Origin of the sequence: Rudaea sp., assembly GCF_047601565.1 — a bacterium.
Taxonomy (GTDB): Bacteria; Pseudomonadota; Gammaproteobacteria; order Xanthomonadales; family Rhodanobacteraceae; genus Rudaea.
The window spans coordinates 3,098,707-3,326,476 of record NZ_JASGIY010000001.1 but is presented as its reverse complement, the minus strand read 5'-3'; the positions used below and the strand labels follow the sequence as shown (position 1 = coordinate 3,326,476).

The window sequence follows — 227,770 nt, the reverse complement described above, 5'->3', positions numbered from 1 at the left end:
GTGGCAATGCGCATAGATTTCTTCTTGCGTCGGCGGTCCGGCGCCCGGCTTGAGCACGAGCGCCGCGTGCACGCTCTCGCCCCATTCGGCGCTGGGAATGCCGAACACCGCGCAGGCGGCGACGGCCGGGTGGCTGGCAATCGCGTTCTCGACTTCGGCCGAGTACACGTTCTCGCCGCCGCTGATGATCATGTCCTTGAGCCGGTCGACGATGAACAGGTAGCCCTCATCGTCCATGTAACCCATGTCGCCGCTGTGCATCCAGCCGCCGCGCAGCGCCGCAGCGGTCGCTTCGGGCTTGCCGAGGTAGCCGCGCATCATGTTCGGGCCGCGCAAGGCGATTTCGCCGACCCGGCCGCGCGGCAGTTCGGCGTCGTCGGCGCCGACGATCCTCACCTGCGTGTGATACGCCGCCCGGCCCGCCGAGCGCAGCCGTCCGCGTGCGCGTTCGGCGGCAGAGTGCATCTGCGCCGGCAGCACCGTGATGATGGCCGACATCTCGGTCATACCGTAGGCCTGCGTGAACGCGGCGCCGGGCAACGCCGCCGCGGCGCGCTCGATCAGGGCCTCGGACGCGGGCGATGCGCCGTACAGCAGCCGCCGCACGCTGGAAGTGTCGGCATCGCGGATCGCGGGACTGTCCACGAGCGACTGGATCATCGCCGGCACCAGCAGGAGATCGGTGACGCGCCATTGGCGTATCGCGTCCAGCGCCGCCTCGGGCCGGTAGGCGGGCAGCATGACGTGCGTGCCGCCGCGCAGCAGCAGGCTGATGGTCTGCGCCATATCGCCGAGATGGAACATCGGCGCCGCATGCAGACCGATCGCGTCTTCGGCGAACAGGCCCTCGGCAATCACGGCGAGGCCGGACGAACAAATGTTCAAATGCGACAACAGCACGCCCTTCGGCGCGCCGGTGGTGCCGCCGGTGTAGAACACGCCGAACAACTCGTCGCCGCCGATGCCCGCGTCGGCGACCGGCGCGCTGCGCTCGATCAGCGCTTCGAGGTCGATCTGGTCGTCCGGGCACGTGCCGTCGCCGAAGAACAGGCGATGGCGCAGGCCCGGCGTCTGCGCCGCGATCGTCGCGGACTGCGGTGCGAACTGGGCATCGCAGATCAGCACGGTGCTGGCCGAATCCTTTAGCGAGTAGACGATCTCGCCGACGCCCCAGCGGAAATTGACCGGGTTGGCGAGCGCGCCGATCCATGCGGTCGCGAGGAAATACTCGAGATAACGGTCGGAATTGAGCGCGTACATCGCGACCGTGTCGCCGCGCCGCACGCCGAGCGATTCCAGCGCGCCGGCGAATTTCGCGACGCGCTCGCGCAACTCGCGGAACGTGCGCACGCGCGTGCCGCAGACGGTGGCGACCGCGTTCGGCTTCTGCTGCACCGCGCGGTGCAGGCCTTGCGTGAATTGCATGGATCGCCCTCCCTCGTGATGAGGCCCGCGGTGTGCCGCGCTGCCTGCGGTTTTTCTAGAGTCCGAGCGCCTGTTTCAGCAGCGCGCCGGCGCGCTCGTCCTGCGCCAGCGCGATCAGCGACGCCTTTTCGAGTTCGAGCTGTTCGTGCAGCGAAGCCTGCGGGCTGTGGCGCAGCAGGCGGCGCGTTTCGCGCGCGGCGCGCCCGCTGGCGATCAGCTTGCGCGCGCGCTCGACCGCTTGCGCGACGAAGGCTTCGCCGTCGGCATCGATGATTTCGTTGAACAGGCCGAGCTTCAGCGCTTCCGGCGCCGCGAGCGGCTCGCCGCGCAGCAGGAATTCGAGCGCGCGGCGATAGCCGATCAGGCGCGCGAGTTGGTACGTCGTGCCGCTGTCCGGCGACAGTCCGAGCCGCGCGAAGCCGGGCCGCAGCGTGGTGCCGGGTTGCGCATAGGCAACGTCGCCCGCGCAGGCGAGGCCGAGGCCGCCGCCGGTGGCCGAGCCGTTGACTGCGGTGATCAGCACGGAGCCGATGCCGGAAAGCGTTTCGATCGCGCCGTGGACGCGCGTCGCGAGGCGGTCGAGCAGCGCCGGCAACTCGCCGAAGCCGCCGCCGGCCAGCGCCGACTTGAACGAACCGATGTCGCCGCCCGACGAGAACGCGCGACCTGCACCGGTCAGCACGACGGCCTCGACGCGCCCGTCGTGCGCGAGCCGCTGCGCTTCCGCTTCGAGCGCCTGAGCGAGCGCATCGTCGATCGCGTTGAGCGCGGCGGGACGGTTGAGCGTCAACACGACGATGCGGCCGTCGTCGTGTTCCCGGGTGAGCAATACGGAGGTGTCGTTCATGGCGAATGAAAATTTCCGAGGCGCATGCCGCCGTCGCAATCGAGGATGGAGCCGGTGACGTAGCCGGCCTGTGCGCTGCAAAGAAAGGCGACCGCCTGCGCGATGTCCTCGGCCTTGCCGAAACGCTTGAGCGCGGTCGCCTCGCGCACGAAGGTTTCGATCTCGGGCGAGGCGGACAGCTTGCTCAAGCCTTCGGTGTCGGCGATGGGGCCGGGCGATACCGCGTTGACGCGCACGCCGAGCGCGCCCCATTCGAGCGCGAGGCACTTGACCAGCATGTCGATACCAGCCTTGGCGGCGCAGGCGTGCGCCTGCAGCGGCATCGCGCGCTGCGCCTGCGGTGCGGTGATGGCGATCAGCGAAGCGCCGGGCTTGCGCAGCAGCGGCAGCGCCGCCGAGAAGACGTTGAAGGTGCCGACCAGATCGATGTCGATCACGGTTTTGAACGCATTGGCCGACATCTTCGCCGCCGGCACGAAGAAGTTGCCGGCGGCGGCGGCGATCAGCGCGTCGATCTCGCCGTGCTGCTCGCGGCAGGCGGCGAGCGTCTCGGCGACTTTCGCCGCATCGCGCACATCGACGGAAAAACCCGCGGCGTGGCCGCCCGCTGCGATGATCGAAGCGGTCGCGGCGTCGAGCTTGTCCTGCGTGCGGCCGAGGATCGCCACCTGCGCGCCGAGCGCGGCCAGATGCTGCGCGATGCCCAGGCCGATGCCGGACGAGCCGCCGGAAATCACCACCCGCTTGCCGCGATAGTCGGCGGCGGCGCTGCGGTCGGGCTGGTTCTGCGTGAGGGTTTCGGGAATCGTCATCGTGATGGAATCCGTAGCGGTTTTACATGCGGAACACGCCGTAGCGCGCGTCGGCAATGGGCGCGTGCAGGCTCGCGGACAACGCGATGCCCAGCGCGTTGCGCGTATCGGCAGGGTCGAGGATGCCGTCGTCCCAGATTTCGGAGGTGGACCAGTACGCGCTGGATTTGGCCGGTATTCGTTCAGAACCGGCTCGCGGATCGCGGCGATCTCCTCGGCCGACAGCGTCTTGTTCTGCCGCGCGAGCTGGCGGATCTTCACGTCCGCCAGCGTGTTCGCCGCCTGCTCGGCGCCCATCACCGCGATCTGGCTGTTCGGCCACGAGAACAGGAAGCGCGAATCGAACGCGCGGCCGCTCATGCCGTAGTTGCCGGCGCCGTAGGAGCCGTGGCACATGACCGTGAACTTCGGCACGTCGGCGCAGGCCATCGCCATGATCATCTTTGCGCCGTCCTTGGTGATGCCGCGGCGCTCGTATTCGCGGCCGACCATGAAGCCGGTGATGTTCTGCAGGAACAGCAGCGGCACCTTGTTGCGGTTGCACAGTTCGATGAAATGCGCGCCCTTGAGCGCGCTGTCGTTGAACAGCACGCCGTTGTTGGCGAGGACGCCGATCTTGTAGCCCCACAGGTGCGCGTAGCCGCACACCAGCGAGGTGCCGTAGGCCGGTTGGTATTCGTGCAGACGCGAGCCATCGACGATGCGCGCGATGACTTCGCGCATGTCGAAGCCCTGCTTGATGTCGCGCGGCAGCACGCCGTGCAGCTCGGCCGGGTCGTAGTGCGGCGCCTCCGGCGTTTGCCAGTCGACGCGCGTCTTGCCGGCCTGCGAGAACTGGGCGACGACGTCGCGCGCGATCGCGATCGCTTCCTCTTCGCTCGATGCCGGATAGTCGGCGACGCCGGACACCTTCGTGTGCATGTCCGCGCCGCCGAGCTCGTCGACGCTCACTTCCTCGCCGGTCGCCGCCTTCACCAGCGGCGGGCCGGCGAGGAAGATCGCGCCGGTGCCGCGCACGATCACGCTGTAGTCGGACAGCGCCGGCACGTAGGCGCCGCCCGCCGTGCAGTGGCCGAGCACGACGGCGACCTGCTGCACGCCGAGCTTGGACAACTGGCACTGGTTGCGGAAGATGCGGCCGGCCGCGTACTTGTCCGGAAAGAACTCGGCCTGCAGCGGCAAAAAACCGCCGGCGGAATCGCACAGATGCACGACCGGCAGGCGGTTCTCGATCGCCACTTCGAGCGCACGCACGGTCTTCTTGATCGTCAGCGGATACCAGGCACCGCCCTTGACGCTGGAATCGCCGGCGTTGATCAGCACTTCGCGCCCCGACACGATGCCGATGCCGGTGACGCAGCCGGCGCCGGGCACCGCGCCGTCGTAGGCTTCGCATGCGGCGAGCGTGGAGAGTTCGAGGAACGGCGTGCCCGGATCGAGCAGCAGGTCGATGCGCTCGCGCACCAAGAGTTTGCCCTGCGCGCGCAGGCGCTCCACGTCGCGTTGCGGGCGCGCGTGGCGCGCGTCGTCCTGGCGCGCGCGCAGGGCCTCGACCACGCTGCGGTTGTGCGCGGCGTTGGCCTGGAATTCGGCGGACGCGGTATCGAGTTTCGATTGGATGCGCATCATGCCTGCGGCTCCAGACTGAGCAGCACGGCGTCGCGCTCGAAGCTGCGGCCCTGCGCGAAATGCACCGCCTGCACGACGCCGTCGCGCGGCGCGATGAGGGTCGTTTCCATCTTCATGCTCTCCATCACCAGCAAGGTCTGGCCGCGCGCGACCGCATCGCCGACGGCGACGGCGACGAGGACGATGCTGCCCGGCATCGGCGCGCGGATCGTGTCGTCGGCACTGCCCTGCCCTTGCATCGCGAGCCGCTCGAGCGGATGCCGGTGGCGCAATTGAAAGGTTTCGCCGTCGAGATGGACGTGGACGTCGTCGCCCGCGACCGCGACCACCAGGTCGAATTCGCGGCCGTCGATAATCAGCGTGGCGCGGCCCGGAAGTTCGCCTTGCACGCGCAGCGCATCGCTGCGTTCGTCGCGATGCAGGCGGTAGCCGGTCGCCGAGCGCGACAGCTCGACCGCGTATTCCTCGTCGCCGATCCTGAAAGCGTGGTGCATCGTCAATTCCTCCAGCCGCCGAGCGCGGCGTGCAGGTCGGGCACGACATCGGCGACCTCGCGCATCTCGCGCGTGGCGAGGCTCGCCGCGGCGAGCAGTGCGGTCAACGTCGTCCCGGCCAGCGGCGGATCGGCGGCGATCTGCGGATGGGCATCGAGAAAGCCGGTGTGCACGTCGCCGGCGACGAACATCGGATGGCGGATCAGGCGGCGCAGGAACGCGATGTTGGTCTTGCAGCCGAGCAGCAGCGTGTCGCGCAGCGCGTCTTCGGCGCGCGCGATCGCCTGCGCGCGGTCGTCGCCGCGCACGATCAGCTTGGCGATCATCGGGTCGAATGCGGTGGTGACTTCGCCGCCTTCGAGCACGCCGCTGTCCCAGCGCAGTCCCTCGCCGCGCGGCGGCGCGAGGCGCAGCAGCGGCCCCGTGGTCGGCGCGTAACCGCGGCCGGGGTCTTCGGCATAGATGCGCAGTTCGATGGCGTGGCCGCGCGAAATTATGTCTTCCTGCGAATAGCCCAACGATTCGCCGGCGGCGATGCGCAGTTGTTCGAGCACGAGGTCCTTGCCGGTGATTTCCTCCGTCACGGGATGCTCGACCTGGAGCCGCGTGTTCATTTCCAGGAAATAAAATTCGGCGGCGCCGGGACCGGCGCCTTGGAACTCGCCATCCTGGCCAAAAATGAACTCGACCGTGCCCGCGTTGCGATAGCCGGCTGCGCGCGCGATGCCGGCGGCGGTCTCGCAGAATCTTCCGCCGCAGCGCGGCGTCCAGAGCCGGCGATGGCGTTTCCTCGATGATCTTCTGGAAGCGGCGCTGCACCGAGCATTCGCGCTCGAAGACGTGGACGACGTTGCCGTGCGCGTCGCCGAGCACCTGCACTTCGATGTGGCGCGGATTCTCGATGTAGCGCTCGACGTAGAGGCGACCATCGCCGAAGTAGCGCCGGCCTTCCGAGCGCGCGCGCTCGATCTCGGCGTCGAGCTGCGCGAGGTCGCGCACGATGCGCATGCCCTTGCCGCCGCCGCCCGCGGACGGCTTGATCAGCAGCGGCGCGCCGACCTTGCGCGCGCGCTCGTTGAAGCTCGCCGGATCGTCGTCCTCGATCGCGCTCGGCGCGACCGGAAAGCCGCCGCGCTGCACGAAGTTGCGCGCGCGCACCTTGTCGCCCATCAGTTCGATCTGTTCCGGCGTCGGGCCGATGAAGACGAAGCCCGCCGCGGCCACCGCGCGCGCGAAGCCGGCGTTTTCAGAAAGAAAACCGTAGCCCGGGTGGATCGCGCCGGCGCCGGCATCACGCGCCGCGCGCAGGATTTGCTCGCCATCCAGATAAGCGGCGACCGGCGTGCTGCCGGTTATTTCGATCGCGCGATCCGCCATCTTCACCGCCGCCGTGCCGCGATCGGCCGCGTGAAAGACGAGGATGCCCTCGATGCCGAGTGCCTGCACCGTGCGCAGCACGCGCACGGCAATTTCGCCGCGGTTGGCGATGAGTACCGCGCGGAACGGCCAGTTTCGGGTATCCGGCAGGTGGCTCATGCGCGCGCTCCCGTCGCGGTTTTTCGCGCGGTCGTTTTCTTCGCAGTGTTCTTCGCAGCGGACTTCTTCGCGGCGGCCGGCGCCGGCACGGCGATGCCGTCGCAGACCATCGCGGTCAGCGTGTCCGCGATGCGTTCGATGTCGAGGCGCCCGCGTCCGTTGACGTAGTTCCAGGTCAGGTGCTCCATCGCGCCGAATACGAGGTCGCGCGTCAGCGTCGGCGAGGTGCCGGCGCGGAACGCGCCGGCGGCCGCGCCCTCGGCGACGATCCCGGTCAGCAGGCGCGTGTAGCGGCGGTTCTTCTCGTGCAGCGCCGAACTGCGATAGTCCTCTTCGCTGCGGATCTCGCGGAACATCAGCCGGCACAGCAGCGGATAGTCGCGGAACACGCGCAGGTGGTCGCGGATGACGATGCGCAGGCGCGCACGCGGATCCGCGACGCCGGACAGATCGCGCGCGATGCCGCCGATGATTTCGTCGTACCAGTGCTCGATCACCTTGAGCAGCAGCTCGCGCTTGGTGGCGAAATACTTGAACACCGTGCCTTCGACCACGCCGAGTCGGGCGGCGATGCCGGCAACGGTGGTCTCGTCGTAGCCTTTCGCGCTGAACTCCTCGCGCGCCACCGCGAGGATTTCGCTCACGCGCCGCTCGCGGCTCAGGCGCGGAGCGGCGGCACGGACGGGACGGCTGGGCACGGACTTTTTCATGCGGACGGTTGGCGATGCTTGCATCGGGGCGGCTGCCTGCTAGTATTGGTGAGTCGGACTCACTACGTCAAGCCGATGACGGCTCCGGCAAAAAAAAACGATGCGGAAGGGAAAAACGATGAGCACCGGCCACGCAAGTTTCGCGCAGGCATTCAGCGGCCTGTCCGACGCGGAACAGGAGATCCTCGACAACGCGGACGGCTTCGCGAAGAAGGAACTGTATCCGCTCGCCCAACGCATGGACGACGAGGAATGGTGGCCGGCGGAGAGCTTCCCGAAGCTCGGCGAGACCGGTTATTTCGGCATCACCGCGCCGGAAATCCACGGCGGCAGCGGGCTGGACATCTTCAGCGCGGGGCTCGTGCTGCAGGCGTTCGCGCGCTGGAACCACGCGCTCGCGCTGGCTTGGGTCGCGCACGAGAACCTGTGCATGAACAACATCCTGCGCAACGGCAACGAGGCGCAGAAACGCAAATACCTGCCGGGCATGAACCAGGGCAGGCTGATCGGCGCGTTGGGTCTGACCGAGCCGGGCGCAGGCTCCGACGCACTGGGTTCGATGCGCACCACGGCGCGCCGCGAGGGCGACCATTACGTCCTCGACGGCAGCAAGATCTTCATCACCAACGGCCCCGTCGCCGACGTGCTGCTGGTGTACGCGAAGACCGACAAGGCGCGCGGCCCGCACGGCATTTCCGCGTTCATCGTCGAAAAGGATTTCCCCGGCTTCAAGGTCGCGCAGAAGCTCGTCAAGATGGGCTTCCGCGGTTCGCAGACGGCGGAACTCGTGTTCGACGGGTGCCGTGTGCCGGTCGAGAACCGGATCGGCGAGGAGAACGGCGGCGTCAGGATCGTCATGTCCGGCCTCGATCTAGAACGCGCGATGATCGCGCCGCTGTGCCTGGGCATCGCCGAGCGCGCCTTGCAGTTGTCGATCGACTACGCCAAACAGCGCCGGCAGTTCGGCAAGCCGATCGCCGATTTCCAGATGGTGCAATCGAGGATCGCGCAGATGTACGTGCGCGTGGAATCGATGCGGCTGTTCACCTACCAGACGCTGCGCGCCTGCAACGGCATGGACGAAAGCCAGGGCGGGCGCGGCGAAATCCACAAGCTCACCGCCGCCAGCGTCATGCACGCCGCCGACACGCTCAACCAGGTGCTGGACGATGCCGTGCAGATCCACGGCGGCAACGGCTACATCTGGGAGTCGGAGATCAACCGTCTGTTCCGCTCGACCAAGCTGTTGGAAATCGGCGCCGGCACCACCGAAATCCGCAAGCTCATCATCGCCGGCGAATTGCTCAAGGAAGCCGCCGAGTGAGCGATGCGGATGCCGAACTTGCGGCCTTGTGGGACGCGCCGACGGTGTATCGGCCCGATCTGTTCGCGCGCCAGACCCTGCTCGTGACCGGCGGCGGCGGCGGCATCGGCCGCGCGGTCGCCCTGCTGTGCGCGCGGCTCGGCGCGCGTGTCATCATTTGCGGACGCACGTCCGCCAAATTGGAACGGGTCGCCGCGTTCGCGCAGGCTCGGGGCGCCGACGTGCGCACGATCGTCGCCGACGTGCGCGAGCACGCGCAGGTCGATCGGTTGTTCGCGCAGATCGAAACGCAATGCGGCCGGCTTGATGGCGTCATCAGCAGTGCCGGCGGGCAATTCGCACAACCCGCGATCGACTATTCGCCGAACGGCTGGAATGCGGTCATCGCCAACAACCTCAACGCGAGTTGGTTCGTGATGCAGCGCGCCGCCCGGCACTGGCGCGAGCGCGGCGGACCGGGATCGATCGTCAACGTCGTCGTCGTCACCGAGCGCGGCATTCCAGGCATCGCGCATTCCGTGGCTGCGCGTGCCGGCGTGATCGGCGCCATGCGCACGGTTGCGGTCGAATGGGCGCCGCTCGGCATCCGCGTCAATTGCGTGGCGCCCGGGCTCACGGCGACCGAAGGGCTGGACGTCTATCCGCCGGAAGCGCGCGAGGAGTTTCCGCTCGCCAATCCGCTGAAGCGGCCCGGCATGCCGATGGAGATCGCGCAGGGTTGCGTCTACCTGACCGCGCCGAGCGGCAGCTTCGTGACCGGCGAAGTGCTGACGATAGACGGCGGCGGCCGGTTGTGGGGCGAACTCTGGACGGCCGGGCGGCCGGACCATTTCCGGCGCGACGATTGAAATCCGCGCGCCCCGATCGGGCGTACCATTTCGGCACTACACAACAACGGGAGAGAGACACCATGACATGCGAAATCACCGGCGGCTGCCGCTGCGGCGCCGTCCGCTACACCAGCAGCGCAGCGCCGCTCGACGCCAAGATCTGCCACTGCCGCGACTGCCAGTACGCTTCCGGCAGCGCGTTCTCGACGGTGGTCTTCTTTCCGAAGGCGGCGCTGACGGTGCAGGGCGAGACGCGCGGCTACACGGTCAAGGGATCGGCGGGCCTCAGCGTCGCACGCCATTTCTGCCCGGACTGCGGCAATCCGCTGTGGACGCAGATCGACGAACTGCCGGACGTCGTGCTGATCAAGATCGGTTCGCTCGACCAGCCGGGCGCGGTGCAGCCGAGCGGCCATATCTGGTGCGATTCGATGGTCCCCTGGCTCAAGCTCGACGACGGACTGGAGCGCCTGCCGGGCAATCCGCCGCTGTAGCGCGCGGCGCGCGGCGCCGTCTTCCGCATCGCCGCATCACGCCGCCGAAATGCCGCCGTTGATGCTGATGGCTTGGCCGGTGATGCGCGCGCCCTGCGGGCCGGCGAGGAACACGATCATCGCGGCGATGTCGTCGGCATCGGGCACGCCGAGGTGGGCAAGGCTGGCCGCCTTCTCGAACAGCCTGGCGCTGAAGCCCTCTTTCGTGATCGTCGTGGTGAGCATCGTTCCCGCGATCAGCGAAGGCGTCAGCGCGTTCACGCGGATGCCGTCGCGCTTCGCTTCGATGGCAAGCGCTTTCGAGAACATGACGATCGCGGCCATGCCGGCGCCGATGACGGTCTCGCCCGGCGTGGCCGACTTGGCGGCGTCCGAGGCGACGTTGAGAATGACCCCTGCGCCGCGCTCGCGCATGCCCGGCAAAACGAGACGGCACATCCGCAACGGAGCCACGACCAGTTGATCGAGGATGGCGGGAATGTCCGCGACCGGCATCTTGTGGAACAGTTCCGGCACGAAGCCGGCCGTGGTGGCGTTGACCAAGATGTCGATGCTGCCGATCAATTCCCGCACTCTGTCGCAGGCGGCGCGCGCCTGATCGGCGTCGTTCGCGTCCGCGGCGACGAAATGCACGCTCGCGGCGGGCGCCATCGCGAGGATCGCCCGGCGGGCGCGCTCGCCGCGTTCGGCGTTGCGCGCGACGAGGGCGATGCGTTCGACGCCGGCCGCGGCGAGTTGGCGGGCCGTGGCCAGTCCGACGCCGGACGTGCCGCCCGCGATCAGCGCGCCGCTTTCGGCAAACGACAGCGGCGTTGCCGGCTTGAGGTTGTTCATGGAGTCCGTTTCGCTCGAGTCAGAATCTATAACTAATATTTATATTGTATTTGCGTATGGTACGCTTGTGTACGAAATTCACGAAAGATTCCACCCGATGAATTCGCCGGCGCGCGCACCGCGGCATGGCGAGGGAGGCGGACCATGTCGTATCTTCAACCACGATCGCAATTGCGCACGCATGCGGTGGAGAACCAGCCGCCGCCGCTCGATCACGTCAACGCCTACGAGAGCGACACGGCGCTCAAGGAGGCCGTCGCACGCGAGGGCGGCGCCTGGGCGAACGAGAACCTGAGCGCCCTCGGCGGCAAGGTGTTCGATCCGGAATGGATGGAGAAGGCGAATCTCGCCAACCGCATCGTGCCCGAGTTGCGTCGCTTCGACCGGTTCGGCCAGCGCGTCGATACGGTCGAGTTCCATCCCGCTTGGCACGACATCATTGGGCTGGCCTTCGAGCATGAGGTGCACGCGCTGCCGTGGCGCGCCAGACGCGGCGGCTCGCATGTCGCGCGCGGCGCGGCCGAGATGCTGTTCTCCCAACTGGAATGCGGCGTTCTGTGCCCGGTCGACATCACGTACGGCATCGTGCCCATGCTGCGCAGGCAGCCGGAGCTGTCGCAGGCGTGGGAGCCGATCATGGTCTCCAAGCATTACGATCCCCGCCCCATCCCCAGCCAGGACAAGAAGGGGATCACGATCGCCTTCACCTCCACCGAAAAGCAGGGCGGCTCCGACATCCGCCGCAACTCCACGACAGCCGCGCCGGCCGGCCAGAGCGGCCCGGGGCGCGAGTATCTGTTGACGGGGCACAAATGGTTCTGCTCGGCCGCCGGCGCGGACATCCTGTTCGTCGTCGCGCAGACAGAAAAAGGGCCCGGCTGCTTCCTCGTGCCGCGCTGGCTGCCGGACGGCATGCGCAATCCGATTTCGCTCGAACGCCTCAAGGACAAACTCGGCAACAAGTCGAACGCATCCGCGGAAATCGAGTTCGAGGGCACGCACGGCTGGCTCGTCGGCGAGGAAGGACGCGGCATTCCGACGGTGATGGAGTTCATGCTGCACACGCGCCTGGGCTGCGCGCTCATCCCGGCCGGCCTGATGCGTCTGTCGCTGACCCAGGCGATCCACCACTGCCGGCACCGCATGGCCTTCCAGAAACGGCTCGTCGACCACGCGCTGATGGCCAACGTGCTCGCCGACCTCGCGATCGAATCGGAAGCCGCGACGACGTCGATGATGCGCATCGCGCGCGCGTTCGATTCGGCGGCAAGCGACGAGCGCGAGCGCGCGTTCGCACGGATCGCCGTCGCCGTGGCGAAATACTGGATCAACAAGCGCGTGGTTCCGTTCGTGCACGAAAGCCTGGAGACGCTCGGCGGCCCCGGCTACATCGAGGAATCGGTCATGCCGCGCGTGTACCGCGAGTCGCCCATCCACGGCATCTGGGAAGGGCCCGGCAACGTCATCAGCCTCGACATCCTGCGCGCGTTCCGCAAGGAACCGCTTTCCGGCGAAGTCTTCTTCGCCGAACTGGAAGGCGTGCGCGGCGAGGATGCCCGGCTCGACGCCACGATCGACGAATGCCGCGCGCTGGTGCACGACGAGCACATGCCCGAGATCCGGGCGCGTTATCTCGCCGAACGCATGGCGCTTGCGCTGCAGGCGGCCGGCCTGATCCGCCATGCGCCGAACTTCGTCGCGGACGCATTCTGCATGACCCGTCTCGGCGACCGTGGCGGGCGCGCGTTCGGTACGCTTCCGGCGTGCGTCGACATGCGTTCGATCATCGATCGCGCGTATCCGGGTTAGTCTCCCGCGATCCGCGCCTCGATCCACACCACCAGATCGTCGAGCACGCGCTTTCGGTCGACCGGCAGTTCGTTGAATATCTCGTGATACAAGCCTTTGTACTCGAGCAGCTTCTTGTCGGTGGACGAAACGCCGGCATGCACCATCCGGCTTCCGGAAATCCCGGCAAGCCTGTCGTCCGTCCCGTGCATCAGCAAAATCGGCAGGTCGAGACTCGCCAGCCGCTTCGGCAAGCGTTCGGCGGAGGTGACGAGTTCGCCGACGGTGCGGACGGGAAGACGGCCGTGCCAGTTCAGCGGATCGGCGACGTAGTCGCTGACGACATCGCGGTCGCGCGAAATCCATTGCGCATTCACGGCGACCGCACCGAGGTTCGGAGCCACGAGCGAGAGCAATTTGCTGCTCTGGCGCACGATCCAGGGCGCGCCGTCCAATGCCACGGCGGGCGCGGACAGCGCGAGCCCCGACAGCTTGTCGCCGTGTTCCAGCGCATAGTTCAGCGACAGGGCGCCGCCCATGCTGTGCCCGAGCATGTACAGCGGGCGACCAGGGCTTTCTGCGCGGACACGCTCGACGAGGCGGTCGATGTCCTCCACGGCGTTCGCGAAGCGGTCCACGACCGCCCGCCGCCCTTGCGAACGGCCGTGGCCGCGCAGGTCGATCGCATGAACCGAGCACCCCGCGGCGACCAATCGCCGGGCCACGTGCGCATAGCGCCCGCTGTGCTCGCCCACGCCATGCACGATCACGACCGATGCGCGGCTGTCGTCGGCGCGCCAAGACCGGGAGAAAAGCCGGATGCCGCCCGATCCGGCCAGTTCGCTTTCTTCGTTCTTCATCGGCAGCGTCTTCCTGTCGGGTTATGGTGATCCATCGACGCGTCGGGTCACGGCGAGAATCGTTTCCGCCACCAGGGCCGGATCGTCGTACATTGGCACATGCCCCACGCCGGGCATCCTGACGAGTTCGGCTCCGTCGATGCGCTCGACGAACGGGCGGCCGTAGCGCTCGAACGGAATCACGCGGTCCCGCTCCGCCCACGCGATTCGAATGGGGGTTCCTGCGATGCGCAGCGGCTGCACCGGGCCGTCGCGCCCGAACGTGCGCAACAGTCCGGGCAGCACGACCGTGTTGGACATCGCCGCAAGCATCGATTCGAGGACGCTCGCAGGAACCCGCTCGCCGTGCTCCATGATCTGCCCGAGCAGCGCCCTGCGCGTTCGCTCGAAGCGGAAAAACGGGCGCAGCGCAAAGCGAACGCCATCGACCGTGGAATAGGCCAGGCGGAACGGTCTCGCCACCGCAAGATAATCGCCGGGCGTGCGCCAACCGCCGGCCGGCGAAAGCGCGACGACCGAGCGTGCGAATCCGCGCCTCGCCACTTCGATCGACAGCCATCCGCCCAGCGAGTTGCCCACGATGTGGGCCCGGTCGATGCCCTGCGCGCGCAGCATGTCCGCCAACTGGTCGGCGATGGCCGCAAGCGTAGCGTCGCCCGGGCCGCGGAAAGCCGGGCCGCCATGATGGCCCGGCAAGGTGACGGCGACGACCCGGTGATGCCGCTCCAGCAGAGGCAGCACGGGGCGCCGAATCTCCCAGCTCCCGGTGAGTCCGTGCAGCAGCACCAACGTGGAGCCGTGTCCCCCGACATGACTCGCCGCTGGACATGTCTGCGCATCGTGGCGCGAACCGTTCATGGCCTGCGCATCCAGCATGGATCAGAAGAACCAGTATGTGTACGCCACGCCGAACGTCCTCGGCATCCCCACGACTTTCGTGATCGTGTCGCCGATGCGCAACTGGTTTATCCAGTAGTACTTGTCGGTGGCATTGTGCGCCCAGAACGCCAGGCGCCAGCGGCTGTCCGCAGCTTCGATGCCTGCGCGCAGGTCGAGCAGCGTGAACGCATCGATGGCGAACTGCGGGTGCTCGCCGAAGCCGTTGAACGCGCTGCCCTGATGATTGACGTTGGCACCGACGAAGGCGTTGAGCCCGTGGCCCAGCGACCAGTCGTATTGCGCATCGGCATTCCACTGGACCTTCGGTGTGTTCGGCAGCGATTCGCCGCGGAAATTGAGCAGCGCGCCGAAATCGTCATAGGAGATGAAATCGTCGTCGATGCGGGAACGAAGGTAGATCGCATTCACGCCGAACTTCCAGCCCTCGATGGGCCGCCACTCGGCTTGGAACTCCACGCCGTCTTCCGTCGACCTCGGAACATTGATCAACGACGGCAACACGCCGAAGGGGAAACCGGTATCGCTGCTTCCGCGCACCTGCTTGTCCTGATAGTCGTAATGGAAATAGGCGCCGTCGAACTGGAGCCTTTGTTCCGGCAACAACGTCTTGAAGCCGATTTCGGTCGCGAGCAGCGACTCCTGAACCACCGGCTGGTATTGGTACGGCGAGAACGCCGACAGGTCGGGAAAGCTCCCGCCCTTGTAGCCCCGGCTCAACGTGGCATAGACGAGCGTGTCCGTACGCGGTTTCCAGTCGAGGCTCGCGCGCCACGAATTGTTGCTCTGGTCGAGCTTCTGGGCGATGAATTTCGGCTGCGGCGTCATCACGGTGCCGACCTGGACGCCGGTGATGCAGCCACCGGGCTGGATGTTCGATCCGAACAGGCCGTTGATCGCGCCGGCGACGATGCCGTCGCCGGGGTCGGTGGTGCATCCGCTGAAATCGTCGGTGGAAATCGTGTGCCGCGCGGAAACGTGGCCCGCGATGCTGTCGGTGAACGACCAGTCGAAGGCGGCGAACGCGGACTTGTTCTCGAACTCCTGGTCGCTGACGTTGCGTGCCGTCGAAAAGTGCAGCGGCAACGCGAACTCGGGCGGCGCGCCGGCGGCAAGCGCCGCGACCGTCAACGCATAGCTGTTGCTGTTCTGCCCGAGCCGGATCAGGTCGACCTGGTCTACCGTGCTGTCGTCGTAGTTCAGTCCCGCCATCCATTTGGCCTTGCCGCCGAAGGCATTTCCCGACAGTCTCAATTCGTGGAAGGTCGAACTGATGTCACCGTTCGATTCGCCTTCGCTGTTCTCGATCGCCATGCCGTCCGGATCGGCGTACATGGAACGGTTGAACTTGGCATGGGAAAAGATGTAGGTCAGTACCGTGTCCTGACTGAGGTCGAAATCGACATGCACGGATTCCTGATTCTGATGACTGTTGTTTCGCGGCCTTCTCGGCCCCCAGTCGGCAACGCGGGGATCCGAACTCAGCGGCGTTTGCGTGATCACGTTCTGTTCGCTGGCGGGCAGGATTCCGAACTGGACTGCCGGCAGGAACTGATAGTAGTAGCCCGAATACTGCAGCGCCTGGGGGTCGGAACGATCCCGACCGCCGGAAACGTTGAAGGAAACCTTCAGCGATTCCGTCGGCTTCCAGTCGAGCAGCAATCGCCCGTCGGCGACGTCCTTGCGCCCCAGTTCGTCGCCCGTCGTTGGGCTCTTCTGCCAAGGTCCGCTCTCGTCGACGTTGAACGAAAAACGCGCGCCGAAGGTTTGCGACAGCGGACCGCCGATGTGGCCTTCCACAGTCCGGTCCGAAAAGTTGCCGAACCCCGCCGTCACCGACGCGTCGAACGCATCGGTCGGCTTCGCTGCGATGTAGTTCACCGCGCCGCCGGTGGCGTTCTGACCGAACAGCGTTCCTTGCGGGCCCTTGAGCACCTCGACGCGCTGCAGGTCGAGCGCCGCGCCGCGGGTCATGATCGGGAAAGGAATCGGCACCTCGTCCACGTAAATGGGCACGTTCGCGAGAGCGCCGAGGCTGGTTTCGTTGAAGCCGATGCCGCGGATCGAATACACGGGCGTGCCGTTGTTGCCTTCGGAATAGCGGAACCCGGAAACCACCTTCGTCAGATCGGCGGGCTTTTCGATGCCCCTGTCGCTCAGGTCGTCGCCACTGAGTGCGGTGATCGACATCGGCACGGCATTGATCGATTCGCTGCGCTTTTCCGCCGTGACGACAATGCTCGACATGACCTGCTCCTTCTTCGCAGGCGCGGGGGTCTCGTCGTCGGCAAGCACATGCTCGCTCGCAAGAGCGGCGCACGCCAACGCGCACTGCAGATACAGCACTTTCCTGGAAAGCGATTTCATTGTGCACCCTCCCGTTTTGGTGTATTTGTAAACTCGTCGAGACAACTTCCCACGAGCGGCAAGCACACCGAAGTCGCGGGACCGTTGCCGCGTATGTTGCTCACCGGGCACTCTTTTCATTTGTCTTTCGACGACATAGTTTTTTCATTTCACGACACACCTTGCGAGGCGTGATGGCATGTCCGCGTCGATCAGAGCTTCTTCGCTGTATGGGTTCGAAGACCTGGTGAGGTCGCTCGGCGGCGACCCCGATCTTCTGCTGCGCATGGCCGGAATCCGGCGCGGCGTGCTCGACGACGAGACCAACGTCTACCCGCTGCGCGCGTTCATCGCCCTGCTCGAACACGCGGCACGCGAACTGAAGTGCGCCGACTTCGGCATGCGTCTGGCATCGGTCCACGGCGGCCGGCATCTCGGCGCCTTGGGGATCATGGGCATGCATTCGTCGACGGTCGGCGATGCGCTCCACGAAATCCTCAGCCATCTCGACTACCACTGCCCGGCGGTCGTGTGCCGTCTCGACACCGGCTCGTATCCCGGCAAGACCGTCCTCACCTGGGACTTCGCGCTCGGCGGTGTGCGCGAACGCACGCAGATCGACGAGAGCGCGGTGGCCAACACCTATCAGGAGTTGCGCATTCTCACCCAAGGCATGTTCGCGCCGGTCATGGTTCTGTTCCGGCACGCGCCGACCAAGCCGATCGCCGTCTACGAAAACTATTTCCACGCGCCGGTATTCTTCGGGCAGCAAATCAACGGCGTCGCCATGTATTCGACGCTGCTGACGAGAAAACTGGCCAAGGCGGATCCGCTGCTGCACAAGCTCGCGACCGCCTACGTCGGCGAAGGCGCGGGGCTGCAGAAGATGAACGTCGGCGAGCAGGTCGAGCACATGGTCAAGCGCCTGCTGCCGACGATGCGCTGCAGGCTGGCGGACGTTGCGCCCAGGTTGTGCATGCACGAGCGCACGCTGCAGAGAAAGCTCAAGGAATCGGAGCTCGTGTTCGAGGACATCTTGGACAAGGCGCGTCGATCGCGCGCGCGCGAATTGCTGGGCGATTCCGCGCTGTCGATGGCGCACATCGCCGCGGAACTCGGCTACGCCGAACAGGCGTCGTTCAATCGCGCCTGCGCGCGATGGTTCCGCGCGACGCCGACGCGGACGCAACACAAGCTGCGCAGCGCGGCGCGAAAGCCGAAACGCCGTGCGACGGCGACAAGCGCACGGCGCAAAAAAACCTGAAGCGCCGCCCGATCGGTGGAGAAGGGCTGTCGATGCGGGCAGGCGCGCCGCATCGCGATCCCGTCTCAGCCGTAGCGGCTCACGTAACCGCGGGCAAATTCGAGATAGTTGCGGTTCCAGCAGAATTCGCACCAGCCCGTGCCCGGCTCGCCGTCGATGGTCAGGGCCAGGCCGGCCTCGTTGAGGTAGATCATCGGATCGAACTCGAGTTGCACGGTACCCAGCGCCTTGCCGTCAACGACTGCGCTGCGACCGTCGGTATCCGTGACCTTGGCCTTGATCCACGTCTGCATCATCGTGTCGTCGTAGCCGAAGTCGTACTCGACGCCGGCGAGGTGGCGCATGACGCCGTCGCGGAACAGGAAGCCGCGCAACTGGCAGCGGCCGAACGACAGCATCTCGAAGAAGTGGATCGAGCAGCGCTCGCTGGTCGCGTGGAACCATTTGTAGTGCTGGTTCAGGCCCCACACGCGCGGTCCCCACGAGTGGTCGCGGATCAGATAGCCGGACACCTTCTGGCGCCGGCCGTCGATCGCAAGCTCGGCGCTGACGCGCCCGTGCTGCTCGGTGCGGTCGTCGCCGTAGTACGGCGGATTGCCGAGCGGGTGCGAACTGAACGCATACGGCGGATGCAGCGCCTCGTAGAGGCCGTCGAACCGGATGCGCTCCCCGTTCCACGCCAGCCGCACCTTCTTGTGCGGCTCGATCACCTGCATGTGCAGCGGGCCGGTGCGCCAGTCGTCAAAGCCCATCGTGTCCGGCACGTACTGTTCGACTTCCTCGTGGACCGGTTCCTTCAGCGCCGGGCCGAATAGCGAGGCGCGGCCCTTGGCGTGTCCGTTCGCGCGCACCGTCGGATAGATGAACCCGGTGACGCCCTGCTCCGGGAACACCAGCATGTGCGCCAGCGATTCGCGGCCTTCGGGCTTGAGCTTGTGCCGGTACGCGTGTTCCGCGGGAAAGTCAGCGAAGGATCGGGTGATCGTGGGCATGGATTCGATTCTCCGGATTGCTGGCGTGAGTCAGTGGATCGGCGCGCTCACGCGCCCCTGAACACCGGCTTGCGCCGCTCGGCCATCGCCGTGACGCCCTCTCTCGCATCGGCGCTTCCGCAGACCCGCGCCATGGTCAGCGCCTCGTCCTCGAGTTGCACTTCGGGAGGCGTCGTCGCGCTGTTGCGCACGAGCCGCTTGATCTGCGCGTAGGCCAAGGTCGGGCCGGCCGCCAGTCGCTTGACCGTGGCCAGCGTCGTTTCCGCAAGCTGCTCGTCCGCGACGACGACGTCGACCAGGCCGGAGGCCTTGGCCTCCTCGACGCCGAGCATTTCGGCGAGCAGCAGGAAGCGCCGCGCGCGCGCCTGGCCCATGCGCGCGGTCAGCGTCACCGACGAGCCCGTGTCGCAACTGAAGCCGAGCTGCGTGAAGGCCGAACCGAATTTCGCGGACTGCGCGGCAACGACCACGTCGCCGCCCGCCAGCAGCGCGACGGCCCCGCCCATTGCGAAGCCCTGCACTTCGGCGACGACGGGAACATCGAGGCGCCAGAAACGCGACAGTCCGGTATGCAGGTCGGCCGTCCATTCGCGCACCAGCTCCGGAAACGTGTCGAGGACGGTCAGGAACTTCTTCACGTCGCCGCCGAAGCTGAAGTTCTTGCCTTCCGCGCGCAGGTGGACGACGCGCAGGCCCTGCGCATTCCACAGATCGAGCGCGAGCTGGCGGAATTCCCTGCAGAACGCGCCGTCGATCGGATTGCCGCGTTCGGGCTGCGACAGCGTCACGGTGGCGACGCCGCCTTCGATGTGCAGCCGGATGGCCGGGTTCGTCTCGCTCATTGAAGTCACCTCTCGTGGTTCGTGGAATGTCGGCTGCGCAGCATCGCGCGCGACGTGATGCTCATGACGATTTCGCCATGCTGGTTCAGCGTGTCATAGCGCAATTTCAGAATTCCGCGATCGGGCTTGCTGTTCGAGCGGCGCGTTTCGAGGACGCGCAGGCTGACGCGCAGGCGGTCGCCCGGACGCACCGGGCGCACCCAGCGCAGCTCGTCGACGCCGGGCGAACCCATCGCCGACGCGGGCGCAATGAACTCGTCGACGAACATCCGCATGACCACGGCCGCGGTGTGCCATCCGCTCGCGCACAGGCCGCCGAAGCTCGAATCGAGCGCGGCGACGGGATCGGTGTGGAACGGCTGCGGATCGTACTTGCGCGCGAATTCGACGATCTCGGTTTCGTCCACCACGCGATCGCCGAACTCGAAGACTTCGCCCACGGCGAAATCCTCGAAGAACCGTTCGCGCGGCGGCAAATGGTTGGGGAGTCCGGCGGATGCAGCCACGACGTTCATTGACCGCCGAGCAGCTTCGGCGTCACCGCACGATGGAAGCCCTGGAACGGCTTGCTGCGATCGTGCGCCTTGAGCTTCCACGTGCCGCGCGCGTTCGGCGTGCCGCCGTCGACGCGCACGCAGGTGCCGGTGATGTAGCTCGCGCCCGGCGAAAGCAGGAACACGACCGCCGCGGAAAGCTCCGACTCGGTGCCGTAGCGGTGCAGCGGAACGGTCGGCGGATACTCGAGGATCTTCGCCTGCGCTTCGGGCGTGTAGGTGTCGAAGCCGCTGGAAGCGATGCCGCCCGGCGCGACAGTATTCACGCGCACGCCGGATTCGGCCCACTCGCAGGCAGCCGTCTCGCTCAGCGTGAACATGCCGCCGCGCGCCGCGCCGGAGTGCGCGTAGTCGGGCCAGCCGTGCCAGATGTCGGCGATGATGTTGACGATCGCGCCGCCGTGTGCCTTCATCCAGCGCAGGTAGGTTTCGCGCATCATGATGAAGCCTCCGGTCAGGTTGTTGCGCACAACCGCCTCGAAGCCCTTGGTCGAGATCGTCTCCATCGCCGTGCGGTATTGGCCGCCCGCGTTGTTGACGAGGCCATCGATGCGGCCATGCTGCGCGAGCACGGCGTCGATGGCGGCGGTCACCTGCGCCTCCTCGCGGATGTCGACGATGTGCGTGGACACCTTGCCGCCGTCCTCCTCGATTTCGGCGCGCACCGCGTCGAGCTTCTCGGCCTTGCGCCCGGCGATCGCGACGGTGGCGCCGAGCGCGGCAAGTTCGTGCGCCGTGCAACGGCCGATGCCGCTGCCGCCGCCCGTGACGAGGACGACCTGATCCTTGAAAAGTCCCGCAGCGTAGATCGACTGGTATGGCATGGGATGACGCCTTCGTTGCCTAGAGATATTGGACGGCGGCGCGGCCGACGCGCTCGCGCGCAATGATGAGCTTCATGATGCCGGCGGTGCCGTCGCCAATTTCCAGGCCCATGACGTCGCGCAGACGCTGCTGGTGCGGCAGGTCCTTGGTCCAGCCGTAGTGGCCGAACGTGAGCAGGCATTGGTGGATCACGTCGAACGCCGTCTTCGGCCCCATCCATTTCAGCATCGCCGATTCGGCCGTGTGCGGCAGGTTCGCATCGCGCAGGGAAAGCGTGTGGAACGCGAGCTGGCGGATCGCGGCGATATGCGACTCGCCCTCGGCGAGCGGAAACGTCACCCCCTGGAACTGCGCGATCGGGCGGCCGAACGCTTCGCGTTCCTTTGTATACGACCACGCTTCGTCGAGCGAGGCCTGCGCCGCGCCGACGCATTGCAGCGCGATCAGCGCGCGGCTGTAGTCGAAGCCCTGCATGACTTGCGTGAAGCCCTTGCCGTCGTCGCCGAGGCGATGGCTCGCGGGCACGCGCACACCGTCGAAGAACACCGAGCCGCGTCCGGCGATGCGGCTGCCGACGTCGTCGAACGCGGTGCGCCGGATGCCGGGAAAACTCGCCGGGATGAAGAAGGCCGTCACGCCCTTCGCCGACGAATCGGGCGCGCCAGTGCGCGCGAACACGATGTAGGCATCGGCGCGGTCGGCGAAGGTGATCGAGGTCTTCTCGCCGTCGATGACGTAGTCGCTGCCGTCGCGGCGCGCGCGCAGCTGCAAATTGGCCGCATCGGAACCGCCACGCGGTTCGGTCAGGCAAATCGCGACCAGTGCCTCGCCCTTGACCATGCGCGGCACCCACGCATCGACGACCTCTTTTTGCGCGTTGCGCAGCAGGATCGCGGCGTTGAGCGACGTGCCGACCGGAACCAGGCTGATGTTGAAATCGCCGTAGGCGACTTCCTCGGCGATGATGCCGGTCGTCACCGAATCGAGCCCCATGCCGCCGACCGACTCGGGCAGCTCGACGCCGATCAGGCCGAGTTGGCCGATTTCCTTCAGCAGGTCGCGATCGAGCACGCCCGCCGCCTCGCGCTTCTGGTAGTGTGGCAACAGCCGCTCGCGGCAGAACCGCCGGGCGGTTTCCTGGATCGCCAGTTGTGTTTCGGAAAGCACCACGATCTGAACCCTCCCGTCCGACCGATTGGTTTTTTTGCGTGTGGCCGGCGAATTGTGAATCTAGTGTATCATACACTAGCGTACTATCAAGGTTCGGCCGACGCGCGTCGCGTCGTCCAGGGCTTGAAGACCAGACACGAAAACACCCGGGAGGGAACATGAGCCATGACATCTTCGTCGTCGGCGCGGCGCGCACGGCGATCGGCACGTTCGGCGGGGCACTGAAAGACGTGCCGATGGCGCAACTGGCGACCACGGCGCTGAAGGCCGCCATCCAGGGTGCGGGCATCGAAGCCGGCGCCGTCGAGCACGTGGTGATGGGCAACGTGATTCCGACCGAACCGCGCGACGCCTACGTGTCGCGCGTCGCGGCGATGGACTCCGGCATCCCCAGTTCCACGCCCGCGTTCAACGTCAACCGGCTGTGCGGCTCGGGCCTGCAAGCCATCGTTTCGGCGGCGCAGGCGCTCAAGCTCGGCGATGCGCAGGTCGCGATCGGCGCCGGAGTCGAATCGATGAGCCGCGGCCCGTACCTGTTGCCGGCGCTGCGCTGGGGCGCGCGCATGGGCAACGGCGAAACCCAGGACTACATGCTCGGCATCCTGCACGACCCGTTCCACAAGATCCACATGGGCATCACAGCCGAGAACGTCGCCGAACGGCACGGGATCACGCGCGCGATGCAGGACGAACTGGCTCTGGCCAGCCAGCGCCGCGCCGCGGCGGCCATCGCCGAAGGGCGCTTTGCCGCGCAGATCGTGCCGGTGGAAATCGCCAGCCGCAAAGGCACGGTCCAGTTCGCCACCGACGAACACGTGCGCGGCGACGTCGGCATCGAACAGCTCGCCGCGATGAAGCCGGCGTTCAAGAAGGACGGCACGGTCACGGCCGGCAACGCTTCGGGCATCAACGACGGCGCCGGCGCGGTGGTGCTCGCCACCGCCGAGGCGGTGCGCACGCACAACCTGAAACCGCTCGCGCGGCTGGTCGGCTACGCGCACGCGGGCGTCGATCCCGAAGTGATGGGCATCGGCCCGGTGCCCGCGACGAAGCTGGTCCTGCAACGCACCGGCCTCAAGGTCGCCGATCTCGACGTGATCGAATCCAACGAAGCCTTCGCCGCGCAGGCCTGCGCGGTGACGCGGGCGCTGGAGTTCGATCCGGCCAAGGTCAACCCGAACGGCTCGGGCATCTCGCTCGGGCATCCCGTCGGCGCCACCGGCGCCATCATCTCGATCAAGGCGATCTACGAACTGCACCGCACGCAGGGCCGCTACGCGCTGGCGACGATGTGCATCGGCGGCGGCCAGGGCATTGCGGCGATCTACGAGCGCGCCTGACGGCGGGGAGACACGAACATGCAAGACCTGCGCATCAACACGACGATCGCGAGTTTGATGGCGTGGTCGGGCGTCCTGCTCGTGATTTCCCTCATCGTCGCGCAAGGCCTGCTGATGGGCTTCATCCCACCGCCCTCGCCGGCGTTGCCGGCGGACGAGATCGCGCGCATCTTCATCGAACGCAAGCTGCCGATCCGATTCGGCACCCTGATCGAGTGCCTCGGTTTCACGTTCTACCTGACGTGGTCGATGTCGATCGTGTTCTTCATGCGCCGCATGGAACGCGGAATTCCCGTCCTCACCTGGACCTCGATCGCCAACAACGGTGGCGGTTACGTGCTATTCCTGCTGATGCCGATCACCTGGGCGGCGCTGGCGTTCCGGCCGGAAACGCTCTCGCCCGCCGCGATCCAGATCGTCAACGACTACGTGTGGTTCGTCTTCATCCTGAGCTGGCCGCCGTTCGCGGTGTTCATGATCTGCATCGCGCTCGCGGTGTTCGGCGACCACAATCCCGTGCCGGTGTTTCCGCGCTGGGTCGCCTTCTTCAATCTGTGGACGGCGGTGTTGATCGTGCCTGCCGGCCTGATCGAGTTCTTCAAGACCGGGCCGTTCGCCTACGACGGCCTGATCTCGTTCTGGTTCGTGTGGATCGTTTTCTTTGGCTGGATCATCGTGATGACGGCCGTGACCTTGAAAGCCTGCGCCGCCGAAAAGCGGGAACGACTCGCGGCATCGTGACGCCGGCAAACGCGGCAACGGAAACCGGCATGACGACGGCCACACCGGATTCGGTGCCGCGCCGCCCGGCGCACGTTCCGGGCGAGGCCGGCGTCTGGCTGTTCATCGCGGGCGACCTCACGCTGTTCTCGGTGCTGTTCGTCACGTTCCTGCACTACCGCGGCGCGGAACACGAGGTGTTCGCCGCCGGCCGCGCCCGGCTCGACCAGACGCTCGGCCTCCTCAACACGCTGCTGATGCTGACGAGTTCGTGGTGCGTGGCGAATGCAGTCCGGGCCGCGCGGCTGCGCATTGCCGACGCACCGCAAAGACTCTTTCGCATAGCGATCGCCTGCGGTGCGGTCTTCGGCGTCGTCAAGGGATTCGAGTACACGGCGAAAATCTCGGCCGGGATCACGCCGGAGACCAACGACTTCTTCATGCTGTACTTCGTGTACACGGGCATCCACATGCTACACGTCCTCATCGGCATGGGCGTGCTCGCCGCCATGTCTGGATACGTGCGCTCGCGCGGCATCGAAGCGGTGAACGTGCAGCACCTGGAAAGCGGCGCGACGTTCTGGCATCTCGTCGACCTGCTCTGGATCGTGCTGTTTGCCCTGCTCTATCTCGTCTGACGAACATGTCCGATCTGCTTCGTTCGCGCCTCACCAGTATCTGGTTTCTTCTCGTCGCGGCGACCATTGCATCGTGGGCGCTTGGCCATGGGTTCGGCATTCACGACCACCGTATCGTCGGCGTCATCGTCATCATCGTGGCGTTGGTCAAAGTGCGCTTTGTCCTGCTCGACTTCATGGAACTGCGCCATGCACCGAACTGGATGCGCATCGTCGCCGAAGCCTGGGCTGCCATGCTTGCGATCGCGCTCTCGATTTTGTCGCTCACCGAGTGATGAAAGGACTCAGCGCAAAGCGTAGACGTTGTAGGTGATTTCCTGCGCTCAGCGGCCGCTGAATTCCGGTTTCTTCTTGCCGACGACCGCCTGGATCGCGTTCCATGAATCCTCGGTGCGCGCGCAGTCGGCGATCGCGCGCGCTTCGAGTTCGAGTTGCGCTTCCAGCGGCGTGTCCGCGCTCGACAACAACAGCCGCTTGATCTCGCCGAAGGTGCGCGTCGGCCCCTGCGCGAGCCGCGCCGCCAGCGCCAGCGCCTCCGCTTCGAGTTGCGCGTCTTCGACCACGCGCGATACCAGTCCGTAGCGCTGCGCTTCGTCGGCGGTCCACGTTTCGTTGAGCAGCACGAAGTCCGCCGCCTTGCGCGTGCCGACGCGGCGCGGGAAATAGTACGCGCCGTTGGAATCGCTGACGAAGCCGATCGGCGTCGCAGTGGACGTTCCCATGAAACATCCGGACTGGGCGTCAGCGCCGACCTGGCTGGACCTTCATGCAGATGTTGCCTTTCTTGAATTGTGTTGCGTCGCGCAATTAGTATATGTGCATTACTATGCACTTTTTGAATATTTTGTGTCATCATTCGTCGGCAATTCGTCGTTGTATTGCGATACTTTTGCATTTCGCCCTGCATGAAACAACGATAAATCCTGCAATAAAGAAACGTTCTTGATTGAAACATTCAACCAAACCATGAGCGGAGGGCACAAACATGACAGACCCCATCAACACGACCATCTGGTTCACCGATCCTGCGGCGGTTGAGCACGCACAGGTCGGCGGCAAGGGTGCCAATCTTGGTCGCCTCACCAAAGCCGGTTTCGTGGTGCCGCCAGGCTTCGTCGTTGGCATCGCCGCGTATGCGGCGCACGTGGAAAACGGCCCGGGCCTGAAGGACAAGATCGCCGATATCCTCGAAGCGGTGAACTACCACGACGCCGCAGCGCTGGACGCCTCGGTCGCCGAGATCCGAAAGGCCATCACCGACGCGCCGATGCCCACGCAAGTTGCTGCGCAAATCGCGGCGGCTTACGAAAAGCTCGGCGACATCTACGTCGCGGTGCGCTCCTCGGGCACGGCAGAAGACCTGGCCGGTGCCTCGTTCGCCGGCCTGCACGACACCTACCTGGACATGCGCGGTCGCGCACAGGTGCTGGACGCGGTGAAGCGCTGCTGGGCGTCGATGTGGACTTCGCGCGCGGTGTTCTACCGGCAGACGCAGGGCTTCGATCATTTCGCCAGTTCCATCGCTGTGGTCGTGCAGACGATGGTGGAATCGGAAGTCTCCGGCGTGATGTTCACCGGCAACCCGATCAATACCGCGACCGATCAGGTCGTCATCACGCCGAGCTACGGTCTGGGTGAGGCCATCGTCTCGGGCATCGTCACGCCGGATGAGTTCATCGTCCGCCACGACGGTCTGAAGATCCTCAACCGCACCCTCGGCAGCAAGGCGGTGGAGATCATCCGCAACCAGAACACCGGCCACGGCGTGGTGCATCTGGACGTGGCCGAGGAGCGCCGCGAGCGCTTCTGCATGAGCGATGCGCAAGTGGCGGAACTGGCCGCGATCGGCCTGCGCATCCAGGACGCCTACGAAGGCTTCCCGCAGGACATCGAATGGGCCTACCAGGGCGGGCAGTTCTACGTGCTGCAGGCACGTCCGATCACCGGCGTCGAGTTCTCGTGGGATGCCGAAGTCACCAACAGCGTGCAGGGCAACAACGATGGCGTCAGCTACGAGACGATCTGGTCGCGCGTGTTCCCGGAAGAAATGTGGACCGGCGCGATTTCGCCGCTGATGTTCTCGTGGCGCTGCTGGGGCCTCAACCAGTGCCACAGCGTAGGCGTGCAGGTCGCCGGCTACCCGGAGCAGGACCATCTGGAACGGCGCTTGTGGACGTACCACAAGGGCGTCTCGTACTACAACGTCGAAGCGGACATCGTGCGCATCAAGGGTTCGATCCCGCCGCCGCTGCGGCCGGGCATGCTGCACAAGATCCCGAAGATGTACCACGAGGAAGTGCTGGCAGCGCCATTCGACTGGGGCCGCTACATGGAGTTCTTCGCGCGTACCGAACGCCTGCGCCCGGACATGGGCGTGAACTGGTGGAAGGCGATCCGCGACAACTTCATCAACAGCAAGGAATACCGCGAGTACACCCGCCCGCGCACGCGCGAGGAATTCGCCGCGATGACCGATGCCGAACTCAAGCAGCACCAGGCCGACGTGATCCGCGAGGAAATCGCCTCCTACGATCCGCCGTGGTATGGCCTGCTGTGGTACATGGGCGAATCCATCGGCTGGCTCGGCTGGATCTGCGCCAACTGGTACACCGGCGACCGTCCGACGATCTTCATGGACCTGATGACCGGCACGCGCAATCCCACCATCACCGGCGTCGAGAACCACGCCTCGTGGGAGCTGGCCAATTTCATCCACAAATCGCCGGAGCTGACCTCGCTGTTCCAGAAGTATCCCGACGCGCGTTTCTTCGACTACCTGGACCAGTGCGTCCAAGGCCCGGCGTTCCGCAAGCTGTACGCCGAGCACGTCGCCAAGCGCGGCCATCGCGGCCATCCGGACCGCGACATCTACTTCGACCGCCGCGCCGACGATGTCATGGTCGATTTCCGTGTGCTGCCGGGCCTGATGGGCACACCGGATCCGCTGATCCAGGAGGAGCGCATGCGCGTCAAGCTGGAGGAGTCGATCCAGCACGTCTATGACAACCTCGCCGCGCAGCCGGACTTTGGCATTTTCAAGGCCAAGCTTTTTCAGTTCCTGGTCGACTTCTCGCACAACAGCCTGGAATTCCGCGACAACGAACGCGAGGTGATGGACTGGTCCACCTACGACATCAAGCTCGGCTTCGAGGAAGTCGGCCGTCGCTGCGTCGAACGTGGTGGCCTGCGCGATTACAAGGAGTGCTACTTCCTGACCATGGAGGAACTCTATGCCGTGCTCACCGGCACCGAGAACAAGGCGCTGACCCGCGCCAAGATCGACGCACGCCGCAAGAACTTCGACCAGATCAACACCAAGAGCGTGCATCCGGCACCTTTCATCCAGTGCGGTCGCCCGGCGCCGATCGACCAGCCGGAAATCTCCGGCGACGGCGTGCTGCGCGGCAAAACCACCAGCGTCGGCAAGGTCACCCTCACCTTGACGTCGATCACCACATACTCCGACTACAAGCAGGATTTCAACCAGGATACCGACGGCGCGAATATCCAGGATTTCAGCTTGAGCAACGTGGGCTCCATCAAATCGACCAACCAGGAACTGCGCCTGTCGGGGAATGGTGACAGCCTCAAATGGATTCTGGGCATGAATTACACGAAGGATAAAGTAAAAGACGATACTTACTATTACTTTGCGGAAGCCTCCGTACACGGTGCATTGGGTATTTCCGACGCCCTCTCCACCGCGGACCAGGATGTCAAGACACAGGCCGTGTTCGGCAATGTCGCCTGGTCATTCCGGGACGACCTGACCCTGAACGCCGGTGTCCGCTACACGGAAGACAAACGCACGTATGCGGGTTGTACGGGCGATACCGGGGATGGCTCCATGGCCGCCGCTTTCGACGCTCTGTGGCTCGCGGTCTACGGTGTCGAAAACAACATCCAGCCCGGCGGATGCACCACAGGGACAGACGGCGTGGCGGGACTCGTCCACAGGAAACTGGACCAGAACAACACCAGTTGGCGTGTCGGTCTCGACTATAACGTCAGCGACAACCTGCTTGCCTACGCCAACGTAAGCAAAGGCTATAAATCAGGCAGCATTCCTGCGGTCAACTCCTCGACGTCCGCGCAAATCCAGCCGGTAACCCAGGAATCCGTCCTCGCGTATGAACTCGGCTTGAAGAGCATGCTGATGGAAGGCCGGATGCGCTTGAATGCAGCGACGTACTACTACGACTACACGGACAAACAGCTCCGCGGAAGGATCCTCGATGCCGTATTTGGTCCACTCGAAGCGCTGGTGAATATTCCGAAATCAAAAGTGTACGGTGCCGAGGCCGGAATCGATTTCATCCCCGTGAAGGGGCTGAACCTGTCGCTGAATGGGTCCTACACCAAGACCGAGGTAACACAAGATTTTTTCAACTACGATCCGTTGGGGAACCTGATCAATTTCAAGGGACTGGCCTTCCCCCATACGCCCAAGGTCGGCATTACCGCCAGCGCCAACTACGAACGCCCCATCAGCGACTCGCTTTTCGGCTTCGCGCATATCAGTGCACGCTACCAAAGCGCCACCACGGGCTTGTTCAACATCAAAAGCGTACTCGCCGCTACGGAAGTGTCGTCCGTTCTCCGGCCAGGCGTGATGATGGATCCGGATATCTTTGACGTCGATGCCTACACCACCGTCGACGTCCGCATCGGGATCAAACCAGCCGTCGGCAGTTGGGAAGCCGCACTCTGGGGCAGGAACATCTTCAACAAGTACTACTGGAACAACGCCACGCAGTCGCTGGACAATATCTACAGGTTGAGTTCAATGCCCCGCACCTTCGGCGTATCGTTCTCCTACAAATTCTGACGAGCATTGCCGTGTCAGCGCAACGTAAAAATCCCCCGGCAAAGCCGGGGGCGTTCGTACTGTAAGCTGCTCGAAGCGGTTGGCGGGGTGCCAAGGAAACCCCGAACAACTCCGTTCTTGCTCGTCATCCCGAATTGAGTTGTTCAGAGTTTCCCGCACCAAGGCGTGTTCGACCACGCCTTCCACGCCCTGACCGCGGCGCGCTGAAGCCGCCCACGAACCAGACACCCACGCCACATTCCACAACGAAGTCCTGCAAAGGTTGACGGCGGCGCTTGCTCAAAATCTGCACTTCGCTGCCTTGCGGTGCGATGAGTGCACGGCATCGGACTACGCCGACGTTCGCTCTTGGCAGCCTCGGCCAAAATTTGCGTGATGGTGAGAAATGCGGGCTAGAATGTCGGAACCCATGCGGCCTTCGCCGCGCCACGCGATGCATTCATGTCCAGGAAAGCCCCCCCCAATGCCGCCAAACAACTTCCCAAACAACTTCCCCAACAACTGCTGAGCGGCTTGCTAGGATTCTTCTATCCGATCCACTACGGCATCTCGATGGAAACCGAAACGCGCATGCTGCAAGGCAAGGTTTCGCGCCAGCAGGCGGCGGTGATCTGGTTGATCGAATCCACTGTCGGCGACAACGGCTGGATCCGCCGCCGGATCATCGAGCAGCAGTTGCGCAGTTGGTTCGAGTCCAGCAATTCGCATGTTTCGCTGTTGCTTAAGGAACTGGCCAGCCCGCCGCTGTCGCTGATCGTGCAAATGGAAAACCCGCAGTCCGCACGCGAGAAGCTGGTGGCGCTTACGCCGCAGGGCCGTGCGTTCTTCCAGTCGATGTTCAACACCGGCATGGAATTCCTCAGCGAGCGCCTTGCGCACATCAGCGAGGACATGGCGCGCTCGGGCATCAGTTTTTATTCGGCCATCACCTACCGGCCACCTGGTGTCGATGATGCCTTGATCACGCCGGTGCATGCGCCGTCGATCAGCCTGAAGGCAAAAACCGGCAAGCCAACGCGGAAGAAAAAAAGCGGCGCCGGGTGAGATGCGCGCGCGGCGGTGGCACCCGCGCAGCAAGGTGCGCACTTGGGACTCGGAAAAGAGCGTAACGCCCCACGACATCCTGCGCGAAGTCGCAGGATCGCTCTTGCTGTTGAAATGCGATGCTGCGACTCCGTTTCGCTGCGCGCAGCATGACGATGTTGCGGGTTTACGCTTTTCCCGAGTCCCGAGTCAGGAAATTCATTTCAAGCATGACAAAGGGGTGAAAGCCTCGTCAGAACGCTGAGAAACCAGCGGTCCGTGTGGGAGCGGGCTTGCCCACGCCAAGCCTCTGCGCGCCAAGCCATCGAGATGACGGACCCTCGGCGGCCATCGCCCGGCACGGCCTTTCAACGGCCGTTGAATTCCGGTTTCTTCTTGCCGACGACCGCCTGGATCGCGTTCCATGAATCCTCGGTGCGCGCGCAGTCGGCGATCGCGCGCGCTTCGAGTTCGAGTTGCGCTTCCAGCGGCGTGTCCGCGCTCGACAGCAGCAGCCGCTTGATCTCGCCGAAGGTGCGCGTCGGCCCCTGCGCGAGCCGCGCCGCCAGCGCCAGCGCCTCCGCTTCGAGCTGCTCGTCCTCGACCACGCGCGATACCAGTCCGTAGCGCTGCGCTTCGTCGGCGGTCCACGTTTCGTTGAGCAGCACGAAGTCCGCCGCCTTGCGCGTGCCGACGCGGCGCGGGAAATAGTACGTGCCGCCGGAATCGCTGACGAAACCGATCGCGCTGAATGCGGCGTAGAACTTCGCCGACCTCGCTGCGATCGCGAAGTCCGCCATCGCCGTCAGCGAGACCGAGCCGCCGGTCGCCAGCGCGTGGATGGCGATCACCACCGGCGCGTCGCTGCGGGCGAAGCGCGACACCGCCATGTGCAGGTCGGCGGTTGCCTGCTTGAGCCGGCGCGGCAGCAGTTCGCGGTCGCTGCAGAGCCACTTGAGGTCGGCGCCGACACTGAACCAGCGGCCCTGCGCGCGGATCAGCACCGCGCGCACCGCCGGGTTCTCGTCGCATTCGATCGCGACCTCGCACAGTTCGGAACAGAACTGCTGGTCGAACGGGTTGCCGCGCTCCGGCTGCACGAAGGTGACGTGGCCGACGCCTTCGACGACGTCGAGTTGGACTGCGCGCTGGCTCATCGCATGACCCCTTTTTTCTATCGTGGAAAGTACCGCGTCAATCCGCGGCGAAGCGTTTGCGCAACACGAGTTTGTCGACCTTGCCGTTCGGGTTGCGCGGCATCGCGTCGATCAATTGCAGTTCGCGCGGGAGCTTGTAGCGCGCCAGTCGCGCTTCGGCGAAGTCGCGCAGCGTGTCGAGATCGAGCGCCTCGCCCGCCTTGAGCACGACCACCGCGACGACGCGCTCGCCCCAGCGGTCATCCGGCGCGCCGATCACGGCGACTTCGGCGACCGCCGGATGCGCGTAGACCACGCTTTCGACCTCGGCCGGATAGACGTTCTCGCCGCCGCTGATGATCATGTCCTTGAGACGGTCGCAGATGTGGAAGAAACCCTCCTCGTCGAAATACGCGACATCTCCGGTACGGAACCAGCCGTCCTCGTCGCGCGCCTGCGCGCTCGCTTCGGGCAGTTTCCAATACCCCTGGATGACGTTGCCGCCGCGCGCACGAATCTCGCCCGGCACGTTCGGCTCGGTGATCGGCCGGCCGTCGAAGCCGCGCAGGCGCACCTCGTTGAGCAGGCCGGCGCGGCCGCAGGAGCCGAGCTTGGCGATCGCGCGGTCGGTTTCGAGGAAGGTCAGGCCCGCGGTTGCCTCGGTCTGGCCGTAGCACTGACTGACCGGGATGTTGCGCTCGCCGTAGAGGCGCAGCAGCGGCTCCGGCACCGGCGCGCCGCCGGCGATGATCAGGCGCAGGCTCGACAGGTCGGCGCGCGCGAAATACTCGTGCTGGCTGATGAACAGCATCATCGCCGGCACGCCGAAGCTCACCGTCACCTTGAATTCCTCGACCGCGTGCAGGAACGCGAGCGCGTCGAATGCGCGCTGCAGCACGACGTGGCCGCCGGCGAACAACGTCGGGAACAACACGACGCACAATCCGCCGACGTGGAACATCGGCGCCATCGCCAGGGTGACGTCGCGCGAAGTGAAGTCCGAGGTCAAGAGCCAGTTGAGATTGTTCGTCCACACGTTGCCGTTGCTCAGCATCGCGCCCTTGGGCCGGCCGGTGGTGCCGGAGGTGTAGATCAGCAGCACCACGTCTTCCGGCGCGCCGTTCACGGCCGGCGGCGCCTCGCGCGGAATCTCGAGCGCGACGGCGAGATCCTCCCAGCCGGCGCCGGCGCCCGGTTCGGTCGCGAGATAGCGCCGGCAGCTCAGCCTCGGGCGCAACTCGTCGATCAGCGCGACGTGGTGCGCATCGACCAGCAGCGTGTGGATGTCGGCGTCGCCGATGATGTACTCGAGCTCGGGGCCGGCGAGCCGGTAGTTCAGCGGCACCAGCATCGCGCCGAGCCGCGCCGCTGCGAACAGCGCGGCCAGTTGCAGCGGATGGTTGAAGCCGAGGTAGCCGACGCGATCGCCTTTCGCGACGCCGCCGGCCGCGAGTTCCGCCGATAGCCGCTCGGCGCGCGACTGCAATTCGCCATAGCTCCAGGTACGGCCCTCGAAGCTGACCGCCGGCCGTTCCGGGCCGCGGCGGGCGCGGCGGCGGAAGCTCTCGGCCAGCCCGGCCGGATCGCAGTCGCTGATGTCCACGATACCCATCGTCGAAGATCAATGCACCTGCACTTCGTCGACGAACGCGCGCGCGCCGGCGAAGTAGGCTTCTTCGAGCAGCGCCGGGCTTTCGGAGCGCAGCGTGGCGAGGATGTCCTCGTGCGGCACGCCATCGTAATGCCCGCGGTCGCGCACGTATTCCATGTGCTTGCGGCCACTGTCGAACGCATGGAACACCGAATCATGGCGGCCATCGAATTCGAGCGGCTCGATCCGCACCCGTCGGCACAGGTCCGAGTCGAACGCGGGCGTCGCCTTGACCCAGCGGCCGTCGAGGTGCAGTTCCGCGTAACAGTGCCAGCGGAACACGCTGCCGTTGTTGGCTTCGATCAGGCGGCGCGAGGCGAGATGATTGCGCACGTCGGCGAACCCGAGACGACCGGGGATGCCGAGCGAACGAGCAGCGGCAACGAGCAGGGCCGCCTTCGGGATGCAGTAGCCGCGGCCGCGTTCGAGCGCGCGCAACGCCGAGCACGACTGCGGATTCGCGAAGCGGTCGTATGGGTCGTAGACGATGCCGTCGCGCACGGCGCGGTAGAGATGAATGGCCCGCGCGACGTCGTCCGTGGCGCCGCCGGCGACGTCGTTCGCGAACGCGACGATGGCCGGCGCGTCGCTCTCCACGCAGCGCGTCGGCAGAAGCTGTTCTTTTTCGATCATGGCGATCCGCAGCGTCGCAAAGCGCATGAGTGCAATATGGTAATCATCTTTACCATTCGCATCCATACTTTTTTTACTTGCCGACGAATCGAACGGCGTACCGTCCGGTTTACCGGGCCCAGCCCTCGTTCACGGCGTCACGACAGGAATCACCCTGCGCCCATGTCGCCGGTAGATGTGGAAATCGCCGTCGAGCGTAAGCACGCGCGCGGGATCGAACAGTTCCGACATGCGGATCAGGCAGGCGTCGGCGAGCGAGGCCGGCACGTTGTCGTAACGCTCGAACAGCGCACGCACGGTGGCGATTTCCTCATCCAGCGACATGGCGATCTTCACCACGCCGCGCTCGATCAACTGCAGCGCCTTGGCCGGGTCGAATCCGCCGCGCGCGAGCAGAAAGCAGGTTTCCGCGACGACCGCCTCGCAGGTGAGTAGCGGCTGCTCGGTGACGGCGAATTGCGCCTTGGCCCAAGAGTGGTGTTTTTCGTCGCGGCAGTGCAGTGCGACCCACGGGCCGGTGTCGAGAATGAGTCGAACCGGGCTTGCCAAGCGCTACACCTTGCCGAAGCCGGCCATGTGCCTGGGGTTGGACGCCAAATCCTTCGGCCCGCCCTCGAAGCAACCGACCAGGTCGCCCGCCTTGTCCAGCACCGAGACGAACGGCGTGCCCGATTTGCGTTGTGCGAGATAGGCTTCCAGCGCGCGCCGTACCAGCGCGGATTTGCTGATGCGTTCCTGCGCGCTGGCGCTGGCGATTGCGTCGTCGAGGTCGCCAGGGAGCTTGATGGTCAAGGCATTCATGAATGCGATATTACGGGCAGGCCATCGGTATTACAACCCGATCAGCCCGCCGCGCGCTGCGGCATTGCGGCGGGCTGTGCCCCGCCCCGCTGCCCGAGCAGATCCAGCGCGACGTCGACGATCATGTCCTCCTGCCCGCCGACCATGCGGCGCCGGCCCAGTTCGACGAGGATGTCCACCGTCTTGAGATCGTACTTTTTCGCCGCCGCCTCGGCGTGGCGCAGGAAGCTCGAATACACGCCGGCATAGCCGAGCGCGAGCGTCTCGCGGTCGACGCGCACCGGGCGGTCCTGCAGCGGGCGCACGATGTCGTCGGCCGCGTCCATCAACTTGTACAGGTCGGTGCCGTGGTTCCAGCCCATGCGCGCCGCCGCGGCGATGAACACTTCGAGCGGCGCGTTGCCCGCGCCCGCGCCCATGCCGGCCAGGCTCGCATCGACGCGGTCGCAGCCGTTCTCGACCGCGACGATGCTGTTGGCGACACCCAGACTCAGGTTGTGGTGCGCGTGCATGCCGGTTTCGGTCTCAGGCTTGAGCACGTCCTTGAACGCGCGGAAGCGGTCGCGCACGTCGTTCATGTTGAGCGCGCCGCCGGAATCGACCACGTAGCAGCAGGTCGCGCCGTAGCTCTCCATCAATTTCGCCTGCTGCGCCAGCGCCTGCGGCGTGGTCATGTGGCTCATCATCAGGAAACCCACCGTGTCCATGCCGAGTTTGCGCGCGTATTCGATGTGTTGCCTGGAGATGTCTGCCTCGGTGCAGTGCGTGGCGATGCGCACGATGCGCGCGCCGGCGTCGTGGGCGGCCTTCAAGTCGTGCACCGTGCCGATGCCGGGCAGCAGCAACGTGGCGATCTTCGCGTGCTTGACCACACTCGCGACCGCCTCGATCCATTCGAGGTCGGTGTGCGCGCCGAAGCCGTAGTTGAAGCTGCCGCCCTGCAGGCCGTCGCCGTGCGCGACCTCAATCGAATCGACTTTCGCCTCGTCGAGCGCCTTCGCGATCCGTTTCGCGTTCTCGACGCTGTACTGATGGCGGATCGCATGGCTGCCGTCGCGCAGCGTCACGTCGGAGATGTATACCTTCTTGTTCATAGATTTCTCCTTCAGGCCGCTTTCGCCAACAGCATGCGCTCGGCCATGCGTTCCGCCGTGCGCAACGCGGCGCTGGTCATGATGTCGAGGTTGCCGGCGTAGGCCGGCAGGTAGTGCGCCGCGCCCTCGACTTCGAGGAAGATCGAGGTCTTCAGGCCCGTGATGGCGTCGGCGACGCCGGGAATGCGGATGGGCTTTTCGATACGGTCGAACTGCACCGCCTGTTTCAGGCGATAGCCCAGCACGTAGGTCTGCACGGCTTCGACCATTGCCGCGACCGAGGCGGCGATCGCGGCCTCGTCGGCGAAGTCGGACAGCGTGTAGACCGTGTCGCGCATGATCAGCGGCGGCTCGGCGGGGTTGAGCACGATGATGGCCTTGCCCTTCGCCGCGCCGCCGATCTGTTCGATCGCCTTCGCCGTGGTCTCGGTGAATTCGTCGATGTTCGCGCGCGTGCCGGGGCCGGCCGACTTGCTCGCGATCGAGGCGACGATCTCAGCGTAATGGACCCTCGCCACCGCCGACACGGCCGCGACCATCGGGATCGTCGCCTGCCCGCCGCAGGTCACCATGTTGACGTTCGCAGCGTCCAGGTGCGCCTCGCCGTTGACGACCGGGATGCAGTACGGGCCGATCGCCGCGGGCGTGAGGTCGATCAGGCGGATGCCGGGTTTCTTCTCGCGCAGGAAGGCGTCGTTGCCCACATGCGCGCCCGCACTGGTCGCGTCGAACACGAGGTCGATGTCGCGGAACGCAGGCAGGCGCGCAAGCCCTTCGACGCCTTCGTGCGTGGCCGCCACGCCCAGGCGCTGCGCGCGCGCGAGGCCGTCCGAGGCCGCATCGATGCCGACCAGCGCGCCCATCTCGACGTGCTGGCCGTGGCGCAGGATTTTCATCATCAGGTCGGTGCCGATGTTGCCGCTGCCGATGATCGCGGCCTTGAGTTTGGCGGTCATGTCTTTCTCTCCTTCAGGCAAAGACGGCGTGTACCGGGGCGAAGCCCTCGATGTTCGCGGTGAAGACGTGGCCGGACTGCGCCGCGGCCATCGGCCCGAGCGCGCCGGTCAGCACGATGTCGCCGGCGCGCAGCGGCGTGCCGGTGCGGACCAGCGTGTCGGCGAGCCAGCGCGCGGCGTTGAGCGGATTGCCGAGGCAGGCCGCGCCGATGCCTTCGGACACGACATCGTCGCCGCGCGTCATGCGCATGCGCGCGCCGGCGAGGTCCAGCCGCGAAAGCGGCACGGGCTGCGTGCCGAGCACGAACATGCCGGACGAGGCGTTGTCCGCCACGGTGTCGACGAAGCGGATGTTCCAGCCCTCGATGCGGCTGGCGACGACTTCGATCGCGGCCAGCGCGTACGCCGTCGCGCCGATCAGGTCGGCGACCGTATGGCGCTCGAACGCGAGGTCGCGATCGAGCACCAGGGCGATTTCGGCTTCGGCCTTCGGTTGCAGCAGCGACGAGGTGTCGATGGGCTGCCCGTCGGCGACGGCCATGTCGTCGAGCAGCGTGCCGAAATCCGGGCGGTCGACGCCGAGTTGCTTCTGCACTGCGAGTGAGGTCAGGCCGATCTTGCGGCCGACCACTCGCCGCCCCGCCGCGAGTTGCCGCCGCACGTTGATCTGCTGGATCGCGTAGGCGCGCCGCTCCTGTTCGTCCGCCGGCACGCCGAAAAAAAGTTCTCGGATCGGCCCGCAGGGATGGCGCGACGCCTGCGCGTCCCACAGGCGCCGCGCGATGTCGTTGTCGTCGGTTTGCGCGCTCATCCGATGCCGCCCGTCCTGAAGAACTGCGTCGCGACCGCGTTGAACTCGTCGATCGCCTCGTACTGCGGCCAGTGCGCCGAGTTGCCCTTGACGAAATACAGGATGCTTCCGGGCACTTTCTCGTGTGCGGCCTTGACCGAATCGGTATCGTGGATCGGATTATCGTGGGTCCACAGGAACAGCGTCCCCTGCGGCAGCTTGTCGAGCGGAATCAGGAATTCGTCGTGGCGTGCGAGGATGTCGTTCAACCTCGGCAACACGGCGCGGCTCTCGGGGCGCAGGTAGATGCCGAGCCGCAGGTTGATGAGCTCGTCGTCGACGAGGTGGCGATTGGCCGGGTGCATCAGCCATTCCAGGCGCGCCTTCACCGACTCGTAGCTGGGCGTATTGTCGATGTTGCGCTTGTTCAAAGCAATGAAGTTCTGCAAATCCTGCTTGCCTTTTTCGGTGACGATCGGAATACCGCCCGCCGTATTGAGCATCACGCGATCGACGCGCTCGGGGTGCATTGCGGCGAAATGTCCCGACACCCACCCGCCGAGCGACTCGCCGGAAAGATGCGCCTTCTTGATGCCGAGCGCATCCATCAACTCGCCCAGTTGTTCGGCCAGCATGACCGGCGTGTATTCGATCAACGGCTTGCTCGACAGCCCGTGCCCGACGTAGTCGAAGGCGACGACGTGGAAATCCTTCGACAGCGGCACGAGGTTCTTCGCGTAGGCTTCGAGATGGCCGTTGATGCCGTGCAGGAAAATGATCGTGTCCGCATTGCCCTTGCCCGCCTCAGCGACGCGGATCGTGCCGAAGCTTCGGGTCGAGACGAAACGGACTTCGGTCCCCAGCATGTCCAGCCACAAACTCATGGGATTCTCCTCGGGATGAAAAATATGGCAGCGCCTCCCGCGCGTGGCGCAGGATGAACGAGTCGATGCGGATAGGAACCGAACGCGCCGATGGATGGTTGGTTCAGCGGTTCGCCTGCGAGCGTGCCGATTTGACGGATATGGCTTGAATGGCGGAGGGCGTGTCTTGCAGGACCTTGGCGATGTGCGCCAGCGCCAATTCGCGCCAGTAGGACGCTGTGAATTCCATGTAGTTCGGATCGGCACGCAGGAACTGGCGCATCACCATGCCGCGGAACACGCTCTGCGTGATGAACAGCAGACCGCGCGCTTCCTTCTCGGGCAATCCCGTACGCAGCAACGCGGCCAGCCACTCCTGCTCGATCGGCAAACGATGATGACGCGAGAGAGAGCGCACTTGCCGACGCAACTGCGGCACGTCGTCGCCGACGCCAAGCATCGTGACCGCAATGGCGAAGTTCTTGCCGAGGTAAAACGCTTCCGAGTCCTGCATCAGCACATCGAGCACCTGGTACACATTCGATGTCGGCCCAAGCGATTTCAGCAGCGCGGTGCTGCGCGCGTGCGAGTTCTCGTAGATACGCTTGAGCGCGGCGATGACGAGGCTTTCCTTGGTAGGAAAGTGGTGGGTCAAGGCACCCTTGGAAACGTCCGCGACGCGCACGATCTCGTTGACCCGGAACCCCGCGTAGCCCTTCGCGCGCAGTTCGCCAACGGCCGCTTCGAGAATGCGCGATGTCGTTTCTTCGCGGCGTTCCGCCTGAGTGCGTCGCGTGCGCGGTTTGGGTGTGGGCGTCATGTTCGTGTTCTGGTTGCGGTGGGGAAACGTTATCCCTGTTCGACGGATGCGCGCAATACGCTGGCATGTCGCGTGCCGACACATGGCAAAGATCGATGTTGGCTACCGCCACGTTCACAACGTTCCCCACGTCGGCGCGGGAAATTGCACCTCGCCGGCGATGGCTTCTTCGTCGCCGCCGGCAAGGTAGTCCCAAAGCCGCTCGAACACCTGGCCGGCGCTGATCTGGCGTTGCGCGATTTCCTCGCTCGACAGCAAGCCCGCATTGATGGCGTCCGCCGTCGCGATGGCGCGCACCTGCTGTTCGATACGTGCGGCATCTTCCAGGCACCACGCGAAGCACGCCGCCATTTCGATACTGCCGCCCACCGTCACCGCGCCGTTCGCGCGCATGATCAGCGACGGCGCATCGCCCAACTGCGCGGCCAATTCGGCGGCAAGGCCGTCGTCACGCAACAGGCGCACGTCATCCCGGAACCGGCACGCGGCATTGAAGGCGCCGACGCCGTGGCGCGGACGCGGCACAAGCCGCAGCGTGGACAGCGCGACCGTGGCGGGCGGAAACACCCGGCACACGCCGCCGACGTCGGGACGACGTTGGTAGATTTGCTGGTGGATGCGCACTTCGCCGAGCACGCCCGGCGGCAGAGGCTGATCGACAGGCACGATCGTCCCCGCCTCGCCGATGCCGATGCGGCCCATCGGCCGCGCCGCGCAGACGAGGAAACGTCCGGCGTCGAGGCGCGCGCTGCAATGTCCCCACGCGCCGACGAGGCCGTGGCACGCCAGCGCGCGCGCCGCGACTCGCACGCGGCGATCGAGGACATCGAAGTCTTGGGCGGCCGCGTGCGTCATTCCAGGCCCGCCACGTCGATCCAGACGCGGTCGCCCTCGATGCGCACCGGCCACGTGCGGATCGCCTTCTCGCAGGGCATCGCGCAGGGCTCGCCCGAGCGCACGTCGAAGCGCCCGAAATGCCAACTGCATTCGACCTGGTAGCCGTCGAGCATGCCGTCTTCCGAAAGCGAGGCCTCGCCGTGGGTGCACACGTCGTCGCTGACGTAGAACTCGCCGTCGACGTTGTAGATGGCCACGACGTGCCCGCCGGGAAGTTCGCGGCGGCCGATCTCGCCCGCCGCGACATCCGCCGTGGCGCACAGATCGAAGGGTTCGCCCATGGTGCCGCTCACTGTCTTGTCCTCATGGCATCGCGCTGCCGCCGTTGACGCTGATCGTCTGGCCGGTGACGAAGGCCGCTTCCGGCTGCGCGAGGTAGGCGACCATCGAGGCGACTTCCCCGACGCTCGCGGCGCGGCCGATCGGAATGACGTCGATGAAGCGCTCCGCCAGCTTCGGGTCGAGCTGGATGAAATGTTCGAGTTGCGGCGTCGCCACCGCGCAAGGCGCCACCGTGTTGAATGTGACGCCGTCGCGGGCGAACTCGCGCGCAAGGCCCGTCGTCAGCGCATGCACGCCGCCCTTGGCGGCGTTGTATCCGGCATGGTCCACGAGGCCGGTGCGCACCGAGTCCGCACCGATGTTGATGATGCGCCCGTACCGAGCCGCGAGCATGTCCGGCAGGAAGGCGCGTGTGCACCACAGCACGGTCCACAGGTTGCGATCGAGTGTGGCGCGCAGGGTTTCGGGTGTGTGCTTGAGGAATGGCAAGATCACGCCACCGCCGGCACAATTCACGAGAATCTGCGCCGCCCCGAACTGGTTCACAGCGGTAACGTACAAGGCATTTGCAACTGCTTCTTGCGCAAGGTCGCCGGTATGCATCGCGACCTCCGCGTTATAGTCGTCCTTCAGGCGCACCTTGGCGGTCTCGAGTTTGTCCGCCGCGAGGTCCGCGAGGACGAGACGAGCCCCCAAAGACGCTAGGCGCTCGGCGATGGCGAAGCCGATACCCTGTGCGGCGCCGGTCACGACCGCGACTTGGCCCTTGATGTTGCTCGTTGTGGCGGATTCTGCGTTCAAGCCGCCACCTGCTCTGTCTGAGGCATCGCGGTACCGGCGCCTTCGATCGGGCCGCTGCGGCCAAACAGCGGATCGGGCACCGCGCCCCACACGTCCAGCGATTCGGGCACCGCTTCCATGCGCCGTGGCGTGCGTGCGCCCTCTTCCGGAAACTCCTCCATGCCGAAGCTGTATTCGACCGTGATGCCGTCGGGGTCGAGGAAGTATAGAAATACACTATTGGACGGCGGATGGCGGCCCGGCCCGAAGACGATCTTGATGTCGTGCTTCTTGACGCGATAGAGCGCTTTGCCGATGTCGTCCATGTCCGTCACCATGAAATTGACGTGGTGGAGCTGGCTGACACTGGCGGGGCCGACCGCGAAAGTATGGTGAAACGGGTTGGGATGGCAGCGCATGAACGCGATACGGTCCTCGATGAAGTCGGAGATGCGGAAGCCGAAGTCGCGCACTAGCGCTTCGCGCGTGCCTTGAAAATCCGCACTGCTGATGACGACGTGGCCGAGGCGCGCGATGTTCGCGACGGTGGGCACGAACGGCCTGGCCTGGAATGTCGCGCCGGCGAACAGCTCGAACAGCAATCCGCTGTGCCGTTCGCGCACGCGGAATCCCGGCCCTTGCCTGAGCGCCGCGGTTTCCTTCTTCGGCACCATCGCGGGGTTCATCCCCAATGCCTGGAAATGCGCGAACGCCGCCTCGACGTCGCCTTCGGTTTCCAGCTCGAACGCGACGCGCTTGAGTCCGTGCGTCGGCGACTGGCAGAGCACGATGTTGTGGTGGTCGCGGCTGCAACGCAGATAAGCCACGTCAGGCTGCCGTTCGACGAGATCCAGGCCCATGATGTCGCGGTAGAAGGCGACCGAGCGTTCGAGATCGGTCACGTTCAACGCCGCGTAGGCGATCTTGCGATAGCGAAAAGGAAAATTCTTCATGGCATCACCTTCGGATTGTCCGCCTGCCCGGTTCAGAGCAGGATGCTGACGCGGCCGTGCGGGCGCAGCGCTTCGAGATCGAGGAATACGCGCTTCTCGGCGATGCGCAGTACGCCGTCGACGCGGCGCAGGCGGTAGCGCGTGCTGCCGATGTAGGCATCCGTGTTGCCGTTCTTCATACGCCAGGTCGCGAAGGCCACGGTGGCGACGATCGTTTCGCCAGTGCTCTCGAGAACGCGCACGTTGCCGACGAGGTGGCGCGTGCGCGAGCGCGGATACTCCGCGTGCGCTGTTTTCTTCAAGAGGCGGATCACGCGCTCCCTCAGGCGCACGTGGTCGTCGGCGATGTAGAACAGGCTGCTGTCCGCGCTCGCGTCGCGCGGCAGGTCCGTCGACGGCACGTAGTAGGCGCCATCGTCGGTGAACAGCGCCAGCCATTCGCTCAACTTCCAACTGTCGAGCAAATCGGCTTCGGCGAAGAGCAGATCCTCGACTTCGAGCCGGGCGGTCGGATTCGGGACAGCGGGCAGTTCCGGCGAGGACGCGCTCGCGAGCGATGCAGCATTGGCACTCATGATCGTCTCCTTTCGACTACGCGGCGGCGCGCGACGCGGGCGACGGCACGCCGCGCACCGCAGGCTCCGGGGCGCCGCCCGTGATCTGCTCGTTCCAGCGCGTCCAGAACGCGCGCATTTGCAACTCGTCGTCGTAGTTCGGCGCAGGGTTGCCCATGCCCTTGGAGATGTCGCTGTACGGCACGGCCTTGTAGTTGCTGAAGCCGTTCTGGCAGGACTCGAGCGCCTCCACGTCGTCCGGCGTTGCAAACCCGCCGGGGCCGAGAAACTCCAGGAAGTTGCTGAGGCGGTATTTGCGCGCCCATTCGGATTCCTCGTTCGGCGCGAGCGACCAGCCGTTCACGAGCATGTAGTCCGGCGCGACCGGATGGAACGTGCGCACGGTGATCGCCATGATGTCGTTGATGACGAGGTTGGGATAGATCAGCATGTTGCGGTTGCTGTGCGCCATGCGCTCGGCCATGCCCTTGCCGTGGCGCTCGACGAGGCGGTTGTAGATCTGCTCGATCTCGGCCTTGCCCTGCTCGCCCCACAGTGGAATCCACGAGGCGATCGGCCGGCCCCACGGCGCGCGATATTCGAGCACGGCGTGGCCGTTGCCGAGGTCGCGGCTCTTGCCTTCGAGCTTCACGCTCGACAGGCTGCCGTTGGTGTTCTTGAGATAGTCCAGATAACTCGCGTGCGTGCTGACGGCGTGGTAGCCGTCGATGCTGTTCTCGACGAGCAGCTTCCAGTTCGCGCGGATCGCGTATTCCTGCTTGCCGCTCGAAATCGACATGCCGCTTTCGGAGTAGTTCGCGACGAGGTCGAGATACTCCTTCGCGCCGGCGAGATATTCTTCCAACGACACGATGTCGCGGTCGTAGCTGACGAAGCAGAACCCGGCATACGAGGCGAAGCGCGGCACCGGCACGAGGTTGCCCTCACCGTGGTCGTTGAAGTGCTCGCCGTAGCTTTCCTTGCCCGGTTGGCTCTTCAGGCGGCCGTCGCAGCCAAACACCCAGCCGTGGTAGAAGCACTGGAAGTTCTTCGAGTTGCCGGCGCTCTCGCGGCACACCGTGGCGCCGCGGTGCGGGCAGGTGTTGAAGAACGCACGCAGCTCGCCGGTCGTGTCCTTCGTCACGAGCAGGTTGCGCCGCGCGATGGTGCGCGCGACGAAGTCGCCGGCCTTCCTGAACTCGGACTCGTGCGCGACGTAGAGCCAGCACTTGTCGAAGATGCGTTCGTATTCGGCGCCGAGCACGTCTGGCCGGACGAAGGCTTCGCGCGCGACGCGGAAGCGGTTCTGCTCCTTGTCGACCAGCACCAGCTTGAGTTCATCGGTCATGCCATGTTCCTCCGGTATTCGTTCCCGTCCTTCGATGCCGCGAGACAATCCCGCAGCGGGACGGATGGATTCGCCAACCGTTGCGGATCGAGTTCGACGCGCTGGCCCAGCCAGCGACGCGCCATCGCCATGTCCTTCGGCGAATTCACGCTGGCCGCTGCCGCGATGCGCCCATCCCGATCGAGCCAGAACAGGCTGAAAGCGCTGCCGTTCGCGTCGCCGCGCGCGACAGGTTCGCCGCCCCGCGCGTCGCCGAGGATCTGCAAATTCGTTTTTCCCTGATCGGACCAGAACCAAGTCGGGCTCGAATACGCCTTGGCCTCGCCGATGAGGTTGCGCGCCGTCGCGATGGCATGGTCCTGCGCATTCGCCCACGTCTCGATGCGCGAAAAACCGCGCACACTCGGCTGAGAGGCGACATCGCCCGTGGCGTAGATCGAATCGATCGCCGTGCGGCCAAATTCGTCGACGCGCACGCCGAATGCGTCGGCGATGTTCAACTCCGCAAACGGTTCGACGTTGGGCAACACTCCGATGCCGACGAGGACGACGTCCGCGGCCAACGAAGTTCCGTCGGACAGTTCGAGCCGGCCATCGAGCGTCCAGCCGCGCGGTTGAACTGCATAGCGGAATTCGACGCCGCTCATGCGATGGCGCCGATCCAGGAACGCCGAAAGGATCGGGTCCACGCTGCGCGCCATCAGGCGTTCGGCGGATTCGACGACGGTGACGCGAATCCCGCGCGATGCCGCCTCCGAGGCGACTTCGAGTCCGATCACTCCGCCGCCGACGATGACGATGGACGACGCCGAATCCAGTTCCGCGCGCAGCCGCGCGGCGTCCTCGAACCGCCGCAGGTAACAGACTCGCGGGTCGCCATCGAGCTGGGGCAGGCGACGCGGTCGCACGCCGCTGGCGATCAGCAGCCGGTCGAACGGCAGGCGGTCTCCGTCGTCCAGTTCGACGCAACGATTCGCCGCATCGACGCGCGCCACGCGGCTGTCGAGCCGCAGTTTCACGCCCGCTTCGTCATACGCGCGCGCATCGCGCAGGCTCTTGATCTGCGGCGCGTCGCGACGAAGCAGGTCCTTGGAAAGCTGCGGCCGCTCGTAGGGCAAGTGCGGTTCTTCGCCGAGCAGCGCGACCTCACCGTCGAAGCCCGCGCGGCGCAATTCGAGCGCGGCGGTGGCGCCGGCCTGGCCCGCGCCGACAACGACGACGCTTCGCACCGGCTCAGCCACGCGCGCGACCCCGCGGGCGGGGCGATTCCCGCAACCGCTTCTCTTGCAGCCATTTCGCATCGGCATGCCGGAACATCGCGTCCTCAATTTATAGACCGTCTGGTCGGTTTGTTTTTCAATGATGGAGCACTGCGCCGTTCCGCGTCAATCATTGCAGCCGGGTATCGTTTGTGCGACGCACAAACGAACGCGCGACGACCCTCGCGGAATCCGGCCGCCGCGGCATCATGCAGGGCGCAATGGCGCAGGCCGCGTGCGTGAGAAAAAGCGGCGCGCGCGATGTGGCGACAGCGAGACCGGCATCACCCGCGCGGGTAGTACCGATAGATCGCCGAACTGCGCGCCACGAGCGAACCGTCGGCGCTGATCAGCGCTTGCGTGAACAGCATCGTCGAGGTGGTCTTCGCGAGCATGACTTCGGCCTGGACCCAGTTCCCCGCGAGCACCGGCGCAAGGTAGTCGATCGACAGGCTGATCGTCGGCGAGTGGACGCGCCCTCCCCTGTTCCGGCCCTTGATCGCTACCACCTGCATGTCGGCAAACGTGGCCATTGCGCCACCATGGCAGGCGCCGAAGGGGTTGAGGTGCAGCGCAGTGACGAAGAACCCAAGGCGGCAGTTCGCTTGATCGACGTAAACGGGGCCAAACCCCGCGCCGAACCCCGTTCCCTGATCGAACGGCTCAAATCCTTCAGGCACATTTTTCGGTTCGTTCATCGCGGTCGTCGCCTCATTCGCACTGGTCATTGTCATATATGGTCAACATGATATACGACCTGCCCCGACGAATGCGGCCATCCGGCTCCGCGCGTCAGCCAGAGAGAAGATTTGCGGAGCGCGTCTTGGCGAGCGCGGCGGTGCGGCTGAATACCGACGATAACGCGCCCTAATCGTTCGGTCGCATAAGCCGTCGAGCCATATAGTCCGCGGTTGCGCACGAGACGCGTTGGGCGCGTTCAAATGGAAGCTTTACGGGCCGAAAATGCAACGACCACTTCCATTCGACTTCAGGCGCCCTTCTGCGCTTTCCGTCTGCCGTTCCGGCGCGACTTGGTTTTCACCTTCGACGTAGGCAACCCGAGCCTAGCTACATTTGGACCGCGTTCTTGGGTGATACGCAGCGGACGCTCCAATTTCGGAACCTTGGGCAGGCTGTTTAGCAACTCACCCATCGTTCCAGGCTCGCTGTCGTTCGTCCCGCGCAAGGCGCCTTTGTCAGATTTCTTGCTCATGGTTTCCCGCGCATACTCCCCCGCCATTGCACCGATCTCTTCTCCCGTTGCTGCAAATAGCCACTCACCTGCACGTCTTGCTTGAGGCATTCTCATACGCGCCAGGAGCGCATCGAACTCGGGACGAAGCTCCTCCACAAGATCGTGTATTTCGGACGCTCTACTTCCGGAACGTGATTTCGTTTCCTTAGATTTACCTGGCACGTTGTGTTCCTCGCTTCATCCATTTTCGGGACAATGGCTGCACAGTTCTCGGCAACACCGTTTCGGTAGCCGCGCCGACTCTACTGTTTCGCATTGCGCCGACGGCCGGAGTAGACGATAGCCTGCCATCGCGCAACATCCAGTGCCCGCGCGAAAGATCCCCGGCGTCCCGAGATATCGAACACCTCAACCTCGATGCGCTCTTGAGATAAGGCCTTTCGAAACGACGCCGGTGTTGCGAAACCCAACTCCTTCCACAGCGCCGAAGGTGGGACGAATTCGCCGTATCGGTCGGTCAAGCGCGATTCAAATTCTTCAACAAGGTCACTCATCGTGGATCGGCCGGCTGTTCACAGATCACGGCAGGGTTGCCGGATGCAAGGTAGACCCAACCTGCGCGCCGGGCAAGTTGCGCGAAGCCATTTTGAGCGATGCAGCCGATGTGCGATGTGTGAACTCGTCAGCTTGACGAGGTGTGCGACAGCGTCGTGATTTCGCGTCGAATTCGGGCGATGAGGCTCTCGACCTCCGCAGGCTGCCCACCGGTGTAAGACAGCATCAACAGCGTCAGCGGGTGAATCGAGAGAACCTGGCTGATGGCCGCGAGTTTGCTGAGTGTGGGGCTTTTCATGCCGCGTTCCAGCGTGCTCAGATACGTGCGGCTGGATACGTCGGAAAACGCCTCCTGGCTCAGGCCGCGCGCCTTACGGGCCATCTTGAGCGCTGCGGGGAGGGATCGTTTGCTTGGCATCCGTGAACTCTCGGGAATTCGCGGATGAAAGCGGATTGAACCCTATAGGACTACAATCTATAGTGTTCATTTTCATGGACTTGCGCTCAGCAGGATTCGGCTCTCGAAGGTGGACGGTGGATTCGAACGATCTGACAGCTACGTTGTATTTTGCCGCCGCAGTCCGCGCAGGAGCGGACAGCTCCCTCACCCGGCTGCTGCCACTCCAATCCCTCAAGGAACCTCTCTCGCCCCATGGGAGCTTCTCGCAGCGAATCCTCTACTCGTTGCAGGCGCTTGGCGCAATCGAGCCCGAGTTGTCGCGTGCGAATGCGGACGACTGGCTTACCGCCAAGGACTGGATCGAGATGGGGCCGCAGACCCTGGCTTGGCGAATCTGTTGGTCCCCCGGAGACTGCCGCGAACGAAACACCCTGGCCAATGCGCTGCTGAGCGGCATCGAACCATCCGACGACGTTCTCAAAGTGCTGATCAGCGTCTTGGAAGAATTGGCTCTGGCCGAAGTCGTGCAGTATGGAAGCTGGGTGCTTGCGCAATCCGGATACAACCCGAAATGGGCCGAAGCCGCGACGGCCAACTTCCAAGAAGCCCTCGGGATTTTCAGCATCGCACAAGTGATGCGTCTGATTCAGCTGGCCATGCGGTCATTGGCCAGTATCCACCAACGGGGACCTTCACGGACAAAGACCGCGATCTCTACTTTGAGCTCAACACCCACGAACTGAATGCCGCGAACGCGCGCCGTGGCGTCGGTGGGGCGTATTTTGTGCTGCTCCTCGGCTACTTTCGCTTCAAACACCAATTTTTCGACGTGACCGCCGAGGCGGTTCAGGAGGATTTGCGCTATGTCGTCGCGCGCTACTTCCCGGGCGTTCGCGATCGCCTTCTCGGGTCGCCGACGCGCCCGACCTTGCTGTCGATCGAAAACGAAATCCTGGAGCTCATGGGCTACCGCCGATGGGCCGGCTCGCGCGAGATGCTGCTTGAGCGTCTGCGCGAGTTGGCCACGCGCTCGGCGCAGTCGCGCTACCTGTTCCGTGAGGCGGTGCAATTGCTGGACCGCAAACGCATCGTGCGCGCACCGTATTCCGTCATTCAGGACGTCGTCGGCGAGGCGATGTCGCGCGAAGGCGACCGGTTGGCGACGCTCCTCAACGAGATGCTGAGCGACTCGAAGAATCCCCTGGCGGTCCGCGTACGTGAAAGGCTCAACGACCTGCTCACGAAAGAGGGGGCGATGCATCGCATCACGCGGCTTCGCCGCGATTTGAAGGACTTCAGCCACAAGGCGCTCAAAGAAGAAGTTGAGCGGCGCAAGATATTTGGTCCGTTGCACGATTTTGCGGTGGGCTATCTCAAGAAGGCCGGCGTCTCCGCGGACAACGGCAAGTTCTATGCGAGCCTCGTTCGCTACTACAAAACGGATAAGCTGTCGCGGATGCCTCGATCCGAAGCGCAGCTCTACCTGCTGTGCTTTGCGTTCCATCGATATCGTCAGATCAACGACCAACTCGTCGACGCGTTCGTCGCGCGTGTGGAATCCTACAAGCGTCAGGCGAAGGCCGCGAGCGAAGAGGCCATGAAGAAAGCGCTCGCCGAAGGTGCGCGCAATTTGCATGCGGCGGGCAACGTGCTAAATCTCTTCGTCGATACCGACGTATCGGGTGACAGTGCCGCCAGGCGATACCGTCACGTACATTCCATCCCGGTCAGAAGCCTTATAAATCGTGGACTTAGGCTTCAGATTTCGTAGTGCTGCGTCGGTCAGCATCGAGGTTTCCTCCGGCTTCTGACGGATTTACCGTCAGGTTTTACCGTCAAGGACCTGGAGACCTGCTGATGCCCGGAAAGCCGCATAAAACAAGCATTCCCGAGAAGGCTTTTACCGTCAAAGACGGTAAAAGTCTGAATAGTGAACGAGAGTGTCTTAATCCGACCTCGATTTTTACCGTCAGCTCTACCGTCAACTTTTTCTGCTGGCCGGCGATAGCCACCGATAGCTGCTGTGACGTATTTATTTATAAATCAACACGTTACGTCAGTTTTTCGATGGCGGGCGATAGTCCTCGAAGGACGTCAATTCACTCCCACTCGATCGTTGCCGGCGGCTTGCCGCTGATGTCGTAAACAACGCGAGAAATACCTCGTAATTCATTGATAATTCTATGTGAAATCTTGTCGAGAAAGCCGTAAGGCAAGTGCGCCCAATGCGCGGTCATGAAGTCGATCGTCTCGACCGCGCGCAGTGCGACGACCCATTCGTAGGCGCGCGCGTCGCCGACCACGCCGACCGATTTGACCGGCAGGAACACGGCGAACGCCTGGCTGACCTTGTCGTAGAGGTCGGCGCGGCGCAGTTCCTCGATGAAGATCGCGTCGGCACGCTGCAGCAGCTCGACGTACTCGCGCTTCACCTCGCCGAGCATGCGCACGCCGAGGCCCGGGCCGGGGAACGGGTGGCGATGAACCATCTCGCGCTGCAAGCCGAGTTCCACGCCGAGGCGGCGCACTTCGTCCTTGAACAGTTCGCGCAGCGGTTCGACGAGGCCGAGCTTCATGTCCTCGGGCAGACCGCCGACGTTGTGGTGGCTCTTGATGACATGCGCTTTGCCGGTCTTGCTGCCGGCGCTTTCGATCACGTCGGGGTAGATGGTGCCTTGCGCCAGCCACTTCGCGTTTTTCAGCTTGGCCGATTCCTCGTCGAAAATTTCGACGAACAGGTTGCCGATGATCTTGCGCTTGGCTTCCGGGTCGACTATGCCTTCCAGCGCCGTGAAATAGCGATCGGCCGCGTTCACTCGCACGACCTTCACGCCCATGTTCAGCGCGAACATCGCCATGACCTGATCGCCTTCCTGCCAGCGCAGCAGGCCGGTGTCGACGAAGACGCAGGTGAGCTGCTTGCCGATCGCACGATGCAGCAAGGCCGCGACGACCGAGGAATCGACACCGCCGGACAATCCGAGAATCACTTCGTCGCTGCCGACCTGCGCGCATACGCGGGCGATCTGATCGTCGATGATGTTCGCGGCCGTCCACAGCGTCGCGCAGCCGCAGATATCGACGACGAAACGGCGCAGCAGCGCACTGCCCTGCTTCGTGTGCGTGACTTCGGGGTGGAACTGCACGCCGTACCAGCGCTTGTCCTCGTTCGCCATCGCCGCGACCGGGATGCGGTCGGTCACCGCCGTGACCGTGAAGCCCGGCGGCGCCTTGGCGACGTGGTCGCCGTGGCTCATCCAGACGTCGAGTTTGGCTATGCCGGCATGATCGCTGAGGCCGTCGAGCAGTGCGTCCTTGGCGATCACGTCGACCTGCGCATGGCCGAATTCGCGCGCATCGGCCGCTTCGGTCGCGCCACCGAGTTGCGCGGCCAATGTCTGCATGCCGTAGCAGATGCCGAGGATCGGCAGATTTGCGTCGAACACCTGCTGCGGCGCCTTCGGCGCGCCTTCCAGCGTGGTCGATTCCGGGCCGCCGGAGAGGATGATGCCCTTGGCGCCGAACCCGGCGATCTCAGCCGGATCGTGGTCCCAGGCCCAAATCTCGCAATAGACGCCGATCTCGCGGATGCGTCGCGCGATCAACTGCGTGTACTGCGCGCCGAAATCGAGGATGAGGATTTTGTCGGTGTGGATGTTGGTCATGCTTCGCTCCCCTCTCCCGCCGGGAGAGGGGCCGGGGGTGAAGGTCCGGTTTCAGCGAGCCTCTCTTTAGAGGGTCGAACCCTCATCCGCCCCTGCGGGGCACCTTCCCGAGGGAGAAGGAAAAATCAATCCATCCGATAGTTCGGCGCTTCCTTGGTGATCGCTACGTCATGCACGTGCGACTCGCGCACGCCCGCGCTCGTGATGCGCACGAACTGCGGCTTGGCGCGCATCTCGTCGATCGTCGCGCAGCCGACGTAGCCCATCGCCGAGCGCAGGCCGCCGGCCAACTGATGGATGATCGAACGCAGCGGCCCGCGATACGGCACGCGGCCTTCGATGCCTTCGGGCACGAGCTTGTCGGGGTCGGCCTCGTCCTGGAAGTAACGATCCTTGGAGCCTTTCTGCATCGCGCCGAGAGATCCCATTCCACGATAAGACTTGTAGCTACGTCCTTGATAAAGCTCGACCTCTCCGGGCGCTTCCTCGGTCCCGGCGAACATGCCGCCGATCATCACGCAGTTCGCGCCGGCGGTCAGCGCCTTGGCGATGTCGCCCGAATAGCGGATGCCGCCGTCGGCGATCAGGCAGGCGCCGCTGTCGCGGATCGCCGCGGCGACCATCGACACCGCGGAGATCTGCGGCACGCCGACGCCGGCGACGATGCGCGTCGTGCAGATCGAACCGGGGCCGACGCCGACCTTGACCGCGTCCGCGCCCGCGTCGACCAAGGCCTTGGCCGCATCCCCGGTGACGATATTGCCGCCGATCACCTGCATCTGCGGGAAGTTCTTCTTCACCCAGCGCACGCGGTCGAGCACACCCTGCGAATGACCGTGCGCGGTATCGACGATGACGACGTCGACGCCCGCGTCGACCAGCGCGCCGACGCGCTCCTCGGTGTCGCCGCCGGTGCCGACCGCCGCGCCGACGCGCAGGCGCTCGTGCTGGTCCTTGGCCGCGTTCGGGTTGTCGTGCGCCTTCTGGATGTCCTTGACCGTGATCAGGCCGCGCAGTTCGAAGCCGCCGTTGACGACGAGCACCTTCTCGATGCGGTGCTTGTGCAGCAGGCGCAGCACTTCGTCCTCGCTCGCGCCTTCCTGCACGGTGACGAGCCTATCCTGCTTGGTCATGATGTTCCTGACCGGGTCGTCGAGTTCCTTCTCGAAACGCAGGTCGCGGCTCGTGACGATGCCGACGAGCTTGTCGCCGTCGACCACAGGCACCCCCGAGATGTTGTTCGCGCGCACGAGCTTGAGCACGTCGCGGATCGACGTGGTCGGCGTCACCGTGATCGGGTCGCGGATCACGCCGGCCTCGAACTTCTTGACGAGGCGCACTTCGGCGGCCTGCTGCTCGATCGGCATGTTCTTGTGGATGATGCCGATCCCGCCGCATTGCGCCATCGTGATCGCGAGCCTCGCCTCGGTCACGGTATCCATCGCGGCCGAGAGGATCGGGATGTTGAGCTGGATGTTTCTCGTCAGGCGCGTGGCCAGGGAAACGTCGCGCGGCAATACGTTCGAGTAGGCGGGAACGAGCGAGACGTCGTCGAAGGTGAGAGCTTCGGTCAGGATGCGCATGGGTGCGGGGGAAAGCCCAGGCCGGTAAACCCGCTATTATACGGATTTGCCCGCGCCGGCGCATGCGGATTGGTTCGCTGCGGCACGCGCCCTGCCCGTTTCCATTGCATTCCGATGCCCAGAATTTCCGCGTTCCGTTCCACGGACCCGAAACGATCGCGACGCCGAGGCTTGATCGGCGCGGCGCTACTCGTCGTCCTCCTGCTGATGGTTTCCGTTTTGCGCGGCTTCGCGCTGGTCGGCATCGCCACCGGGCTGACCGACTGCCCATGGTGCATGGGCGCGACCGCGATCCAGCAGGACGCGAGCCTTCTCGCCCTGCTGCTCGCGTTCACCGGCCTGTCGCTGCTGACCGCACGCTACTGGCTGCAACTGCCGTGGCTGCTGCTCAGCGCGCTGCTGCTGCTCGCCTACGCGCTCGACGCGGTCCTGCTCAAGACACTGGTGCAGCACCTGTACTGGCTCGACGTCGTCAAGTTCGGCAAGGAACTCGATGCGATCGGCCGCTTCGGCAACGTATTGCTCGCTTCGAGTACGGGCAAGCTCATGCTCGTCGGCGCGGCGGCGGGCATCGCCGTGCTCGTGCTCGCCCTGCTGCCGCGGCCGCGGCGGCCGCGCCTCGCCCTCGCCTGCCTCGTTGCCGCGGGCGCCTGCTTCCTCGTCGGGTTGTGGAGCCCGATGACGATGAAGTACATCAACTACCCGCTGCTGCAGAACTTCATCGCCGCGAACCTCGCCGACAGCGTCGATCGCCACTACAGCACGGCCTATGCCGACGCGCTGCGCAAGGAATACGCGCCGCCCGCGCCGGTCTGCGTGGCGGGCCGCGGCTTGCGTCCGAACGTCATCGTCATCGCCGTCGAATCGCTGTCGATGTACCACAGCAAGTTGTTCGGCGGCGTCAACGACGATACTCCTCGTCTTGATGCGATCGCGCAGCAGAACACCTGGTTCCCCGACTTCATCGCCAACGGCTTCACCACCGACAGCGGGCTCATCGCGATGATCACCGGCAAGCCGCCGGTTCCGACCCTGGGCCGCTACCAGAGCGCCGAAGCGTTCGCCGGATTCGAGAGTCCGCAGGGCGCCCTGCCCGACATCGTGCGCGCGCACGGCTACACGACGCATTTCTTCACCACGGGCGACCTCGGCTTTCTCGACAAATCGACATGGCTCAAGGGGCTCGGCTTCGATTCGTGGGAAGGCGCCGAGCAGCCGTTCTACATCGGCTGGAAGCGCCGCCATTTCAATGCCGCCGAGGACAAGGCGCTGTACCAGCGCTTCCTGCAGTGGCTCGATACGCACCAGGACGCCACCCCATGGCTGGCCTTCATCCTCACCGTGTCGACGCATCCGCCGTTCGTCAATCCCGAGAACGAGAGCCTCGACGAGACCGGCGCGTTCCGCTACGCCGACAAGCAGATCGGCATGCTCTACGACGAGCTCGCCAAGCGCGACTTCTTCCGCAACGGCGTGCTGATGATTTCCGGCGACCATCGCAGCATGACGCCGCTGTCCGCGACCGAGCTTGCGCGCTTCGGCGACAGCGCGCTCGCGCGCACGCCGTTCGTCGTCGCCACGCAACTGCCGGTCGCCAAGGGCGCGGTCGCCGGCAAGTTCCAGCAGGCCGACATCGTCCCGTCGATCGCCGAACTGCTCGGCGACCGCGCCTGCCGCAAGATCGATCAGGGCACGTTCCTGAGCCAGCCGCCGCAGCCGGCACAGTACGTCGCCCACGCGCGCGGCGACCGCCGCAACCAGATCGACATCTACTTCGACGGCAAGCAGGCGGAGCTCGTATTGGCCGGCGACCAGTCGGACTGGATCGGGCCGAAACCGGACAACTGGAAGCAGATCATGGACGGCATCGCCCTCGACCGTATCGGCCGCGGCAGCGCGGACGAGAACTTCCTCGACCTGATGATCAACGCGAGGGCGCCGAAGCCGGCGCAGCCAGCTGCGCCGACGACGAAATAGGCAAAGCCGTCGTTCCGGCGGGAACCGCCGCAACGACGAGCCCGTCAGCGCACCAGAGCCAACGACAGCGCTGGCCAATACGTGACGATCAGCACGCACAGCATCAGCAGCGCGTAGAACGGCAGGCAGGCGCGGATGACCGACGTCGCCGGTCGGTTGAATCGCGCGGCGGCGATGAAGATGTTCATGCCGGCCGGCGGCAGGAAGATGCCGATCTGCAGGTTGGCGAGGAAGACGATGCCGAGATGCACCGGATCGACGCCGTAATGGATCGCGATCGGCAGCACCAGCGGCACGAGGATGATGATCGCCGGGAACCCTTCGAGCAGCATGCCGAACACGAGCAGGAACGCGTTGAGCACGAGCAGGAAGCCGAGCTTGCTCGCGATGCCGGCTTGCAGCCATGCGAACAGCTGTTCGGGCACGTCGGCATCGATCAACCAGTTGGTCAGCGCGAGCGAGAAACCGAGCACGACGAGGATCGCGCCGACCAGCAGCATCGCTTCACGGATCACGCGCGGCAGTTCGGCCAGTTTGATCTCGCGCCGGATCAGCACGGTCACGATCAGCACGTACAGCGCCGTCGCCGCGGCGGCCTCGGACGGCGCGAGCTTGCCCGAGAACACGCCGGCGAGCACAAGTACGGGCAGCGGCAATTCCCAGCCCGCGTCCTTGACCGCCGCCCGCAACTCGCCCTTCGGCGGTTTCGGCGGACGCGGCAGGTCGCGCGCCTGCCAGGCGCTGTAGATCGCCAACACCGCGATCATCAGCAGGGTCGGCAGCAGGCCGGCCTTGAACAGCGCATCGATCGCCACGGGCGGCGTCGTGTGGAACTGCTGGGCGACGACGCCGTAGAGGATCAGCGGCATCGACGGCACGAGCAGCAGGCCGAGGCTGCCCGAGGCGGTCAAAAGGCCGAGCGAAAAGCGTTCGCCGTATTGCGCCTGGCGCAACGCCGGATAGAGCACGGCGCCCAGCGCGACGAGGGTGACGCCGGTCGCTCCGGTGAACGCGGTGAAGAATGCGCAGGCACAGATCGAGACGATCGCAAGTCCGCCCGGCAGCCAGCCGACCAGCGCATTCGACAGACGTACGAGCCGGCGCGGCGCCTGGCTTTCGGCGAGCAGGTAGCCGGCCAGGGTGAACAGCGGGATCGCGATCAGCGCCGGCATGTCGGCGAGGCGATAGAACTCGATCGCGACCGCCGTGCCCGGCTGCCCGGACGCGGAGAAGCCGAGCAGCGCGATCGCCGCGATCAGCGCGAACAGCGGCGCGCCGAGCGCGGCGAGGATGACCAGGACCCCGGCGAGCAACCAGATCATCGCGCCTGCCCTTCGTCGCCCGCATGCGCGCGGCCGGCGTCGTGGAGCAGTTCGGGCGCGGACAATCCAGGCACATGAGTCGGTGCCGCGAACGCACGCAGCACGAAGCGCACCGCCATCAAACCGAAGCCGATCGGCAGGATGCTTTCGAGCAGCCAGTTCGGCAGGCCGAAGTCCGACCTGGCGCCGCCGTCGAGATCGACGCTTACGAGCCCCCAGCCGTAGCATGCCAGCGCGGCGCAGATGCCGGCAGCGAACAGCAGCGTCAGCACGCGCGCCGCGCGCTGCGCGCCGGGCGGCAGAAACCGCTGCAGCACGTCGACGGCGATGTGCTTGTCCTCGCGCACCGCGGCGAGCGCACCGAGCATCGCCGTCCACACGACCAGCGTGCGCAGGAACGGATCGGCCCAGGAGAGGCCGCCGCCGAACGCGTTGCGCATGAAGATCTGCGCGCCGGCCAGCGCGACGAGGACCAGCACGAGAACGGTGAGGACGGCGTTTTCGAGGCGGTGGAGCCAGTTCAGGGTTTTGGTGAATGCCATTCTCTGCTCGTCGTTCCGGCAGGGATTGCCGACTGTGCAAGCAGGATGCCGGAACGAACAGTTGCGGAGCAACTGGTCCGAAGGGGGCGCAGTAGAAGCCGCGCGTAAATCCAGGCTGCCTGGATGCCGAAGTACCGACTACTTTGTCGTCCCTGAAGTCTGGACCCCGGCATTCCCTGCCGGGGTGACGATTCGGCTTGCCAATCGCGCTACGCGCCCTTGGGCCGAATCGTCACTTCCTCGCTTCGTCGAGCGCCTTGTTCACGGTCGCGGCGAGCTCGGGCGAAATGCCGCCGGCGCCGGTCAGGTTCTTGCGCGCGTCGGCGCCGATCGCGTCCCAGGTCTTGCGCTCGTCGGCATTCTGCGGAGTGATCGCCACGCCCTGGCTCTGCAGCGCCGCGCGCGCCTGCTGATTGTCCGCGCGCGTGCCCTTTTCGATGCGCGCGAACGCGGCGCCGATTTCGTCGTCGACGATCTTCCGGTCGTCCGCACCGATCGCGTCGAAGTTCTTCTTGTCGATCGCGAGGAAGCCCACCACGTACATCAGCGGCAGGTCGAACATATGCTTGACCTTGGTGTGCCACTGGAGCGCGATCGCGCCGGCCGTCGTGCTCGCGGCGGCATCGATCAAGCCGGTTTGCAGGCTGGTGTAGACGTCGGCGATCGGCAGCGGAATCGGCGTGACCCCGGCGGCCTTTAACGCGATCTCGGAGACGTGGTCGCCCTGCGGCACCCATACCTTCGCCGCCTTGAGCGTTTCTTTGTCATGGATGTCGTTGACGCTGAACAGGTAGGCGAAGCCGCCGCCGGCAATGCCCGGCACGACGAAGCCGGCCTTCTCGAAACCGGCCTTCAGCAGCGGATCGACCTTAGCGCGCACCTTGTCGACTTCGTCTTCGCTGCGGAACTGGAAAGGCTGGCTGTAGACGTTGGCATCGGGCGTGATCGAGGCCGCCTCGCCGCCGGTGAACGCGGCGCCCTGCAACTGGCCGATCTTGATTTTGCGCAGCACGGTGGCGTTGTCGCCCATCACCCCGCCCGGATAGAACTTGATCTCGACGCGGTCGGAGGTCTTCGTCTTCACCGCCTCGGCGGCGGCGCGCATTTCCTTCATCCATGCGGTACCGTCGGGCGCGATCGTGGCGATCTTGATCGTCGCGGCGTTCGCGGCCGCGCACGCAAGAGAAAGAACCGACGCCAAGATTATTTTTTTCATTTGCATACTTCTCCAGAAATTCACTCCAGTTCGTCGTTCCAGCGCAAGCTGGAATCCAGCTTTTTGGAATTGACGCAGATCGAGAGCTGGATCCCAGCTTGCGCTGGGATGACGATCAAAAGAAATCTTTGCCCGACGCCAACAATACTTTCGCCTTCTTCTTCGCCAACGTGTTGATCAGCGTCAGCCGCGGCGCGATCGGATCGGCGGCGAATACCTCGTTGAGCAATTTGTCGTGCAAGGCCTGGTCGAAGACGAGCCGCGCGTAGAACTGCGCGTACAGCACGCGCACCATCTGGTTCTTGCCGCCCGACAGTTCAAGCGCGCGCTCGAACCACTTCCTGCCCTCCTCCGGCTTGCCGCCGAGCGAGGCCGGCCGGATCGAATTGACGACGCCGAGGTAAAGCGCCGCACCGCCGTCGTCGTAATGCGCATCGATCGCGTCGCAGCGCAGGAGCAACGCCTGCAGCTTGGGCAAATCGGCGATCGCGTTCCAGTCGCCCGCGTTGACCTGGATGCGTCCGGCCCAGGCCGCGGCGAAACCGTACAGCGTCGCGATGTCCTTCGCGTCGGCCTGCTTCAGCGCCGCGTCGAATTTCTCGTAGGGTGCGTCGAGCGCATCGCACAGCGGCTTTTCGCTCAGGCACAGCGCGCGGCGCGCGTAGGCGTAGGCGCGGCCGGCGAGTTTCTGCGCGCGCTCGGTGTCGTCGACGAACGCGCCGGCGTAGGCACCGTAGAGCTTCGCGCCGGCGAGCAACGAGGCGGCATCGGCGGGATTGGCCTCGATGCGGCTGTCGATCAGCAGCAGGTAGGCCGGCAGACCGTCGCGCACGATCCCGGGATCGTCCTGGTCGAGCACCGCCAGGGTCAGCGAGTCGCCGAATTCCCGGGTCGCCTTCTGCACTACGCTGCCGCAGGCGGCAGTCAGGCAGGCGCACAACAGCGACGCGAAACGAAGGCGTGGGAAGAGATTGCGCATGCGGTGCGGAACGAAAAGAGTGGCGGGAATTTTAACGCAGCGGCTCATCCGAAGACTCGCGCGAGGCCGTCCGCGTCAGGCGCTATTCAGTTGCCCGCGTCGGCCGCGCACGCGGCTTCGAGCGTATTCTGCATCAGCGTCGCCACCGTCATCGGCCCGACTCCGCCGGGCACCGGCGTGATCCACGAGGCGCGCTCGGCGGCGGCGGCGAATTCGACGTCGCCGACGAGACGGCCGTCCTCGAGCCGGTTGATGCCGACGTCGATCACGATCGCGCCGGGCTTGATCCATTCGCCCTTGACGAGCCCGGGCCGACCGACCGCGACGGCGACGATGTCGGCCGCGGCGACCACCGCCGGCAGGTCGCGCGTGAACTTGTGGCAGGTCGTCGTCGTGCATCCGGCGAGCAGCAGCTCGAGCGCGAGCGGCCGGCCAACGTGGTTGGACACGCCGACCACGACCGCGTTCTGCCCGCGCACCGGCCGGTCGGTGTTGGCGAGCAGGGTCATTACGCCCTTCGAGGTGCACGGACGCAGCCCGCGCTGGCGCAGCGCGAGCCGGCCGATGTTCTCCGGGTGGAATCCGTCGACGTCCTTGCGCGGGTCGATACGGTCGACGATGACGTTGGCGTCGATCTGCGCCGGCAACGGAAGCTGCACGAGGATGCCGTGCACCTGCGGGTCGGCATTCAAGGCATCGATCAGCGCGACGAGCTCGGTCTGGGTCGTCGCCGCCGGCAGGTCGAAATCGCGCGAATGGAAGCCGGCATGTTTGCAGGCACGGCGCTTGTTGCGCACGTAGACGCTCGACGCCGCATCGTCGCCGACGAGGACGACGGCGATGCCCGGCACGCTCAGGCCCTGCACGCGGCGCTGGCCGACCTCGGCGCGCAGATCGTCGAGCAGCCGGTCGGCGATGCGTTTGCCGTCGAGAATCTTTGCGCTCATGCCAGCTTTCGTTCCATGGAAAGTTTGTATTATCCCAGCATGTCCGAGCGCGGCTCAAATCGCGCTACTATTCCGGGAAATTCGGAACCCGCCATGCCTGCAACGGAAACAGAAATCGAAGCCGCCACCTTTCGCCGCCTGCTGCGCCATCTCGTCGAACAGCGCCCCGACGTGCAGAACATCGATCTGATGACGCTCGCGGGCTTCTGCCGCAATTGCCTCGCCGACTGGTATCGCGAAGCGGCGGCGGCGCAAGGCATCGAGATGGGCAAGGAAGCGGCGCGCGAACGCATCTACGGCCAGCCGTTCGAGCAATGGAAGGCCAAGCACCAGAAACCGGCCAGCGCCGAGCAGATCGCGGCTTTCGAGCGAGCGCAACAAGGGGGACACTGAACATGCACGACATCGATACGGGGATGTTGCCGACCGAACGCGAGAGCAACGGCCTCTCCATCCGCAAATACGAGCCCGGCGACGTCGCCGGCATCGTCGAGGCCGTGCAGGAGTCGGTTCCTACGGTCGGCGCCTGGCTGGACTGGTGCAATAAGGGCTACGGTACGGCCGAGGCGGAGGCCTGGATAACCCATGCCCATGAAAGCTGGGACAAGGGCGACAGCTTCGTGTTCGCCGTCTCGGACGCGACCAGCGGCGACTATCTCGGCGGCGTGGGGCTTTCGCGCATCGACCATGAAAAGCTTTCGGCCAACCTCGGCTACTGGATCCGCCAGTCGTACCAGGGCCGCGGCGTCGGCACGCAGGCGGCGCGGCTCGCGGTCGGCTATGCGTTCGAGGTGCTCAAGCTCACCCAGATCGAGGTCGTCTGCGGTGCGGCGAACCGGCCGAGCCGGCGCGTCGCCGAGAAGACCGGCGCGCGCTTCCAGGGCCTGGCCAGCGGCCGGTTGACCTACCACGGCAAGTCGATCGACGCCGCGGTCTATACGATTAGCGCGCCGGCGGCGCGGCGCGCCACCGCCTGACCGATCGGATCGGCGCGCTACGCCGAAGCGCAGATCCGCGCGATGTCCTCGTAGCCGCCGAAGACGGCGTGGTCGCCGCAGCCCGGGCACTGCGGGTCGCGCGGCAGGCGCAGTTCACGGAACGTCGCCGCGAGCGCGTCGTAGCACAGCAGGCGTCCGACCAGCGGCACGCCGATGCCGAGCACGAGCTTGATCGCCTCGGTGGCCTGCAGCAGGCCGATCGTGCCCGGCAGCACGCCGAGCACGCCGGCCTCGGCGCAGTTCGGCGCATCCTGCGCGGCGAGCGGTTCGGGAAACAGGCAGCGATAGCACGGCGAAGCCGCATTGCGCGCATCGAACACGCTGACCTGGCCGGTGAAGCGATGCACCGCGCCGTACACGAGCGGAATCCGCAGCCGCCGGCACGCCGCGCTGAGCAGGTAGCGCGTCGGGAAATTGTCGGCTCCGTCGACGACGACGTCGTGGTCGGCAATCAGTTCTTCGACGTTCGCCGCGGCAAGCCGGGCACGCTGCGTACGCAGTTCGACTCGCGGATTCAGCGCCATGACCGCGATGCGCGCCGATTCGACCTTCGCCATGCCGACGCGCGCGTCGGTATGCAGGATCTGGCGCTGCAGGTTCGACTTGTCGACCACGTCGTCGTCGATCAGGGTCAGACGGCCGACGCCGGCCGCGGCGAGGTAGAACGCCGCGGGCGAGCCGAGGCCGCCCGCGCCGATCAGCGCGATGCGCGTGCGCGCCAGCCTGCCCTGCCCCTTTGCGCCGACTTCCGGCAACAGCAAGTGGCGCGAATAGCGCTCGAGGGCATCGGCGCCGAGGCCGCCGTCGGCCAGCGGCAGGCCTTCCGCGTTCCAGCGCACGAAGCCGCCGGCGACCGAGGCGAGATTCGTGTAGCCGAGATCGCGCAGCGCCTGCGCAGCGCGCAGCGAGCGCCTGCCGCTCGCGCAGATCGTCAGGATCTCGCGCTCGCGACGCGCCTCGATCGTGGCGATGCGTCCGCCAATTTCGCCGAGCGGCACGCCGACCGCTCCCGCCGGCGCGCCGCCCGCGCGCTCGTCGTCCTCGCGCACGTCGATCAACAAGGCGCCGCGCGCCTGCCGCGACAGCGCATCGCTCGGGCCGATTTCGTCGATCTGACCGCTCATGCTCGGGATATGCGCCTCGCGCCTGCGCCGTTCAAGCCCAGCCCGGCAGCGGCAGTACCTCGACCACGCTGCCGGCCGCGTACTCCTGCGCCGCTTCGGGCAGCACGATCAGCGCATCGGCCTCGGCGACGCCGCGCAGCTGTCCCGAGCCCTGCTTCGGCAACGGCGTCGCATGCAGCGTGCCGGACTCGTCGCAAGCCAGCGCGGCGCGCAGGAACTCGACGCGCGAGTGGGTCTTGCTCACCGCCCGCGCGAGACGCGCGCGCAGGTTCGCGCGCCGTGCGCGCCGCCGCGTCATCGCATCGAGCGCGGGGCGCACGAACGCGAGAAACGTCGCCACGCCCGATACCGGATTGCCCGGCAGCGAGAACACCAGGGCGCGGCCGATGCCGCCGAACAGGAACGGCATGCCCGGCTTGATCCTGACCTTCCAGAGATGCACGCGCCCGATTTCGGCGAGCAGGTTCGGCAGATGGTCCGCTTCGCCGGCCGAAACGCCGCCGCTCGTGACCACGACGTCGGCATCGCTGGCCGCTTGCGCGAGCGCTACGCGCAATGCGGGCGGGTCGTCGCGCAGGCGCTCGTGGCGCAGCAGTTCGACGCCGTGCTGCTCGAGCAGCGCGCCGAGGCTATAGCGGTTCGAATCGTGGATCTGGCCGAAGCCCAGCGGCTGTCCGGCCGGCACGAGTTCGTCGCCCGTGGTCAGCAGCACCGCGCGCGGCCTGCGCGCCACGCCGACGCGCGTGCGGCCGAACGACGCCAGCACGCCGAGCTGCGCCGGCGTCAGCGCCGCGCCGGCAGCGAGCGCATGATCGCCCGCCCGGTAGTCCTCGCCGGCCGGGCGCACGTGGGTTCCCGCCGGCGTGCCCAGCTCGACGACGATCGCGTCGCCGTCGACGCGCGTGTTCTCCTTCATCACGACCGTGTCGGCACCCTGCGGCAGCGGCGCGCCGGTGGTGACGCGCACGCAGGTGCCCGGCCCGACGCGCGGCGCCTCGCCGCCTCCGGCCAGGATGGCGCCGGCCAGACGCAGCCGCGTTTCTCCGCTCGCATCGAGATCGGCCGCGCGCAGCGCGTAGCCGTCCATGGCCGAATTGACGAAGCCGGGCACGTCCGCCGGCGCGACGACGTCCTCGGCAAGCACGCGGCCCAGCGCCGATTCGAGTACGACCGATTCGCCCTCCAGCGCCTGCTGCGCCGCGATTTGCACGATGCGCGCCTGCGCCTCGGCAAGGCTCAGGCCCATCGGAAACGCGGGCGCATCAACGTGCATGGTGCCGTTCCCATTCGCGCAGTTCGTGCAGTGTATTGAGATTGGCGAAGGCGTGCGCGCAGTCGGAGAAATCCGCCTCTGCCGCAGCGATCCGCTCCTGCCAACGATACACGGGCAGATCTTCGGCCAATGCGGCAGCGGCGCTTTGCCACAGGCGGCTGCGGTAGAGCGCGAACAGCGGCTGGCGACGGGTGCCGTCGTGGGCGACGGCCGCGTCCGCGCCGGCCGCTGCGGCGCAAGCGAGCAGGCGCTGCGCAAGGTCGCGCGGCGGATCGGGAGCGTCGACCGGCGCGGTCAGCAGCCAGGCGGTCGGGCAATGCTTCAAGGCACTGGCGATGCCGGCCAGCGGTCCGCGGAATCCCACGGCTTCGTCGGCAACCACTCGTCCGAAACGCGCATACTCGTCGGCGTGGCGGTTCGCGACGATCAGGATCGTGCCGGCCTGTCCGCGCAACGCCGCGGCTACGCGTTCGACCAGCGGCCTCCCGCGCAGCAGCAGCAAACCCTTGTCGTTGCCGCCGACGCGGCGGCCTTCTCCGCCGGCGAGGATCGCGGCGGAAATTTGCGGGTCAGCCGCGCTTGGCATTGCGGATCAAGCGCTGCCGCTTCTTGACCTGCTTTTCGGTCAGCACGTTCTTGCGCCCGGCGAACGGGTTGGCCGTTTCCTTGAATGCGATGCGGATCGGCGTGCCTTCGAGCCTGAAGCGCTTGCGGAAGAAATTTTCGAGGTAGCGCCGGTAGCTTTCGGCGATGTGCTTCGTGCGGCTGCCGTGGATGACGACCGTCGGCGGATTGGTCCCGCCCGGATGGGCGAAGCGCAGCTTGGGCGCGTGCCCGCGCACGAGCGGCGGCTGGTAGCTTTCGTAGGCCTGCTCCAAGGCCTTGGTCAGCTCCGAAGAGCCGAATTCGCGCGTCGCCGATCGGTGCGCGCGCACGATCGCCCGCATCAGCTCCGCAAGTCCCGATCCGTGCAGGCCGGAGATGAAGACCGGCTTGACGAACGGCACGAAGTCGAGCCGGCGTTCGAGCGAGTTGCGGCACTGCTCGCGCTCGTAGGTCGAGAGGCCGTCCCATTTGTTCGCCGCGACGACGAGCGCGCGGCCTTCGCCGAGCACGTGGCCGATCAGCGTCGCGTCCTGTTCGGACACGCCTTCGTTCGCGTCGAGCATGAGCACGACGACATTCGCCGCGGCGATCGACTGCAGCGTCTTGATGACGGAGAACTTCTCGACCGCCTCCTCGACGCGCGCGCGGCGGCGCACGCCGGCGGTGTCGATCAGCGTATATTTCTTGCCGTCGCGTTCGAGCGGCACGCGGATCGAGTCGCGCGTGGTGCCGGCGATGTCGGAGACGACGACGCGGTCCTCGCCGAGCAGGCGGTTGACCAGCGTGGACTTGCCGACGTTCGGCCGGCCGACGACGGCGACGCGGATGCCTTCGTCGGCCGGGTCGCCTGCGGCGAGCGCGTCGGCATCGACCGCCGGCAGCCGCGCTTCGATCTGCGCGAGCAACTCGTCGAGGCCGCGACTGTGCGCGGACGAGGTCAGCACCGGCTCGGCAAAGCCGAACGAGGCGAATTCGCCGCGCGCGTTGCCCTCGTCGACGCCGTCGACCTTGTTGACCACGAGCAGCAGCGGCTTGTCGCACCTGCGCAGATTCTTGAGGATGTTGCGGTCCTGCGGCAGCACGCCGTCGCGCGCATCGACGACCAGGGCGACGACGTCGGCTTCGTCGATCGCGAGTTCCGCCTGGCGCGCGGTCAACGCGTCGATGCCCTCGTTCTCGCCGGAAAGGCCGCCCGTGTCGACGACGACGAATTCGCGTGCGCCGAGCCGGCAGATGCCGTAGTGGCGGTCGCGCGTCAGCCCCGGCAGATCGTGCACTAGCGCGTCGCGCGTGCGCGTGAGCGCATTGAACAGCGTGGATTTGCCGACGTTGGGCCGGCCAACCAGGGCGACGACGGGGAGCATGGGCGCATCAACCGAAAAGCTTCAGACGCGGATTTACGCGGATTTACGCGGATAAAGCCAGAACTATTTGCCCGATCCGCGCAAATTCCCGACCCGGAATGCTTTCGGCCCCGACGCCTACTTGCCAACGCGATAGGCCGCGATGTCGCCGTAGATCGTCTCGACGTAGGCCATGTCGCCGACGACGACGGGCGCGGATTTGATCGGCGCCTCCGACACGCGCTCGCGGGCGAGCAGTTTGCCGTCGTTGATCGACAGCCAGTGCACCCAGCCTTCGAGGTCGCCGACGACGACGGCATCGCCCTGCACCGCCGGTTCGCCGAGCCAGCGATACTTGAGCGCGTCCTGCTTCCACTGCGAGGAGCCGGTGCGCAGGTCGAGCGCGTAGACGTTGGCGTCGGTGTCGGTCAGGTAGACCTGGCTCGCGGACAGCGCCACGCCGCCGTAGGCACCGAGTTCGTGCGTCCACAACGGGCGTCCGCTCTGCGCGGACAGCGCCTGCGTTTGGCCCTTGTAGCCGACCGCGTAGACGACGTTGTCGGCCACGGCGATCTCGCCGTCGACGTCCTGCAGTCGGTCGATCTCGGTGCGGCCCTCGCCCGCGGAGAGCACCTGCTCCCAGAGCGGCGCGCCGTCGCTGGTGCGCAGCGCGACGACCTTGCCGTTGTCCTCGCCCGAGTAGACGACGCCGTCGGCGAACACCGGCGGGCTGTTGCCGCGCAGGGTCAACAGCGGCACGGTTGCGCGGTCATACACCCATTTGCGCGAGCCGTCGGCGCGGTCGAGACCGACGATGTGGCCGTCGTTGGTGCGCACGTAGACCATGCCGCCGCCGATGGCCGGCGCCGAAATCACTTCGGAAGACAATTGCGCGGTCCAACGTTCGCTGCCGTCGCCGGCGTTGAACGCCTGCACCGTGCCTTCGAGGGTGCCGACGACGACGAGATCGCCGTCCACGCTCGGGCCGCCGCCCCAGCGCACCGAGTTCGGCCCGCGGTGGATGAGGAAGCCGTGGCGACTGCCGAGGCGCTTGCTCCACAACGTCTTGCCCGTCGCGGCGTCGTAAGCTTCGATCTCGCCGGTCGTGCTCGCGGCGTAGAGCTTGCCATCGGCGTAGGCCGGCCGCGAGTCGGCGCCGGTCTTTTCCGCGCCCTTGCCGATGCGTGCGCTCCAGACCTTCGTCACCGAGATCGAAGGGGTGAAATTCTCGGCCAGCGGCGTCGGCGGCTCGATGTTTTCCTTCTTGGTGTCGTTGAACCAGCCCTTGATCGTGCCGCAGCCGCTGATGGCGACGCCGAGCAGGACGAGGCTTGCGCCGCGCAGGCGCGATGCGGTGAAGACGGTGCTCATGAGTTCTTCTTCTCCGCGACGGTCTTGGCGGGAGCGGCATCCGCTGGTGCGGCTCCCAGATCGGCCAGTTTCATTTCAAGGAAATTGCGGTTCGGGGCGCCCGGTTCGAGCTTGGCGAGCGCCTCGGCATACGCAGTACGTGCGTCGTCCTTGCGCCCGAGCACGACAAGCGCGTCGCCGCGCAGTTCCGCCGTGGCCGCCTCGAAGCCGCTCTTCGGCAGCTTGTCGATCAGATCGAGCGCCTCCTGCGCCTTGCCGCGCGCGATCTGCACGCGTGCGAGATCGATGCCGATCGTGGCCTTGAGCGCATCGATGCCGGCATGCTCCCACGCCCACTCCAGCGAGGCGTAGGCGCTCTCCGCGTCGCCGTGCTGGAGCGCGATGTCGGCTTCGCGCACCGCGGCGAGCGCCGCGTACGGGGTGCCGGCATGCTCGGACTTGAGTTTGGCCGCAATCGCCTTGGCCGCGTCGTAATCCTTCTTGTCGATGTCGGTGCCGAGCGTGTCGAACAGCACGGCGGCATCCATGTTGCGATTTGCCCGGTGCGTGCGCCATTGCTGCCAGCCGAACAGCAGGACCAAACCCAAGCCAATGCCGGTCGCGATGGACAGCCAGTTCTCACGCACCCACTTGCGGACGAGTTCGCCCTGTTCGTGTTCGTCCAAGACATCGAAAGACATGCTGCGGATTACCTCGTTCGGAAGTTTCGATACGCACTGCGCGGACCGTGCCGGGCGCGCGGCGCGCGAGGAGGCGTAGGGTATCAGGAACCGCCCACCGATGCGCTCTTGCGCACCGCCCTGTTCAGGGGGCGGTTTGGGAATTCGACCTAGCGCGCTGCGCCGGCCCGCGTCGTCAGCCGTTGTGCTCGGATGCTGCCGTCGTGATCGACCGGCTGCCGGCGGCAAGCTTGAAGCGCGCGACGTTGCCGCGGTTGTACGGCGCGATGTCCTGCGCCTGCCCGGCGACTTCGACCCTGACGCCGCTGGTGTTGCCGAGCAGGATCGTCAGCGATTTTTCCGCCGGGTACTCCTTCGTCGTGCCTGCGGGCAGCGTCGAGTACTCGAGGCGCTTGCCGTCGGCGTCGACGATTTCGACCCAACTCGCTTCGGCCAGGCTCAGGCGCAATTGGCTGCCCGCCGCCGCCACGGTATCGGGCTTGGCGCCGCCCATCGCAGGCAGCGTCGGCACGATCGCGAACGAGGCCATCAGCGGCGAGTCGTGGCTTTCCGTCGCCGGCGCGGTGGCCGGGGTATCGGCGGCGGCCGTTGTCGCCGCGGCGGTGGAGGCAGCGGCATCGCTTTCCGTCGAAGTCAGCGCCGGCACGGGCGCATCGAGCGGAGTCAGCCGCGAACCGACGCTCCCGCCCATGTTCATCGCGAACATCACGAGCGGCACGAAGATCACGCCGGTCAACACGAGATACAGTGCCGAGCCCGAATAGCGCTCGACGAGATAACGCGAATGGGAGATTTGCCCGGTAGCGACGAGTTCGGGCGGCGGCGGTGCCTTGCCGCGCAACACGTCCTCGACTGCATCGAGGGGCACGCCGACCAGACGCGCGTAGTTCGTCAGATAACCGCGCAGGTAGACGCCCTGGTCGATGCGCTCGTATTGCCCGGCCTCGATCGATTGCACGATGTGCAGCGGCAGATGCAGTCTGGCCGCAACCTGCTGCGAGTTCCAGCCGCGCGCATCGCGCGCCGCGACCAAACGTTGGACGAGCGATTCGGGGAACAAAGTGGCCTGCCCGGGTGCGACCGCAACGCTTTCGACGGTGGCATCGACCGACGTTTCGTCCGCCGGCGTCGCCGCCGCGGCGTCATTGCCGGACGCTTCGTCGGCAGTCTCGAAAAAGGCCATCTGTTCCATCCCCTGTAATACGGTGGCGGTTTGCGCATCGCTTCGATCGCACGGCCGCGCGGAGGCGGCATCGGTTGCTTGCGGTGATGATTTCTTGCTGCGTTTCATGGCATTTACGAAGATGGCTTGGATTGTAGAGCACGCGCCTGCTCCGAATCCGGGAACTGGTCGCGCAAACGCTGTGCGTAATCGCGTGCGGCGTCGGCGTGGCCCAGCCGGGTTTCGATGTCGCGAGCGAGCAGCAATGCGTCCGGACTGGCCTGGCCGAGGGCATCGTAGCGCTGCACGAATGCGCGTGCCTTGAAGAAATCGTTCTTGCGATATAGCACGCTGGCAAGCTGATACAACGCTTGGGCATCGTTCGGGTCGAGCGCGAGAGCGCTGCGGAAATCGGTCTCGGCGCGGTCGAGCGAACCCTGGCCGAGCAGTTCACAGGTGCCGGCATTCGTATAGGCCGAAGCCTTGGCTGTGTAGAAACCGTCTGCGAAGGCGACATCGAAATACTTGCGCGCCTCGGCGTACTGGCCAAGCTTGCACAGGTACATGCCGTAGTTGTTGTTCTCGGCGCCGGCCTTGGGCGCGAGCAGCGCGGCTTCGCGGTAGTGCTGCAGGGCCTGCGTGCGGTCGCCGACGCGGTCGTAGAGCGTGGCGAGCAAGGTATGCGCATCGATGCTCTTCGGATCGTACTTGAGCGCCTTGAGCAGGTTTTCCTGGGCGAGTTCGAGTTTGCCTATTTCCAAGTATTTCTGCCCGAGTTGGACGAACGGGCGCGCCCTGTCCGCCGGAGTTTCCTTCTCCTTCAGGTTCGATGCCTGGTTTTCGAGCGCGGCGGGATGGATGCCTTCGCTGACGTGGCTGCACGCGGACGCGCCGCACAGCGCGAAGGCCGCGAGCGCGACCCACGAAAGCGATGCCCGCACGCGGTCACGCCGCATGGCGTACTCCGGCCTCGATACGGCGCTGGAATTCGGCGCTGCGCCGCGTGCGGTCGAGCACCTGCCCCTTCAACTGGCCACATGCCGCGTCGATGTCGTCGCCGCGCGTACGCCGCACCATCGTCAGCACGTCGCTGTCGAGCAGAATCTTCTGGAAGTGTCGGATCGCTGCTTCGTCCGAACGTTCGAAGCGCGTGCCGGCGAACGTATTGAACGGGATCAGGTTGACCTTGCTCGGCACGCGGCGCATCAGCTTGACGAGCTGGCGCGCGTGCTCGGGCTTGTCGTTGACGCCCTTGAGCATCGTGTACTCGAACGTGATCGTCGTACGCGGCCGGCGAGCGGCATAGCGCTGGCACGCGGCCAACAGTTCGGCGATCGGGTATTTCTTGTTGAGCGGCACGAGTTCGGTGCGCAGCTCGTCGTTCGGTGCGTGCAGCGACACGGCCAGCGACACGTCGGCGACTTCGCCGAGCCTGTCGATCATCGGCACGAGGCCGGCGGTCGACAGCGTGACGCGCTTGTTGGCGAGACCGAGGCCGAGGTCGTCGCGCATGACGCTCATCGCGCGCACGACGTTGTCGAAATTGAGCAGCGGTTCGCCCATGCCCATCATGACAATGTTGGTGAGCTTGCGCTGGTGATGCGGCACGTTGCCGAGATGCTTCGCCGCGGTCCATGCTTGGCCGATGATCTCGCTCGTGGAAAGGTTGCGGTTGAAACCTTGTGTCGCGGTCGAGCAGAACCGGCAGTTCAATCCGCAGCCGACCTGCGAGGACACGCACAGCGTGCCGCGCGTCGCCTCGGGAATGAACACCGTCTCGATCGCGTTGCCGCCGTCCATGCCGAGCAGCCACTTGTACGTGGCGTCGGCGGCCTGCTTCTCGAACAGCACCTTCGGCGGCGCGATCTCGCACGCCGCCTCAAGCTTGTCGCGCAAGGCCTTGCCGACGTCGGTCATCTGCTCGAATGAGGTCGCGTGCCGGTGATAGATCCACTTCATCACCTGCTCGGCGCGATACGGCTTCTCGCCGAGTCGCGCGAACAGGTCGCGCAGTCCTTGGCGGTCGTAGTCGAACAGATTGGACCTGGCAGAAGTCTCGTTCACAGCAAGATGTTGTTGAGAAGTGCGGTCAGAGATGGCCGCTTTTTGACTCTCGTGTTCAAGGACGAACGCAAACATTTACCTCGAATGGATTTCCGTACCGGCGAAGAAATACGCAATCTCCGCCGCCGCCGTTTCCGGCGCGTCGGAACCGTGCACCGCGTTGGCATCGATCGACTGCGCGAAGTCGGCGCGGATCGTGCCCGGCGCGGCTTTCTTCGGATCGGTCGCGCCGATGAGATCGCGGTTCTTGAGGATCGCGCCCTCGCCTTCGAGCGCCTGGATCATCACCGGGCCCGAGAGCATGAACTCGACCAGCGCACTGAAGAAAGGACGCTCCTTGTGCACGGCGTAGAAGCCTTCGGCCTCGGCGCGCGACAACTGCTTGTACTTGGCGGCGACGATCTTGAGACCGGCCTTTTCGAAGCGGGAATAGATTTCGCCGATCACATTCTTGGCGACCGCGTCGGGCTTGATGATGGAAAGGGTGCGCTCCAGCGCCATTGCTGATGACTCCGATGTTGTTGGACGAAAGGTCGAGGACACGACCCCCGGTGTTCCCCACCGCCGAGCCGAACACGTGCCGCAAGCCGACCGCCGCTGCGAAAAAGATTTTTGGATTCTATAGGATTGCGACGGATAATTTAAGTGCCTTGGCTGCAAAGTTCGGTAAGTTTTCCCGCCTGCGATTGGGCCATCGGACCCGTCCCCCCCACCGATTGACCCGTGTGAGGTGGGCGGTCTAAAATTCAAACAAACGTTTAATGCTCGTCGACCGGCCTCACACCGAAACGGCGCATCAAAAAACGATGGGGAGGCGACAGGCCGTGAGTCCGGAACTTTTTTCGACCAAGCAACGCATCCTCGATGCCGCCGAGGAGCTATTCGCCAGTCACGGCTTCGTTGGCGCCTCGCTACGACAGGTCACCTCGACCGCGCAGGTCAACCTGGCTGCGGTCAACTACCATTTCGGTTCGAAGGACAACCTGATCAACGAGGTATTGCGTTTACGCCTGGACAAGCTCAATGCCGACCGCGCGCGGGCGCTGCAGGCTGCCCTCGCGAAATCGCCCGTACGGCTCGAAGACGTGCTCGGCGCCTGGATCCGCCCCGCGCTGGCCGTCTCCACCAATGAGAGAGGCGGCACCGCCTTTGTGCGCATCCTTGCGCGCACCTATGCCGAGCAAAACGAGCGCCTGCGCGCCTTCCTGCACGACAACTACGGCCACGTGCTGCGGGACTTCACCGCGGCACTCGGCGCCTTGCTGCCGAACCTAGACAAACAGGAACTGTACTGGCGCATGGACATCATCACCGGCGCGCTGACCTTCGCGATGGCCGACTTCGGCACGATCAAGCGCCGCGGCATCAGCGCCGAAGAGCATCGCGACCTAACCGCCGACCATCTCGTCCGGTTCGCCGCGGCCGGCCTGCGGGCGTGAGTCCGTGATCGCGAAGACCACAGAGCGACCATCCGTGGCCGCCCCCTCTCCCCCACTCCGTCTTCGATTCGAGGTCATTCATGGATAACTTTCCCCTCCGCATCCGCCAAGTGGCCGTGCTCGGTGCCGGCGTGATGGGTGCGCAGATTGCCGCGCACCTGGTCAATGCCGGGGTCGACACGCTGCTGTTCGACCTGCCGGCGAAGGACGGCAATCCCAATGGCGTCGTGCTCAAGGCGATCGAGAACCTCAAGAAAATCTCGCCCGCCCCGCTCGCCGACGCCTCGCGTGCGGGCGCGATCGTGCCGGCCAACTACGACCAGCACCTGGCGTTGCTGCGCGGCTGCGACCTGATCATCGAGGCGATCGCCGAAAAGCTCGACTGGAAGCGCGACCTCTACGCCAAGATCGCTCCTTTCGTGAGCGAGAACGCCATTCTCGCCAGCAATACATCCGGCTTGAGTATCAATAGCTTGGCCGATGTTCTTAGCGCTCACTTGCATGAGCGTTTCTGCGGCGTGCATTTCTTCAATCCGCCGCGCTACATGCACTTGGCCGAGCTGATTCCCTGCGCGAAGACGATGCCCGAAGTGCTCGCCGGTCTCGAAACCTTCCTGACCACGACACTCGGCAAGGGCGTGGTCTACGCCAAGGACACGCCGAACTTCATCGGCAACCGCATCGGCGTGTTCTCGATCCTCTCGACGATCCATCACACCGAGCAGTTCAAGCTGAGTTACGACGTGGTCGACGCGCTGACCGGCCCGGCGATCGGCCATCCCAAGAGCGCCACCTACCGCACCGCCGACGTGGTCGGCCTCGACACGATGGGCCATGTCATCCAGACGATGGAGGACACGCTGCCGAACGATCCGTGGCACGGCTATTTCGGCATGCCGCCCGTGCTCGCCGCGCTCGTCGCGAAGGGTGCGCTCGGCCAGAAAAGCGGCGCGGGATTCTTCCGCAAGGTCGGCAAGGACATTCTCGTGCTCGACCCGGCCAAGGGCGACTACGTGGCGCAGACCGGCCAGGTCAGCGACGAGGTCGCCGCGATCCTCAAGATCAAGAATCCGGCGGAGCAGTTCGCCAAGCTGCGCGCGTCCAGCGACCCGCAGGCGCAGTTCCTCTGGGCGGTCCACCGCGACCTGTTCCACTACGCCGCCTATCACCTGGCCGCCATCGCCGACAGCGCGCGCGACGTCGACTTCGCGATGCGCTGGGGCTACGGCTGGAAGCTCGGCCCGTTCGAGACCTGGCAGGCCGCCGGCTGGGCGCAGGTGGCGCAGTGGATCAGCGAGGACATCGCCGCCGGCAAGACGATGAGCAACGTGCCGCTGCCGGCCTGGGCGCTGGATCCCAGCCGCATCGGCGTGCACCAGCCGGACGGCAGCTCGTGGAGCGCCGCGCAGAACACGGTCCTGCCGCGCTCGAACGCCCCGGTGTACGCGCGCCAGTTGTTCCCGCAGACGACGATCGGCGCCCAGGTCGACCGCGGCACGACCGTTTTCGAAACCGACGAGGCGCGCCTGTGGACGCTCGGCGGCGACGACATCGCCATCCTTTCGTTCAAGACCAAGATGCACACGCTCGGTGCCGGCGTGATCGATGCGGTCCATCGCGCGATCGACGAGGCCGAGAGGAACTTCCAGGGCCTGGTGATCTGGCAGGACGCCGAGCCGTTCAGCGCCGGCGCCGATCTCGCCGGCGCGGGCGCCCTGCTGCAGGCCGGCAAGGTCGCCGAGTTCGAGGCGTTCGTGAACCGCTTCCAGCAGACCAGCCTGCGCATCAAGCACGCGCTCGTGCCCGTGGTCGCCGCGGTGCGCGGCATGGCGCTCGGCGGCGGTTGCGAATTCCAGATGCACTGCGCGCGCACGGTCGCCGCGCTGGAAAGCTACATCGGCCTCGTCGAAGCCGGCGTCGGCCTGCTGCCGGCCGGCGGTGGTCTCAAGGAACTCGCGCTGCGCGCCTCCGCGCGCGCGATCGAAGGCGACGTGTTCACGCAGTTGAAGAGCACCTTCCAGACCGTGGCGATGGCGAAGGTGTCCGGTTCCGCGCTCGAAGCGAAGGAACTCGGCCTGCTGCGTCAAAGCGACGTCGTGGTCTTCCACGCCGAGGAGTTGCTGTACGTCGCCAAGAACGAAGCGCGCGCGCTGTACGAATCGGGTTATCGACCGCCCCTGTACGACCGCCAGATCACCGTCGCCGGCGACGTCGGCACGGCCACGTTCAAGGCCTCCCTGGTCAACCTGCTCGAAGGCCGCTTCCTCTCCGAACACGACTTCGACATCGCCAGCCGCATCGCCGACACCTTGTGCGGCGGCCCGATCGAACGCGGCTCGCCGGTCGACGAGCAATGGCTGCTCGACCTCGAACGCCGGCACTTCGTCGCCCTCGCGCAGACGCCGAAGACCCAGGAGCGCATCGTGCATACGCTCAAGACCGGCAAGCCGCTGCGCAACTAGTCATGCGACAGATTGGGCATCCTGCCGCAACTGTCGCGAACACGGCGCGGGCCAAGCGCGCGCACGTGTTCCGTCGCCGGATACAGCCTCCGGCGACGACGACGCATCCGTGCGTCGCATGCACATTATTTTCTTCGGAGATACCGAAATGACCAAACAAATCCAAGACGCCTACCTCGTCGCCGCCCAGCGCACCCCGGTCGGCAAGGCCCCGCGCGGCGTGTTCCGCCACACGCGCCCGGACGACCTGCTCGCCTTCGCGATCAACGCGACGCTGGCCAAGTTTCCGCAGATCGACAAGTCGCGCATCGACGATGCGATCATCGGCTGCGCCATGCCCGAGGCCGAGCAGGGCATGAACGTCGCCCGCATCGGCGTGCTGCTCGCCGGCCTGCCGAACGTCGTCTCCGCCGTCACTGTCAACCGCTTCTGCTCCTCCGGTCTGCAGGCCGTGGCGATGGCCGCCGACCGCATCCGCACGGGCGAGGCCGACCTGATGCTCGCCGGCGGCACCGAGTCGATGAGCATGGTGCCGATGATGGGCTACCACCCGGTGTTCAACCCGGGCATCTTCTCGAACGAGCACATCGGCATCGCCTACGGCATGGGCCTCACGGCCGAGAAGGTCGCCGAACAGTGGAAAGTCACGCGCGAGGAACAGGACGCGTTCGCCGCCGCCAGCCACGCCAAGGCGCTCGCGGCCCAGGCCGCAGGCGAGTTCAACGACGAGATCGCGCCGTTTACCCTCGCCGACCATTACCCCGATTTATCCGCGCGAGTTACCACCGACGACACGCGCACGATCCAGAACGACGAAGGCCCGCGCCCCGGCACCACGGTCGACGTGCTCGCCAAGCTCAAGACCGTGTTCCGCGCCAATGGCAGCGTCACCGCGGGCAATGCCTCGCAGATGTCCGACGGCGCCGGCGCCGTGCTGCTCGCCAGCGAACAGGCGATCAAGGACTATGCCCTCATCCCGCTCGCCCGCTTCGTCGGCTTCGCCGTCGCCGGCGTGCCACCCGAGGTCATGGGCATCGGCCCGAAGGCGGCGATTCCGAAAGTGCTCAAGCAGGCCGGCATCAAGCAGGACGACCTCGACTGGATCGAACTCAACGAAGCCTTCGCCGCGCAGGCGCTCGCGGTGACGAAAGACCTCGGCCTCAATCCCGACAGGATCAACCCGCTCGGCGGCGCCATCGCCCTGGGCCATCCGCTCGGCGCCACCGGCGCGATCCGCGTCGCCACCCTCCTCCACGGCCTCAAGCGCCGCAAACAAAAATACGGCATGGTGACGATGTGCATCGGCACCGGCATGGGCGCCGCGGGAATCTTCGAAGCGGTGTAAACGGCCCTGCGTGAGCAGGAATCGAAACAGAACCGCATGACCCGCCACACCGCCTGTCGGCAGGAAAATCCCGCATCGTGCTACCGTGATCTGTCGTGCCCTCAGGATGCCGGGCCGCCCGCCTGCACGAGTTGTGCGAGCCGGCGCACGGCAACCGAGACAATCGGATAATCGGTCACGACCTGAGAGCGCATGTCGGCGAACATCGCCAGCGTGAACTTGAGCGCCGAATCGTCGCAGTTGAGCCATGCGGCGACGAGATCGCTGCCCTTCGCGCCCTTCTTGCCGCCTTCGAGCACCTGCGCGGTGAGCGCGCGATGCTGTGCGTACAGCTCGTCGCGCAGGCCGCCGCGCGCTTGCGCGTGCCATTGCGACTCGACCTGCAGCGCTTCGACTTTCTGCATGAGCCAGTTCAAATTGAGCGATTCGCCGAGGCTGAAATACACCTCGGCGGCCTCGCCGATCTTGAGCTTGTGGTCGGCGGCGACGTGGATGATGTCGAGGCCCGAACCCGGCGTGCGCAGGCCGGCGAGGCTGCTGCCGAGCGCGTCGGGGAAACCCGCCTCCTTCCAGCGGCGCTGCTCGCTCTCGTAGATCGCGCGCTCGGCCGGCGTGACGACGTCATAGAGCTGCTTGCGCAATTCCTGCATGCCCTTGTGGTACCTGGCCACGGCGGCGGCGATGTCGAGCCCTTCGTCGGCGTGGTTGAGCAGCCAGCGCGTGGTGCCGCGCAGGCACTGCCAGATCACGAGCAGCGCGTCGATCTGCGCGTTGCCGTTGACCTTGCCGTCGAGCGCCTCGATCTGCGCCCACATGTCGCGCGCGTCGAACACTTCGCGCGCGATGTTGAACGCGCGCGCCACCTGCGCCGGCGTCTTGCCGGTGTCCTCGCCCATGCGCAGCACGAAGGTCGCGCCCATGCGGTTGACCATCGAGTTGGTCACCGCGGTGGCGATGATCTCGCGCTTCAGACGATGGCGCTCCATGTGCTGGGCATACTTCTCCTGCAGCGGCACCGGGAAGTAGCGGCGCAGTTCCTTCGACAGGTACGGATCCTCCGGCACGTCGGAATCGAGCAGCTGCTGGAACAGCACGATCTTCGAGTAGGACAGCAGCACGGCGAGTTCCGGACGGGTCAGGCCGATGCCGCGCACCTTGCGCTCGGCGAATTCCTGGTCGGTCGGCAGGAATTCGATCGCGCGGTCGAGCAGGCCCTGCGATTCGAGCGTGCGGATGAAGTGCAGCTTGGAGCCCAGGCGCTGCACCGACATGCGCTCCATCAGGCTGATAGCCTGGTTCTGCCGATAATTGTCGGCGAGCACGAGGCGCTCGACCTCGTCGGTCATCGCCGCGAGCAGCTGGTTGCGGCCGTCCATCGTCAGCTCGCCGCGCTGCACCGCATCGCCGAGCAGGATCTTGATGTTGACTTCGTGGTCGGAGGTGTCGACGCCGGCCGAGTTGTCGATGAAGTCGGTGTTGAGCAGCACGCCGTTGTTCAGCGCGGCCTCGATGCGCCCGCGCTGGGTGAAGCCGAGATTGCCGCCCTCGCCGACCAGCTTGCAGCGCAGTTCCTTGCCGTTGATGCGGATCGCGTTGTTGGCGCGATCGCCGACATCGGCGTTGGTTTCGATCTCGGCCTTGACGTAGGTGCCGATGCCGCCGTTCCAAAGCAGGTCGACCGGTGCCTTGAGGATCGCGCGCTTCAGGTCGTTCGGCGACAGCGCCTCGACGCCCTCGTCGATGCCGAGCGCAACGCGCACTTCGGGCGAGATCGGAATCGATTTCGCCGTCAGCGGATAGATGCCGCCGCCCTTGCCGATCAGCTTTGCATCGTAGTCCGCCCACGACGAACGCGGCAGCTTGAACATGCGCTCGCGCTCGGGGAAGGTCCTGGCCGCGTCCGGATTCGGATCGAGGAAGATGTGGCGATGGTCGAACGCGGCGACGAGGCGGATGTGCTTCGACAGCAGCATGCCGTTGCCGAACACGTCGCCGGACATGTCGCCGATGCCGACGCAGGTGAAATCCTGCGATTGGCAGTCGCGGCCGAGCGCGCGGAAATGGCGCTTGACCGATTCCCACGCGCCCTTCGCGGTGATGCCCATCGCCTTGTGGTCGTAGCCGACCGAGCCGCCCGAGGCGAACGCGTCGCCGAGCCAAAAATCGTGTTCGATCGAGATCGCGTTGGCGATGTCGGAGAACGTCGCCGTGCCCTTGTCGGCGGCGACGACGAGGTAGGGATCGTCGGCATCGTGGCGCACGCAGTTCTGCGGGTGCACGACCTTGCCGTCGACGAGGTTGTCGGTGATGTCGAGCATCGCGTTCATGAACAGGCGGTAGCAGGCGATGCCTTCGGCGAGCTGCGCATCGCGGTCGCCGCCGAGCGGCGGGCGCTTGACGAAGAAGCCGCCCTTCGAGCCGACCGGTACGATGACCGTGTTCTTCACCATCTGCGCCTTCACGAGGCCGAGCACCTCGGTGCGGAAGTCCTCGCGCCGGTCCGACCAGCGCAGGCCGCCGCGCGCGACCGGCCCGAAGCGCAGGTGCACGGCTTCGACGCGCGGCGCGTAAACGAAGATTTCGCGGTACGGGCGCGGCTTCGGCAGGTCCGGCACCTTCGACGGATCGAACTTGAACGAAATGTATTCGCGGTGCTTGCCTTCGGGCGTCTGGAAATAGCTCGTGCGCAGCATCGCGCCGATCGTGCCGAGATAGGCGCGCAGGATGCGGTCCTCGTCGAGGCTCGCGACCTGGTCGAGCAGCAGCTTGATCGCCGCGACGATCGCGTTGTATTGCTCTTCGCGCGAACCGGCGCAGGCGGCGAGCGGCGCATCGACGAGCGTCGCGCGCTGGTCCTTCATCGATTCCGGCAGCAGCGTTTCGACTTCCTTCTGCAAGCGCCTCTTCTGCTGCTCGACGTCGGTCTTGGTCCACTTCTCGCGCGCCGGATCGAACTTGGTCTCGAACAACAGGTAGAGCAGCGCGGAGAGCAGCGGATAGCGGTTGAGCGTTTCCTCCATGTAGCTCTGCGAGAACGGCACGCCGGTTTGCAGCAGGTATTTGCACAGGCCGCGCAGCATCGCCACCTGGCGCCATTCGAGATTGGCGCCGAGGATCAGCTTGTTGAAGCCGTCGCTCTCGGTCTGGCCGCGCCAGATGCGCTCGAAACTCTGCTGGAACGTGTCGCGCACGCTGTCGAGGTCGAAGTCGAAGCGACCGGCCGGCTGCACTTCGAAATCCTGGATCACGATCGCCGTGTCGCCGACATGCATCTCGTACGGATGCTCGGACAGCACCTTCATGCCCATGTTCTCGAGCATCGGCAGCACTTCGGTCAGCGTGATCGGCGCGCCGTAGCGGAACAGCTTGAAGCGCAAATTCGTCTCGCCGCGCGAGCGGTACAGGTTCAGACGGATGTCGTCGGCGCTCGATAGGCTCGCCGCCGCCTCGACGTCCGCCGCGGCGACGGCGGAGGACACTTCCTCGATGTAGCCGGCCGGCAATGCGCGGCCGTAGCGATTCGCGAGGCGCGAGCCCTTGTCCTCGCCGTGCTTCCTGACCAGCGTTTCGCGCAACTCGTCGTGCCAGTTGCGCACGATCTGGCCGATCTTCGCTTCGAGCTCGGCGACGTCGTAGCTGGGCCGGTCGCCCGGCTTCGGCCGGATCACCAGATGCACGCGCGCCAGCGGCGATTCGCCCATCTGTACCGAGGAATCGACGCGCTCGCCGTGGAAGGCGCGCTTGAGCAACGCCTCGATGCGCTCGCGCACGTCGGTGTTGAAACGCTCGCGTGGCACGAACACGAGGCAGGAGAAGAAACGCCCGTACTTGTCGCGGCGCACGAACAGGCGAGAGCGCGAGCGGCCCTGCAGATGCATGATGCCGCTGGCGGTGTCGAACAGTTCGTTCTCGCTGGCCTGGAACAGCTCCTCGCGCGGCAGCGTTTCGAGAATGTTGCGCAGGGTCTTGCCCGAATGCGAATCGCGCTTGTAGCCGGAACGGCTCATCACCGCCTCGTACTTCTGCCGCACGAGCGGAATGTCCCACGGTCGGCGCGTGTACGCGCCCGAGGCATAGAGGCCGAGAAAACGGTGCTCGGCCGTCGGCATGCCCTTGTCGTCGAACTCGAGCACGCCGATGTAATCCATGTAGCCGCCGCGGTGCACGGTCGAGCGCGCATTGGTCTTGGTCAGGATGACCGCGTCGCCCGTACCCGACTTGCGCAGTTCGTGCGAGACCAAAGTCTTGAGCGAACGCGGTGCAAGCTGCTTCTCGCTGCCGCGCAGGATGCCGAGACCGGTCTTCGGCGCGGCTTCGAGCACTTCGTCGTCGCCCTTCTTGACGACGTGGTACTCGCGATAGCCGAGAAAGGTGAAATGGTCCGTCGCGGCCCAGCGCAGGAATTCCTGCGCCTCGGTGACGCCGGCCGCATCGAGCGGCAACTTCCACTTGCCGACGTTGTCGGCCATCTCGAGCATCTTCGCCTTCATCGTCGCCCAGTCGGCCACGGCCGCGGCGACGTCGTGCAGCGCGACGCACATCGCCTTCTGCAAGCGCTCCATCTCCGCCGGCTCGCTGAGGCGGTCGACTTCGATGTGCATCACCGACTCGGGCCTGCCCTTGTTCGCATCGTCGAGCGCGAGGCTGAGCAGATTGCCGCCCGGATCGCGCGCGATGAAGTACACCGGATGGATCAGCCCGTGCAGCGCAAGACCCTGCTCGTGCGCGGCGATGCCGACCGAGTCGACGAGAAACGGTATATCGCCCGTCGCGATCTGCACGACCGTGTAGTTCGACTCCCAGCCGTCCTTTTCGAAGCTGGGGTTGAACACGCGCACGCTCGGTGCGTTCGCTGCGCGCACGCGCACGAAGTCGAGCAGACCGTGCAGCAGCGCGGCCCAGGTTTTCGCATCGCGAACGGCGATGTCGTCGGCGGCGACGCGGCTGAAGAACTGGCCGACGAAGATGCTTGCCTGTTGCTTCTGCGCCTGGGAGGCGAGATGCGGCTGAAGCTCGTTGAGGATGGCGTCGATCGAAGTGTCGGCCGGTGCGAGTTTCGCGTTCATGACGGATATCGGTCCTGCGTATGGAGTGGCTCCGGCGCATGGCCAGAGCGTATCCAAATTATATGCCGCTTTGATTGCAGCCGATGGAGCCACTTCGGCGGCGTTTCCCGTGGCGACGGCCTCGGCGAACGTCCACCTGTGCTGGAAAACTTTCGCTGCATCGCATCATGGAAGGCGGAAGGCAGCGAAAAAAAGGGCGCCCGATTCGGCGCCCTGCATGCAGTGAATGGAATCGAGGCCGACCGGCGCTCAATCGCCGCAGTTGATCGCCGACTCGAAAGCCAACCGCGTCAGCGGAAACTGGCCGCTGCCGAATTCGGGCAGGTTAGACTGGTAGGCAAACTGCGCCGCCGAGCAGTTGCTTACGTCGATATCCACGGTGCCCCACGAGCTCGACTTTGCTCCAGTCGGCGCGCCGCCGGGTTGCAGCACCCCGCCCGTGTTGCGCGCCATCTGCGCGTGGATGTGCCGGTCCGAGGTCAGCGTGCCGACGCCGTAGAGCCACGCCTGATTCCCGTTGCGGTCAAACGTGTTCCAGAACACCATCACGTCGCTGTTGTCGTGGATGCGTTGCACCGACACGTAATGGCCATTGGCGATACCCGGCACGTAGTACAACCCGTTCATGCCGTTCTCGGTGACGAGGCCGAGCCCGCCTCCGGACTCGTACGCACCCGCGTCGCAGTTCGCCGCATTGCGCACCACGCCGCGCGCGTCGGTTGCTTCGCAATATTGCGCAACGCCGGCGCGATAGGCCGGGTTGCCGTAGCCGATCTGCACGGTGGGTACGAGGCCACCGTGGTCGGCTGCTGCGGGCAAGCTGAGGCTCGTATCGATCTTGTCGCCATTCGCTGCCGACAGACCGCAACTCGAGTCGGTGGCGACGTTGCCGCCGAGCGAAGTCACCGATCCTCCCAATGAAGTCGCGGGACCTACCGGCAGGCACAACGCCGCGCCATCACCGCCGACGAATAGAGAGTTCGCAATTTTTAGAGCGGCTGAAGAATCCGTCTGATTCGTATACGACGTGATGACCCAACCCGATGAGGATGCATTCGAAAACGTCGAATTGTAGATTTCGAGATTTCCTGAGTTTGCGATGAACGTTATTCCCAAGGTATTCGGAGCGCTCGTAAACCCTGTCTGCGTTACGTTACGCAATACCGCGAACCCGGACGACGAAACCCAGGCATCCACTACACAAAATCCAGAAAATCCTTCCGTAGTACAGTTTTGTTCAGAAGACCAGTTTTGCACGGTGATGTGATCCAACATGAGCGTTCCCAGATTACAGATCACTTCTCCGGCATAAATGGTTCCCATGTCGATAGGGTATGCGCAATGCGAGTTGACTTTCGTACCTGGGGATGCTCCAGTCAATATGGCATTGCGTATGCTCAACGTCGCGGGCAAGGCGATCATTGCGGTCAGTGCTTGCAGCGTCGCACCTTGAGCATCGATATCGACGCTGCCAGTCGCCAATGAAATGTCACATGATGAGTAGGTTCCCGCGCGCGCAAGCGTGATTGATACGCTCTGTGCAGATGTGCCGGCATCGCTGACCGCCTTGGACAACGCGGTGCAATCACCATCGGCGACCCGCACGATTCCCGCCACAGCGGTTTGACACACACCAAAAACAAGACTCATCAACAGGACAAAGCGCAGCATGGCGTCACTCCCTCGTGATGGGTTTTTGGCCTTTTGGTTTACCGGCCGCCCGCATTGCACGGGACGACCGCTCAGGCTCGATGCTTGAAGACCGGTGTCGCCACGAAAAGTTCAGAAAACGTTCAGCAAAGCCCGCGCGCCGGATTCAGGCGCGCGGCAACGCCGGCACGAACCCCTGCGCTTCAGTGGTGGTCTTCGTGATGTTCCTGTGCCCGCGGCTGCGCCGCATGGTGCGCCTGCGGCTGGGCGTGCGGCTGCGTGGCATTGTGCACCGGCTGCTGGACATGCGGCGCCGGCGCGGCGCGATGCTGCACGACCGGATGGCCCATGGGCGCATGCGCATACGGATGGCCGACGAGTTCGCGCACGGGTCCATGCACGTAGTCGCGCACCGGGCCGCGGTATACCGGTGCCGGCCGATGCGGCATCGGGCGTGCGAACCAGCGGTCGTGCTGCGCCCAGAACGGGCGACCGCGATAGTAGCGTCCCCAGTAATCGCCGATCGAGAACGCGACGATCGGAATGCCGATGGCCGCGCCGAACGCGCTGACGAATCCGAACTGGCCGTTGTAGTCGTACTGGATGTAGTTGCCCGGCATCCAGCCGCGACCCTCGCCCGCGATCACGTCGCACCAGACATAACCGTCGGTGCAGCCTTCGACGAACACGCGCGCGCCGGCCGGAATCGTATCGACGGGCGGATAGCCCGGATCCGGCGCCGAATACAAGGTCGTCGTCGCGACCGTATAGCCTTCGCCCGCCAACGCAGCGGCGGACACGCTGGCCAGCGCACAACCAACAGTCAAACCAACAAGACGACGCATGGGTCTGCTCCTTTCGACGGTAAGGGAGGATGATTCTCCCCCGTAGCGACGCCGGCCACAAGCGAATCCGCGTGTTAAAAATTGTTGCCGCTGTGGGCCGTATCGGCCTCAGCGCAACCCGGTCTCGTTGCGTGCGATGACCATGCGCTGGATCTCGCTCGTGCCCTCGTAAATCTCGGTGATCTTGGCATCGCGGAAATAACGCTCGAGCGGCATCTCTTTCGAGTAACCCATGCCGCCGTGCACCTGGATGGCCTGGTGCGTGATCCACATGGCGCTTTCCGACGCGGTCAGCTTGGCGACCGCGGCTTCGGTCGAAAACTTGCCGCCATTCTTTTCGGCCTGCTGCTTGGCCCAGGCCGCGCGCAGCACGAGCCAGTACGAAGCATCGAGCTTGCACTTCATGTCGGCGATCTTCTGCTGGATCATCTGGAAACTGCCGATGGACTGGCCGAAGGCCTTGCGCTCCTTCGCATAGGCCAGCGTCGCCTCGTAGGCCGCGCGCGCGAGGCCGACGGCCTGGGAGGCGATGCCGATGCGGCCGCCGTCGAGCAGGCTCATCGCGATCCTGAAGCCTTCGCCCTCGCTGCCGATCAGGTCTTCCGCCGGCACGCGATAGTCGCTGAATTCGATTTCACAGGTCGCGGAGGCACGCACGCCGAGCTTGGGTTCGGTCTTGCCACGATGGAAGCCGGTGCGTTCGGTGTCGATCATCAGCGCGCTGATGCCCTTCGCACCCTTCGCCGGGTCGGTCATCGCGAACAGCAGGATGTATTTCGCCACCGGGCCGGAAGTGATCCAGCTTTTCTTGCCGTTGACGACGAAGCTGCCGTCGGCCTGCCTGACCGCGCGCAGCTTCATCGCGGTCGCGTCGGAACCGGACTGCGGCTCGGTCAGCGCGAACGCGCCGATGGCCTTGCCCGTGGCGATCGGCTCGACGTATTTCAATTTCTGCTCGTGCGTGCCGTATTTGAGCAAGCCGTTGCAGTAGAGCGTGTTGTTCACCGACATGATGGTCGAGTGCGCGCAGTCGGCGGCGGCGATCTCGATCATCGCGAGCACGTAGGAAATCGTGTCCATGCCCGCGCCGCCGTATTCGACCGGCACCTCGACGCCCATCAGGCCGAGCGTGCCCATTTCCTTGATGTTGTCGAGCGGGAATTCGCCCTTCGCGTCGAACTCGGCTGCGACCGGCGCGATGCGCTTTTGCGCAAAGTCGCGAGCGATGGACTGGATGGAAAGCTGGTCTTCGGTGAAACTGAAATCCATATGGGCTCCCGAACGGTTCGTTCCGACAACCCCGGCCGGAATGACGCGAGGCGATTTTAACGCTTTGCGTAATCGGAAAAATCGCACGGCCTGCCGCGTAGCCGCTGGCCGAGCATCCACCCGAACAGACCGGGCGTCGCGTAGGCACGATGCCAGATCACGTGCATCTCCCCGGGGTATTCCGTGTAGCGCGGCTCGCCGCCCATCGCGCGCAGCGCGCGCACGACGGCGCGCGAGCCGACCATCGCGCCGCCGTAGCCGGTTTCGATGTCGGTGTCGTTGTCCTTGCCGCCGTGGAAGATCCATTGCGGCACGTTGACGATGGGCGCAAGTCCGGAAAGCTCCGTCATGCCCGACATCGGTACGCCCGCGGCGAAGCAGGCAGGCCAGGTCTTGAGCGCGTCCCACACGCCTGTCGCGCCGTCGGAGATGCCGGTAAGAATGACGCGGCGCCGGTCGATCGGAAAACGCGCGAACGCGTCGCGCACGACGGATGCGATGCGCGCCGGCGGCCAATACGCATCGGTCGTCTCGGGCGCAATGTAGACGAACGGCACACCCGCCGCGATCGCCTGATCGATCAGCTGCATCGAGCCGTTGCCGTAGCCGCCGAGCTGCGATTCGTTGTCGGTGCCGTCCTGCCAATCGCCGTGCAGGAAGATCACAAGCGGCAGCGGCTCGTCGTTCTCGCGGCCCGACGTGACGATGGCGCGATACGGCACGCGCAGAGCGTCTTCCGTCCAGAATTTGCCGAGCGCGGAATTTTCCACGGCACGCGTCGATACGCTCGCGGCCAAGGTCAAAAGTGCAAGGAACAGCAGCTTCATGTTGGTGTTGTCTCTTTGTCCTTCCATACGTTGACTCCGGCGAGATAGAAGCTTACCCTACATATATATCTTTCAATCAAGATGAAGGGATAAATGGATCTCGTCGCGACCTCCGCGCTGCTGCGCCTGCTCTCCGACCCGACCCGGGTGCGGCTGCTGGCGCTGCTCGAACGCGAGGAGCTGACCGTGGCGGAGCTTTCCGACGTCCTGCGCCTCGCCCAGCCGCGCGTGTCCACGCATCTGGCCAAGCTGAAAGAGGCCGACCTCGTGCGCGACCGCCGCGCCGGCGTGTCGGCCTATTATCGCTTCAATTCCGAGCTGGACGCGAAATCCTCGGCATTCCTGCACGCGCTGCGCGAGACCATCGACGACGCGTTGCTCAAGAGCGACGCGCAGCGCCTGCCCAGGGTGCTGGCCGAACGCGCGCGCGATGCCGGCTGGGCGGATTCGGTCGCCGGCGACATGGAGCGCCACTACTCGCCCGGCCGCACCTGGGAAGCGCTCGCGCGCGCGCTCGCCGGACTGATCGACTGCGGCGACGTGCTCGACATCGCCTCGGGCGACGGCGCGCTGGCCGAACTGCTCGCGCCGCACGCGCGCAGTATCGTCTGCGTCGATTCGGGCGAGCGCGTGGTCAACGCGGCGCGTGCGCGGCTCAAGGCGTTCGCCAACGTCGAAGTCGAACTCGGCGACATGCACGCGCTGGCCCTCGGTGCGCGGCGCTTCGATCTCGTGCTGTCCATGCATGCGCTCACCTACAGCGACGCGCCGGCGCAGGCGATCGCCGAAGCCGCGCGCGTGCTCAAGCCCGGCGGCCGCCTGCTCGTGACCACGCTGGCGAGGCACGCGCACCGCACCGCGGTCGCGCCGTTCGACCATCGCAATCTCGGCTTCAAGGACGCCGAGCTGCGCGACTTCGCGCGCAAGGCCGGCCTGAACGTGCTGAATTGCGCGCGCCTCACGCGCGAGCGCCGGCCGCCGCATTTCGAGGTGCTGGGCTTGCTTGCACAGAAGTGACTTTCTCGTCATTCCGGGGCCGCCGCAGGCGGAGCCCGGAATCTGGTTCTTGCACGCGCACAGCACCGAAAGCAAGAACTGGATTCCCGCCTTCGCGGGAACGACGACTTCGTTGGAAAGCTGTTTGGGAGTCGTGAAATGAACAACAACCTGCCCTGGCTCGATCCCGCACGCACGCAGCTTCTGCTCGATGCGCTGGCGCAGCGCATCCTCGTCATCGACGGCGCGATGGGTACGATGATCCAGAGCTATGACCTCGACGAGCCGGAGTACCGCGGCCAGCGTTTCGCGGAAGGGCGCGACGCGCACGCGCAGCACGAGCACCACGGCCCCGGCTGCGACCTCAAGGGCAACAACGACCTGCTTTCGCTGACCCAGCCGCAGATCATCCAGGCCGTGCATACGGCCTATCTCGACGCCGGCGCCGACCTGATCGAAACGAACACGTTCAATGCGACCACGATCAGCCAGACCGACTATCATCTCGAACATCTCGCCTACGAACTCAACCGCGAAGGTGCCCGCATCGCGCGCGAGTGTTGCGACGCCGCCGAGGCCAGGACTCCCGACAAACCACGCTTCGTCATCGGCGTGCTCGGCCCGACCAGCCGCACCGCCTCGATATCCCCCGACGTCAACGACCCGGGTTTCCGCAACGTGACGTTCGAGGAACTCGATACCGCCTATCGCGAAGCGACGCGCGGGCTGCTCGACGGCGGCGCCGACGTGATCATGGTCGAGACGATCTTCGACACGCTCAACGCCAAGGCCGCGCTGTACGCGATCGGCCGCGAATTCGAGCGCCGCGGCGCGCGCGTGCCGATCATGATTTCCGGCACGATCACCGACATGTCCGGCCGTACCTTGAGCGGGCAGACGGCCGAAGCGTTCTACTACTCGCTGCGCCATGCGCAGCCGCTGTCGATCGGCCTCAACTGCGCGCTCGGCGCGAGCGAACTGCGCCAGTACGTCGAGGCGTTGTCGAACGTCGCGGAGTGCCATATTTCCACGCATCCGAACGCGGGCCTGCCGAACGCGTTCGGCGGTTACGACGAGTTGCCCGAAACGATGGCCGAAGTCATCGGCGAATTCGCCAGGAGCGGCCTCGTCAATCTCGTCGGCGGCTGCTGCGGCACGAGCCCCGCGCACATCCGCGCGATCGCCGAAGCAGTGCGCGGCGTGCCACCGCGGGCGCTGCCCGTCATCGACGAGAAGGCCGCTTAGCTCGTCATTCCCGCGAAAGCGGGAGTCCAGCGACTTTGATTTTCAAACCGTATTTCAAGAGCAAGAGGCACTGGATTCCCGCTTTCGCGGGAATGACGGCAAAGAAAAGAAGATGACCACACTGCCCCGCCACACCCGCCTTTCCGGCCTCGAACCGTTCGTCATCACGCCGGACCTTTTGTTCGTCAACGTCGGCGAACGCACCAACGTCACCGGCTCGGCCGCGTTCAAGAAGCTGATCAAGGAAGACCGCTACGACGAGGCGGTCGAGGTCGCGCGCCAGCAGGTCGAGAACGGCGCGCAGATCATCGACGTCAACATGGACGAGGGCCTGATCGATTCCGAGAATGCGATGGAGAAGTTCCTCAACCTGATCGCCGCCGAGCCCGACATCGCGCGCGTGCCGGTCATGGTCGACTCGTCGAAATGGACCGTGATCGAGTCCGGCCTGCGCTGCCTGCAGGGCAAGGGTGTGGTCAACTCGATCTCGCTCAAGGAAGGCGAGGAGATCTTCCTCGAGCACGCGCGCAAGGTGCTCGCCTACGGCGCCGCCGTCGTCGTCATGGCATTCGACGAGACCGGCCAGGCCGACACGAAACAGCGCAAAGTGGAAATCTGCACTCGCGCCTACAAGATTCTGACCGAACAGGTCGGCTTCCCGCCCGAGGACATCATCTTCGATCCGAACATCTTCGCGATCGCGACCGGCATCGAGGAACACAACAACTACGCGGTCGACTTCATCAAGGCGACGCGCGAGATCAAGGCGACGCTGCCGCACTGCCACGTCTCCGGCGGCGTCTCGAACGTGTCGTTCTCGTTCCGCGGCAACGAGACCGTGCGCGGCGCGATCCACAGCGTGTTCCTCTACCACGCGATCAAGGCCGGCATGGACATGGGCATCGTCAACGCCGGCGCGCTGCCGATCTACGACGATCTCGATCCCGAGCTGCGCGAGCGCGTCGAGGACGTCGTGCTCAACCGCCGCGAGGACGCGACCGAGCGCCTTCTGGAAATCGCGGAAAAGTATAAAAAAGGCAAAGGCGAACAAGCCGGCGGCAACAAGGAGAAACTGGCCTGGCGCGAGAAGAACGTGCGCGAGCGCCTGTCGCACGCGCTCGTGCACGGCATCGACGAGTTCGTCGAGGTCGACACCGAGGAAGCGCGCCTGCAGTCCACGCGCCCGCTCGACGTGATCGAAGGGCCGCTGATGGACGGCATGAACGTGGTCGGCGACCTGTTCGGCGCGGGCAAGATGTTCCTGCCGCAAGTCGTGAAGTCGGCGCGCGTGATGAAGAAAGCCGTCGCCTGGCTGCTGCCGTTCATCGAGGCCGAGAAGGCGCGCACGGGCGATGCGGGCAAGTCGAACGGCAAGATCATCATGGCGACGGTCAAGGGCGACGTGCACGACATCGGCAAGAACATCGTCGGCGTCGTGCTCCGCTGCAACAACTTCGACGTGGTCGACCTCGGCGTGATGGTGCCGGCGCAGAAGATCCTCGACGCGGCCCGCGCCGAGAACGCCGACATGATCGGCCTGTCGGGACTCATCACGCCCTCGCTCGAGGAGATGAGCCACGTCGCCCGCGAAATGCAGCGCCAGGATTTCCGCGTGCCGCTGCTAATCGGCGGCGCGACGACCTCGCGCGCGCACACGGCGTTGAAGATCGAGCCGCACTACAAGTCGCCGACCGTCTGGGTGAAAGACGCCTCGCGCGCGGTCGGCGTCGCGCAGTCGCTGATCTCGAAGGATCTCGTCGACGATTTCATGGCGAAGATCCGCGCCGAATATGCCGACATCCGCGAGCGCCACAAGGACCGCGGGCCGGCCAAGCGCCTCGTCTCGCTCGAGCATGCGCGCGGCCAGGCGTTCGACGGCGGCTGGAACAAGTACACGCCGCCCGCTCCGAACAAGCCTGGCATCACCGTGTTCGAGGATTACCCGCTCGCCGAACTGGTCGAACGCATCGACTGGTCGCCATTCTTCAACACCTGGGAACTCGCCGGCCACTACCCGCAGATCCTCGACGACGCCGTCGTCGGCAAGCAGGCGCGCGAACTGTTCGACGACGCGCAGAAGATGCTGAAAAAGATCGTCGACGAGAAGTGGCTCAAGGCCAGCGCCGTGATCGGCTTCTGGCCGGCGACGCGCGTCGGGGACGACGTCGAGCTTTCCCTTCTCCCACCGGGAGAAGGTGCCCGCAGGGCGGATGAGGGAGAAGCGTTGCAGGATTCCAATGCCCTTGTTTCAGGCAAGGCTCTTCCCTCATCCGGCGCTTCGCGCCACCTTCTCCCGCAGGGAGAAGGAAAAGCGACGCTGCATTTCCTGCGCCAGCAGGCCGACAAGCCGCCCGGTCGTCCCGACTTCTGCCTCGCCGATTTCGTCGCGCCGAAGGACTCGGGCAAGCAGGACTGGATCGGCGGCTTCGCCGTCACCGCCGGCATCGGCATCGAGGAAAAGCTCGAGGAGTTCGGCAAGTCGTTCGACGACTATTCCTCGATCCTGCTCAAGGCCTTGGCGGACCGCCTCGCCGAAGCCTTCGCCGAGCGCCTGCACGAACGCGTGCGCAAGGAGTTCTGGGGCTACGCCGCCGACGAGGCGCTGGGCAACGACGAACTGATCGGCGAGAAATATCGCGGCATCCGCCCCGCTCCGGGCTATCCGGCCTGCCCCGACCACACCGAGAAGGGCACGCTGTTCGCCCTGCTCGACGCCACGCGCAACACCGGCATCGAGTTGACCGAAAGCTTCGCGATGTATCCGACCGCCGCCGTGTCCGGCTGGTATTTCAGCCACCCCGACAGCCAGTACTTCGTCGTCGGCCGCGTCACCAAGGAGCAGGTCGAAGACTACGCGAAGCGCAAGGGCTGGACGCTGGCCGAGGCCGAACGCTGGCTCGCGCCGAACCTCGATTACGATCCCGAGTAGCCGTCGTTCCTTCGCACGCGATTCTCCGCCTGCGCGGAAAAGTGTAAGCTCGGTGAATCGACCACGACTTGGGGAGAAGTCATGAAGCCGATCCACCGTCGCCTCGTCGCGATACTCGCCGCATGTGCGTTGTCTGCGTGTGCATCCGCTCCGCCTCCGAAGTCTGATGCACATGCCGACCACGCGGAACACGTCGGCACCGCCGCACCTGCATCAACGCTCGCGCAGTGGGCTGAAGGAGCGCAGCGCCTCGATGGACTCGGCGCCTACTCGCGCAGGATCACGACGGCCTCGCCCGAAGCGCAGGCCTGGTTCGACCAGGGCCTGAACCTGATCTACGGCTTCAATCACGACGAAGCCGTGCGCGCGTTCGCCAAGGCCGTCGAACTCGATCCCGCCTGCGCGATGTGCTACTGGGGCGCGGCCGAAGCGCTGGGGCCGAACTACAACATGCCCGCGATGGAGCAGCGATGGCAGGCACTGTGGGGTGCCGTCGAGTCTGCGCAACAGCACGCCGCGCACGCGACGCCCGCCGATCAGGCGCTGATCGCGGCGCTCGCCAAGCGCTACTCGGGCCCGGCTCCGGTACCGGCCGAGAAGATGCAGCCGTTCAACGACGCCTACGCGAACGCGATGCGCGAGGTCGCGAGAACGTATCCGGCCGACGACGACGTGCAGGTGTTCTTCGCCGAGGCGCTGATGACGGCCAATCCGTGGAAGCTGTGGAGCAACGACGGCAAGGCCGCGCCGGGCACCGACGAGATCGTCGCGACTCTGGAAGGCGTGCTCGCGCGCAACCCGACGCATCCGGGCGCCAACCACTACTACATCCACGCGGTCGAGGCCTCGCCGCAACCGGAAAAAGCCCTGGCCGCCGCCGACCGCCTCGCCGCGCTCATGCCCGGCGCGGGCCACATCGTGCACATGCCGGCGCACATCTACCAGCGCGTCGGGCGCTACGCCGACGCCAGCGCGGCGAACATCGATGGCGCGCGCGCCGATGCCGCCTACGTCGACAAGGCCAGGCCGCCGGCCTGGATGTACTACAGCGCCATGTATTTCACCCACAACTACCAGTTCCTCGGCTACTCGGAAGCGATGCGCGGCCGCTCGGCCGCGGCCCTGCAGGCGATGCGCGAGATGACCTCGCAGCTCACCGACGAATCGCTGCACATGGGCACCGGCCTCGACTGGTACGCAGCCGAACCGTTTTTCGTGATGGAACGCTTCGGCCGCTGGCAGGACATCCTCGCCGCGCCCACGCCTGACCCGAAACTGCTCGGCCTGTCGGCTGCGTACCGCTACGCCCGCAGCGCGGCGTTCGCCGCGACGGGCCGCATCGATGCGGCGATCGCGGAGAAGAACGAACTCGACGCGATCGCCGCGGCCACGCCCGCGGATGCGCCGGCCGGGCTCAACAAGGCGCGCGACCTGGTCGCCGTCGCCGCGGCCATCGCCGCGGCGCGCATCGCGGCCGCGCAGGGCCGGCGCGGCGACGCGATCGTCGCGCTGCGCGATGCGGTCGCCAAGGAGGACCGGCTCGACTACGACGAGCCGGCCGACTGGTTCGTGCCGGTGCGCCATCTGCTCGGCGCGGAGCTGCTGCGCGCGCGCAGGGCGAAGGAAGCCGAACAGGTCTACCGCGACGACTTGCAGCGCCACCCGGAAAACGGCTGGGCGCTGTACGGCCTCGCGCAGTCGCTCAAGGCGCAGCGCAAGGCGAAGGACGCCGCCGCGGTCGAATTGCGTTTGAAGCAGGCATGGAAGGACGCCGACGTCGTCCTGACGGCCTCGGCGTATTAGGAACAACGGCACCCCAAACCGGGCTCGATGAATCGAGCCCCTACCCCTGCGGCTCCTCGTGTTCGCCCGTGCTCAGGTCGCGGTGGCGCAGGTGCGCGTAGACGTTGTAGACCGACACGAACATCGGGAACGCCGTCTGGATGATGCCGACCGAGTCGTTCTTGCCCCAGATGAAATAGGCCAGCGTCAGCACGCTGCCGGTCACCGACAGATACCAGAACATCATCGGCACGGTGACGCGCCTCAGTTTCTTCGTCGCGTAGAACTGCACGAACCAGCGCGCGGTGAACAGCACCGTGCCGAGGAAACCGACGAGCTTCCAGCCGGTGACGGCGACCTTGAACAGGTGGAAGACATGCAGGTGAAACAGGACTTGGTCCATGAGGCTGGCCGGGCGGCAAGGAAGGGGCGCGGATTTTAGCAAGCGTCCGTTCGTGGCGCCTGAAGATCTCGCGCATCGCAACGCCACGCCGGGGCATCCATGCGTGGCCGCCCGCCCCGCGTCGCGCGCTGCCGTGCGCGTCGCATGGCTCGGCTCGCGTACGGCGCATGAGCCGTTTTCGCAGGAACTGCGCTTTTCCTTGTTGAGGGCCGCAACATCGCCGCGGGATCGTTCGCATCCGGCGGTTGCGCGCCCGTGAATTCGGCACATCACACGTAGAACGCTTCATGCAACCGCGCCCTGCCCCCGGCCGTCTGCGGCCCGACATTCCCGGCATCCGCGCCGCCTTCGCCGCATTGTCGATGCTGCTCGCCGGCATCGCGCCCGCATCGGCGCAGACGATCACGACGGTTGCCGGCGGCGCGGTCTGCGACAACGCCAGCGCGCTGGCCGTGTCGGTGGCGCCGGGCGGCGCCGCGGTCGATGCGGCCGGCAATCTCTACGTCGCCGCGCTCACCTCGCACGCCGTGTGCAAGATCGCGCCCGGCGGTGCGATCAGCGTCGTCGCCGGCAACGGCACCGCGGGATTCAGCGGCGACGGCGGCGCGGCCACGTCCGCACAGTTGAACTATCCGAACCACGTCGCCCTCGACGGCAGCGGCAACCTGTACATCGCCGACAGCAGCAACCAGCGCATCCGCAAGGTGACGCCGGCGGGAATCATCAGCACGATCGCGGGCAACGGCGCGCCGGCCTTCGGCGGCGACGGCGCGGCCGCGACGGCGGCGCAGCTTAACTATCCCTCGGGTCTCGCGTTCGACGGCAGCGGCAACCTGTACATCGCCGACACCGTCAACCATCGCATCCGCCGCATCTCCGCCGGCGTGATCAGCACGGTCGCCGGCACGGGCACGGCCGGTTATTCGGGCGACGGCGGCGCGGCGACGGCGGCGCAGCTCAACAGTCCGTACGGTATCGCGCTCGACGGCGTCGGCAACGTCTACGTGGCCGACCGCTACAATCACCGCATCCGCAAGATCACGGTGGCGGACGGCAAGATCGCCACGATCGCCGGCACCGGTGCCCAGGGTTTTTCGGGCGACGGCGGACAGGCCACGGCGGCCACGTTCAACCTGCCGCACGCGGTCGCGGTCGATGCCGCCGGCAACAACGTCTACGTCGCCGACTGGCAGAACCATCGCATCCGCAAGATCACCACGGCGGACGGCAAGATCGCCACGATCGCGGGCAACGGCATGCCGAACTTCAGCGGCGACGACGGCCCTGCCGCGTCGGCGCAGTTGAACCTGCCGCAGTCGGTGGCGCTCGACGGCGCGGGCAACCTGTTCGTCTCCGACTACAACAACTTCCGCGTGCGCAAGATCGCCGCGGCCGACGCCGCCATCGCCACGGTGATGGGCAACGGTTCGCCCGGTTGGAGCGGCGACGGCGGCGCGGCGACCGCGGCGCAGCTCGGCAGCTATCTGCACGTCGCCGCCGACGCGGCCGGCAACGTGTACGTTTCGGACAACGAGAACCATCGCGTGCGCAAGGTCGCCACCGACGGCACGATCAGCACGTTCGCCGGCAACGGCACGCAAGGTTTCAGCGGCGACGGCGGCGCGGCGACGAGTGCGCAATTGAATTCCCCGACCGGCATCGCATTCGACGACTCGGGCAATCTCTACATCGCCGAACAGCTCGGCAACCGCATTCGCAAGGTTGCCACGGACGGCACGATCGACACGTTCGCCGGCAACGGTTCTTTCGGCTTCAGCGGCGACGGCGGTGCGGCCACCGCGGCAAGTCTTTTTCTTCCGACGGGCGTCGCTGCCGACAGCGCCGGCAACGTGTACATCGTCGACAGTTCCAACAGCCGCATCCGCAGGGTCGGCAGCGACGGCACGATCGACACCGTCGCCGGCAACGGCACGCAGGGGTTTGCCGGCGACAACGGCCCGGCGATCGATGCGCAGTTGAACAACCCTGCCGCCGTCACGATCGATCGCGCCGGCAATCTCTACATCGCCGACGCCAGCAACCATCGCATCCGCAAGGTGGCGGCGGACGGCAACATCACCACGATCGCCGGCACCGGCGCGCTGGGATACTCCGGCGACGGCGGCGCGGCAGCGAGCGCGAGCCTGCTGTTGCCGAGCGGACTGGCGTTCAATCCGCTCGGCGAGTTGAACATCGCCGACTGGTATGCCGACTCGGTGCGCAGGATTTCCGCGGACGGCACGATAAGCCGCGTAGCCGGCAACGCCGGCGGCAATGGCGGTTTCTCCGGCGACGGCGGCAACGCCATCGACGCGCTGCTGAGCAGCCCGCACGACATCGCCTTCGACGCGGCCGGCAATTTGTACATCGCCGACAGCGCAAACCGTCGCATCCGAAAAATCGCCTCGCCCTACACGCAGAGCACCACCGGTTTGCGCATAGACACTCCCGCGTCCGCCGTCTTTGGCGAAAGCCTCGCCATCACCGTCACCGTAGGCGCCGCGTTTGCGCCAACGGGCACGGTAGCCGTTTGTCTGGACGGCGATTCCGATCCGGATTTCTTCTGCTGGCCGCAGTTCGTATTCCCATGCACCGACCTGCCGCTTTCACCCAGCGCGACCCCGGGGGAATACGTCGCCACCTGCACGACGTCGACGTTGCCGGTCGGCGACCATTCCATCGCCGCGCTTTTTTCGGGCGACGCGCTCAATTCGCGCAGCTTCAATCTGTCCTCGACATTGACTGTCGCCAAGGCAGCGACCTCGGTCGGCGTGACCGCCATTGCGCCGGGCAGCATCGTGCTCGGCCAGTCCGCCACGGTGACGGTCGCGCTCTCGGCCACCGCGCCCGGTGCCGGCACGCCGAGCGGAACGATCACGATTGGCGACGGCGTGGTCAGCTGCAGCTTCTCCACGCCGGCCAACGATAACTGCTCGATCACGCCGACCGCGCCGGGCGCGCGGCCGATCACGGCCACGTATTCCGGCGACGCAGACTTCCTCGCCAGCACCGCGAGCGGAGCATTCCTGCTGGTGAACGAGCCGACGCCGACCCAGACCCCGACCACGACCACGCTGAGCCTCGCGCCGAATCCGGTCGCGACGAACCAGGCCGTCACCGCGACGCTGGCCGTTTCCGGCGGCTCCGCGCCGACCGGCGCAAACCTGCGCGCGCCGGCGAGCGCTTTGCCCGCGGCGGTGACCGGCACGGTTGTCGTCAGCGGCGGCGGCCAGCAATGCACGGCGACGCTCGACGGCGCGGGCGCCGGCAGCTGCACGCTGAGCTATACGACGCCGGGCAGCTATGCCGTCACGGCGAGCTACTCGGGCGACGCGCAAAACGCGCCATCGAACGCCAGTACCAATCTCGTCGTCAACGCGGCGGCACAGCCAGCCGCCGCCGTGGCCGCGCCGGCGCTGTCGTGGTGGGCTTTGCTGGCACTGATCGCTGCGTTTGCCCTGCGCGCGCGCAAGACGATCGCCGGACGCTGATCGACACGCAATCTGCTGCGGATGGATTGCGAAACCATCCGCAGCGGCCCGCAGACGCAATTTGCAGACCACTGCGTCGAGTGCGACGCGGAAGGCCCGAATACATGCCGCGACTTCCCTTCGTCTTCGCCATCTTGCTTCAATTGGGCGCGCTGCCCGTTGCAGCAGCGCCGCCTTCGCAACCGGCAGCGACCCACCCCAATGTCGAAACCGCGTTCCGCTTCGGCATACCGCGCGACTACGCGAGCGCGCGCGGTTTGACCAGCGTGCGCGAGCCGCAGCAGCTCGCGGGCATCGGTGGCCGCGACGCACTTGGCTACGCGCAGCGCCTGATTCCGGCCGCGGCCCGTGCGTGGGCGCGCATGCGCGCGGCGGCCGCGCGCGACGGTGTCGAATTGCGAGCGGTGTCGACGTTCCGCAGCGTCGAAGTGCAGGCGGCGATCGTGCGCGCGAAGCTCGCGCGCGGGCAGCCGATCGATGCGATCCTGCGCGTCAATGCGGCGCCGGGATACAGCGAACACCACAGCGGCCGCGCGATCGACATCGCTACGTCGGGCTATGCACCGGTCGAAGAAGAATTCGAGCGCTCGCGCGCATTCGCTTGGCTGACCAGGAATGCCGGAGCCTACGGCTTCGGCATGAGCTACCCACGCGACAACCCGCATGCGTTGGCGTACGAACCCTGGCACTGGTGCTGGCACGGCGACGATGTGGAAAACGCGTCGCCGCGCACGCAACTTGCGGTAAACGACGATCCGCAGACGAACCTGCCTGCCGATACGCGCTGATTCCACCTTGCGGGCTATGGGCTGACCGAAGATTCGGCGGGTCAAGACCCGCCCTACGCAACCGATTGCGCAAATCGCGAAGAGCCGGGCGCAATGAATTGCGCCCCTGCGGGCCGAAGCCGGCATCCCCGCTTTCGCGCGAATCACGGCATATTCGGATTACCGCGCAGCAGGCTTCAACGCCGCGCTCTCCTGCGCGCCGCGCGGCGAAGCGCGGCGAACGCGATCATCGCGGCAAGCGTGAACAGCGCGGCGCGGCCCGCGGCCGGCGCGGACACCGTGCTTCCGTCCGTGGTGGTGCCGTCGCCGCCGGCGGTATCGACCATCAGTTGCGCGGTGCCGCTCGACGGCAGGAAGCTCGTGCCGTCGCTGAACGAGGCCGTCAGCGTGCGGAGGCCGGGCGTGGCGAAGACCAGCGTGCAATCGCCGCTGCCGTTGATGATCGCGGTGCAACTGACCGTACCGTCGGTGACGATGGCGCTGCCGTCCGGCACGGGCACGGCGGTCGGAACGGCCGCGACCGCGCCGCCGCGGCGGAAACGATCGACCGGGCCCAGACTGACGTCGACGTGCATCGTCACCGGCTGGTTCGCCGTGGCGGGGCTGGGTGAGGCCGTCAGCGTGGTCGTGGTCGGGATAGCGGTGCCGAGTTGCACGCCGAAGTCGAGGCCGCTTTGCGTGTCTGTTTCGTCCTCCGTCGTGATCACGCGAATGCCGTCGATGACCGCGTCGCCTTCGCCGCTGTAGTGCCAGCCGGGCAACGGAATCGCCTGCGGGTTTTCGGGGCCGTTACCCGTGAACAGCCCGACGTTGGTCAGTACGAGTTTGTACGTGCGATCCTGCGTCAGCGGCCCGAGCGTCCACGTGCCGTCGGTTGCGACCTGGCCCGACTGCACGATGTAGCCGGCCTCGTCGACCGCGTAGATGTAGGGCATCGGATTGGCGCCGGCTTCGGCGCCGTTGCGCACGCCGTTGCCGTCGAGATCGTCGAACTCGGTGCCGGAGAGCACGATGTCGTTGTTGCAACCGTCGAACCACGGCGTGTCTTCGGTCGCCGCGTCCCAGTCGGCGTTCGCGGCGAGGTTGAACAGGTTCCGGCACAGACTGGCGAAAAAAGAGGCAGAGGCAGGGCTCGGCACCGCCGGCAGATCGCCGCTCAACTGGTTGTAGCCCACTTCGAGGTCGATCAACTGGCTCAGACCGGCAAGGCTCGGCAGCTTTCCGGTCAAGCGATTGTCGTCGACGTAGAAGACGGACAGATTGGCGAGCCCGGTCAACGACGGGATGTGCCCGGTCAACTGATTCTGGGTGATGATGAAGGTGCTCAGAAGGGCAAGCCCGCTCAACGACGGAATGGGCCCGCTCAACTGGTTGTCGCCGGCGATGAACGTGGTCAGATCGGCCAGCCCGCTCAACGAGGGGAGGGGGCCGCTCAACTGGTTGACCCCGACGTCGAAGACTTGCAACTGGGTCCAGGCGGAAATATCCGGCAACGATCCGCTCAACTGGTTGCTGTTGACGGTGAAGATGTTGATCGACGTGGCGGAGAGATCGGGGATCGTTCCGCTCAACTGGTTGCCGTCGGCGTGAAAGGAGGTCAGGTGAAGGTTGCTGCCGAGGTCGGCGGGAATCGGGCCGGTGAATTGGTTGCTCATCAGAAACAAGTCTTCGAGGTGCGCCTGGGCCGCAAAGCTCGGCAGCGTGCCGCCGAGTTGGTTGTTTCCGACCAGGAGCGAGGTCAGCAGCGGCGCTCCCGACAGGTCGGGCAGCGAGCCGGTCAGGTGGTTGCCGCCGACGCTGTACGTCACCAGCGCGGCATTGCCCGACAATGGCGGAATGATTCCGCTCAGCTGGTTTTGCGCCGCGTCGAAAACGATGAGTTGCGCGAGCCCGGCGAGGTTCGGCAACGTGCCGGTGAACTGGTTGAACGCGAAACTTGCCCCCGTCAGGTTCGACAGGCCGGTCAGCGCCGGAATCGCGCCGCTCAGGCTGTTCTGATACAAAACCAGTTTCTGCAGCGCGGTCAGGTCGGACAAATCCGGCAGCGTGCCCGCAAGGTTGTTCTGCTGCAGCTGGATTCCGGTCACGTGGTCGCCCGCGCCGTCGCAGGTGATGCCGGCCCAGCCGCATTCGCTGCCGGCCGCGCCTTCCCAGCCGCTGTCGTCGGTCCAGTGCGCGCCGTCGGTCTGCGTGTAGATCGCATCGAGCACGGCGCGCTCGCTCGAAGGAATCGCCGCCGCGGCCGGCGGCGTGGCGCAAAACGCCACGATCAGCAGCGCGGCGAAGGTTGAATCGCGAAAACGAAAGCGGCAACGTTGCATGGCGATTGTCATTCCGAGTCGAGCAAGACGCTCAGTTTCGGATAACGCTGCCTTGCGCCGCTCTGCGACATCGCCTCCGCTGCGGTTCGCGCGGAGGCGCATGCGGCTACCGCGGTGGGGTAGCCGCGTCGGGATAGAGGTCGGCGCGACCGCTTTGTTCGCGCAACAGCTTTTTCGTGGCCGTCGCGAGTTCGGCGGGATCGGTCACGAGGGCGATGGCGGCTTCTGCCGTCTTGCGCGCGTCTTTCGGGCGGCCCAGTTCGCTGAGTACCTGCGCTTTCTGCGCGAGCCACCAAATGGTGCGGCTCTTGCCCCTGGGTTCGATGCGTTGCCACGCCGACAGCAACGTGTCGTATTCTCTCAGCGCCTCGTCCTTGCGCCCCGCGCGCCACAGCGCTTCGGCGCGCGTGCTGCGTATCAGCACCGCTTCGCGCGAGGCGCCGCGGCTGTCGCGTTCGAGCAACGCCAGCGCCTCGGCGCACAGGCGCAGCGCTTCTTCGGGATGATTGAGGCGAGTCTCGACGTTCGCGAGCGCCCCGAGCGGACGTGCAAAGCTCGGATGATCGGCGCCGTACACGTCGCGATAGGCCCCGAGCGCGCCCGTCAGCGCCGTGCGCGCATCTTCGTAACGTTGCTGGCGATACAACGACATGCCGAGATTCTGCCGCGCGCGCAGGCAGGCGTCGGTGCGGAATGCGCCGCGTTCGCAGATCGTTATCGCCGCACGGTAGTGCTCATCGCCGCTCGCATAACGCTGCTGCATCACGTCGGCGTAACCCATTTCCACCCGCGTCTCGGCGATTTCCGCGTGGTCGCCGCCGTAGAGGGTGTTCTGCATTGCCAGCGCCTCCTCGAACAGCGCGCGCGCCTCCGCATACTTTTCGCTGCCCACGAGCACGCTGCCGAGATCGCGCAGCGTTCTCGCGATCACATCGTGCGGCGCTTCGTAGATGCGCCGCTTGAGCGCCAGAAGTTCGCGAAAATCCTTCTCGCTGGCCGGCCGGTCGCCGACGCCGTCCTCGGCGACGGCGAGGCTTTCCGTCGCGGCGACGTAGCGGTCGTCTTCGACACCGTGGAGTTCCTGCCAGCGCGCGATCGCCGGTTTGAGTTCGGCGATCGCCTCCGTGTAGCGTTGCGCGCCTGCGAGCGCGCCGCCGAGCGCGAACTTTGCCGCAACCGAGTCGATGCCGTCGGCGCCCGAAAGCAGGCGCACCGCGTCCACGGCTTCGCGTCGATGCGCAATCGCCTTGTCGTGGGCGGCGGTGGCAAGCTCCGCGTCGCTGAGCACGTCGAGTGCGCGCGGCAGCGCGGGATCCGCCGATGCGCGCAGCGAATCGAGGCGCCGGTCGATTTCCGCGATCGCCTCGGCGTTGCGCCCGGCCTTTTGCTGCGCTTCGGCATGCAGCACGCGTGCAAGACGTTCGCCACGCGCCTCGCCTGCCGCCGCGGCGGCGCTCGCGGCTTCGTCGAACAGCGCGCCGGCGCTGGCGAACTCGTCCAGTGACAGATCGACCTCGCCGAGCGTGCGCAGCACGTCGGCGCGCGTGGCGGCGTCGAGATTCGCCTCGACGATCCGGCGCTGCGCCTGTTCGACCAGCGCCTGCGGCGTCGGCTTTTGCTCGCGTGGCAGATGCGCACGCGCCGTGTCGAACAGCTCGATGACGAAATCGCGCACGGTGTTCGCGCGCCGCGCCTCGTTGCGCGCGACGTGCGCCTGCCACAGCGCGAGCGCGAGCGAGGCGAGCATCGCGGGGACGAGGATCGCGGTCACGCTCACGCCGCCGCGATGGCGGCGGATGAACTTGCGCGTGCGGTACCAGCGCGTCGGTGGATGGGCAACGACCGGGCGCCCGTCGAGATGACGTTCGATGTCGTCGGCGAGGGCGCCAGCCGAGGCGTAACGGTGCGATGGCTCGCGCTCCAGTGCCTTCAACAGGATGTTGTCGAGGTCTCCGCGCAGCTGTCGCTGCAGCGGCGCGGCATCGCGGCTGCGCAGCGCGTTGCCCGCTCCGGAGAGCGACGATGGACGCCGGGGTTCGCTGCCCGCGTTCACATCGGGACGCCGGCCGAGCAACATCTCGTGCAGCAGCACGCCCAGCGCATAGACGTCGGTCGCTGTCGTGATCGTGCCGCCTTGCACCTGTTCGGGCGCGGCATAGCCCGGAGTGAAGATGCCCATCGTGCCGGCGGTGCCTTCAGTATCTTCCTCGATCAGCTTGGCGATACCGAAGTCGAGCAGCTTGGGTTCGCCGTCGGCAGTGACGAGGATGTTCGAAGGCTTGATGTCGCGATGCACGATCAACATGCGATGCGCGCCTTCAACAGCGCGGCAGACTTCCACGAACAGGCGCATGCGCCGGCCCGTGTCGAGATCGCAGCGCTGCGCATGCTCGGTGATTGGCACGCCGTCGACGAACTCCATGACGAGATAGGGAATGCCGGCGTCGGTGACGCCGCCGTCAATCAAGCGCGCGATGCGCGGATGATCGAGGCTGGCGAGCACGCGGCGTTCACGCTGGAACAGGCGCTGCTCGAGTTCGGAAAACAGCCCGCGACGCAGCAGCTTGATCGCGACCTGCTGCGCGAAGTCGGCATCGACACGCTCGCCGAGGAACACTGCGGCCATGCCGCCCTGGCCGAGCTGGCGCACCACACGGAACGCGCCGATCCGACGACTGACGAGGGCCGCGGATGCCGCGTCGGGAAAAGCCAGCCGCGCTGCCTGCTCGCCGACCGGCATGTCGAGGAAACCCTCGTTGGCATCGACCGCCAGCAGGCGGCGCACGGCGATGCGTTCGTCCTCGTCCGCGACGTTAGCGACCAGCCATGCCTCGCGTTCGGCCGGCGGCAACTCGGCGACGGCGTCGAACCAGTCGCGCAGGCGATTGAGCGTGTCGCCCGCACGCGAGGTCAAGTCGAAGTCCGGGTCGTCGGCAGGTTGCATGCTATGGGTAACGCTGCACTGGCGAGCCTTGCGACATGGCAAAGGCGCTCGCTCATTCCAGCCAATCGTTGAGGAACGCGCGCGCGAAACGCCAGTCGCGCTCGACGGTGCGCCGCGTCAATCCGAGCACTTCGGCGATCTGCTCGACCATCAAGCCGTCGAAATAGCGCATCTCGACGACGCGCGCGGCACGCGGCTGCGCGCGTTCGAGTTCGTTCAACGCCTTGTCCAGCGCGACGAAGCGCTCGGCGCTGTCGATGACGAGTTCGTCGTTTTCGCCGCCGCCGGTGACGCGCAGCCAGTCGCCGCCGGCGCGCAGGCGCAGGCGATCGCGCGCGTAGTCGCTGAGCAGATGCCGCATGGCACGCGCCGCATAGGCGAAGAATTTCGCCGGGTGGTCGAATTGCAGCTCGCGCCTGCCGCCGATGCGCAGGTAAAGCTCGTGCACCAGCGCCGTGGTGTCCAGCGTGGCGCCGGCGCGGCGCTGGCCGAGTTGGCGGCTGGCCATCGCCTTAAGCTGCGAATAGACCGCATCGAACAGCGCGTCCGCGCCCTGCGGCGACACGGCGGCATCGGCGGCGTTGACCGGTTTCGACATCATGGCGCACTCCGGCCCGCGGGATGCGGGCTGGCGCGCATTATCGCAGAGCGGTGCGGGCCGGTCGTGCGTAGCCTCGCCAAAAACCCGATGTTTCGCATTGCCTGCCCGCACGCCTCGCGCCTGCTTTCGCAACGGATGGAGCAACCGCTGCCGTGGTCCCAGCGCCTGCATCTGCTCGCCCACAGCGTGTCGCCGGCCAGTTCGCTGCGATGCGGCTTGCCATGGAGGCATGTCGTAATAAAGACTAGGCACGGGCCAACCAGGAGAAACGCAATGCTGCAATTCAATCCGGGCCAACTCTACTTCCTCGGCCGCGAAGCGAGCGATCGACTGCAACAGGCAGCCAAGCTCGGCCTCGAAGGCAGCGATCAGGCCTTCGACCTGACGATCAAGACCGTGCAGTTCCACGTCGACGCGATGACGCGGCTGATGACGCAGACCAGCCACGTCAGGGACATCGCGAGTCTGCGCCAACTCTGGTCGGAACTGTTCGAGCTGATGCGCGAGTCCATCGCCACGAGCAACGCCTCGCAAAAACAGACGATCGAGATGGCGCTCAAGGCGACCGAGCTGTTCTACACGAACATCTTCGAGCAGAGCGCAAAGGCGGATGGCGCGAAGGCGAAGCCCAAGCCCGCGTCCGCAAAAGCACCGCCCGCGCCAAAAAAGAAGAAGCGCTGAACGCTTTTCTTCCCTTCCTCCACCGGGAGAAGGTGCCCGAAGGGCGGATGAGGGAAAGGCCCTGCAGAATTCGAGAGGGTTCAGCGCGGCTGACGCTCTTCCCTCATCCGGCGCTTTGCGCCACCTTCTCCCGATGGGAGAAGGCAAGCAAGAGCTTCACGTCCGCGCCGCAAGCCACTCGTGGATCGCCGCCGGCACCTCGCGCTGCGCACGGCCGGAAACGTAGATGCCGATGTGGCCGCCCTTGAACGCGAGTTCGGTGTAGTCGTCCGAGCCGGTTCGCCCGCGCAGCGCGCGCGAGGCGTCGGGCGGCACGAGGTGGTCCTGCTCGGCGAAGATGTTGAGCACGGGCACGTCGAGGTTCGCAAGGTCGACCGACTTGTCGCCGATCTTGAGGCCGCCGTTGACCAGTTTGTTGCCCTGGTAGAAATCCTTGATGAACTGGCGGAACGCGGCGCCGGCCTGGTCGGGGCTGTCGAAGATCCACTTCTCCATGCGCAGGAAGTTTTCCAGTTCGGCCTTGTCGTCGAGGATGTCGACGAGGCCGATGTATTTCTGCTGATTCAGGCGCACGGGCTTGAGCATCAGGTAGCAGTAGTTCATCAGGTCGGCCGGCACGTTGCCGAGCGCATCGACGAACAGGTCGACGTCGAGATGGCGCACCCAGTTCGACAACATGTTGTCGCGCGTCTGGAAATCGACCGGCGTCACCATCGTGATCAGGTTCTGGATCTTTTCCGGATAGATCGACGTGAAGCACAGGCTGAACGCGCCGCCCTGGCAGATGCCGAGCAGGTTGATCCTGTCGAGCTTGTGGCGTTTCGCGACGACGTCGACGCAGCGGCGGATGTAGCCGTTGATATAGTCGTCGAGCGTGAGGTACTTGTCCGATCCGTCGGGATAGCCCCAGTCGATCAGGTAGACGTCCTCGCCGAGCGCGAGCAGGTTCTTGACCAGCGAACGGTCGTCCTGGAGATCGACCATGTACGGGCGGTTGACGAGCGCATAGCTGATCAGGATCGGCGCCTTGGCAGTCGGCTTGTGCGGCCCCTTGAAGCGGTACAGCACGAGTTTGTCTTCGCGGTAGACCTCTTCCTTGTCGGTCGCGCCATAATGGACGTTGTCGAGCGTGCGCAGCACCTTCAGGCCTGCGGCGATCTTCTGATGGAATTTCTGCGCTTCTTCGTACGCCTTCTGCGGCGTGATGCGGATCGGGTTGAACATGACTTGGCCTCCTTTGTGGCCGCCCTTCCGGCAAGTGCCGAAATGCGGCCTTCGCTCTTTTCTTCAGCGTACCGTGCGCACGACCGGGTAGCGGCTTGCGCCGGATACCGAGCCCGAAGTTACTTCTTCTTGCCGCTTTTCTTCTGGGGCTTGCCACCTTTGCTCGGCTGCGCCATCTGCGCGGCGGCGGCGCGCCGCGGCGGCTTGCCGACGACCCGGCGGCGCATCGCGGCGACGGCGTCGGCGAAGGAACGCACCTGTGGCTTGCCTTGGTCCGCCACGACCGGCCGCGGACGCACCACCGCAGCCGGCGCGCGCGATTTCGCGGCGGCGCGGCGCGGCTTTTGCGCTACGGGTTTCCGAATCACCTCCGCGGGCTCGGCGACCTTGGCCGTAGCGGGAGCCGCCTTCACCTTCGCATTCGCCTGTACAAACGACTTCTTCAGCGCCGCGACTTCATCGCGCAACGCTGCGACTTTCGCCTCGACCACGCCATCGTTGCGCTCGACGCCGCCATCGCGAACTTCCCGGCGCAGATCGTGTACACGCTTGCTCAGGCTGTCGACTTCGGTGCGCGTCGGCATGCCGAGTTCGCGGCTGACACGCTCGACCTCGATCTGGATCTGCTTGCGCACGCGCATCTGCGCGTTGGCGAGTTCGCCATAGGCCTTGCTGAATTCCTCGGACAACGCGATCTCGGCATAGGCGTCCTCCATCGCGTCGACCCACAGGTCGTACAGCGCCTTGAGCGAGTCGATCGCGCGGCCCGGCTCGCTGCGCTCGGCGAGTTTGCGCTCGAACAGCTCGTTGCCGCGCTGGGCCGACTTGAGCATGAGCCGGTTGTATTCGCGCAGCGCCCGCTGGTACTCGACCAATGCGAGCGCAGTGCTCTGATAGTGCTCCTGATGCTCCCGCGCGAGGCCGAACGCCGGCATGCTCAACCACGACATCCCCTCCTTGCGCATCTGTTCGACGTACGGCGCGAATGCCGCCGGCAGTTCGGCGAAACCCTGCGCGCCCTTGCCGACCACTTCGCGCAGCGCCTTTGCGAATGGATGCGCTGCGGGATCGAAACCGGGAACGTTCGCGCCGAATGCACCGCGCGTGGCCTCGAACCAGCCCTGCGCTGGATTCTCCGTCGCCGTGCCTGAAGACGCCGCGCCGAACAGCGACTGCATCATGGCCATGTATGCCTTGGCGCTCTCGGTCAAGCGCTCGGTGGTCTCGCTCTGCTTGCCGGCATCGACGAAAAGGCGTGACCATTGCTCCATGCCTTCCTGCCATGGCGGCTGCGAATTCTGCCCCGCAGCCATGAACGGATTGACCGGCGGAAATCCAGGGAAGCCGAAACCCTGCGCCGGAGACGCCTGCGCGAACGGATTCGCAGCGGCAGCAAATGGATTGACCCCCGCGAACGGCGGCGAGCCGGCAGGGGGCATCGCGAACGGCACTTTCTGCGCGAGATCGGACCAGACATTGAAATACTGGCGCTGCAACGCGTCCCAGTCCTTCATCCAATCGTTCATGCTCTTGTTTTCGCTCATGCACGCCTCCAAGGGGATTTCGATGCTAGCACGCGGCCGCAGCCGTCGCATTATCCGCATGGCGAGAATTCGCCGAGCTGGGCACCGTCGCGCCCGGCCATCGCACCGACCTGCTGATCCTCAAAACCGATCCGACGCTCGGCGTGAAAAATGCCGGCGATATCGATTCGGTTTATCTGGCAGGCGAAAGGCTCGACCGCGAAAAACTGATCGCGCACCCGAAGGGGTGACATAAGGGTTTGGAACTCCCTGTGGAACTGTGAGTTCGCAGATGGGAGGAGACGCATGGCGGCGTATCCTGCCAATACCGCGGAAGGCGGAATTCGTTTCACTGCTCCCTATACGCCCTTTTTGCTCGTCATTCCCGCGCAGGCGGGAATGACGAGCAAAAAGCAAAAAGCCCCGGCTTTCGACCGGGGCCTTCATGTTCCGATGCAGCTGGCAGCAGTGACTCGGCTTACGCCGCCTCGCCTTCGCTGACGGCCTTCATCGACAGCCGGATGCGGCCCTGCTTGTCGACCTCCAGCACCTTGACCTTGACCACGTCGCCTTCCTTGAGCTTGTCGGACACTTTCTCGACGCGCTCGTTGGAGATTCTGCGAGACGTGGACGAGGCCGTCCTTGCCCGGCAGGATCGTGACGAACGCGCCGAAGTCCATCAGCTTGGCGACCTTGCCCTCGTAGATGCGGCCCGGCTCGACGTCGGAGACGATCTGCTCGATGCGCGCCTTGGCCGCGTCGGCCGCCTCGCGGTTGACCGAGGCGATGACGATCGTGCCGTCGTCGCTGATGTCGACCGTGGCGCCGGTTTCCTCGGTGATCGAACGGATCACGCTGCCGCCCTTGCCGATGACTTCGCGGATCTTGTCCGGGTGGATCTTCATCGTCATCAGGCGCGGCGCGAACTCGCTCATTTCGGTGCGCGAGGTCGTGATGACCTTGCCCATCTCGCCGAGGATGTGCAGGCGGCCCTGCTTGGCCTGCGCCAGCGCGGTCTTCATGATCTCCTCGGTGATGCCGTCGATCTTGATGTCCATCTGCAGCGCGCTGATGCCGTCGGCGGAACCGGCGACCTTGAAATCCATGTCGCCGAGATGATCCTCGTCGCCGAGGATGTCGGAGAGCACGACGAACTGGTCGCCTTCCTTGACCAGGCCCATCGCGATGCCCGCGACGGGCGCCTTGAGCGGCACGCCCGCATCCATCATCGCCAACGACGAGCCGCAGACCGAGGCCATCGACGAGGAGCCGTTCGACTCGGTGATCTCGGAGACGACACGCAGCACGTAAGGGAACGCTTCCATCGTCGGCTTGACCGCCAACACGCCGCGCTTGGCGAGGCGGCCGTGGCCGATCTCGCGGCGCTTCGGCGCGCCGAAGCGCCCCGCTTCGCCGACCGAGAACGGCGGGAAGTTGTAGTGGAACAGGAAGGTGTCCTTCGACTCGCCTTCCGGCGCGTCGATGATCTGCGCGTCGCGCGCGGTGCCGAGCGTGACGACGACCAGCGCCTGCGTCTCGCCACGCGTGAACAGTGCCGAGCCGTGCGTGCGCGGCAGCACGCCGACGCGCACGGTGATCGGGCGGATGTCGTCGAGCTTGCGGCCGTCGATGCGCACCTTGGTGCCGAGCACCGAGTCGCGCAGCGTGCGGTATTCGAGCTCGCCGAATTCCTTGGCGAGTTCGGCCTTGTCCCACTTCTCGGCTTCGATGCGGCCGGCGAGGCCGGCCATCACGTCCTGCTTGATCGCGGCGATCGCGTCGCGGCGCTGCAGCTTGTCGCGGATTCTGGAACGCCTGCGCAAGCTGCGTGCCGACCGCTTCCTTGAGCGCGGCGATCGCCGCTTCGTTCTTGGCCGGGGCCACCCACGCCGACGGCTTGGTGCCGGCTTCGACGGTCAGCTCGTTGATCGCGTTGATGACGACCTGCATCGCCTTGTGGCCGAACACCACGGCGCCGAGCATCACGTCTTCGCTGAGCAGCTTGGCTTCGGATTCGACCATCAGCACGGCGTTCGAGGTACCGGCGACGACGAGTTCGAGGTCGGAGGTCTTCAACTGCGACGCGGTCGGATTGAGGATGTACTGACCGTTCGCATAACCGACCTTAGCGGCGCCGATCGGGCCCTTGAACGGAATGCCGGCCAGCGACAGCGCGGCCGAGGCGCCGATCATCGCCGGGATGTCGCCATCGACTTCCGGATTGAGCGAAACGACCTGCGCGATGACCTGCACTTCGTTCTTGTACTCTTCCGGGAACAGCGGGCGCACCGGGCGGTCGATCAGGCGCGAGGTCAGCGTTTCCTTTTCGGTCGGGCGGCCTTCGCGCTTGAAGAAGCCGCCGGGAATGCGGCCGGCCGAGTAGAACTTCTCGACGTAGTCGACCGTGAGCGGGAAGAAGTCCTGCCCTTCCTTCGCCTTCGCCGCAGCGACCGCGGTCACCAGCACGACGGTGCCGCCCATCGACACCATCACCGCACCGGACGCCTGGCGGGCGATCTCGCCCGTCTCCAGCGTGACCGTTCTGGTTGCCGTACTGGAATGATTTCGTAATTTTTGCCACGTTGGATTCCTTGAATCGTAGTTGGACGCCTTGCGCCCCTTTTAGCTCGTCATTCCCGCGAAAGCGGGAATCCAGTTTCTGCTTTTCGAGCCTTGAAAATGGATCATCCCGGCATGCGCCGGGATGACGGGAGATCGGTGCTTAACGGCGGAGACCCAGGCGCTCGATCAGCGTCTTGTAGCGCTCGGCGTCGGTCTTCTTCAGATACGCAAGCAGGCTGCGGCGCTGGTTGACCATCTTGAGCAGGCCACGACGCGAATGATGGTCCTTGTCGTGGTCGGCAAAATGCTTGGAAAGATGCTCGATACGCGCGGAGAGCAGTGCGACCTGCACTTCGGGCGAACCGGTATCGTTGGGAGCGCGGCGATAGTCCGCAATGACCTTGCTGGTCTGTTCGACGGAGAGAGACATGGTGTTTACCTTCGATGAAACGTCCGGCGCGGTTCGGCCCATCTCTTTCGAGACAGCGCGATCCGCGTTAGTGGAACGGATGAATGGAAAATAACGATGGGATGCTTCGAATCGACAAAGCTCCTTATTGTAACCGTTTTTGCGGCACGATGGGGCGAAAAGTCTTGTCTGCGCGGCATCGGTCTGGAACTCGTTCTGCTCACTCGGAGAGAAACCTGAACGAGGATGTCCGGCAACGCTGAGGTTCAGCCAATCGACGCGAACAATTCACTCGCCGGGCCGGGCATGCAACGGAACGGGTGGCGCGCCCGGCGGGACTCGAACCCACAACCGCCGGCTTAGAAGGCCGGTGCTCTATCCGGTTGAGCTACGGGCGCATCCGGGTAGTCTAGCGCAGCAATGAAAACCTAAAGCGCAGATCAATCGCCGAAAGCTACCACCGCGCGCGTCGGCTTTCTTGAGAAGTGCGGTCAAGGACGACCGCCTCTTGACTTTCGCGATCAGGGACGATCGCACAAACAACTGGTCGGGGCAGAGGGATTCGAACTCTCGACATCCAGCTCCCAAAGCTGGCGCTCTACCAGGCTGAGCTATGCCCCGAACCGTTCCGCGCGCCGACGAGGCCGCGCAGGGTCGAGGATGGTAAGAGCGCGCATCGCCCCAGTCAACGCGGGTGCGTCATGGCATGGTACTCGCCGATGTCGTGAGCTAGCATCGATGCCCCTCGATGCGGAGAGAAGACGATGGACTTTCACGGCAAGCGGATCGCGGTCACGGGGGCGGCGGGCAGCCTGGGCTCGGCCGTCGTGCGCGCGGCGCTCGATGCGGGCGCTACGGTCGCGGCGATCGATCATGCGCCCGTCGGCGCGAGCGCGGACGATCCGCATCTGCATGCGTTCGGCGGCGTCAACCTCTCCTCGCCCGAGACCGCGGAAAAAGTTGTCGCGACGATCGGCGACAGGCTCGGCGGCCTCGACGCGCTGGTCAACGTCGCCGGCACGTTCCGCTGGGAGAAGCTCGAAGGCGGCAGCCTTGCGACCTGGGACCTGCTGTTCAACGTCAACCTGCGCACCGCGGTCGCAGCGAGCACGGCCGCCCTGCCCCTGCTCGTGAAAAGCAACGCCGGACGCATCGTCAACATCGGCGCGGCCGGCGCGGTCAAGGCCGGCGCCGGCATGGGCGCGTACGCGGCGTCGAAGGCTGGCGTGTTCAAGCTCACCGAAGCGCTGGCCGAAGAACTGAAGGATCGCGGTATCACCGTCAACGCCATCCTGCCGACGACGATAGACACGCCGGCAAATCGCAAGGACATGCCCGACGCGGATTTCTCGCGCTGGGTGAAGCCCGAGCAGATCGCCGACGTCATCCTGTTCCTGCTCTCCGACAAGGCGCAGGCGGTGACCGGCGCCTTGATCCCGGTGGCTGGCCGCACTTAAGTCACAGACCAGCCGCGGGATTCTTTGAAGTAAAATCACGCGTTTTCCATCCCACCGACCTGCCAGGAACCTCATGAGTTCGCCTATCTCGAACGTCCGCCCCAAGCCCGACAAGGTGATCGTCGACATCGTCGACTACGTGAGCAAGTACAAGATTACGTCTCCGCTCGCCTACGAAACCGCGCGCAACTGCCTGATCGACACGCTCGGCTGCGGGCTTGAGGCGCTCGAATACCCGGCCTGCACCAAACTGCTCGGCCCCATTGTTCCCGGAACCGTGGTACCGAACGGCGCCAAGGTGCCCGGCACGCAGTTCCAGCTCGATCCGGTGCAGGCCGCGTTCAACATCGGCGCGATGATCCGCTGGCTCGACTTCAACGACACCTGGCTCGCGGCCGAGTGGGGCCATCCTTCCGACAACCTCGGCGGCATCCTCGCCGTCGCCGACTGGATCAGTCGCAACAACCTCGCCGCGGGCAAGAAGCCGCTGACGATGAAAGCCGTGCTGACCGGCATGATCAAGGCGCACGAAATCCAGGGCTGCATCGCGCTGGAGAACTCGTTCAACAAGGTCGGCCTCGACCACGTCGTGCTGGTGAAGGTCGCATCGACCGCCGTCGTCGCCGAAATGCTCGGCCTGTCGCGCGAGGAAATCGTCAACGCCGTGTCGCTGGCCTGGGTCGACGGCCAAAGCCTGCGCACCTATCGCCATGCGCCGAACACGGGTTCGCGCAAGTCGTGGGCGGCCGGCGACGCGACCAGCCGTGCCGTGCGTCTCGCGCTGATCGCCAAGACGGGTGAAATGGGCTATCCGTCGGTGCTGTCCGCGAAGACCTGGGGCTTCTACGACGTATTGTTCAAGGGCAAGCCGTTCCAGTTCCAGCGCAAGTACGGCAGCTACGTGATGGAGAACGTGCTGTTCAAGATCAGCTTCCCGGCCGAATTCCATAGCCAGACCGGCGTCGAGGCGGCGATGACGCTGCATCAGGAACTCGCCAAGCGCGGCAAGACCGCCGCCGATATCAAGAAGATCACGATCCGCACGCACGAAGCGTGCATCCGCATCATCGACAAGAAGGGCCCGCTCGACAATCCGGCCGACCGCGACCACTGCATCCAGTACATGGTGGCGGTGCCGCTGATCTTCGGCCGCCTGACGGCCGCCGACTACGAGGACAACCTGGCGAAAGACCCGGTCTGGGGCAAGCGCATCGACGCGCTGCGCGAGCTCATCGAATGCGTCGAGGACAAGCAGTTCACGAAGGACTACCACGACCCCGACAAGCGCAGCATCGCCAACGCGCTGACGGTGGAACTGAAGGACGGCACCAGGCTGAAAGAAGTCGTCGTCGAATACCCGATCGGCCACAAGCGCCGGCGCAAGGACGGCATTCCGCTGCTCGAAGCGAAGTTCCGCACCAACCTCGCGCGGCGCTTTCCGGCCAAGCAGCAGAAGGCCATCCTCGAGGTATCGCTCGACCAGAAAAAGCTCGAGGCCATGCCCGTCAACGGATACGTCGATCTGTACGTGATCTAACACTTGCACCTGTCATTCCGGCGAAAGCCGGAATCCAGTGCCTTTTGCGCTTGCCCTCGTCCGAAAATCAAAGTCGCTGGATTCCGGCTTCCGCCGGAATGACGAGCTAAAAAGGAGATGCTGAAAATGTCCACGAACCTGCCAGCCGGCGTTGCGATCAATGCGCCATTCCACCCGCGCTTCGACGAGATTCTGACGCACGACGCGCTCGCCTTCGTCGCCAAGCTGCACCGCGCGTTCGAGCCGCGCCGGCAGGAGTTGCTCAAGGCGCGTATCGCGCGCCAGGCCCGCATCGACGCCGGCGAGATGCCGGACTTCCTGCCCGAGACGAAGCACATCCGCGAAGGCGATTGGAAAATCGCGCCGCTGCCGAAGGCGCTCGAATGCCGCCGCGTCGAGATCACCGGTCCGGTCGAGCGCAAGATGATCATCAACGCGTTCAACTCGGGCGCGGATTCGTACATGACCGACTTCGAGGACTCCAACAGCCCGAACTGGTTCAACCAGATCCAGGGCCAGGTCAATCTGTACGACGCGATCCGCGGCGCGATCAGCTTCACCAACGAAGCCGGCAAGACGTACAAGCTCAACGACAGGATCGCCACGCTGCAGATCCGTCCGCGCGGCTGGCATCTCGACGAGAAGCACGTGACCGTCGACGGCCAGCGCGTCTCCGGCGGCATCTTCGATTTCACCCTGGTCTTCTTCCACAACGCCAAGGAGCAGATCGCGCGCGGTTTCGGCCCGTTCTACTACCTGCCGAAGCTCGAAAGCCACCTTGAGGCGCGGTTGTGGAACGACATCTTCGTCATGGCGCAGAACGAACTCGGCATTGCGCAGGGCACGATCAAGGTGACCGTGCTGCTCGAAACGATTCTCGCCACGTTCGAGATGGAGGAAATTCTCCATGAACTGCGCGAGCATTCAGCCGGCCTCAATGCGGGCCGCTGGGACTACATCTTCAGCGCGATCAAGAAATTCAAGAACAAGCCCGGCTTCTGCCTCGCCAACCGCGCCGCGATCAACATGGAAGTGCCGTTCATGCGCGCCTACGCGCTCGCGCTCGTGCAAGCCTGCCACAAGCGCGGCGCGCCCGCGATCGGCGGCATGGCCGCGCTGATCCCGATCAAGGGCGACGCCGCAGCAAACGAGAAGGCGCTGGCCGGCGTGCGCCACGACAAGAAGCGCGACGCCAACGACGGCTTCGACGGCGGCTGGATCGCACACCCGGGTCTGGTCGATATCGCGATGGAGGAATTCACCGCCGTCCTCGGCGACAAGCCGAACCAGTGGGGTAAGCAGCGCGACGAGAAAATCGCCGCCGCCGACTTCCTCAACTTCGTGCCCGAGCAGCCGATCACCGAAGCCGGCCTGCGCAACAACATCAACGTCGGCATCCACTACCTCGGCAGTTGGCTCGCCGGCAACGGCTGCGTGCCGATCCACAATCTCATGGAAGACGCCGCGACCGCGGAAATCTCGCGCTCGCAGGTCTGGCAGTGGGTGGTCAGCGACAAGGGCGTGCTCGACGACGGCCGCAAGGTCGACGCTGCGCTCGTGCGTGCGCTGATTCCCGAAGAACTCGCCAAGGTCAAAGCCACCGTGACGGCGCAGGGAGAGAAGGTCGACACCTACGAGCAAGCCTCGAAGATCTTCGAGGAGATGGCGCTGTCGAAGAACTTCCCCGAGTTTTTGACCCTGCCGCTGTACGAAGCGATGGCGTGACGTGTTCCGCGCGCCGTCACGGCACGCGCCGCGCATCGATATGCGTGCGCGTGCCGTACAGGTTCAGGTCCACGCGCAGCCGGTCCGCTTCGCGCACGATGCCGACCGGCAGCAGCGCGCGCCGCGCGCCGACGCCCATCGTGACGGCCACGCACGGCTCGCCCTCCGACATCGCCTCGATGCGCCGCGCACCGAACTTGCCGCGCAGGGCACAGGCTTCGAGCGACAGCCACTGCTCCGGATCGAACGCCGCCGCGGTCGGCGGCGCGTCCTGGTGAAGCTGGTAGTACGGAACCAGCGCGCGGCTGCCATCATGTTCGGTGCGCGTCTGCATCGCTCGAACGCGGTTTGCGCATCGGTCTCGACGTGCACGCGCCACAGCTCCCAATCCGGTTGAGCCGTCGGTTCGATCGTGACGACGACATGCGGAACGGCATGCTCGCAAGCCGCCGCAGTCTGCTGCTCGTTGTCGTAGTGCCCTTGCAGGGAGACCGCCGGGCCAGAACGCGGCGTCGCGGGCACCTCCGCTACGCGCACCGCACACGACGACAACAGCTGGGCTGTAACCCGGCCCGGTGTAGGTTCCCGAGACCGTCGAACCATCGGATAGCGTCTCGTCCAGCGTACCGCCGGCCACGTGAGCGTTGTTCTCGTTGCCGCGTGCATACGACCTGCCTATGAACTGCAGGTCCGCGTCGGCCGAACACCTGCTCCAGACGGGCACGCACTTCGCCCATGTCGCCCGGCGCGAAACCGGATTCGATGATCGACGACACGAACGCCGCGAAACCCGGCGGCGCCCAGCCCGACTCCGGCGACAATTCCGCGTGGATGAAGTCGAGCCCGTTGAACGCATGCCTAGTGTTCTCGATGCGGCCGTACAGATGCACGCCGCAGCCCGTGCAGGCGTAGCGCTGGATCGTCGCGTTCGGATCGACGATCTTGAGCTTGTCGCCGTTCTCGGCCACGCTGACCTTGTCCTTGGGAACCACGCCCACGACCGAGAATAGTGCACCGGCCGGTTTCCAGCACTTGGTGCAACCGCAGGCGTGGTTGTGCGCGACCTGTGTGCCGATCCTGACCTTGACCGGCTTGTCCTTGCATTTGCAGACCAGCGTGCCGCCGGCGAAATTCGGAGCCGCGGGCTTGAGGCCGCCGTCCACTGCTGGATGAATCGCAACTGCCATGACTATTCCCTCCACTATGGTTTGTGATGCCGCGGGTACGACGAGGACGAAATTCTGCGAGAAATGTGGGCTAGTACCTGATGACGGAACGAATCACCTTGCCTTCGTGCATCAGGTCGAAGGCGTGATTGATCTGATCCAGCGGCAAGGTTTCGGTGACGAACTCGTCGACCTTGAGTTCGCCGGCGAGATAGCGATCGACGTAACCGGGCAACTGCGAGCGTCCCTTGACGCCGCCGAACGCCGAACCGCGCCAGACGCGGCCGGTGACGAGTTGGAATGGGCGCGTCGAGATCTCCTGACCCGCGCCGGCCACACCGATGATGGTCGACTCTCCCCACCCCTTGTGGCAGCACTCCAGCGCCGCACGCATCGTGTTGACGTTGCCGATGCATTCGAACGTGAAATCGAGGCCGCCGTTCGTCCGGTCGACCAGCACTTGCTGGATCGGCCTGTCGTAATCCTTGGGATTGACGAAGTCGGTCGCGCCCATCGCCTTGGCCATCTCCCACTTCGCCGGATTCAGATCGACCGCGATGATGCGAGACGCCTTGGCCATCACCGCACCCTGCACGACGGCGAGGCCGATGCCGCCGAGGCCGAACACCGCGACCGTCGCGCCCGGCCAGACCTTGGCCGTATTGAGCACCGCGCCGATGCCGGTGGTGATGCCACAGCCGAGCAGGCAGACCTTGTCGAGCGGCGCCTTCGGGTTGATCTTGGCGACCGCGATTTCGGGCAGCACGGTGTATTCGGAGAACGTGCTCGTACCCATATAATGCAGAATCTGCCTGCCCTTCTGCGAGAAGCGCGAAGTGCCGTCGGGCATCAGACCCTTGCCCTGGGTGACGCGGATCGCCTGGCACAAATTGGTGCGCCCGGACAGGCAGTATTCGCACTTGCCGCATTCGGGCGTGTACAGCGGAATCACGTGGTCGCCCGGCTTGACGCTCGTCACGCCCGGGCCGACTTCCTCGGCGATGCCGCCGCCCTCGTGGCCGAGGATGACCGGAAAAAGACCTTCCGGATCCGCGCCCGACAACGTGAACGCATCGGTATGGCAAACGCCCGTCGCGACGATGCGCACCAGCACTTCGCCTTCCTTGGGGCCGGCAAGATCGACTTCCTCGATGCTCAGTGGCTTGCCTGCTTCCCAAGCGACTGCCGCTCTTGTTTTCATGGTTGGAAACTCCTGGAGTTTTGACGATCGGGATGGAACACGACGAACGGCAGTTACGCGTCTTCACATCTCGCAGCAGCATGCGTGCCAATCGGTTTTTCAAAAAATACTGTTTTATATCAATTTGTTGTATCCAGTTTCTCATGCCGTAACGAGTATATGGAACGGAAGCTGTTGCTGATTCGATACAGTATTGCCACGCATCCGGGTCAACGGCCGTGCGGCAGCGCCGCGTGATGGCGCAGGTGATCCTCGATGAACGTGCCGATGAAGTAATAACTGTGGTCGTATCCCTGCCGCATGCGCAGGGTCAGCGCATGCCCCGCCTCGAGGCAGGCCGCTTCGAACAGATGCGGGCGAAGTTCGTCGGCGAGAAACTTGTCCGCGTCGCCCTGATCGATCAGGATCATGCCGGGCAACCGGCCGCACCGCACGAGTTCGCAGGCATCGTAGTCCTTCCAGCTCTCGCGGTTCTCGCCCAGATAGCGCGGGAACGCCTTCTGCCCCCAATGCACCTGCGTCGGCGCGACAATCGGCGCGAACGCGGAAACGGACCGGTACTTCCGGGGGTTCTTGAGCGCGATCGTCAAAGCGCCGTGACCGCCCATCGAGTGCCCGAAAATGCCCTGCCGCTGCGTGTCGGCCGGAAAATTGGCGGCGATCAGCGCCGGTAGTTCGACCGTCACATAGCTGTACATGTTGAAGAAAGTCGACCAGGGCGACTGCGTGGCATCGAGATAGAAACCCGCCGCCGTGCCGAACTCCCAATCGGCCGCTTCGTCCGGAATGCCCGTGTTGCGCGGGCTCGTGTCGGGCATCACGAGCATCAGGCCGAGTTCCGAAGCAACGCGCTGCGCACCGGCCTTGATCGTTGCGGTTTCTTCGGTGCAGGTCAGCCCCGAGAGGTAATACAACACGGGCACGGGACCGAGGCTTGCCTGTGGCGGCTTGTAGACGGCGAACTTCATCTCACCCGCACAGACGCGCGAGGCGTGCTTGTAGAAGCCCTGCACACCGCCGAAGCAGTGCTGCTCGGAAATGGCCTCCAGCGTTGTCATGCTCGTCTCCGCGAAAATCTCGACCGAGGCGCGAGTCTACGCCACTCCCATCTTCACGAATCAAGCGCGAATGAAACTGCTCCACGAACGGCACACACATGGAACATCGCTGGCCCACCGGCATTCGCTCCTGGCTCGAACAGCACCGTACCATCCGCCGGCGGTGTGCTCGAAGAGAGATGCGCGTTCCGGCTCCGGTCCCCGTCTCTGCGCCCTGGGCAAACGGGTTCAACCCGGATCACTGCCCGGTTCGACAGATTTGTTGACGCAAATGCCGGCAACTAGGATAATGCCCGGCTCGCAACGCGCCCGTAGCTCAGTTGGATAGAGTACCAGGCTACGAACTTGGTGGTCGGGAGTTCGAATCTCTCCGGGCGCGCCATCTTGAAAACCAGCAACGCCAACGGTTTCCGCGCCGTTGGCGTTGTCGTTTGCGCAGCCCGAAGTTCACGCCCGTCACTTTCCTGGGTGCCTAAGTCCAGTCCCGAACGCGTGAGTTGTTCGCCGCGCTCATTCACGATAAGCGGGCGATCTCCGGAAGGTAGAGCTGCCGTCACGATCTGCGTTCAACATTGTGCCGACGCATCAGGTCGGCCAAGAGCGGATTACTCTCGTTCAGTGCGTCGATGGCGGCATGCGTGTCGGGCAAAGGCTCATCTTGGCCCATCTTGAACTTCGCATGAAGCTCCTTGATGGGAATCTCGAATCCCAATACCTTGGTGCCACGGCATTGGCTCAGGTCGGTTTTGCGAGCATGCTGTTCGATGGGCGCGAGGCGCGCTTCCGGTCGAGGAAAGTTCGCGCGATTTTCGACGGCGAGAGATCCACGGAACCATTTTACTACGACGATCACATGGCCGCGATGCGCGAGCTGGCGCGGCGCTATCCGTTCATCGACATTGGCCGTACGGGCATTTACGGCATTTCCGGAGGCGGCTTTCGCGCTGCACGTGCGTTGCTGCAGCATCCGCAGTTCTACAAGGTCGCCGTAGCTGTGGCCGGCAGCCATGACGAGGGTACTTGGATTGCCACGGGGCGCGCCGCGCCGGGCGAGAGGGAGTTCGACTGGCCGACCAACATGGAGATCGCCAATCGCTTGCAGGGCAAACTGTTGCTGATGCACGGTTTCGTTGACGACGATGTGCACGTCGCGCAGACCTTGCAATTCGCGCAGGCCTTGATCGAGGCGAACAAGGATTTCGACATGCTGATCCTGCCCACCTACGAGCACAAGCAGTTCTGGCGCCACTGGTATTCCAACCGCAAGACATGGGACTACTTCGTGCAGCACTTGCTGCACGAGACGCCACCGGAACCGATCGACGTCCCGGACGCCGACGATCCGCCGTTTCGCAGGCCGATGCACCCCGATGAGTGATGCCATGGCAGTTCAGCTGCGAAGCGCTGTGAATCGAAAAATGCGTCAACAATGCAAACATCCAAGCACATCCATGTTTCGCTACAAGGTGCTCTTTGTCCTCGTGCTATTTGCGATTGCCAAGCTGGCTGCAGCGCAAGGCGGTCCACCGCTTGTCACCGACGATCCCGGCACGCCCGGCAACGGCAAATGGGAAATCAACCTCGCCTCGATCGGCAGCAAGACGTTCCGGCGTTGGGATATCGAGGCGTTGTCAGTGGGAGGCAGGCATCGTCGCGGCACACGAGTGCGGTAGCGAAAGACTCGATTGCCTGATTGAAGTGCATCAGACTTGGGCCCTGCACGATTCGCAAACGCTGTTCAATTCCGGCATCCATTACAAGCTCGACGAATCTTTGATGCTGCTCGCTGCGGTGGGACGCGATTTCGGGCATGCGACCGATGATCAGCAGTGTCGGTATACGGCGGGCTATGAGATAGACAATCAGCCGATTCCATAATCGGCAAATGGACGATATGATAATAGGCAAATGGACGATGCCTTATGAAGTTGTACAAACGCCTGATCGAGGCCAGCCTGCGCGCCGCGCTGAAGGACACGCCTGCCGTGTGTGTGCTCGGGCCGCGTCAGGCTGGCAAGAGCACGCTGGTACGCATGCTCGAACCGGACTACGCCTACGTCACTTTCGATGACGCGGCGGCGCTGGCCTTTGCGCGATCGGACCCGACGGGCTTCGTCGCTGCGTTGCCGGAGCGCGTGATTCTCGACGAGGTTCAGCGTGTGCCGGATTTGCTGCGCACGATCAAGTTCTCGGTCGATCAGGATCGCCGGCCGGGCCGTTTCGTGCTGACCGGATCCGCGAACCTGATGCTGCTGCCGGACCTTGGTGATTCTCTGGCGGGAAGAATGGAGGTGCTCCAGTTGCAGCCGTTGACGGCGGCGGAAATGGAGCGACACCCAGGGAGGTTTCTCGAAGTCTTCATGGAAGGAGGGCTGAAGCCACAGGTTAACCCATCAAAGACTGCCTTCTTCGATACGCTTGCCTCACGCATCGTGAGCGGCGGATTCCCCGAAGCCGTGGCGCGCACGCCGACCCGCGCACGCGCATGGCACCGCGCGTACCTGCGCACGCTCATCGAGCGTGATGTACGCGAAGTCGCGCGCGTGCGCGACGCAAGCGCTTTGTCTCGCCTTGAACCGCCCCGGGAACGTCGGAGGCTGGTTGGTGTGAGTCAAGCCGCCATCGGCATCTCACGGTGTTGCTGTTGCTGATGATATATCGCTTCGGCTTCCGCCGGCGGTCGGTGTCCGATCGAGGAGAGTAGGCGGTGGTGGTTGAACCAGTTCACCCACGCCAGCGTCGCCATTTCCACGGCTTCCAGGTTCGGCCAGGATCGGCGGTGGATGACCTCGGCCTTGTACAGCCCGTTGATCGTCTCGGCCAGCGCGTTGTCGTAGGAGTCGCCCACGCGGCCGACCGACGGTTCGATGCCGGCCAGCGCCAGCCGCTCGGTGTAGCGGATCGACACGTACTGCACGCCGCGGTCGGAGTGGTGGATCAGGGCTTGCTGCACCGGCCGGCGGTCGTGCAGCGCCTGCTCCAGCGCGTCGAGCACGAAGTCCGTGCGCGCCGACCGCGACACCTTCCAGCCAATGATACGACGAGCGAACACGTCGATCACGAAGGCCACGTAGACGAAGCCAGCCCAGGTCGAGACGTAGGTGAAGTCGCTGACCCACAGCGCATTGGGACGGTCGGCCTGGAACTGCCGGTTGACGCGATCCAATGGGCACGGCGTGGCCTTGTCGCTGACCGTGGTCTTCACCGGCTTGCCGCGGATCACGCCTTGCAGGCCCAGCTTGCGCATCAGCCGTTCGACCGTGCAGCGCGCCACGCGCACGCCCTCACGCAGTAATTGCCGCCATACCTTGCGCGCGCCGTACACCTGCAGGTTCTCGGCGTAGACGCGCCGGATCGCCTGACACAGGTCGTCGTCACGACGCGCCCGCGCCGAACGTCGATCCGGATGGCGACGTTCCCGCGTATGGCGGCGATACGTCGACGGAGCGATCGGCAGCACGCGGCAGATCGGCTCGACTCCATGGATGGCTCGGTGATCGTCGATGAACGCGATCATGGCTTGAATCGGCGGTCGAGCTCCGCCTGTGCAAAATACGCCGACGCCTTGCGCAAGATCTCGTTCGCTTGGCGCAGTTCGCGAATCTCTCGCTCCTGCGCCTTGAGCCGATCACGCTCGGACGTACTCAACCCCTCGCGCCGGCCTTCATCGACCTGCGCCTGCCGCACCCAGCGCCGCAACGTCTCCGACGTGCAGCCCAGCTTGCCGGCCACCGAGGCGATCGTCGCCCACTCCGAGCCGTGTTCGGCTTGGTGCTCGCGCACCATCCGCATCGCTCGCTCTCTCACTTCCGCAGAATACTTCGTGTTTGTCATTGCTCCATCCTCTCAAGAGTGGGAGCCTCCGACATACCCGGGGCGGTTCACCTGCTCGAAATGCTGGCGTTGCGCACCGGTGAATTGCTCAATGTTTCCAGCCTGGGAAACGACCTAGACTTGCGTCGCGAGACCGTCGAGCACTACCTGGATGTCTGCGAGCGATTGTTTCTGGTGCGGCGCCTGCTGCCTTGGCATCGAAATGAGATCAAACGACTGGTCAAGACGCCGAAACTGCACATGGTGGATTCCGGCCTTGCAGCCACCCTGACTGGATTGACCACATCGGATTGGAGCGGACAACGCGACCGATTCGGACACCTGCTCGAAACCTGGGTGGTGCAGCAGTTGGTCGCGCAGGCCGGCTGGACCGACCCGGATTTGCGGTTCTGGCACTATCGCGACAAGGATCAGGTCGAGGTCGACTTGATCATCACGCGCGGTCGCGCGACGTGGGGCGTCGAGGTGAAGTCCGCAGCCACGGTACTGCCATCGGATGGACGCGGCTTGCGCCGTCTGGCCGAGCAGTGCGGCAAGGATTTTCGTGGTGGCGTCGTGCTGCACGCGGGCGTCAGTACCTTCGCGCTGGATGTGGCCGGTTGCCTGGCTGTGTCCTTGGCGCACCTGTGGGAGATGTAGGTAGCGAAGCATTGCAATAGGTATCTTCAATCGTCACGAGGTGCGCAGTAGCCTAAAAATATCGCTGAAACCCGCACCACGCCTTGCGCGAAAGTCCCAGAAAGCCTAAAAATCACAGGCCTGCAGCCCGCGCCGCTGTCGATTCGTGCACCAGGCTACGAACTTGGTGGTCGGGAGTTCGAATCTCTCCGGGCGCGCCAATGCCGAAAGGCCGATGGGAAGCCGTCGGCCTTTTTCTTTGTCCGGCGCGATCGGCTAGGCTTCGCGCATGAGCCAAGCAAGCTTCTTCTGGCACGACTACGAAACCTCGGGCATCGACGCGCGCCGCGACCGTGCCGTGCAGTTCGCGGGGCAACGCACGACACTGGGACTTGAACCTTTAGGGGAACCGTTTTCGGTCTACTGCAAGCCGGCGCTGGACGTGCTGCCGCATCCCGCCGCCTGCCTGATCACCGGCATTTCGCCGCAGCGGGCGCAGCGCGAAGGCGTGATCGAAGCCGAATTCGCCGCGCGTATCCACGAGGAACTGGCGCAGCCCGGGACCTGCGGGGTCGGCTACAACTCGCTGCGCTTCGACGACGAGTTCACGCGCAACCTGCTCTACCGCAATTTTCACGATCCCTACGAACGCGAGTGGAAGGACGGCAATTCGCGCTGGGATCTGATCGACCTCGCGCGCATGTGCTACGCGTTGCGCCCGGCCGGAATCCAATGGCCGGGCACCCACGCGGAAGCCTCTTCCCGCGAGAATCAAAAAGCGCCCCTCCCCGCAGGCACCTCCCGGTTCATTCCCTCGTTCAAGCTCGTTGATCTGGCCGCGGCCAACCACCTCGCCCACGCGCACGCGCACGATGCGCTGTCCGACGTGCAGGCGACGATCGCGCTCGCGCGCCTGCTGCGCGCGCGCCAGCCGCGGCTGTGGGATTTCTACTTCGCCCTGCGCCGCAAGCAGCGCGCGTTCGAGTTGCTCGACTACGCGCATCGCACGCCGGTGCTGCACGTGTCCTCGCGCTATCCGTCCGAGCGCGGCTGCCTCGCGATGATCGTTCCACTCGCCGCGCACCCCACCCAGAACAACGGCGTGATCGTCTGCGATCTCGACGTCGATCCCGCGCCGTTGCTCGAACTCGACGCCGACGAGATCGCCGATCGCGTGTTCACGCCTCGTGCGGATCTGCCCGGCGATGTCGAACGCATCCCGCTCAAGACCGTGCACGCGAACAAGTCGCCCGCACTCGCACCGCTGTCGGCGCTGAACGGCGTCGATACCGCGCGCATCGGCCTCGACGTCGAGCGCTGCAAGGCGCATCTCGCCCGCCTGCAGGATGCGCCGAACCTTGCCGACAAATTGCGCGAGGTCTTTGCGACTGTGCGCGAAGAACGCGGAACCGTCGATCCCGACCTGGCGATCTACTCGGGGTTTCCGTCCGACGCGGACAAGCGCCTGTTCCGCGAAGTGCGGCGCACGCCGCCGGAGCAACTCGGCGCACGCCGCTTCGCGTTCGCCGATCCGCGCTATGCCGAATTGCTGTTCCGCTACCGCGCGCGCAACTGGCCACAGACGCTCGACATCGTCGAGGCGCAATGCTGGAGCGATTTCTGTCGTACACGGTTGAACACGCAGACCGAAACGACCGCATTGACCCTGCCCGACTATTTCGCCGAAATCGCGCAACTGCGCGCTTCGCCGGACATGCGTCCGGACCATCTCGCCCTGCTCGACCAACTCGAAGCCTGGGGCCGCAAGCTGGAGATGGAATGACAATGCCTTTGCTCGTCATTCCCGCGCAAGCGGTAATCCAGTTTCTTCTTTTGGCGCTTTTGGATACGAAAAATCAAAATGGATTACCGCTTGCGCGGGGATGACGGCAGAATAGCGCGCAGCACTCGACACCATCTTCAGCGAAACTAATCCCATGGCCGCGACGACCTACTTCACCCCCGCCAGCCTCAAGCTGATGCGCGAGTTCGCGCGCAACAACAACCGCGAATGGTTCGCCGCGAACAAGACGCGCTGGGAGGCGACCGTGCGCGATCCATTCCTGCACCTGATCGGCGACCTCGCAGCGCCCTTGGCGAAGATCAGCACGCACTATCGCGCCGATCCGCGCCCGCACGGCGGCTCGATGTTCCGCATCTACCGCGACACGCGCTTCTCCGGCGACAAGACGCCGTACAAGACCTGGCTCGGCGCGCGCCTGTTCCACGAGCGCTCGAAACAGGTGCCCGCGCCATCGTTCTACCTGCACGTGCAGCCCGGCGACAGCTTCGTCGGCGGCGGTCTCTGGCATCCGGAACCGCCGACGCTCAACCGCGTGCGCGAATTCCTCGTCGACAATCCGGCGGCGTGGAAGAAGGCCACGCACAACGCGCGCTTCCGCGCGAGTTTCACGATCGGCGGCGACTCGCTGAGCCGGCCGCCGCGCGGCTACGATCCGCAGCACGAACTGATCGAGGACATTAAGCGCAAGGACTTCGCCGCCTGGCGCGAATTCGACGACAAAACGGCCTGCTCCGCGGAGCTGCGCGACGTCGTCGTCGACGGCTTCAAGGGCGTCGCGCCGATGATCGACTACCTCTGCGCGGCACTCGACCTGGAGTTTTGAATGGCGGCCGGAACCGGCGGCGCGTTGCGCGCGATCGCGGTATACAAATTCGCCAAAGGCGCGGCGCTGCTCGTGCTCGCGGCGGTGGCGTTCCGCCTCGTGTGCACGCCGTCGCTCGAACATCTGGCGAACTGGGTGGCGCAGTTGCCGCTCCGCAGCGGCCACGTCATCCTGATCCGCTGGGCGGACCAGTTGCTCGGCCTGACGCCGCGCAACTTCGAACTGATCGGCATCGGCGCCAGCGCGTACGCCGCGTTGTTTCTCGTCGAAGGCTGGGGCCTGTGGTGGCGCAAGCGCTGGGCCGAGTATCTGACCGTATTCGCCACCGCCTCGCTGGTACCGTTCGAAGCCTGGGAAATCCACCACCACTTCACCTGGCTCAAGGTGCTGGCGCTCGCGGTCAACGTCGCGATCGTGGTCTATCTGTGGCGCATCGTGCGAAAGCGCTGACGCAGGGGCGCGATGAATCGCGCCATCACGCTTCGGCGAACGCGAACGCGAGCACGTCGCGAATGTCGTCGCTGCCGAGCATGGCCATGAGCAGGCGCTCGACGCCGAGCGCGACGCCGGCACAGTCGGGCATGCCATGTTCCAGTGCCGCGATCAGGTTTGCGTCGATCGGCACTTCGCCAAGGCCGCGCTCGCGCCGACGCGCGTTGTCGCGTTCGAAGCGGGCGCGCTGATCGGCGGCATCGGTCAGTTCGTGGTAGCCGTTCGCGATTTCCTGCGCGCCGAGGTACAGCTCGAAACGCTCGGCCACGGGCGGATCGCCCGCGCGGACCTTCGCCAGCGCGCATTGCGTCGCCGGATAGTCGCAGACGACCGTGATGCGGTCGCTCGGGAACGTCGGTTGGATGCGGTGCGTGAGCAGCAAATCCAACCAGTCGTCGCGGTCCAATCCTTCCGTGTCGATCCGCACTTCGCCGAGCGCCGCGCGCAACTCGGCTTCCGTGGCCGCGAACGGGTCGATGTCGAGCGAAGCGACGAACAATTCACGATAAGTGTATTTTTTCGCTTCCGCCCGCCTGCCGGCCAGCGCCAACGCCGCCGAAACGAGTTCGACGGTTTCCCCGATCAGCCGCACGTGGTCCCAACCGACGCGATACCACTCGAGCATCGTGAACTCGGGATTGTGCCGCCGTCCCGCTTCGCCGTTGCGGAAAACGCGGCCGAGTTCGTAGTGATCGCCGACGCCCGCCGCGAGCAGGCGCTTCTGCGCGAACTCCGACGAGGTGCGCAGCCAGCGCTGCGGAGTGCCCGCATCGACGTGGCCGCCGAAGCGCGTGCGGAAACTCTCGATGTTCGGAGCGGTATTGCCCGCCGCCGATAATACCGGCGTCTCGACCTCGAGCACGCCGCGCTGCGCGAAAAACCCGCGAATCAGCGCATACAGGCGCGCGCGCAGGCGCAGTGCCGCAAGCGGGCTCGCCTCAGCCTTCATGCCCGCGCAGGAAGTCGAGCAACTGCGCCTCGTCCCAGACGTCGATGCCGAGTTCGTTGGCCTTGTCGAGCTTCGAACCGGCGTCGCTCCCGGCGACGACGAAGCTGGTCTTCTTCGACACGCTACCGGCGACCTTGGCGCCAAGCGCCTCGAGCTTCGCCTTCGCCTCGTCGCGGGTCAACGCGACGAGGCCGCCGGTCAGCACCGCGGTCTTGCCGGCCAGCGGCCCGTCGACCGTGCGCTGCGGCGCGTGCTCCTGCCATTCGACGCCGTTGGCGCGCAGCGCGGCGATCACCTCGCGGTTGTGCGGCTGGGCGAAAAAGCGCGCGATGTGCGCGGCCACGATCGGGCCGACGTCGGGCACGGTCTGCAAGGCGTCTTCGTCGGCGGCCATCAGTTCGGCCAGCGAGCCGAACCAGCGCGCCAGCGTCTTCGCGGTCGCCTCGCCGACATCGGGAATGCCGAGCGAGTAGAGGAAACGCTCCAGCGTCGTCTTGCGGCTGCGCGCGATCGCCTCGATCAGGTTTTCCGCCCACTTGGTCGCGACCTTGCCGGCCTTTACCGTTTCGGGCGTCGTGCCGTCGCGTTCGTCGGCGCGGCGCTTCATTGCGAGCAGGTCGTCGAGCGTGAGTTTGTACAGGTCGGCCACCGACTTGACGTAACCAAGGTCGGTCAAATCTTCGATGTAACGCTCGCCGAGACCGTCGATGTCGATCGCGCGGCGCGAAGCGAAGTGGAAAATCGCTTGTTGGACTTGCGCGGCGCAGCTCAGGCCGCCGATGCAGCGCGCGACCACTTCGCCCTCCTCGCGCACGATATCCGAGCCGCAGACCGGACAGGTCGCGGGCATCTGCCAGCGCGGCCGGGTTTCGTGCCGCGCATCGGCGACGACGCTGACGACCTCCGGGATCACGTCGCCCGCACGGCGCACGATCACCGTGTCGCCGACGCGCACGTCGAGACGCGCGACCTGGTCGGCATTGTGCAGCGTCGCATTGGTCACGGTGACGCCGCCGACGAAGACGGGCTTCAGGCGCACGGTCGGCGTTGCCGCACCGGTGCGACCGATGTTGACGCCGATCGCCTCGACCACGGTCGTCTGCTCCTGCGCGGGGAACTTGTGCGCGATCGCCCAGCGCGGCGTGCGTCCGACGAAGCCGAGTTCGCCTTGCAGGGCGAGGTCGTCGACCTTGTAGACGACGCCGTCGATGTCGAACGGCAGTGCGTCGCGCTGCGCACCGATGCGGCGGTAGTAATCAAGGCAACCGTCCTCACCGTCGGCCGTACCGACCAGATCGCTGACCGGAAAGCCCCAGTCGCGCAGCGTACGCAGCGTCTGCGAATGCGTCGCCGGCAGCGAACCACCCTCGACGACGCCGACCGCGTAGGCGTAGAACGCGAGCGGCCGTTGCGCCGTGATACGCGGATCGAGCTGGCGCAGCGAACCCGCGGCCGCGTTGCGCGGATTGATCAGCGGCTTGATCCTGCCTTCCGACGCGCGCGCCTTCTCGTTGTACTTTTCGAAACCGGCGCGCGGCATGTAAACCTCGCCGCGCACTTCGAGCACGGCGGGCCAGCCCTTGCCGCGGAGCTTCAAAGAGTCGTTTTCATTCGTCCCGCTGCGGAGGCGCAGCGGGATCTGCCTGATCGTGCGCAGGTTCGCCGTCACGTCCTCGCCGGTTTCGCCGTCGCCGCGCGTCGCTCCGCGCACGAACAGGCCACGCTCGTAGCGCAGACTGATCGCGAGGCCGTCGAACTTGGGCTCGACCGAAAACGTCAGCGCGCGCGCGCCGTCGCCGCCGAGGCGCGCGCGGATGCGGCGCACGAACTCGGCCACTTCCTCGTCGCTGAACGCGTTGGCGAGCGACAGCATCGGAATCTCGTGCCGTACCTCGGCGAACTCGCTCGAAACCGCCGCACCCACGCGCTGCGTCGGCGAATCGGGCGTGACGAGTTCCGGGTGCGCCGCTTCCAGCGCCTCGAGCTCGCGCATCAGCACGTCGTACTCGGTGTCGGTGATCGTCGGCTCGGCCAGCACGTGATAGCGATGGCTGGCTTCGTCCAATTTCTCGCGCAGAATCGCCACGCGGCGGGAAATATTGCTTGGAACGGAGGCGTTCATGGCGGGATTTTACCAACACCTTGCATGTTGCACCGCGCTTGCCGGAAGCTTGCCGCATCCGACGGGGAGACCACGATGGCGAAATCGAACTGGAAGGCGTTTCCGCATCCGGACAAAGCATTCGACTACGCGGGAGACAAGCTCGCCAAGGCCTGGGCCAAGCTGCATGCGGGCGACCAGGAACCGTTCCCCGACGAGAAGCACGTCGCCAGGCTGCTCAAGGCCAATCCCAAGCTCGGCAAGGACGCCGGCAAGATCGCCGACGCGCTGCAGGACGCCTGGCGCGCTTTCCACCGCGGCGACTTCCGCGAAGCCTATGAGGCCGGTACGGCATTGAAGGCGCTCGGCGCCTCGGTCACGATCAAGGCCGGCGGCATCCACGCGACCTACCTCGTCGACAGCGACAAGGAAAAGACCGCGCGCTTCGAGGCGCTGGCCAAGCTCGCCGACGAGGCGATCGCCGCGTTGCCCGACGAAGCGAACTCGCACTACCGGCGCGCGTTCGCGCTCGGCCGCTACAGCCAGACGATCTCGATCACCCAAGCGCTCGCCCAGGGCATCGGCGGCAAGGTCAAGGAGTCGCTCGACAAGGCGCTCAAGCTCGCGCCGAAGCACGCCGAAGCGCATACCGCGCTCGGCCTCTACCACGCCGAGATCGTCGGCAAGGTCGGCGGCATGCTCGCCAAGCTGACCTACGGCGCGAGCGCGGCCGAGGCCGAGAAGCAGCTCAAGGAAGCGCTCAAGCTCACTCCGGATTCGCCGATCGCCTGGGTCGAATACGGCAACGCGCTGATGCTCCTATACGGCGACAAGCGCGAGGACGACGCCGCCGAAGCCTACGCCAAGGCCGCGAAGCTCAAACCGAAGGACGCGATGGAAGCGCTCGACGCGGCGTGGGCGAAGGAACAGATCGAGTGACGCCTCCGTCGGCACAAAGCTACCAGTGCACTCCGCGCATGATCGACGCGAAGGCCACCTGCTCGCTCGTCGGCTGCTGCTCGAGTTCTGCTCTGCCCTTCATGCCCTTGGCCGCGGCCGAGTCGGGAAACATGCGGAACGCAGTGTTCATGATGACTTCGTACAGGCGCGGCGCGACCGCGTAGAGCAGTTGCGCAAAGATGCCGGTGCGCGTGGCGATGCGCACGGGGCGTTCGATGATCGCCTCGGCGATCAGGTCGGCGGCTTCGTCCGGCGACAGCGTCGGCACCGAGTCGTACATCTTGGTCGGCGCGATCATCGGCGTCTTCACGAGCGGCATGTTGATCGTGGTGAAGCTGATGCCGTTGTCCGAGTACTCGGCCTGTGCGCAGCGCGAAAACGCGTCGAGCGCCGCCTTCGAGGCGACGTAGGCCGAGAAGCGCGGCGCGTTGGTCAGCACGCCGATCGAGGAAATGTTGATGACGTGGCCGCGATGGCGCTCGGCCATGCCGGGCAGGAAGCCCATGATCAGGCGCAGCGAACCGAAGTAGTTGAGCTGCATCGTGCGCTCGAAGTCGTGGAAGCGGTCGTAGCTCGACGCGATCGCGCGGCGGATCGAGCGGCCGGCATTGTTGACGAGGATGTCGATGCCGCCGTGCTCCTTGACGATCGTGGCCACGAGCTCGTCGGCCGACTTCCTCTCGGCCAGATCGGCGACGTAGGTGTGGCAGATGCCGCCCGCCGCTTCGATTTCCTTTTTCGCCTCGGCGAGTTCGTCGGCGCCGCGTGCGCAGATCAGCACCTTGCCGCCCGCGCCGGCGATCTTGAGCGCCGCCGCCTTGCCGATGCCCGAGGAACCGCCCGTGATCAGCACGGTGCGGCCCTTGACCTTGCCGCTCAGCGAATGGTCGACGAACAGGTCGGGATCGAGGTGACGCTCCCAGTAATCCCAAAGGCGCCACGCATAGCCGTCGAGCTTGGGCAGCCTGATCTTCGAGCCGCGCAGCGCGCGTTCGGTCTCGCGCGAGTCGAAGCGCGTCGGATAGTTGATCAGCTTGAGCGCTTCGGCCGGGATGCCGAGATCGCGCAGCACGGCGTTGACGAAGCGCTTGACCGGCGGCAGGCTCGCCAACCCCTGTTTCACCACGGCCGGGATGAACGCGAACATGCGCGCGTCGAGGCGCATCGACATCTGCGGCGCGTGCCCGGCGTGGGCGAAGATGTTGAGCACCTGGCCGATGCGCAGCGGCGCCGGGTCGGTCAGGTGGAACACGCCGCCGTCTAGGCCGGGCTTGTGCGCGATGTGGTCCATCGCGTCGACCACGTAGTCGACCGGCACCATGTTGACGCGCCCGCCCTCGATGCCGAGCACGGGCATCCACGCCGGCAGCGTCTGGCGCAGTTTCTTCAGCGTGCGGAAGAAATAGTACGGTCCGTCGATCTTGTCGATCTCGCCGGTCCGCGAATGGCCGAGCACGATCGCGGGACGATAGATGCGATGCGGGCGCGCGCACTCCTTGCGCACGATCGCCTCGGACTCGTGCTTGGTCTTGAAGTACGGATTCGCCTCGACGTCCTCGGCCTCGTCGAACATGTCCTCGCGGAACACTCCCGGATACAGGCCGGCGACGGCGATCGAACTGGCGTGATGGAAGCAGCCGGCCTTGATCTCGTCCGCGAGCTGCACGGCATGGCGCGTGCCTTCGACGTTGGCCTTGTACTGGCTCTCGGCATCCGCGGCGAGATCGTAGATCGCGGCGAGATGGAAGAAATGCCTGACCTTGCCCGCAAGCGCCTTGCGCTGCGCCGGCGCGAGGCCGAGCATTGGTTTGGCAATGTCGCCGTGCACCGCGACGAGGCGCTTGCCGTCGTCGCCGAGGCGTTCGCGCAGCGCCTCGAACTTTTCCATCGAACCGCGGCGCACGAGGCAGTGGATCGTGCCCTTGCGCGCGTACAGTTTTTCCACGAGATGGCGACCGATGAATCCCGTCGCGCCGGTGACGAAATAAGTCATGATTCACCCTGCTGTGAATTGCCCGTGCGAGTATTGCACGGCGTGCGAAGAATGCTTGCTGCGGCGCATCGCGGCGACGTTGGAATCCGCGTTCGCGTTGACCCGGCGGCAAGCGCCTGCGTAGAATTCCGACACGCCCCCGGGGAACGACATGGCCGACCTGAAAGCGAAATTCGAAAAGGCAAGCGAAGACGTCAAGCTGCTCAAGGAGCGGCCGGACAACGACACCCTGCTCAAGCTCTACGCGCTCTACAAGCAAGGTTCCGAAGGCGACGTCACCGGCCCCAAGCCCGGCTTCTTCGATTTCGTCGGCACGGCCAAGTACGAAGCGTGGGCCAAGCTCAAGGGCACCAAGGCAGACGACGCGCAGCAGAAGTACATCGAACTGGTAAAGAAACTCGGCGGCTGACCGCCGCGCGGCACGCATGGCGCGGCGGACGAAGGATCGCATCCTCGAGGTCAGCCTCGCGATGTTCAATGCGCAGGGCGAGCCGAACGTCACCACGAACCACATCGCCGACGAACTCGAGATCAGCCCCGGCAACCTCTACTACCACTTCCGCAACAAAGAAAACATCGTCGAGCACATCTTCGCGCGCTTCGAGGCGCGCATGGACCAGGCCCTGCTCGTGCCCGACAACCGCCTGCCGACGCTCGAGGACGTGTGGCTGCAACTGCACATGGTGTTCGAGTGCATGTGGGACTACCGCTTCCTCTACCGCGATCTCGTCGACATCCTCTCGCGCAACCGCAAGCTGCGCGCGCACTTCGCGCGCATCCTCGCACGCGCCGGCGCGAGCACGCGCGACGTGCTCACCGGCCTCGCCCAGGCCGGCATCGTGCGCGCAACGGCAGACGAAATCCGCGCCACCGCGGAAAACGTGCTGCTCGTGACGACGTTCTGGCTCAACTTCAACGCGGTGCGCGCGAGCGGCGACCTGCACAAGATCGCGCCGAGCCAGGAAGACCTGACCCACGGCATTTATCAAGTCATGCTGCTGATCGCGCCGTTCCTGCGCGACGCCGAGCGCGTGCATCTCAACACGCTGGCACAGGCGTATCGGCGCTGACGCGCTCTTTGCTCGCCATTCCTGTCTTCGCGGGAATCTCTTTGCTCGTCATTCCCGCGAAGGCGGGAATCCAGCTCTTGCTCTATGCCGTCATTCCGGCAGGGACTGCCGGAATCCAGACTGCATGGATGCCATTGAACGAATGTCGTTGCAGTCTGCAACCGCGTCCCTTCACCTTTCCGCGCGCATCCCGCGCGCGGGTCACTTTCTCTTGCTTGTGCAAGAGAAAGTGACCAAAGAGAACACACCCCGGATGCCGCGCCGCCTACGGCGGTTCGCGAGGTCATGCCGGGGTTCGTTGAACGCACGTCAATGATGCGTACAACGAACTCGCGCGCATCCCGCGCGCGACCCTGCGGGCGTTTCCGTCATGCCCTCGCCGCGGCAAACGGGGACCCGAAGATCAAAAGTGGAAGCAAGATCAAAAGCCCTGCTCTCGCTTCCCCTGCGAAGCGGGGGAGGCTGCCCGAAGGGCTGAAGGGGGCGCTCCTGGACGTTACTTCGCGGCTTTGAGCTTGCGGCTCAGCGCGGCGATCTGGCGCGTCAGGTCCTCGATTTCGCACTTGGTCGGAATGCCGAAGCGGTTGAGGACGCGGCCGACGCCGTTCTCGACCACTTTCGCATAAGCATCGCACTGCTTTTCGGCGCGCAGCAGGATCGGGCTGAACACGCCGGTGGCCTGCGCCTGCGCATCGGCGACGGTTTCGCGTGCGAACCGCGTGCCGCGTGCGGCGAATCCCTGCCCTTCTGCGACAAAACGACCGAACCACTGGCCGCCGTGCTTGCGCGTCAGCGAAAACGCGCCGAGGCCGGCGAGCCAGACGCGGCGCAGTTGCTCCGCCGGCGTGTTCGCGAATTCGATCTTGACGTTCCGGGTTTTCTTGCCAGCCATGATGTTGCCTCGTTGATGGAGTGCAATGAAAGCTAGCGCTCGAAGCTAGAACATTCACACTAACGTTGAATCATTTGCACGACTCGGTAGGCTGGGCTGATAAGCCCAGCATTTCCCAGTACGTAAACAAGCTGGGCTTTGCAGCCCAGCCTACGCGCTACTGACCTACCTCGCACTTCATCCTCTTGAGAAACATCTTTTTCTCTTTCGTGATATGTGGTTCAAAGTCCCAATATTCGTGGGCAACCCCAGAAAATTGATTGCCATCAGCATGGACAACAATCTCAAAGCCGGATAGCCCGTTATTGCTCCATACCATTTGGAGTTGCCCTCGATCGAAGAACCAATAACCCCCTGTATCTTTGAAACTCCCGTCGGGAATACCTTCGAGCACCTTCGAAAAGGTACCCCATGGTGTCCGCACAGGCTCATTCGCCAAACGCATGTCGGCTTCAACCTTAATTTTGGAATTTGAAGCCAACGCTTGCGAAGTAACTTTGTAGCAGCCTACAAAATTATCATTGGCAACGGTGGTTGAGGGCTGCGTAGCAACGCAACCTTGCAATGCAATCGAAGCTATACAGGCGGTTGAGAAATGCCGCATGACATCACCGCAACTTGATCTGATTGCTCTCGTACTTGCGATCGTAAGCGCGCAGTTCATCGCGGATGTGCGCGATGCGCTGGCGGCCGAGCACGCTGCGTTCCTCGTCGAGGACGTTGGCGCCGAGCAGTTCGGCCATGCGTTGCGCGGTCGGCAGCAGCGCGTCCCAGCCGTCGAGCGCGGGCACGGGGCCGGGCAGCGCCATGAAGAAGGTGACGCCCGGCGTTTGCAGCGAGTCGATCTCGCGCATGTCGAAGTAGCCCGGCTTGACCATGTTAGCCATGCTGAAGATCGGCCCGGCCTCGGGACGGCCCACGACGAGGCGATGGAAGATGTTCTTGTCGCCGAACAGCAGGCCGGCCTTCTCGGCTGCGACGATCAGGCTGGCGCCGGGAATCGTCTCGCCGGGCCGCGCGGCAACGTGCAGGGTGACGATACGTTCGACCGGCTGCGTCTGCGGACGCACGCCCGGCAGCGGACCCTTGCGCGCAGGCGGCACGGGCGTCGAGGCGCGGGCGCGACCCGCCGAGATGGCGGCACCGAGCTTGTCGAGTTCGCTTTGGATGCCTACGTCGAGCTCGCCTTGCGCGGGTTCGGCATCGGGATCGGGCACTTCGCCGAGCGAAGGCTCGACGCGCTCGCCGTTTTCGGTTTGCCCGAGCTTGCGTCTGCCCTGCCCCGGCTTGCGCGGGCGGCCGAAGAAATAGATCAACGCGAGGGCGGCGATGCCGGCGATGACGAGGATGATGCGTAGTTGGGTTGGGTCCATTCCGGCAACTCCGGCAGTACTTCGTTACTGTGTGCTGTCATTCCCGCGCAGGCGGGAATCCAGTGTCTTTCACTCTTGTCGTTCACGAAGACCAAAGTCGCTGGATTCCCGCCAAGAGCACGCGGGAATGACGATCACGAGCTTCGTCAGGCGGCGCCTGCCAGCTTCGCCGCCTCGGCCAAGTCTACTTGAACCAGGCGCGACACGCCCGGCTCGCGCATGGTCACGCCGCAGAGCTGCTCGGCGACTTCCATCGTCGCCTTGTTGTGGGTGACGAAGAGGAACTGCACGTTCTCGCTCATCTCCTTGACGAGATTCGAGAAGCGGCCGACGTTGGCCTCGTCGAGCGGCGCGTCGACCTCGTCGAGCAGGCAGAACGGCGCCGGGTTGAGGCGGAAGATCGAGAACACCAGCGCGACCGCGCTCATCGCCTTCTCGCCGCCGGAAAGCAACGAAATGCTGGTCACGCGCTTGCCCGGCGGGCGCGCCATGATCGCCACGCCCGCGTCGAGCACGTTGTCGCCGGTCAGTTCCAGATACGCCTGGCCGCCGCCGAACAGGCGCGGGAACAGTTCCTGCAGACCAGCGTTGACGCGATCGAAGGTTTCCTTGAAACGCGCTCGCGTCTCGGCGTCGATCTTGCGGATCGCGGTCTCGAGCGTTTCCAGCGCGGTGTTGAGGTCGGCAAGCTGCGAATCGAGGTACGCCTTGCGCTGCGACTGCTCCTCGTACTCGGAGATCGCGGCGAGGTTGACCGGCTCCAGGCGCTTGATCTTCGCGTCGAGTTCGTTGATGTCGTTCTGCCACTCCTGCGGATCGGCGCCTTGCGGCAACGCCTCGACCAGCGTGGCGAATTCGTGGCCCGCGGCGACGATCGCATCCTGCAACTGCTGCGCGCGCATCTTCAGGCCGTGCTCGGCGAGACGTTTCTCCGACAACGCCTCGCGCGCCTGCTGCAACAGATGTTCGATGCGGTGGCGCTCCTGCTCGTGGCCGCGGAATTCGTGGTCGTGCGTCTCGAGCGCCTTTCTCGCCTCGACGAGTTGCTTGTCGACCAGCAGGCGCTGGTCGAGGTAGATCTGGCGCTCGGCTTCGAGATCGGCGAGCGGCGTCTGTCCCGATGCCAGTTGCTGCACGATTTCGGCCTTGCGCGCTTCGAGCTGGGAAAGCTGGCCGTGCATGCGCAGCAGCGCCTGTTCGAGCGCGGTGACGCCTGTGCGCTTGGATTCGATGTCGAGCGCGAGCCGGTGCATCTGTTCGGACGCCTCGCGCGCGTTCATGCGCGCTTCCTCGCGCGCTTCGAGCAGACGGCGACGCTCGCCGTCGAGATGCTGGCGGCGCTGTTCCTGGTCGCCCATGTGCGAGACGGCCTCTTCGAGCCGCGCGCGCGCCTCGCGCGTGGCGGTGTCGTCGGCGGCGAGCTTGATTTCGAGTTCGGCGATCTCGCCGTCGACTCTCGCGATGCGTGCCTGCGCGGTTTCGAGCTTGCCGCGATGGCTCTGCAACTGCCCGGCAAGTTCGGCGACGCGGCGATGGGCTACGTAGAGTTCGCGCTGCGCGTCGTCGCGCGCGCGTTCGGCGTCGGCGCGCTGGGCCTTGATCTCGTCGAAGCGCATGCCTAGCGAGGAAATGCGCTGCTCGGAGGCGGCGATTTCGTCCTTGAGCACGTGGATTTCCTTTTCGCGCGCGATGACGCCCGCCTGCGCGTCGCCGCGCCGGCGCACACGTGCGAAGCCGGCACCGAGCCATTCGCCGGCCGGCGTGATGACCGATTCGTGCGGCGCGAGGTTGCGCGCGCGTTCGTGTGCGGCGCCGATCGAATCGGCTGTGTAGACGCTGTCGAGAATGTGCAGTGCGGCCGCGGGTCCCCGCACGTGCGCGGCAAGCGTGCCCGCGCGCGCGGCACCACCCTGCTCCGCCGCGACCAGCACGATGTCCACGCTGTTCGCCTGCGCGAGTTCGCCGAGGAAATCGAACGGCGCATCGACAAGCACGCCGTCGAACAGGCCCGACAACACCGTCTCGACTGCGGTTTCCCAACCGGCTTCGACATCGAGCGCTTCACCCAGGCGCGGCGCCTTGTCGAACCCGAGCCGTTCCAGCCACTCGTGCGCAGGCGACCTCTCCTGACCGAGCGCCGCGTGCTGCAAGGCTTCGAGCGAAGCGAGCCGGCCACGCATCGCCTGCAACTGCGTGCGGCCCTCGCCGAGCCACGCGCTGGCCTGATGTTCCTCGCCGGCGAGTTCTTCGTACTTGGCCTTGCGCTCGTCGAGCATCGCTGTGAAGGTTTCGACCTTCTCTTTGTGCTCGTCGTGGTCGGCCGCGAGTTTTTCCGCCGCCGCGCTGAGCGCGGCGAAATCGGCGGCCCGTTTTTCCGCGCGCAGCGCTTCAAGGCGGCGGCCGGTTTCCATCGACTGGCGGTCGAGGTAGTCCAAGCGCGTGCGTTCCACCTCGGCGGCCTGGCCCGAATTGGCGCTGGCCTTGGCGTGCTCGTCCCATTGCGACTGCCATTCGGCGAGCGCGGCTTCCGCTGCCTGTTGGGCCTCGGCGGTCTGCCCGGCGGCTTCACGCTGCGCTTCGAGTTTCGGCTCGCCATCAAGCAGCGCGGCGCGCAGCGCTTCGATCTGCTCGCGGTCGGCGGCGATGTGCTCGCCGAGTTCGGCATAGGCGTTCTCGGTTTCGACGCGCGCGCGTTCGAGGCGCTCGCCGAGTTCCTTGTTGTGCTGGATCTGCTGCTCGACGCGGGCGATGTCGCCGCCGACGCGGTAGACCTCGCCCTGCACGCCGTTCAAATGATCGGTCGCGCCCTGATGCGTCTCGCGCAGCGTTTCGAGTTGCGCCTCGATTCCGCGCTGGTCGGCGACGAGCTTCTCGATGCCGGTTTCGGCCTCGCGCAACGCGTCGCCGTGGCCTTCGAGTTCAGTCGCGATCGCGCGGTAGTACAGGCCGCGCAGTTCGGATTCCTTCTTCGCCTGTTCGGCTTTCAGTTCCTGCCAGCGCGCGGCGGCCTTGGCCTGGCGATTCAAGTGTTCGAGCTGCTTGTCGACTTCCTCGCGTACGTCGTTCAGGCGTTCGAGGTTCTCGCGCGTGGATTTGATGCGGCTCTCGGTTTCCTTGCGCCGTTCCTTGTACTTGGAAATGCCGGCGGCTTCTTCGAGGTGCCCGCGCAGTTCGTCCGGATGCGCGGAGATGATCTCGGAGATCATGCCCTGCTCGATGATCGAGTAGCTGCGCGCGCCGAGGCCGGTGCCGAGGAACAGGTCGGTGATGTCGCGGCGGCGACAGCGCGCGCCGTTGAGGAAATACTGCGACTGGCCGTCGCGGCTGGCCACGCGCTTGACCGAGATTTCGTTGTACTTGGCGTACTCGCCGACGACGAGGCCGTCGGAATTGTCGAAGATCAACTCCACCTGTGCCGTGCCGACCGGCTTGCGCCCGGTCGAGCCGGAGAAGATCACGTCGCTCAGCGCGTCGCCGCGCAGGCGGCTCGCCGCGCTCTCGCCCATCACCCAGCGGATCGCATCGATGATGTTGGACTTGCCGCAGCCGTTCGGGCCGACCACGCCGGTCATGTTCGTGGGCAGGTGCAGGACAGTCGGATCGACGAAAGATTTGAATCCGGAGAGTTTGATCGTGGTAAGGCGCATCGTGTGTTCTTGAAAGTCCCTTTGCCGCGCGCAAGATTGCCCGCGTTGTAGTGAGCGAGCGCTTGAGCTAAGGTGCGCGCCCTCGCCGATGAGAAGGCGACATCCCGCAGAAGCGGCTTTTTTGCTCGTCATTCCCGCGCAAGCGGGAATCCATCTTGATCTTGCCCTACGGAGAGCAAAGACACTGGATTCCCGCTTGCGCGGGAATGACGGCAAGAGAAGAAATTTTTCCTCGCCGCAAGTTTTCAGGAGTCAACAGCATGTCCACCCAGCCCAGCAAAGCACTGGAGACCTTTCCGAATCCGCAGCCGGAGCGCGATTATACCATCCGCATGCGCATCCCCGAGTTCACCTGCCTGTGCCCGAAAACCGGCCAGCCGGACTTCGCCGAGATACGTCTGGAATACGTGGCCGACAAGACCTGCGTCGAGTTGAAGTCGCTCAAGCTCTACATCTGGAGCTTCCGCGACGAAGGCCATTTCCACGAGGACGTGACCAATCGCATCCTCGACGATCTGGTCAAGGCGACGAAGCCGCGTTTCATGCGCCTGACCGCGGAATTCGGCGTGCGCGGCGGCATCTGCACCACCGTCGTCGCCGAGCACCGCAAGAAGGGCTGGAAGGCGCCGGGCATCGTCGTCCTGCCGTAAAGAACAACCGCGAAAAGCAGGGGCAGGACGCGAAGGACGCAAAGAAAAAGAAGAAGCAAGGAAGATTCAGGCAACAAATAATCTTCCTTCGCTTTTCCTTTGCGTCCTTCGCGTCCTTCGTGTTGCTTCAGCCTTTTTTTCCGGGCGTAGCAGGAGCCGCCGGCGCCGCGCCCGCCGGGTATTCGATCTTCGCCTGATTCTTGATCCGGGCCAGCCGCTCCTCGCCGATCTTCTTCTGCAGGTCGCGGCGGATGTTCTCCTTGACCTTGTCGAACTCGGGCGGCGCCAGCGGATTGACCGCCTGCACCTGGAAAACGAGCCAGCCCTGCGGCAACTTCAGCGGCATGCGCGTGAAGTCGCCGGCCTTCATCGACGCCAACGCATCCGTCACCGGCTTGGGCATGTTTTCCGTGTTGACGTGCGAAAGCGCCTTGGCCTGCGCCTTGCCCTTCCATTCGTCGTAGACCTTGGCGAACGGCGTGCCGGAAACGAGTTCGCCGGCAGCCTTGAGCGCATCGTCCTCGCTCGCGAACAACACGCTGCCGAGGTCGTATTCGAACTTGCCCATGCCCGCAACCTTCGCGTCATACTGGGCCTTGAGCGCCTCGTCGGTGATCGGCGTCTGCTCCTGCAACCGGATCATCGTTTCGTTGGCGAGCGCGGCCAGGCGCGCCACTTCGACGTTGGCCGCGAACTTCGGATCGTCCGCCAGCTTGTCGCGCTGCGCCTGCCCGGCGAGCAGCACGTAGTCGGCCAGCACGCGCAGGATTTCGGCGCGCTGCTCCGGCCGGCTCATGTCGGCCTTCGGCGCCTTCACGCGCACGAAGGCGTCGACGAGTTCCTGCGGCACGGCGACGCCGTCGACGGTTTCGGCGACCGGCAGGTTCGCCGGCATCTGCACCGTGCGTTCGCCCGAGCCGGTGCCGGAGCAAGCAGCGAGCGCGAGGCAGAGGGAAATGAAAAGGGTTTTGCGCATGAAAATTTCCTCGGATGGCAATATTTGCGTCCCGTCATTCCCTGCCGGAATGACGCCTGTCGATTCCCGCAGCACGTTCAATCTTCGCCCGGCGCCCGCGTTTCCAGCGTCAGCGCGTGGATATCGGTGCGCATCATGTCGCCCAATGCCGCATAGACGCGCTGATGACGCCGGACCTGCGCCAATCCCCCGAACACGGGCGAAACGATGCGCACGCGGAAGTGCCCGCGCCCGTCGCGCGCGCCGGCGTGGCCCACGTGCCGATGGCTCTCGTCAACGATGTCGAGCTGGGCCGGAGCGAATTCGGCGCCAAGCAACTCGCGCATGCGCACGATTCGCGCCGTATTGAGTTCGGCGGTACCCGTCACGGCAGCGACTTGCGGAACGGGCGCACGTCCACGTCGCGATAGACACCGGCTGCCACGAACGGATCGGCCGCGGCCCATTCTTTCGCCGCATCGAGATCGGCGAACTCGGCGACGATCAGGCTGCCGCTGAACCCGGCAGGCCCCGGGTCCTCGCTGTCGATCGACGGAAACGGACCGGCCAGCAGCAGGCGACCGGCGTTCAGCAAATCGTGCAAGCGCTGCAAATGCGCCGGGCGCGCGGCGAGGCGCTTGTCCAGGCTGCCGGGATGATCGAGGGCGGTGATGGCGTACCACATGGCGGTATCGGGCAAGATGGAAACCGCAATGATACCGGAATACGAAGCGTCGCCCGATCGGGAGTCATGTCCAATGAGACATGAGCCTGAAGCGAGGCGAGTGTCCGGGTCATCCTTCAAAGGATGATCGCGAAACTCGATACTCAAGCCATTCGCTCGATCGCCGATGCGTTAGGATGGCGTGCCGCGCGGCGCGATGCGGCGAGGTTTTCCCACAACGAAGAAGGAGAGGGCAATGTCGCTTGGCAAACGTTTGGGTGCCGAATTCTTCGGCACGTTCTGGCTCGTGTTCGGAGGGTGCGGCAGCGCGGTGTTGGCGGCGGCGTTCCCGCAGTTGGGTATCGGCTTCGCAGGCGTAGCGCTGGCGTTCGGCCTCACGGTGCTGACGATGGCCTACGCGATCGGCCACATCTCGGGCGGCCACTTCAATCCGGCAGTGTCGGTCGGACTCGTCGCCGGCGGCCGCTTCGCCGCCGCCGATCTTGTGCCGTACGTCGTCGCCCAGGTGCTCGGCGCGGTCGCTGCGGCCGCGGTGCTCTATCTGATCGCCAGCGGCAAGCCCGATTTCGCCGCCGGCGGCTTCGCCACGAACGGCTACGGCGATCTTTCGCCGGGGCACTATTCGCTGCAGTCCGCGCTCGTCATCGAAGTGGTGCTGACGTTCTTCTTCGTCATGGTCATCATGGGCTCGACCGACGCGCGCGCGCCGGCCGGCTTCGCGCCGATCGCGATCGGCCTCGCGCTGACGCTGATCCATCTCATCAGCATCCCGGTCACCAATACCTCGGTGAACCCGGCGCGCTCGACCGGCGTGGCGTTCTTCGCGACGACGGCGGCGCTGTCGCAGTTGTGGCTGTTCTGGGTGGCGCCGATCGTCGGCGGCGCACTCGGCGGCTTCGCCTACAAGGCATTGTTCGGCAGCGCGGGCAAGAACTGAAGCATCACGCCGCTCGCGCGGGAGCCGGGCTTCGGCCCGTGTTCCCGCGCGAGCGAATCGGCGCAGCCAGAATTCGTTTGCGGGCGATGCGTCAGCGCTCCCGTTGCCTGGCAAGCGCCGCAGCGCGCGCCGCGCGTACCGTGTCGAGCTTTTCGCGGATCTTCGCTTCGAGGCCGCGTTCGGTCGGCCGGTAGAACTCGCGGCCGACGAGCGCGTCGGGCAGGCACTGCTGGTCGAACGCGATGCCGCCTTCGACGTCGGGATCGTACTGGTAGCCCTTGCCGTAACCGAGCCCTTTCATCAGCTTGGTCGGCGCGTTGCGCAGGTGCATCGGCACGTCGAGCGTGCCGGTCTGGGCGATCAGGCCTTTCACTTCGCCGAACGCGGCGTAGGCGGCGTTGCTCTTGGCCGCGATCGCGAGGTAGATCGCGACTTCGGCGAGCGCGAGTTCGCCCTCGGGCGAGCCGAGCCGGTCGAACGTGTCCCAAGCCTCAAGCGCGAACGTGAGCGCGCGCGGGTCGGCTAGGCCGACGTCCTCGATCGCCATGCGCGTAAGCCGGCGCGCGAGATAGGCCGGATCGACGCCGCCGTCGAGAATGCGCGTGCACCAGTACAGCGCCGCGTCGGCGTCGGACGAGCGCACCGACTTGTGCAGCGCCGAGATCTGGTCGTAGAACTGCTCGCCGCCCTTGTCGAAACGGCGCGTGCGGTCGGCGAGCACCTGGCCGAGCGTCGCCTCGTCGATGACGCCGTCGTGGGCCACGTCGGCGGCGATTTCGAGCAGGGTCAGCGCGCGGCGCACGTCGCCGTCAGCGGCTTGCGCGATCAGGTGCAGCGAAGCATCGGCGACCTGGAGGTGCAATTCGCCGAGCCCGCGCTCTTCGTCGCGTAGCGCGCGCTGCAGCGCCTCGACGATCGCCTCGACCGACACCGTGTCCATCACGTGCACGCGACAGCGCGAGAGCAGCGCGGAATTCAGCTCGAACGAGGGATTCTCCGTCGTCGCGCCGACGAACAGGATCACGCCCTTCTCGATGTGCGGCAGGAACGCATCCTGCTGCGCCTTGTTGAAGCGATGCACCTCGTCGACGAACAGCACGCTGCGCTCGCCCTGCGCGAAGGCGGTCTCTGCCTCGGCCAACGCCACACGCACGTCGGCGAGGCCGGACAGTACGGCCGAGATCGCGCGGAAGCGCGCATTCGCATATTTCGCGAGCAGCAGGGCCAGCGTGGTCTTGCCGCAGCCGGGCGGCCCCCAGAGCACCATCGAGTGCACGTGGCCCGCCTCGATCGCCCGGCGCAGCGCCGTGCCCGGACCGAGCAGGCGCACCTGGCCGACGATTTCGTCGAGCGTGCGCGGACGCATGCGTTCGGCCAGCGGCTTCAACCCTTCCGGTTCGGCGAACAACTGAGCGCTTGCATCGGCTTTTCTGCGTGGCATGCCGGCATGATACGCGATGCTCTTGCTCGTCATTCCCGCGAAGGCGGGAATCCAGCGCCTTTGCTCTTGATTTCTGGAGAGCGAAAAGTAAAGACGCTGGATTCCCGCCAGGAGCATGCGGGAATGACGGGCAAAAGCATCCAGCGGTATACTTCGCAACCATGCCGCATACCGCCGCCGCTTCGCCGAACTGGACGATCTACGAACCGAAGCTGTGGACCGTGCTGCGGCGCGGGTACAGCCTCGACACGTTCCGTCGCGACGCGGTCGCCGGACTCACCGTCGCGGTCGTCGCTCTGCCGCTGGCGATGGCGCTGGCGATCGCCTCGGGCACGACGCCGGAAAAGGGCCTGCATACCGCGATCGTCGCGGGCTTCCTGATTTCGTTCCTCGGCGGCTCGCGCGTACAGATCGGCGGGCCGACGGCCGCGTTCATCCCGGTCGTGTTCAACGTGATCGAGAAATTCGGCTACGGCGGACTGATCCTGTGTACGCTGCTGGCCGGCTTCATGCTGATCGCCGCGGGCGTGCTGCGCATCGGCACGCTGCTCAAGTACATTCCGAAGCCGGTGGTGACGGGCTTCACCGCCGGCATCGCGGTGAGCATCTTCGCCAGCCAGGTGAAGGATCTGTTCGGCCTGCGCATGGGCGCGGTGCCGGCGGAGTTCTTCGCGCGCTGGCAGGCCTACTTCCAGCATCTGCCCGATTTCACTCCAGCCGCATTGCTGCTGTCGGTCGCCAGCGTCGCCATGATCGCCGGCTTGCGCCGCCTGCGCCCGAACTGGCCGGGATTTCTGATCGCCGTCGTGCTCGGCACGCTCGCCTGCTCGCTGCTGTCGATGCCCGCGGAAACGATCGGCTCGCGCTTCGGCGGCATTCCGGCGGCGCTGCCTCGGTTCGCGATTCCGCACATCCCGCTCGAGCGCACGCTCGAACTGTTCCCGAGCTCGTTCACGATCGCCTTCCTCGCCGGCGTCGAATCGCTGCTGTCGGCCGTCGTCGCCGACGGCATGATAGGCGGCCGCCATCGCTCGAACGCCGAACTCGTGGCGCAGGGCGTCGCCAACATCGCCTCGGCGCTGTTCGGCGGCCTGCCCGCGACGGGCGCGATCGCGCGCACCGCGACGAACATCCGCTCGGGCGGCAGCACGCCGGTCGCGGGCATGCTGCACGCCGTGTTCCTGCTCGTCTTCATGCTCGTGCTCGCGCCGCTGATGCGCTACGTGCCGCTGGCCACGCTCGCCGCCGTGCTGCTCGTCGTCGCCTGGAACATGGCCGAGATCGAAAGCTTCAAGCACCTGATGCGCGGTCCGGTCGGCGATCGCATCGTGCTGATCCTGACCTTCGCGTTGACGGCGATGTTCGACCTCACCGTCGCGATCGAGGTCGGCCTCGTGCTCGCCGCGTTCCTGTTCATGCATCGCATGAGCGAAGTGGTCGCGATGCAGTCGAACATTTCGCTTGCCGACGAGGACGCCGATGCCGACAACCCCGACGGCAGCGAGCCGAACCAGCGCGCGCTGCTGCCCGCGGGCGTCGAAGCGTTCCAGATTTCCGGCCCGCTGTTCTTCGCCGTCGCCAACCGCCTCGACGACGTGCTCAACCAGTTCCCCGCGCCGCCGCGCGTGTTCATCCTGCGCATGCGCCTCGTGCCGCTGATCGATGCGAGCGGCGTCACCGCGCTGCGCCAGTTCCTCGGCCGCTGCGGACGTCAGGGCACGCGCGTGATCCTGTCGGGCCTGCAGGAACAGCCGCGGCGCATACTCGCGCAGATGGACGTCCATGCCGACGGCGAGCGGCTGCGCTTCGCCCCCGATTTCGCCGCGGCGCTGACGCTGGCCAGGGCGATGCCGGCGGCTTGATCGCCGCTTATGCGGTTTGGTTCTAACCAAACCGGTTTTCGTCCTTTTTCCTGACCCGGGAATCGCCCTAACTTGCACTTCGCGGCTCTTTTGCCGCCTAGCGAGGCAAGGCCCATGACCCTTCTGCTCGACCACGGCGCCGCCGTCGAATCGGCCGATAATCGTACTTATCCGGCCGCGGCTCTCACCGACACGGTATCGGCACGCGAAGCCTGGCGCCTGTTCGCCTCGGGCGCGGCGAAACTGGTCGACGTGCGCACGCTCGAGGAGCGTACCTTCGTCGGCTACGTGCCCGATTCGATCCACGTGCCCTGGGCCACCGGCACGCGGCTGACGCGCAATCCGCGCTTCGTGCGCGAACTCGAGGCGAAGACCGGCAAGGACGCGACCGTGCTCCTGCTCTGTCGCAGCGGCGCGCGCGCGGAAGTGGCCGCGGCCGCGGCGCGCGCGGCGGGATTCGACAGCGTGCACGCGATCGCCGAAGGTTTCGAAGGCGATCTCGACGAGCAGCGTCGTCGCGGCACGCGCAACGGCTGGCGCGCGGCCGGGCTGCCGTGGATGCAGGACTGACGCCGGCACGTTCGATGCCGGGCGTCGCGCTCGCCGCCGCCGCAAAAAAAAAGCCGCGCATCCGTCGCGGCTTTTTTGCAAACCCCCATTGCCGCTCGATTGCCTCACGCCTAACATGACCCGTATCGCCATCGCTTTGGCCACTGCCCCAAGGACGCATCATGGTTGACAAGAAACCCGCGCAACTCTCGCTCGGCGACGCCGCCGCGCGCCAGCTTGCGAACACCACCAAGTCCGCGCCGAAACTCGACCTCATCTCGCCGCGCTGGCTCACGCACCTGCTGCAATGGCTGCCGGTCGAAGCGGGCGTGTACCGGCTCAACAAGGTGAAGAATCCGCAGGGCATCGATTTCGCCTGCGCGCGCCGCGACGAATCCGACCTGCCGCAGACCTTCGTCGACTACGAGGCGAAGCCGCGCGAATACGTGCTCAGCGCCTGCGCCACCGTGCTCGAAGTCAATACGCGCATTTCCGATCTGTATTCGAGTCCGTTCGACCAGGTCAAGGAGCAACTGCGCCTGACCATCGAGACGATCAAGGAAAAACAGGAAAACGAACTGATCAACAACCCCGACTACGGCCTGTTCTCGCAGGTCGCCGAGTCGCAGCGCATCCAGCCGCTCGGCGGCGCGCCGACGCCGGACGATCTCGACGAACTGCTGACGAAGGTGTGGAAGGAGCCGGCCTTCTTCCTCGCCCATCCGCTCGCGATCGCCGCGTTCGGCCGCGAATGCACGCGCAGAGGCGTCCCTCCGCCGACGGTAAGCCTGTTCGGCGCGCAGTTCCTCACCTGGCGCGGAATTCCCCTGGTTCCCTCGGACAAGATCGCGGTCGAGGACGGCAAGTCGAAGATCCTGCTGCTGCGCGTCGGCGACAAACGCCAGGGCGTGGTCGGCCTGTTCCAGCCGGGCCTGCCGGGCGAACAGAGTCCGGGCCTGTCGGTGCGCTTCATGGGCATCGAGCGCAACGCGATCGCCTCCTACCTCGTCTCGCTGTACTGCTCGCTCGCGGTGCAGACCGACGATGCGCTGGCCGTGCTCGACGACGTCGAGATCGACAAGTACCACGAGTACGCGCATACCTACGTGAGCTGACCCGATGGCCATTCCCACGCCATCCCTTCCGCTCGCGCCCGAGGCGCCGGCCGGCCTGCCCGACGCGCTGGAACTCGCGCGCTGGGCCGGCGAGTTCTTCAACGCGCTGCCGAACGGCGCGCAGGCGCAGGCGTTGACGCCGCCCGATCCGCCCGGCGTGACCTCGCCGCTGCCGCACGAGTCGCCGGCCGGCGTCGTGCCGCAGTCGCTGCCCGATGCGCTCGCATATGCCTCCGCGGCGCCGTCGCTGACGCCCGATGCGCAGGCTCGCAACGGCGTGCCCGATCTCGTCGCCACGCGCGCGCCCGGCTATGCCGGCAGCCGCGCGCACTCCGCGCAGGCCGTGCCGCAAGGCTATGGCGCCGAAAGCGCACCCTTGATCGATCGCGCGCCGGCCGCTTCGCCGTTCTATTTCCTCGACGCACCCGCAATCGAGCCGCCGCAGTCCGTGCGCAGCGTGCCCGGCGCGAGCGCCTTCGCTTTCCCCGATGCGAATGAATTGGTCGGTCTCGTTCCGAACGAACCGCGCGAAGCCGATGCGCCGGCCACGACCGCATCGAACTACTACTTTCTCGCCGACGCGCCGGCTGCCGCCGAACTCTCGCCGCTCGCCGCGAAAGCCGCGCCGTCGGCGGAACCCGCGCGCCGCGTCGTGTTCGACGTGGCCACGATCCGCCGCGATTTCCCGATCCTCGCCGAACAGGTCAACGGCCGCCCGCTGGTCTGGTTCGACAATGCCGCGACCACGCAGAAACCGCAGGCGGTGATCGACCGCCTCGCCCATTTCTACGCGCACGAAAACTCCAACATCCACCGCGCCGCGCACGAACTCGCCGCGCGCGCGACCGACGCCTACGAGGACGCGCGCAAGACCGTCGCGCGTTTCATCGGCGCAAGTTCGCCCGATGAGATCATCTTCGTGCGCGGCGCGACCGAAGGCATCAACCTGATCGCCAAGACCTGGGGCCGCAAGTACATCGGCGCCGGCGACGAAATCGTCGTCTCGCATCTCGAACACCACGCCAACATCGTGCCGTGGCTGCAACTCGTGCAGGAAACCGGCGCGAAGCTGCGCGTGATCCCGGTCGACGATGCGGGCCAGGTGCGCCTTGACGAATACCAGCGCCTATTGTCGCCGCGCACCAAACTCGTGTCGGTCACGCAGGTGTCGAACGCGCTCGGCAGCGTCGTGCCGATCAAGGACATCGTCGACCTTGCGCATCGTGCGGGCGCGAAGGCGATCGTCGATGGCGCGCAGTCCGTCTCGCATATGCGCGTGGACGTGCAGGCGCTCGATGCGGATTTCTTCGTCTTCTCCGGGCACAAGGTGTTCGCGCCGACCGGCATCGGCGCGGTCTACGGCAAGCGTGCGATCCTCGAGGACATGCCCGCCTGGCAGGGCGGCGGCAACATGATCACCGACGTCACCTTCGAGCGCGCGCTGTTCCACGGCCCGCCCGCGCGCTTCGAGGCCGGCACCGGCAACATCGCCGACGCGGCCGGACTCGGCGCCGCGTTGCAGTACGTCGAACGCATCGGCATCGAGAACATCGCCGCCTACGAGCACGAACTGCTCGAATGCGCGACCGCCCTGATCGCCGACATTCCGGGCCTGCGCCTGATCGGCACCGCGCCGGACAAGGCCAGCGTGCTTTCGTTCCTGCTCGCCGGCTACGCGCCCGAGGAAGTCGGCAAGGCGCTCAACGAGGAAGGCATCGCCGTGCGCGCGGGGCATCATTGCGCGCAACCGATCCTGCGCCGCTTCGGCGTCGAAGCCACCGTGCGCGCCTCGCTCGCGTTCTACAACACGCGCGAGGAAGTCGAACATTTCGCCGACGTGCTGCGCCGGCTGCGCGCCGCAAGACCGCTCTGACGCTTCCTCCCTTCTCCCACCGGGAGAAGGTGCCCGAAGGGCGGATGAGGGAGAGGCGTGACGATTCGCGATACCTTCACATTCGTGCAGCGCTTTTCCCTCATCCGGCGCTTCGCGCCACCTTCCCCCGGCGGGGGAAGGGAAGCAAAAGCTACGGCTTGAGCGGATGCGCTTCCGCGGCCGGCGTCGGATCGCCGACGACGTCGACGCCCTTCGGCGGCACGAACTTGAATTGCTCGGGCGCCAGCTTCGCATTGCGCTGCCACGCCGAAAAATGGATCTGCGTGCCATTGCCGAACGTGTCGCGGAACGTCATGCTCGCCAGCCCCGACGAATCGAAGCCGAGGTCGGCATATTCGAACTGCGGCTCCTTGTCCTTCGACTTGAGGCGCAGCCAGATCTGGCCGTCGTGCTCGCCCTGCTCGCTCGTGGCGAAATCGCGATCGAGCTGGGACAGGTCGGTCAATACGGTCAGCGGGCTGTGCGCTTCCTCGGTGCCCTGCGCACGCACGGTGACCTGTTCGAGGTCGGGATCGTAGATCCACACCTTCTCGCCATCGGCAACGATGAGCTGCTTGTACGGCGCGGTCGTGTCCCAGCGAAACTGGCGCGGAGCCTTCAGCGACAGCGTACCGCTACTGGCCTTGGTCTTGCCGCTGTTCGCATCGCTGACCTGCTGCTCGAAGTTCGCCGAGACGGAGGTCATGCCTTTGGAAAACGCATCGAGGCGCGCGCGCGCGGTGTCGGCGGCGAACAGATTGCCGCAGAAAGTCAGAGCGAAAATCAGAGTCCACTTTTCCATCATTTGCGGCAAGCGTTATTCCCAAGTCTTGTCTTTGAGTTTCTTTTCAAGCGCCTCTCGCTCGCCTTCCGCGAACGCATCGAGCCGTGCCCACTCGGCGATTTCTTCATCGGTATAGATGTGCATCGACACGGAAAGTTTCTCGTAGGCGTGACGATCCTTGTCCCCTTCCCATTCCCGGAACGTTCGAAATGGATCGTCTTTCCTGCGTTTGCTCATTTCATGCCTCCGCCAATGGCACATCGATTTCCGTCACTTCGACTCGCTTTGCCATGCAGTATCCGAGATATGCCTGCACTGCGCACGCAAATGGTCGGCCACCCGACGCACTTCTGCATCATCGACGAAAACGCCGTGAACGCGAATCTCTTGGGTATTTCGTTGCTCCACAAAAAAGGCGTCCCCAAACTCCAATAACGATTCCGAATGGAGCCCTAAAACTGCGGCGGCATACCCACTTCGCTCGGGAAGATGAAAAATCAGCCTCGAATGAACGAAGGATTCAATTTGGAGGGGAAAAACGTCTTTGGATGGCCGCGCTGTTGTCAAAACCACATGGATACCGGCAGCGTGCGCTTTCTGCACCAGACGCGCGATGAGCTCTTCGACCTTCTTGCCGACCATCATCATCATGTCGGCAAATTCGTCGATGATGATGACAATGAACGGCAGCGGCTCGAGCAGTTGCTGATGCGCGTTCGGCATCAGGTCTGACTTGGGCGCGAACAGCGGATCGAGAAGCGGCTGACCCGCATCGGCCACGTCCTTGACCTTCTTGTTGAAGCCGGCGAGGTTGCGCACGCCAACCGCGGACATGAGCTTGTAGCGCCGCTCCATCTCGGCCACGCACCATCTCAAACCGTTGGCGGCGTCCTTCATGTCGGTGATGACCGGCGTGAGCAGATGCGGGATGCCCTCGTACACGGACAGTTCCAGCATCTTCGGATCGACCATCAGCAGGCGCACTTCACTTGGCCGTCGCCTTGTAGAGCAGGCTCAACACCATCGCGTTGACTGCGACGGACTTGCCCGAGCCCACGGCGCCGGTGACAAGCAGGTGCGGCATCTTCGCCAAGTCTGCGACGATGGCGCAGCCGTCGACATCTTTGCCCAACGCGAGTGTGAGCGGCGACTTCATCGAGTCGTAACGCTCGGAACTCAAAATCTCAGAGAGGGGAACCTTCCCTTCTTCTTTCGGCAAATCGAGTAGAGATATCGGTGGGAGTTCCAACTGCGCACCACCGGCCAACAGCGGAATTTGCGCTTCGACCTCGGCACGCTTGCTGTGCTTGATCGCCACAGGATCGAGTATCTCGATCTTGGCCGGCCCACGCTTGGCTTGTTTAATCGCCTCAACCTTACTGGCGACCGCCGCGGAAAATTCAGCCCGATCGAGTGCAGTAACCTTTCGCGACTCAGCACGATCACAATGCGGGCAAATGAACGGGTTGGTCTTGTATCGTCTATCTGGTTGCCCATATTGCGTTTGGCGTAGATAACGCCCACCCCGCCTCCTGCAATACGGACATATAGGGCGACCGAAAGCCACGACAGCAACGATGCAAGCGAGAGCAACCCCTATCGCGAAAATATGCATTACGGGATCACCGCGCATAATTGTCACACCTCCGGCGGCGGCGGCGCGAGCACCTCGCGGTTGCCGTTGTGCTGCGGCGCGCTGACGATGCCTTGCGCTTCCATCAATTCGATCAGGCGCGCGGCGCGGTTGTAGCCGATCTTGAGGCGGCGCTGCACGCCGCTGATCGAGGCGCGGCGGCTTTCGGTGACGATGGCGACGGCCTTGTCGTACAACTCGTCGTTGTCGCCGCCCTCGCCGTCTTCGGCCTCCTCGGGCAGGCCCGATTCGCCGATGACCTTGCCGTCGCCGAGCGATTGCACGTCGTTGACCACGCCGTCGATGTACTCGGGCCGGCCCTGCGCACGCAGATGTTCGACGACGCGGTGCACTTCGTCGTCGCTGACGAAGGCGCCGTGCACGCGCTCGGGCTGCGCGGTGCCGGGCGGCAGGTAGAGCATGTCGCCGTGGCCGAGCAGCGCTTCCGCGCCGGACTGGTCGAGGATCGTGCGCGAGTCGATCTTGCTCGATACCTGGAACGCGATGCGCGTGGGGATGTTGGCCTTGATCAGGCCGGTGATGACGTCGACCGACGGGCGCTGCGTGGCGAGGATCAGGTGCACGCCCGCCGCGCGCGCCTTCTGCGCGAGGCGCGCGATCAGTTCCTCGACCTTCTTGCCGACGATCATCATCATGTCGGCGAATTCGTCGATGATGATGACGATGAACGGCAGCGGTTCGAGCGGCTTCGCAACGGCGTTCGGCATCAGATCGAGTTTCGGCACGAACAGCGGATCGAGCAGGGGTTGGCCGGCGTCGGCGGCATCCTTCACCTTCTTGTTGAAGCCGGCGAGGTTGCGCACGCCGACCGCGGCCATGAGCTTGTAGCGCCGCTCCATCTCGGCCACGCACCAGCGCAGGCCGTTGGCAGCGTCCTTCATGTCGGTGATGACCGGCGTAAGCAGATGCGGAATGCCCTCGTACACGGACAGTTCCAGCATCTTCGGATCGACCATCAGCAGGCGCACTTCCTTGGCCGTCGCCTTGTAGAGCAGGCTCAGCACCATCGCGTTGACCGCGACCGACTTGCCCGAACCCGTGGTGCCGGCGACGAGCAGATGCGGCATCTTGGCGAGGTCGGCGACGACGGGCTTGCCGCCGATGTCCTTGCCGAGCGCGAGCGCGAGCGGCGATTTCACCGAATCGTAGCGTTCGGAACTCAAGATTTCCGAAAGGTAGACGATCTCCTTGGCCTGATTCGGAATCTCCAGGCCAATGACCGACTTGCCCGGAATCACGTCGACCACGCGCACGCTGATCACCGAAAGCCCGCGCGCGATGTCCTTGTCGAGATTGGAAATCTGGCTGCCCTTGATGCCCGGCGCGGGCTGCAGCTCGAAGCGCGTGATCACCGGCCCCGGATAGACGCCGACGACTTGCGCGTCGATGCGAAAATCCTTGAGCTTGAACTCGACCTGGCGCGACAGCGCTTCGAGCGTTTCGTCGGAATAGCCCTTGACCTGCTGCTTGGGCAGGTCGAGCAGCGACATTGGCGGCAACTCCTGATTGGCGCCGCCGGCGAACAGCGGAATCTGCGCCTCGGCCTCGGCGCGCTTGCTGCGCTCGATCGGCGCGGTGTCGCGCGCTTCGATTTTGACCGGCTCGCGTTTCGTCTGCCGGATCGTCTCGACCTTGCGCACTTCCTCGCGCTCGACGCGCGCCGCACGCGCCACGCGCACGTCCTCGACCTTCTTCGCGCCGGCGCCGAGCCAGTCCAGCGCGCGGAAGATGCCGCGGCCGATCGCATCCATCAGCTTGAACCACGACAGGCCGGTCGCGAGCGTGACCGCGATCAGGAACAGCGCCAGCAGGAACAGCGTCGCGCCCGGAAACGAAAACCCGCGTTGCAGCGCATCGCCGATGGCCGTGCCGAGAATGCCGCCGGCATTGGCCGGCAAGTCCCCACGGCGGCCGTATTGCAGGTAGGCGAGGCCGCAACCCGCGACGAAGAACGCCACGCCACCGATCAGTCGCAGCGCGGGTTCGAGCGCCGAGTCGGATTCCTCCTCGCGGTCGCGGAACAGCGCCCAGCCCACGCCGAGCAGCAGCAGCGGGAATGCGTAGGCGAGATAGCCGAAGAACCAGAACGTGACGTCGGCCAGGTACGCGCCGATCTTGCCGCCGATGTTGTGGAGCCTGGCGGGATCGGAAGTCGCGTGCGACCAAGCCGGGTCGGCCGGGCTGTAGCTCGCCAAGCACGCAATCAGGTACACGACCACGGTGAGCAGCGCGATGATCGCGACTTCGCGCACGACGCGCGGCATGACCGGCGTCGCACCGGCGGTCTTGTTCGATGGTTTTCTGGATTCGCGCGGCACCGCGTGAGTCTACCTTAAGTTAATCCATTAACGAATTGTTTTTTCGTCTGTTCTGCGTGCGTACACCGACCATTTGGCATCGCGAATACGGCTTCATGGAAAGCCTCGCCGAATCGGGAATGCCGGCTTGACTCAAACGGTTTCTCGCCCCATCTTGCAAAGCTCCAAAGCGTCGCAGAATTGCCGGAAAACAGTTCGGAACGGGACAAGGAAGCGGTTTGAGGAGATTTCCTGCTCAAGCGCGCAAGCCTGCGACCGCTCCGACTGGAAATCTTCTCGAAACCGCTTTCCCACCGGAGAAATTATACATGACGACCCCGAAGCACAGCCGCCTGATCATCCTCGGCTCCGGCCCCGCCGGCTACACCGCCGCGGTCTACGCCGCGCGCGCGAATCTCAGGCCGACGCTGATCACAGGCCTGCAACAGGGCGGACAGCTCATGACGACGACCGACGTCGACAACTGGCCGGGCGACGTCGAGGGCCTGCAGGGACCTGCGCTGATGGAGCGCATGCAAAAGCATGCCGAGCGCTTCGACACCGATATCGTGTTCGACCACATCCACACGGCCGACCTGAAGGCCAAGCCGCTCCGCCTCGTCGGCGACAGCAGCGAATACACCTGCGATGCGCTGATCATCGCCACCGGCGCGACCGCGAAGTATCTGGGCCTGGAATCCGAGGAGAAATTCAAAGGTCAGGGCGTTTCCGCCTGCGCGACCTGCGACGGGTTTTTCTACCGCGACCAGGATGTCGCCGTGATCGGCGGCGGCAACACCGCGGTCGAGGAAGCGTTGTACCTGTCGAACATCGCGAACAAGGTCACCGTCGTCCATCGCCGCGACAAGTTCCGCGGCGAGAAGATCCTGCAGGACAAGTTGTTCGCCAAGCAACGGGCCGGCAAGGTCGACATCGTCTGGAACCACGCGGTGGACGAGGTGCTCGGCGACGACAAGGGCGTGACCGGCGTGCGCATCAAGGACGTGCAGAGTGGCGCCACGCGCGACCTCAAAGTGCACGGCATGTTCGTCGCGATCGGCCATGCGCCGAACACCGAAATCTTCAGCGGCCAACTCGAGATGAAGAACGGCTACATCGTGATCAAGACCGGGATCGAGGGCGGCGCGACCGCAACCAGCGTGCCCGGCGTGTTCGCCGCGGGCGACGTGGCCGACCAGGTCTACCGCCAGGCCGTCACCTCGGCCGGCTTCGGCTGCATGGCGGCGCTGGATGCGGAGAAGTATCTCGACAAACTGGGTCTGGCGGGATAACAACGAGGGCAGCGTTTTCTTTGGCTCGTCATTCCCGTGCAGGCGGGAATCCGGTTCTTTCTTTTGACGTTTTGCTCGTGATGAAAAACAGGAACTGGATTCCCACTGCGCGGGAATGACGACATAAAGAATGCAGGCTCGTTTCCACTCCCGTCTCGACGACATCGACGCCGCCGCATGGAACGCGCTGCTTCCCGGCGACAATCCGTTCCTTCGTCACGAATTCCTTTCCGGCCTCGAAGAAACCGACTGCCTGCGCGCCGAATACGGCTGGCGCGCGCACCATCTCGCTTTGTATAAAAGTGGAGAATTGGTTGCCGCCGCACCGCTGTACCTCAAAGGCAACTCGCACGGCGAATTCGTCTTCGACTGGTCGTGGGCCGCGGCTTACGAACGCGCCGGACTGGATTACTACCCCAAGCTGCTGGCTGCGGTGCCCTACTCACCCGCCACCGGCGCGCGCCTGCTGGCGCGTCCAGGCGACGACGGCGCAACGCTGCGCGCAGCGCTGATCGAAGCGATCGCCGGCGAAGTCGAGCGCCACGGCCTATCCTCGGCGCACGTCAATTTCGTCGTCGAGAGCGATGCGCAGGCGTTGGAACGAGCGGGTTGGCTCGCGCGTTTCGACTGGCAGTTCCATTGGACGAATCGCTGCGCGGACGATGGCGGCTGGAGCACCTTCGACGACTTCCTCGCGGCGCTAAACCACAAGAAGCGCAAGAACATCCGCGCCGAACGCGCGCAGGTCGCGCGCGCCGGCATCGTCTGCGAGTTGCGCCACGGCGACGAACTCGACGAGCGCGAGTGGCGCGCGATCCACCGGCTCTATCTGCATACCTTCGACGAACGCGGCAATCACGCCGCGCTGACGGAAGCTTTTTTCCGCCATCTCGGCGCGACCATGCCGAAACAGGTCGTCGCCGTGCTCTGCCGGCGCGCGGGGGAGATTATCGCGATGGCCTTCATGCTGCGCTCCGCCGATACGCTCTACGGCCGCTACTGGGGCAGCACCGCCAACGTGCCGGGCCTGCATTTCGAAGCCTGCTACTACCAGGGCATCGAATATTGCCTGCGCGAAGGATTGACCGCGTTCGAACCCGGCGCGCAGGGCGAACACAAGATCGCGCGCGGCTTTCTGCCGACCAGGACGGCCTCGTACCACTACATCGCCGAACCGCGCTTCCGCGCAGCCGTGCGCGCCGCGCTCGCGCGCGAGGCCGAAGCGCTGGAGGAATACCGCAGGGAATTGATGGCGCACTCTCCGTACGCCCGGCATTCCGTCGCGGAACGTTGATCCGCGTTCCCGTTGCTGGTCGGGGTGAGAGGATTCGAACATCCGACTTCTACCTCCAGAACTTAATTTTCCCGTCTGGAAAATTTCTAACAGAATCAAATATATACTAATAAAATCAAATAGTTATAAGAATTTTCCCAAACTTGCGTTATGCCGCGTTACATCGCAAAATAGCTCCTGATGCACTTACCACGCACTTACGGCGTGCATGGGCATCCGCACTTACCGTACTGACGGGAGCATTTACGCGATGAAGGCGAAACTCACTGCGAAGATGGTCGGGGGCGCCGTGCCGTTCGCGTCGCCATACGAAATCCGCGACACCGAGATAATCGGCTTGCTGCTGCGCGTGCAGCCCAGCGGCGTGAAGACGTTCTACATCGATCTGCGGCGAGGTGTACGCGAGCGCATCGGCCCATACCCGGTTACTACTGTCGAAAGTGCACGGACGCAAGCCAAGGTAAAGCTCGGGCATTACGCAAAGACGGGGGAGCGCACGAAGCCGAAGGCCAGGGCGGCGACGTTCGGCGAGTTCATGGACAAGCACTACGCGCCTTGGGCCAAGGTCGAGCGCAAGGCCGGCGCCGCAACCGTGGCGGCGATCAAATCCGTGTGGGGGCACTTCTATGCGCGACCCTTGGGTGACGTGACAGCTTGGGCAGTGGAGAAAACCAAGGTCGAGCGGCTCAAAGCCGGCATCAAGCCCGCGACGGTGAACCGAGACCTGATCCGCATCAAGGCGTCGATCGCAAAGGCGGTCGAATGGGGCATGCTGGCAACGCATCCATTGGTCGGCGTGAAGCGCGCCAAGGGTGAAGACAACGGTCGCGTGCGGTTTTTGTCACCGGACGAGGAAAAGGCCTTGCTGTCCGCGCTGAAGAATCGCGAGACGGCGATGCGCACGCACCGTTTGAGCGGCAACGCATGGTGCAGAGAGCGCGGCGGCGATGGCCGGCGCATGTGGGACAAGGATGAATTCTGCGACCACCTGCAGCCGCTGGTGCTGCTCGCGATGAACACCGGCCTGCGCCGCGGCGAACTGTTCTCCCTGACGTGGGAAGCGGTCGACCTGGCGCGCAACCTGCTCACGGTCCGGTTCGATACCGCGAAGTCCGGCAAGACGCGCTACGTGCCGTTGAATGCGGATGCGCTCGACGTGCTGAGGCGTTGGCGCAAATCGGGCCAAGGAACCGGCCTGGTCTTTCCCGGCCCGACCGGCGAGCGCATGACCAATGTCAATCGCAGTTGGGCGACACTGGTCGAACTGGCGAAGCTCGACAATTTCCGGTTCCACGATCTTCGGCATCACTTCGCGAGCAAGCTCGTCATGGCCGGAGTGGATTTGTATACCGTCAAGGAACTGTTGGGGCATTCCGATTTCGAGATGACGCAGCGCTACGCGCACTTGGCGCCGGAGCACAAGGCCGCGGCAGTTGCCACGCTGACGAAAGCAAAGGGGAAGCCGTGAGCCGCAACACGCCGCGCAAGCGTTTCCACAAAGAAGAGCTTGCAGAAGAATTGACGCGCGGTGCTGCAGCTCGACTCAATACCGACAGGAACGGCATCCGCCAAGTTGTAGACGCCGTGATTGCCTACCTGACCGAAGAATACTCGTCGACCGACATCTACATCTTCGCACGCGTGCGCGATCTGCCCGTAGCAGAGATACGCGCAGCCCTCGCGGCAGGTGAGTCCATTCGCAGCATTCGGAGAAAATACAAAGTTGGTCAAAGAACGGTTCGCAAAATTTTACCGGATAATTGCAATGTGTAAAAGTATAAAAAGAAAGGATGGGCCATCGCTACGTGAGCGGTTTGAGCACGAGATGAAGAAGCGCGGTGCTAACGATGGAATTGCACAAGCTGCGCTGGGAGGCGACCGCAATTGCATTAAAGCGCTGGCCGATATGGGGGTGTCTGTCGTGGAAAGCGCGCAGGCGTTCCCTGATATCCATTTGTATTTGGAGCATGTCCTGTCCTTGATTGCGGAGGGGCAGGAACCCAATGTAGCGTTTGGCTGGAATCGGGTGAGAAAGGGGGCGCCGGCTGCGGGACAAGACTTTGCCGGACTCACAAAGCAATGGCTTATTGGACAGCATATGGCCGGGCTCGTTGCAGAAGGTAAATCGCAACGGAATGCGGCCCGTACAGTAGCGACCGCCAGACACGTCAGTGTCGAGGAAGCAATCCGCTGCTACAAGCTGTTCGTTGCTGTGTAACTTAATCCAGATTTATCTATACAGACAGCCAATAGCGCGCTTGTCTAGTATCCGTCCCGCGCCGCATTCCGCGGCATAACGCGGGGCTCCCATGAAATCCCACACTGCGCTGAAGGTGAGCCTTCAGCAAATCGCCGACATCTCCGGCGAGTCCATTCCGGTCATTTACCGGGCAATCGAAGAAGGGCATCTCAAAACGTTCCTGGTCGGCCGCCGCCGCTTCGCGCGGTACAGCGCCGTCGAGGCTTGGATCGATCTCCTCGAAAAGCAAAGCGATTCGGGCAGGCCCGTCGTCTATCGCTCGCGCGAATACGAACAAGCTCGCCGCTTCGAGCGCCGCGAACCCATCGCGGCCTGACCCTTTCCCGCCAACGAAAAAGCCCGCGCAGGTTTGGCGACCGTGTGCGCGGGCTTGGAGTACAACGAAATGAAATTTACCACGACTGGCGCACATGCGCCAACCACGAACGACGACCTCAAAGGCGGCGCTATCGTAATGGCCGCGCGCGTCATGGATCGCGCGTGCGACGATCTGCGCGCAACGATTGGGCTGGTCAACTGGACAGCCGCCATCGCGGACAGCATTTGCGACGCTGCGCAGCGGGTGCATGGTACTGGCAGTTGCGACAGTCCGGAATGTGCGGCGCTCACCGACCGCATCGAGCGCTTGGCCGAATGCATGAGTTACTTGGGCCGCAAAGCCGCGGCCGATCTTGACGAGCCGCTGACGCTACTCGAAAAACGCGCCGATTGCCTGCGCGATTTGTCCGCTGGCATCGAACTTGATGAAGCGGAACCGATGGCATGACCCCGCTCCCCGCGATTGCAAAGCCGACGCGACGACGCGCAGTTTCCATTTCAGTTAGCCGGCGCTTAGGTTCTTTTTGGCGAGTACCCTCGCGGGTAAAAAAGCCGCATTTTCCGCGTAGTCAGTGCGGCCCGGAGTTAGTGAAATGACGGCGGCGAACCATGCCAGCGTGCTCGACCAGTTGCGCGGCGCCGGCCTGCTCGTCGACACACTCGAAACCGGCCGGCTCGTGCGTTGCAAGGTCGAGGGCGACCGCGAGCGGCGCGGCTGGTACTCGCTGCATGAGGTCGTCACGTCGCGCGGCGACACGCTGATTTTCGGCTCGTTCGGCGTCTGGCATGGGGCCGACAACGGCGCGCAGAAAATCGAACTGAAGAAGTTCGATTTGACGCAGGAACAACGCGCGGCGATCAAGGCGCGGACGCGTGAGGATCGCGAAGCCGCCGAACGCGTCCGCGCCGGCGAGGCCAAGCGCGCCGCGGAGCGCGCACGCGCGGCATGGACAAAGTGCAGCGAGTCCGGCGACAGCGAATACTTGGCGCGCAAGGGCATCGGCGCGCATGGCGTGCGATTCTCTCCGTCCGGCGCGCTCGTCGTGCCGATGCTCGACGTGCACGGGAAAATTTGGGGTCTGCAAGTGATCCGGTCGCGCAAGCGGGCGAAGGCGGACCATCGGCCCGAAAAAGAATTCTGGCCGCGCGGCTTGGTGAAAAAAGAACGCTTCCATCTTCTCGGCATGCCGGCGCCGGGCGGCTTGGTCCTGATCGCCGAAGGCTACGCGACCGCGGCGAGCCTGTACGAGGCGACGCAGATTCCGACGGCCGTCGCCTTCGACGCAGGCAATCTGGCGCCGGTCACCGCCGCCTTGCGCAAGCGATATCGGAACGTGCGCCTGCTGATCTGCGCTGACGACGACGCTTTCACCGAAGGCAATCCGGGCGTTACCGCAGCCAGCACCGCCGCCGCGGAGTCGGGCGGCGCTTGGATCAAGCCGATCTTCGCCGACGAGGCGGCGCGACGCGAGGCGTTCGACAAGCGCAAGGTCAAGCTGACCGACTTCAACGATTTGCACCTGGCCGAAGGCCTGCAAGCCGTGCGCGTCCAGATCTATGCCAAGCTTGCCGCACTGAAATGGTCGCAGACCTTGATGGTCAAGGCGAAGGCCGGCGCCGATGATGCGATGCGACCGTTCCAGACGGTCGACGAGTTGCTGCCGCGGTTCTCGTTGGTCTACGGCGGCCAAGGCATCGCCTTCGATCATGCGCAGCGCCGACGCCTTGCGCTTTCCGATCTGCGCGACGCCTGCGCGCATCGCGAGCTTTTCCGCAGTTGGATGGAATCGCCCGAGCGGAAGATGGTGCGCCCCGAAGAGGTCGGCTTCGATCCGACCGGCCACGATGCCGCCATCACCTGCAACCTGTGGGCAGGCTGGCCGACGTCGCCGCACGCAGGGGCCTGCGAAAAGCTGCTCGACGTGCTGCGGCACATGACCAGCGGCGACTTGCGGCCGAATGACCTCTTCGCATGGGTGCTGCGCTGGCTCGCGTTCCCGATTCAACATCCGGGCGCGAAGATGAAAACCGCACTCGTCGTGCACGGCCCGCAGGGTACCGGCAAGAACCTTTTCTTCGAGGCCGTGCTATCGATCTACGGCCCTTATGGGCGCGTGCTCGACCAGCTCGCGATCGAGGACAAGTTCAACGATTGGGCTTCGCGCATGCTGTTCCTGATCGCGGACGAGGTCATCGCACGAACCGAGGTGTTTCACGTCAAGAACCGGCTGAAGGCCTTCATCACCGGATCGACCATCCGCATCAATCCCAAGGGCATGCCGGCCTACGTCGAGCGCAACCACGTGAACATGGTGTTCCTGTCGAACGAAGGCACACCCGTTGCGATCGACGAGGACGACCGCCGGCATTGCGTGATCTTCACGCCAGAGAAGCGCGAGCCGCAGTTTTACCGCGAGGTCGCCGCGGAGATTCAAGCCGGCGGCGTCGAGGCCTTGCACGACTACCTGCTGACCCTCGACCTCGGCGACTTCAACGAAGCGACGCCACCGCCGTACACGAACGCGAAGGCCGACCTGGTCGACGACTCTCTGGACACCGTTTCGCGCTTCTACTACGCGCTGCAAGCGCAGGAACTCGGGGCGCTCAAGCTGGTTCCGGCGCCGATGGAAGAAGTGTACAAAGTATACAAAGCATTCTGCGCACAGAACGGCTTGCGGTCGACGACGCTGCCGAAGACGCGCGCCGTGCTGAGGCGCCGGCATCGTATCGAAGTGCAGCGCAAGCGATACGTCGCCCGCGCGGCGCATACCATGCGTTCGATCGTGCTGTTCGATGCGCATCGGATGCCGCCCGGCGCTCAGGAAACGATATGGCTGGGAGAGTGCGTCGAGGCTTGGCAGACCGCCTCCGAACAATATCTTGCGGAGGCGGCATGATCGCCGGGCGGCCAATCTATCCTGTGACGGCTGTGATGGCTGTGACGGATGCTGTGACGACAGCAAAACAGGCCGCAAACCCTTGTGCCATGGGGCTTGTACAGGATGTGACGGCATTTTTGCCCATTTCCTTACGTGTGCGCACCCGCACGCATGGACGGGCGTGCGCCCCCGCGCGCGCAAGGAAATATCCCTTCTGTGCTGGAACAAGTCGTCACAAGCGGTCAGTCACAGCCTCGGCGAGGTCGCGGTGGAATTGGACGCGGGCGGCCTTGGTGCGGGACGGGTCCTTTTCGGCGGCGGAGGTTGCGGGGAAGACGACCTCATTCTGTCCGCAGTCACGGATTGGCGCCCAGGGGGTTATATCTGTCTTCGATTCCGGGATTGGCGCATGCTGGTTTTCGTCGAGCATCACGCCGGAGAGCTTGGCGTCGAGCATTTTGCGTGCTTTCCACTTCAACAACGCGGGCGCGGGCGTGCACTGAATTGGAGGAAACAAAATGTCTGACCAAACGATGAAAATCTACGAACCGAAGGCGCCAAGCCATGAAACACTGGTGAGCCCGGCGCGCACGATTCGCAGCGCGGACGGAAACACGCTTATCACATACTGCCCAGTCAATCGCTGCGGCGCGTTCTACCGCATCCCGGATTGCGTCTGGTCGATGTATTGTCCAATCACTCCCGACCTTCTCGTCAGCATTCTTGCCGGGGCCGGCATTGCACTGCTGGATGGCGCGGATTTACGGACGTGGCTTGATGCAATCGGCGCCAAGCGCACCGGAATGCTATCGCACTGAATGGGCGAATTCGATTCCATGCTCGCACGCCTTCGCGCGCACGTCGAAGGCCGCCAGCCACTTCCGTTGGATGTCGGCGTATGGACCATCGAGCGGATAGCTTCGCTTTCCGGCGGCGCCGGGTTGCGCCAGCAACGCGATGCGAACCTGTGCGCGGCCGGGCGGCTGATCGGCGGCACAATCCGGACGCGTGCCCATGAAATCCTGCGCATCGATGCGATGCTCTCGCGGTTGTCCGCCCGCGGCCAAGCGCCGCGCAGGCTTGGCCTGGCGGGAGGCCTGGTGCTCCACGCTCGCGGGCTGTGGCCGATTCCAGCCGATCGCCAATTGCGGGAAATCCTCGCCTCGTCGTCAGCGGGAAAGTTGGCAGTCGAAAGCCTACACATTGCCAATTCTTCCGGCGCACAGTTCGAGCATGAGCACGAACCAAGCGCACCGGCCCGCATTGCTTCACCGCACGCTGACTCTGGACACGGCGGCTGGCGATGACGTGGCGCAGCGAATCCCCGCCATTATCTCCACGGAATATCCCGTGGCACGCGACGGGTATCTGGAAATTCTGGCGCACACGCCCGATGCCGTCGACTTAGCGCGTGCCCCGTTGCCGCTGCTCGAGCAGCACGATGCCGGGGCGCTGAACATCGGCATTGTGGAAAACCTGCGCTTGGACGGCGCTGCCCTGCGTGGTGACGTCGTGCTAGGCCAGAGTGCCCGCGCGTGCGAATTGTGGCCGGACATTCGTGCGGGCATCGTGCGGAGCCTGTCAGTCGGGTATGTCGCGCACGAACAATCCGCCATCGCATATGAGGGCGGCCCGGCCGTTCTCGTCACTCGCTGGGAGCCGTTCGAGACCAGCGTCGTTTCCGTTCCCGCCGATCCCGGCGCAAGCCTCTACAGGAGTATCACCATGACCGACCAAAACACTACCGCTGTCGAAGCACCCGCGGCAGCACCCGCGCCGGCGCTCACCGCGAACGCATCACCGGAAGTTTCCGCTGAGCGTTCGCGCGGGGCCGCTATTCAAGCCCTTGCGGCGCGCTATCGCAGCAACGTCGCGAACGTCGACGATATCGCACTGCAAGCCATCGCCGATGGCGTGGCCGTCGAAGATTTCCGGACGAACTTGCTCAACTTGCTTGCGGCGGCCGATCGCGCCGCAGGCGGCCATCTCAACCACCGCAGCATGGACGTCACCGAGTGGCCGCGCGTTGGCCGGTCGCGCGACTTCATCCAAGCCGCGAGCGATGCGCTTCTGTTGCGCGCAGGGTTGACGTTGCGCAAGCCACACGCCGCGGCGCGCGATTTGCGCGGCATGACGGTGCTGGACATGGCGCGCGCCTGCCTGAGTCAAAGCGGCAGAACGCACGTTGGCGAATTGCCGCACGCGGTATTTCGGGCAGCGATGAGCACGAGCGACTTTCCCGCGCTGCTGGGCGACACCTTGAACAAGGCACTGCGGAACGGCATGGAGAACGAGCAGGCAACGCATCGCCAATGGTGTGTTGTGTCGGCGGCCAGTGATTTCCGCGCACAGTCGCGCGTGATTCTTGGCAGCGCTCCCGACCTGGAGCAGGTTGCCGAACTTGGGGAGTACACAAACGGTGTTTTGGCCGAAGACAAGACCACACTCGTGCCCGTGAAATTCGGTCGCATCGTGTCCCTTTCCTGGGAAAGCACGCTCGCCGATAACCTGGGGGCATTCGTGGGCCTTGGCCGTAGCCTCGGGCAGGCTGCGATGCGCGTTGAAGCCGATTCGATTTATGGCTCTCTCAAGTCGGCTTCTCTGGCGGGTCCGAATTTGGCGGATGGCATCGCATTGTTCGACTCGACGAGGAACAATACAGTCACTGCCGTCACTGGCACAGGCAAGCCACTGACTGCGGCGGCACTCGGGGCGGCACGCGCGAAGCTGCGTCGACAGGTCAACGTCGGGGGCGGTCTGCTGAACCTGACGCCGCGCACGCTGATCGTTGCGCCCGAACGCGAGACCGAGGCGGAAATCCTCGTTGCCAGTTCGACCACGCACACGGCGATTGCTGGCGCCGAAGCCGCAACGCCCGCTTGGCTGTCCGCCCTCACTGTCATCGCCGAACCACGCCTGAGCGATCCCGACGTGTTCTATCTCGTCGCGGATTCGGAGGCGATCGGCACGGGCGAAATCGCGATTGTCGACGACTCTCCAAGTTTCGAGGAAATCATCGAGCCGCGGCAAGACGCTCTGAGTTGGAAAGTACGACACGCCTTCGCGGCGGGCTTCACGGATTTTCGCGGCATCGTCAAGGCGACTTTGTCGGCATCCTGAGTACGGCCGGACAAGCCGGCCAGTGTCCGCAACAACCCCGGCAATCGAAGCTGACGACCCCAAGATTCCAGCGGCAGCGATTCGATCGAGCCCCCGCGAAATGCGGGGGTTTGCTTTTCGTGAGCCCCGCGTCGGCGCACGCCGACCTTGACAGGCTATATGCGGTTTCTTACCGCACTTACAGTGCACTTACGCGCGGCATGGCTATTAAGGCGAAAACACGTAAGCTATTGTTTTTGTTGGTCGGGGTGAGAGGATTCGAACCTCCGACTTCTACCTCCCGAAAGTAGCGCTCTACCAGGCTGAGCTACACCCCGATTCGGGTCTCGGCTGCGTTACCGGGATGCGCGATCAGCGCACTTCCGCAGCGAGCCGCGTATGATAGTCGCCCAGGGTCTGGCGCGCAACCTTTTGTCGGAAACGACGAGACCTATTCGACCGGCACCACGGTGATCTTCACGCGCATGCGGTCGCCCGGATCGAACGGCAGGCGCGCCATGTAGATCTCGCCCTTGTAGCGGTACTCGACGTCGTAGCCGACGATGCGGCGCTCGGGCTGCGAGGAATGGCGCAGCGTGCCGCGCTGCGGATCGCGGCAGTCGCGCAGCGAGGCGCTGACGGCGTCGCGTTCGGCGTCGGCCTGCTGCGCCGCGCCGGCATTGGCGGCCTGATCCTGTGCGGCGGCGATGCGGTTGCCGGCGACGCCGCCGGCGACCGCGCCCGCCGCGGTCGACGCCTTGTTGCCGCCGTCGCCGTGGCCGAACGCGTGACCGATCACGCCACCGATCAATGCCCCGATCACCGTGCCGGCGGCGCGGTGATCGGCTTGATCGTTCTCTTGCGGCGGCGGCGCAGACGTATCGGCGCAATCGGGTTGCGGCGGCGGGTTTTCCTCGCCGGTCTGTTCGGCGGCATCGGGCGGCGTTTCGTAGACCGGATCCACGCGCAACACGTCGGCCCAGCCATAGCGGGTCGCTTCCGCCGCGATCGGCGGCGGGTGTGCAGGTGCGCGGTCCTGCGCGTGGCAGAAACCCGCAAACAGCAGCATGCTCACAGCGAGGATGCCGGACAGCTTCATCTTGTGGCGACTCCAAACGGCACGGTTTGATCATTCGCACCCGCGAAGCCGAACCGGCGAATTCGCATCGGATACGCGCCGCCGGTTCCCCCCGGCAAGCATCGCGCGATGCGTTTAACTAGGCTGCATTACAGCATGGGCAGGCTGAATGCGGACTAAGGAAAACTCCCCGCGAAACGGCGTTCGGCCAAGGGTTTAGCCCCATTTCCGAACCTGAATACGAGGCGGTTGCGCTACAATCCGCGCATGAAACTGCGCCTGCACAACTCCCTGACCCGCCGCGTCGAAGACTTCGTCCCGCTCGATCCGAATCGCGTGACCATGTACGTCTGCGGGCCGACCGTCTACAACTACGTGCACATCGGCAATGCGCGGCCCTACGTGGTTTTCGGCCTGCTCGCGCGCCTGCTGCGGCGGCTTTATCCGAACGTGATCTATGCGCGCAACATCACCGACGTTGACGACAAGATCAACGCCGCCGCCGCCGAGGCCGGCGTGCCGATCGCGACGATCACCGACCGCTACGCCGCCGACTTTCGCGCCGACATGGCCAGGCTCGGCGTCGATGCGCCCGACGTGGAACCGCATGCGACGGCGCATATCTCGCACATCATCGCGATGATCGAGCAGCTGATCGCGAGCGGCCACGCCTACGCGGCGGAGGGTCATGTGCTGTTCGACGTCGCCTCGTTTCCCGACTACGGCAAATTGTCCGGCCGCTCCACTGATGAAATGATCGCCGGCGCGCGCGTCGAAGTCGCGCCGTACAAGAAAAATCCCGCCGACTTCGTGCTGTGGAAGCCCTCGACGCCCGAGTTGCCCGGCTGGGACAGCCCCTGGGGCCGCGGCCGGCCGGGCTGGCACATCGAATGCTCGGCGATGAGCGAGGCGCATCTCGGCGAGACCATCGACATCCACGCCGGCGGCAACGACCTGCTATTCCCGCACCACGAAAACGAAGTCGCGCAATCGACCTGCGCGCACGGCGGCAAAATCTTCGCGCGCTACTGGCTGCACAACGGCATGCTCAGCCTCGAAGGCAGGAAGATGTCGAAATCGCTCGGCAACACCTTCAGGCTGCACGAGCTGCTCGAACAGCATCCGGCCGAACTGCTGCGCTACATGCTGATGAAGGCGCACTACCGCCAGCCGCTCGACTGGTCGGCCTCGGCGCTCGAACAGGCGCGGCGCACGCTGGACGGGTGGTATACGACGTTGCGCGATTTGCATGCCGGGGCCCGGAAAAGCGGTGCATCCGCCGCGCATGAATTGCCCGAAGAATTCCTTGCCGCCTTGATGGACGATCTGAATACGCCCGAAGCTCTGGCGATTCTGTCGCGGCTTGCCGATGCGGCACGCAAGGCGCAGACGCCGGAAGCGCGCGACGCAGCGGTCGATGCGCTGCTCGCCGCGGGAAATTTCCTCGGCCTGCTGCAAGCAGATCCCGAGTCGTGGTTCCAGGGCGCCACCGCGGATTCCTCGCTCGACGAGGCACAGGTCCAACAGCTCGTCGACGCGCGTCAGGCAGCGAAGAAAGCGAAGAATTTCACCGAAGCCGATCGCCTGCGCGCGCAATTGCTCGAGCTCGGCATCGTCGTCGAAGACACGCCGCAAGGGCCGCGCTGGAAGCGCGCCGCGTGAAGCCGTCGCCATGACCGCAAAGCCCGACATCCGCCTTCCCGCCGAACCGAACGCGCAAGCCGCGCAGGATGCGATCGCCGAGGAATTCGCCTTCTTCGGCGACTGGACCGAGCGTTATCAATACCTGATCGACCTCGGCCGCAAGCTGCCGCCGTTCCCCGATGCGCTGAAGACCGAGGAGCACAAGGTGCAGGGCTGCCAATCACAGGTCTGGCTCATCGCCGGCGGCGATGCGCAGCGGCTGGACTTCCAGGCGATCAGCGACTCGGCCATCGTTTCCGGCCTGATCGCGCTGCTGCTGCGCGTTTACTCGGGTCGCCCCGCGCAGGAAATCCTCGATACCGAACCGCGCTACATCGAAGCGATCGGCCTCGCCAAACACCTCTCGCCGACGCGCAGCAACGGCCTCGCGTCCATGTTGCAAACGATCAAGGCCCACGCGCGCGCCGCATTGCATCCCCGATAACGATTGGAGACGACGGCTCAAGCCGGAACCAACCAGCCGCCGAAAAACGGCCCGGCGGTGTCGCCGTGCTGCGGCTCGAAACGGAACACCAGTTCCTTGCGGCTGCGGGTCAATTCGTACGGCAGTTTGTAATCGCGATTCACAAAGTCGATCACCTGTCCCCGCTCAACCTGCACTTCCACCGCAAGCTTGCCGTTGACCAGAATATTGAAACGGCCCTTGTCGCTGCCCCAGAAACGCAGACGCAGCGCCAACAGTTGGTCGCTGCCCTTCATGCGGAATTCGACGAAGCCCTTGCCGCGCACGTCGCGGCACTTTTGCCGGCGGTACTTGCCACCGAACGAGGTATCGCTGCCCAGTGCGTGTGCCTTCTCGGAAACCTCGTCGCCGAACTGGATCATGTCCACCGCACTGGCCTGCATCGCGTCGAAGTCGGCCTTGTCCTTCCTGAGCCGCTCCGATTCCTGCGCCCATTGAACTGAATTCATGCGCTTGAAGTACAACGCGCTGCGACGATCATATTGCGCATGGAACGGCACGAAGGTCAGGCCTGGCGGGCGTGTGGTCGAAGCCAGGAACGTGCCCGGCTTCGGCAACTCGCCGAAACCCGCCAGCGGCGAGTCATCGGCCACCAGCGCCGGATCCGGCGCATCGTATTCCTGCTCGACAGAACCAAGATCGGCAGCCAGTGCCAGCGGACCGCGCATTACCACCACGGTGTTCTCGTCACCGGCCGCGTGTTCCAGCCGCAGCGGCGTGGCGAAGTCGACCTCGACCACATCGCCGGTCCTCCAACTGCGTTCGAGTACGGCATAACCGCCGTCTCCCACGCGCACGGCCTGCGTCTTGCCATTCGTGAAGCGGCCTTCGCACCAAGCGGGCACGCGCAGCGCGAGTCGCTTCGGCGCAGCATTGCCGACACGAGAGAACGACAAGCGAACCTTGCCGTTGTCCGGGACGCCGCTGTCCAGCTCCAACGCCAGTCCGCGTTCGGTCCAGTCCAGTTTCGAGGGGATATAGAGATTGACATACAACGTTTGCGCATCGCTCCAAATAGATCGAATCCCCGAACTGCGCATGCGCTTCCATGCCGGTGCCGACGCAGCACCAGAACGAATCGAATTTGTCCGACCAGTCGCGTTCGCCGCCATCGATCATCGGCGTCATGTAAGTGAACATGCCGGTGGCCGGGTGCTGCGCGGCCATTGTATGGTTGTGCAGGGTACGTTCGTAGTAATCGAAATAACGTGCCTGTGGCGTCCACTGGTAAAGGTGGCGGGTGAGCTTGAGCATGTTGTAGCTGTTGCAGTGCTCACAGGTCTGCTCGGTCAGGAACTTGGCGATCGTGTCCGGCTCCTGGAAATACTCGCGGTCGGCGTTGCCGCCGATCACGTAGCTGTAATGCGTGGTCACCGTTTCCCAGAAAAAGCGTGCCGCTGCTGCGGCGTCGGCATCGCCGGCGACCTCGAACTGGCGCGCCTCGCCGATGAACTTCGGCACCTGCGTGTTGGCATGGATGTGCGGCAATCGGTCGTGGCCGGCGGCAGCCGGGTCGATCACCTTCTCGTGGCGCAAGCGCTTGCCGACGGCGATCCAGCGCGCATCGCCGGTGCGCGCGCCAAGCTCGATGTAGGATTCGTTGAGGCCGCCGAATTCGGTATCCAGCAACTTCTGCACCTGTGCATGATCCAGTGTATCGAACACACCGGCGAAGTAGCCGGCCACCGGCAACAGCACCGTCATCGCCTGCTGATTGCCGGCGAGGGCATTGGCATCGAGCAGCCCGGCAAACAGCTTGTGTTGGGTGTATAGCGGCGACCAGCTACCGTTGAGATTGAACGCGCTGCCGTTGATGATGCCGCGACGCAGTTCCTCCATGACCAACTTCCCGCTCTCGATCCCGCCCTTGTCGTTCTTGCGGGTGAAGCCGCCGACGTAGCCATCCTTGTCCGCGGCCTGCGCACGCGCCAGTTCGGCGACGATGTAATCGATGCGGTGCCCGGCTTCGGCTTCACCAGTCTGCGCATGCAGCTTGGACAATGCGCTCAGGTAATGCCCGAGCGTGTGCCCGGAAATGGTGTCTCCCTCCCAACCGCCGTAGCTCGCGCCCTTCGGCTCAAGACCGGCGTATTTGAGGAAGTTGCACAGCAGCCGATCCGGCTCCAGTTCGAACAAATAGCGCTGGTTGGTCAGCAGCGAATCGAGGAACAATGACGGCTTGAGCTTGACCGCCTGCAACGGCAGCGCTGCGACTGCGCCCGGCGTGGACGCAGCCGCCTCCCGAGGGAAATGCAAGAATCCGGCGGCGACCGCCAATGCGTTCCACTGCAGGAAGCGGCGACGCGAGAGATCCAGCGAGGCCACGGATTCCATGTCCGGGAGACGGTTCATGCCCAACCTTCTGCATTCGCCCCACGACAGCAAAAGAAAACAACCTCATTCATGTGCATCTTGTCTCTCTTATGAAGATCTGCGGCCGGATCGATCTGGAACTTCATTGCGAAGCGGTCGTCGTCACCGGCGGCCGATTGCGCCGATGCACCACCCGGATTCGCGGAGACATTCGTTGGTGCGCCCTTCCCCTTTTTCAGAAGCATCCTAGCGCAGGCGCGCGTAGAGCAAGGCGACGTAAACGCGGCGACGATCACGCACATCGCCTTGTGGAAACGGTCGCGAGCGACGGACATGCAAGCGACCGACATAGCGAGAAACACGAGTTGGAAGCCGATGTCGAGGCGGTCGGTGACGATGTCTCCGTGCGAGACGTTGCGAGTCAGGCTGATCAGGATGGCGGCCACGAACAAGCCGAAAAACAGCTTGCGATGGGCGAAGTAATGGGCGCGCAGGTCGACCGGCTCGGCGCCGGAGAAGTCCGGCAGCACCAGCGCAGCAAGCAGGTACCAGACCACCGTCTGCAGCAGGACCAGCGCGAACAGCCCGAACGTCCACGCCGAGGCCGGGATGTCGCGCATTCCGAACAGCGACCACCAGATCTGCACGTCGACCGCCAGCAGCAGCCCGGTGAAGACGAACGGGCACGACGCGCTCGCGCGCGAGCACGAGGCCGCGCAGGCTTTGCAGTATCTGGGTGATCGCAAGGCCGAGGATGATCGAAATCAGAACCGAGAGGTAACTGAAGGGATCCACGGCCGGCAAACCCGATGCGTACGGCGGCCCGGGCCGCCGTCAGTCGCCCATCTGCTTCTGGCGATGCTCCCAGCGTTCCTGCGCGTCGAGCGAGAGCGTCGCGATCGGGCGCGCCTCGAGGCGCTCGATGCCGATCTCCTCGTCGGTTTCCTCGCAGTAGCCGTAGCGGCCTTCCTCGATGCGCTTGAGCGCTTTGTCGATCTTGCCGATCAGTTTGCGGTAGCGGTCGCGCGTGCGCAGTTCGAGCGAGTTCTCGGTCTCGCGCGTGGCGCGCTCGGCCTCGTCGCCGACGTCGCGCACTTCGTCGCGCAGGTTGTCGATGGTCTGCTTGGATTCCTCGACCAGGTCCTCGCGCCACTTCTGCAGCTTCGCGCGGAAGTACGCCAGATGGCGCGGCCCCATGTACTCTTCTTTCGCCGAAGGACGATAGTTGGCCGGTAGATCGATGACGACGGTGCTGGGAAGCGCGTAGCGTCCATCTTCGCGCGTAACGGTATCTGGAACGGGTGCTACTGCGGACATTTTGCCTTTCGTGGGTGCTGCGGGCTTCGGGGACGCCGGCTTTTTCGTCGCCGGCTTCGGGGCTGGCCTGGCGGGACGCGCCGGTTTCGCGGCGGCGCTCTTCGACGCCGGTTTTTTCGCGGCGACCAGTTTCCTGGCCGGGCGTTGCGGTTTGACGACAGGCTTGGCGTGCGTTTTCTTCGCGACAGGCTTTTTCGACGCAACGGCTTTTCCGGTCGCGCGCTTCGTCGCCGCGGCCTTCGCCGGCTTCTTGGCCGGGGCTTTCTTCGGCGCTGCCTTTTTCGGCGCCGGTTTCTTCGTTGCGCCGGCCTTGGCCGGTCCCGCCTTCTTCTTCGCGGGACTTGCGGGTTTACGCTTCGATGTCGCCATAATCCTTCACCATTGTCGCTCGGCGGTCGCGTTTTATAGCCCAATCGCCCCCTCGCGGCAACCATTGCCGATGCCGCCTCTGCCGCCAGGCGGCATGGCAACGACGTCCACCGTCATCCCGGCCACGGATCGGCTGGGGACCCAACGCAACGGACGGCAGATGCCCAAAACCTCGATGACCCGGTTGCTGCTCACCCTGATCCGCCTTTACCAGCGCCTGCTGAGCCCCCTGCTCGGCTCGCGCTGCCGTTTCCATCCGAATTGCTCGGAGTACGCACGCACCGCGGTCGCGCGCTTCGGCGCCGTGCGCGGCGGCGCGCTCGCGATCCGGCGCATCCTGCGCTGCCAGCCGTTCAGCGAAGGCGGTATCGACGAGGTGCCGCAAACCTTTACACTTCGCCGAAATCGCTGAACGAGCCGCCACGCCATGAATGATGTCCTGATCGTCAATGCCGACATCGTCGACGACGGTCGCCGCCTCCACGCCGACGTGCGCGTGCGCGGCGGGCGCATCGAAACCGTCGCCGGCCAGATCAAGGCGCAGGCGAACGAACGCGTGTTCGACGCGCGCGGACGCCTGCTGCTGCCCGGCATGATCGACGACCAGGCGCATTTCCGCGAACCGGGCCTCGAGCACAAGGGCGATTTCTTCACCGAATCGCGCGCGGCGGTCGCCGGCGGCATCACCAGCTTCATGGAAATGCCGAACTCCAAGCCGACCACGACGAACCGTGCGGCGCTCGAGGACAAATACGCGCGTGCCGCGAAGAAATCGCTCGCCAATCACGCGTTCTACCTCGGCGCCGGCAACGACAACATCGAGGAAATCCAGCGCCTCGACCCGCGCGCCGCCTGCGGCATCAAGATCTTCATGGGTGCTTCGACCGGCAATATGCTGGTCGACGATCCCACGACGCTCGATGCGATCTTCCGCGATGCGCCGACTTTGATCGCGACGCACTGCGAGGACACGCCGACGATCGAAGCCAATCTCGCCGCCGCGCGCGCGAAATACGGCGATGCGATCCCGTTCGAGGAGCATCCGTTCATCCGCTCGCGCGAAGCCTGCATCAAGTCGACCCGGCTCGCGATGGAACTGGCGCGCCGCCATGATTCGCGCCTGCACGCGTTGCACGTCACTACCGCCGAGGAACTCGAACTGTTCGCGCCCGGCCCTGTCGACGGCAAGCGCATCACCGCCGAAACCTGCGTGCACTTCCTGCATTTCAGCAACGAGGACTACGCGACCAAGGGCAATCTGATCAAGTGCAATCCGGCGATCAAGCTGCCGTCCGACCGTGCCGCGATCATCCGCGCGATCAACGACGGTCGCATCGACATCCTCGCCACCGACCACGCGCCGCACACCTGGGAGGAGAAGCAGCAGAGCTACGAGAAAGCGCCGTCCGGTCTGCCGCTCGCGCAGTCGGTGTTGCAATGCGCGCTCGAACGCTGGTTCGACGGCCAGATTCCGCTCGAATTGATCGTCGAAAAAACCGCGCACGCGCCGGCGCGATTGTTCGACGTGCGCGAGCGCGGCTACATCCGCGAAGGTTATTGGGCGGACCTCGTGCTGATCGACGCGAATCTGCCGCACACGGTGACCCGCGAAGAAACGCTGTCCAAATGCGGTTGGTCGCCGTTCGAAGGCACGACGTTCCGTTCGACGATCGCCGCGACCTGGGTCAACGGCCATCTCGCCTGGCACGACGGCAGGCTCGACGATTCGCAATTGGGCAAGCGCTTGGAGTTCGATCGATGAATTTTTTTGCTCGTCATTCCAGCGAAAGCCGGAATCCGGCTTTTTCTTTTCATGCTTCTCGGAGCAAGAGCTGGATTCCGGCTTTCGCTGGAATGACAGCCACTCTTTTTTCGTTCTTTCTCCAAACTTGCTTGGCGGCCGACCGCGAGCTGCAACTGCCGGACAAGATCGAGCAGGGCCAGCTCGTGATCGGCCACGCGCCGAAAGGCGTCAGTCTCCAGTTTGAGGGGCACCGCCTGCTCGTCGGCGAAGACGGCATCTTCGTTTTCGGCATCGGCCGCGACGCGCCGGCCACGGCCAAGCTGCACATCCGCTACTCGAACGGCAAGGCGACCGACATTCCGCTGCGCATCGCCAGGCGCGAATACGATACCGAGCGCGTCAACGGCCTGCCGCAGCAGACCGTGACGCCGAATCCGGAACTCGTCAAGCGCATCGAACGCGAGCGCAAGCGCGTCGCCGAAACACGCCATCGCGACGATGCGCGCGAGGATTTCGAATCCGGTTTCATCGACCCCGTCGAGAACGCGCGCATCAGCGGCCACTGGGGTCGCCAGCGCATCGACAACGGCAAACCGATGGCGCCGCATTTCGGCCTCGATTTCGCCGTGCCGAACGGCACGCCGATCCGCGCGACCGCCCCGGGCGTCGTCACGCTCGCCGAGATGGGCATGGTGCTCAACGGCGGCATCGTCGTGCTCGACCACGGCCACGGCGTCAGCACGACGACGATCCACATGAGCCGCATCGACGTGAAGCCCGGACAGAAGGTGAAGCAGGGAGACATCGTCGGCCTCGCCGGCGCGACCGGACGCGCCACCGGTCCGCACGTGCACTGGGCCGCGAACTGGTTCGACGTGCCGATCGACCCCGCGCTGCTGCCCAAGCAAGCCGATTTCGCAAAGGCACCGTGAGCGTCGATATCCGCGAAATCGGCGCCGACGAATTCGATCTCGTCTGGCCGATCTTCCGCGAGGTCGGGGCGATACCTACGCCTACGCGCCCGATACGGGTTTCGAGGAAGCGCGCGCGATGTGGACGACGGCGCCGACGCGCTGCTTCGTCGCCCTGGCCGTCGACCAGCCCGCAGGCTGCTACATGCTCAAGCCGAACCAACCCGGGCTCGGCAGCCACGTCGCCAACGCGGGCTACATGGTCGCCGCGCACGCACGCGGCCGCGGACTTGCCGGCAAGCTGTGCGAGCATTCGCTCGCGACCGCGCGCGCGGCCGGTTTTCTCGCGATGCAGTTCAACTTCGTCGTCAGTACGAACGAGGTGGCGGTGAAGCTGTGGCAGAAATACGGCTTCCGCATCGTCGGCACGGTGCCGCAAGGATTCCGCCACGCTGCGCTGGGCCTCGTCGATACCTACGTGATGCACCGATTCCTGTAGCGCGTCGCCCCATATTCGTCATTCCGGCGAATGCCGGAATCCAGCGACTTTCAACTTGTCAAAAACCAAATGCACTGGATCCCGGCTTTCGCCGGGATGACTGAGTTATTGGAAGCCGCGGCGCGCCTCGCGCCACGACCACCACACGGATTTCCAACGTGCGTCGCCCGGCTGGGCCATCAAGGCGCGCAACGGATCGTCGGTACGTTGCGCCTTGCGCATCAACGCCAAATCGAGCCGGGCGCGCACGCGCCGTCCGAGCGGCGCTCGCCGCGCGTCGGCAAGCGCCGCTTGCAACGCCGCCGATAGCGGGCCGAGAAAATCGCGCAGCAGTTCGCCGCGTTTCGCATCGTTCCCGGTCAGATCGCCACGGGCGAGTCCATGGCGCGCGAGCAGCGCCAGCGGAACGGGAAAGCGCTCCTGCGCATCGCGCAGATGGCGCAACGCGAGCAACAGATGCGAAATCGTCGCGAGTTTCGCGGCAGCGGCAACCTGCCCGGACGGCGCGTCGGACAACTTGGCTTCGATGTGCGCCACCGGCATGAAGAATGCCGAATAATCCGTCAACAACGCATCGAGATCCGACGCGGTACCGAGATGCAGCATGGCCAGCGCGCCGTCGATCAGGGCGTTCCAGTCCGCCGCGCCTACGCCCGCCGCGCGCGGATCGGAAAACAGCACGGCGCTGACCGGATGGCGCGGACTGCCCGAGGCCGCAGCCGACAATTCCTGCCGCCACCACTGGAGCTTCACCTCGGCCACGTGCGCCTCGCGCAGCCCGAATGCGGCCTGTTCGATTTCGTGGATCAGGCAGCCGAAGGCCGACGCGCGCAGGCGCGCATCCGGCGCGAGGAACAGCGCGACGGTGGCCTGTTCGGGATTGGCCGCCAGCCATTTCTGCTCGAAGCTGGCGAAGGCGCTGTCGTCCGGTTCGGACATGCGCGGCTCAATCCAGGCCCAGCGCGGGCAGCAACTCGCGCGGATGCGCGATCACGATATCGGCGCCCCAATCGTGCGGATTCTCGCCGTCGAGATAGCCCCACCCCGCCGCGACCGTGCGCATGCCCGCGGCGCGGCCGGCCTCGATGTCGCGCGCGTCGTCACCGACGTAGACGCTGCGCGCGGCATCGACGTTCGCCAGCCGTGCCGCGTGCAGCAGCGGCTCCGGATCGGGCTTGCGCGTCGCCAGCGTATCGCCGCCGACCAGGGCGGTGCTGCACACGACCAGGCCGAGTTCGGCGACGACCGAACGCGCCAAGCCTTCGGGCTTGTTGGTGACGATGCCCCACGCCAGTGCGCGCGCGTCGAGCTGCGCCAGCAGGGCGTCGATGCCATCGAACGTGCGCGTATGCGCGGCGATGCGCTCGGCGTAGAGATCGAGATAGCGCGGCAGCAGCGTCTCGACACGCGCCTCGTCGATGCCCGGAAAACCCGCACGCAGCATCGCGCGACCACCTTTCGACACGACCGCGCCGACCTTATCCATCGCGATGATCGGCTCGCCGAGTTCCGCGCGCAGGCGCCGCATTGCGTCGATCAGATCGGGAGCGGAGTCGATCAGCGTGCCGTCGAGGTCGAAAAAAATCGCGCAGATGGACGTGCCGTTCGGGCTCACGCAGGCTTCACCGCGCAAGCGAGATAATTGACCTGTGTGTTGTTCACGATCCACGCGCGCCGCGACAACGGGTTGTAGGCCAGGCCGCTCAGATCCTCGAGATCGAGGCCGGCATCGCGCAGCCCCGCGGCCATTTCCGACGGGCGGATGAATTGCGCGTAGTGATGCGTGCCGCGCGGCAGCAAGTTCAACGCATACTCGGCACCGACGATCGCCGCGCCGAACGCGAGCGGCGTGCGGTTCAGCGTCGACAGGAACAAGCGGCCGCCCGGTTTGAGCAGCGTCGCGCAGGCCGCGATCACGCTGCCTGGATCGGGCACGTGCTCGAGCATTTCCATGCAGGTGACGGCGTCGAATGTGCCAGGCGACTCCAGCGCGAGCGCTTCCACGCTGATCTCACGGTAATCGACCTGCAAATTCGACTCATGCAGATGCAACCGTGCCACGTCGAGTACGCGCGGCGCGAGATCGATGCCGGTGACCTGCGCGCCCGCCGCGGCCAGCGATTCGCTCAGAATGCCACCGCCGCAGCCGACGTCGAGCACGCGCGCCCCCTTGAGCACAACGCGCTCGGCGACATAGTTGAGACGCACCGGATTGAGGTCGTGCAGCGGGCGCGAATCGCCTTCGGTGTCCCACCAGCTCGCGGCGAGCTTGTCGAATTTGCCGGTTTCGGCCAGATTGACGTTGGTTGCATTCATAGGATTACCTGGCGGTCGTGCTACTGCGCAAAGGCAATGCGTTCGTGCCATTCGCCCGCCTTGGCGCGCAGGGCATCGAGGTCCATGCCGATCAGTGTACGGTTGTCAAGCTTGCGCTTGCCGGCGATCCACACGTCGCTGACCTGCTGGCGGCCGGTCGCATATACGAGTTGCGAAGCGACGTGATAGATCGGCTGCGTCTCGATCGCGTCGAGGCGCACGGCGGCGAGATCGGCCTGCTTGCCGGGCACGATCGAGCCGATGCGGTCGCCGAGGCCCAGCGCGCGTGCGCCGTTGAACGTCGCCGCCTGCAGCGCGAACGCGGCATCGAACGCGCTCGCGTCGTTGGCCACGGCCTTGGCGAGCAAGGCGGCGGTGCGCATCTCGCCGAACATGTCGAGGTCGTTGTTGCTCGCCGCGCCGTCGGTGCCGATCGCGATGTTGACGCCGGCACGGCGCAGCTTCTCCGCCGGGCAGAAGCCGCTGGCGAGCTTGAGGTTCGATTCGGGACAATACGCGACCGATGCGCCGGCCTCGGCCATCTGTGCGATCTCGCCGTCGGTCAACTGCGTCATGTGGATCGCGATCAGATGATCGTTGACCAGCCCGAGCGCGGCCATGCGCGCGATCGGACGCATGCCATGGTCGCGTTTGCCGTCTTCGACCTCTTGCGCCGTCTCGTGCAGATGCAGATGGACGGGAACGTCGAGTTGATCGCTCATCAGGCGGATACGCTCGAAGGTCTCGTTCGCGACCGTGTACGGCGCGTGCGGCGCCAGCGTGGTCGTCACCAGCGCCTCGGCGCGTAGTTCGTCATGCACGGCGAGATTCTTGTCGAAATACTCGTCGCGGCTCTTCGCCCAGGCGGTCGGGAATTCGATGAACGGCAGGCCGACGACGGCGCGGAACCCGTGCTTCAGGTAAGTCGCCGCCTGCGCATCGGGAAACAGGTAGTTCTCGTTGCAGCAGGTGGTACCACCGCGCAGCATCTCGGCGATCGCGAGTTCGATGCCGTCGCGCACGAACTCGGGCCCCATCACGCGCCCTTCCGCCGGCCAGATGTGCTCGTTGAGCCAGGTCATCAGCGGCAGGTCGTCGGCTAGGCCGCGCATCAGCACCATCGGGTTGTGCGTGTGCGCGTTGACGAGGCCGGGGATCAGCGCATGTTCGTTCAATTCGATGCGCGCGGCGTTCGGATATTTCCCGCGCGCGGTCTCGATCGGCAGCACCTCGGCGATCGTGTCGCCCGCGAGCGCGACGGCGTGATGGTCGAGCACGACGCCGTGCGGTTCGACGGGAATGACCCAGCGCGCTTCGAGTAGCTGATCGACAGGATTCATGGCCAGTATCGTCATTTCAGCGAAAGCTGGAATCCAGCTTTTCTGGAATTCGTAGACGTGATCAAAAGCTGGATCCCAGCTTTCGCTGAGATGACGAGCAAAACTAGGCCGCTGAATCGCGCCCTTTCAACAGAATCAGCCCTTGACGCGGCCGACGTACTCGCCCGTGCGCGTATCGACCCGGATCACCTCGCCGTTCGGCACGAACAGCGGCACGCGCACGGTGGCGCCGGTTTCGAGCTTGGCTGGCTTGCCGCCGGAGCCTGCGGTGTCGCCCTTGACGCCCGGATCGGTCTCGGTGATCTGCAATTCGACGAAGTTCGGCGGCGACACGGTCAGCGGCGCACCGTTCCATAGCGTGACGATGCAGGTCTCGTTGCCCTTGAGCCACTTCTCGGCATCGGCCATCGCCGACTTGTCGGCGGCGATCTGCTCGTGCGTGTCCGGGTGCATGAAATGCCAGAACTCGCCGTCGCTGTAGAGATATTCCATGTCCTGGTCGAGCACGTCGGCCGGCTCGAGCGAATCGGTCGACTTCATCGTCAGTTCGACGACGCGGCCGGTCTTGATGTTGCGGTATTTGACGCGCGTGAACGCCTGGCCCTTGCCCGGTTTCACGTACTCGGTGTCGACGATCGAGCACGGATAGCCGTCCACGATGATCTTCATGCCGTTCTTGACGTCGTTCATGCCATAGCTGGCCATACTCGGATGCTCCGTTGCACAACGAGCCGCGGTCGATTGCGGCTAAAATGGGCACATGGGAAAAATGGAAGCCGCAATTGTAACCGGGAACGCGACGGCCGCGCATCGGGGTCGCGCGGTGGCGACGCCGGACTGGCGCCGCCTGTGGCGCGATGCCGTGACCGATCCTCACGAACTGCTCGCGCTGCTCGATCTCGGCCACCGCGCCGGCGAACTGCTGCCGCCGAGCGCCGACACTGGCTTCGCACTGCGCGTGCCGCGCGCCTTCGTCGCGCGCATGCGCCGCGGCGACGCGCGCGATCCGCTGCTTTTGCAGGTGCTGCCGCAAGCGGCCGAACTCGCCTCGGTCGAGGGTTTCGGCTTCGATGCGGTCGGCGATCTTAACGCGCGTGCCGCGCGCGGCGTGCTGCACAAGTACCAAGGCCGCGCGCTGCTGGTCGCGACCGGCTCGTGTGCGGTGAACTGCCGCTATTGCTTCCGCCGCCACTTTCCCTACGCCGAGGAAACCGCCGCGGCCAACCGTTGGCGCGATGCGATCGAACATCTGCGCGCCGACGAATCGATCGACGAGGTGATCCTGTCCGGCGGCGATCCGCTGTCGCTGTCCACGGCCAAGCTCGGCGAACTGACCGATGCGCTCGCGTCGGTCCCCCACATCTGCCGCCTGCGCCTGCACACGCGCCTGCCTATCGTGCTGCCCGAGCGCGTCGATACGGAATTCGTCGCCTGGCTGCGCGCGCTGCCCTGGTCGGTCGCGCTCGTACTGCACGCCAACCACGCCAACGAACTCGATGGAAGCGTGGCCGCGGCCTGCGCGCGCCTGCGCGACGCCGGCGCGAACCTGCTCAACCAGAGCGTGCTGCTGCGCGCGGTCAACGACAGCGCCGACGCGCTGGCCGGGCTGTCGTCGCGCCTGTTCGACTGCGGCGTGCTGCCCTACTACCTGCACCAGCTCGATCGCGTCGCCGGCACGGCGCATTTCGCCGTCGGCGACGACGAGGCCTGCGCCCTCGTCGCGGCGCTGCGCGCGCGCCTGCCCGGCTATCTCGTGCCGCGGCTCGTGCGCGAGATCGCCGGCGAGGCCCACAAGACCCCCCTGTGACGCTGGCGCGCAGGGGGCGAATCGAGTACAACGCACCATCGGCGCTGTCGGGGGCCCGGGCCCAATTCGCATCATGATCAAACCCACGGACATCATCAAACTCCTGCTGGTCGAGGACTCGGTCGAGGACGCCGAGCGCCTGACCAGCATGCTGCGCAACGCCGGCATCGCCGTGCGCGCCGTCCAGGCGCGCGACGCCGACGAGCTCGACGCGCAGTTGCAGGCGCAGTTCCCCGACCTGATCCTTTCCGGCCCGGCGGTCGAGCTCGGCGAAGTGGTGCAAGCGGGCAACCGCGGCGGCAAGGACGTCGCCGTGATCGCGATCCTGGCGGAGTTCACCGGCGAAACGGTCACCGAGGCGTTCCGCCGCGGCGTCGTCGCGGTGGCGACGCGCGAGCATCCGGAACTGTTCGTCACCGTCGTGCAGCGCGAGTTCGACGCGCTCAACCTGCGCCGCAACGTGCGCCGGCTCGAAACGAGCCTCGCCGAATCCGAACGCCGCTGCGACTCGCTGCTCGAATCGGCGCGCGATCCGATCGCCTACGTGCACGAGGGCGCGCACGTGCGCGCGAACCACGCGTGGCTCGAAACGTTCGGCTACGCCGATTTCGAGGAACTGCAGGGGGTTTCCGTGCTCGACCTGATCGCGCCCGAGGCGACCGGCGATTTCAAGACGCTGCTCAAGAACCTCTCGCGCGGCGAGAAGCCGCCGGCGAGCCTGCCGATCAAGATGCGCCGCGCCGATGGCTCCACGCTCGACACGGTGATGGAATTCGCCCCGGCCAGCGTCGCCGGCGAGCCGTGTCAGCAGATCGTGCTGCGCCAGCCGCTCGCCAACCCCGAACTCGCGCGCCAGATCGACACCCTGCGCACCAAGGATCTCGTCACCGATCTCTACAACCGCCAGCACGGCCTCGCCGAACTCGACCGCATGGTCGCCGCGGCCGCCGAAGGCGCTCCGAACCAGATCCTGCTGCTGCTCGAGGCGGACAATTTCCGCGCGCATCTCGACGAGATCGGCCTCGGCAACACCGACCTGCTGCTCGGCGACATGGCCAACCTTCTGCGCCGCAACCTCGAAGCCACCGAGCACATCGCCTTCCGCTTCGGCGACCACACGTTCGGCGTGCTGAGCAGCGCGTTGCCGATCGCCTCCGCCACCGAACTGGCGCAGAAACTGTGCAACGCGTTCGCCGAGCACGATTTCGACATCGGCAAGCGCCATCTGAGCCTGTTCGTCAGCATCTCCGGCGTGCTGATCGGCGAGAAGAACGCCAACGCCCAGGCCGTATTGAGCCAGGCCGGAGCGGGCCTGCGCCAGTTGCAGCACGCGGGCGGCAACCAGGTCGCGATCCACGACCCCGGCCTGCGCGACGCGATCGCGCTCGCCGAGGCGCAGGCGCTGCACGAGCGCATCGAGGCGGCGGTCGAGCACAAGCGCTTCTCGCTCTACAGCCAGCCGATCATCAACCTGCACGGCGTCGAAGGCGAGTTCTACGAGATCCTCGCGCGCCTCGTCGACGACAAGGGCGAAGTGACCCCCGACGTCTTCTTCCCGATCGCCGAGGACGCCGGCTTCGTGACCGCGATCGACCGCATCGTGGTGGCGAACGCCATCGCAACGCTGGCCGAACGCGAAAAAACCGGCAGGCACACCACGTTCTTCGTCAAGCTTGCCGCGGCCTCGCTGTCCGACGAAACCCTGTTGCCGTGGATCGCGCAGCAGCTCAAGGCCGCGCGCGTGCGCGGCGACGCGCTCGTGTTCGAGGTGCCGGAAAGCAAGGTCGTCACCCAACTCAAGGCGGCGCGCGCCTTCGTCAACGGCCTGCAGCAGCTCCATTGCGGCTTCGCGCTCGAGCAGTTCGGCTCCGGCGTCAACTCGTTCCAGTTGCTCAAGCAGATCGACGCCGCCTACCTGAAGATCGACCGCAGCTACATGCCGAACCTGCCGAAGGACAAGGAACACCAGAACTTCGTCCGCGAGTTCTGCCACCAGGCGCACCAGGCCGGCAAGATCGTGATCGCCGAGCAGGTCGAGGACGCGGCGAGCATGTCGTTCCTGTTCACCTGCGGAGTGAACTTCGTGCAGGGCAACTACCTCAACGAACCCGAGAAGATCCTCAGCGCGGCGTAAGCCGCGATGCGATTCGCCGCGCCATGAACCGCGTCTCTACGGCGACAGGGGTTTCAGCCAGAACCGCAGCCGATGCATGCTCGCCTGCGCGACGCCGACTTCCTGCCACTCGAGCTCGCAGAACATGTCGTCCTGGCGCATATAGCCGCGTTTGATCCAGAACGCGTCGTTGTCGCGATGCCCTGCCGGCCGGCGCGGGTCGCCGGCTTCGTGCTCGACCGCGCAGAACGCGGTCAGCGCGAAGCGGCCCAGGCGCCGCGCGTAGCCTTCGCGCTCGTCGAAGAAACGATGGCCGAGGCCGTGGCCGCGATACTCGCGCAACAGCACCGACTCGCCGAAATAGAATACGTCGCCGAGCGCGATGCCGCGGTCGAGGAACGGTTTCTTGAAAGCCGCGCTCTCGTCGGCCAGCGGAATGCCGGTCGAAGCGCCGATCACGCGCCCAGCGTCGGTCGCGAGCACGAACAGGCTCTCGGGCGATTGCGCGTAGGTCGCGAGATAACGCTTCTCGTAGTCACGGTCGCCGGCGTACAGGTATGGCCAGTCGCGGAACACCGCGATGCGCAAGTCGGCCACCGCATCCAGATGCGGCGCGATCTGCGCGCCGGCGAACGTCTTCACATCGATCATGCGCGGAACGATAGCGGAAGCCATCGTGACTGCAAAGTTGCCGTCCTAGCGAAGACGGCGCATCCACTCGACCGCACCCTGTCCCGCGATCCTTCCGCTCGCGAAGCAGGCGGTGAGCAGGTAGCCGCCGGTCGGCGCTTCCCAGTCGATCATCTCGCCGGCGCAGAACACCCCGGGCAACGCCTTCAGCATCAGGCGTTCGTCGAGCGCGGCGAAACGCACGCCGCCCGCGGTGCTGATCGCCTCGACCAACGGTCGCGGGCGGACCAGCGTCAACGGCATCGCCTTGATCGCTTGCGCGAGTCGCTGGGGATTCCGCATCTGGTCTTTCGCGAGCAATTCGTACAGCAGCCCCGCCTTGACGCCGTCGATGCCCGCATGGCGACGCAGGTGCTCGCTGAAGGTGCGCTTGCCGCGCGGCTGCGCAAGCTCGCGCGCGAGTCGCGCCGCGTCGCGGCCCGGCGCGAGGTCGAGATGGATCGTCGTGCGGCCGTGTGCGCCGATGGCGTCGCGCAGAGGCGCTGCCAACGCATAGATCAGGCTGCCTTCGATGCCGTGCGCGGTGACGACGAATTCGCCCTGGCGACGGATCGCATCGCCGCTTTCGTCGCGCCATTCGACGACGACCGGCTTGACCGGCTGGCCCGCATGCTTGCCGGCGAAGAATTCGCTCCAGCCCTCGGCCGTGCCGCGTGCGATCTCGAAGCCGCAATTGGCCGGCCGCAGCGGCGCCAGTTCGACGCCGCGTTCGGCCAGGATCGAAGTCCATGCGCCATCCGAACCGAGCACGGGCCAACTGCCGCCGCCGAGTGCGAGCACGACCGCGTCGGCGTGCACGGGGCTTTCCCCGTCGCCATGCGCGAAACGCAGCACGCCGTCGCCGCCCCAGCCGAGCCAGCGATGCTGCACGTGGAAATTCACGCCGTCCGCACGCAACCGCCGCACCCAGCCGCGCAGCAGCGGCGCGGCCTTGAGATCGTTCGGGAACACGCGCCCGGAAGTGCCGACGAAAGTGTCCACGCCGAGCCCGCGCGCCCAGTCGCGCAGCGCCTGCGCATCGAATTTTTCCAGCCATGCGCGCACTTCGCGCTCGCGCCCGCGATAGCGCGAGACGAACAGATCGAATGCGTCGGAATGAGTGAGATTGAGCCCGCCCTTGCCCGCGATCAGGAGCTTGCGCCCGACCGAGCCCATGCGCTCGTACACGTCCACGGTCGCACCCGCGGCGCGCGCCGTTTCCGCGGCCATAAGGCCCGCCGGGCCGCCGCCGATGATGGCAATTCCGGGATTTTTCACCGCGCGATTTTAGCGCGGGGGACCCTCAATGCCAGAAACGGAATCCGTGCGTGGCGAACCAGATCCAGAATACCGCGATCGCGAGATGGCCGAGCTTGCGCGTGAAGCGCCAGACCATGAACGCGCCGAACACGGCGGCGATGACGATCAGCCATTTGTTCAAATCCATGCCGCCGCCGGCCTGTCGCTGGCCGGCCGAGGCGCTTTCGTACGCCGCCTGGGCAGCTTCGAAACCGCCCGCGATGCCGTCGCGCTTCACACCGTCCTGCACGCGGCGCACCGTATCGGTCAGTGTCATCAATGCCGTGCTCATGCCCCTCTCCGTCGTCGCGCGAACCGATCGCGCCGTGGACACAGCATGCCCGGCATGCCATACCCACCGGCAGTCACGCGCGTCAACAATGCGCCGTGACAAACGTCATCCCGTGCGGACACAGCGTTCCATCGATGAGATTGAACCGCTCTGGCGCCGATGGTCTACTGAAGCCATGTGCGAAACCCGCATGCCCGCCTTGTTCGTCGGCCACGGCTCGCCGATGAACGCGATCAAGGACAACGCCTTCACGCGCGGCTGGCAAGAACTGGCCGCGCGCATGCCGAAGCCCAAGGCCATCCTTTGCGTGTCCGCGCATTGGGGAACGCGCGGCGTTTTCGTCCGTTCCGCGGCGCAGCCGCAGACGATCCACGATTTCTACGGTTTCCCGCAGGCGCTGTTCGACGTGCGCTATGCGGCGCCGGGCAATCCGGCACTCGCAAGGTGCATTGCAGGAATGGTGAAAAGCGTAAAAGTAAACCTAACGCCCGAGTGGGGCCTCGACCACGGCGCATGGAGCGTGCTCAGGATCATGTACCCGCAGGCCGACGTGCCGACGCTGCAACTGAGCATCGACACCGCGCAGCCGGGCGCTTTCCACCATGCGCTCGGCCGCGAACTCGCTGCGCTGCGCGAGGATGGTGTGCTGATCCTCGGCAGCGGCAACATCGTGCACAACCTGCGCACGCTGGATTTCCGCGATCCGCGTCCGACCGACTGGACCGTGCGTTTCGACGAAACGGTGCGCGCGCGCATCGCCGCCGGCCGCATCGACGACCTGCTCCAGTGGCGCACGTTGGACCGCGAGGCCGCGCTGGCAGTGCCGACGCCCGAACACTATCTGCCGCTGCTCTACGTGCTCGGCGCACGACGCGACGGCGATACGGCCTCCTTCCACAACGTCGGCTACTTCAGCACAACTTCGATGACGTCGGTACGTCTCGGCTGAGCGCTTTCGCGATGACCCGAAGGGCGAATGCCGGGATGGCGCGAGTTCGGCGGGAGTGACGAGCGACAGCAGAGTGCGGAATACCGTACCTGCGCGAACGCGACCCGGAAGAATCCGTCAGAACCACAACCGCAGCCCCGCAACGACCTGCGTCTCGCTGCCGATGCGCTCGAAGCCGAAGCGCGGATCCGCCGCATCCGTGCCACGCCGGTATTGGCGCACGACGCCGACGTATGGCGCGAACCCACGCTGAATCTCGTAACGCAAGCGCAAGCCGAATTCGGCGTCGGACAACCCCGCTGCGACGCCGCGTAGGCGATCGTCCCGGCCGTACAGGTTGACCTCGAGTTCCGGCTGCAGGATCAGCCGTTGCGTGAACAGGATTTCGTATTCGGCGCGCAGGCCGAACGCGGTGCGTCCATCTTCGCCGAGATACGCGGCGGCCTCGATCTCGAACCAGTACGGCGCGAGACCCTGCACGCCGAACGCGGCCCAGTTGCGCGCAGGACCGCTGCCGAACTCGCGGCGCGCCCCGAGTTGCCAATCCCACCAACTCGCGAAGGCGTGGTTCCAGAACGCTTCCGCGCGCGCATCGGTCCTGCCGCTTTCGCGCTCGCCTTGCGTGCGCACCAGCAACTTGTCGAAATCGCCGCCGTACCAGGCCTGCGCATTCCATGCGGACGAATACGCATCGTCGCCTTGCGCGAGCTCGAACGTATCGAGCTTGAACATGAAGAACCTCGCGGCGTCGTCCATCTCCATCGCACGCACCATCTGCGCGTCCGACATCGTCGCACCGGCGTGCTGCGGCGGATCGGGCGGAACATGCTCGTCGGATTGCTGCGCATGGGCGCCGAACGCGGACGCCAGCGCGGCGGCCAACAGCATTCGCTCGACGGTCCGCATCACGCCACCTCGACGACGCGGAACATGCCCGCTTCCATGTGGTAGAGCAGGTGGCAGTGGTAGGCCCATTGACCGATCGCGTCGGCGCTGACGCGATAGCTGAGCTTCTGCGCGGGCTGCACGACGACGGTGTGTTTCCTGACCTGGAATTCGCCCTGCGCGGTTTCCAGTTCGCTCCACATGCCGTGCAGGTGGATCGGATGCGTCATCATCGTTTCGTTGACGAGGGTGATGCGCACGCGCTCGCCATGCGTGAGCCTGAGCGGCGCGGCATCGGAGAATCTTTTGCCATCGAACGACCAGACATAGCGCTGCATGTGCCCGGTCAGGTGGAGTTCGATGTCGCGCTGCGCGTCGGCGCTGATCGGCGCGCCGGGCGTATGCAGATCGGCATAGGTCAGCACGCGCCGCCCGTTGTCGCGCAGGCCGACGCCGGGATCGTCCAGGTTCGTGCGCGGCGTCGCCACGAGCATGTCGATCGCAGGTCCGGTCCGCAACGGCGTGGCCATGCCGGCGCCGCAACTGCCTTCCATGCCCTTCATGCCCGGCATTGCGCCGTGATCCATCTTCGAATGATCCATGCCCGGCATCGCGGCGTGACTCATCTCGCCCATCATGTCGCGCATCGTCAGCAACGGGCGCGGATCGAGCATGGGCACCTCGGCGCCCATTCCGGCGCGCGGAGCGAGCGTACCCCGCGCGAAGCCCGAACGGTCCATCGACTGGGCGAAAATCGTATAGGCGCGGTCGGCGTCGGGTTCGACGATGACGTCGAACGTCTCCGCCGTACCGATGCGGAACTCGTCGACCGTGACCGGGTCGATATCCTGCCCGTCGGCCGCGACCACGCGCATCTTCAGCCCCGGAATGCGCACGTCGAACATGCTCATCGACGCACCGTTGATGAAGCGCAGGCGCACTTTCTCTCCGCGCGAAAACAGGGCCGTCCAGTTCGATGCGGGCGACGCACCGTTCATCAGGTACGTGTAGGCATGGCCGGAAACGTCGGCGAGATCGCTCGGGCTCATGCGCATCTCGTTCCACATGCGCCGTTCAGCAAGCGCGCCACCGAGCCCCTGCATGCGCGCGTCGCGCAGGAAGTCGCCGAACGCGGGCTTGCCGAAATCGTAGTAGTCGCTCTGTTTTTTCAGCGTCGCGTAGATGCGCTCGGGATCGACGTCGCTCCAGTCGGACAGCAGCACGACATGGTCGCGGTCGGCGCGCCGCGCAGGGTCGCGCGGCTCGATCACGATCGCGCCATACAATCCGGTCTGCTCCTGGAAACGCGAATGGCCGTGGTACCAATACGTGCCGCTCTGGTTGACCTTGAAACGGTAGATATACGTTTCGCCCGGCGCGATGCCCATGAACGAGAGGCCCGGAACACCGTCCATGTCGGCCGGCAGGACGATGCCGTGCCAATGGATCGAACTCGTCGTCGGCAGCGTGTTGCGCACGCGCAGCGTCACCGTGTCGCCCTGGCGCCAGCGCAACGTCGGCGCGGGCAGCGAGCCGTTGACGACGGTGGCGATGCGGCGCGCGCCGTTGAAATCGACCGGCATCGCGCCGATCGTGAGATCGAACTCGCTGCCGGAAAGCACCGGAACCTGCGGCGCAACGAACGCCGCATGCGCATCGACGCCGAGGCCGGCGAAAAGGCCGCCGAGCGTCAGGTCGCGCACGAAGCGCCGGCGCGACGGCAGCGCGAGGCGGTCCGCCAGCGTGGTTGTCGAATGGAATCGATTCATGAGGTCAGTGTGCGTCCTTCTCGCCGTTCGCGCAAAGCGTACCGAATCGGACGCCGCCAGATGCTACGATGACGCCGTGAATTATCGCCACGCCTTCCACGCCGGCAATTTCGCCGACGTCTTCAAGCATGCGATCCTGCTCGGCCTGATCGATGCGCTCGAAGCCAAACCAGCGCCGTTCTGCTACATCGATACGCACGCCGGCGCCGGCCGCTACGACCTGCGCGGCGAGGAAGCGCGCAAGACCGGCGAATTCGTCGACGGCGTGCAGCGCCTGCTCGTCGCCGCGAACCTGCCCGACGGTCTGCGCCGCTATTTCGACCTGCTGCGCGCGGCGAACGCCGACGACGAACACGGCCACCTGCACGTCTATCCCGGCTCGCCGCTGGTCGCGAGCCTCGCGCTGCGTGCGCAGGACCGCATCGTGCTCTGCGAAATGCAACAGGCCGAAACCATTGCGCTGAAGACGCTGTTCGCCGGCGACAAACGGGTCGGCGTGCACCGCCGCGACGGCTATGCCGCGCTCGCGGGCTTCGTGCCGCCGAAGGAGCGCCGCGGCCTCGTTCTGATCGACCCGCCGTTCGAAGCGCAGGAAGCCGAATTCCGCGCGATCGAGGGCGCGCTCGCCGACGCCTGCGAGCGCTGGCCGACCGGCATCTACGCCGTCTGGTATCCGATCAAGCTGCGTCGGCAGGTGCTGCCGTTCCATCGCTGGTTCGCCGCACACGGCCTGAAAAAGACGCTCGCCGTCGAACTGATGATCGACGCCGACGACTCGCCGCTGCGCCTCAACGGCTGCGGCATGGCCATCGTCAACGCGCCGTGGCGGTTCGACGCCTGGCTCGCGCAACTTCTGCCGGATCTCGCACGCCTGCTCGCACGCAGCCCGCGCGCGAGCCATCGCATCGAGTGGCTGACCGCGGAATAGCGCAAGCAACGACTCGCACGCCGGGCGTCGCCGAATTCCTACACAATCGCGCGGCGACCTTGCGTATTGCACCGGTCCGGCACGTCCTATCTTACCTGCACCTTGGCGGAGATACGGTCATGCGCGATTTTCCTTCGACGAACCAGTCCGGCCTCACCCTCATCGAACTGATTTTCACCCTCGCCATCCTCGCCGTGCTCACGTCGGTCAGCGCCCCCGCGCTCGGCAGCCTGATCGACGGCGCCCACTCGCGCAGCGCGCGCGGCATTCTGCTCGGTTCGCTGAGCCTCGCGCGCATGACATCGGTGAGCACCTATCGCGAGGTGATCGTCTGCCCGAGCGCCGACCATTCCAGTTGCACCGGCGACCTCTGGTGGCAGCACGGCTGGATCGTGTTCGAAGACACCAACCAGAACAACCGCCGCGACGACGACGAACCGCTGATCGAGGTCGTCGCCGCCCAACCCGGCATCGCGATCGCGACCAGCACCGGCCGCAAGTTCGTGCGCTTTCGCCCCGACGGCAGCGCCAGCGGCACCGACCTCACCTACACGATCTGCGACCGTCGCGGCGTCGACAAGGCCACGGCCATCGTCGTCAGCAATCCGGGCCGCGTGCGCGAGGCACCGGCCGACCCCGCACGCGCCGCCACCGCTTGCGCGGCGCTGGCCCGGTAGGGGCTAGCGGCAAACAGCACGCCCGGAAAACGACAAGGCCTGAACCGCCCCGGGAACGTCGGAGGCTGGTTGGTGTGAGTCAAGCCGCCATCGGCATCTCACGGTGTTGCTGTTGCTGATGATATATCGCTTCGGCTTCCGCCGGCGGTAGGTGTCCGATCGAGGAGAGTAGGCGGTGGTGGTTGAACCAGTTCACCCACGCCAGCGTCGCCATTTCCACGGCTTCCAGGTTCGGCCAGGATCGGCGGTGGATGACCTCGGCCTTGTACAGCCCGTTGATCGTCTCGGCCAGCGCGTTGTCGTAGGAGTCGCCCACGCGGCCGACCGACGGTTCGATGCCGGCCAGCGCCAGCCGCTCGGTGTAGCGGATCGACACGTACTGCACGCCGCGGTCGGAGTGGTGGATCAGGGCTTGCTGCACCGGTCGTCGATCGTGCAGCGCCTGCTCCAGCGCGTCGAGCACGAAGTCCGTGCGCGCCGATCGCGACACCTTCCAGCCGACGATGCGGCGCGCGAACACGTCGATCACGAAGGCCACGTAGACGAAGCCCGCCCACGTCGACACGTAGGTGAAGTCGCTGACCCACAGCGCGTTCGGACGGTCGGCGTGGAACTGCCGGTTGACGCGATCCAGCGGGCACGGCGTGGCCTTGTCGCTGACTGTGGTCTTCACCGGCTTGCCGCGGATCACGCCTTGCAGGCCCAGCCTGCGCATCAGCCGCTCGACCGTGCAGCGCGCCACGCGCACGCCCTCACGCAGTAATTGCCGCCATACCTTGCGCGCGCCGTACACCTGCAGGTTCTCGGCGTAGACGCGCCGGATCGCCTGACACAGGTCGTCGTCACGACGCGCCCGCGCCGAACGTCGATCCGGATGGCGACGTTCCCGCGTATGGCGGCGATACGTCGACGGAGCGATCGGCAGCACGCGGCAGATCGGCTCGACTCCATGGATGGCTCGGTGATCGTCGATGAACGCGATCATGGCTTGAACCGGCGGTCGAGCTCCGCCTGTGCAAAATACGCCGACGCCTTGCGCAAGATCTCGTTCGCTTGGCGCAGTTCGCGAATCTCTCGCTCCTGCGCCTTGAGCCGATCACGCTCGGACGTACTCAACCCCTCGCGCCGGCCTTCATCGACCTGCGCCTGCCGCACCCAGCGCCGCAACGTCTCCGACGTGCAGCCCAGCTTGCCGGCCACCGAGGCGATCGTCGCCCATTCCGAGCCGTATTCGGCTTGGTGCTCGCGCACCATCCGCACCGCTCGCTCTCTCACTTCCGCAGAATACTTCGTGTTTGTCATTGCTCCATCCTCTCAAGAGTGGGAGGGGAACATGCGGTTCGTGTCGGTGAAGACGATCGAGCAGCAAGCGCGTCTGTCGTGGCATCGCGTGCGCGAGGGCTACAAGGCCGAAGCGCTGGCGATCGGCAAGCCACGCCCGAGCAGCGCTGGATCAAGGACCTGTCGAGCCGACTGCCGTTCGGCAAGGTGCTGGTGGCGATCGCCAACAAGCACGCGCGGCAACTGTGGGCGATGCTGGCGCGAGGAGAGGAGTACGACGCCGAGGCGTGGCTGCGTCATCCGATGGTGCAGCGGCCGGCGAGCCGGAAGGCCGTGATGGCGTAAAACAAACGAAATTCGAGTTCCCTCGCCGGAGCGAAGCGGTAACGAGCGGTCAGACCGCCCTGCGGAGAGCCTGACTAACTAGGTGGCGTCAGCACATGCGGGGACTGATCCTCCCGGCATGGACGAACCCGGTGAATGAGAGAGGCCCGCGGGTGCGGTTTTTACCCTGGTCCGGATCGGCAACATCGATCCCACAAGACCGATTACGGAAATGCAGTCTGGCAATGCTTGAAACACCGAAAGCACCGGCGAAGCAACCAAGCAGTACGCAGTAAGAATCAGACAGAGCGAAGCCGAAAGCTCGAGGCGAGGACGGCATTTACCTTGGGGTTTGACGGGAAGCTCCTTACGGAATTGCTAGGCTGCGTCACCGGATGCCGGTCACGTCAAAGTGTGGATTCTCGATGATGCCAAACCGATTGCCAAATGGATCAGTAACCGAGCCAGTCTTGATGCCACCGCCAACGTCCGTGACCGCATCCAGCGGCGTTGCGCCGAGCTCAACCAGACGAGTAAATGCTTGCGATGCGTCAGCCACGCCCCACAAAGGCTGAGGGCCAGAGACGCCTGATTGTCCGTCAGGAATTAAACCAAGCTCGAAACCGCCAACGTTGAAGCCAACGTAAAACGGCTCGTCGAAGTACGGGGCAAGCCCAAGAGCCTGCGAGTACCAAGCTTTGGCGGCCGCGATGTCGTTGACGGGGTAGATGGCAGTACGAAGTCCAAGAATCATGCTTTACTCTCAAGTTGCAAAATGGCCTTTTCAGCAGCCTATCTCGACGATCACGCCAATAAAATGACAAAAGGGCCGTAGAGGAAACCCCTACGGCCCTTTGATTCATATGGCTCCCCGAGACGGGCTCGAACCGCCGACCAAGTGATTAACAGTCACCTTTTTCATAGTTCGTAATCCCTTGTATTTTCTTAATTATGTCGCCAGAGTCCGCATTTCATCTGGTGTTTGTGTTGACAATCCCGGACACGGCGCGGACAATGCCGGACACAGATTACGCACAATTTCCCGGACACAGACCCGGACACAGAAACAGGTGACTAATCGGCGAGAGGCGAAATTTTCACGCCGATTCGGGCAAGGGATAGATTATCACCTGCCGATTCATGTTCGTGTCGTGTCCGGGTTCGGGACTCAAACCGAGGGCTTGCGACATGGCAAAGTATACAATTACAGAGTCGTTCATCCGCGCGAAGATCATCGAGGGCACCGACCGCAACGTCATCTTCTACGACGACCACGCGAAGGCACCGAAGGGTTTCGGCTTGCGCGTGACGCCGAACGGCGCTGCGGCTTTCGTCATCAATTACTTCGTCGACGGCAAGGAGCGGCGTATCACCGTCGGGCCGCATCCGGGCCTTTCGATCACCGCAGCGCGCGAGCGGGCGCACAAGCTCAAAGCCGAGGTCGCACTAGGTGGCGACCCGCTTGCCGACAAGGAGCGCAAGCGCGAAGAGAAGGTCGAGCGCGCGCAGCGCGCGCAGAAAGTCGCGACGCAAACGCTTGGTGCACTACTGCTGGCCTACGCCGATCATCTTGAAGCGCAAGGCAAGGTGTCTGCGGGCAACGTCCGCGACGTGGCAGAGAATCACGTAATGCGCGCGCACGCGGAGCTATGGGCGACACCTGCCGCAGATATCCAGCCCGACGACGGCGTGACGATCCTTGCGCCGCTGGTGCAGGCTGGCAAGGCGCGCAGCGCGGGCAAGCTGCGAAGCTACCTGCGGGCCGCATACAGCGCCGCCGTGCGTGCGAGACTGGACGCGAGCGCGCCGCAGTCTTTGCGCGTTCTAGGTTTGCGATCGAATCCAATGGCCGAACTGCCGACCGTTGACGGCGGTACTGGCGGAACGCGAGAGCGCGCGTTATCCATTGCCGAGCTTCGCAGCTACTGGCGTCGCATCGAGGCCATGAACGGCGCGGACGGTGCGCTGCTGCGGCTTCACCTTCTGACCGGCGGGCAGCGCGTGCAGCAACTGGCGCGCGTCACCGTCGCCGACTATGACCGCGACGCGAAGGCGATCCGCCTGCGCGATCCGAAGGGCAAGCGCGAGAAGCCGCGCATCCATATCGTGCCGCTGATCGAATCCGCGCAGGACGCGCTAGAGACGCTGCGCGGTAAAGGCGACTACCTTTTCAGTATCGACGGCGGCAAGACGCCTGCGGGCTATGACGTGCTACACAACCGTCTGTGTCCGGTTGTGACCGCGATGCAGGATGCGGGCGAGATCGAAAGCAGGTTCACCATCGGCGACTTGAGGCGCACGGTAGAAACTCGGCTCGCCGCGCTTGGTGTTTCGCGCGAGATACGCGGGCAACTGCAATCGCACGGACTGGGCGGCGTGCAGGTGCGGCACTATGACAAGCACGACTATCTTGACGAAAAACGCGCGGCACTCGAAGCACTGCACCGGCTCGTCACCGGCACCGACGCCAGCGTGACACCGATCAAGCGCAAGGCGTAACCGAATCCGGCATGTGCCGGTAAGCGGCTCGCCAGCATCTCCTACATGCTGGCGAGCCTCACCACAACGAAGAAGAGGACTTCATCATGGCTACGAAAGAGAGTAACACCGCGCCGTTTGACGGCGATTTTTCTGATCGCAGAGTGTTCATTTGCCGACCCGACGATAAGCGGCTGACGGGCGCGAATTGGCCGCAGACCGGCGGATTCGAGCAGCGCGCAGACGGCCCAACCTACCTTGTCATAGGAAGCGAGACGGACAACGAGCGTTGTTCAAGCCTCGCTAAACGATTCGGGTTCGAGGCGACAGACTTGATTCGTTTCCGCGAGCAGGCGTAACTCGCATGGCAACAAAGCGGACGACCAAGAGCAAGGGCGCGCCTTCGGGCGCGTCCGGCACGCGCACATGGGCGCAATGGGACAAAGCCCATTTGCAAACCCTATCCATACGTTTGTCGGAAACACTTGTGGGTGAGATAGACGGCAAAGCGACAAAACGAGGCGTAGCATTTGATGAGCAAAAAGAGGTTGCGAGCTGCGCGCTTCGCTTGCTTGACTCCGCGCGTAAGTATTGGCTTGCCGGCAATGACGACACGGCCATCGAGTGCGTGCTGTACGCAGGGATGTACGTCGCCGCGCTTGGGCGCGCAGAAAAGATGTTGAGTGAAGTAGTGAAGTATGCCGCTCACGCATCACATACCGCCGATAAAGCGGACAAAGCCGACGTGTTGCGCATCTACAAAGCCGAGCGCGCGAAGTTCAAGAATAAGGACAATGCGGCGGAAATGATCGGGCTGCGCGTCAACCGACCTTTCAGCACAGTCCGCAAATGGCTACGCGGAGCCTAGACGCTGCGCGCAGCGTCTAGGCGCTGCGCGCAGGCTATCTCGGCACGGGCAACCCATGCGCATAGTGTGCGTATCCGGTACTACACCGGAGCACACACAATGTCACAACCTGTCACCGCATCGGCTACGCCGATCCTCGCCGACTATCTCACGATAGCCGCACTCGCCGCTGAACTCGGCGTCACTACCCGCACGATCCGCCGCTGGCGCTGGAAGCGCACGGCACCGCCCGCGATCCGCATGCACGGTCGCATCCTGTACCGTCGCGCCGACGTTATCGCGTGGATCGATTCGCAGCGCGAGGTGGCCGCATGATCGCCGCCGACCACATGCGCCGCGTGTACGGCACGCACGCACCCTGCGCGCCCGATCTCGAAGTTTTGCGCCGCCAACTCGCAGATTTGCCCGATCACGTCGCCGGAATGATTTGGGAGGCGGCTTCGCGTCCGTCGCCGGACAAGCTGGAATTGCTGGCGTCGCGCTTGAACGGCGTCGCACGGCTTGCGCTGACTCTTGCCGCGGCATTGATTACAGAGAGCAAGGCCACGGAGGGCGCAGCGGATGGCAGCTAATCCCCAGAAACAGCACGGCCCCGACGCTGCGAACGCCGAGGCCGCAAACTTCAACACTGGCGCGAACAAGTATACAGCACTCCCCAAAGCAATTCACGGCAGGCCGCGCGGTTTTATCGACTGGCGTCCACAAGCGGCAAGCCGTGAACTTGTCGAGCGCATCGGAGCCGTACTGATCGAGTACAAACGTTTTCTGCCGTTGACCGCCCGGCAGATTTTTTACCGGCTTGTCGGAACAATCGACTACGAGAAAACCGAGGCCGCCTATGATCGTTTGCTGGAGACGCTGAATCGTGCTCGCCGCGCACGAATGATCCCGTTTTCTTCAATCCGCGACGACGGCTTTCATGTCGCCGATGATGTTGGTTGGAACAATGTGGACGAGGCGCGTAGAGCGATCATCCACACAGCCAGCAAATACCGGATCGACAGACAACGCGGACAGCCGCGCCGCGTTGTCTTGTGGTGCGAAGCGCAAGGCATGGCACCGCAACTTGAGCGTGTCGGCAACCAGTATTCGATCCCCGTCTATTCGAGCGGCGGTTTCGACTCCGTGACCGTCAAGCACAACATGGCGGAGAAATTCTCGTCATGGGGCAACGCGCTGGTGCTGCACGTCGGCGACCACGATCCGAGCGGCGTGCATGTGTTCGGCTCACTGGACGAGGACATTCGAGCATTCATCTCGGACATGGGCGGCTCGGTGGAGTTTCGCCGCGTGGCCGTACTGCCGGAACACATCGCCGAGTACGGGTTGTTGACCGCGCCGCCGAAAGATACCGACCGCCGCAACTTTCACGGCGAGACGGTACAGGCCGAAGCACTGCCGCCTGACCTGTTGGCCGCGCTGGTAACGGACGCGATCAAGGCGAATATCAATATGGACGCCTTTCACCAAGCACTTGACGCCGAACTGGACGAGCGCGACCAACTAAAACGGTGGCTCACCCAAGACGAGGACGACAACGGCGGCGGCGAGGAGGGCATGGAATGAGCCTCAAGAAACGCGACCGCCGCAAGCACAAGGGACGTGCTGACGGCGGCGGATTCTTCGCGCTGCCACATGCCGTCATGGCCGCGCCGTCCTATCGCGGCCTGTCTGCGCACGCTGTCAAATTGTTGTGCGACCTGGGTTCGCAATACCGAGGCAACAATAACGGCGACCTGGCTACCGCTTGGCGAATCATGCGCTCGCTGGGTTGGCGCTCGCGTGACACGCTCTTTCGCGCGCAACGTGAACTATTGGAGTCCGGCCTGATCGAACCGACGCGACAAGGCGGCCTGCACAAGTGCAGCCTTTTCGCGTTGACGTGGCTGCCAATCGACGAGTGCGACGGCAAGCTGGACGTGCGCGCTACTCGTGTCGCGAGCGGCACATGGAAGTCACGAATCGCCGCAGCCGAAAACACGAACGCCAACACGGCTACCGTGTCAATCTGACACGCCTACCGTGTTAATTGCCGAACTTCGCCCCCTGAATTAACACGCCTGCCGTGTCAGTCAGCCACTTTTTCGGCCTTCGATTAACACGCCTACCGTGTACCTTTCTATATATACCAAGCGTAGCGCGCTCTTGATCTTGCTCTGCGCTCTGGCTTCTGTGCTCTGGCTGGTGTTCTTGATCGTGCTCTGGCTGGTGGCTGGTGCTGGTGACGCTGGCCGCGAACCGGACGCCGACCTGATCGGTTCACCTGCATTGTGTTCGGTGAAGCTGGATACGGGTTGCTGTCTCACGCATTTTGAGACGCAAAACGCTAAAAAGTATACAGCCGTGCCGCTGGCGTCCGATTTTCAAAAAGGACGATCAATCCCCTGTTATTATCACAAATATCATTGATATCATTACATTTGTCCGCGCAATGTACTTTCATGTCCGGGTATGTGTCCGGGACAATGGCAGGCATGACGCAACCTGATCGCAAGCCGAAAGCCGCCACAACGCGCGCGCGCCTTACCAATGGCCGCGCACTTTTGCCGGGCATTGACGGACGTTCGTTGTGGGCGCGCCTGTACCGCGACACGGCCAGCGCGTTGACGGATCACGTTGGCGGCGAAGATCGGGCCAGCGAGCCGCAACGCCTGCTGATCCGACGCTGCACTGCGTTCGAGGTTGAACTACTCGCCATTGAAGGCCGCTTGACGCAGACACGCGAGCGCGGCGGCGAACCCGATCCTGCTGACTTGGACTTGTTCGCGCGACTGGCAAACGCGCAGCGCCGTTTTCTCGAAACGCTGGGCGTGGATCGTGTGCCGCGCGACGTGACGCCGAGCCTGCACGAATACTTGAACGGCGAGGCATGAAGCGATCCGTTTCGATCCTTGACGCAATCGCCGATCCGAAACTGTTCGGACCGTGGTTTGCGCGCGGCGACTGGACGGCGTGGCGTGCGTTCCTTGCCGCATTGTTCGGCCTGCCAATGGACGCCGACATGCTGGCGATCTACCAACGGCACACAGGCCGCACCAGCGCGCCTACAAGCGCGTTCGGCGAGGCGTGGTTGGTGTGCGGCAGGCGTGCCGGTAAATCGTTTGTAATGGCGTTGTGCGCTGTCTGGCTGGCTTGCTTCAGGACGTACCGCCAACATCTGCAACCAGGCGAGGTCGCAACCATCGCAGTACTTGCTGCGGATCGAAAGCAGGCGCGCACGATCATGCGTTACGTCACGGGCATGGTGCAGGGCATTCCCATGGTGAAACGCATTGTGAAGTCCGAGACTGCCGAAGGTTTCGAGTTCACGAACGGCACGGTTATCGAAGTCACAACGGCATCGAGCCGGGCGACGCGCGGCTACACCTTCGGCGCAGTATTGGCCGACGAAATTGCATTCTGGCCGACGGGCGACGACGCGGCCGATCCAGACAGCGAGATATTGAACGCGATCCGTCCGGGCATGGCGACGATTCCGGGCGCTATGCTGATATGCGCCAGTTCGCCTTACGCGCGCAAGGGCACTTTATGGGACGCGCACGACAAGTACCACGGCAAGGACGGCGCGCCGGTTCTTGTGTGGCAGTCCGCGACGCGGGACATGAACCCGTCCGTCCCGCAGCGGGTCATTGACGATGCCACTGAACGAGATCCGCAGAGTGCAGCGGCAGAGTATGGCGCGCTATTCCGCACGGATGTTGAGCAGTTCGTGCGCCGCGAGGTCATCAAGGACTGCACCGATACCGGCATCCACGAACGCGAGCCGCAGGCGAGTATTCGTTATTTTGGTTTCGTCGACCCGAGCGGCGGCAGTGCGGATAGTTTCACAATGGCGATTGCGCACAGGCGTGACGACCGCATCATCTTGGACATGGTGCGCGAAGTGAAGCCGCCCTTCAGTCCCGAAGCCGTGGTCGACGAATTCGCACATGACCTGAAGCGGTACGGCATCCGCGTGGTGTACGGCGACCGTTATGCGGGCGAGTGGCCGCGCGAACAATTTGCAAAACGCGACATTGTATACACCGTCGCCGACATGGTGCGCAGTGATCTATATCTGAATCTGCTACCGCTGCTGAACAGCGGCAAGGCGCGATTGCTGGATAACCCCCGGCTGGCGCAGCAACTAATCGGCCTTGAGCGGCGCACGGCGCGCGCTGGCAAAGACAGTATCGACCACAGGCGCGGTTCGCATGACGACTTGGCGAACGCGGTTGCAGGTGTTTTGTGCAAGGCGTCGAGGCGTGACCCGTCACAATTTCTGGACGGCAACGTGATTGGTTTTTCCATTTGTTTATGAGGCGAAACATGACTGACGAAACGAAAAAAGAGATTGAGAGCTTGCGCAATCACAATTCCGAATTATTGGCTGAATTGAAACAAGCGAAAGCGGCGGCGAAAGAATTGCAGGCGCAGATTACGGCACTGACTGGTGAGCGGGATTTGGCGCGTGCGGATTACAAGCGAGTGCAGCGGGATACGCCGCTGTCTGAAATGTCGGCGCGGCTGGCAGCCAAGGGCGCGGCGGTAGCGTTCCAGCGTGAGCTTGAATCCGAGTTCGACTTCGTCATGGACGGCGACAAACTGACGATCAAGACGAAGGCGGGCGAGCTGGCGCAGGTGCGTGACGAGAAGGGCTTGCGGCCTGCGCGCTTCGACGAGGGCGACTTGCGCGAGTTGTGCCGTGCAAGTGAAAACCGGGTTGTGCTTGAAGCCTTGACGCCGAGGGCAACGGGCACGGGCGCGCGCAGTGGTGGCGAGCCGCCGGTGTATCCGGTGCGCAACCCCGAATCGAAACCGGCAATGCCTGCATTCGGCTTGCGCTGATATTTGCGAAAGAGTAGATTGTGATTATTGCAGTCGAGTCGGGTTGTGCCTGATTCGATTGCAACAGCACCCGGCCTTGTGGGCCATTCGCGCCGTTGTACGGCAGCGCATTCAAATCCCCACACTTTGAGGCCATATCTATGTCTACCGTAACCACACGTCTTTCGGACGTTATCGTTCCGATTGAATTCACTTCCTATGTCGTCGCCAATACCGCCGAGCGCACGGACTTTTCAACGTCCGGCGTGATGGTGCCCAACGACGTCATCACGCAGCAACTCGGCGTTGGTGCCGAGAGTTTCACCGTTCCCGTTTGGCTGGACTTGGGCAACACCGAGGCCAATATCTCGAACGACGATCCCGACGCGCTGGCCGTGCCGTTGAAGCTGTCCACGGTCAAGCAGGTAGTCCGCAAATCATTCTTGAATCAGGCGTGGAGCGATGCGCAACTGGCCAGCGAGCTTGCGGGCAGTTCGGCACTCGCGCGGATTCAGGATCGCACGGCGGCTTACTGGGCGCGGCAACTGCAACGCCGCTTGATCGCGAGCTTGAACGGCGTGTTGGGCGCGAACGTGAGCTATGACGCTGGTGACATGGTGGTCGATATCCACGCGGCCACGAACGCGGGCGTCACGGCGAGCACGAAGTTCAACGCATCGAGCTTCATCGACACCGCCGCCACGCTGGGCGACGCCTTGAACGATCTTGTCGCCGTCGCGGTTCATAGCAAGGTCTATTCGGACATGCTGAAAGCCGACCTGATCCAGTTCCTGCCGAACAGTCAGGGCCAGCCGATCCGCACCTATCGCGGCCTGGCGGTTGTGGTCGACGACGGTTTGCCGTACACGCCTGCGGCGGGATCGACCAGCGGCGCGGCGGCGCAGAAGTTCACTTCCGTTTTGTTCGGACGCGGCGCATTCGGCTACGGCCTGACTTCGCCAGCGCAGGCATTGGGTACGGAAATCTTCCGCAATCCCGGCGCAGGCAATGGCGCGGGCGTCGAGACGCTGTACAGCCGCGTCAATCTGTCCGTGCATCCGGTCGGGCATTCGTGGATCGAAACGATTGCCGCGCCGCTGTCGGGCGAGTCGGCGAGCTTGGCGGGCATCTCGCCGACGCTGGCCGAGCTGGCCGAGGCCGAACGCTGGGATCGAGTGCTTGAACGCAAGGCGATTCCGATTGCGTTCCTGATCCACAACTGATTGCGAGAGACATGCGCGTGCCCGTCATGGGCCGCGCATCGCAAGTGCGCCGGTTTCCTTGCATTTGACGGCGCACCGCATTAGCCGGTTCGTGGCGCAAAACACCGGCAGGCGCAGCGGCGAGCATTTAACCTCTTAGCCGTCGTGATGCACCCGAAAAGCCTGCTACGTGCATGTAGCGGGCTTTTTTGTGGGCAGCGAATCTGCAAGGCTAAATTTTAAGCAGTGCTTGGAAATCAATCACTTCCAGACCCCTTGCTCGGCGTCGCGCTCGCGCCCGCGAGGTTCAAGCGGCAACGCTGCCACTTGATCGCGAAAGGCTTCCTTGCATACGAGAGGGAGAGGGCGAAGGAGAGGCAGAAAGAATCTGGTGAGCAGTTCGGACGCGGAAAGGTTGTGGAAAATTTTCCACCACCTATCGAACAGGGGAAGGCCCGCGACCGCGCAGGCGAGCGCATGGGCGTATCCGGACGGTTCGGACGATGAATTCCGCGAGCAGCGCGTCGTCGACCACGGCAACAAAAAACCGGCGCTTGACCGGTTGTTTGTGATTGCCTTCAGTACACGGACACAGTACGGACACAGGGTTTTTCGTATGCTAATTTGTATACCGAAAAATGCCGCAAGCCCTTGATTATATTGGCTCCCCGAGACGGGCTCGAACCGCCGACCCAGTGATTAACAGTCACTTGCTCTACCGACTGAGCTATCGGGGAATCGCAAAAGCGAGCCGCTCATTTTCTTCGACTGACCGCACTCAGTCAATAGTCTTGTCAATCTACGGGCACGGGCCTGTCTGCGGCGCCGACGGTGCTGGCCGGTTCGATCCGCCGCGGCACCGGCTCGATGCGCAGGATGTTGTTCGTCGGCAGCACCAGCGACCGTTTCGCGTCCGCATCGTAGACGAAGACGTAGTTGGACACGGCGCCGAGCCAGGTCCACTGCGTCGACTTCGTCGCGGCAAGGTCGGCATCGGCGCCGTTGAGGCGCACTTTCACCTGCGCGGCCTTTCCGTTGCGGCCGCGTCGGCTTCGTGGCCGGCGTAAATCGATACGAAATTCCATCCGTACAGCACGATCGCGGAGAAGTAGAACACCTGCATCCAGATGCGATTGCCCGCTCCCAGATGCCAGTCGAGCCTGCGCAGACGCAGGCGCTGCCACCACGACAGCTCCCTACGCTCCCGCAGTTCTTCGGCCGCGCGACGGTAGCGGCGCCGCGCGCGCGCATTGAGGCGATCGAGCGCCCAGATGATCGGAAACGTCGACAACACGAGCAGCAACGCCGCCGGATGCAGGATGCCCGCGGTGAGGAAATCGCTGATCTGCGACAGGCTCAGCACGGGATGCGGCAGAATGCTGTACAGCGCGGACTCGTGGGCGTGCCCGCCGCTTCGGGCCGCCGCTGCGATCACCTGTACATCCGATTCCGCCACGATGCCTCCACGCGTTGCCAGACCGCGCCGCGGTATCCGCAACGCTGCCCGTTTTCGTCTACTTCACCGCGCGTCGCGGCGGGGCGATGCTGAAATTCAGCAGGCGCAGCGCGCCGGCCTCCTCGATGAAACCCATGCGAAAGCCGATGCGCGCGTCGGGCGCCGAGTAATACCCGGTGACTTCGGTGACGCCCTGCACGTTGCGCCCCGGCGCGTCGACGATGATCGGAGTCAATGCGTCGAGCATCGCGAAGTCGCCGCGCGTGGCGATCGTGTTGCGGTAGTCCGCGGCGAGCTGCGCCGCGGTCTGATGCTCGCGCCATTGCCGCGAGACGATGCCCGCATCGAGAAACTCGTCCATGTTGCGATGGTTCACGGCGACGCCTAACGCGTGCATCGCCGCGCGCACCGCGCGCATCTGCTCGGGCGCCACCGCGAGGCTGTGAGCTTCGCCGGGCCGCGACAGGATCGCACGCAGGTCGGCGGCGGTCGACGGCGCGGCGGCGAGGTGCACATCGATGAAACTCAGTCCGAAACGGTCGCCTTCGCGAATGAAACGCATCTCGAACCGCGTCGGCGGATCGCTGGCGTAGCCACCCTTGACGACAAGCTGGTTGTCGGTATCGACCTGGGCGATACCGTCGAACTGCGGCCGCAGCTTGTCGAGCGCGGTGCAACCCTGCCGCCGCAATCCGCGCGCCGCGCATCAACCCACCGTGAAGCTCTCGCCACAGCCGCACTCGCCGGTCGAGTTCGGGTTTCGGAACACGAAGGCCGAATTGAGACCCTCGCGCGCGAAATCGATCTCGGTGCCGTCGACGAACGCGGCGCTCGCCGCGTCGATCACGAGCTTGATGCCGTCGCGCTCGACCACTTCGTCGTTGGCCGCGACCCGATCGGCGATGTCGACCACGTAGGCATAGCCCGAGCAGCCGGTCTTGCGCACGCCGAAGCGCACGCCGGCGGCCCGCGGGTTGGCGCCGAGGAACTGCTGCATGCGCGTGCGCGCGGCGGGGGTGAGTTGGATGTTCATGCCAGCCTGCATTCTACCTCGCCGAGGCGAGTTCGCTATCATCCGCCCTTCGGCTCTGTGCTCGTCATTCCGGCGAAGGCCGGAATCCAGCGTCTTTGTGATGGCGTCCTGCCTCCTGGATTCCGGCCAATCCATGGCCGCAATGACGATACTTTGAGAATTTGGGTAAGAATCATCGGAGTTTCAAGGCATGTCCATCGCCAGCGTCAAACAAGCACTGTCGGGTTCCATCGCCGCCGACAGCGAGGTCACGGTCAAAGGCTGGGTGCGCACCCGGCGCGACTCGAAGGCCGGCCTGTCGTTCGTCAACGTCGGCGACGGATCGTGCTTCGACCCGATCCAGCTCGTCGCGCAGAACACGCTCGCGAACTATGCGAACGAGATCGCGCACCTGACCGCGGGCTGCGCGGTGATTGCGACCGGCACGCTCGTGCCTTCGCAGGGCAAGGGCCAGGCGTTCGAGATCCAGGCGTCGAAGGTCGAAGTGGTCGGCTGGGTCGACGATCCGGAGACCTATCCGATACAGCCAAAGGCGCACACGATGGAATACCTGCGCGAGGTCGCGCATCTGCGCCCGCGCACGAACACGTTCGGCGCGGTCACGCGCGTGCGCGACTGCATCGCCAAGGCGGTCCACCGCTACTTCCACGAACGCGGCTTCTTCTGGATCAACACGCCGATCATCACCGCGAGCGACGCCGAAGGCGCCGGCCAGATGTTCCGCGTCTCCACGCTGGACACGGTCAATCTGCCGCGCGACGACAAGGGCGGCATCGACTGGAACAAGGACTTCTTCGGCAAGGAGACCTATCTCACCGTCTCCGGCCAGCTCAACGTCGAGGCCTACTGCCTGTCGATGAGCAAGGTCTACACGTTCGGACCGACCTTCCGCGCCGAGAATTCGAACACCGCGCGCCACCTCGCCGAGTTCTGGATGATCGAACCCGAGATCGCCTTCGCCGATCTGAACGACGATGCGACGCTCGCCGAGGATTTCCTCAAGTACCTCTTCCAGGCCGTGCTGACCGAGCGCATGGACGACATGAAGTTCTTCGCCGAACGCCAGGAGAAGACCGCGATCGCGCGCATCGAGGCGCTCGTCAATGCACCGTTCGAGCGCATCGACTACACCGAGGCGGTGAAGATCCTGCAGAACTCGGGCCACAAGTTCGAATACCCGGTCGAATGGGGCAGCGATCTGCAGACCGAGCACGAGCGTTATCTGACCGAGAAGCACGTCGGCCGCCCGGTCGTCGTGATGAATTACCCGGAGGCCATCAAAGCGTTCTACATGCGCCTCAACGACGACGGCAGGACCGTCGCCGCGATGGACGTGCTCGCGCCGGGCATCGGCGAAATCATCGGCGGCTCGCAGCGCGAGGAGCGCCTCGACGTGCTCGACGCGCGCATGCAGCAGTTCAAGCTCGATCCCGCCCACTACCAGTGGTACCGCGACTTCCGCCGCTACGGCACGGTGCCGCATGCCGGCTTCGGCCTCGGTTTCGAGCGCCTCGTCGTCTACGTCTGCGGGCTGTCCAACATCCGCGATGCGATCCCGTATCCGCGCGTGCCGGGCGCGGCGGATTTCTAACTCGGCATCGTCATTCCGGCCATGGATTGGCCGGAATCCAGTACCAGGGACGGGTACGGCTCTTGGCAAAACTTGCAACCGCATCAAAGCTTAAAGTCGCTGGATTCCGGCCTTCGCCGGAATGACGAGCAAAAGAAATGACCGGCATGAACTCCGAATCCATCGTCTCGATCCAGGGCATCAGCAAGACCTACGCGAGCGGCCTGCTGGCGTTGAAACGCGTCGACCTCGACATCCGCCGCGGCGAAATCTTCGCCCTGCTCGGGCCGAACGGCGCGGGCAAGACGACGCTGATCAGCATCGTCAGCGGCATCGTCAACGCGACCACGGGCAGCGTGACCGTCGACGGCCACGACATCGTGCGCGACTGGCGCGCCGCGCGCGCGAAGATCGGCCTCGTGCCGCAGGAACTGCACACCGACGCGTTCGAGAGCGTGATCGCCACGGTGAGGTTCAGCCGCGGCCTGTTCGGCCTCGCACCGAATCCCGCGCACATGGAAAAAGTGCTGCGCGATCTGTCCTTGTGGGAAAAGCGCGACTCGAAAGTGATGACCCTGTCCGGCGGCATGAAGCGCCGCGTGCTGATCGCCAAGGCGCTCGCGCACGAGCCGCGCATCCTGTTCCTCGACGAACCGACCGCGGGCGTCGACGTCGAGCTGCGCCACGACATGTGGCAGATGGTGCGGCGCCTGCGCGAGAACGGCACGACGATCATCCTGACCACGCACTACATCGAAGAGGCCGAGGACATGGCCGACCGCATCGGCGTGATCCGCAAGGGCGAGCTGATCCTCGTCGAGGACAAGGCCGCGCTGATGCAGAAGCTCGGCAAGAAGCGGCTCACGCTCGCGCTGCAGACGCCCTTGCAGCAGATTCCCGCCGAACTCGCCGCGCTGCCGCTCGAGCTGTCCGCGGACGGCGGCGCGATTACCTACACCTTCGACACGCAGACCGAGGAAACCGGCATCGCCGACCTGCTGCGCCGTCTCGCCGCGCACGGCATCGACTTCAAGGACCTGCATTCAAGCCAGTCCTCGCTCGAGGACATTTTCGTTTCCCTCGTGCGGGGCTGAACCATGAACCTGCATGCCATCCATCTTTTTTGCTCGTCATTCCGGCAGGGACTGCCGGAATCCAGTCACAAGGACGTGGACCTTCACGACGTCGAAACGTTGCCATCCATGGCACTGGATTCCGGCACTCCATGCCGGAATGACGGACTTGGGATTTGACATGAACCTCCCCGCCATCCGCGCCATCTACCAATTCGAAATGGCGCGCACGTTGCGCACGCTGGTCGAATCGCTGCTCTCGCCCGTGCTGTCGACCTCGCTCTACTTCATCGTGTTCGGCGCGGCGATCGGCGCGCGCGTGGGCGACGTCGACGGCGTCGACTACGCGGCCTTCATCATTCCGGGCCTGCTCATGCTGCCGTTGCTCAACGAAAGCATCTCGAACGCCGCGTTCGGCATCTACATGCCCAAGTGGGCCGGCACGATCTTCGAACTGCTGTCCGCACCGGTATCGGCGTTCGAGGCCGTGATCGGCTACGTCGGCGCCGCGGCGACCAAGTCGCTGATGCTCGGCGCGCTGATCCTGATCACCGCGCGCTGCTTCGTGCCGTTCCACATCGCACATCCGTTCTGGATGATCGCGTTTCTCGTGCTGACCGCGCTGAGCTTCAGCCTGTTCGGCTTCATCGTCGGCCTGTGGGCCGACAGCTTCCAGCGCCTGCAGGTCGTGCCGATGCTGATCATGACGCCATTGACCTTCCTCGGCGGCGCGTTCTACTCGATCACGATGCTGCCGCCGCTGTGGCAGAAGATCAGCCTGTTCAACCCGATCGTGTACCTGATTTCCGGCATGCGCTGGAGCTTCTACGGCAAAGCCGACGTCGACATCGCGGTCAGCCTCGCCGCGATCCTCGGCTTCCTCGCGCTCTGCCTCGCCGTCGTCTCGTGGATCTTCAGGACCGGCTACAAGCTGCGCAATTGACGGCGGCGCGGCCGCGGACGTACGCTTCGCCACGCGCAGACAGGGCGCACCGCGTCCGCGGAAAGGGATTCTCCCGCCTGCCGGACGCCAATCGCGTTTCCTTGTCTGACGAACCTCTTGCCCCATGCTGACGCGGACCGGGGGCGCATCCTCACCGGAGGTTTTCGTCATGCCGTTCCAACTTTTCTCGTCGGTTCGCACATTCGTCCCGGGCGGTGTGCCATGACGCGCTTCGCCATCGAACCGTTGCCGCCCCGCCCCAGCCTCGAGCACCAGCAGAAGCTCGCCAAGCGCCTGCTGCGCGAGGCGTGGGCAGGCGATGCCGACGCCATCGCGCGCGTGCGCAGCTTCCTGCCGAACGCATCGAGCCCCGACGATTTGAAGCTGCACGATGCGCAACTCGTCGTCGCGCGCGGCTACGGCTTCGATTCCTGGACCGCGATGAAACGCAAGATCGAATCGCTGACCGCGACGCCGCTGGAGCAGTTCGACATCGCCGTGCGCGAGGGCGATGCGGAGCGCGCGCGCTAACTGCTCGCGCGCCACGCCGACGTGCGCCGGCGCATCGATGAGCCGCGCTTCGACTTCGACTCCCCGGCCATCCACCAGGCGAAGAAGCACCTGCCGCTGGTCGACGCGCTGCTCGAACACGGCGCAGACATCAACGCGCGCTCGACCTGGTGGGCCGGCGGCTTCGGCATCCTCGAATCGGACCTGTCGTTGGAACAGGCCAAACCGCTGATCGCGCGCGGCGCGCGCCTGACGGTCTGGGCCGCCGCGGGCCTCGGCCTGCATGCCGAACTGAGAGCCATCATCGAGGCCGACCCGAGTTCGGTCAACGCGCGCGGCGGCGACGGCAAGACCGCGTTGCACTGCGCCGCCACTCTCGAGATCGCCGAACTGCTGCTCGACCACGGCGCGGACATGCGCATCCGCGACGTCGACCACGGCGCCAGCGCGCTGCAGTACCTGATCGCCGACGAAGCGATCGCGCGCCGGCTCGCCGCGCGCGGCGCCGAGGTCGACCTGTTCGCCGCCGCGCGGCTCGGCGACATGGACCTCGTTGCGCGCTGCCTGCGCGACGACCCCGCCAGCGCGGAAGCGCGCGTCAATCTGCCGCCCTACACCGCGCCCGGCGGCCACATCTACGCATGGACGCTCGGCTTCGATGTTTCCCCCGCCGACGTGGCGCGCAAGTTCGGCCACACGCAAATCGCGGAGACCATGGTGTCGCGACTGTCGCCGAAAGCGCGCCTGCTCGACGCGCTCTGGTGCGGCGACGAAACGCGCACGCAGCAGGAACTCGAACGCCATCCGACGGCGGCAGCGGAACTGAACGCGCAAACCCGTCAGCACAGTCCGCTCGCCATGGCCGCATGGTGGTACAAGCCCGACAGCGTGCGCCTGATGCTCGATGCGGGATTCGATCCGCACGGCACCGGCGTGCATCGCTCCACACCGCTCGACCGCGCCGCCTTCCACGGCTACGCCGACATCGTCGCCATGCTGCTCGCGCACGATCCGAATCCGCCGCTCGCGTTCGAAAACGAATTCGGCGGCACGCCACTCGGCGCCTGCATCTACGGATCGCTCAACGGCTGGAAGACCGGCCATCCGCAGGACCACGCGCGCACGCTCACGCTGCTGCTCGAAGCCGGATCGGAACTCGATCCCGCCGAACTGCCGAGCGGCAACAACGAGCTCGATGCGGTGATGCGCGCATGGCTCAAGCGCGCCGGCCAGCCTGCGGCTTGAGCGCGCGCGCATCTTTCATCGACGGTCTCATCCACCCCAGCAACGGATCGGCGCACCGAATACGTGCGCCGGTCGCCCTCGCGGACGTTATCGCGTTTCGCGTAACCTAAGCCATACCACACGCTGCCAATCCCGCCCGCCATGTCGATTGTCCACTGCAAGACCTCGCCGAACGGTGAACTGCCGCGCGAGGCCGTTGCCGCCTTCCACCGCGACGGCGTGCTGGTCGTCGACGGCTTCAAGAGTCGCGATGAATGCGAACGCCTGCGCGAGCGCGCGAACACGCTGGTCGAGGAACACGGCCCGCGCGCGGCCGGCACGATCTTCTCGACCAAGGCGCCGCAGCATCTCGACAGCCGCTATTTCATGGAATCGGCCACCGGCATCGGCGTGTTCTTCGAGGAAGAAGCGTTCGGTGCCGACGGCAAGCTCGCCTACCCTCTGCCGCTCGCCGTGAACAAACTCGGCCATGCGATGCACGATCTCGACCCGGTGTTCTCGGCGTTCTCGAAAGGCCCGGCGCTGCAGGCCGTCAGCGCCGGCCTCGGCGTCGCGCAGCCGCGCGTGATGCAGTCGATGTATATCTTCAAGCAGCCGGGCATCGGCGGCGAGGTCGTCTGCCACCAAGACTCGACCTATCTCTACACCGAGCCGATGTCAGTGACCGGCTACTGGTTCGCGATCAACGACGCGCACCGCGGCAACGGCTGCCTCGGCGGCATTCCGGGCGAACATCGCAAGGGCTTGAAGAAACTGTTCCGCAGCAAGGCCGACGGCACGCTCGCAACGGACGAACTCGATGCCTCCATCGAATGGGACATGTCCGCGCTCGAATGGCTCGAAGTGTCCGCCGGCACGCTGATCGTGTTCAACGGCTGCTTCCCGCACCTGTCCGAAGCCAACCGCTCGGCGCAGGCGCGGCATGCGTACACGCTGCATGCGGTCAACACCGCCTGCGCCTATCCCGCGGACAACTGGCTGCAGCGGCCGGCCGATTTCCCGGCACGCGGATTCGTCTGAAGAACGTCCCTGCGACCTTCATTCGCCGAGATCGACGAAAGCTTTCCAAGGCAAACGGATGATGCCCTCTTGCCTTTTTCCGTCATTCCGGCGAAAGCCGGAATGACGAAATGACAGGATTTCCATGCTCCGCCGCCATCTCGCCGCCCGCCTCGACGGCCGACTGCACTACGCATGGGTCGTCGCCGCGCTGACGTTCCTCACCCTGCTCGTCGTTGCCGGCATCCGTGCCACGCCTTCCGTGCTGATCGTGCCGCTGGAGAAAAACTTCGGCTGGAGCCGCGACCGGATCACCCTGGCCGTGTCGATCGGCCTCGCCCTGTTCGGCCTGATGGGCCCGTTCGCCGCCGCGGCGATGCAGCGCTTCGGCCTGCGCCGCACGATGGTCGCGGCACTGCTGCTGCTCGCCGCCGCGATGGGCGGCAGCGCCTTCGTCACGACGCCGCTCGGGTTGGTCCTGACCTGGGGCGTGCTCGCCGGCATCGGCACCGGCACGATGGCAATGGTGCTCGGCGTCACCGTCGTCAACCGCTGGTTCGAATCGAAACGCGGCAGCGTGCTCGGCCTGCTCACCGCGAGCACGGCAACGGGCTCCCTCGTGTTCCTGCCGGTCTTGACCTGGTTCATCGAACGCGGCGACGACTGGCGCGTGGTCGTCTACCTCGTCGCCGGCGCGGCGCTCGCGCTGATCGCGCTCGTGCTGCTGCTGATGCCCGAGCGCCCGGCCGAAAGTCGGCCTGTTCCGCTACGGCGCGACGGGCGCCGATGCGAGCGACGCGACGCGCGCCAATCCGCTCGCGGCCGCGTTCGGCGCACTCGCGACGGCATCGAAATCCGGCACGTTCTGGCTGCTGTTCGCGAGCTTCTTCGTCTGCGGCCTTGCTGATGTTGATGGGCATCTTCGGCATCTTCGACATCGTCGGCACGACGGCGTCGGGCTGGCTGTCCGACCGCTGCGACAGCCGCGTGCTATTGTGCGCCTACTACGGCCTGCGCGGCCTGTCGCTGCTCTATCTGCCACGGTCCGATTTCAGCATCGGCAGCCTCGGCCTGTTCACCGTGTTCTACGGCCTCGACTGGATCGCGACCGTGCGCCTGACCACCGACCGCTTCGGCGCGCAGCTCTCGCCGCTCGTCTACGGCTGGATCGGCGCGGGCCACCAGCTCGGCGCAGCGACCGCGGCCTACGGCGCCGGCCTGATCCGCGTGTGGACGAACCAGTACGTCGATGCGTTCCTCGCCGCCGGCGCGGCCTGCGTCGCCGCCGCGATCCTCGTCATGCTGATCCAGCGCCGCGCGACGCCGCTGCCAGCCTGAGCGGCCTGCGCAGTCACCAGCGCAGTTGCAGCGTCACGCGCACTTGCCGCGGCTCGCCGGGATGCACGGTGACGCCGTCCTCCACGATGTCGCTGGTCGGCGTGAGGCGGTAGTCCTGTTCATAGGCGATGTCGTAGAACCTGCGGTCGAACAGGTTGAGCACGTCGAGCGACCAGGCGGCCCACCCGCTCAGCCGGCGCTGCACGCGCAGGTTGGTCACGACGGCCGAAGGCGCGCGCAGCGTGCCGTCCTGACTCAGCGGGTAGCTGCCGATGTAGCGCCATTTCAGGTCGCCCGACCAGTCGCCTTCGTGCACGTTCACGCCAACCGAGGCGACGCGGCCGACCGCGTTCGGAATCTGGTTGCCGGTTTCGCCGTTGGCATTCTTGTCGGCGTAGCGCGCGCGCGTCCGGGCGAAATCGGCGTCGAACAGCAGCCAGTCGTTGAGCACGTAGTGGTTGTTCCACTCGATACCGTAGCGCTTGCTGGCGCCGTTGATTTCGGTGCCGCCCGAGTCCGCGCCGTAGACCAGCTCCGATGCGCTCTCGAGGCGCCACAGCGCGAGCGAGCTTTGCAGCCCCGGCACGATCTCGCTGCGCAGGCCGAGTTCCTTGCCGTAGCTGCCGGCCAGTGCCGGCGCGCGCGTCACCGCATCGCCCGAAGTCGGATCGTAGCGGTACACCGCGCCGCGCGCGTCGTTGCTGTGGAAGCCGTTGCCGATGTTGATGAAGAATTCCGTCTTGTCCCACGGCCCGAAGATCAGTGACAACTTCGGCGAGACGCGGCTGTCGTCGACCGTGCCGCTGTTCGCCGCATTCACGTGCGAAGTCAGGTCGAGCCGGATGGCATCGGCGCGCAGGCCGGCGATGCTGCGCAGCCAACTCGTCCATTGCGTCGTGTTCTCGGCGTAGAGCGCGGCTGCGGTTTCGTCGACGAGGTCGTCGCCGATGGTCGCGAACGGCACGCGCGCTTCGGTGTCGTACAGCCCGACGTGGATGAAGTCGTGGCGCATCTGCAAGCCGACTTCGCTGGTCGAATCGTGGCCGAACAGCGTGTGCGTCCGGCCTTTGGCGAGCTTGATGCCTTCGATGTCGCGCGCGTCGCGCTGGTTGAACTGGTCGCCGCGTACCGGATCGTTCTCGAAAAAGGTGAAGTTCGACCATAGCTGCAAGCGGTAATGCTCGAAGTACGCCGATGCCTTGAGGTAGCCGTCGGCATCGTGCGCATGCCATTCGCCATCGAGGATCTGCCGCGCCGAGCGGCCGCCGTCGGTCGGATCGTAGGCGCAGTACAGGCACAGCGCGCCCGATTCGATCAGTTCCAGCGGAATCTGGTCGGTCGAACGCCAGTGCGCGGCGTAGGCCTGCGCGCCTATCGTCCAGCCGTTCGCGTCGCCGCCGCCGGAGAGGCGCAGCAGGCCGTTGAACTTGCGCAAGTCTTCCGGCAGCTTCCACGGGCCATCGTCGGTCATCAGTTCGAGCGCGCCGAGCACGGTTGCGCCGTTGGAGAAAAGCGGTCGCGACGCAGCCGTGAGGATGCGCCGGTAGCCGTCTTCGCCCACGGTCAGATCGAGCAAGTCCTTGTCGAGTTTGTTGCGGTAGTGGATGTCGGCGGAGCCTGCCGAGGAAAAATCGCCGTTCTCGGCGAAGTACGGACCCTTGCGGTAGTCGATGCGATCGACCAGTTCGGGAATCAGGAAATTGTTGTCGCTGTAGCCCTGGCCGTGGCCGTTGGTCGGCATGTTGACCGGCACGCCGTCGACGCTGGTGGCGAAGTCGGTGCCGTGGTCGAGGTTGTAGCCGCGCAAAAAATACTGGTTGGCCTTGCCGTCGCCGGAGTGCTGCGTCACGACCAGCCCCGGCACCGCTTCGAGCACCTCGCCGGGACGCAGGATCGGGATGTCCAGCAGCAGATTGCCGAGAACCACGCCCTGCGAGGCCGCATTCGCGGTGCCGACCGCGTTGTCGTAGTGGCCGGCGACCTGCACGGCGGGCAGCGTCGTGGACGTGTCCGTCTCGTCTTCGGCGTGCGCCAGCACGGCGAACGCGGCGAGGATCGCGGTCATCCGAATCTTCGCTCGTCGCCGATTCGACAGGTACATGCGCTTTCCTCAATAATCCCGACACTCGAATGGCTGCCGCGCAGCGCGCGCTGCGAAGCGGGCAATGGTGCCGACTATGGCAGCGGCGGGCGCGACTCGGCAAAGGAAAAATGTGGAAAAAAGCGGCATTTTATACAATGCCCGACGGAACAACGTCTTGTCCCATCCACCCCCGGAGGATAGATCGTGAACCACGCGCATCTGCACGCCACCCACCCCGCGATCGTTGCGCGGCTCAAGCGCGCCGCCGGGCATCTGCGTTCGGCGATCGCGATGATCGAAGTCGGCCGCCCCTGCACCGAACTCGCGCAGCAACTCCACGCGATCGAGAAGGCCGTGGCCACGGCGAAAAAGCAGCTCATCCACGACCACATCGATCACTGCCTCGATTACGCCGGCGACGAGCGCGCAACGCACGGACACTCGCTGGCCGAGTTCAAGGAGATAAGCAAATACCTGTAGCCGTTTTTCTCGTCATTCCGGCAGGGCCGAAGCCCCCGACAGCGGGCTGAGGGGAATCCAGTGCCACGGATGGGAGCGTACCGGTGTCCGTGAGGTTCACATCCCTGTGACTGGATTCCGGCAGTCCCTGCCGGAATGACGCCACGCATTTACGAAAGTCTCAATAGACTTGCGACGCGAGGCGCGCGACGGTCTCGCGATAACGCGCGGCGATGCGTTCCTCGTCGCGATGGCGGAAGTCGCGCACGGCCCAGTCGCCGTTCGCCATGACGTGGCGCACGAGGTTGGCGTTGCCGGCGAACAGGAAGGTGTCGACCAGGCTGGCTTCGTCGCGGCCGGCCAGTTGCGGCGCGGCCTCGTCGAGCACGACCAGATCCGCGCGCGCGCCGGGCTCGATCGCACCGATGGCGACACCCGCCGCCTGCGCGCCGCCGCGCAGCGCCGCTGCGTAAAGCGTCTCGCCGACGCTGCGGTTCGCCGCCGACACGGCGATATTGCGGTGGCGCGTGGCGAGGCGCTGGCCGTATTCGAGCCAGCGCAATTCCTCGACCGGCGACACCGAGATATGGCTGTCCGAGCCGATGCCGAGTGCGCCGCTGTCGTCGAAATACGCCTTGAGCGGGAACAGGCCGTCGCCGAGATTGGCTTCGGTGGTCGGGCACAGGCCGGCGACCGCGCCGGACTGGGCGAGGCGCTGCGTCTCCTGCGCGCTCATGTGCGTCGCATGCACGAGGCACCAGCGCGCATCGACCGGCAGGTTGTCGAGCAGCCACTCGACCGGGCGCGCGTTGCGCAGCGCGAGGCAGTCCTGCACCTCGCCGATCTGTTCGGCGATATGGATGTGGATCGGCATCGCCCGCGTCTCGCCCGCCGCGAGCACCTCGCGCATCGCGCGCTCGGGCACCGCGCGCAGCGAATGCAGGGCGACACCGATGCGCAATGCCGCATTTTCCATTTTTGCCAATTGCTGCAAAAGCGACAGGTAGGCATCAACGTCGAGACCGAAGCGGCGCTGGCGTTCGGACAGCGCGCGGCCATCGAAACCACCTGTCAGGTACAGTGTCGGCAGCAGGGTCAGGCCGATGCCGGTCTCCCGCGCCGCCTCGACCAACGCGAGCGACATTGCCGCCGGATCGGCATACGGCTTGCCGTCCGGCCGATGATGCAGATAATGGAATTCGCACACATGGGTGTAGCCGGCCTTGAGCATCTCGACGTAGAGCTGCGCCGCGATCGCGCGCAGGTCGTCCGGGCCGATGCGATTGGCGAACGTGTACATCGTCTCGCGCCAGGTCCAGAACGAATCGCTCTGTTGAGAAGTGCGGTCACGGACAGCCGCTTTTTGACCTTCGCGATCAGGAAAGAGCGCATTCGATACCGCCGGATGGATTTGCTTCTCGGCGAGGCCCGCCATCGCGCGCTGAAACGCATGCGAATGCAGGTTCGGCATGCCGGGCAGCACATAGCGGCCGAGGCGCTCGCCCGCCTCGCCCTGCGCCGCGACGACGCGGCCCGCGTCGACCGCGATGCGCGCATCGCGCGTCCACCCCTGCGGGCTCCACAACGACTCGGCGACGTAGCTCTTCATTATCTCTTCGCTTTCTCCAGCCTGAGCGCGCAGTATGCCAGCGCCGAATGCACGGTGGGGTGAGCGGCACCCGGCCCGTCATCCCTGCGTGCTTCTGGCGTGAGTGCCGAGCAAAAACGTGTCGCCGCCGAAGGCAGTGCAATCAAGTGTGATTAAATCCCATTTCCCGAACCTGCGGCGCAATGCGATGAACGAATCCTGGGATGGCCTGCTGATCGACTGCCGCCTCGCCACGATGGCCGGCAACGGCACCGCGTTCGGCCTCGTCGACGACGCGGCGCTGGCATGGAAAGACGGCCGCATCGCGTTCGCCGCGCCGGCTTCCGCGCTGCCCGGCGCGCCCGATACGATCGCGCGCGAAACGCACTCCGCGCACGGCGCCCTCGTCACGCCGGGTCTGATCGACTGCCACACCCACCTCGTCTTCGCTGGCGACCGCGCCGCGGAATTCGACCTGCGCCTCAACGGCGCTGGCTACGCCGACATCGCCAAGGCCGGCGGCGGCATCGTCTCGACCGTGGCGCAGACGCGCGCGGCGAGCGAAGAAGAACTGCTCGCACAGTCCCTTGCGCGCGCCCGCGCGCTCCGCGCCGACGGCGTGACGACCGTCGAAATCAAGTCGGGCTACGGCCTCGACCTCGACGGCGAGACGAAGATGCTGCGCGTCGCGCGCCGCATCGGCGAGGTGCTCGGCATCACGGTGCGCACGACGTTCCTCGGCGCGCACGCCATGCCGCCCGAATTCGCCGGGCGCCAATCCGATTACGTCGACGAAGTCTGCATCCGCATGCTGCCGAAGGTCGCACGGGCCGGCCTCGCCGACGCGGTCGACGCGTTCTGCGAGAACATCGCGTTCACGCCGTCGGAAACGCGGCGCGTGTTCGAGACCGCGCGCGCACACGGCCTGCCGGTGAAGCTGCACGCCGATCAATTGTCCGACCAGGGCGGCGCGGCGCTCGCCGCCGAATTCGGCGCACTCTCGGCCGACCATCTCGAATACGCGAACGAGGCCGGCATCGCGGCGATGGCCGCCGCCGGCAGCGTCGCGGTGATGCTGCCTGGCGCATTTTATACTTTGCGCGAAAGTACACTGCCGCCGCTCGACCTGTTCCGCCGCCACGGCGTCGCGCTCGCGGTCGCCAGCGACCTGAATCCCGGCACCTCGCCGCTGCTCTCGCTGCGCCACGCGATGAACCTGGCTTGCACGCTGTTCCGCATGACGCCGGAAGAGGCGCTGCGCGGCGCGACCGTGCACGCGGCGCGCGCGCTGGGCCTTGCCGACCGCGGCATCCTCGCGCCGGGAATGCGCGCGGATTTCGTCGTCTGGGACGCCGTCCATCCGGCCGAGCTGTGCTACTGGATCGGCGGCGCGCTCGCTAAGCGGATTTTCGTCGGCGGAGAGCGAAAACGGACCTGAGGCAGTCTTCAAATCGCGTCAATGCCGCGGCGGCATGAAGTCGGGCTTTTCTTCCTCGTTCTTTTCAACCCTTGCAAGGGTATCCTTCAGCATTTGCAGCCGCCGGGCATCTTTTTCCGCGGCAATCTGCGTCTCGAGAATCGTGGCATACGCCGTCTTCAGCGCATCTGCGGGCGGCACGGCCACGTCGGGCTTCACGCCGACGTGCTCCCAGTTCTTGTTCGTGATCGGGTTGATGGCCTGCCCGGTCGGGATGAAAGCGACGAGGCCATGCCCGAGCGCGAACCTATCGCCGGGATTGGCGCCGCCGCCGGTCGTTTCGCCGATCAGCGTCGCGCGCTTTTGCGTCTGGAAGTCGTAGGCGCATTCCTCGCCGCCGGAAAACGTGCGTGGCGAAATCAGCACGTAGACCGGCTTGGTGTACCGCGCCCCCTGCACCGGAACGGTCCAGAATTCCTGCGTACGGTTCTCTGCGCGCCAGCGCAAGTCGTTCAGGTGTCGGCTGTCGTCTTCGGCAAAGAAATGACTCATGAAAACGGCGACGGCGGAGGGATCGCCGCCGCCATTGCGGCGTAAATCAACGATCAACGCGTCCGTATCTGCGAGCAGATTCATCGCCGAAGCGTACGCGCTCGCGACGAAATCGGCCGGTGCGAACCCACGCAGATCCAAGTAGCCGACATTGCCCGAGAGCCATTCCACCTTCGCAATGCCGGCACCATGCTGCACGGTGTCCCTTTTCATCTGCTCGAGTTCGTCCTTGCTCGGCGGCTTGCCGTCGCGTGGCCGCTCCTTGAAATCGGGCTGGTAGCCGACGCGAAAATGCTTGTCGTCTCCGACCTCGCGCAGATCGCGGGTCAGGGCGCCGGCAAAATCGCCGACGGTTCTGTCGGAGTCGTAAGCGCCGCCGACGAGTTTGGCCGAGATCCGTTTCGCGACCCTGTCGGCCACATCGGCAAAGATGTAGTTCGCCTTGAGCTTCTCCTCCAGCGTCTCGATCACTGCTTTGCGCATCGCTGCATCGATCGGCAACGGAGGGGGTTGCGGCGGCTGCGCCGCCGCCCCGGACGAAAAGACGAACCATGTACATGCCACGATCATCCGCAACCGACGCATAACACCCCTCCAACTGCGATTGTTTACTGCAAAAGTCTCGATAGCCGCTAAAACAGACAGGATGCAAAAGATCGCGATTGGGTCGCAGTCTCTGGATGCCGTCCCGGTCCAGGAATCCCACTCGGCAACGCAAATCGAACAAACACAATTCCCAATCAACAGATTACCGGCTTGCGACGACCATGCCGCGGAATTCGACCTGCGCCCGAACGGTGCGAGCCATGCCGACATTGCGCGCGCCGGCGTCGAACTCCTCGCCCCTGTCCCGTAATGCCATCGACACAATTCGGTAACGCCGCGTACACCGCGCAGGGCTAGCGTACGCGCAGCCCCTAGAAAAAGCTGCGCGGAATACGCCGATGCGCATCGCCATGATCACCGAGACGTTCCCGCCGGAAATCAACGGCGTGGCCTTGACCGTGGCCGGTCTGGCGCAGGGCCTGCGCGCGGCCGGCCATGCGGTGCAGATCGTGCGTCCGCGCCAGGCCGACGACGACGACCGGATCGACGAGAACGGTGCCGAGGTGCTCGTGCGCGGCGCGCGCCTGCCGCGGTATCCCGACTTGCAATTCGGCCTGCCGACCGCGCGTCGCCTGCGCAAGCTGTGGCGCGACGAACGCCCCGATGCGATCTACGTGGCCACCGAGGGCCCGCTCGGCTATTCGGCGCTGCGCGCCGCACGTGCCTTGAACATTCCCGCGGCGACCGGCTTTCACACGCGCTTCGACGATTTTGCGCGCCATTACGGTTTCGGCTTCCTCACGCCCGTCGTGTTCGCCTACCTGCGCCGTTTCCATCGTCAAGGCGCTGCGACGCTGGTGCCGACGGCCGAACTGCGCGACTTCCTCGTCGAGAACAAATTCGGCAACGTCATCCTGCTGCGCCGCGCGGTCGACAACGCGTTGTTCTCGCCGGCGCGGCGCGACGAGGCGCTGCGTCGGCAATGGGGTCTCGCGCCCGGCCAGATCGCGGTGGTCTACGTCGGCCGCATCGCGCCGGAAAAGAACCTGTCGCTCGCGGTGCGCACGTTCCGCGAGATCCAGAAAATCCACCGCGATGCGCGCTATGTCTGGATCGGCGACGGCCCGGCGCGCGCGGCGCTCGCCGCCGAGAATCCCGATTTCGTCTTCGCCGGCATCCGGCGTGGAACCGACCTCGCGCGCCACTTCGCCAGCGCCGATCTGTTCGTTTTCCCGAGCCTGACCGAGACCTTCGGCAACGTCACCCTTGAAGCGCTCGCGAGCGGCCTGCCGACCGTGGCCTTCGACTACGGTGCCGCGCGCGAGCATCTCACCGACGCCTGCGGCCGGCTCGTGCCGTTCGGCGACGAGGGCGCCTTCGTGCGCGCGACGCTCGAGCTGGTGCGCGGCGACGTGACGCGCGCGCAGATCCGCTCCGCGGCCATCGACGCCGTGGCCGAGCTCGACCCGGTTTCGGTCACCGCCAGCTTCGCCAGGCTGCTGGCGGGACTGAAGCGGCCCGGCGACAAGATCGCCGGCGACGGCAAGCTGCGCGAGGGCGCGACGTGAGCGCGATGCAGCTCCTTCTCAACCTCGAACTGCGCAGCCGCGAAGTGCGCCTGTGCAAGCGCGCCAACGGCTGGGGCGCGCGGCGCGCGATCGCGCGCTTCTTCGGCATCGTCAGCCGTCTCGGCGACGGTGCGTTCTGGTATGCGCTCATGCTCGCGATCGCCGTGTTCGGCGGCGCGGCAGGCCCGTTCGTGGCGCTGCAGATGGGCTTGACCGGTCTCGTCGCGGCCGCGATGTACCGCGGGCTCAAGCGCTGGACGCGGCGCCCGCGTCCGTTCCGTGCGCACCGCGATATCGTGCCGCTCGTGCTGCCGCTCGACGAGTTTAGCTTCCCTTCGGGCCATACGCTGCACGCGGTGACGTTCACGATCGTCGCGCTCGCGCACTTTCCGCTGCTCGCGCCGTTGCTCGTGCCGTTCGCCCTGCTCGTCGCCGCTTCGCGCGTCGTGCTTGGCCTGCATTATCCGAGCGACGTGCTCGCGGCGACGCTGATCGGCTGCGCGCTGGCGACGGCTTCGCTCCGGCTCGCCCCGTTCGTCCGTTTTTGAACCGGAGCGGCCCTCGTCAGGCCGGCGCGGCAGGACTAGAATCGCGGCCTTCTTCATTGCAGGCACGCCGATGGACGCCAACCTGATCCGCAACGATGTTTCCGCGCGATGGGACGCGGAAATCGTCCCGCAACTCGTCGAATACATCCGGATTCCGAACAAGTCGCCGATGTTCGACAAGGACTGGGCCGCGCACGGGTTCATGGACCAGGCGGTCGCGCAGCTCTCTGGCTGGGCCAAGGCGAAGGCGATCGAGGGCATGACGGTCGAAGTCGTGCGCCTCGAAGGGCGCACGCCATTGATCTTCATCGACGTGCCGGCATCGACCGACGCGAACAGCGGCGACGACTGCGTGCTGCTCTACGGCCATCTCGACAAGCAACCAGAGATGACCGGCTGGGCCGAGCATCTCGGCCCGTGGAAGCCGGTGATCGAAGGCGACAGGCTCTACGGCCGCGGCGGCGCCGACGACGGCTACGCGATCTTCGGTTCGCTCGCCGCGATCCTCGCGCTCAAAGCGCAGAAGCTGCCGCACGCGCGCTGCATCGTGCTGATCGAGGCCTGCGAGGAATCGGGCAGCTACGACCTGCCGTACTACGTCGACCATCTCGCCGCGCGCATCGGCAAGCCGTCGCTGATCGTCTGCCTCGATTCGGGCTGCGGCAACTACGACCAGCTTTGGTTGACGACCTCGTTGCGGGGCATGACCGGCGGCAACCTCACGGTCAAGGTGCTTGAGGAAGGCGTGCATTCGGGCGATGCTTCGGGCGTGGTCGCCTCGAGCTTCCGCATCCTGCGCAAGATTCTTTCCCGCCTCGAAGATCAGGATACCGGCAGGATCGTGCCGCAGGAATTCCATGTCGAGGTACCCGCGCAACGCGTCGAACAGGCGAAGCAGGCGGCCAAGGTGCTCGGCGATGCGGTGTATTCGAAATTTCCGTGGGTGGCCGGCATGCAGCCCGTCAGCCGCGATGACGGCGAACTCGTGCTCAACCGCACCTGGCGGCCCGCGCTCGCGGTGACCGGCGTCGGCGGCATTCCTGCGCTCGACTCGGCCGGCAACGTGCTGCGCCCGTTCACCGCGGTGAAACTTTCGCTGCGCCTGCCGCCGACGCTGGACGCGGTGAAGGCCGGCGCCGTGCTGAAGGCGCTGCTCGAAGGCGATCCGCCCTATGGCGCGCAGGTGACGTTCGATCTGGAGAAGGCCGGCAGCGGCTGGAACGCACCGGCGCTGGCGCCGTGGCTGGAGCAATCGGTCGACGCCGCCTCGCGCGAATTCTTCGGGCCGCCGCCCGCCTACATGGGCGAAGGCGGCTCGATCCCGTTCATGGGCATGCTCGGCGAGAAGTTCCCCGGCGCGCAGTTCCTCATCACCGGCGTGCTCGGCCCGCACTCGAACGCACACGGGCCGAACGAGTTCATCCACATCCCGACCGGCAAGCGCGTGTCGATGTGCGTGGCCAAGGTGATCGCCGACCACCACCGCGCAAGCGTCGCCGGATTGACGAAAGGCGTCGGCGCGACGCACGCGCACACGGTCAAGGGCGGCGATGGCTGCTGCGACTGACACGGCGCCGGCGATCCGCACCGCCAACGAAGACGACGTGGCGGCGATCGCGGCGGACATGTCCGCCCGCTGAACGCGGTGCAGGCCCGCGGTCATCGTCCACATTTCCTGCACGTTCGTTTTCCAGACTCGCGCCGACTCCGGCTGAAACGTTGCCCATGATGACGAAGATCTCGATGGCGGAAGACACCGACGCTTGGTGCCGCCGGCTCGGCAATTTCGCCCCGATCGCCTATCGGCCGGAATCGCTGCTGGACGCTACGTCGCGGGTACACCGCGAGCCCGCGCTGCGTTTTCCAGCACTCGCGCCGCGGCGCGGCGCGGCGGCCCAGATCCTGCTCGTCGCAATGGTCGCGACGGGTGCGTTGCCGCTTTCGGTCGCGGCGCAGATGCCGGGCGGCGGCATGGGCGGTGGCATGGGCGGCCCCGGTGGCGCGGGCGGACACGGCGACCACCCGCCGCGCGATGGGCAGCAGGGACATGGCCAAGCCACCGAACGCGCACCGGATCCGCTGCGCGCGATGCTCGGCGAAGCGCGCAAGCTGCGCACGGAACTGCTGCTCACCGCCGACCAGATCGGACCGTGGTCGGCGATGGAGGATGCGCTGCGCGAGTACGTCGAACTCGCGCGCCCGCCCGCACCCGAGGCCAGGCTCGCGGCGCCGGTCGATCCGCAGACGTTCGTGCAGGACCTGGCCGATCACCAGCGCGAGCTGGCCGATGCCGGAGCGCGTTTCGCGGCCAGGACCAAGGCCGTGTTCGCCGCGCTCAACCCACGTCAATTGCGCACGAGCAAGCAGCGCTTCGCCGACGCGATCGCCGGCGAACGGCAGGGCTCCGCGGACGCAAGCCTCCCCTGAGGCGTCGCGCCGCGCCGAGGCCGCAAGCGCGATCGGGCGCTCATTCCTTCCTGATCTCGTGGCCGCCGAACTGGTTGCGCATCGCCGCGAGCAGCTTGTCGGAAAACGAATCCTTGTCGCGCGAGCGGATGCGTTCGAGCAGCGCGGCCGCGGTCACCGGTGCCGACACGCCGAGCTCGATCGCCTCGGCCAGCGTCCAGCGCCCCTCGCCCGAGTCGGCGACCCAGGGAGCGATGCCCGTCATCTGCGGATTCTCCGCGAGCGCATCGGCAATGAGATCGAGCAGCCAGGAGCGCACCACGCTGCCGTGGCGCCAGATCCCGGCGATCTGGGCAAGGTCAAGCGCGAATTCCCGCTTGTGTTCGAGAATCGAAAACCCTTCGGCGTAGGCCTGCATCATGCCGTACTCGATGCCGTTGTGGACCATCTTGGCGAAGTGCCCCGAACCCACCGGCCCGACGCGGCCCCAGCCGCGGTCGGGCGCGGTTGCGAGCGTGGCGAAGACCGGCGCCAGCTTCGCCACCGCAGCCTCGTCGCCGCCGATCATCAGGCTGTAGCCTTCCTCGAGGCCCCAGACGCCGCCGCTGGTACCGCAATCGACATAATGGATTTCGCGCTCGGCCAGCCGCTGCGCGCGGCGCAGCGTGTCCTTGTACATCGAGTTGCCGCCGTCGACGATCACGTCGCCGGGCGCGAGCAACGCCAGCAGGGCGTCGATCGTCTGGTCGACCGGCGCGCCGGCCGGCACCATCAGCCATAGCGCGCGCGGCGGCTTCAGCGCGGCGACCAGTTCCGCGAGCGAGGTCGCCGGCTCGATGCCGTTCTGCGCCGCGCGCGCGCGGCTCTCCGCGCTGGAGTCGAACCCCGCCACGCGGTGCCCGCCGCGTACCAGCCGCTGCGCCATGTTCGCGCCCATGCGGCCCAAACCGATCATGCCGAGTTCCATTGCCTGCTCCCGCCGGGAATGGGGAGATTGTCGCATTCGGGAAGCAGGGGCGCGACGGAAGGACGCAAAGACCGCGACGCCGGACGACCGCCGCCCGGCACGGGGTGCACATCCCCCCATCCCATGCCATAATTTGCGGCCAACTCCGGCCGCCCGCCTTCGCTGCGCGGCCTCCAACAAGGGTCTGATGATGGATTTCTTCATTTCCAGCGCCTGGGCGCAGGCCGCGGGCGCCGCCGGCCAGCCCAGTCCGTGGCCGAGCCTGATCATGTTCGGCGCGGTGTTCGTCGCAATGTACTTCTTCATGCTGCGCCCGCAGATGAAGCGCGCCAAGGAACAGCGCACGATGGTCGAAGCGCTGGCCAAGGGCGACGAAATCGTCACCAACGGCGGCTTCGCCGGACGCATCGTCGACATCGGCGAGACCTTCCTCGGCGTCGAGGTCGCGCCGAACGTGGTCATCAAGGTGCAGAAGCAGGCCGTGAGCATGGTACTGCCGAAGGGCACGTTGAAATCGGCCTGACGCGCCCGCATGCGCTGAAGGCCCCGTGAAGCGCGCCGGCCGCAGGCCCGCGCGGTGGAATAAAAACGACAACGTCCGCGCCACGAGCGCGGCGCAAGAGCGACACCGATGAACGATTTTGCCAAATGGCGTTACGCCCTGATCGCCCTCGTGCTGGTTCTCGGCACGATCTACGCCCTGCCCAACGCGTTCCTGCCGCAGCCCGCGGTGCAGATCTCCGCCAACCACGGCAACGCGGTCGACGAGGCTCTGCAGAAAAAAGTGAAGGACGCGCTCGACGCGGACAAGCTCGCGGTCAAGAGCATCGAACCCGGCAAGGACAACCTGCTCGTCGAACTCAACGATTCGGACACGCAGAACAAGGCGCAGGCCGCGATCAGCAAGGCGCTCGGCGACGGTTACAACGTCGCCCTGAACATGGCCTCGACCGTGCCCGGCTGGCTGCGCACGATCGGCGCGAACGCGATGCCGCTCGGCCTCGACCTGCAGGGCGGCGTGCACTTCCTACTCGAAGTCGACCAGAAGGGCGCGCTCGACAAGATGCAGCAGCGCTACCGCGACGACATCGCCAGCGCGCTGCGCGACGCCAAGGTCCGCTACGACTCGATCAACTCGACCGCCAACGGCGTCGTCGCCACGTTCAAGACCGAGGCCGACCGTACCGCCGGGGCCGGCATCATCGGCAAGCAGGTCAACCAGCCGGAAAAACTCGGCGACCAGCCGCCGCTGGAGTTGACCGATGGCGCGGCCACGGCCGACAGCTTTCCGCTCGTGGCGAAGGTGCGCGAATCGACGGCGCTCGCCGCCGCGCGCAACACGATCTCGAGCAACCTGACCACGCTGCGCAACCGCGTCAACCAGCTCGGCGTGTCCGAGCCGCTGATCCAGCAGCAGGGCGCGAACCGCATCGTCGTCGAACTCGCCGGCGTGCACGACACGGCCGAGGCGAAGAAGATCCTCGGCGCGCAGGCGACGCTGGAATGGCGCGCGGTGGACGAGAACGCGACCGGCGCGGCCAATCTCGGCAACCCGGGCGCCTACGAGATCGCCAAGAGCAGCAACGTGCCGCCCGAGTCCAGGCTTTATTACATGCAGCGCCTCGGCCCGGACGGCAAGCCCGAGCCGATCATCCTGTCGAAGAAGGTGATCGCCAGCGGCAACGAACTCGTCGACGCGACCGCGATTCCCGATCCGCAGAGCGGCACGCCGGCCGTATCGATCCAGCTCAACGCCAAAGGCGGCGCGAAAATGCTGGAGTTCACCCAGCAGGCCGTCGGCAAGCGCATGGGCGTGGTCTACATCGAGCGCGTGCCGCAGACCCAGATCGTCGACGGCAAGGAAGTGCGCACGTTCAAGGAAACCCAGGAAGTCATCAACGCCGCGGTCATCCAGGGCGTGTTCGGCCCGCGCTTCCAGACCACCGGCCTCGGCCAGAAGGAAGCGAGCGACCTCGCCCTGCTGCTGCGCGCCGGCTCGCTCGCCGCGCCGGTCGACATCGTCGAGGAGCGCGTCATCGGCGCGAGCATGGGCCAGGACAACATCGACAAGGGCTTCAAGGCGGTCATGCTCGGCCTGCTCGCGGTGCTGATCGCGGCAGCCATCTACTACCGCCTGTTCGGCCTGATCGCCGACATCGCGCTCGTGTTCAACCTCGTTCTGCTCGTCGCGGTGCTGTCGCTGTTCCAGGCCACGCTGACCATGCCCGGCATCGCCGGCATCGTGCTCACGCTCGGCATGGCGATCGACGCCAACGTGCTGATCTGCGAGCGCATCCGCGAGGAGCAGCGCAACGGCGCCACGCCGCTCGCCGCGATCAAGGCCGGCTACGAAAAGGCCTGGGCGACGATTCTCGACGCCAACGTCACCCACCTGCTCGCCGCGGTCGCGCTGCTGTTCTTCGGCTCCGGCCCGATCAAAGGCTTCGGCGTGACCCTGCTCATCGGCATCCTCACCTCGATGTTCACCTCGGTCACGGTGACGCACGCGATCGTCAATCTCGTCCATGGCGGACGCAAGCTGAAAGCGCTGTCCGTCTGATTGCTTTCCTTCTCCCACCGGGAGAAGGTGCCCCGAAGGGGCGGATGAGGGAAAGGCTTCCCACTCCGATGCGACCCGACACGAAGGATGCAAGGCTTTTCCCTCATCCGGCGCTGCGCGCCACCTTCTCCCGGAGGGAGAAGGGAAGAAAAGAAGGTGTACGTAAATGGAAATCTTCAACCACGACAGCAAGATCGACTTCCTGCGCCTGCGCACGATCAGCCTGGCGGTCTCGGCTGTCCTGCTCATCGTCTCGCTCGGCGCGCTGTTCACGCGCGGGCTCAACTACGCGCTCGACTTCACCGGCGGCGTGCTCGTCGAGGCGAGCTACCACCAGCAGCCCGACATCGACGGCGTGCGCGGCGCGCTCGAAACGGCCGGATTCCACAACGCGCAGGTCACGCAGTACCTCGGCACGAACGACGTCGCGATCCGCCTCCAGCTCGAAGGCGCGAATGCGGCGAAGAGCGAAACCAGCGACGATCTGAAGAAGATGAACCAGGTCGCCGACGAGGTCATCGCCGCGCTGCAGGTCAAGACGCCCGACGTGACCAAGAAGAGCGCCAGCTTCGTCAGCGCCTCGGTCGGCGAAGAGCTGAAGAGCGACGGCATCGTCGCCGTGATCTTCGTCATCCTCGGCATCATGTTCTACATCGGCATCCGCTTCGAGTGGCGCTTTGCGATCGCCGCGATCGCGAGCGAATTCCACGACACGATCATCGTGCTCGGCTTCTACGCGCTGACCCACCGGGAGTTCGACGTCAACGTGCTCGCCTCGGTGCTGGCCGTGGTCGGCTACTCGATCAACGACAAGGTCGTCGTGTTCGACCGCGTGCGCGAACTGTTCCGCTCCGCGCGCCGCGCCGAACCGGTGGAAGTGCTCGACAAGGCGATCAACTCGACGCTGTCGCGCACGATCATCACCGCGCTGTTCACCGCGATCACGATGATCGCGCTTTACCTGCTCGGCGGCCCCGCCGTGCACGGTTTCGCCATGACGATGATCATCGGCATCGTGATCGGCACGCTGTCGTCGATCTTCTTCGCCAGCCCGATCCTGTACTGGCTCGGCGTGTCGAAGAAGGACCTGATGCCGGTGATGCGCGACAACTCGGAACTGATGCGCCGACCGTAATCGCGGCACGCCCATGCTGGACGCAATCGGCGAATTCCTCGACGCCACCGCGTTCACCGCGCTCGCCACGCCGGTCTCGAACGCCGAGCTGATCGGTTTCGTCGCCGGCGCCTTCTGCGTCTGGCTCGCGGCCAGGCAGAACGCGCTCAACTTCCCGCTCGCGCTGGTCAACGCCATCACGTTCGGCCTGCTGTTCGTCGACAAGAAACTCTACGGCGACGCCGGCCTGCAGGCGATGTTCTTCTCGCTCAACCTCTACGGCTGGTGGCGCTGGTGGCGCGGCGACGGCGAGCATCACGAACTGCCCGTTTCGCGCCTGTCGCCGCGCGGCTGGCTCGCCGCAGGCACCGCGGCGGCCGTTGCCGTACCGTTGCTGCAGCAGGCATTGATCGCGATCAGCGGCGCCGCACCGTTTCTCGACGCGGTCATCACCACGCTATCGGTCATCGCGCAGGTGCTGCTCAACCGCAAGACGCTCGAGAACTGGTGGCTCTGGATCGTCGTCGACCTGATCTCGGTACCGCTCTACGTCAGCAAGGGGCTCTATCTCACCGCCCTGCTCTACGCGTTGTTTTTGCTGATGTGCGTCGGGGCGTTGTTCGCCTGGCGGCGGTCGCTGCGCGCGGCGCCGGTTTTTTCGTAGGACGACGCGGTTCCCTGCTCGCTGCTCTGTCTTTGCTCGTCATTTCCGCGAAGGCGGGACTGCGCAAGCGGGTGTTCGTGCAGCGAATGGCCCGCGGGGCGCGCGGCGGGATGGCCACGTGTAATCCAGTTCTTGCTTTGTTCTTGGATGTTCCAAGAGCCAGAGCTTCCACTCACCCTGCGGGCGAGCGGGTTACTTTTTCTTCAACAGCGAAGAAAAAGTAACCAAAAAGACGCCACCCCCGACACCGCACCTCGCGATAGAGCCGCGAGGTGCCCTGCGCTTCTCGGCGCCGGCGGGCCGGCGCGAACTCGCGCATCCCTGCGCTCGGACATGCGCGCCTTTCCCCCGCCGTCGCCTGCGATGCTCGGTGCGGTGAAGGGGAGGAAAATCAAGAGCAAAGAGCAACAGCGAAAAGCCAAAGCCTTCGCTTCCCCTGCGTA

Annotated in this window: 207 protein-coding genes, 5 tRNA genes, 8 pseudogenes and 2 other annotated features (1 of these 222 cut by a window edge); of the genes and pseudogenes, 101 read left to right on the top strand and 119 right to left on the bottom strand. The window is 65.2% G+C overall.

Annotation, left to right across the window (positions count from 1 at the left end):
- From QM741_RS14665 to QM741_RS14635, 7 genes and pseudogenes are all read right to left on the bottom strand, one after another.
- A protein-coding gene (locus QM741_RS14665) for an acyl-CoA synthetase (protein ID WP_415208409.1) crosses the window boundary here: on the bottom strand, positions 1-1,425 show its 5' portion. The gene continues 135 nt to the left of window position 1, outside the view; only the first 1,425 of its 1,560 coding nucleotides appear in the window; its start codon is at positions 1,423-1,425; its stop codon lies beyond the left edge, outside the window.
- A gap of 55 nt (positions 1,426-1,480) precedes the next feature.
- Complete coding sequence (locus QM741_RS14660) at positions 1,481-2,272, bottom strand: enoyl-CoA hydratase/isomerase family protein (RefSeq protein ID WP_415208408.1); 792 nt, start codon at positions 2,270-2,272, stop codon at positions 1,481-1,483.
- Entirely contained in the window at positions 2,269-3,084 is an 816-nt protein-coding gene (locus QM741_RS14655) for an SDR family oxidoreductase (protein ID WP_415208407.1), read from the bottom strand. Before QM741_RS14655 ends, QM741_RS14660 begins: the two co-directional genes overlap by 4 nt.
- Positions 3,085-3,106: 22 nt before the next feature.
- Positions 3,107-4,713 (bottom strand): annotated as a pseudogene (locus QM741_RS14650) (acyl-CoA carboxylase subunit beta).
- The gene (locus QM741_RS14645; protein WP_415209133.1) at positions 4,710-5,207 is read right to left on the bottom strand and encodes an acetyl-CoA carboxylase biotin carboxyl carrier protein subunit; all 498 of its coding nucleotides are present in this window, start codon (positions 5,205-5,207) and stop codon (positions 4,710-4,712) included. Before QM741_RS14645 ends, QM741_RS14650 begins: the two are co-directional and overlap by 4 nt.
- A 5-nt stretch (positions 5,208-5,212) precedes the next feature.
- Positions 5,213-6,653: pseudogene (locus QM741_RS14640) on the bottom strand (biotin carboxylase N-terminal domain-containing protein); the annotation flags it as partial.
- A gap of 86 nt (positions 6,654-6,739) precedes the next feature.
- Positions 6,740-7,441, bottom strand: a complete 702-nt coding sequence (locus QM741_RS14635) for a TetR family transcriptional regulator (protein ID WP_415208406.1) — start codon at positions 7,439-7,441, stop codon at positions 6,740-6,742.
- Between the two features lie 130 nt (positions 7,442-7,571).
- Here QM741_RS14635 and QM741_RS14630 point away from each other — a divergent pair, with 130 nt between their 5' ends.
- The 3 genes from QM741_RS14630 (at position 7,572) to QM741_RS14620 (ending at position 10,101) form a co-directional block, all read left to right on the top strand.
- Positions 7,572-8,777: an acyl-CoA dehydrogenase family protein gene (locus tag QM741_RS14630; protein ID WP_415208405.1), complete on the top strand. Its 1,206-nt coding sequence runs from the start codon at positions 7,572-7,574 to the stop codon at positions 8,775-8,777.
- Positions 8,774-9,625 (top strand): SDR family NAD(P)-dependent oxidoreductase, encoded by an 852-nt coding sequence (locus QM741_RS14625; protein ID WP_415208404.1) that lies wholly within the window; start codon positions 8,774-8,776, stop codon positions 9,623-9,625. Before QM741_RS14630 ends, QM741_RS14625 begins: the two co-directional genes overlap by 4 nt.
- A gap of 62 nt (positions 9,626-9,687) precedes the next feature.
- Positions 9,688-10,101 carry a GFA family protein gene (locus tag QM741_RS14620; protein WP_415208403.1) on the top strand — a complete coding sequence of 138 codons (414 nt, stop codon included), beginning with the start codon at positions 9,688-9,690 and terminating at the stop codon, positions 10,099-10,101.
- A 36-nt stretch (positions 10,102-10,137) separates the two neighbouring features.
- On the opposite strand, the gene QM741_RS14615 is transcribed toward QM741_RS14620, so the two are convergent.
- Positions 10,138-10,935 carry an SDR family NAD(P)-dependent oxidoreductase gene (locus QM741_RS14615; RefSeq protein ID WP_415208402.1) on the bottom strand — a complete coding sequence of 266 codons (798 nt, stop codon included), beginning with the start codon at positions 10,933-10,935 and terminating at the stop codon, positions 10,138-10,140.
- Between the two features lie 144 nt (positions 10,936-11,079).
- On the opposite strand from QM741_RS14615, the gene QM741_RS14610 reads away from it, so the two are divergent.
- Positions 11,080-12,744 (top strand): acyl-CoA dehydrogenase family protein, encoded by a 1,665-nt coding sequence (locus tag QM741_RS14610; protein ID WP_415208401.1) that lies wholly within the window; start codon positions 11,080-11,082, stop codon positions 12,742-12,744.
- On the opposite strand, the gene QM741_RS14605 is transcribed toward QM741_RS14610, so the two are convergent.
- The 3 genes from QM741_RS14605 to QM741_RS14595 are packed head-to-tail and all read right to left on the bottom strand — an operon-like array spanning position 12,741 to position 16,847.
- Entirely contained in the window at positions 12,741-13,583 is an 843-nt protein-coding gene (locus tag QM741_RS14605; RefSeq protein ID WP_415208400.1) for a lysophospholipase, read from the bottom strand. The genes QM741_RS14610 and QM741_RS14605 overlap by 4 nt on opposite strands.
- A gap of 21 nt (positions 13,584-13,604) precedes the next feature.
- On the bottom strand, positions 13,605-14,459 hold the full coding sequence (locus QM741_RS14600) for an alpha/beta fold hydrolase (RefSeq protein WP_415208399.1): 855 nt from the start codon (positions 14,457-14,459) through the stop codon (positions 13,605-13,607).
- A gap of 3 nt (positions 14,460-14,462) precedes the next feature.
- Positions 14,463-16,847, bottom strand: coding sequence for a TonB-dependent receptor (locus tag QM741_RS14595; protein ID WP_415208398.1), 2,385 nt, complete (start codon positions 16,845-16,847; stop codon positions 14,463-14,465).
- A gap of 178 nt (positions 16,848-17,025) precedes the next feature.
- Between QM741_RS14595 and QM741_RS14590 the strand changes: the two genes are divergently transcribed.
- Complete coding sequence (locus QM741_RS14590; RefSeq protein WP_415208397.1) at positions 17,026-18,090, top strand: AraC family transcriptional regulator ligand-binding domain-containing protein; 1,065 nt, start codon at positions 17,026-17,028, stop codon at positions 18,088-18,090.
- A 65-nt stretch (positions 18,091-18,155) separates the two neighbouring features.
- Here QM741_RS14590 and QM741_RS14585 read toward each other — a convergent pair whose 3' ends face one another.
- Genes QM741_RS14585 through QM741_RS14565 form a run of 5 tightly spaced genes read right to left on the bottom strand, consistent with a single transcriptional unit; the run spans position 18,156 to position 22,473 of the window.
- Positions 18,156-19,082, bottom strand: a complete 927-nt coding sequence (locus QM741_RS14585) for a hypothetical protein (RefSeq protein WP_415208396.1) — start codon at positions 19,080-19,082, stop codon at positions 18,156-18,158.
- 47 nt (positions 19,083-19,129) lie between these two features.
- Positions 19,130-19,924 (bottom strand): enoyl-CoA hydratase/isomerase family protein, encoded by a 795-nt coding sequence (locus tag QM741_RS14580; RefSeq protein WP_415208395.1) that lies wholly within the window; start codon positions 19,922-19,924, stop codon positions 19,130-19,132.
- A 5-nt stretch (positions 19,925-19,929) separates the two neighbouring features.
- Positions 19,930-20,430, bottom strand: a complete 501-nt coding sequence (locus tag QM741_RS14575; RefSeq protein ID WP_415208394.1) for a MaoC family dehydratase — start codon at positions 20,428-20,430, stop codon at positions 19,930-19,932.
- A gap of 5 nt (positions 20,431-20,435) precedes the next feature.
- Positions 20,436-21,302, bottom strand: coding sequence for an SDR family oxidoreductase (locus QM741_RS14570; RefSeq protein WP_415208393.1), 867 nt, complete (start codon positions 21,300-21,302; stop codon positions 20,436-20,438).
- 19 nt (positions 21,303-21,321) lie between these two features.
- Positions 21,322-22,473, bottom strand: coding sequence for an acyl-CoA dehydrogenase family protein (locus QM741_RS14565; RefSeq protein ID WP_415208392.1), 1,152 nt, complete (start codon positions 22,471-22,473; stop codon positions 21,322-21,324).
- A gap of 158 nt (positions 22,474-22,631) precedes the next feature.
- Here QM741_RS14565 and QM741_RS14560 point away from each other — a divergent pair, with 158 nt between their 5' ends.
- The 4 genes from QM741_RS14560 to QM741_RS14545 are packed head-to-tail and all read left to right on the top strand — an operon-like array spanning position 22,632 to position 25,446.
- Positions 22,632-23,813, top strand: coding sequence for an acetyl-CoA C-acyltransferase family protein (locus QM741_RS14560; protein ID WP_415208391.1), 1,182 nt, complete (start codon positions 22,632-22,634; stop codon positions 23,811-23,813).
- A gap of 18 nt (positions 23,814-23,831) precedes the next feature.
- Positions 23,832-24,554, top strand: a complete 723-nt coding sequence (locus QM741_RS14555; protein ID WP_415208390.1) for a hypothetical protein — start codon at positions 23,832-23,834, stop codon at positions 24,552-24,554.
- A 29-nt stretch (positions 24,555-24,583) separates the two neighbouring features.
- On the top strand, positions 24,584-25,171 hold the full coding sequence (locus tag QM741_RS14550) for a cytochrome c oxidase subunit 3 (RefSeq protein WP_415208389.1): 588 nt from the start codon (positions 24,584-24,586) through the stop codon (positions 25,169-25,171).
- A gap of 5 nt (positions 25,172-25,176) precedes the next feature.
- Positions 25,177-25,446 (top strand): cytochrome C oxidase subunit IV family protein, encoded by a 270-nt coding sequence (locus QM741_RS14545; protein ID WP_415208388.1) that lies wholly within the window; start codon positions 25,177-25,179, stop codon positions 25,444-25,446.
- 48 nt (positions 25,447-25,494) lie between these two features.
- Here QM741_RS14545 and QM741_RS14540 read toward each other — a convergent pair whose 3' ends face one another.
- The gene (locus tag QM741_RS14540; RefSeq protein WP_415208387.1) at positions 25,495-25,893 is read right to left on the bottom strand and encodes an enoyl-CoA hydratase/isomerase family protein; all 399 of its coding nucleotides are present in this window, start codon (positions 25,891-25,893) and stop codon (positions 25,495-25,497) included.
- Positions 25,894-26,156: 263 nt separating this feature from the next.
- Between QM741_RS14540 and QM741_RS14535 the strand changes: the two genes are divergently transcribed.
- Positions 26,157-29,999, top strand: coding sequence for a TonB-dependent receptor domain-containing protein (locus tag QM741_RS14535; protein ID WP_415208386.1), 3,843 nt, complete (start codon positions 26,157-26,159; stop codon positions 29,997-29,999).
- Between the two features lie 441 nt (positions 30,000-30,440).
- Positions 30,441-31,043 carry a hypothetical protein gene (locus QM741_RS14530; RefSeq protein ID WP_415208385.1) on the top strand — a complete coding sequence of 201 codons (603 nt, stop codon included), beginning with the start codon at positions 30,441-30,443 and terminating at the stop codon, positions 31,041-31,043.
- 347 nt (positions 31,044-31,390) lie between these two features.
- Here QM741_RS14530 and QM741_RS14525 read toward each other — a convergent pair whose 3' ends face one another.
- From QM741_RS14525 to QM741_RS14425, 21 genes are all read right to left on the bottom strand, one after another.
- Entirely contained in the window at positions 31,391-32,179 is a 789-nt protein-coding gene (locus QM741_RS14525) for an enoyl-CoA hydratase/isomerase family protein (protein ID WP_415208384.1), read from the bottom strand.
- A 37-nt stretch (positions 32,180-32,216) separates the two neighbouring features.
- On the bottom strand, positions 32,217-33,761 hold the full coding sequence (locus QM741_RS14520) for an acyl-CoA synthetase (protein WP_415208383.1): 1,545 nt from the start codon (positions 33,759-33,761) through the stop codon (positions 32,217-32,219).
- 18 nt (positions 33,762-33,779) lie between these two features.
- A complete protein-coding gene (locus QM741_RS14515; protein ID WP_415208382.1) occupies positions 33,780-34,442 on the bottom strand; it encodes a transglutaminase-like domain-containing protein in 663 nt (220 codons plus the stop codon).
- Between the two features lie 129 nt (positions 34,443-34,571).
- A complete protein-coding gene (locus QM741_RS14510; protein ID WP_415208381.1) occupies positions 34,572-34,991 on the bottom strand; it encodes a type II toxin-antitoxin system VapC family toxin in 420 nt (139 codons plus the stop codon).
- A 3-nt stretch (positions 34,992-34,994) separates the two neighbouring features.
- The gene (locus QM741_RS14505) at positions 34,995-35,234 is read right to left on the bottom strand and encodes a CopG family transcriptional regulator (RefSeq protein ID WP_415208380.1); all 240 of its coding nucleotides are present in this window, start codon (positions 35,232-35,234) and stop codon (positions 34,995-34,997) included.
- A 50-nt stretch (positions 35,235-35,284) separates the two neighbouring features.
- Complete coding sequence (gene dmpG / locus QM741_RS14500) at positions 35,285-36,337, bottom strand: 4-hydroxy-2-oxovalerate aldolase (protein WP_415208379.1); 1,053 nt, start codon at positions 36,335-36,337, stop codon at positions 35,285-35,287.
- A gap of 11 nt (positions 36,338-36,348) precedes the next feature.
- On the bottom strand, positions 36,349-37,293 hold the full coding sequence (locus QM741_RS14495; protein WP_415208378.1) for an acetaldehyde dehydrogenase (acetylating): 945 nt from the start codon (positions 37,291-37,293) through the stop codon (positions 36,349-36,351).
- A 13-nt stretch (positions 37,294-37,306) separates the two neighbouring features.
- Positions 37,307-38,104: a 2-keto-4-pentenoate hydratase gene (locus QM741_RS14490; protein ID WP_415208377.1), complete on the bottom strand. Its 798-nt coding sequence runs from the start codon at positions 38,102-38,104 to the stop codon at positions 37,307-37,309.
- A complete protein-coding gene (locus QM741_RS14485) occupies positions 38,101-38,967 on the bottom strand; it encodes an alpha/beta fold hydrolase (RefSeq protein WP_415208376.1) in 867 nt (288 codons plus the stop codon). The genes QM741_RS14490 and QM741_RS14485 overlap by 4 nt, the downstream gene beginning before the upstream one ends.
- Before the next feature lie 103 nt (positions 38,968-39,070).
- Positions 39,071-39,766, bottom strand: a complete 696-nt coding sequence (locus QM741_RS14480) for a TetR/AcrR family transcriptional regulator (protein ID WP_415208375.1) — start codon at positions 39,764-39,766, stop codon at positions 39,071-39,073.
- A gap of 114 nt (positions 39,767-39,880) precedes the next feature.
- Positions 39,881-40,621 (bottom strand): class II aldolase/adducin family protein, encoded by a 741-nt coding sequence (locus tag QM741_RS14475; RefSeq protein ID WP_415208374.1) that lies wholly within the window; start codon positions 40,619-40,621, stop codon positions 39,881-39,883.
- Positions 40,618-40,956, bottom strand: coding sequence for a non-heme iron oxygenase ferredoxin subunit (locus tag QM741_RS14470; protein ID WP_415208373.1), 339 nt, complete (start codon positions 40,954-40,956; stop codon positions 40,618-40,620). The genes QM741_RS14475 and QM741_RS14470 overlap by 4 nt, the downstream gene beginning before the upstream one ends.
- 10 nt (positions 40,957-40,966) lie before the next feature.
- On the bottom strand, positions 40,967-41,695 hold the full coding sequence (locus QM741_RS14465) for an SDR family oxidoreductase (protein ID WP_415208372.1): 729 nt from the start codon (positions 41,693-41,695) through the stop codon (positions 40,967-40,969).
- Between the two features lie 47 nt (positions 41,696-41,742).
- On the bottom strand, positions 41,743-42,678 hold the full coding sequence (locus tag QM741_RS14460) for a VOC family protein (protein WP_415208371.1): 936 nt from the start codon (positions 42,676-42,678) through the stop codon (positions 41,743-41,745).
- A 32-nt stretch (positions 42,679-42,710) separates the two neighbouring features.
- Positions 42,711-43,253, bottom strand: a complete 543-nt coding sequence (locus tag QM741_RS14455; RefSeq protein ID WP_415208370.1) for an aromatic-ring-hydroxylating dioxygenase subunit beta — start codon at positions 43,251-43,253, stop codon at positions 42,711-42,713.
- A gap of 16 nt (positions 43,254-43,269) precedes the next feature.
- Positions 43,270-44,580: an aromatic ring-hydroxylating oxygenase subunit alpha gene (locus tag QM741_RS14450; RefSeq protein ID WP_415208369.1), complete on the bottom strand. Its 1,311-nt coding sequence runs from the start codon at positions 44,578-44,580 to the stop codon at positions 43,270-43,272.
- The gene (locus tag QM741_RS14445) at positions 44,577-45,809 is read right to left on the bottom strand and encodes an NAD(P)/FAD-dependent oxidoreductase (protein ID WP_415208368.1); all 1,233 of its coding nucleotides are present in this window, start codon (positions 45,807-45,809) and stop codon (positions 44,577-44,579) included. The genes QM741_RS14450 and QM741_RS14445 overlap by 4 nt, the downstream gene beginning before the upstream one ends.
- A 314-nt stretch (positions 45,810-46,123) precedes the next feature.
- Complete coding sequence (locus QM741_RS14440) at positions 46,124-46,537, bottom strand: PaaI family thioesterase (RefSeq protein WP_415208367.1); 414 nt, start codon at positions 46,535-46,537, stop codon at positions 46,124-46,126.
- Between the two features lie 290 nt (positions 46,538-46,827).
- Complete coding sequence (locus tag QM741_RS14435) at positions 46,828-47,256, bottom strand: hypothetical protein (protein WP_415208366.1); 429 nt, start codon at positions 47,254-47,256, stop codon at positions 46,828-46,830.
- A gap of 80 nt (positions 47,257-47,336) precedes the next feature.
- On the bottom strand, positions 47,337-47,588 hold the full coding sequence (locus QM741_RS14430; RefSeq protein WP_415208365.1) for a hypothetical protein: 252 nt from the start codon (positions 47,586-47,588) through the stop codon (positions 47,337-47,339).
- Positions 47,589-47,716: 128 nt separating this feature from the next.
- Positions 47,717-48,007, bottom strand: coding sequence for a helix-turn-helix domain-containing protein (locus QM741_RS14425; protein WP_415208364.1), 291 nt, complete (start codon positions 48,005-48,007; stop codon positions 47,717-47,719).
- A gap of 116 nt (positions 48,008-48,123) precedes the next feature.
- Here QM741_RS14425 and QM741_RS14420 point away from each other — a divergent pair, with 116 nt between their 5' ends.
- Positions 48,124-48,732: a hypothetical protein gene (locus QM741_RS14420; protein WP_415208363.1), complete on the top strand. Its 609-nt coding sequence runs from the start codon at positions 48,124-48,126 to the stop codon at positions 48,730-48,732.
- A pseudogene (locus QM741_RS14415) lies at positions 48,654-49,064 on the top strand (DUF4158 domain-containing protein); the annotation flags it as partial. The gene QM741_RS14420 and the pseudogene QM741_RS14415, both read left to right, overlap by 79 nt.
- Before the next feature lie 1,024 nt (positions 49,065-50,088).
- Here the strand turns inward: QM741_RS14415 and guaA are convergent.
- On the bottom strand, positions 50,089-51,654 hold the full coding sequence (guaA, locus tag QM741_RS14410; RefSeq protein ID WP_415208362.1) for a glutamine-hydrolyzing GMP synthase: 1,566 nt from the start codon (positions 51,652-51,654) through the stop codon (positions 50,089-50,091).
- A gap of 125 nt (positions 51,655-51,779) precedes the next feature.
- Positions 51,780-53,237: an IMP dehydrogenase gene (gene guaB, locus QM741_RS14405; protein ID WP_415208361.1), complete on the bottom strand. Its 1,458-nt coding sequence runs from the start codon at positions 53,235-53,237 to the stop codon at positions 51,780-51,782.
- A gap of 171 nt (positions 53,238-53,408) precedes the next feature.
- Here guaB and QM741_RS14400 point away from each other — a divergent pair, with 171 nt between their 5' ends.
- The gene (locus tag QM741_RS14400; protein WP_415208360.1) at positions 53,409-55,214 is read left to right on the top strand and encodes an LTA synthase family protein; all 1,806 of its coding nucleotides are present in this window, start codon (positions 53,409-53,411) and stop codon (positions 55,212-55,214) included.
- Between the two features lie 44 nt (positions 55,215-55,258).
- Here the strand turns inward: QM741_RS14400 and QM741_RS14395 are convergent, their stop codons facing one another.
- From QM741_RS14395 to folD, 5 genes are all read right to left on the bottom strand, one after another.
- The gene (locus tag QM741_RS14395; protein WP_415208359.1) at positions 55,259-56,536 is read right to left on the bottom strand and encodes a TRAP transporter large permease; all 1,278 of its coding nucleotides are present in this window, start codon (positions 56,534-56,536) and stop codon (positions 55,259-55,261) included.
- Complete coding sequence (locus tag QM741_RS14390; protein WP_415208358.1) at positions 56,533-57,078, bottom strand: TRAP transporter small permease; 546 nt, start codon at positions 57,076-57,078, stop codon at positions 56,533-56,535. Before QM741_RS14390 ends, QM741_RS14395 begins: the two co-directional genes overlap by 4 nt.
- 232 nt (positions 57,079-57,310) lie before the next feature.
- Complete coding sequence (gene dctP, locus QM741_RS14385) at positions 57,311-58,294, bottom strand: TRAP transporter substrate-binding protein DctP (protein WP_415208357.1); 984 nt, start codon at positions 58,292-58,294, stop codon at positions 57,311-57,313.
- A 115-nt stretch (positions 58,295-58,409) separates the two neighbouring features.
- Complete coding sequence (locus tag QM741_RS14380; RefSeq protein WP_415208356.1) at positions 58,410-59,273, bottom strand: TRAP transporter TatT component family protein; 864 nt, start codon at positions 59,271-59,273, stop codon at positions 58,410-58,412.
- 86 nt (positions 59,274-59,359) lie between these two features.
- On the bottom strand, positions 59,360-60,220 hold the full coding sequence (gene folD / locus QM741_RS14375; protein ID WP_415208355.1) for a bifunctional methylenetetrahydrofolate dehydrogenase/methenyltetrahydrofolate cyclohydrolase FolD: 861 nt from the start codon (positions 60,218-60,220) through the stop codon (positions 59,360-59,362).
- A 93-nt stretch (positions 60,221-60,313) separates the two neighbouring features.
- Between folD and QM741_RS14370 the strand changes: the two genes are divergently transcribed.
- Both QM741_RS14370 and QM741_RS14365 read left to right on the top strand, forming a co-directional pair.
- Entirely contained in the window at positions 60,314-60,613 is a 300-nt protein-coding gene (locus tag QM741_RS14370; RefSeq protein WP_415208354.1) for a DUF1244 domain-containing protein, read from the top strand.
- Between the two features lie 2 nt (positions 60,614-60,615).
- Positions 60,616-61,197 carry a GNAT family N-acetyltransferase gene (locus QM741_RS14365; protein WP_415208353.1) on the top strand — a complete coding sequence of 194 codons (582 nt, stop codon included), beginning with the start codon at positions 60,616-60,618 and terminating at the stop codon, positions 61,195-61,197.
- Positions 61,198-61,214: 17 nt separating this feature from the next.
- Here the strand turns inward: QM741_RS14365 and moeB are convergent, their stop codons facing one another.
- The 10 genes from moeB to ndk all read right to left on the bottom strand — a co-directional run bounded on the left by moeB (position 61,215) and on the right by ndk (position 71,342).
- Complete coding sequence (gene moeB, locus QM741_RS14360; RefSeq protein ID WP_415208352.1) at positions 61,215-62,342, bottom strand: molybdopterin-synthase adenylyltransferase MoeB; 1,128 nt, start codon at positions 62,340-62,342, stop codon at positions 61,215-61,217.
- Positions 62,343-62,373: 31 nt separating this feature from the next.
- Complete coding sequence (gene glp, locus QM741_RS14355) at positions 62,374-63,615, bottom strand: gephyrin-like molybdotransferase Glp (RefSeq protein WP_415208351.1); 1,242 nt, start codon at positions 63,613-63,615, stop codon at positions 62,374-62,376.
- On the bottom strand, positions 63,605-64,201 hold the full coding sequence (mobA, locus tag QM741_RS14350) for a molybdenum cofactor guanylyltransferase MobA (RefSeq protein WP_415208350.1): 597 nt from the start codon (positions 64,199-64,201) through the stop codon (positions 63,605-63,607). Before mobA ends, glp begins: the two co-directional genes overlap by 11 nt.
- A complete protein-coding gene (gene der, locus QM741_RS14345) occupies positions 64,185-65,585 on the bottom strand; it encodes a ribosome biogenesis GTPase Der (RefSeq protein ID WP_415208349.1) in 1,401 nt (466 codons plus the stop codon). Before der ends, mobA begins: the two co-directional genes overlap by 17 nt.
- 117 nt (positions 65,586-65,702) lie before the next feature.
- Entirely contained in the window at positions 65,703-66,935 is a 1,233-nt protein-coding gene (gene bamB, locus QM741_RS14340) for an outer membrane protein assembly factor BamB (protein WP_415208348.1), read from the bottom strand.
- Positions 66,932-67,615 carry a YfgM family protein gene (locus QM741_RS14335; protein WP_415208347.1) on the bottom strand — a complete coding sequence of 228 codons (684 nt, stop codon included), beginning with the start codon at positions 67,613-67,615 and terminating at the stop codon, positions 66,932-66,934. The genes bamB and QM741_RS14335 overlap by 4 nt, the downstream gene beginning before the upstream one ends.
- 175 nt (positions 67,616-67,790) lie before the next feature.
- A complete protein-coding gene (locus QM741_RS14330) occupies positions 67,791-68,798 on the bottom strand; it encodes a helix-turn-helix domain-containing protein (protein ID WP_415208346.1) in 1,008 nt (335 codons plus the stop codon).
- A gap of 113 nt (positions 68,799-68,911) precedes the next feature.
- On the bottom strand, positions 68,912-69,733 hold the full coding sequence (pilW, locus tag QM741_RS14325) for a type IV pilus biogenesis/stability protein PilW (protein WP_415208345.1): 822 nt from the start codon (positions 69,731-69,733) through the stop codon (positions 68,912-68,914).
- A complete protein-coding gene (gene rlmN, locus QM741_RS14320) occupies positions 69,723-70,916 on the bottom strand; it encodes a 23S rRNA (adenine(2503)-C(2))-methyltransferase RlmN (protein WP_415208344.1) in 1,194 nt (397 codons plus the stop codon). Before rlmN ends, pilW begins: the two co-directional genes overlap by 11 nt.
- Positions 70,917-71,342: a nucleoside-diphosphate kinase gene (gene ndk / locus QM741_RS14315; RefSeq protein WP_415208343.1), complete on the bottom strand. Its 426-nt coding sequence runs from the start codon at positions 71,340-71,342 to the stop codon at positions 70,917-70,919.
- A 305-nt stretch (positions 71,343-71,647) separates the two neighbouring features.
- Here ndk and QM741_RS14310 point away from each other — a divergent pair, with 305 nt between their 5' ends.
- The 3 genes from QM741_RS14310 (at position 71,648) to QM741_RS14300 (ending at position 76,087) form a co-directional block, all read left to right on the top strand.
- Positions 71,648-72,280 carry a TetR/AcrR family transcriptional regulator gene (locus QM741_RS14310; protein WP_415208342.1) on the top strand — a complete coding sequence of 211 codons (633 nt, stop codon included), beginning with the start codon at positions 71,648-71,650 and terminating at the stop codon, positions 72,278-72,280.
- Positions 72,281-72,360: 80 nt separating this feature from the next.
- The gene (locus QM741_RS14305; RefSeq protein ID WP_415208016.1) at positions 72,361-74,742 is read left to right on the top strand and encodes a 3-hydroxyacyl-CoA dehydrogenase/enoyl-CoA hydratase family protein; all 2,382 of its coding nucleotides are present in this window, start codon (positions 72,361-72,363) and stop codon (positions 74,740-74,742) included.
- A 148-nt stretch (positions 74,743-74,890) separates the two neighbouring features.
- A complete protein-coding gene (locus QM741_RS14300; protein WP_415208341.1) occupies positions 74,891-76,087 on the top strand; it encodes an acetyl-CoA C-acyltransferase in 1,197 nt (398 codons plus the stop codon).
- Positions 76,088-76,188: 101 nt separating this feature from the next.
- On the opposite strand, the gene QM741_RS14295 is transcribed toward QM741_RS14300, so the two are convergent.
- The 5 genes from QM741_RS14295 to QM741_RS14275 form a co-directional block, all read right to left on the bottom strand.
- Positions 76,189-81,153: an NAD-glutamate dehydrogenase gene (locus QM741_RS14295; protein WP_415208340.1), complete on the bottom strand. Its 4,965-nt coding sequence runs from the start codon at positions 81,151-81,153 to the stop codon at positions 76,189-76,191.
- A 249-nt stretch (positions 81,154-81,402) separates the two neighbouring features.
- A complete protein-coding gene (locus QM741_RS14290; protein ID WP_415208339.1) occupies positions 81,403-82,824 on the bottom strand; it encodes a choice-of-anchor Q domain-containing protein in 1,422 nt (473 codons plus the stop codon).
- 182 nt (positions 82,825-83,006) lie between these two features.
- A complete protein-coding gene (locus QM741_RS14285) occupies positions 83,007-83,648 on the bottom strand; it encodes an SH3 domain-containing protein (protein WP_415208338.1) in 642 nt (213 codons plus the stop codon).
- 108 nt (positions 83,649-83,756) lie between these two features.
- Positions 83,757-84,917 (bottom strand): acyl-CoA dehydrogenase family protein, encoded by a 1,161-nt coding sequence (locus tag QM741_RS14280; RefSeq protein ID WP_415208337.1) that lies wholly within the window; start codon positions 84,915-84,917, stop codon positions 83,757-83,759.
- A 56-nt stretch (positions 84,918-84,973) separates the two neighbouring features.
- Entirely contained in the window at positions 84,974-85,744 is a 771-nt protein-coding gene (locus tag QM741_RS14275) for a hypothetical protein (protein WP_415208336.1), read from the bottom strand.
- Positions 85,745-85,837: 93 nt separating this feature from the next.
- Here QM741_RS14275 and QM741_RS14270 point away from each other — a divergent pair, with 93 nt between their 5' ends.
- The 4 genes from QM741_RS14270 to QM741_RS14255 all read left to right on the top strand — a co-directional run bounded on the left by QM741_RS14270 (position 85,838) and on the right by QM741_RS14255 (position 92,717).
- Entirely contained in the window at positions 85,838-86,761 is a 924-nt protein-coding gene (locus QM741_RS14270) for an ArsR/SmtB family transcription factor (RefSeq protein ID WP_415208335.1), read from the top strand.
- A 138-nt stretch (positions 86,762-86,899) separates the two neighbouring features.
- On the top strand, positions 86,900-87,985 hold the full coding sequence (locus QM741_RS14265; RefSeq protein ID WP_415208334.1) for a homocysteine S-methyltransferase family protein: 1,086 nt from the start codon (positions 86,900-86,902) through the stop codon (positions 87,983-87,985).
- 112 nt (positions 87,986-88,097) lie between these two features.
- Positions 88,098-90,914, top strand: coding sequence for a methionine synthase (gene metH, locus QM741_RS14260; RefSeq protein ID WP_415208333.1), 2,817 nt, complete (start codon positions 88,098-88,100; stop codon positions 90,912-90,914).
- A gap of 81 nt (positions 90,915-90,995) precedes the next feature.
- On the top strand, positions 90,996-92,717 hold the full coding sequence (locus QM741_RS14255; RefSeq protein WP_415208332.1) for a hypothetical protein: 1,722 nt from the start codon (positions 90,996-90,998) through the stop codon (positions 92,715-92,717).
- A gap of 40 nt (positions 92,718-92,757) precedes the next feature.
- On the opposite strand, the gene QM741_RS14250 is transcribed toward QM741_RS14255, so the two are convergent.
- Positions 92,758-93,099 (bottom strand): lipid-A-disaccharide synthase N-terminal domain-containing protein, encoded by a 342-nt coding sequence (locus QM741_RS14250; RefSeq protein WP_415208331.1) that lies wholly within the window; start codon positions 93,097-93,099, stop codon positions 92,758-92,760.
- A gap of 287 nt (positions 93,100-93,386) precedes the next feature.
- Here QM741_RS14250 and QM741_RS14245 point away from each other — a divergent pair, with 287 nt between their 5' ends.
- On the top strand, positions 93,387-96,590 hold the full coding sequence (locus QM741_RS14245) for an Ig-like domain repeat protein (RefSeq protein WP_415208330.1): 3,204 nt from the start codon (positions 93,387-93,389) through the stop codon (positions 96,588-96,590).
- A 104-nt stretch (positions 96,591-96,694) separates the two neighbouring features.
- Positions 96,695-97,378, top strand: a complete 684-nt coding sequence (locus QM741_RS14240) for a M15 family metallopeptidase (RefSeq protein ID WP_415208329.1) — start codon at positions 96,695-96,697, stop codon at positions 97,376-97,378.
- A gap of 176 nt (positions 97,379-97,554) precedes the next feature.
- On the opposite strand, the gene QM741_RS14235 is transcribed toward QM741_RS14240, so the two are convergent.
- The 3 genes from QM741_RS14235 to QM741_RS14225 form a co-directional block, all read right to left on the bottom strand.
- Entirely contained in the window at positions 97,555-99,699 is a 2,145-nt protein-coding gene (locus tag QM741_RS14235) for a hypothetical protein (protein ID WP_415208328.1), read from the bottom strand.
- A gap of 106 nt (positions 99,700-99,805) precedes the next feature.
- Complete coding sequence (locus QM741_RS14230) at positions 99,806-102,643, bottom strand: protein kinase domain-containing protein (RefSeq protein WP_415208327.1); 2,838 nt, start codon at positions 102,641-102,643, stop codon at positions 99,806-99,808.
- Positions 102,644-102,695: 52 nt separating this feature from the next.
- On the bottom strand, positions 102,696-103,244 hold the full coding sequence (locus QM741_RS14225) for an ECF-type sigma factor (protein ID WP_415208326.1): 549 nt from the start codon (positions 103,242-103,244) through the stop codon (positions 102,696-102,698).
- 273 nt (positions 103,245-103,517) lie between these two features.
- Between QM741_RS14225 and QM741_RS14220 the strand changes: the two genes are divergently transcribed.
- Positions 103,518-103,925: a hypothetical protein gene (locus tag QM741_RS14220; protein ID WP_415208325.1), complete on the top strand. Its 408-nt coding sequence runs from the start codon at positions 103,518-103,520 to the stop codon at positions 103,923-103,925.
- 156 nt (positions 103,926-104,081) lie between these two features.
- Here the strand turns inward: QM741_RS14220 and QM741_RS14215 are convergent, their stop codons facing one another.
- From QM741_RS14215 to QM741_RS14205, 3 genes are all read right to left on the bottom strand, one after another.
- Entirely contained in the window at positions 104,082-105,149 is a 1,068-nt protein-coding gene (locus QM741_RS14215; RefSeq protein WP_415208324.1) for a class III poly(R)-hydroxyalkanoic acid synthase subunit PhaC, read from the bottom strand.
- 119 nt (positions 105,150-105,268) lie between these two features.
- A complete protein-coding gene (phaE, locus tag QM741_RS14210; protein WP_415208323.1) occupies positions 105,269-106,693 on the bottom strand; it encodes a class III poly(R)-hydroxyalkanoic acid synthase subunit PhaE in 1,425 nt (474 codons plus the stop codon).
- A gap of 50 nt (positions 106,694-106,743) precedes the next feature.
- Complete coding sequence (locus QM741_RS14205) at positions 106,744-106,926, bottom strand: hypothetical protein (protein WP_415208322.1); 183 nt, start codon at positions 106,924-106,926, stop codon at positions 106,744-106,746.
- Between the two features lie 52 nt (positions 106,927-106,978).
- Between QM741_RS14205 and QM741_RS14200 the strand changes: the two genes are divergently transcribed.
- Entirely contained in the window at positions 106,979-107,173 is a 195-nt protein-coding gene (locus tag QM741_RS14200) for a hypothetical protein (protein WP_415208321.1), read from the top strand.
- Here the strand turns inward: QM741_RS14200 and pnp are convergent.
- The 4 genes and pseudogenes from pnp to QM741_RS14180 all read right to left on the bottom strand — a co-directional run bounded on the left by pnp (position 107,151) and on the right by QM741_RS14180 (position 110,264).
- A pseudogene (pnp, locus tag QM741_RS14195) lies at positions 107,151-109,253 on the bottom strand (polyribonucleotide nucleotidyltransferase). The gene QM741_RS14200 and the pseudogene pnp sit on opposite strands and share 23 nt — an antisense overlap.
- A 141-nt stretch (positions 109,254-109,394) precedes the next feature.
- Positions 109,395-109,664 (bottom strand): 30S ribosomal protein S15, encoded by a 270-nt coding sequence (rpsO, locus tag QM741_RS14190; RefSeq protein ID WP_137912988.1) that lies wholly within the window; start codon positions 109,662-109,664, stop codon positions 109,395-109,397.
- Between the two features lie 300 nt (positions 109,665-109,964).
- Positions 109,965-110,041, bottom strand: a tRNA-Arg gene (locus tag QM741_RS14185).
- Positions 110,042-110,187: 146 nt separating this feature from the next.
- Positions 110,188-110,264, bottom strand: a tRNA-Pro gene (locus tag QM741_RS14180).
- A gap of 143 nt (positions 110,265-110,407) precedes the next feature.
- On the opposite strand from QM741_RS14180, the gene QM741_RS14175 reads away from it, so the two are divergent.
- The 3 genes from QM741_RS14175 to aceB all read left to right on the top strand — a co-directional run bounded on the left by QM741_RS14175 (position 110,408) and on the right by aceB (position 114,362).
- Positions 110,408-111,100 carry an SDR family oxidoreductase gene (locus QM741_RS14175; protein WP_415208320.1) on the top strand — a complete coding sequence of 231 codons (693 nt, stop codon included), beginning with the start codon at positions 110,408-110,410 and terminating at the stop codon, positions 111,098-111,100.
- Positions 111,101-111,173: 73 nt separating this feature from the next.
- Complete coding sequence (locus tag QM741_RS14170; protein ID WP_415208319.1) at positions 111,174-112,637, top strand: bifunctional 2-methylcitrate dehydratase/aconitate hydratase; 1,464 nt, start codon at positions 111,174-111,176, stop codon at positions 112,635-112,637.
- A gap of 126 nt (positions 112,638-112,763) precedes the next feature.
- Complete coding sequence (gene aceB, locus QM741_RS14165) at positions 112,764-114,362, top strand: malate synthase A (protein WP_415208318.1); 1,599 nt, start codon at positions 112,764-112,766, stop codon at positions 114,360-114,362.
- 16 nt (positions 114,363-114,378) lie between these two features.
- On the opposite strand, the gene QM741_RS14160 is transcribed toward aceB, so the two are convergent.
- From QM741_RS14160 to fghA, 4 genes and pseudogenes are all read right to left on the bottom strand, one after another.
- Positions 114,379-114,696 carry a hypothetical protein gene (locus QM741_RS14160; protein WP_415208317.1) on the bottom strand — a complete coding sequence of 106 codons (318 nt, stop codon included), beginning with the start codon at positions 114,694-114,696 and terminating at the stop codon, positions 114,379-114,381.
- Positions 114,697-115,066: 370 nt separating this feature from the next.
- Positions 115,067-115,549: pseudogene (gene gfa / locus QM741_RS14155) on the bottom strand (S-(hydroxymethyl)glutathione synthase); the annotation flags it as partial.
- Positions 115,550-115,619: 70 nt separating this feature from the next.
- Positions 115,620-116,729, bottom strand: a complete 1,110-nt coding sequence (locus QM741_RS14150) for an S-(hydroxymethyl)glutathione dehydrogenase/class III alcohol dehydrogenase (protein WP_415208316.1) — start codon at positions 116,727-116,729, stop codon at positions 115,620-115,622.
- A gap of 209 nt (positions 116,730-116,938) precedes the next feature.
- Positions 116,939-117,787, bottom strand: a complete 849-nt coding sequence (fghA, locus tag QM741_RS14145) for an S-formylglutathione hydrolase (RefSeq protein ID WP_415208315.1) — start codon at positions 117,785-117,787, stop codon at positions 116,939-116,941.
- A gap of 305 nt (positions 117,788-118,092) precedes the next feature.
- Between fghA and QM741_RS14140 the strand changes: the two genes are divergently transcribed.
- The 4 genes from QM741_RS14140 to QM741_RS14125 all read left to right on the top strand — a co-directional run bounded on the left by QM741_RS14140 (position 118,093) and on the right by QM741_RS14125 (position 120,438).
- Positions 118,093-118,169, top strand: a tRNA-Arg gene (locus tag QM741_RS14140).
- 276 nt (positions 118,170-118,445) lie between these two features.
- A complete protein-coding gene (locus QM741_RS14135) occupies positions 118,446-119,165 on the top strand; it encodes an alpha/beta hydrolase family protein (RefSeq protein WP_415208314.1) in 720 nt (239 codons plus the stop codon).
- Positions 119,166-119,238: 73 nt separating this feature from the next.
- On the top strand, positions 119,239-119,460 hold the full coding sequence (locus QM741_RS14130) for a hypothetical protein (protein ID WP_415208313.1): 222 nt from the start codon (positions 119,239-119,241) through the stop codon (positions 119,458-119,460).
- 249 nt (positions 119,461-119,709) lie between these two features.
- A complete protein-coding gene (locus QM741_RS14125; RefSeq protein WP_415208312.1) occupies positions 119,710-120,438 on the top strand; it encodes an ATP-binding protein in 729 nt (242 codons plus the stop codon).
- Here QM741_RS14125 and QM741_RS14120 read toward each other — a convergent pair.
- A protein-coding gene (locus QM741_RS14120; RefSeq protein WP_415208311.1) for an IS3 family transposase occupies positions 120,399-121,621 on the bottom strand; the annotation gives its coding sequence in 2 pieces (ribosomal slippage) (positions 120,399-121,336 and positions 121,336-121,621; 1,224 coding nt in all). The two genes, QM741_RS14125 and QM741_RS14120, sit on opposite strands and share 40 nt — an antisense overlap.
- Positions 121,230-121,346 (bottom strand) — a sequence feature (AL1L pseudoknot). Its footprint overlaps the gene before it by 117 nt.
- Between QM741_RS14120 and QM741_RS14115 the strand changes: the two genes are divergently transcribed.
- From QM741_RS14115 to QM741_RS14100, 4 genes are all read left to right on the top strand, one after another.
- Positions 121,547-122,260: an ATP-binding protein gene (locus tag QM741_RS14115; RefSeq protein WP_415208310.1), complete on the top strand. Its 714-nt coding sequence runs from the start codon at positions 121,547-121,549 to the stop codon at positions 122,258-122,260. The two genes, QM741_RS14120 and QM741_RS14115, sit on opposite strands and share 75 nt — an antisense overlap.
- A 268-nt stretch (positions 122,261-122,528) precedes the next feature.
- Positions 122,529-124,022: an exodeoxyribonuclease I gene (gene sbcB / locus QM741_RS14110; RefSeq protein WP_415208309.1), complete on the top strand. Its 1,494-nt coding sequence runs from the start codon at positions 122,529-122,531 to the stop codon at positions 124,020-124,022.
- A gap of 154 nt (positions 124,023-124,176) precedes the next feature.
- Positions 124,177-124,866 carry a DUF2461 domain-containing protein gene (locus tag QM741_RS14105; RefSeq protein ID WP_415208308.1) on the top strand — a complete coding sequence of 230 codons (690 nt, stop codon included), beginning with the start codon at positions 124,177-124,179 and terminating at the stop codon, positions 124,864-124,866.
- A complete protein-coding gene (locus QM741_RS14100; RefSeq protein WP_415208307.1) occupies positions 124,867-125,316 on the top strand; it encodes a DUF2127 domain-containing protein in 450 nt (149 codons plus the stop codon).
- Between the two features lie 25 nt (positions 125,317-125,341).
- Here the strand turns inward: QM741_RS14100 and epmA are convergent, their stop codons facing one another.
- Positions 125,342-126,307: an EF-P lysine aminoacylase EpmA gene (gene epmA / locus QM741_RS14095; protein ID WP_415208306.1), complete on the bottom strand. Its 966-nt coding sequence runs from the start codon at positions 126,305-126,307 to the stop codon at positions 125,342-125,344.
- On the bottom strand, positions 126,297-128,429 hold the full coding sequence (ligA, locus tag QM741_RS14090; RefSeq protein WP_415208305.1) for an NAD-dependent DNA ligase LigA: 2,133 nt from the start codon (positions 128,427-128,429) through the stop codon (positions 126,297-126,299). Before ligA ends, epmA begins: the two co-directional genes overlap by 11 nt.
- Before the next feature lie 75 nt (positions 128,430-128,504).
- On the opposite strand from ligA, the gene QM741_RS14085 reads away from it, so the two are divergent.
- Positions 128,505-129,347, top strand: coding sequence for a hypothetical protein (locus QM741_RS14085; protein WP_415208304.1), 843 nt, complete (start codon positions 128,505-128,507; stop codon positions 129,345-129,347).
- Positions 129,348-129,366: 19 nt separating this feature from the next.
- On the opposite strand, the gene QM741_RS14080 is transcribed toward QM741_RS14085, so the two are convergent.
- Positions 129,367-131,361 (bottom strand): SDR family oxidoreductase, encoded by a 1,995-nt coding sequence (locus tag QM741_RS14080; RefSeq protein ID WP_415208303.1) that lies wholly within the window; start codon positions 131,359-131,361, stop codon positions 129,367-129,369.
- A 151-nt stretch (positions 131,362-131,512) separates the two neighbouring features.
- Here QM741_RS14080 and QM741_RS14075 point away from each other — a divergent pair, with 151 nt between their 5' ends.
- The gene (locus QM741_RS14075) at positions 131,513-131,770 is read left to right on the top strand and encodes an acyl-CoA-binding protein (protein ID WP_415208302.1); all 258 of its coding nucleotides are present in this window, start codon (positions 131,513-131,515) and stop codon (positions 131,768-131,770) included.
- 16 nt (positions 131,771-131,786) lie between these two features.
- Entirely contained in the window at positions 131,787-132,431 is a 645-nt protein-coding gene (locus tag QM741_RS14070; RefSeq protein WP_415208301.1) for a TetR/AcrR family transcriptional regulator, read from the top strand.
- A gap of 496 nt (positions 132,432-132,927) precedes the next feature.
- Here QM741_RS14070 and QM741_RS14065 read toward each other — a convergent pair whose 3' ends face one another.
- The 4 genes from QM741_RS14065 to smc all read right to left on the bottom strand — a co-directional run bounded on the left by QM741_RS14065 (position 132,928) and on the right by smc (position 138,343).
- A complete protein-coding gene (locus QM741_RS14065; RefSeq protein WP_415208300.1) occupies positions 132,928-133,323 on the bottom strand; it encodes a phasin family protein in 396 nt (131 codons plus the stop codon).
- A 157-nt stretch (positions 133,324-133,480) separates the two neighbouring features.
- Positions 133,481-133,927 carry a hypothetical protein gene (locus tag QM741_RS14060; RefSeq protein WP_415208299.1) on the bottom strand — a complete coding sequence of 149 codons (447 nt, stop codon included), beginning with the start codon at positions 133,925-133,927 and terminating at the stop codon, positions 133,481-133,483.
- Positions 133,928-133,931: 4 nt separating this feature from the next.
- Positions 133,932-134,696, bottom strand: coding sequence for a cell division protein ZipA (gene zipA / locus QM741_RS14055; RefSeq protein ID WP_415208298.1), 765 nt, complete (start codon positions 134,694-134,696; stop codon positions 133,932-133,934).
- A gap of 146 nt (positions 134,697-134,842) precedes the next feature.
- Entirely contained in the window at positions 134,843-138,343 is a 3,501-nt protein-coding gene (gene smc, locus QM741_RS14050) for a chromosome segregation protein SMC (RefSeq protein WP_415208297.1), read from the bottom strand.
- Positions 138,344-138,603: 260 nt separating this feature from the next.
- Here smc and queF point away from each other — a divergent pair, with 260 nt between their 5' ends.
- Positions 138,604-138,993, top strand: coding sequence for a preQ(1) synthase (queF, locus tag QM741_RS14045; RefSeq protein WP_415208296.1), 390 nt, complete (start codon positions 138,604-138,606; stop codon positions 138,991-138,993).
- Positions 138,994-139,120: 127 nt separating this feature from the next.
- Here queF and QM741_RS14040 read toward each other — a convergent pair whose 3' ends face one another.
- The 3 genes from QM741_RS14040 to QM741_RS14030 all read right to left on the bottom strand — a co-directional run bounded on the left by QM741_RS14040 (position 139,121) and on the right by QM741_RS14030 (position 140,633).
- Positions 139,121-139,969, bottom strand: a complete 849-nt coding sequence (locus tag QM741_RS14040; protein ID WP_415208295.1) for a peptidyl-prolyl cis-trans isomerase — start codon at positions 139,967-139,969, stop codon at positions 139,121-139,123.
- Positions 139,970-140,046: 77 nt separating this feature from the next.
- Positions 140,047-140,295, bottom strand: coding sequence for a BolA family protein (locus QM741_RS14035; protein ID WP_415209132.1), 249 nt, complete (start codon positions 140,293-140,295; stop codon positions 140,047-140,049).
- 38 nt (positions 140,296-140,333) lie between these two features.
- Positions 140,334-140,633, bottom strand: a complete 300-nt coding sequence (locus QM741_RS14030; protein WP_415209131.1) for a YciI family protein — start codon at positions 140,631-140,633, stop codon at positions 140,334-140,336.
- 235 nt (positions 140,634-140,868) lie between these two features.
- On the opposite strand from QM741_RS14030, the gene aqpZ reads away from it, so the two are divergent.
- The gene (gene aqpZ / locus QM741_RS14025) at positions 140,869-141,570 is read left to right on the top strand and encodes an aquaporin Z (protein WP_415208294.1); all 702 of its coding nucleotides are present in this window, start codon (positions 140,869-140,871) and stop codon (positions 141,568-141,570) included.
- Between the two features lie 91 nt (positions 141,571-141,661).
- Here the strand turns inward: aqpZ and QM741_RS14020 are convergent, their stop codons facing one another.
- Positions 141,662-143,011, bottom strand: a complete 1,350-nt coding sequence (locus tag QM741_RS14020) for a replication-associated recombination protein A (RefSeq protein WP_415208293.1) — start codon at positions 143,009-143,011, stop codon at positions 141,662-141,664.
- Between the two features lie 161 nt (positions 143,012-143,172).
- Between QM741_RS14020 and QM741_RS14015 the strand changes: the two genes are divergently transcribed.
- The 4 genes from QM741_RS14015 to QM741_RS14000 all read left to right on the top strand — a co-directional run bounded on the left by QM741_RS14015 (position 143,173) and on the right by QM741_RS14000 (position 148,410).
- Positions 143,173-144,873, top strand: a complete 1,701-nt coding sequence (locus tag QM741_RS14015) for a SulP family inorganic anion transporter (RefSeq protein WP_415208292.1) — start codon at positions 143,173-143,175, stop codon at positions 144,871-144,873.
- 114 nt (positions 144,874-144,987) lie between these two features.
- Entirely contained in the window at positions 144,988-145,443 is a 456-nt protein-coding gene (locus QM741_RS14010; RefSeq protein WP_415208291.1) for a rhodanese-like domain-containing protein, read from the top strand.
- A 161-nt stretch (positions 145,444-145,604) separates the two neighbouring features.
- Complete coding sequence (locus tag QM741_RS14005) at positions 145,605-146,537, top strand: family 2A encapsulin nanocompartment shell protein (protein ID WP_415208290.1); 933 nt, start codon at positions 145,605-145,607, stop codon at positions 146,535-146,537.
- A 4-nt stretch (positions 146,538-146,541) separates the two neighbouring features.
- Positions 146,542-148,410 carry a family 2A encapsulin nanocompartment cargo protein cysteine desulfurase gene (locus QM741_RS14000; RefSeq protein WP_415208289.1) on the top strand — a complete coding sequence of 623 codons (1,869 nt, stop codon included), beginning with the start codon at positions 146,542-146,544 and terminating at the stop codon, positions 148,408-148,410.
- Positions 148,411-148,561: 151 nt separating this feature from the next.
- Here QM741_RS14000 and lolA read toward each other — a convergent pair whose 3' ends face one another.
- From lolA to QM741_RS13980, 4 genes and pseudogenes are all read right to left on the bottom strand, one after another.
- On the bottom strand, positions 148,562-149,212 hold the full coding sequence (lolA, locus tag QM741_RS13995) for an outer membrane lipoprotein chaperone LolA (RefSeq protein ID WP_415208288.1): 651 nt from the start codon (positions 149,210-149,212) through the stop codon (positions 148,562-148,564).
- Positions 149,213-149,227: 15 nt separating this feature from the next.
- A complete protein-coding gene (locus tag QM741_RS13990) occupies positions 149,228-149,431 on the bottom strand; it encodes a hypothetical protein (RefSeq protein WP_415208287.1) in 204 nt (67 codons plus the stop codon).
- An 81-nt stretch (positions 149,432-149,512) separates the two neighbouring features.
- Positions 149,513-150,572: pseudogene (locus QM741_RS13985) on the bottom strand (FtsK/SpoIIIE domain-containing protein); the annotation flags it as partial.
- A gap of 260 nt (positions 150,573-150,832) precedes the next feature.
- A complete protein-coding gene (locus tag QM741_RS13980) occupies positions 150,833-153,112 on the bottom strand; it encodes a DNA translocase FtsK (protein WP_415209130.1) in 2,280 nt (759 codons plus the stop codon).
- Between the two features lie 362 nt (positions 153,113-153,474).
- Here QM741_RS13980 and trxB point away from each other — a divergent pair, with 362 nt between their 5' ends.
- The 8 genes from trxB to QM741_RS13940 all read left to right on the top strand — a co-directional run bounded on the left by trxB (position 153,475) and on the right by QM741_RS13940 (position 161,206).
- Complete coding sequence (gene trxB, locus QM741_RS13975; protein ID WP_415208286.1) at positions 153,475-154,437, top strand: thioredoxin-disulfide reductase; 963 nt, start codon at positions 153,475-153,477, stop codon at positions 154,435-154,437.
- A gap of 130 nt (positions 154,438-154,567) precedes the next feature.
- On the top strand, positions 154,568-155,731 hold the full coding sequence (locus QM741_RS13970; RefSeq protein ID WP_415208285.1) for a GNAT family N-acetyltransferase: 1,164 nt from the start codon (positions 154,568-154,570) through the stop codon (positions 155,729-155,731).
- A gap of 250 nt (positions 155,732-155,981) precedes the next feature.
- Positions 155,982-157,199, top strand: a complete 1,218-nt coding sequence (locus tag QM741_RS13965) for a tyrosine-type recombinase/integrase (RefSeq protein WP_415208284.1) — start codon at positions 155,982-155,984, stop codon at positions 157,197-157,199.
- Positions 157,196-157,504 carry a hypothetical protein gene (locus tag QM741_RS13960; RefSeq protein WP_415208283.1) on the top strand — a complete coding sequence of 103 codons (309 nt, stop codon included), beginning with the start codon at positions 157,196-157,198 and terminating at the stop codon, positions 157,502-157,504. Before QM741_RS13965 ends, QM741_RS13960 begins: the two co-directional genes overlap by 4 nt.
- Positions 157,505-157,556: 52 nt before the next feature.
- Complete coding sequence (locus tag QM741_RS13955; RefSeq protein ID WP_415208282.1) at positions 157,557-157,949, top strand: hypothetical protein; 393 nt, start codon at positions 157,557-157,559, stop codon at positions 157,947-157,949.
- A 91-nt stretch (positions 157,950-158,040) separates the two neighbouring features.
- The gene (locus QM741_RS13950) at positions 158,041-158,307 is read left to right on the top strand and encodes a hypothetical protein (RefSeq protein ID WP_415208281.1); all 267 of its coding nucleotides are present in this window, start codon (positions 158,041-158,043) and stop codon (positions 158,305-158,307) included.
- Between the two features lie 69 nt (positions 158,308-158,376).
- Positions 158,377-158,757 carry a hypothetical protein gene (locus QM741_RS13945; RefSeq protein WP_415208280.1) on the top strand — a complete coding sequence of 127 codons (381 nt, stop codon included), beginning with the start codon at positions 158,377-158,379 and terminating at the stop codon, positions 158,755-158,757.
- A 145-nt stretch (positions 158,758-158,902) separates the two neighbouring features.
- Complete coding sequence (locus QM741_RS13940; protein WP_415208279.1) at positions 158,903-161,206, top strand: DUF5906 domain-containing protein; 2,304 nt, start codon at positions 158,903-158,905, stop codon at positions 161,204-161,206.
- Between the two features lie 214 nt (positions 161,207-161,420).
- Here QM741_RS13940 and QM741_RS13935 read toward each other — a convergent pair whose 3' ends face one another.
- The gene (locus QM741_RS13935; RefSeq protein WP_415208278.1) at positions 161,421-161,645 is read right to left on the bottom strand and encodes a hypothetical protein; all 225 of its coding nucleotides are present in this window, start codon (positions 161,643-161,645) and stop codon (positions 161,421-161,423) included.
- 61 nt (positions 161,646-161,706) lie between these two features.
- Here QM741_RS13935 and QM741_RS13930 point away from each other — a divergent pair, with 61 nt between their 5' ends.
- The 3 genes from QM741_RS13930 to QM741_RS13920 are packed head-to-tail and all read left to right on the top strand — an operon-like array spanning position 161,707 to position 164,308.
- Positions 161,707-162,006, top strand: coding sequence for a hypothetical protein (locus tag QM741_RS13930; RefSeq protein ID WP_415208277.1), 300 nt, complete (start codon positions 161,707-161,709; stop codon positions 162,004-162,006).
- On the top strand, positions 162,007-162,495 hold the full coding sequence (locus QM741_RS13925) for a hypothetical protein (RefSeq protein ID WP_415208276.1): 489 nt from the start codon (positions 162,007-162,009) through the stop codon (positions 162,493-162,495).
- Positions 162,422-164,308 (top strand): Mu-like prophage major head subunit gpT family protein, encoded by a 1,887-nt coding sequence (locus QM741_RS13920; protein ID WP_415208275.1) that lies wholly within the window; start codon positions 162,422-162,424, stop codon positions 164,306-164,308. The genes QM741_RS13925 and QM741_RS13920 overlap by 74 nt, the downstream gene beginning before the upstream one ends.
- A gap of 240 nt (positions 164,309-164,548) precedes the next feature.
- On the opposite strand, the gene QM741_RS13915 is transcribed toward QM741_RS13920, so the two are convergent.
- Positions 164,549-164,625 (bottom strand) — tRNA-Pro (locus tag QM741_RS13915).
- 113 nt (positions 164,626-164,738) lie between these two features.
- Positions 164,739-165,386, bottom strand: a complete 648-nt coding sequence (locus tag QM741_RS13910; protein WP_415208274.1) for a glycine zipper 2TM domain-containing protein — start codon at positions 165,384-165,386, stop codon at positions 164,739-164,741.
- A gap of 246 nt (positions 165,387-165,632) precedes the next feature.
- Between QM741_RS13910 and cysS the strand changes: the two genes are divergently transcribed.
- Together cysS and QM741_RS13900 are read left to right on the top strand one after the other, a co-directional pair.
- The gene (gene cysS, locus QM741_RS13905) at positions 165,633-167,027 is read left to right on the top strand and encodes a cysteine--tRNA ligase (protein ID WP_415208273.1); all 1,395 of its coding nucleotides are present in this window, start codon (positions 165,633-165,635) and stop codon (positions 167,025-167,027) included.
- 10 nt (positions 167,028-167,037) lie between these two features.
- Positions 167,038-167,493, top strand: coding sequence for a SufE family protein (locus QM741_RS13900; protein WP_415208272.1), 456 nt, complete (start codon positions 167,038-167,040; stop codon positions 167,491-167,493).
- A 17-nt stretch (positions 167,494-167,510) separates the two neighbouring features.
- On the opposite strand, the pseudogene QM741_RS13895 reads toward QM741_RS13900, so the two are convergent.
- From QM741_RS13895 to dksA, 3 genes and pseudogenes are all read right to left on the bottom strand, one after another.
- Positions 167,511-169,884 (bottom strand): annotated as a pseudogene (locus tag QM741_RS13895) (beta-L-arabinofuranosidase domain-containing protein).
- Positions 169,881-170,492 (bottom strand): hypothetical protein, encoded by a 612-nt coding sequence (locus tag QM741_RS13890; protein ID WP_415208271.1) that lies wholly within the window; start codon positions 170,490-170,492, stop codon positions 169,881-169,883. Before QM741_RS13890 ends, QM741_RS13895 begins: the two are co-directional and overlap by 4 nt.
- A 187-nt stretch (positions 170,493-170,679) precedes the next feature.
- Positions 170,680-171,531 carry an RNA polymerase-binding protein DksA gene (gene dksA / locus QM741_RS13885; RefSeq protein ID WP_415208270.1) on the bottom strand — a complete coding sequence of 284 codons (852 nt, stop codon included), beginning with the start codon at positions 171,529-171,531 and terminating at the stop codon, positions 170,680-170,682.
- A gap of 175 nt (positions 171,532-171,706) precedes the next feature.
- Here dksA and yidD point away from each other — a divergent pair, with 175 nt between their 5' ends.
- From yidD to QM741_RS13865, 4 genes are all read left to right on the top strand, one after another.
- Positions 171,707-171,943, top strand: coding sequence for a membrane protein insertion efficiency factor YidD (gene yidD / locus QM741_RS13880; RefSeq protein WP_415209129.1), 237 nt, complete (start codon positions 171,707-171,709; stop codon positions 171,941-171,943).
- Positions 171,944-171,958: 15 nt separating this feature from the next.
- Positions 171,959-173,293: a dihydroorotase gene (locus tag QM741_RS13875; RefSeq protein ID WP_415208269.1), complete on the top strand. Its 1,335-nt coding sequence runs from the start codon at positions 171,959-171,961 to the stop codon at positions 173,291-173,293.
- Between the two features lie 131 nt (positions 173,294-173,424).
- Positions 173,425-174,207, top strand: a complete 783-nt coding sequence (locus QM741_RS13870) for a M23 family metallopeptidase (RefSeq protein ID WP_415208268.1) — start codon at positions 173,425-173,427, stop codon at positions 174,205-174,207.
- 118 nt (positions 174,208-174,325) lie between these two features.
- Positions 174,326-174,685 (top strand): GNAT family N-acetyltransferase, encoded by a 360-nt coding sequence (locus QM741_RS13865; protein WP_415208267.1) that lies wholly within the window; start codon positions 174,326-174,328, stop codon positions 174,683-174,685.
- 105 nt (positions 174,686-174,790) lie between these two features.
- Here QM741_RS13865 and QM741_RS13860 read toward each other — a convergent pair whose 3' ends face one another.
- The 5 genes from QM741_RS13860 to efp form a co-directional block, all read right to left on the bottom strand.
- A complete protein-coding gene (locus QM741_RS13860) occupies positions 174,791-175,624 on the bottom strand; it encodes a squalene/phytoene synthase family protein (RefSeq protein ID WP_415208266.1) in 834 nt (277 codons plus the stop codon).
- Between the two features lie 7 nt (positions 175,625-175,631).
- Positions 175,632-176,300 carry a phosphoglycolate phosphatase gene (gene gph / locus QM741_RS13855; protein WP_415208265.1) on the bottom strand — a complete coding sequence of 223 codons (669 nt, stop codon included), beginning with the start codon at positions 176,298-176,300 and terminating at the stop codon, positions 175,632-175,634.
- Positions 176,297-177,001 (bottom strand): bifunctional 2-polyprenyl-6-hydroxyphenol methylase/3-demethylubiquinol 3-O-methyltransferase UbiG, encoded by a 705-nt coding sequence (gene ubiG, locus QM741_RS13850; RefSeq protein WP_415208264.1) that lies wholly within the window; start codon positions 176,999-177,001, stop codon positions 176,297-176,299. The genes gph and ubiG overlap by 4 nt, the downstream gene beginning before the upstream one ends.
- A gap of 20 nt (positions 177,002-177,021) precedes the next feature.
- Positions 177,022-178,356 (bottom strand): TRZ/ATZ family hydrolase, encoded by a 1,335-nt coding sequence (locus QM741_RS13845; protein ID WP_415208263.1) that lies wholly within the window; start codon positions 178,354-178,356, stop codon positions 177,022-177,024.
- 120 nt (positions 178,357-178,476) lie between these two features.
- Positions 178,477-179,046: an elongation factor P gene (efp, locus tag QM741_RS13840; RefSeq protein WP_415208262.1), complete on the bottom strand. Its 570-nt coding sequence runs from the start codon at positions 179,044-179,046 to the stop codon at positions 178,477-178,479.
- Positions 179,047-179,101: 55 nt separating this feature from the next.
- Between efp and epmB the strand changes: the two genes are divergently transcribed.
- Positions 179,102-180,148, top strand: coding sequence for an EF-P beta-lysylation protein EpmB (epmB, locus tag QM741_RS13835; protein ID WP_415208261.1), 1,047 nt, complete (start codon positions 179,102-179,104; stop codon positions 180,146-180,148).
- 73 nt (positions 180,149-180,221) lie between these two features.
- Positions 180,222-182,282, top strand: coding sequence for an EAL domain-containing protein (locus QM741_RS13830; protein ID WP_415208260.1), 2,061 nt, complete (start codon positions 180,222-180,224; stop codon positions 182,280-182,282).
- A gap of 36 nt (positions 182,283-182,318) precedes the next feature.
- On the opposite strand, the gene QM741_RS13825 is transcribed toward QM741_RS13830, so the two are convergent.
- The 3 genes from QM741_RS13825 to QM741_RS13815 are packed head-to-tail and all read right to left on the bottom strand — an operon-like array spanning position 182,319 to position 184,521.
- Positions 182,319-182,912, bottom strand: a complete 594-nt coding sequence (locus tag QM741_RS13825) for a GNAT family N-acetyltransferase (RefSeq protein ID WP_415208259.1) — start codon at positions 182,910-182,912, stop codon at positions 182,319-182,321.
- A gap of 45 nt (positions 182,913-182,957) precedes the next feature.
- A complete protein-coding gene (locus QM741_RS13820; RefSeq protein WP_415208258.1) occupies positions 182,958-184,208 on the bottom strand; it encodes a TIGR03862 family flavoprotein in 1,251 nt (416 codons plus the stop codon).
- A gap of 25 nt (positions 184,209-184,233) precedes the next feature.
- Positions 184,234-184,521 (bottom strand): hypothetical protein, encoded by a 288-nt coding sequence (locus QM741_RS13815; RefSeq protein ID WP_415208257.1) that lies wholly within the window; start codon positions 184,519-184,521, stop codon positions 184,234-184,236.
- Between the two features lie 175 nt (positions 184,522-184,696).
- Here QM741_RS13815 and ygiD point away from each other — a divergent pair, with 175 nt between their 5' ends.
- A complete protein-coding gene (gene ygiD / locus QM741_RS13810) occupies positions 184,697-185,470 on the top strand; it encodes a 4,5-DOPA dioxygenase extradiol (protein WP_415208256.1) in 774 nt (257 codons plus the stop codon).
- 117 nt (positions 185,471-185,587) lie between these two features.
- Here ygiD and QM741_RS13805 read toward each other — a convergent pair whose 3' ends face one another.
- Positions 185,588-186,376 carry a copper resistance protein B gene (locus QM741_RS13805; protein ID WP_415208255.1) on the bottom strand — a complete coding sequence of 263 codons (789 nt, stop codon included), beginning with the start codon at positions 186,374-186,376 and terminating at the stop codon, positions 185,588-185,590.
- Positions 186,376-188,124, bottom strand: a complete 1,749-nt coding sequence (locus tag QM741_RS13800; protein ID WP_415208254.1) for a copper resistance system multicopper oxidase — start codon at positions 188,122-188,124, stop codon at positions 186,376-186,378. Before QM741_RS13800 ends, QM741_RS13805 begins: the two co-directional genes overlap by 1 nt.
- 76 nt (positions 188,125-188,200) lie before the next feature.
- Between QM741_RS13800 and QM741_RS13795 the strand changes: the two genes are divergently transcribed.
- Together QM741_RS13795 and QM741_RS13790 are read left to right on the top strand one after the other, a co-directional pair.
- Complete coding sequence (locus tag QM741_RS13795) at positions 188,201-189,052, top strand: 23S rRNA (adenine(2030)-N(6))-methyltransferase RlmJ (protein WP_415208253.1); 852 nt, start codon at positions 188,201-188,203, stop codon at positions 189,050-189,052.
- A gap of 119 nt (positions 189,053-189,171) precedes the next feature.
- Entirely contained in the window at positions 189,172-189,729 is a 558-nt protein-coding gene (locus QM741_RS13790; protein ID WP_415208252.1) for a GspH/FimT family pseudopilin, read from the top strand.
- A 79-nt stretch (positions 189,730-189,808) separates the two neighbouring features.
- Here the strand turns inward: QM741_RS13790 and QM741_RS13785 are convergent.
- Positions 189,809-191,031 (bottom strand): IS3 family transposase gene (locus tag QM741_RS13785; protein WP_415208251.1). Its coding sequence is split into 2 segments (ribosomal slippage): positions 189,809-190,749 and positions 190,749-191,031, totalling 1,224 coding nucleotides; the frame shifts between segments, so codons are not numbered across the junction.
- Positions 190,640-190,756: a sequence feature (AL1L pseudoknot), on the bottom strand. It overlaps the preceding gene by 117 nt.
- A gap of 126 nt (positions 191,032-191,157) precedes the next feature.
- Between QM741_RS13785 and QM741_RS13780 the strand changes: the two are divergent.
- Positions 191,158-191,355, top strand: a pseudogene (locus tag QM741_RS13780) (IS110 family transposase); the annotation flags it as partial.
- 367 nt (positions 191,356-191,722) lie between these two features.
- On the opposite strand, the gene QM741_RS13775 reads toward QM741_RS13780, so the two are convergent.
- Complete coding sequence (locus QM741_RS13775; protein WP_415208250.1) at positions 191,723-192,088, bottom strand: VOC family protein; 366 nt, start codon at positions 192,086-192,088, stop codon at positions 191,723-191,725.
- A 386-nt stretch (positions 192,089-192,474) separates the two neighbouring features.
- Here QM741_RS13775 and QM741_RS13770 point away from each other — a divergent pair, with 386 nt between their 5' ends.
- The 12 genes from QM741_RS13770 (at position 192,475) to QM741_RS13715 (ending at position 200,709) form a co-directional block, all read left to right on the top strand.
- Positions 192,475-193,833, top strand: coding sequence for a tyrosine-type recombinase/integrase (locus QM741_RS13770; RefSeq protein ID WP_415208249.1), 1,359 nt, complete (start codon positions 192,475-192,477; stop codon positions 193,831-193,833).
- Positions 193,834-193,919: 86 nt separating this feature from the next.
- The gene (locus tag QM741_RS13765) at positions 193,920-194,171 is read left to right on the top strand and encodes a hypothetical protein (RefSeq protein WP_415208248.1); all 252 of its coding nucleotides are present in this window, start codon (positions 193,920-193,922) and stop codon (positions 194,169-194,171) included.
- 5 nt (positions 194,172-194,176) lie between these two features.
- A complete protein-coding gene (locus QM741_RS13760; protein ID WP_415208247.1) occupies positions 194,177-194,680 on the top strand; it encodes a hypothetical protein in 504 nt (167 codons plus the stop codon).
- A 99-nt stretch (positions 194,681-194,779) separates the two neighbouring features.
- The gene (locus QM741_RS13755) at positions 194,780-194,995 is read left to right on the top strand and encodes a helix-turn-helix transcriptional regulator (protein ID WP_415208246.1); all 216 of its coding nucleotides are present in this window, start codon (positions 194,780-194,782) and stop codon (positions 194,993-194,995) included.
- The gene (locus QM741_RS13750; protein ID WP_415208245.1) at positions 194,992-195,252 is read left to right on the top strand and encodes a hypothetical protein; all 261 of its coding nucleotides are present in this window, start codon (positions 194,992-194,994) and stop codon (positions 195,250-195,252) included. The genes QM741_RS13755 and QM741_RS13750 overlap by 4 nt, the downstream gene beginning before the upstream one ends.
- The gene (locus tag QM741_RS13745) at positions 195,242-196,246 is read left to right on the top strand and encodes a hypothetical protein (protein WP_415208244.1); all 1,005 of its coding nucleotides are present in this window, start codon (positions 195,242-195,244) and stop codon (positions 196,244-196,246) included. Before QM741_RS13750 ends, QM741_RS13745 begins: the two co-directional genes overlap by 11 nt.
- Positions 196,243-196,692, top strand: coding sequence for a hypothetical protein (locus tag QM741_RS13740; RefSeq protein WP_415208243.1), 450 nt, complete (start codon positions 196,243-196,245; stop codon positions 196,690-196,692). Before QM741_RS13745 ends, QM741_RS13740 begins: the two co-directional genes overlap by 4 nt.
- A gap of 133 nt (positions 196,693-196,825) precedes the next feature.
- A complete protein-coding gene (locus tag QM741_RS13735) occupies positions 196,826-197,089 on the top strand; it encodes a hypothetical protein (RefSeq protein WP_415208242.1) in 264 nt (87 codons plus the stop codon).
- A gap of 32 nt (positions 197,090-197,121) precedes the next feature.
- Positions 197,122-197,553, top strand: a complete 432-nt coding sequence (locus QM741_RS13730; RefSeq protein WP_415208241.1) for a hypothetical protein — start codon at positions 197,122-197,124, stop codon at positions 197,551-197,553.
- On the top strand, positions 197,550-198,980 hold the full coding sequence (locus QM741_RS13725) for a terminase large subunit domain-containing protein (RefSeq protein WP_415208240.1): 1,431 nt from the start codon (positions 197,550-197,552) through the stop codon (positions 198,978-198,980). Before QM741_RS13730 ends, QM741_RS13725 begins: the two co-directional genes overlap by 4 nt.
- Before the next feature lie 8 nt (positions 198,981-198,988).
- Positions 198,989-199,507 carry a hypothetical protein gene (locus QM741_RS13720; protein WP_415208239.1) on the top strand — a complete coding sequence of 173 codons (519 nt, stop codon included), beginning with the start codon at positions 198,989-198,991 and terminating at the stop codon, positions 199,505-199,507.
- A gap of 95 nt (positions 199,508-199,602) precedes the next feature.
- Complete coding sequence (locus QM741_RS13715) at positions 199,603-200,709, top strand: hypothetical protein (RefSeq protein ID WP_415208238.1); 1,107 nt, start codon at positions 199,603-199,605, stop codon at positions 200,707-200,709.
- 640 nt (positions 200,710-201,349) lie between these two features.
- Here QM741_RS13715 and QM741_RS13710 read toward each other — a convergent pair.
- The 5 genes from QM741_RS13710 to QM741_RS13690 all read right to left on the bottom strand — a co-directional run bounded on the left by QM741_RS13710 (position 201,350) and on the right by QM741_RS13690 (position 203,177).
- Positions 201,350-201,425 (bottom strand) — tRNA-Asn (locus QM741_RS13710).
- Positions 201,426-201,482: 57 nt separating this feature from the next.
- A complete protein-coding gene (locus QM741_RS13705) occupies positions 201,483-201,707 on the bottom strand; it encodes a hypothetical protein (RefSeq protein WP_415208237.1) in 225 nt (74 codons plus the stop codon).
- Positions 201,704-202,144 carry a hypothetical protein gene (locus tag QM741_RS13700; protein WP_415208236.1) on the bottom strand — a complete coding sequence of 147 codons (441 nt, stop codon included), beginning with the start codon at positions 202,142-202,144 and terminating at the stop codon, positions 201,704-201,706. Before QM741_RS13700 ends, QM741_RS13705 begins: the two co-directional genes overlap by 4 nt.
- Positions 202,145-202,202: 58 nt before the next feature.
- A complete protein-coding gene (locus QM741_RS13695; RefSeq protein ID WP_415208235.1) occupies positions 202,203-202,835 on the bottom strand; it encodes a hypothetical protein in 633 nt (210 codons plus the stop codon).
- A 15-nt stretch (positions 202,836-202,850) separates the two neighbouring features.
- Complete coding sequence (locus tag QM741_RS13690; protein WP_415208234.1) at positions 202,851-203,177, bottom strand: HesB/IscA family protein; 327 nt, start codon at positions 203,175-203,177, stop codon at positions 202,851-202,853.
- Positions 203,178-203,367: 190 nt separating this feature from the next.
- On the opposite strand from QM741_RS13690, the gene asnS reads away from it, so the two are divergent.
- A complete protein-coding gene (gene asnS, locus QM741_RS13685) occupies positions 203,368-204,768 on the top strand; it encodes an asparagine--tRNA ligase (protein WP_415208233.1) in 1,401 nt (466 codons plus the stop codon).
- Between the two features lie 10 nt (positions 204,769-204,778).
- Here asnS and QM741_RS13680 read toward each other — a convergent pair whose 3' ends face one another.
- Entirely contained in the window at positions 204,779-204,931 is a 153-nt protein-coding gene (locus QM741_RS13680) for a hypothetical protein (protein ID WP_415208232.1), read from the bottom strand.
- Between QM741_RS13680 and QM741_RS13675 the strand changes: the two genes are divergently transcribed.
- From QM741_RS13675 to QM741_RS13645, 7 genes are all read left to right on the top strand, one after another.
- Entirely contained in the window at positions 204,915-205,841 is a 927-nt protein-coding gene (locus QM741_RS13675) for an ATP-binding cassette domain-containing protein (protein WP_415208231.1), read from the top strand. The genes QM741_RS13680 and QM741_RS13675 overlap by 17 nt on opposite strands.
- A 160-nt stretch (positions 205,842-206,001) precedes the next feature.
- A complete protein-coding gene (locus QM741_RS13670) occupies positions 206,002-206,763 on the top strand; it encodes an ABC transporter permease (protein ID WP_415208230.1) in 762 nt (253 codons plus the stop codon).
- Between the two features lie 222 nt (positions 206,764-206,985).
- Entirely contained in the window at positions 206,986-207,294 is a 309-nt protein-coding gene (locus QM741_RS13665) for a hypothetical protein (RefSeq protein WP_415208229.1), read from the top strand.
- 21 nt (positions 207,295-207,315) lie between these two features.
- On the top strand, positions 207,316-208,518 hold the full coding sequence (locus QM741_RS13660; RefSeq protein WP_415208228.1) for an ankyrin repeat domain-containing protein: 1,203 nt from the start codon (positions 207,316-207,318) through the stop codon (positions 208,516-208,518).
- Positions 208,519-208,659: 141 nt separating this feature from the next.
- The gene (locus QM741_RS13655) at positions 208,660-209,538 is read left to right on the top strand and encodes a phytanoyl-CoA dioxygenase family protein (protein WP_415208227.1); all 879 of its coding nucleotides are present in this window, start codon (positions 208,660-208,662) and stop codon (positions 209,536-209,538) included.
- Positions 209,539-209,662: 124 nt separating this feature from the next.
- Entirely contained in the window at positions 209,663-210,424 is a 762-nt protein-coding gene (locus QM741_RS13650; protein WP_415208226.1) for an MFS transporter, read from the top strand.
- Positions 210,424-210,855, top strand: coding sequence for an MFS transporter (locus QM741_RS13645; protein WP_415208225.1), 432 nt, complete (start codon positions 210,424-210,426; stop codon positions 210,853-210,855). Before QM741_RS13650 ends, QM741_RS13645 begins: the two co-directional genes overlap by 1 nt.
- A 13-nt stretch (positions 210,856-210,868) precedes the next feature.
- Here the strand turns inward: QM741_RS13645 and QM741_RS13640 are convergent, their stop codons facing one another.
- Complete coding sequence (locus QM741_RS13640) at positions 210,869-212,920, bottom strand: TonB-dependent receptor (RefSeq protein ID WP_415208224.1); 2,052 nt, start codon at positions 212,918-212,920, stop codon at positions 210,869-210,871.
- A gap of 219 nt (positions 212,921-213,139) precedes the next feature.
- Here QM741_RS13640 and QM741_RS13635 point away from each other — a divergent pair, with 219 nt between their 5' ends.
- Positions 213,140-213,418: a metal-sensing transcriptional repressor gene (locus QM741_RS13635; protein WP_415209128.1), complete on the top strand. Its 279-nt coding sequence runs from the start codon at positions 213,140-213,142 to the stop codon at positions 213,416-213,418.
- Between the two features lie 160 nt (positions 213,419-213,578).
- Here QM741_RS13635 and QM741_RS13630 read toward each other — a convergent pair whose 3' ends face one another.
- Positions 213,579-215,006: a formimidoylglutamate deiminase gene (locus tag QM741_RS13630; RefSeq protein ID WP_415208223.1), complete on the bottom strand. Its 1,428-nt coding sequence runs from the start codon at positions 215,004-215,006 to the stop codon at positions 213,579-213,581.
- A 187-nt stretch (positions 215,007-215,193) separates the two neighbouring features.
- On the opposite strand from QM741_RS13630, the gene hutI reads away from it, so the two are divergent.
- Positions 215,194-216,423 (top strand): imidazolonepropionase, encoded by a 1,230-nt coding sequence (hutI, locus tag QM741_RS13625; RefSeq protein WP_415208222.1) that lies wholly within the window; start codon positions 215,194-215,196, stop codon positions 216,421-216,423.
- Positions 216,424-216,441: 18 nt separating this feature from the next.
- Here the strand turns inward: hutI and QM741_RS13620 are convergent, their stop codons facing one another.
- On the bottom strand, positions 216,442-217,425 hold the full coding sequence (locus QM741_RS13620; protein WP_415208221.1) for a S41 family peptidase: 984 nt from the start codon (positions 217,423-217,425) through the stop codon (positions 216,442-216,444).
- On the opposite strand from QM741_RS13620, the gene QM741_RS13615 reads away from it, so the two are divergent.
- The 5 genes from QM741_RS13615 to QM741_RS13595 all read left to right on the top strand — a co-directional run bounded on the left by QM741_RS13615 (position 217,397) and on the right by QM741_RS13595 (position 222,043).
- Positions 217,397-217,810: a hypothetical protein gene (locus QM741_RS13615; protein ID WP_415208220.1), complete on the top strand. Its 414-nt coding sequence runs from the start codon at positions 217,397-217,399 to the stop codon at positions 217,808-217,810. The two genes, QM741_RS13620 and QM741_RS13615, sit on opposite strands and share 29 nt — an antisense overlap.
- 88 nt (positions 217,811-217,898) lie before the next feature.
- Entirely contained in the window at positions 217,899-219,068 is a 1,170-nt protein-coding gene (locus tag QM741_RS13610; RefSeq protein WP_415208219.1) for a glycosyltransferase family 4 protein, read from the top strand.
- Between the two features lie 5 nt (positions 219,069-219,073).
- Positions 219,074-219,616, top strand: coding sequence for a phosphatase PAP2 family protein (locus tag QM741_RS13605; RefSeq protein WP_415208218.1), 543 nt, complete (start codon positions 219,074-219,076; stop codon positions 219,614-219,616).
- Positions 219,617-219,686: 70 nt separating this feature from the next.
- The gene (locus tag QM741_RS13600; protein WP_415208217.1) at positions 219,687-221,183 is read left to right on the top strand and encodes a M20 family metallopeptidase; all 1,497 of its coding nucleotides are present in this window, start codon (positions 219,687-219,689) and stop codon (positions 221,181-221,183) included.
- 158 nt (positions 221,184-221,341) lie between these two features.
- Positions 221,342-222,043, top strand: a complete 702-nt coding sequence (locus tag QM741_RS13595; RefSeq protein ID WP_415208216.1) for a hypothetical protein — start codon at positions 221,342-221,344, stop codon at positions 222,041-222,043.
- A 40-nt stretch (positions 222,044-222,083) separates the two neighbouring features.
- On the opposite strand, the gene gnd is transcribed toward QM741_RS13595, so the two are convergent.
- Positions 222,084-223,025 carry a phosphogluconate dehydrogenase (NAD(+)-dependent, decarboxylating) gene (gene gnd, locus QM741_RS13590; RefSeq protein WP_415208215.1) on the bottom strand — a complete coding sequence of 314 codons (942 nt, stop codon included), beginning with the start codon at positions 223,023-223,025 and terminating at the stop codon, positions 222,084-222,086.
- Between the two features lie 151 nt (positions 223,026-223,176).
- Here gnd and yajC point away from each other — a divergent pair, with 151 nt between their 5' ends.
- From yajC to pnuC, 4 genes are all read left to right on the top strand, one after another.
- On the top strand, positions 223,177-223,512 hold the full coding sequence (gene yajC, locus QM741_RS13585; RefSeq protein WP_415208214.1) for a preprotein translocase subunit YajC: 336 nt from the start codon (positions 223,177-223,179) through the stop codon (positions 223,510-223,512).
- Positions 223,513-223,620: 108 nt separating this feature from the next.
- Positions 223,621-225,549 carry a protein translocase subunit SecD gene (gene secD / locus QM741_RS13580; RefSeq protein ID WP_415208213.1) on the top strand — a complete coding sequence of 643 codons (1,929 nt, stop codon included), beginning with the start codon at positions 223,621-223,623 and terminating at the stop codon, positions 225,547-225,549.
- A gap of 166 nt (positions 225,550-225,715) precedes the next feature.
- Entirely contained in the window at positions 225,716-226,684 is a 969-nt protein-coding gene (gene secF / locus QM741_RS13575; RefSeq protein WP_415208212.1) for a protein translocase subunit SecF, read from the top strand.
- A 13-nt stretch (positions 226,685-226,697) separates the two neighbouring features.
- Positions 226,698-227,327, top strand: coding sequence for a nicotinamide riboside transporter PnuC (pnuC, locus tag QM741_RS13570; protein ID WP_415208211.1), 630 nt, complete (start codon positions 226,698-226,700; stop codon positions 227,325-227,327).
- Positions 227,328-227,770: the final 443 nt, after the last annotated feature.

What these genes read in the sequence shown, in the direction of transcription:
- QM741_RS14065 (WP_415208300.1), bottom strand. Translation starts at nt 133,323, where the DNA reads ATGGCTGGCAAGAAAACCCGGAACGTCAAGATCGAATTCGCGAACACG.
- QM741_RS14080 (WP_415208303.1), bottom strand. Translation starts at nt 131,361, where the DNA reads ATGACTTATTTCGTCACCGGCGCGACGGGATTCATCGGTCGCCATCTC.
- bamB (WP_415208348.1), bottom strand. Translation starts at nt 66,935, where the DNA reads ATGAGCACCGTCTTCACCGCATCGCGCCTGCGCGGCGCAAGCCTCGTC.
- QM741_RS13605 (WP_415208218.1), top strand. Translation starts at nt 219,074, where the DNA reads ATGCAGCTCCTTCTCAACCTCGAACTGCGCAGCCGCGAAGTGCGCCTG.
- QM741_RS14040 (WP_415208295.1), bottom strand. Translation starts at nt 139,969, where the DNA reads ATGCGCAAAACCCTTTTCATTTCCCTCTGCCTCGCGCTCGCTGCTTGC.
- QM741_RS14550 (WP_415208389.1), top strand. Translation starts at nt 24,584, where the DNA reads ATGACGACGGCCACACCGGATTCGGTGCCGCGCCGCCCGGCGCACGTT.
- QM741_RS13825 (WP_415208259.1), bottom strand. Translation starts at nt 182,912, where the DNA reads ATGATCGATGTGAAGACGTTCGCCGGCGCGCAGATCGCGCCGCATCTG.
- QM741_RS14605 (WP_415208400.1), bottom strand. Translation starts at nt 13,583, where the DNA reads ATGAAGAACGAAGAAAGCGAACTGGCCGGATCGGGCGGCATCCGGCTT.
- QM741_RS13760 (WP_415208247.1), top strand. Translation starts at nt 194,177, where the DNA reads ATGGCAACAAAGCGGACGACCAAGAGCAAGGGCGCGCCTTCGGGCGCG.
- QM741_RS14310 (WP_415208342.1), top strand. Translation starts at nt 71,648, where the DNA reads ATGGGGAGGCGACAGGCCGTGAGTCCGGAACTTTTTTCGACCAAGCAA.
- sbcB (WP_415208309.1), top strand. Translation starts at nt 122,529, where the DNA reads ATGAGCCAAGCAAGCTTCTTCTGGCACGACTACGAAACCTCGGGCATC.
- hutI (WP_415208222.1), top strand. Translation starts at nt 215,194, where the DNA reads ATGAACGAATCCTGGGATGGCCTGCTGATCGACTGCCGCCTCGCCACG.
- rpsO (WP_137912988.1), bottom strand. Translation starts at nt 109,664, where the DNA reads ATGTCTCTCTCCGTCGAACAGACCAGCAAGGTCATTGCGGACTATCGC.
- queF (WP_415208296.1), top strand. Translation starts at nt 138,604, where the DNA reads ATGTCCACCCAGCCCAGCAAAGCACTGGAGACCTTTCCGAATCCGCAG.
- QM741_RS14305 (WP_415208016.1), top strand. Translation starts at nt 72,361, where the DNA reads ATGGATAACTTTCCCCTCCGCATCCGCCAAGTGGCCGTGCTCGGTGCC.
- smc (WP_415208297.1), bottom strand. Translation starts at nt 138,343, where the DNA reads ATGCGCCTTACCACGATCAAACTCTCCGGATTCAAATCTTTCGTCGAT.
- QM741_RS14295 (WP_415208340.1), bottom strand. Translation starts at nt 81,153, where the DNA reads ATGAACGCGAAACTCGCACCGGCCGACACTTCGATCGACGCCATCCTC.
- secD (WP_415208213.1), top strand. Translation starts at nt 223,621, where the DNA reads ATGAACGATTTTGCCAAATGGCGTTACGCCCTGATCGCCCTCGTGCTG.
- fghA (WP_415208315.1), bottom strand. Translation starts at nt 117,787, where the DNA reads ATGACAACGCTGGAGGCCATTTCCGAGCAGCACTGCTTCGGCGGTGTG.
- yidD (WP_415209129.1), top strand. Translation starts at nt 171,707, where the DNA reads ATGACCCGGTTGCTGCTCACCCTGATCCGCCTTTACCAGCGCCTGCTG.
- QM741_RS14235 (WP_415208328.1), bottom strand. Translation starts at nt 99,699, where the DNA reads ATGCAACGTTGCCGCTTTCGTTTTCGCGATTCAACCTTCGCCGCGCTG.
- cysS (WP_415208273.1), top strand. Translation starts at nt 165,633, where the DNA reads ATGAAACTGCGCCTGCACAACTCCCTGACCCGCCGCGTCGAAGACTTC.
- QM741_RS14455 (WP_415208370.1), bottom strand. Translation starts at nt 43,253, where the DNA reads ATGAGTGCCAATGCTGCATCGCTCGCGAGCGCGTCCTCGCCGGAACTG.
- QM741_RS13980 (WP_415209130.1), bottom strand. Translation starts at nt 153,112, where the DNA reads ATGCCGCGCGTCGTGCGCGAAGTCGCGATCATCGCGCTGCTCACCGTG.
- QM741_RS14440 (WP_415208367.1), bottom strand. Translation starts at nt 46,537, where the DNA reads ATGAACGAACCGAAAAATGTGCCTGAAGGATTTGAGCCGTTCGATCAG.
- QM741_RS13750 (WP_415208245.1), top strand. Translation starts at nt 194,992, where the DNA reads ATGATCGCCGCCGACCACATGCGCCGCGTGTACGGCACGCACGCACCC.
- QM741_RS13775 (WP_415208250.1), bottom strand. Translation starts at nt 192,088, where the DNA reads ATGATTCTTGGACTTCGTACTGCCATCTACCCCGTCAACGACATCGCG.
- ygiD (WP_415208256.1), top strand. Translation starts at nt 184,697, where the DNA reads ATGTGCGAAACCCGCATGCCCGCCTTGTTCGTCGGCCACGGCTCGCCG.
- QM741_RS14205 (WP_415208322.1), bottom strand. Translation starts at nt 106,926, where the DNA reads ATGTCACCCCTTCGGGTGCGCGATCAGTTTTTCGCGGTCGAGCCTTTC.
- QM741_RS14480 (WP_415208375.1), bottom strand. Translation starts at nt 39,766, where the DNA reads ATGACGCCCACACCCAAACCGCGCACGCGACGCACTCAGGCGGAACGC.
- QM741_RS14225 (WP_415208326.1), bottom strand. Translation starts at nt 103,244, where the DNA reads ATGATGTCGAAACCGGTCAACGCCGCCGATGCCGCCGTGTCGCCGCAG.
- QM741_RS14240 (WP_415208329.1), top strand. Translation starts at nt 96,695, where the DNA reads ATGCCGCGACTTCCCTTCGTCTTCGCCATCTTGCTTCAATTGGGCGCG.
- dctP (WP_415208357.1), bottom strand. Translation starts at nt 58,294, where the DNA reads ATGAAAAAAATAATCTTGGCGTCGGTTCTTTCTCTTGCGTGCGCGGCC.
- QM741_RS14280 (WP_415208337.1), bottom strand. Translation starts at nt 84,917, where the DNA reads ATGGATTTCAGTTTCACCGAAGACCAGCTTTCCATCCAGTCCATCGCT.
- QM741_RS14370 (WP_415208354.1), top strand. Translation starts at nt 60,314, where the DNA reads ATGCCTGCAACGGAAACAGAAATCGAAGCCGCCACCTTTCGCCGCCTG.
- QM741_RS14230 (WP_415208327.1), bottom strand. Translation starts at nt 102,643, where the DNA reads ATGCAACCTGCCGACGACCCGGACTTCGACTTGACCTCGCGTGCGGGC.
- QM741_RS13730 (WP_415208241.1), top strand. Translation starts at nt 197,122, where the DNA reads ATGTCCGGGTATGTGTCCGGGACAATGGCAGGCATGACGCAACCTGAT.
- QM741_RS14450 (WP_415208369.1), bottom strand. Translation starts at nt 44,580, where the DNA reads ATGACCGATGAACTCAAGCTGGTGCTGGTCGACAAGGAGCAGAACCGC.
- phaE (WP_415208323.1), bottom strand. Translation starts at nt 106,693, where the DNA reads ATGAGCGAAAACAAGAGCATGAACGATTGGATGAAGGACTGGGACGCG.
- QM741_RS13790 (WP_415208252.1), top strand. Translation starts at nt 189,172, where the DNA reads ATGCGCGATTTTCCTTCGACGAACCAGTCCGGCCTCACCCTCATCGAA.
- efp (WP_415208262.1), bottom strand. Translation starts at nt 179,046, where the DNA reads ATGGCCAGCTATGGCATGAACGACGTCAAGAACGGCATGAAGATCATC.
- QM741_RS14380 (WP_415208356.1), bottom strand. Translation starts at nt 59,273, where the DNA reads ATGCGCAATCTCTTCCCACGCCTTCGTTTCGCGTCGCTGTTGTGCGCC.
- QM741_RS13925 (WP_415208276.1), top strand. Translation starts at nt 162,007, where the DNA reads ATGGGCGAATTCGATTCCATGCTCGCACGCCTTCGCGCGCACGTCGAA.
- folD (WP_415208355.1), bottom strand. Translation starts at nt 60,220, where the DNA reads ATGAGCGCAAAGATTCTCGACGGCAAACGCATCGCCGACCGGCTGCTC.
- QM741_RS14365 (WP_415208353.1), top strand. Translation starts at nt 60,616, where the DNA reads ATGCACGACATCGATACGGGGATGTTGCCGACCGAACGCGAGAGCAAC.
- QM741_RS14620 (WP_415208403.1), top strand. Translation starts at nt 9,688, where the DNA reads ATGACATGCGAAATCACCGGCGGCTGCCGCTGCGGCGCCGTCCGCTAC.
- QM741_RS14010 (WP_415208291.1), top strand. Translation starts at nt 144,988, where the DNA reads ATGACCCTTCTGCTCGACCACGGCGCCGCCGTCGAATCGGCCGATAAT.
- yajC (WP_415208214.1), top strand. Translation starts at nt 223,177, where the DNA reads ATGATGGATTTCTTCATTTCCAGCGCCTGGGCGCAGGCCGCGGGCGCC.
- QM741_RS14535 (WP_415208386.1), top strand. Translation starts at nt 26,157, where the DNA reads ATGACAGACCCCATCAACACGACCATCTGGTTCACCGATCCTGCGGCG.
- QM741_RS14030 (WP_415209131.1), bottom strand. Translation starts at nt 140,633, where the DNA reads ATGTGGTACGCCATCACCGCCCTCGATCATCCCGGCAGCCTGGACAAG.
- QM741_RS14525 (WP_415208384.1), bottom strand. Translation starts at nt 32,179, where the DNA reads ATGAGCCAGCGCGCAGTCCAACTCGACGTCGTCGAAGGCGTCGGCCAC.
- QM741_RS14150 (WP_415208316.1), bottom strand. Translation starts at nt 116,729, where the DNA reads ATGAAAACAAGAGCGGCAGTCGCTTGGGAAGCAGGCAAGCCACTGAGC.
- QM741_RS14075 (WP_415208302.1), top strand. Translation starts at nt 131,513, where the DNA reads ATGGCCGACCTGAAAGCGAAATTCGAAAAGGCAAGCGAAGACGTCAAG.
- QM741_RS13690 (WP_415208234.1), bottom strand. Translation starts at nt 203,177, where the DNA reads ATGAACATCCAACTCACCCCCGCCGCGCGCACGCGCATGCAGCAGTTC.
- QM741_RS14245 (WP_415208330.1), top strand. Translation starts at nt 93,387, where the DNA reads ATGCAACCGCGCCCTGCCCCCGGCCGTCTGCGGCCCGACATTCCCGGC.
- asnS (WP_415208233.1), top strand. Translation starts at nt 203,368, where the DNA reads ATGTCCATCGCCAGCGTCAAACAAGCACTGTCGGGTTCCATCGCCGCC.
- QM741_RS14060 (WP_415208299.1), bottom strand. Translation starts at nt 133,927, where the DNA reads ATGCGGCATTTCTCAACCGCCTGTATAGCTTCGATTGCATTGCAAGGT.
- QM741_RS14495 (WP_415208378.1), bottom strand. Translation starts at nt 37,293, where the DNA reads ATGACCGCCAAACTCAAGGCCGCGATCATCGGCAGCGGCAACATCGGC.
- epmB (WP_415208261.1), top strand. Translation starts at nt 179,102, where the DNA reads ATGGGAAAAATGGAAGCCGCAATTGTAACCGGGAACGCGACGGCCGCG.
- QM741_RS13990 (WP_415208287.1), bottom strand. Translation starts at nt 149,431, where the DNA reads ATGAGCAAACGCAGGAAAGACGATCCATTTCGAACGTTCCGGGAATGG.
- guaB (WP_415208361.1), bottom strand. Translation starts at nt 53,237, where the DNA reads ATGCGCATCCTGACCGAAGCTCTCACCTTCGACGACGTCTCGCTCGTT.
- QM741_RS13935 (WP_415208278.1), bottom strand. Translation starts at nt 161,645, where the DNA reads ATGCTCGACGCCAAGCTCTCCGGCGTGATGCTCGACGAAAACCAGCAT.
- QM741_RS13940 (WP_415208279.1), top strand. Translation starts at nt 158,903, where the DNA reads ATGACGGCGGCGAACCATGCCAGCGTGCTCGACCAGTTGCGCGGCGCC.
- QM741_RS14215 (WP_415208324.1), bottom strand. Translation starts at nt 105,149, where the DNA reads ATGTTCAACCCGATCCGCATCACGCCGCAGAAGGCGTACGAAGAAGCG.
- epmA (WP_415208306.1), bottom strand. Translation starts at nt 126,307, where the DNA reads ATGAAGGCTGAGGCGAGCCCGCTTGCGGCACTGCGCCTGCGCGCGCGC.
- QM741_RS14255 (WP_415208332.1), top strand. Translation starts at nt 90,996, where the DNA reads ATGAAGCCGATCCACCGTCGCCTCGTCGCGATACTCGCCGCATGTGCG.
- QM741_RS13805 (WP_415208255.1), bottom strand. Translation starts at nt 186,376, where the DNA reads ATGCGGACCGTCGAGCGAATGCTGTTGGCCGCCGCGCTGGCGTCCGCG.
- QM741_RS14220 (WP_415208325.1), top strand. Translation starts at nt 103,518, where the DNA reads ATGCTGCAATTCAATCCGGGCCAACTCTACTTCCTCGGCCGCGAAGCG.
- QM741_RS13670 (WP_415208230.1), top strand. Translation starts at nt 206,002, where the DNA reads ATGAACCTCCCCGCCATCCGCGCCATCTACCAATTCGAAATGGCGCGC.
- metH (WP_415208333.1), top strand. Translation starts at nt 88,098, where the DNA reads ATGACCACACTGCCCCGCCACACCCGCCTTTCCGGCCTCGAACCGTTC.
- QM741_RS14175 (WP_415208320.1), top strand. Translation starts at nt 110,408, where the DNA reads ATGGACTTTCACGGCAAGCGGATCGCGGTCACGGGGGCGGCGGGCAGC.
- QM741_RS14170 (WP_415208319.1), top strand. Translation starts at nt 111,174, where the DNA reads ATGAGTTCGCCTATCTCGAACGTCCGCCCCAAGCCCGACAAGGTGATC.
- QM741_RS14475 (WP_415208374.1), bottom strand. Translation starts at nt 40,621, where the DNA reads ATGACGCACGCGGCCGCCCAAGACTTCGATGTCCTCGATCGCCGCGTG.
- QM741_RS14270 (WP_415208335.1), top strand. Translation starts at nt 85,838, where the DNA reads ATGGATCTCGTCGCGACCTCCGCGCTGCTGCGCCTGCTCTCCGACCCG.
- ndk (WP_415208343.1), bottom strand. Translation starts at nt 71,342, where the DNA reads ATGGCGCTGGAGCGCACCCTTTCCATCATCAAGCCCGACGCGGTCGCC.
- QM741_RS13950 (WP_415208281.1), top strand. Translation starts at nt 158,041, where the DNA reads ATGAAATCCCACACTGCGCTGAAGGTGAGCCTTCAGCAAATCGCCGAC.
- QM741_RS13875 (WP_415208269.1), top strand. Translation starts at nt 171,959, where the DNA reads ATGAATGATGTCCTGATCGTCAATGCCGACATCGTCGACGACGGTCGC.
- lolA (WP_415208288.1), bottom strand. Translation starts at nt 149,212, where the DNA reads ATGGAAAAGTGGACTCTGATTTTCGCTCTGACTTTCTGCGGCAATCTG.
- QM741_RS14555 (WP_415208390.1), top strand. Translation starts at nt 23,832, where the DNA reads ATGCAAGACCTGCGCATCAACACGACGATCGCGAGTTTGATGGCGTGG.
- QM741_RS13630 (WP_415208223.1), bottom strand. Translation starts at nt 215,006, where the DNA reads ATGAAGAGCTACGTCGCCGAGTCGTTGTGGAGCCCGCAGGGGTGGACG.
- QM741_RS13930 (WP_415208277.1), top strand. Translation starts at nt 161,707, where the DNA reads ATGTCTGACCAAACGATGAAAATCTACGAACCGAAGGCGCCAAGCCAT.
- QM741_RS13765 (WP_415208248.1), top strand. Translation starts at nt 193,920, where the DNA reads ATGGCTACGAAAGAGAGTAACACCGCGCCGTTTGACGGCGATTTTTCT.
- QM741_RS14425 (WP_415208364.1), bottom strand. Translation starts at nt 48,007, where the DNA reads ATGCCAAGCAAACGATCCCTCCCCGCAGCGCTCAAGATGGCCCGTAAG.
- QM741_RS13655 (WP_415208227.1), top strand. Translation starts at nt 208,660, where the DNA reads ATGTCGATTGTCCACTGCAAGACCTCGCCGAACGGTGAACTGCCGCGC.
- rlmN (WP_415208344.1), bottom strand. Translation starts at nt 70,916, where the DNA reads ATGTTTGCGTTCGTCCTTGAACACGAGAGTCAAAAAGCGGCCATCTCT.
- QM741_RS14545 (WP_415208388.1), top strand. Translation starts at nt 25,177, where the DNA reads ATGTCCGATCTGCTTCGTTCGCGCCTCACCAGTATCTGGTTTCTTCTC.
- QM741_RS14100 (WP_415208307.1), top strand. Translation starts at nt 124,867, where the DNA reads ATGGCGGCCGGAACCGGCGGCGCGTTGCGCGCGATCGCGGTATACAAA.
- QM741_RS14600 (WP_415208399.1), bottom strand. Translation starts at nt 14,459, where the DNA reads ATGCTGGATGCGCAGGCCATGAACGGTTCGCGCCACGATGCGCAGACA.
- QM741_RS14660 (WP_415208408.1), bottom strand. Translation starts at nt 2,272, where the DNA reads ATGAACGACACCTCCGTATTGCTCACCCGGGAACACGACGACGGCCGC.
- QM741_RS13955 (WP_415208282.1), top strand. Translation starts at nt 157,557, where the DNA reads ATGAAGAAGCGCGGTGCTAACGATGGAATTGCACAAGCTGCGCTGGGA.
- QM741_RS14540 (WP_415208387.1), bottom strand. Translation starts at nt 25,893, where the DNA reads ATGGGAACGTCCACTGCGACGCCGATCGGCTTCGTCAGCGATTCCAAC.
- QM741_RS13610 (WP_415208219.1), top strand. Translation starts at nt 217,899, where the DNA reads ATGCGCATCGCCATGATCACCGAGACGTTCCCGCCGGAAATCAACGGC.
- QM741_RS14330 (WP_415208346.1), bottom strand. Translation starts at nt 68,798, where the DNA reads ATGGCCTTTTTCGAGACTGCCGACGAAGCGTCCGGCAATGACGCCGCG.
- QM741_RS13965 (WP_415208284.1), top strand. Translation starts at nt 155,982, where the DNA reads ATGAAGGCGAAACTCACTGCGAAGATGGTCGGGGGCGCCGTGCCGTTC.
- QM741_RS14515 (WP_415208382.1), bottom strand. Translation starts at nt 34,442, where the DNA reads ATGATCGAAAAAGAACAGCTTCTGCCGACGCGCTGCGTGGAGAGCGAC.
- QM741_RS13600 (WP_415208217.1), top strand. Translation starts at nt 219,687, where the DNA reads ATGGACGCCAACCTGATCCGCAACGATGTTTCCGCGCGATGGGACGCG.
- QM741_RS14430 (WP_415208365.1), bottom strand. Translation starts at nt 47,588, where the DNA reads ATGAGTGACCTTGTTGAAGAATTTGAATCGCGCTTGACCGACCGATAC.
- QM741_RS13725 (WP_415208240.1), top strand. Translation starts at nt 197,550, where the DNA reads ATGAAGCGATCCGTTTCGATCCTTGACGCAATCGCCGATCCGAAACTG.
- QM741_RS14285 (WP_415208338.1), bottom strand. Translation starts at nt 83,648, where the DNA reads ATGCGTCGTCTTGTTGGTTTGACTGTTGGTTGTGCGCTGGCCAGCGTG.
- QM741_RS13755 (WP_415208246.1), top strand. Translation starts at nt 194,780, where the DNA reads ATGTCACAACCTGTCACCGCATCGGCTACGCCGATCCTCGCCGACTAT.
- QM741_RS13865 (WP_415208267.1), top strand. Translation starts at nt 174,326, where the DNA reads ATGTGGACGACGGCGCCGACGCGCTGCTTCGTCGCCCTGGCCGTCGAC.
- QM741_RS14615 (WP_415208402.1), bottom strand. Translation starts at nt 10,935, where the DNA reads ATGAACAACCTCAAGCCGGCAACGCCGCTGTCGTTTGCCGAAAGCGGC.
- ligA (WP_415208305.1), bottom strand. Translation starts at nt 128,429, where the DNA reads ATGAACGCCTCCGTTCCAAGCAATATTTCCCGCCGCGTGGCGATTCTG.
- QM741_RS13945 (WP_415208280.1), top strand. Translation starts at nt 158,377, where the DNA reads ATGAAATTTACCACGACTGGCGCACATGCGCCAACCACGAACGACGAC.
- QM741_RS14460 (WP_415208371.1), bottom strand. Translation starts at nt 42,678, where the DNA reads ATGAAGAATTTTCCTTTTCGCTATCGCAAGATCGCCTACGCGGCGTTG.
- QM741_RS14610 (WP_415208401.1), top strand. Translation starts at nt 11,080, where the DNA reads ATGTCGTATCTTCAACCACGATCGCAATTGCGCACGCATGCGGTGGAG.
- QM741_RS13860 (WP_415208266.1), bottom strand. Translation starts at nt 175,624, where the DNA reads ATGTCCGAACCGGACGACAGCGCCTTCGCCAGCTTCGAGCAGAAATGG.
- dksA (WP_415208270.1), bottom strand. Translation starts at nt 171,531, where the DNA reads ATGGCGACATCGAAGCGTAAACCCGCAAGTCCCGCGAAGAAGAAGGCG.
- QM741_RS14290 (WP_415208339.1), bottom strand. Translation starts at nt 82,824, where the DNA reads ATGCTGCGCTTTGTCCTGTTGATGAGTCTTGTTTTTGGTGTGTGTCAA.
- QM741_RS13595 (WP_415208216.1), top strand. Translation starts at nt 221,342, where the DNA reads ATGATGACGAAGATCTCGATGGCGGAAGACACCGACGCTTGGTGCCGC.
- QM741_RS14585 (WP_415208396.1), bottom strand. Translation starts at nt 19,082, where the DNA reads ATGCCCACGATCACCCGATCCTTCGCTGACTTTCCCGCGGAACACGCG.
- QM741_RS13815 (WP_415208257.1), bottom strand. Translation starts at nt 184,521, where the DNA reads ATGAGCACGGCATTGATGACACTGACCGATACGGTGCGCCGCGTGCAG.
- QM741_RS14570 (WP_415208393.1), bottom strand. Translation starts at nt 21,302, where the DNA reads ATGCCATACCAGTCGATCTACGCTGCGGGACTTTTCAAGGATCAGGTC.
- QM741_RS13650 (WP_415208226.1), top strand. Translation starts at nt 209,663, where the DNA reads ATGCTCCGCCGCCATCTCGCCGCCCGCCTCGACGGCCGACTGCACTAC.
- QM741_RS14595 (WP_415208398.1), bottom strand. Translation starts at nt 16,847, where the DNA reads ATGAAATCGCTTTCCAGGAAAGTGCTGTATCTGCAGTGCGCGTTGGCG.
- QM741_RS14560 (WP_415208391.1), top strand. Translation starts at nt 22,632, where the DNA reads ATGAGCCATGACATCTTCGTCGTCGGCGCGGCGCGCACGGCGATCGGC.
- QM741_RS14580 (WP_415208395.1), bottom strand. Translation starts at nt 19,924, where the DNA reads ATGAGCGAGACGAACCCGGCCATCCGGCTGCACATCGAAGGCGGCGTC.
- QM741_RS14005 (WP_415208290.1), top strand. Translation starts at nt 145,605, where the DNA reads ATGGTTGACAAGAAACCCGCGCAACTCTCGCTCGGCGACGCCGCCGCG.
- QM741_RS13680 (WP_415208232.1), bottom strand. Translation starts at nt 204,931, where the DNA reads ATGGATTCGGAGTTCATGCCGGTCATTTCTTTTGCTCGTCATTCCGGC.
- zipA (WP_415208298.1), bottom strand. Translation starts at nt 134,696, where the DNA reads ATGGACCCAACCCAACTACGCATCATCCTCGTCATCGCCGGCATCGCC.
- QM741_RS13675 (WP_415208231.1), top strand. Translation starts at nt 204,915, where the DNA reads ATGAACTCCGAATCCATCGTCTCGATCCAGGGCATCAGCAAGACCTAC.
- QM741_RS14020 (WP_415208293.1), bottom strand. Translation starts at nt 143,011, where the DNA reads ATGCCACGCAGAAAAGCCGATGCAAGCGCTCAGTTGTTCGCCGAACCG.
- der (WP_415208349.1), bottom strand. Translation starts at nt 65,585, where the DNA reads ATGCTCCCCGTCGTCGCCCTGGTTGGCCGGCCCAACGTCGGCAAATCC.
- QM741_RS14130 (WP_415208313.1), top strand. Translation starts at nt 119,239, where the DNA reads ATGTTTCGCTACAAGGTGCTCTTTGTCCTCGTGCTATTTGCGATTGCC.
- dmpG (WP_415208379.1), bottom strand. Translation starts at nt 36,337, where the DNA reads ATGAACAAGAAGGTATACATCTCCGACGTGACGCTGCGCGACGGCAGC.
- QM741_RS13745 (WP_415208244.1), top strand. Translation starts at nt 195,242, where the DNA reads ATGGCAGCTAATCCCCAGAAACAGCACGGCCCCGACGCTGCGAACGCC.
- QM741_RS14265 (WP_415208334.1), top strand. Translation starts at nt 86,900, where the DNA reads ATGAACAACAACCTGCCCTGGCTCGATCCCGCACGCACGCAGCTTCTG.
- QM741_RS14125 (WP_415208312.1), top strand. Translation starts at nt 119,710, where the DNA reads ATGAAGTTGTACAAACGCCTGATCGAGGCCAGCCTGCGCGCCGCGCTG.
- QM741_RS14300 (WP_415208341.1), top strand. Translation starts at nt 74,891, where the DNA reads ATGACCAAACAAATCCAAGACGCCTACCTCGTCGCCGCCCAGCGCACC.
- QM741_RS14485 (WP_415208376.1), bottom strand. Translation starts at nt 38,967, where the DNA reads ATGAGTTTGTGGCTGGACATGCTGGGGACCGAAGTCCGTTTCGTCTCG.
- QM741_RS14630 (WP_415208405.1), top strand. Translation starts at nt 7,572, where the DNA reads ATGAGCACCGGCCACGCAAGTTTCGCGCAGGCATTCAGCGGCCTGTCC.
- glp (WP_415208351.1), bottom strand. Translation starts at nt 63,615, where the DNA reads ATGCACGTTGATGCGCCCGCGTTTCCGATGGGCCTGAGCCTTGCCGAG.
- ubiG (WP_415208264.1), bottom strand. Translation starts at nt 177,001, where the DNA reads ATGAATGCAACCAACGTCAATCTGGCCGAAACCGGCAAATTCGACAAG.
- QM741_RS14275 (WP_415208336.1), bottom strand. Translation starts at nt 85,744, where the DNA reads ATGAAGCTGCTGTTCCTTGCACTTTTGACCTTGGCCGCGAGCGTATCG.
- QM741_RS13800 (WP_415208254.1), bottom strand. Translation starts at nt 188,124, where the DNA reads ATGAATCGATTCCATTCGACAACCACGCTGGCGGACCGCCTCGCGCTG.
- QM741_RS14390 (WP_415208358.1), bottom strand. Translation starts at nt 57,078, where the DNA reads ATGGCATTCACCAAAACCCTGAACTGGCTCCACCGCCTCGAAAACGCC.
- QM741_RS14070 (WP_415208301.1), top strand. Translation starts at nt 131,787, where the DNA reads ATGGCGCGGCGGACGAAGGATCGCATCCTCGAGGTCAGCCTCGCGATG.
- QM741_RS13830 (WP_415208260.1), top strand. Translation starts at nt 180,222, where the DNA reads ATGATCAAACCCACGGACATCATCAAACTCCTGCTGGTCGAGGACTCG.
- QM741_RS14335 (WP_415208347.1), bottom strand. Translation starts at nt 67,615, where the DNA reads ATGTCTTTCGATGTCTTGGACGAACACGAACAGGGCGAACTCGTCCGC.
- QM741_RS14200 (WP_415208321.1), top strand. Translation starts at nt 106,979, where the DNA reads ATGGCGGCGTATCCTGCCAATACCGCGGAAGGCGGAATTCGTTTCACT.
- QM741_RS13970 (WP_415208285.1), top strand. Translation starts at nt 154,568, where the DNA reads ATGCAGGCTCGTTTCCACTCCCGTCTCGACGACATCGACGCCGCCGCA.
- QM741_RS14655 (WP_415208407.1), bottom strand. Translation starts at nt 3,084, where the DNA reads ATGACGATTCCCGAAACCCTCACGCAGAACCAGCCCGACCGCAGCGCC.
- QM741_RS13845 (WP_415208263.1), bottom strand. Translation starts at nt 178,356, where the DNA reads ATGACGATACTGGCCATGAATCCTGTCGATCAGCTACTCGAAGCGCGC.
- QM741_RS14085 (WP_415208304.1), top strand. Translation starts at nt 128,505, where the DNA reads ATGGCGAAATCGAACTGGAAGGCGTTTCCGCATCCGGACAAAGCATTC.
- QM741_RS13740 (WP_415208243.1), top strand. Translation starts at nt 196,243, where the DNA reads ATGAGCCTCAAGAAACGCGACCGCCGCAAGCACAAGGGACGTGCTGAC.
- QM741_RS13720 (WP_415208239.1), top strand. Translation starts at nt 198,989, where the DNA reads ATGACTGACGAAACGAAAAAAGAGATTGAGAGCTTGCGCAATCACAAT.
- pnuC (WP_415208211.1), top strand. Translation starts at nt 226,698, where the DNA reads ATGCTGGACGCAATCGGCGAATTCCTCGACGCCACCGCGTTCACCGCG.
- QM741_RS13645 (WP_415208225.1), top strand. Translation starts at nt 210,424, where the DNA reads ATGTTGATGGGCATCTTCGGCATCTTCGACATCGTCGGCACGACGGCG.
- QM741_RS14015 (WP_415208292.1), top strand. Translation starts at nt 143,173, where the DNA reads ATGCCGCATACCGCCGCCGCTTCGCCGAACTGGACGATCTACGAACCG.
- QM741_RS14160 (WP_415208317.1), bottom strand. Translation starts at nt 114,696, where the DNA reads ATGCAGACGCGCACCGAACATGATGGCAGCCGCGCGCTGGTTCCGTAC.
- QM741_RS14035 (WP_415209132.1), bottom strand. Translation starts at nt 140,295, where the DNA reads ATGCGCGAGTTGCTTGGCGCCGAATTCGCTCCGGCCCAGCTCGACATC.
- QM741_RS14490 (WP_415208377.1), bottom strand. Translation starts at nt 38,104, where the DNA reads ATGAGCGCGCAAACCGACGACAACGACATCGCGCGGCGCCTGTGGGAC.
- QM741_RS13640 (WP_415208224.1), bottom strand. Translation starts at nt 212,920, where the DNA reads ATGACCGCGATCCTCGCCGCGTTCGCCGTGCTGGCGCACGCCGAAGAC.
- QM741_RS14590 (WP_415208397.1), top strand. Translation starts at nt 17,026, where the DNA reads ATGTCCGCGTCGATCAGAGCTTCTTCGCTGTATGGGTTCGAAGACCTG.
- aqpZ (WP_415208294.1), top strand. Translation starts at nt 140,869, where the DNA reads ATGTCGCTTGGCAAACGTTTGGGTGCCGAATTCTTCGGCACGTTCTGG.
- trxB (WP_415208286.1), top strand. Translation starts at nt 153,475, where the DNA reads ATGACGACCCCGAAGCACAGCCGCCTGATCATCCTCGGCTCCGGCCCC.
- gnd (WP_415208215.1), bottom strand. Translation starts at nt 223,025, where the DNA reads ATGCGACAATCTCCCCATTCCCGGCGGGAGCAGGCAATGGAACTCGGC.
- QM741_RS13920 (WP_415208275.1), top strand. Translation starts at nt 162,422, where the DNA reads ATGAGCACGAACCAAGCGCACCGGCCCGCATTGCTTCACCGCACGCTG.
- pilW (WP_415208345.1), bottom strand. Translation starts at nt 69,733, where the DNA reads ATGCGGCGTGACCGCGTGCGGGCATCGCTTTCGTGGGTCGCGCTCGCG.
- QM741_RS13665 (WP_415208229.1), top strand. Translation starts at nt 206,986, where the DNA reads ATGACGCGCTTCGCCATCGAACCGTTGCCGCCCCGCCCCAGCCTCGAG.
- guaA (WP_415208362.1), bottom strand. Translation starts at nt 51,654, where the DNA reads ATGACCAACATCCACACCGACAAAATCCTCATCCTCGATTTCGGCGCG.
- QM741_RS14250 (WP_415208331.1), bottom strand. Translation starts at nt 93,099, where the DNA reads ATGGACCAAGTCCTGTTTCACCTGCATGTCTTCCACCTGTTCAAGGTC.
- aceB (WP_415208318.1), top strand. Translation starts at nt 112,764, where the DNA reads ATGTCCACGAACCTGCCAGCCGGCGTTGCGATCAATGCGCCATTCCAC.
- QM741_RS13900 (WP_415208272.1), top strand. Translation starts at nt 167,038, where the DNA reads ATGACCGCAAAGCCCGACATCCGCCTTCCCGCCGAACCGAACGCGCAA.
- QM741_RS14645 (WP_415209133.1), bottom strand. Translation starts at nt 5,207, where the DNA reads ATGCACCACGCTTTCAGGATCGGCGACGAGGAATACGCGGTCGAGCTG.
- QM741_RS13770 (WP_415208249.1), top strand. Translation starts at nt 192,475, where the DNA reads ATGTTCGTGTCGTGTCCGGGTTCGGGACTCAAACCGAGGGCTTGCGAC.
- QM741_RS14530 (WP_415208385.1), top strand. Translation starts at nt 30,441, where the DNA reads ATGTCCAGGAAAGCCCCCCCCAATGCCGCCAAACAACTTCCCAAACAA.
- QM741_RS14000 (WP_415208289.1), top strand. Translation starts at nt 146,542, where the DNA reads ATGGCCATTCCCACGCCATCCCTTCCGCTCGCGCCCGAGGCGCCGGCC.
- QM741_RS14105 (WP_415208308.1), top strand. Translation starts at nt 124,177, where the DNA reads ATGGCCGCGACGACCTACTTCACCCCCGCCAGCCTCAAGCTGATGCGC.
- mobA (WP_415208350.1), bottom strand. Translation starts at nt 64,201, where the DNA reads ATGCCAAGCGCGGCTGACCCGCAAATTTCCGCCGCGATCCTCGCCGGC.
- QM741_RS13910 (WP_415208274.1), bottom strand. Translation starts at nt 165,386, where the DNA reads ATGAAGCTGTCCGGCATCCTCGCTGTGAGCATGCTGCTGTTTGCGGGT.
- moeB (WP_415208352.1), bottom strand. Translation starts at nt 62,342, where the DNA reads ATGAGCGGTCAGATCGACGAAATCGGCCCGAGCGATGCGCTGTCGCGG.
- QM741_RS14395 (WP_415208359.1), bottom strand. Translation starts at nt 56,536, where the DNA reads ATGATCTGGTTGCTCGCCGGGGTCCTGGTCATCCTCGCCGCGCTCGGC.
- secF (WP_415208212.1), top strand. Translation starts at nt 225,716, where the DNA reads ATGGAAATCTTCAACCACGACAGCAAGATCGACTTCCTGCGCCTGCGC.